The sequence below is a fragment of the Cribrihabitans marinus genome (assembly GCF_900109035.1).
GTDB lineage: Bacteria > Pseudomonadota > Alphaproteobacteria > Rhodobacterales > Rhodobacteraceae > Cribrihabitans > Cribrihabitans marinus.
This window is the reverse complement of sequence record NZ_FNYD01000006.1, coordinates 110,694-282,982: the sequence shown is the minus strand read 5'-3', so window position 1 is coordinate 282,982 and position 172,289 is coordinate 110,694. Positions and strand designations below refer to the sequence as shown.

The 172,289-nt window shown below is 67.3% G+C and carries 153 protein-coding genes, 1 tRNA gene, 1 pseudogene and 2 riboswitches (1 of these 157 only partly in view); of the genes and pseudogenes, 85 read left to right on the top strand and 70 right to left on the bottom strand.

Annotated features, from left to right (window positions below; genetic code table 11):
- Window positions 1-60: 60 nt before the first annotated feature.
- Both BMX57_RS12245 and BMX57_RS12240 read right to left on the bottom strand, forming a co-directional pair.
- Window positions 61-510 (bottom strand): hypothetical protein, encoded by a 450-nt coding sequence (locus tag BMX57_RS12245; RefSeq protein ID WP_143057918.1) that lies wholly within the window; start codon window positions 508-510, stop codon window positions 61-63.
- Between the two features lie 50 nt (window positions 511-560).
- On the bottom strand, window positions 561-1,646 hold the full coding sequence (locus tag BMX57_RS12240) for a tyrosine-type recombinase/integrase (RefSeq protein WP_092367170.1): 1,086 nt from the start codon (window positions 1,644-1,646) through the stop codon (window positions 561-563).
- Between the two features lie 477 nt (window positions 1,647-2,123).
- Here BMX57_RS12240 and BMX57_RS12235 point away from each other — a divergent pair, with 477 nt between their 5' ends.
- Window positions 2,124-2,525, top strand: a complete 402-nt coding sequence (locus BMX57_RS12235) for a carboxymuconolactone decarboxylase family protein (RefSeq protein ID WP_229724240.1) — start codon at window positions 2,124-2,126, stop codon at window positions 2,523-2,525.
- Here the strand turns inward: BMX57_RS12235 and BMX57_RS12230 are convergent.
- The 8 genes from BMX57_RS12230 to BMX57_RS12195 all read right to left on the bottom strand — a co-directional run bounded on the left by BMX57_RS12230 (window position 2,476) and on the right by BMX57_RS12195 (window position 12,064).
- The gene (locus BMX57_RS12230) at window positions 2,476-3,354 is read right to left on the bottom strand and encodes a 2-oxo acid dehydrogenase subunit E2 (RefSeq protein WP_092367167.1); all 879 of its coding nucleotides are present in this window, start codon (window positions 3,352-3,354) and stop codon (window positions 2,476-2,478) included. The two genes, BMX57_RS12235 and BMX57_RS12230, sit on opposite strands and share 50 nt — an antisense overlap.
- 10 nt (window positions 3,355-3,364) lie before the next feature.
- Entirely contained in the window at window positions 3,365-4,789 is a 1,425-nt protein-coding gene (locus BMX57_RS12225) for an NAD-dependent succinate-semialdehyde dehydrogenase (protein WP_092367164.1), read from the bottom strand.
- 15 nt (window positions 4,790-4,804) lie between these two features.
- Window positions 4,805-6,106: a biotin/lipoyl-containing protein gene (locus BMX57_RS12220; protein ID WP_092367161.1), complete on the bottom strand. Its 1,302-nt coding sequence runs from the start codon at window positions 6,104-6,106 to the stop codon at window positions 4,805-4,807.
- Window positions 6,096-7,091 (bottom strand): alpha-ketoacid dehydrogenase subunit beta, encoded by a 996-nt coding sequence (locus BMX57_RS12215; RefSeq protein ID WP_092367157.1) that lies wholly within the window; start codon window positions 7,089-7,091, stop codon window positions 6,096-6,098. Before BMX57_RS12215 ends, BMX57_RS12220 begins: the two co-directional genes overlap by 11 nt.
- 13 nt (window positions 7,092-7,104) lie before the next feature.
- Window positions 7,105-8,082, bottom strand: a complete 978-nt coding sequence (locus BMX57_RS12210) for a thiamine pyrophosphate-dependent dehydrogenase E1 component subunit alpha (protein WP_092367154.1) — start codon at window positions 8,080-8,082, stop codon at window positions 7,105-7,107.
- Window positions 8,083-8,145: 63 nt separating this feature from the next.
- The gene (locus BMX57_RS12205) at window positions 8,146-9,444 is read right to left on the bottom strand and encodes a M24 family metallopeptidase (RefSeq protein ID WP_092367151.1); all 1,299 of its coding nucleotides are present in this window, start codon (window positions 9,442-9,444) and stop codon (window positions 8,146-8,148) included.
- 78 nt (window positions 9,445-9,522) lie between these two features.
- Window positions 9,523-10,329, bottom strand: a complete 807-nt coding sequence (locus BMX57_RS12200; protein ID WP_092367148.1) for an SDR family NAD(P)-dependent oxidoreductase — start codon at window positions 10,327-10,329, stop codon at window positions 9,523-9,525.
- Window positions 10,330-10,339: 10 nt separating this feature from the next.
- Complete coding sequence (locus BMX57_RS12195) at window positions 10,340-12,064, bottom strand: ABC transporter substrate-binding protein (protein ID WP_229724239.1); 1,725 nt, start codon at window positions 12,062-12,064, stop codon at window positions 10,340-10,342.
- A 285-nt stretch (window positions 12,065-12,349) separates the two neighbouring features.
- On the opposite strand from BMX57_RS12195, the gene BMX57_RS12190 reads away from it, so the two are divergent.
- From BMX57_RS12190 to BMX57_RS12160, 7 genes are all read left to right on the top strand, one after another.
- On the top strand, window positions 12,350-13,300 hold the full coding sequence (locus tag BMX57_RS12190) for a sugar ABC transporter substrate-binding protein (RefSeq protein WP_092367142.1): 951 nt from the start codon (window positions 12,350-12,352) through the stop codon (window positions 13,298-13,300).
- A gap of 92 nt (window positions 13,301-13,392) precedes the next feature.
- Window positions 13,393-14,190: an SDR family NAD(P)-dependent oxidoreductase gene (locus BMX57_RS12185; RefSeq protein WP_092367139.1), complete on the top strand. Its 798-nt coding sequence runs from the start codon at window positions 13,393-13,395 to the stop codon at window positions 14,188-14,190.
- A 51-nt stretch (window positions 14,191-14,241) separates the two neighbouring features.
- Window positions 14,242-15,216 (top strand): ABC transporter permease, encoded by a 975-nt coding sequence (locus BMX57_RS12180; RefSeq protein WP_092367136.1) that lies wholly within the window; start codon window positions 14,242-14,244, stop codon window positions 15,214-15,216.
- Between the two features lie 12 nt (window positions 15,217-15,228).
- Entirely contained in the window at window positions 15,229-16,221 is a 993-nt protein-coding gene (locus tag BMX57_RS12175) for an ABC transporter permease (RefSeq protein ID WP_092367121.1), read from the top strand.
- The gene (locus BMX57_RS12170) at window positions 16,218-17,729 is read left to right on the top strand and encodes a sugar ABC transporter ATP-binding protein (RefSeq protein WP_092367119.1); all 1,512 of its coding nucleotides are present in this window, start codon (window positions 16,218-16,220) and stop codon (window positions 17,727-17,729) included. The genes BMX57_RS12175 and BMX57_RS12170 overlap by 4 nt, the downstream gene beginning before the upstream one ends.
- A complete protein-coding gene (locus tag BMX57_RS12165; protein WP_342341977.1) occupies window positions 17,726-18,598 on the top strand; it encodes an NAD(P)-dependent oxidoreductase in 873 nt (290 codons plus the stop codon). The genes BMX57_RS12170 and BMX57_RS12165 overlap by 4 nt, the downstream gene beginning before the upstream one ends.
- A complete protein-coding gene (locus BMX57_RS12160) occupies window positions 18,595-19,308 on the top strand; it encodes a ThuA domain-containing protein (RefSeq protein ID WP_092367116.1) in 714 nt (237 codons plus the stop codon). The genes BMX57_RS12165 and BMX57_RS12160 overlap by 4 nt, the downstream gene beginning before the upstream one ends.
- A gap of 31 nt (window positions 19,309-19,339) precedes the next feature.
- Here the strand turns inward: BMX57_RS12160 and BMX57_RS12155 are convergent, their stop codons facing one another.
- From BMX57_RS12155 to BMX57_RS12145, 3 genes are read right to left on the bottom strand one after another with little or no spacing between them, the layout of a single operon-like run.
- Window positions 19,340-20,374 (bottom strand): ABC transporter substrate-binding protein, encoded by a 1,035-nt coding sequence (locus BMX57_RS12155; protein ID WP_092367109.1) that lies wholly within the window; start codon window positions 20,372-20,374, stop codon window positions 19,340-19,342.
- Window positions 20,344-21,720, bottom strand: a complete 1,377-nt coding sequence (locus tag BMX57_RS12150; protein ID WP_092367107.1) for a sensor histidine kinase — start codon at window positions 21,718-21,720, stop codon at window positions 20,344-20,346. The genes BMX57_RS12155 and BMX57_RS12150 overlap by 31 nt, the downstream gene beginning before the upstream one ends.
- Window positions 21,717-22,382: a response regulator transcription factor gene (locus BMX57_RS12145; RefSeq protein WP_092367104.1), complete on the bottom strand. Its 666-nt coding sequence runs from the start codon at window positions 22,380-22,382 to the stop codon at window positions 21,717-21,719. Before BMX57_RS12145 ends, BMX57_RS12150 begins: the two co-directional genes overlap by 4 nt.
- A gap of 107 nt (window positions 22,383-22,489) precedes the next feature.
- On the opposite strand from BMX57_RS12145, the gene BMX57_RS12140 reads away from it, so the two are divergent.
- The 5 genes from BMX57_RS12140 (at window position 22,490) to BMX57_RS12120 (ending at window position 27,761) form a co-directional block, all read left to right on the top strand.
- Window positions 22,490-23,476, top strand: coding sequence for a Bug family tripartite tricarboxylate transporter substrate binding protein (locus tag BMX57_RS12140; RefSeq protein ID WP_092367102.1), 987 nt, complete (start codon window positions 22,490-22,492; stop codon window positions 23,474-23,476).
- A 306-nt stretch (window positions 23,477-23,782) separates the two neighbouring features.
- The gene (locus BMX57_RS12135; protein ID WP_092367100.1) at window positions 23,783-24,277 is read left to right on the top strand and encodes a tripartite tricarboxylate transporter TctB family protein; all 495 of its coding nucleotides are present in this window, start codon (window positions 23,783-23,785) and stop codon (window positions 24,275-24,277) included.
- A gap of 1 nt (window position 24,278) precedes the next feature.
- Window positions 24,279-25,793 carry a tripartite tricarboxylate transporter permease gene (locus BMX57_RS12130; protein WP_092367098.1) on the top strand — a complete coding sequence of 505 codons (1,515 nt, stop codon included), beginning with the start codon at window positions 24,279-24,281 and terminating at the stop codon, window positions 25,791-25,793.
- Window positions 25,783-26,988: a CaiB/BaiF CoA transferase family protein gene (locus BMX57_RS12125; RefSeq protein WP_092367096.1), complete on the top strand. Its 1,206-nt coding sequence runs from the start codon at window positions 25,783-25,785 to the stop codon at window positions 26,986-26,988. The genes BMX57_RS12130 and BMX57_RS12125 overlap by 11 nt, the downstream gene beginning before the upstream one ends.
- Window positions 26,985-27,761 (top strand): citryl-CoA lyase, encoded by a 777-nt coding sequence (locus BMX57_RS12120; protein ID WP_092367093.1) that lies wholly within the window; start codon window positions 26,985-26,987, stop codon window positions 27,759-27,761. Before BMX57_RS12125 ends, BMX57_RS12120 begins: the two co-directional genes overlap by 4 nt.
- Before the next feature lie 7 nt (window positions 27,762-27,768).
- On the opposite strand, the pseudogene BMX57_RS12115 reads toward BMX57_RS12120, so the two are convergent.
- Window positions 27,769-28,737, bottom strand: a pseudogene (locus BMX57_RS12115) (NAD(P)-dependent oxidoreductase); the annotation flags it as partial.
- Window positions 28,738-28,878: 141 nt separating this feature from the next.
- A riboswitch (cobalamin riboswitch) is annotated at window positions 28,879-29,092 on the top strand.
- Between the two features lie 88 nt (window positions 29,093-29,180).
- On the opposite strand from BMX57_RS12115, the gene BMX57_RS12110 reads away from it, so the two are divergent.
- From BMX57_RS12110 to cobJ, 7 genes are read left to right on the top strand one after another with little or no spacing between them, the layout of a single operon-like run.
- Window positions 29,181-29,555: a DUF1636 family protein gene (locus BMX57_RS12110; RefSeq protein ID WP_092367088.1), complete on the top strand. Its 375-nt coding sequence runs from the start codon at window positions 29,181-29,183 to the stop codon at window positions 29,553-29,555.
- 1 nt (window position 29,556) lies between these two features.
- On the top strand, window positions 29,557-30,612 hold the full coding sequence (cobW, locus tag BMX57_RS12105; RefSeq protein ID WP_092367085.1) for a cobalamin biosynthesis protein CobW: 1,056 nt from the start codon (window positions 29,557-29,559) through the stop codon (window positions 30,610-30,612).
- Window positions 30,613-30,621: 9 nt separating this feature from the next.
- A complete protein-coding gene (cobN, locus tag BMX57_RS12100) occupies window positions 30,622-33,918 on the top strand; it encodes a cobaltochelatase subunit CobN (RefSeq protein WP_092367084.1) in 3,297 nt (1,098 codons plus the stop codon).
- Window positions 33,915-35,051 (top strand): cobalamin biosynthesis protein CobG, encoded by a 1,137-nt coding sequence (locus BMX57_RS12095; protein WP_092367083.1) that lies wholly within the window; start codon window positions 33,915-33,917, stop codon window positions 35,049-35,051. The genes cobN and BMX57_RS12095 overlap by 4 nt, the downstream gene beginning before the upstream one ends.
- On the top strand, window positions 35,041-35,670 hold the full coding sequence (locus tag BMX57_RS12090; protein WP_092367082.1) for a precorrin-8X methylmutase: 630 nt from the start codon (window positions 35,041-35,043) through the stop codon (window positions 35,668-35,670). The genes BMX57_RS12095 and BMX57_RS12090 overlap by 11 nt, the downstream gene beginning before the upstream one ends.
- Window positions 35,667-36,395 (top strand): precorrin-2 C(20)-methyltransferase, encoded by a 729-nt coding sequence (locus tag BMX57_RS12085; protein WP_092367079.1) that lies wholly within the window; start codon window positions 35,667-35,669, stop codon window positions 36,393-36,395. Before BMX57_RS12090 ends, BMX57_RS12085 begins: the two co-directional genes overlap by 4 nt.
- Complete coding sequence (cobJ, locus tag BMX57_RS12080; protein WP_092367077.1) at window positions 36,392-37,144, top strand: precorrin-3B C(17)-methyltransferase; 753 nt, start codon at window positions 36,392-36,394, stop codon at window positions 37,142-37,144. The genes BMX57_RS12085 and cobJ overlap by 4 nt, the downstream gene beginning before the upstream one ends.
- On the opposite strand, the gene BMX57_RS12075 is transcribed toward cobJ, so the two are convergent.
- Entirely contained in the window at window positions 37,117-37,866 is a 750-nt protein-coding gene (locus BMX57_RS12075) for a cobalt-precorrin-6A reductase (protein ID WP_092367075.1), read from the bottom strand. The genes cobJ and BMX57_RS12075 overlap by 28 nt on opposite strands.
- On the opposite strand from BMX57_RS12075, the gene cbiE reads away from it, so the two are divergent.
- From cbiE to cobF, 7 genes are all read left to right on the top strand, one after another.
- Window positions 37,865-39,070, top strand: coding sequence for a precorrin-6y C5,15-methyltransferase (decarboxylating) subunit CbiE (gene cbiE, locus BMX57_RS12070; protein ID WP_092367073.1), 1,206 nt, complete (start codon window positions 37,865-37,867; stop codon window positions 39,068-39,070). The two genes, BMX57_RS12075 and cbiE, sit on opposite strands and share 2 nt — an antisense overlap.
- Complete coding sequence (locus BMX57_RS12065; RefSeq protein WP_092367071.1) at window positions 39,067-39,435, top strand: cobalamin biosynthesis protein; 369 nt, start codon at window positions 39,067-39,069, stop codon at window positions 39,433-39,435. The genes cbiE and BMX57_RS12065 overlap by 4 nt, the downstream gene beginning before the upstream one ends.
- Entirely contained in the window at window positions 39,432-40,226 is a 795-nt protein-coding gene (gene cobM / locus BMX57_RS12060; RefSeq protein ID WP_092367064.1) for a precorrin-4 C(11)-methyltransferase, read from the top strand. Before BMX57_RS12065 ends, cobM begins: the two co-directional genes overlap by 4 nt.
- The gene (locus tag BMX57_RS12055) at window positions 40,219-41,544 is read left to right on the top strand and encodes a cobyrinic acid a,c-diamide synthase CobB (RefSeq protein ID WP_092367062.1); all 1,326 of its coding nucleotides are present in this window, start codon (window positions 40,219-40,221) and stop codon (window positions 41,542-41,544) included. The genes cobM and BMX57_RS12055 overlap by 8 nt, the downstream gene beginning before the upstream one ends.
- On the top strand, window positions 41,541-42,260 hold the full coding sequence (gene cobA, locus BMX57_RS12050; protein WP_092367060.1) for a uroporphyrinogen-III C-methyltransferase: 720 nt from the start codon (window positions 41,541-41,543) through the stop codon (window positions 42,258-42,260). Before BMX57_RS12055 ends, cobA begins: the two co-directional genes overlap by 4 nt.
- A gap of 36 nt (window positions 42,261-42,296) precedes the next feature.
- Window positions 42,297-42,487, top strand: a riboswitch (cobalamin riboswitch).
- 48 nt (window positions 42,488-42,535) lie between these two features.
- A complete protein-coding gene (locus tag BMX57_RS12045) occupies window positions 42,536-43,213 on the top strand; it encodes an energy-coupling factor ABC transporter permease (protein ID WP_092367057.1) in 678 nt (225 codons plus the stop codon).
- Between the two features lie 60 nt (window positions 43,214-43,273).
- Window positions 43,274-44,017: a precorrin-6A synthase (deacetylating) gene (gene cobF, locus BMX57_RS12040; protein ID WP_092367248.1), complete on the top strand. Its 744-nt coding sequence runs from the start codon at window positions 43,274-43,276 to the stop codon at window positions 44,015-44,017.
- A 12-nt stretch (window positions 44,018-44,029) separates the two neighbouring features.
- Here cobF and BMX57_RS12035 read toward each other — a convergent pair whose 3' ends face one another.
- Together BMX57_RS12035 and BMX57_RS12030 are read right to left on the bottom strand one after the other, a co-directional pair.
- Window positions 44,030-44,974, bottom strand: coding sequence for a LysR substrate-binding domain-containing protein (locus BMX57_RS12035; protein ID WP_092367056.1), 945 nt, complete (start codon window positions 44,972-44,974; stop codon window positions 44,030-44,032).
- Window positions 44,975-44,996: 22 nt separating this feature from the next.
- On the bottom strand, window positions 44,997-45,782 hold the full coding sequence (locus tag BMX57_RS12030; protein ID WP_092367245.1) for an aspartate dehydrogenase: 786 nt from the start codon (window positions 45,780-45,782) through the stop codon (window positions 44,997-44,999).
- Window positions 45,783-45,936: 154 nt separating this feature from the next.
- Between BMX57_RS12030 and BMX57_RS12025 the strand changes: the two genes are divergently transcribed.
- From BMX57_RS12025 to mdoH, 9 genes are all read left to right on the top strand, one after another.
- Window positions 45,937-48,048: a xanthine dehydrogenase family protein molybdopterin-binding subunit gene (locus BMX57_RS12025; RefSeq protein ID WP_092367055.1), complete on the top strand. Its 2,112-nt coding sequence runs from the start codon at window positions 45,937-45,939 to the stop codon at window positions 48,046-48,048.
- A complete protein-coding gene (locus BMX57_RS12020; protein WP_092367054.1) occupies window positions 48,048-49,001 on the top strand; it encodes a dihydrodipicolinate synthase family protein in 954 nt (317 codons plus the stop codon). Before BMX57_RS12025 ends, BMX57_RS12020 begins: the two co-directional genes overlap by 1 nt.
- A 142-nt stretch (window positions 49,002-49,143) precedes the next feature.
- Window positions 49,144-49,632: a DUF302 domain-containing protein gene (locus BMX57_RS12015; protein ID WP_092367242.1), complete on the top strand. Its 489-nt coding sequence runs from the start codon at window positions 49,144-49,146 to the stop codon at window positions 49,630-49,632.
- Window positions 49,633-49,700: 68 nt separating this feature from the next.
- Entirely contained in the window at window positions 49,701-51,317 is a 1,617-nt protein-coding gene (locus BMX57_RS12010; protein ID WP_092367053.1) for a thiamine pyrophosphate-binding protein, read from the top strand.
- Window positions 51,304-52,497, top strand: coding sequence for a CaiB/BaiF CoA transferase family protein (locus tag BMX57_RS12005; RefSeq protein WP_092367239.1), 1,194 nt, complete (start codon window positions 51,304-51,306; stop codon window positions 52,495-52,497). Before BMX57_RS12010 ends, BMX57_RS12005 begins: the two co-directional genes overlap by 14 nt.
- Before the next feature lie 195 nt (window positions 52,498-52,692).
- A complete protein-coding gene (locus BMX57_RS12000) occupies window positions 52,693-54,063 on the top strand; it encodes a tetratricopeptide repeat protein (RefSeq protein WP_092367052.1) in 1,371 nt (456 codons plus the stop codon).
- 23 nt (window positions 54,064-54,086) lie between these two features.
- Window positions 54,087-55,307, top strand: a complete 1,221-nt coding sequence (locus BMX57_RS11995; protein WP_092367051.1) for an OpgC family protein — start codon at window positions 54,087-54,089, stop codon at window positions 55,305-55,307.
- Complete coding sequence (locus BMX57_RS11990) at window positions 55,304-56,803, top strand: OpgD/OpgG family glucan biosynthesis protein (protein WP_092367050.1); 1,500 nt, start codon at window positions 55,304-55,306, stop codon at window positions 56,801-56,803. Before BMX57_RS11995 ends, BMX57_RS11990 begins: the two co-directional genes overlap by 4 nt.
- Complete coding sequence (gene mdoH, locus BMX57_RS11985; RefSeq protein WP_092367236.1) at window positions 56,800-58,671, top strand: glucans biosynthesis glucosyltransferase MdoH; 1,872 nt, start codon at window positions 56,800-56,802, stop codon at window positions 58,669-58,671. The genes BMX57_RS11990 and mdoH overlap by 4 nt, the downstream gene beginning before the upstream one ends.
- An 18-nt stretch (window positions 58,672-58,689) precedes the next feature.
- On the opposite strand, the gene BMX57_RS11980 is transcribed toward mdoH, so the two are convergent.
- Both BMX57_RS11980 and BMX57_RS11975 read right to left on the bottom strand, forming a co-directional pair.
- Window positions 58,690-59,514 (bottom strand): CE1 family esterase, encoded by an 825-nt coding sequence (locus BMX57_RS11980; protein WP_092367042.1) that lies wholly within the window; start codon window positions 59,512-59,514, stop codon window positions 58,690-58,692.
- Entirely contained in the window at window positions 59,511-59,996 is a 486-nt protein-coding gene (locus tag BMX57_RS11975) for a rhodanese-like domain-containing protein (RefSeq protein ID WP_092367039.1), read from the bottom strand. The genes BMX57_RS11980 and BMX57_RS11975 overlap by 4 nt, the downstream gene beginning before the upstream one ends.
- A gap of 242 nt (window positions 59,997-60,238) precedes the next feature.
- On the opposite strand from BMX57_RS11975, the gene BMX57_RS11970 reads away from it, so the two are divergent.
- Genes BMX57_RS11970 through selD form a run of 7 tightly spaced genes read left to right on the top strand, consistent with a single transcriptional unit; the run spans window position 60,239 to window position 68,341 of the window.
- On the top strand, window positions 60,239-63,118 hold the full coding sequence (locus BMX57_RS11970; RefSeq protein WP_092367037.1) for a monovalent cation/H+ antiporter subunit A: 2,880 nt from the start codon (window positions 60,239-60,241) through the stop codon (window positions 63,116-63,118).
- Between the two features lies 1 nt (window position 63,119).
- Window positions 63,120-63,464: a Na+/H+ antiporter subunit C gene (locus BMX57_RS11965; protein WP_092367028.1), complete on the top strand. Its 345-nt coding sequence runs from the start codon at window positions 63,120-63,122 to the stop codon at window positions 63,462-63,464.
- Window positions 63,464-65,014 carry a monovalent cation/H+ antiporter subunit D gene (locus BMX57_RS11960; RefSeq protein ID WP_092367234.1) on the top strand — a complete coding sequence of 517 codons (1,551 nt, stop codon included), beginning with the start codon at window positions 63,464-63,466 and terminating at the stop codon, window positions 65,012-65,014. Before BMX57_RS11965 ends, BMX57_RS11960 begins: the two co-directional genes overlap by 1 nt.
- Window positions 65,011-65,508 (top strand): Na+/H+ antiporter subunit E, encoded by a 498-nt coding sequence (locus tag BMX57_RS11955; RefSeq protein ID WP_092367026.1) that lies wholly within the window; start codon window positions 65,011-65,013, stop codon window positions 65,506-65,508. The genes BMX57_RS11960 and BMX57_RS11955 overlap by 4 nt, the downstream gene beginning before the upstream one ends.
- Window positions 65,505-65,774 (top strand): K+/H+ antiporter subunit F, encoded by a 270-nt coding sequence (locus tag BMX57_RS11950; RefSeq protein WP_092367024.1) that lies wholly within the window; start codon window positions 65,505-65,507, stop codon window positions 65,772-65,774. The genes BMX57_RS11955 and BMX57_RS11950 overlap by 4 nt, the downstream gene beginning before the upstream one ends.
- A 10-nt stretch (window positions 65,775-65,784) precedes the next feature.
- The gene (locus tag BMX57_RS11945) at window positions 65,785-66,162 is read left to right on the top strand and encodes a Na+/H+ antiporter subunit G (protein WP_092367021.1); all 378 of its coding nucleotides are present in this window, start codon (window positions 65,785-65,787) and stop codon (window positions 66,160-66,162) included.
- Window positions 66,163-66,181: 19 nt separating this feature from the next.
- Window positions 66,182-68,341 (top strand): selenide, water dikinase SelD, encoded by a 2,160-nt coding sequence (gene selD, locus BMX57_RS11940; RefSeq protein WP_092367231.1) that lies wholly within the window; start codon window positions 66,182-66,184, stop codon window positions 68,339-68,341.
- Here selD and mnmH read toward each other — a convergent pair.
- From mnmH to BMX57_RS11925, 3 genes are all read right to left on the bottom strand, one after another.
- Window positions 68,332-69,384 carry a tRNA 2-selenouridine(34) synthase MnmH gene (gene mnmH / locus BMX57_RS11935; protein ID WP_092367018.1) on the bottom strand — a complete coding sequence of 351 codons (1,053 nt, stop codon included), beginning with the start codon at window positions 69,382-69,384 and terminating at the stop codon, window positions 68,332-68,334. The two genes, selD and mnmH, sit on opposite strands and share 10 nt — an antisense overlap.
- A gap of 127 nt (window positions 69,385-69,511) precedes the next feature.
- Window positions 69,512-70,177, bottom strand: a complete 666-nt coding sequence (locus tag BMX57_RS11930; RefSeq protein WP_092367015.1) for an SOS response-associated peptidase — start codon at window positions 70,175-70,177, stop codon at window positions 69,512-69,514.
- Window positions 70,178-70,231: 54 nt separating this feature from the next.
- The gene (locus tag BMX57_RS11925; protein ID WP_092367013.1) at window positions 70,232-71,809 is read right to left on the bottom strand and encodes a bifunctional metallophosphatase/5'-nucleotidase; all 1,578 of its coding nucleotides are present in this window, start codon (window positions 71,807-71,809) and stop codon (window positions 70,232-70,234) included.
- A 124-nt stretch (window positions 71,810-71,933) separates the two neighbouring features.
- Here BMX57_RS11925 and BMX57_RS11920 point away from each other — a divergent pair, with 124 nt between their 5' ends.
- Window positions 71,934-72,272, top strand: coding sequence for a DUF952 domain-containing protein (locus tag BMX57_RS11920; protein WP_092367010.1), 339 nt, complete (start codon window positions 71,934-71,936; stop codon window positions 72,270-72,272).
- Window positions 72,269-73,327 (top strand): quinone-dependent dihydroorotate dehydrogenase, encoded by a 1,059-nt coding sequence (locus tag BMX57_RS11915; RefSeq protein WP_092367003.1) that lies wholly within the window; start codon window positions 72,269-72,271, stop codon window positions 73,325-73,327. The genes BMX57_RS11920 and BMX57_RS11915 overlap by 4 nt, the downstream gene beginning before the upstream one ends.
- A 27-nt stretch (window positions 73,328-73,354) precedes the next feature.
- Here BMX57_RS11915 and BMX57_RS11910 read toward each other — a convergent pair whose 3' ends face one another.
- The 3 genes from BMX57_RS11910 to BMX57_RS11900 are packed head-to-tail and all read right to left on the bottom strand — an operon-like array spanning window position 73,355 to window position 75,614.
- Complete coding sequence (locus tag BMX57_RS11910) at window positions 73,355-74,674, bottom strand: MATE family efflux transporter (RefSeq protein WP_092367001.1); 1,320 nt, start codon at window positions 74,672-74,674, stop codon at window positions 73,355-73,357.
- On the bottom strand, window positions 74,671-75,195 hold the full coding sequence (locus tag BMX57_RS11905; RefSeq protein WP_092366999.1) for a PaaI family thioesterase: 525 nt from the start codon (window positions 75,193-75,195) through the stop codon (window positions 74,671-74,673). The genes BMX57_RS11910 and BMX57_RS11905 overlap by 4 nt, the downstream gene beginning before the upstream one ends.
- On the bottom strand, window positions 75,195-75,614 hold the full coding sequence (locus tag BMX57_RS11900; protein WP_092366993.1) for a PaaI family thioesterase: 420 nt from the start codon (window positions 75,612-75,614) through the stop codon (window positions 75,195-75,197). Before BMX57_RS11900 ends, BMX57_RS11905 begins: the two co-directional genes overlap by 1 nt.
- A gap of 115 nt (window positions 75,615-75,729) precedes the next feature.
- On the opposite strand from BMX57_RS11900, the gene BMX57_RS11895 reads away from it, so the two are divergent.
- From BMX57_RS11895 to BMX57_RS11855, 9 genes are all read left to right on the top strand, one after another.
- Window positions 75,730-76,098 carry a MerR family transcriptional regulator gene (locus BMX57_RS11895; protein ID WP_092366991.1) on the top strand — a complete coding sequence of 123 codons (369 nt, stop codon included), beginning with the start codon at window positions 75,730-75,732 and terminating at the stop codon, window positions 76,096-76,098.
- A 104-nt stretch (window positions 76,099-76,202) separates the two neighbouring features.
- Window positions 76,203-76,394: a hypothetical protein gene (locus tag BMX57_RS11890; RefSeq protein ID WP_092366989.1), complete on the top strand. Its 192-nt coding sequence runs from the start codon at window positions 76,203-76,205 to the stop codon at window positions 76,392-76,394.
- A gap of 190 nt (window positions 76,395-76,584) precedes the next feature.
- A complete protein-coding gene (locus BMX57_RS11885; RefSeq protein ID WP_092366987.1) occupies window positions 76,585-76,986 on the top strand; it encodes a MerR family transcriptional regulator in 402 nt (133 codons plus the stop codon).
- A gap of 53 nt (window positions 76,987-77,039) precedes the next feature.
- Complete coding sequence (locus BMX57_RS11880; RefSeq protein ID WP_092366985.1) at window positions 77,040-78,821, top strand: acyl-CoA dehydrogenase C-terminal domain-containing protein; 1,782 nt, start codon at window positions 77,040-77,042, stop codon at window positions 78,819-78,821.
- Window positions 78,822-78,875: 54 nt separating this feature from the next.
- Window positions 78,876-79,088: a hypothetical protein gene (locus BMX57_RS11875; protein WP_092366983.1), complete on the top strand. Its 213-nt coding sequence runs from the start codon at window positions 78,876-78,878 to the stop codon at window positions 79,086-79,088.
- A 259-nt stretch (window positions 79,089-79,347) separates the two neighbouring features.
- Window positions 79,348-79,986, top strand: coding sequence for a glutathione S-transferase family protein (locus tag BMX57_RS11870; protein WP_092366981.1), 639 nt, complete (start codon window positions 79,348-79,350; stop codon window positions 79,984-79,986).
- Window positions 79,987-79,996: 10 nt separating this feature from the next.
- Window positions 79,997-81,208, top strand: coding sequence for an acetyl-CoA C-acetyltransferase (locus BMX57_RS11865; RefSeq protein ID WP_092366979.1), 1,212 nt, complete (start codon window positions 79,997-79,999; stop codon window positions 81,206-81,208).
- Window positions 81,208-81,693 (top strand): cupin domain-containing protein, encoded by a 486-nt coding sequence (locus tag BMX57_RS11860; protein WP_092366970.1) that lies wholly within the window; start codon window positions 81,208-81,210, stop codon window positions 81,691-81,693. The genes BMX57_RS11865 and BMX57_RS11860 overlap by 1 nt, the downstream gene beginning before the upstream one ends.
- Window positions 81,690-83,888 carry a 3-hydroxyacyl-CoA dehydrogenase NAD-binding domain-containing protein gene (locus BMX57_RS11855; protein ID WP_092366968.1) on the top strand — a complete coding sequence of 733 codons (2,199 nt, stop codon included), beginning with the start codon at window positions 81,690-81,692 and terminating at the stop codon, window positions 83,886-83,888. Before BMX57_RS11860 ends, BMX57_RS11855 begins: the two co-directional genes overlap by 4 nt.
- 151 nt (window positions 83,889-84,039) lie before the next feature.
- On the opposite strand, the gene BMX57_RS11850 is transcribed toward BMX57_RS11855, so the two are convergent.
- The 3 genes from BMX57_RS11850 to BMX57_RS11840 all read right to left on the bottom strand — a co-directional run bounded on the left by BMX57_RS11850 (window position 84,040) and on the right by BMX57_RS11840 (window position 86,540).
- Window positions 84,040-84,750 (bottom strand): Hint domain-containing protein, encoded by a 711-nt coding sequence (locus BMX57_RS11850; RefSeq protein WP_092366965.1) that lies wholly within the window; start codon window positions 84,748-84,750, stop codon window positions 84,040-84,042.
- Window positions 84,751-84,944: 194 nt separating this feature from the next.
- Window positions 84,945-85,592 (bottom strand): sulfotransferase family 2 domain-containing protein, encoded by a 648-nt coding sequence (locus BMX57_RS11845; RefSeq protein ID WP_092366963.1) that lies wholly within the window; start codon window positions 85,590-85,592, stop codon window positions 84,945-84,947.
- A gap of 39 nt (window positions 85,593-85,631) precedes the next feature.
- A complete protein-coding gene (locus BMX57_RS11840) occupies window positions 85,632-86,540 on the bottom strand; it encodes a DMT family transporter (RefSeq protein WP_092366959.1) in 909 nt (302 codons plus the stop codon).
- 155 nt (window positions 86,541-86,695) lie between these two features.
- Here BMX57_RS11840 and BMX57_RS11835 point away from each other — a divergent pair, with 155 nt between their 5' ends.
- A complete protein-coding gene (locus BMX57_RS11835) occupies window positions 86,696-87,709 on the top strand; it encodes a hypothetical protein (protein WP_092366957.1) in 1,014 nt (337 codons plus the stop codon).
- Window positions 87,710-87,736: 27 nt separating this feature from the next.
- On the opposite strand, the gene BMX57_RS11830 is transcribed toward BMX57_RS11835, so the two are convergent.
- From BMX57_RS11830 to BMX57_RS11800, 7 genes are all read right to left on the bottom strand, one after another.
- Window positions 87,737-88,777, bottom strand: a complete 1,041-nt coding sequence (locus BMX57_RS11830) for an SPOR domain-containing protein (protein WP_092367228.1) — start codon at window positions 88,775-88,777, stop codon at window positions 87,737-87,739.
- Window positions 88,778-88,856: 79 nt separating this feature from the next.
- A complete protein-coding gene (gene upp, locus BMX57_RS11825; RefSeq protein ID WP_092366955.1) occupies window positions 88,857-89,489 on the bottom strand; it encodes a uracil phosphoribosyltransferase in 633 nt (210 codons plus the stop codon).
- Window positions 89,486-90,469, bottom strand: coding sequence for an adenosine deaminase (locus BMX57_RS11820; protein WP_092366953.1), 984 nt, complete (start codon window positions 90,467-90,469; stop codon window positions 89,486-89,488). The genes upp and BMX57_RS11820 overlap by 4 nt, the downstream gene beginning before the upstream one ends.
- A complete protein-coding gene (locus tag BMX57_RS11815) occupies window positions 90,469-91,680 on the bottom strand; it encodes a phosphopentomutase (RefSeq protein WP_092366951.1) in 1,212 nt (403 codons plus the stop codon). Before BMX57_RS11815 ends, BMX57_RS11820 begins: the two co-directional genes overlap by 1 nt.
- Entirely contained in the window at window positions 91,677-92,984 is a 1,308-nt protein-coding gene (locus BMX57_RS11810) for a thymidine phosphorylase (protein ID WP_092366949.1), read from the bottom strand. The genes BMX57_RS11815 and BMX57_RS11810 overlap by 4 nt, the downstream gene beginning before the upstream one ends.
- A gap of 4 nt (window positions 92,985-92,988) precedes the next feature.
- Entirely contained in the window at window positions 92,989-93,381 is a 393-nt protein-coding gene (locus tag BMX57_RS11805) for a cytidine deaminase (protein ID WP_092366946.1), read from the bottom strand.
- Window positions 93,378-94,469, bottom strand: coding sequence for a cupin domain-containing protein (locus tag BMX57_RS11800; RefSeq protein WP_092366944.1), 1,092 nt, complete (start codon window positions 94,467-94,469; stop codon window positions 93,378-93,380). Before BMX57_RS11800 ends, BMX57_RS11805 begins: the two co-directional genes overlap by 4 nt.
- A gap of 143 nt (window positions 94,470-94,612) precedes the next feature.
- Here BMX57_RS11800 and BMX57_RS11795 point away from each other — a divergent pair, with 143 nt between their 5' ends.
- Both BMX57_RS11795 and prpE read left to right on the top strand, forming a co-directional pair.
- Complete coding sequence (locus tag BMX57_RS11795; RefSeq protein WP_092366941.1) at window positions 94,613-96,886, top strand: NADP-dependent malic enzyme; 2,274 nt, start codon at window positions 94,613-94,615, stop codon at window positions 96,884-96,886.
- A 242-nt stretch (window positions 96,887-97,128) separates the two neighbouring features.
- Entirely contained in the window at window positions 97,129-99,024 is a 1,896-nt protein-coding gene (gene prpE, locus BMX57_RS11790) for a propionate-CoA ligase PrpE (protein ID WP_092366939.1), read from the top strand.
- 13 nt (window positions 99,025-99,037) lie between these two features.
- On the opposite strand, the gene BMX57_RS11785 is transcribed toward prpE, so the two are convergent.
- Entirely contained in the window at window positions 99,038-100,087 is a 1,050-nt protein-coding gene (locus tag BMX57_RS11785) for a Hint domain-containing protein (protein WP_092366933.1), read from the bottom strand.
- A 175-nt stretch (window positions 100,088-100,262) separates the two neighbouring features.
- Between BMX57_RS11785 and BMX57_RS11780 the strand changes: the two genes are divergently transcribed.
- Window positions 100,263-101,699, top strand: coding sequence for an amidase family protein (locus tag BMX57_RS11780; protein WP_092366931.1), 1,437 nt, complete (start codon window positions 100,263-100,265; stop codon window positions 101,697-101,699).
- Between the two features lie 310 nt (window positions 101,700-102,009).
- Here BMX57_RS11780 and BMX57_RS11775 read toward each other — a convergent pair whose 3' ends face one another.
- Window positions 102,010-102,771 carry an NAD kinase gene (locus BMX57_RS11775; RefSeq protein ID WP_092366929.1) on the bottom strand — a complete coding sequence of 254 codons (762 nt, stop codon included), beginning with the start codon at window positions 102,769-102,771 and terminating at the stop codon, window positions 102,010-102,012.
- A 169-nt stretch (window positions 102,772-102,940) separates the two neighbouring features.
- Between BMX57_RS11775 and glyA the strand changes: the two genes are divergently transcribed.
- Window positions 102,941-104,236: a serine hydroxymethyltransferase gene (glyA, locus tag BMX57_RS11770; RefSeq protein ID WP_092366926.1), complete on the top strand. Its 1,296-nt coding sequence runs from the start codon at window positions 102,941-102,943 to the stop codon at window positions 104,234-104,236.
- A 198-nt stretch (window positions 104,237-104,434) separates the two neighbouring features.
- A complete protein-coding gene (locus BMX57_RS11765) occupies window positions 104,435-105,262 on the top strand; it encodes a DUF817 domain-containing protein (protein WP_092366923.1) in 828 nt (275 codons plus the stop codon).
- Here the strand turns inward: BMX57_RS11765 and BMX57_RS11760 are convergent.
- Window positions 105,219-105,593: a hypothetical protein gene (locus BMX57_RS11760; protein ID WP_092366922.1), complete on the bottom strand. Its 375-nt coding sequence runs from the start codon at window positions 105,591-105,593 to the stop codon at window positions 105,219-105,221. The genes BMX57_RS11765 and BMX57_RS11760 overlap by 44 nt on opposite strands.
- A 93-nt stretch (window positions 105,594-105,686) precedes the next feature.
- Here BMX57_RS11760 and BMX57_RS11755 point away from each other — a divergent pair, with 93 nt between their 5' ends.
- A complete protein-coding gene (locus tag BMX57_RS11755; protein ID WP_092367225.1) occupies window positions 105,687-106,445 on the top strand; it encodes an alpha/beta fold hydrolase in 759 nt (252 codons plus the stop codon).
- Window positions 106,446-106,448: 3 nt separating this feature from the next.
- Here the strand turns inward: BMX57_RS11755 and BMX57_RS11750 are convergent, their stop codons facing one another.
- The 3 genes from BMX57_RS11750 to BMX57_RS11740 are packed head-to-tail and all read right to left on the bottom strand — an operon-like array spanning window position 106,449 to window position 112,371.
- The gene (locus BMX57_RS11750; protein WP_092366921.1) at window positions 106,449-106,841 is read right to left on the bottom strand and encodes a rhodanese-like domain-containing protein; all 393 of its coding nucleotides are present in this window, start codon (window positions 106,839-106,841) and stop codon (window positions 106,449-106,451) included.
- 40 nt (window positions 106,842-106,881) lie between these two features.
- Window positions 106,882-107,907 carry a trans-3-hydroxy-L-proline dehydratase gene (locus tag BMX57_RS11745; RefSeq protein WP_092366920.1) on the bottom strand — a complete coding sequence of 342 codons (1,026 nt, stop codon included), beginning with the start codon at window positions 107,905-107,907 and terminating at the stop codon, window positions 106,882-106,884.
- A 27-nt stretch (window positions 107,908-107,934) separates the two neighbouring features.
- On the bottom strand, window positions 107,935-112,371 hold the full coding sequence (locus BMX57_RS11740) for an Ig-like domain-containing protein (protein ID WP_177175451.1): 4,437 nt from the start codon (window positions 112,369-112,371) through the stop codon (window positions 107,935-107,937).
- A gap of 258 nt (window positions 112,372-112,629) precedes the next feature.
- On the opposite strand from BMX57_RS11740, the gene BMX57_RS11735 reads away from it, so the two are divergent.
- On the top strand, window positions 112,630-114,906 hold the full coding sequence (locus tag BMX57_RS11735) for a CHASE2 domain-containing protein (RefSeq protein WP_092366916.1): 2,277 nt from the start codon (window positions 112,630-112,632) through the stop codon (window positions 114,904-114,906).
- A gap of 6 nt (window positions 114,907-114,912) precedes the next feature.
- Here the strand turns inward: BMX57_RS11735 and BMX57_RS11730 are convergent, their stop codons facing one another.
- From BMX57_RS11730 to BMX57_RS11720, 3 genes are read right to left on the bottom strand one after another with little or no spacing between them, the layout of a single operon-like run.
- Window positions 114,913-116,229: an HlyD family type I secretion periplasmic adaptor subunit gene (locus tag BMX57_RS11730; protein WP_092366914.1), complete on the bottom strand. Its 1,317-nt coding sequence runs from the start codon at window positions 116,227-116,229 to the stop codon at window positions 114,913-114,915.
- Window positions 116,230-116,232: 3 nt separating this feature from the next.
- Window positions 116,233-118,407, bottom strand: a complete 2,175-nt coding sequence (locus tag BMX57_RS11725; protein WP_092366912.1) for a type I secretion system permease/ATPase — start codon at window positions 118,405-118,407, stop codon at window positions 116,233-116,235.
- The gene (locus BMX57_RS11720; protein ID WP_092366908.1) at window positions 118,404-119,777 is read right to left on the bottom strand and encodes a TolC family protein; all 1,374 of its coding nucleotides are present in this window, start codon (window positions 119,775-119,777) and stop codon (window positions 118,404-118,406) included. The genes BMX57_RS11725 and BMX57_RS11720 overlap by 4 nt, the downstream gene beginning before the upstream one ends.
- Window positions 119,778-120,091: 314 nt before the next feature.
- Between BMX57_RS11720 and BMX57_RS11715 the strand changes: the two genes are divergently transcribed.
- The 7 genes from BMX57_RS11715 to BMX57_RS11685 all read left to right on the top strand — a co-directional run bounded on the left by BMX57_RS11715 (window position 120,092) and on the right by BMX57_RS11685 (window position 127,566).
- Window positions 120,092-121,306, top strand: a complete 1,215-nt coding sequence (locus BMX57_RS11715; protein ID WP_092366906.1) for a tyrosine-type recombinase/integrase — start codon at window positions 120,092-120,094, stop codon at window positions 121,304-121,306.
- Window positions 121,307-121,671: 365 nt separating this feature from the next.
- The gene (locus BMX57_RS11710) at window positions 121,672-122,646 is read left to right on the top strand and encodes a helix-turn-helix domain-containing protein (protein ID WP_308419740.1); all 975 of its coding nucleotides are present in this window, start codon (window positions 121,672-121,674) and stop codon (window positions 122,644-122,646) included.
- Between the two features lie 121 nt (window positions 122,647-122,767).
- Entirely contained in the window at window positions 122,768-124,315 is a 1,548-nt protein-coding gene (locus BMX57_RS11705; RefSeq protein ID WP_092366902.1) for an NHL repeat-containing protein, read from the top strand.
- A gap of 43 nt (window positions 124,316-124,358) precedes the next feature.
- Complete coding sequence (locus BMX57_RS11700) at window positions 124,359-124,892, top strand: hypothetical protein (RefSeq protein ID WP_092366900.1); 534 nt, start codon at window positions 124,359-124,361, stop codon at window positions 124,890-124,892.
- Window positions 124,893-124,963: 71 nt separating this feature from the next.
- On the top strand, window positions 124,964-125,506 hold the full coding sequence (locus tag BMX57_RS11695) for a hypothetical protein (protein ID WP_092366897.1): 543 nt from the start codon (window positions 124,964-124,966) through the stop codon (window positions 125,504-125,506).
- Between the two features lie 30 nt (window positions 125,507-125,536).
- On the top strand, window positions 125,537-126,223 hold the full coding sequence (locus BMX57_RS11690; RefSeq protein ID WP_092366894.1) for a hypothetical protein: 687 nt from the start codon (window positions 125,537-125,539) through the stop codon (window positions 126,221-126,223).
- A 95-nt stretch (window positions 126,224-126,318) separates the two neighbouring features.
- Window positions 126,319-127,566, top strand: coding sequence for a carbohydrate porin (locus tag BMX57_RS11685; RefSeq protein WP_177175449.1), 1,248 nt, complete (start codon window positions 126,319-126,321; stop codon window positions 127,564-127,566).
- 73 nt (window positions 127,567-127,639) lie between these two features.
- On the opposite strand, the gene BMX57_RS11680 is transcribed toward BMX57_RS11685, so the two are convergent.
- A complete protein-coding gene (locus tag BMX57_RS11680) occupies window positions 127,640-128,332 on the bottom strand; it encodes a terminase small subunit (RefSeq protein WP_092366890.1) in 693 nt (230 codons plus the stop codon).
- Window positions 128,333-128,995: 663 nt separating this feature from the next.
- Here BMX57_RS11680 and BMX57_RS11675 point away from each other — a divergent pair.
- Window positions 128,996-129,313 (top strand): helix-turn-helix domain-containing protein, encoded by a 318-nt coding sequence (locus BMX57_RS11675; RefSeq protein ID WP_308419739.1) that lies wholly within the window; start codon window positions 128,996-128,998, stop codon window positions 129,311-129,313.
- A gap of 816 nt (window positions 129,314-130,129) precedes the next feature.
- Here BMX57_RS11675 and BMX57_RS11670 read toward each other — a convergent pair.
- The 5 genes from BMX57_RS11670 to BMX57_RS11650 form a co-directional block, all read right to left on the bottom strand.
- Window positions 130,130-131,263, bottom strand: coding sequence for a MuF-C-terminal domain-containing protein (locus tag BMX57_RS11670; protein ID WP_092366888.1), 1,134 nt, complete (start codon window positions 131,261-131,263; stop codon window positions 130,130-130,132).
- Window positions 131,264-131,380: 117 nt separating this feature from the next.
- Window positions 131,381-131,572, bottom strand: a complete 192-nt coding sequence (locus BMX57_RS11665; RefSeq protein ID WP_092366887.1) for a hypothetical protein — start codon at window positions 131,570-131,572, stop codon at window positions 131,381-131,383.
- Window positions 131,573-132,172: 600 nt separating this feature from the next.
- Window positions 132,173-132,258: transfer RNA gene (locus BMX57_RS11660), tRNA-Leu, on the bottom strand.
- A 56-nt stretch (window positions 132,259-132,314) separates the two neighbouring features.
- Window positions 132,315-132,881, bottom strand: coding sequence for a tetratricopeptide repeat protein (locus BMX57_RS11655; RefSeq protein ID WP_092366885.1), 567 nt, complete (start codon window positions 132,879-132,881; stop codon window positions 132,315-132,317).
- A 30-nt stretch (window positions 132,882-132,911) separates the two neighbouring features.
- Window positions 132,912-133,394 (bottom strand): Lrp/AsnC family transcriptional regulator, encoded by a 483-nt coding sequence (locus BMX57_RS11650; RefSeq protein ID WP_092366884.1) that lies wholly within the window; start codon window positions 133,392-133,394, stop codon window positions 132,912-132,914.
- A gap of 111 nt (window positions 133,395-133,505) precedes the next feature.
- Between BMX57_RS11650 and putA the strand changes: the two genes are divergently transcribed.
- On the top strand, window positions 133,506-136,910 hold the full coding sequence (gene putA, locus BMX57_RS11645) for a bifunctional proline dehydrogenase/L-glutamate gamma-semialdehyde dehydrogenase PutA (RefSeq protein WP_092366883.1): 3,405 nt from the start codon (window positions 133,506-133,508) through the stop codon (window positions 136,908-136,910).
- A gap of 48 nt (window positions 136,911-136,958) precedes the next feature.
- Complete coding sequence (locus BMX57_RS11640; protein WP_092367222.1) at window positions 136,959-137,690, top strand: rhomboid family intramembrane serine protease; 732 nt, start codon at window positions 136,959-136,961, stop codon at window positions 137,688-137,690.
- A 135-nt stretch (window positions 137,691-137,825) separates the two neighbouring features.
- Here the strand turns inward: BMX57_RS11640 and BMX57_RS11635 are convergent, their stop codons facing one another.
- Window positions 137,826-138,611 (bottom strand): inositol monophosphatase family protein, encoded by a 786-nt coding sequence (locus BMX57_RS11635; protein WP_092366882.1) that lies wholly within the window; start codon window positions 138,609-138,611, stop codon window positions 137,826-137,828.
- 97 nt (window positions 138,612-138,708) lie between these two features.
- Window positions 138,709-139,614, bottom strand: a complete 906-nt coding sequence (locus BMX57_RS11630; protein ID WP_092366881.1) for a LysR family transcriptional regulator — start codon at window positions 139,612-139,614, stop codon at window positions 138,709-138,711.
- 96 nt (window positions 139,615-139,710) lie between these two features.
- Here BMX57_RS11630 and metF point away from each other — a divergent pair, with 96 nt between their 5' ends.
- A complete protein-coding gene (gene metF, locus BMX57_RS11625) occupies window positions 139,711-140,577 on the top strand; it encodes a methylenetetrahydrofolate reductase [NAD(P)H] (protein WP_092366878.1) in 867 nt (288 codons plus the stop codon).
- A gap of 23 nt (window positions 140,578-140,600) precedes the next feature.
- Here the strand turns inward: metF and BMX57_RS11620 are convergent, their stop codons facing one another.
- A complete protein-coding gene (locus BMX57_RS11620) occupies window positions 140,601-141,701 on the bottom strand; it encodes a DUF2235 domain-containing protein (RefSeq protein WP_092367219.1) in 1,101 nt (366 codons plus the stop codon).
- 245 nt (window positions 141,702-141,946) lie between these two features.
- Between BMX57_RS11620 and BMX57_RS11615 the strand changes: the two genes are divergently transcribed.
- From BMX57_RS11615 to BMX57_RS11605, 3 genes are all read left to right on the top strand, one after another.
- A complete protein-coding gene (locus BMX57_RS11615) occupies window positions 141,947-142,684 on the top strand; it encodes a dienelactone hydrolase family protein (protein ID WP_092366876.1) in 738 nt (245 codons plus the stop codon).
- A 106-nt stretch (window positions 142,685-142,790) separates the two neighbouring features.
- A complete protein-coding gene (locus BMX57_RS11610) occupies window positions 142,791-146,000 on the top strand; it encodes a valine--tRNA ligase (RefSeq protein WP_092366873.1) in 3,210 nt (1,069 codons plus the stop codon).
- A gap of 48 nt (window positions 146,001-146,048) precedes the next feature.
- Window positions 146,049-146,243: a hypothetical protein gene (locus BMX57_RS11605; RefSeq protein WP_092366870.1), complete on the top strand. Its 195-nt coding sequence runs from the start codon at window positions 146,049-146,051 to the stop codon at window positions 146,241-146,243.
- Window positions 146,244-146,255: 12 nt separating this feature from the next.
- On the opposite strand, the gene BMX57_RS11600 is transcribed toward BMX57_RS11605, so the two are convergent.
- Both BMX57_RS11600 and BMX57_RS11595 read right to left on the bottom strand, forming a co-directional pair.
- Complete coding sequence (locus tag BMX57_RS11600) at window positions 146,256-147,038, bottom strand: crotonase/enoyl-CoA hydratase family protein (protein WP_092366868.1); 783 nt, start codon at window positions 147,036-147,038, stop codon at window positions 146,256-146,258.
- Between the two features lie 79 nt (window positions 147,039-147,117).
- The gene (locus BMX57_RS11595; protein WP_092366866.1) at window positions 147,118-148,197 is read right to left on the bottom strand and encodes an SMP-30/gluconolactonase/LRE family protein; all 1,080 of its coding nucleotides are present in this window, start codon (window positions 148,195-148,197) and stop codon (window positions 147,118-147,120) included.
- Window positions 148,198-148,299: 102 nt separating this feature from the next.
- Here BMX57_RS11595 and BMX57_RS11590 point away from each other — a divergent pair, with 102 nt between their 5' ends.
- Window positions 148,300-149,406, top strand: coding sequence for a pyridoxal phosphate-dependent aminotransferase (locus tag BMX57_RS11590; protein WP_092366864.1), 1,107 nt, complete (start codon window positions 148,300-148,302; stop codon window positions 149,404-149,406).
- Window positions 149,407-149,464: 58 nt separating this feature from the next.
- Window positions 149,465-149,650, top strand: a complete 186-nt coding sequence (locus BMX57_RS11585; protein WP_092366862.1) for a hypothetical protein — start codon at window positions 149,465-149,467, stop codon at window positions 149,648-149,650.
- A 3-nt stretch (window positions 149,651-149,653) separates the two neighbouring features.
- Here BMX57_RS11585 and BMX57_RS11580 read toward each other — a convergent pair whose 3' ends face one another.
- From BMX57_RS11580 to BMX57_RS11545, 8 genes are all read right to left on the bottom strand, one after another.
- Window positions 149,654-150,289 (bottom strand): bifunctional 4-hydroxy-2-oxoglutarate aldolase/2-dehydro-3-deoxy-phosphogluconate aldolase, encoded by a 636-nt coding sequence (locus tag BMX57_RS11580; RefSeq protein ID WP_092367216.1) that lies wholly within the window; start codon window positions 150,287-150,289, stop codon window positions 149,654-149,656.
- A gap of 3 nt (window positions 150,290-150,292) precedes the next feature.
- Window positions 150,293-152,104, bottom strand: a complete 1,812-nt coding sequence (edd, locus tag BMX57_RS11575) for a phosphogluconate dehydratase (RefSeq protein WP_092366860.1) — start codon at window positions 152,102-152,104, stop codon at window positions 150,293-150,295.
- A gap of 1 nt (window position 152,105) precedes the next feature.
- Entirely contained in the window at window positions 152,106-153,557 is a 1,452-nt protein-coding gene (gene zwf, locus BMX57_RS11570; protein WP_092366858.1) for a glucose-6-phosphate dehydrogenase, read from the bottom strand.
- Between the two features lie 427 nt (window positions 153,558-153,984).
- Complete coding sequence (ptsP, locus tag BMX57_RS11565) at window positions 153,985-156,228, bottom strand: phosphoenolpyruvate--protein phosphotransferase (protein ID WP_092367213.1); 2,244 nt, start codon at window positions 156,226-156,228, stop codon at window positions 153,985-153,987.
- Window positions 156,229-156,278: 50 nt separating this feature from the next.
- Complete coding sequence (locus BMX57_RS11560; protein WP_092366855.1) at window positions 156,279-157,517, bottom strand: aspartate kinase; 1,239 nt, start codon at window positions 157,515-157,517, stop codon at window positions 156,279-156,281.
- Between the two features lie 175 nt (window positions 157,518-157,692).
- Window positions 157,693-158,133, bottom strand: coding sequence for a DUF1178 family protein (locus BMX57_RS11555; RefSeq protein ID WP_092366853.1), 441 nt, complete (start codon window positions 158,131-158,133; stop codon window positions 157,693-157,695).
- 77 nt (window positions 158,134-158,210) lie between these two features.
- The gene (locus BMX57_RS11550) at window positions 158,211-158,969 is read right to left on the bottom strand and encodes an EcsC family protein (RefSeq protein ID WP_092366852.1); all 759 of its coding nucleotides are present in this window, start codon (window positions 158,967-158,969) and stop codon (window positions 158,211-158,213) included.
- 47 nt (window positions 158,970-159,016) lie between these two features.
- On the bottom strand, window positions 159,017-159,514 hold the full coding sequence (locus tag BMX57_RS11545; RefSeq protein ID WP_092367210.1) for a GNAT family N-acetyltransferase: 498 nt from the start codon (window positions 159,512-159,514) through the stop codon (window positions 159,017-159,019).
- An 80-nt stretch (window positions 159,515-159,594) separates the two neighbouring features.
- Here BMX57_RS11545 and BMX57_RS11540 point away from each other — a divergent pair, with 80 nt between their 5' ends.
- Both BMX57_RS11540 and BMX57_RS11535 read left to right on the top strand, forming a co-directional pair.
- On the top strand, window positions 159,595-160,200 hold the full coding sequence (locus BMX57_RS11540; protein ID WP_092366851.1) for a flavin reductase family protein: 606 nt from the start codon (window positions 159,595-159,597) through the stop codon (window positions 160,198-160,200).
- Complete coding sequence (locus BMX57_RS11535) at window positions 160,200-160,841, top strand: CatB-related O-acetyltransferase (protein WP_092366850.1); 642 nt, start codon at window positions 160,200-160,202, stop codon at window positions 160,839-160,841. The genes BMX57_RS11540 and BMX57_RS11535 overlap by 1 nt, the downstream gene beginning before the upstream one ends.
- 104 nt (window positions 160,842-160,945) lie before the next feature.
- Here the strand turns inward: BMX57_RS11535 and BMX57_RS11530 are convergent, their stop codons facing one another.
- Window positions 160,946-162,580 carry a SulP family inorganic anion transporter gene (locus tag BMX57_RS11530; RefSeq protein WP_092366849.1) on the bottom strand — a complete coding sequence of 545 codons (1,635 nt, stop codon included), beginning with the start codon at window positions 162,578-162,580 and terminating at the stop codon, window positions 160,946-160,948.
- Window positions 162,581-162,759: 179 nt separating this feature from the next.
- Between BMX57_RS11530 and BMX57_RS11525 the strand changes: the two genes are divergently transcribed.
- A complete protein-coding gene (locus BMX57_RS11525) occupies window positions 162,760-163,314 on the top strand; it encodes an invasion associated locus B family protein (RefSeq protein WP_092366848.1) in 555 nt (184 codons plus the stop codon).
- A 75-nt stretch (window positions 163,315-163,389) separates the two neighbouring features.
- Window positions 163,390-164,262 (top strand): S-methyl-5'-thioadenosine phosphorylase, encoded by an 873-nt coding sequence (locus tag BMX57_RS11520; RefSeq protein ID WP_092366846.1) that lies wholly within the window; start codon window positions 163,390-163,392, stop codon window positions 164,260-164,262.
- 4 nt (window positions 164,263-164,266) lie between these two features.
- Here the strand turns inward: BMX57_RS11520 and BMX57_RS11515 are convergent, their stop codons facing one another.
- On the bottom strand, window positions 164,267-164,812 hold the full coding sequence (locus BMX57_RS11515) for a hypothetical protein (protein ID WP_092366844.1): 546 nt from the start codon (window positions 164,810-164,812) through the stop codon (window positions 164,267-164,269).
- A 365-nt stretch (window positions 164,813-165,177) separates the two neighbouring features.
- Between BMX57_RS11515 and BMX57_RS11510 the strand changes: the two genes are divergently transcribed.
- The 3 genes from BMX57_RS11510 (at window position 165,178) to BMX57_RS11500 (ending at window position 167,069) form a co-directional block, all read left to right on the top strand.
- Entirely contained in the window at window positions 165,178-165,807 is a 630-nt protein-coding gene (locus BMX57_RS11510) for a LysE family translocator (protein ID WP_092366842.1), read from the top strand.
- 73 nt (window positions 165,808-165,880) lie between these two features.
- Window positions 165,881-166,420, top strand: coding sequence for an adenine phosphoribosyltransferase (locus tag BMX57_RS11505; RefSeq protein WP_229724238.1), 540 nt, complete (start codon window positions 165,881-165,883; stop codon window positions 166,418-166,420).
- Window positions 166,421-166,589: 169 nt separating this feature from the next.
- Window positions 166,590-167,069: a fasciclin domain-containing protein gene (locus BMX57_RS11500; RefSeq protein WP_092366838.1), complete on the top strand. Its 480-nt coding sequence runs from the start codon at window positions 166,590-166,592 to the stop codon at window positions 167,067-167,069.
- 232 nt (window positions 167,070-167,301) lie between these two features.
- On the opposite strand, the gene BMX57_RS11495 is transcribed toward BMX57_RS11500, so the two are convergent.
- From BMX57_RS11495 to thrC, 5 genes are all read right to left on the bottom strand, one after another.
- A complete protein-coding gene (locus BMX57_RS11495) occupies window positions 167,302-168,750 on the bottom strand; it encodes an FAD-binding oxidoreductase (protein ID WP_092366836.1) in 1,449 nt (482 codons plus the stop codon).
- A gap of 38 nt (window positions 168,751-168,788) precedes the next feature.
- Window positions 168,789-169,610: an MBL fold metallo-hydrolase gene (locus tag BMX57_RS11490; RefSeq protein WP_092366832.1), complete on the bottom strand. Its 822-nt coding sequence runs from the start codon at window positions 169,608-169,610 to the stop codon at window positions 168,789-168,791.
- Window positions 169,611-169,729: 119 nt separating this feature from the next.
- Complete coding sequence (locus BMX57_RS11485) at window positions 169,730-170,320, bottom strand: GNAT family N-acetyltransferase (protein ID WP_092366829.1); 591 nt, start codon at window positions 170,318-170,320, stop codon at window positions 169,730-169,732.
- Window positions 170,320-171,582, bottom strand: coding sequence for a M16 family metallopeptidase (locus BMX57_RS11480; protein ID WP_092366821.1), 1,263 nt, complete (start codon window positions 171,580-171,582; stop codon window positions 170,320-170,322). Before BMX57_RS11480 ends, BMX57_RS11485 begins: the two co-directional genes overlap by 1 nt.
- Window positions 171,579-172,289, bottom strand: the 3' portion of a protein-coding gene (gene thrC / locus BMX57_RS11475; protein ID WP_092366819.1) for a threonine synthase. Its footprint extends 678 nt past the window's final position; 711 of the gene's 1,389 nt are visible here — the last part of the coding sequence; its start codon lies off the right edge, out of view; it ends in the stop codon at window positions 171,579-171,581. Before thrC ends, BMX57_RS11480 begins: the two co-directional genes overlap by 4 nt.

Sequence of the window (172,289 nt, the reverse complement as noted above, 5' to 3'; positions counted from 1 at the left end):
CGTCCATTTTGCCGTCCAGTCCTCTGCCTAATCTCGACAGCAGGACTCGCACAGACAGCCTCAGAGCGGCAGGAGGGGATCGGCGAGGCGCTTACACTCATGCGCCATTTTTCGGACTTCAGATTTTTCACTGTTGCTTAAGCCATCCCAGGTCAGCTCCCGTAAAGTCGGCTTCTGTTCTCGACCTTCTCGTTTCCAGCGCGCAGACCACCGGTTGCCTATTTTGGCATTGAATTCGGGTCGGATGTCTGGCACGCAAACCTCTGGATCAAGTGGATTGTCCGCCTTGGAAACCTGGTTGAACAGCTTCGCTTTTTCCGAGGGTTTCAAGTCTTCTTCCGAGAACTCTTTCCAAAGCAGCGACCTCTGTGAACATTTTTTGTCATTCCCCGTCGCCAACAACAGACCGTCCAGGTCTCGCAACAACCGTTTCGCGTCACAGCGGTTTCCCGTCACCCGGAGAATGATCTCGCAGAGATCATCAAACTCGTCCTTGGTGTAGGTTTTCATTCTCATAGCGCGCGCCAACCTTGCTCGATCTGGACCAAACGGAGCCCCACTCACTCCGATGTAGGATCGCTCCTGCGACGCAATTCATCACACGCAGCCTGCATTGAAGGCCTTAGAGCATCAAGGGATGGTCGAGCATACCTCTGCCCGGTGATCGATAGTGGCGTGTGGTTCAGCAGGCGGCCGACAATCTCTTCCAACACACCAGCTTCCATTGCCACAGTTGCAAAGGTTCGCCGGTGTGCGTGGGGGCTCCATTCGAATTTCTCCGGCCCCGTCACATGACCACGCGCCGATTTCGGTGACGGGAACACCCAAGCCCGGCTGAGCCCGCGCACGGGCGCCAGGATCTCGTGATGCAATTGGAGGATCGGCAAATCGAAGCTGCGACCGTTCTTGGTCATCGGCAGATGGATGCGATCCTCATACACATTCTTCCATTCCAGCGTCAACGCTTCAGACTTGCGCAGGCCGGAGAACAGAATCAGTTCATAGAACACTTTGTGGATCGGGTTGGCGAGATCGTCCACACCGCGGCGCCAAGCCCTCAGATCCTCGATGATCGCTCCGTTCGGCTGTTCCTCATACCATTCGATGGCCATTGTTGGGCTTTCCGGAAGATCGTGAACACGCCGCGCATGGTTCCAGACCGTTCGAAAGTATTTCAGCGTGTGGTTCGCCGCGGAGGGGGTCGCTGCCAGAGATCTGTGTCTCTCTGCTACCATCGCTTTGGAAATTTCATCCAATGGCAATCGAAGCCAGTCTTTCAAATGCCGGTCGAATTGTAATCGCAAGCCATGCTTGTGAGACTCGGACCGCAGTTTTGGACGGGCCAGGTAGGCCTCCATCGCCGCCTCCAGCGTGGGCGCCCCAATCTGGATCTTCTTGCCAGCACCCCTGCCCCATTCCAGGGCAAACCCGAGTGCAGTCTTCCGGGCCACATTCGCTGAGACCACCGGGAATCGACCGATCAGAACCCGGCGGGTATTTCCGCCAACATCCTTCTGATAGTACCAGGTCTTCGATTTTTTCCCGACGAAAAGAACAAGGCCCCGTACCTCGCTGTCCCAGTGCTTGGCCGTCCCGTCTTTCGTCTGGGGAGCCTTGCGGGCGAAGGTTTCTGTGAGTTTGGGCATTTTGTCAGTTTTTTGTCGGGAATGATATGCAACTAGACGCTACATGGTGCAACGATATGCAATACATTATCAAATGAAATGAAGCGTATAGCAACCATGTGCAACAAGGTGATACATAAACCACCTGTTTGGAAGGCTGAGGTCTTAACACTACACAACGCCCGGTCAGCAGGGTCAGGGCATATTTCATCGCAAATTGCGGGTCAACCCTGATCGGCCCCATCTGAGTGGTCCAGTTTCAATGCTCGTGCATGACTGGCCCGGAGCCAGTGACGCGTGCCCGCAAGTGTAGTGACAGGGCACCTGAAGCGGAATCGAATCGCGGACTTACCTGAAGGCTGACCGGCTCCGGCCATGTGCGGAACCCGGAACCCGTTTCGGCGGAATTGTCATTGCCGGCACCTGGCTCTGAGCGCCTAGAGCAATCCACCGGTTTGCCTTGCGGGCGCGCCCGGTCCTAAACCGGTCGGGACGGAAATGACCACGAAAGGGATCGGCATGAAAAAGGGCCTGCCGGGCGCCGCAGGCGGGCTTGTCCGGCAAAACCCCGAGATCTGGGAGGATTATTCGACCCTGGGCGCGGCGGCTGCAGAGGCCGGTAACCTGTCCGCGCGCGAGCGGCGGCTGGTCAAGCTGGCGCTGGCCATCGGAGCGGCCTCGGAAGGGGCCGTGCATTCGCATAGCCGCCGCGGCCTGGCCGAGGGGGTCGCGAAGGACGATCTGAGGCAGGTCGCCTTGCTGGCGATCGGCCCGCTGGGCCTGCCCCGCGCGGTTGCCGCCGGCACCTGGATCGGTGACGTGACCGACGACTGCCCCTCGGGGACGCGCGTCAGACCAGCATGTTGCGCGGCTCCGCGATCAGCCCGCAATAGTGGCTGAGAAACCGGGCCGCGTCGGCACCGTTGATCACCCTGTGGTCATAGGACAGGTCCAGCGGCACCATCGGCACCGGGCGCGGGGTAACGCCGTCCCAGACGGTCTCTACCTGCGTGCGGGTGATACCCAGGATGGCGACCTCTGGCGGGTTCACGATCGGGGTGAAGCCCGATCCGCCCAGTCCGCCCAGATTGGTGATCGTCATCGAGGCACCACCCATTTCGTCCGGTCCGATCTTGCGGGCCTGCGCCCGCGCGGCAAGGTCCGCGATTTCGGCCGCGATCTGCCAGATGCCCTTGGCATCGGCTTCCCGGATCACCGGGACCATCAGCCCATGCTCGGTATCCACCGCGATGCCCACATGCACATAGTCTTTGAGCACCAGACGGTCGCCCTCCGGCGTCAGCGAGGCGTTGAACCGCGGAAAGGCCCGCAGGCACCGCGCCAGGGCGGCCACGTGAAAGGCCAGGCCGGTCAGCTTGACGCCGCGCGCCGCCGCTTCGGCCTTCCAGCTGCCGCGGATCGCCTCGATGGCCGAGAGCTCGGCGCTGTCGTGATGGGTGACGGCTGGGATCAGCGCCTGCGCCGCCGCCAGGTTTCCGGCCGCAACCTTGGCGAACCGGCTCAGCGGTTCCTCGGTCACCGGGCCGTATTGGGCATGGTCCACGTCCCAATAGGAGGTGTCTCCCCGTCCCGGCGCGGCGGGCTGCGGCGCGTCGATATCCTCGGCGCCCACCGTGCGGCGGCCCAGTTCGCGGGCCCGCGCCTCGAGGTCGACACCCTTTTCCGAGGCGCGCCGGCGCACCGAGGGGCTGGCGATGATGTCAGACATGATGGCCTCCTTACCAGCTGGCCGATATGTATTGCGTTTCCATGAATTCCAGCATCCCCTCATGCCCGCCTTCGCGGCCCAGCCCGGATTGCTTGACGCCGCCGAAGGGGGCCGCCGGGTCGCTGACCAATCCGCGATTGAGGCCCACCATGCCATATTCCAGCCGTTCGCAGACCTGCAGCGCGCGTTTGAAATCCCGCGAGAAGACATAGGCGACAAGCCCGTATTCGGTGTCATTGGCACGCCGGATCACCTCATCCTGGTCCGAGAATGTCTGCAGCGCGGCAACGGGGCCGAAGATCTCGTCATGCACGCAGTCGGCGTTCTCGGGAACGCCTGAAAGCACCGTGGGCGGGTAGTAGAAACCGGTGCCCTCGGGCGTGGTGCCGCCACATTCCACCCTGGCCCCCTTGGCCACGGCGTCGGCCACGAACTCGGCCACCTTGTCGCGGGTGTCGGCATTGACCAGCGGGCCGACATCGACCGTCGGATCGCTGCCGTCCCCGACCTTGAGCGCGGCCATGCGCTCGGTCAGCCGGCGGGTAAACTCCTCGGCCACGCCATCCTGCACATAGATCCGGTTGGCTGCGGTGCAGGCCTCGCCCAGGTTGCGCATCTTGGCCAGCATCGTGCCCTCGACGGCCTCGTCCAGATCGGCGTCATCGAAGACAATCAGCGGCGCGTTGCCGCCCAGCTCCATCGCCGGTTTCAGCACCTGGTCGGCGGCGGCGTGCAGCAGCTTGCGGCCCACGCCGGTCGAGCCGGTGAAGCTGACGACGCGCACGCGCGGATCGTGCAGCATGTGATCGACCAGCGCGCCGGTCTTCTTCGAGGGCAGAACGTTGACCAGGCCCGGCGGCACCCCCGCCTCCTCCAGAAGCGGCATGAGCGCGAGCATCGTGAGCGGGGTCTCCGAGGCCGGCTTGATTATGACGGCGCAGCCGGCCGCCAGGGCCGGGGCGATCTTGCGCGTGCCCATCGCCGCCGGGTAGTTCCACGGTGTAACCAGCACCGCCAGACCGGCGGGCTTGTGCTGCACCAGGATCCGCGCGCCCGAGGCGGGCGCCTGCGTGACCAGCCCGTCGGCGCGCACCGCTTCCTCGGCAAACCAGCGGAAGAATTCGGCGGCATAGGTCGCCTCGCCCAACGCATCGGCGCGGGCCTTGCCGTTCTCCAGGGTGATGAGCCGGGCGAACTCCTCCAGCCGCGCGGTCATCAGCTCCCACGCCTTACGCAGAACCTCGGACCGGTCGCGCGGCGTGCGCGCCGCCCAGTCGGCCATCGCCCGCTCGGCGGCATTAAGCGCGGCGTCGGCATCCGCGATATCGGCCGAGGCGACCGAGGCCAGCACCGTCTCGGTGGCCGGGTTGATGACGTCGAAACGCTCGGCCCCTTTGTGCCAGGCGCCGTCAATGTAGAGATCGGTATGGTCCATGTCGGTCTCCGAAAGTCAGAGCAGGTGGCGAAGCGGTTGCTCCATCCGACCTGCGAAATCCGTCAGAAGCGCAATGGCGCCGGCGGCGTCCAACTGCGCGGGGCTGCATTCCAGGGTGATCGAAAGGCCCTGCCCTTCGGTCACCAGGGTCAGGACCGGCACGTCGCCGGCCCCCATTTCAACCGCGCGCAGGGATGTGCCGCGCAGGTCGCGCAGGATCAGGTCCGGGGCATCCTCGGTTTGCGCGACGCGTGAGAGCGCGCGGTTCCGTGGCACCGCATAGCTCTGTATCCGGCCGACCCCCTCGATGCCGATGACAACGGGGGCCCCGGCGGACAGGCTGGCCCCGGCCAGCCCGGCCAGGAGCGCATCGCGATCGGACAGCCCGTGCTGTCCGGCCGCCCATTCGGCAAATTCGGGCAGTCCGTCCTGGGAGATGGCGGCGGTCAGGCGCTGCGCCTGGCCGGCTGCCTGAGCCGGCACCTTGGTGGCCAGATCCCGCAGCGCTTCCAGGTCGCGCACATGATAGGGCTGCGGGTGGCCCGCCTCGGCCAGAAGCCGCAGGTCGAGCCCCTGCTCGGCCGCCAGCCGCCGCGCCTTTGGCGAGGCCAGGATGCGCCCGCCGGGGTCCGGCGTGGTGGTCTTGCGCGGTTCTTGCGCGGTGCGTTGAGGCCGGGCCGGCGGCTCGGGTTCTGCCGGCGGTTCGGCCCGTTGGCCTGCGGCGGCCTGCGAGACGGAGCGCGTGACTGGCGCGTCGGGCTTCTCGGCCGAGATGATCGCCACCAGATCACCCACGGGCACCTCCTCGCCGGCCTGGGCCAGCGTCGCGGCAAGATACCCGTCCGCGCCCGCAGGCACCTCCATTGTGCTCTTGTCGGTCTCCACCTCGAACAGGACGTCATCGGCGGCCACTGCATCGCCGGGCGCCTTCTGCCAGCTGACCAGAAGCCCGCTGTCCTGCGCCATGCCCAGTTGCGGCATGGTGACCTGCGCCCCGTCCGGCAGCGACTCGTCCTCGCCCTCCGCAGCCGGGGCGGCCGCCCCGGTGTCCCCTTCGCCCACCTCCTCCGCCGCGTCGGCAGTGTCGAAAATCCGCGCGATCACCTGGCCCACAGGCACGTCATCGCCTTCGGAGGCGGTGATGCCGCCGAGAAAGCCGTCGGCCTGCGCCTCGACCTCCATCGTCGCCTTGTCGGTCTCGACCTCGAACAGCGCATCGCCCTTGGAGACCGGATCGCCCGGGTTCTTGAGCCAGGCAACGATCCGGCCCGCATCCTGGGCCATGCCCAGCTGGGGCATCGTCACCTCATGCGGCATGGATCATCTCCCCGGCGCACAACATGCGGGCGTTCTCGGCCACCGCCTCGGGCGTCGGCACGGTCAGATCCTCCAGCGCCGGCGAAAACGGCACCGGCACGTCCATCGCGCCCATCCGCAGCACTGGCGCATCGAGATGATAGAAGGCCTTTTCGTTCAGACGCGACGCGATCTCGGCGGTCACGCCATAGCTTTGGTGGCCCTCGTCGATGACGATGGCGCGCGAGGTCTTCCTGACGCTGGCCAGCAGCGCCACCTCGTCCAACGGCACGATGGTGCGCGGGTCGATGACCTCGGCCTCGATCCCGTCCCGGGCCAGCAGCTCGGCGGCCTTCTCGGCCACCTGCACCATCGACGAGGTGCCGATCAGCGTGATGTCGGTGCCCTCACGCTTTACATGCGCCTCGCCGAAGGGGATCAGGTATTCCTCTTCCGGCACCGGCGCCTTGTCCTGGTACATCAGCTTGTCTTCGAAGATGACCACCGGGTTGTTGTCACGGATGGCCGTCTTCATCAGCCCCTTGGCCTCGTAGGCAGAGGACGGTAACGCGACCTTGAGCCCCGGGATATGCGCAACAAGCGCCTGCAGCGACTGGCTGTGCTGGGCCGCCGAACGGCGCGTAGCGCCGAGATTGGTGCGCAGCACCATCGGCACCGTCAGCTTGCCGCCGGACATATAATGCTGCTTGGCCGCCTGGTTACACAGCTGATCCATCACCAGATAGATGAAATCGCCGAACATCAGATCGACCACCGGCCGGGCGCCGGTCATCGCCGCGCCCACGGCCAAGCCCACGAACCCCGGCTCGGAAATCGGCGTGTCGATCACGCGGGCGGTGCCGAACTCCTCGACCAGGCCGCTGAGCACCTTGAACGGCGTTCCGGCCTCGGCCACGTCCTCGCCAAGCAGGAACACGGTCTCGTCACGGCGCATCTCTTCGGCAATCGCCTCGTTGACGGCCTGGGACAGGGTGATCTCGCGCATTTGGTTTCCTTCCTCAGTCCGCATAGACATGTTTGTCGACCTCGGACACGTCCGGATAGGCCGCGGCCTCGGCATAGGCGACCGCCTCGGCGGCATCCTTCTCGATCTCGGCATTCATCGCCTCGATCTCGTCCTCACTGGCGATGCCTTCGCTCACCAAGTGGGCGCGAAAGCGGATGATCGGGTCGCGGTTGTCCTTCCAGTCCTTCTCTTCCTGCTTGGACCGGTAGTATTCGCGGTTGATGTCCCCGACATGGTGACCGTGGTAGCGATAGGTCTCCAGTTCAATGAAGAACGGCCCCTCGCCCTTGCGGCAGCGATCCACCAGCTTCCTCGTCAGGTCGTTGACGGCCAGCACGTCCTGCCCGTCGATCCGGAAGGCCTCGATCCCGAAGGCCTCGGCCCGCGCGGTGATCGAGCCGGCGGCAATCTCCTCGGTGCGGGTATATTCGGAATAGCCGTTGTTCTCGCAGGCATAGATCACTGGCAGCTTCCACAGCGCGGCCATGTTCATCACCTCGTACATCAGGCCCTGGGCAGTGGCCCCGTCACCGAAGAAACAGACCGTCACGTCGTCCTGGCCCAGCAGCCTGGCGCGCAGGGCCGAGCCGGTGGCGATGCCCATCGAGCCGCCGACGATGGCATTGGCGCCCAGGTTGCCGTGGCTCTGGTCGGCGATATGCATCGAGCCGCCCTTGCCTCGGCAATAGCCCTCGGCCTTGCCCAGCAACTCGCAGAACATCTCCTTGAACTCCGCCCCCTTGGCGACGCAGTGGCCGTGCCCGCGATGGGTCGAGGTGATGCGGTCGTCGTCGGTCAGTGCCTCGCAGATGCCCACCGCCACCGCCTCCTCGCCGGAATACATGTGGGTCAGGCCCGGCATCTTGGCCGACAGGTAGAGCTGGTTGGCATTGTCCTCGAAGGTACGGATGCGGACCATCTGGCGATACATGCGCAGATAGTCCTCGGCATTGTGCTTGCGTTTGTTCATCAGTCCTGGCTCCCGCGGCCCGGTAGGATGGGGTTCAACCCCATCCTACGCCCAGCCGGTGCGTCAATAGCGGTTGGCGATCGGCAGATCCTCGGCCGGGAACAGGCTGATCACCTCGACCCCGGTTTCGGTGACCACCACCTCCTCTTCGATCCGCGCCGCGGAATAGCCGTCGGCGGCGGGGCAATAGGTCTCGAGCGCGAAGACCATGCCGGTCTGGATCTCCATCGGGTGATCGAGGCTGACCGCGCGGCTGATGATCGGCCGCTCGTGCAGCGCCAGCCCCAGCCCGTGCCCGAATTGCAGGCCAAAGGCGGAATCCTCGTCGGGAAAGCCGAACTCCTCGGCCTTGGGCCAGACCGCCGCCACCTTGTCGGTGGTGACGCCAGGTCGGATCATCTCGATCGAGGCGTCGATCCATTCGCGCGCCTTCACATAGGCATCGTGCTGCGCCGGTGTGGCGCGGCCGATGTTGAAGGTCCGGTAATAGCAGGTGCGATAGCCCTGGTAGCTTTGCAGGATATCGAAGAACGCCTGGTCGCCGGGGCGGAAATAGCGGTCGGTGAAGTTGTGCGGATGCGGGTTGCAGCGCTCGCCCGAGATCGCGTTGATCGCCTCGACATCGTCCGAGCCCATCTCGTAGAGCATCTTGTTGGACAGGGCGACGATGTCGTTTTCCCGTACACCCGGTTTCAGTTCTTCATAGATCATGTGGTAGACGCCATCGACCATGCTGGCGGCTTGGGTCAGCAACTGGATTTCGTCCCAGTTCTTGATCTCGCGCGCGGCCAGCATGATCTGCTGTCCATCGACCACGTTCAGGCCCTCTTCCTTGAGCGCGTGGAACATCGAGGTCTCGGCATAGTCCAGCCCCACCGGCATGTCGCCCATCCCGGCATCGCGGATCAGGCCGGCGATCTCGCGGGCGTATTTCCGCATCAGGCCGAACTCGGGCGGAATGGTCCCGCGCATGCCCACCACGCCGGCCCGGCAATGGTCGGGCACCAGCCAGTCCGAGAACTTCTTGTGATGCATCGCCGCCGAGCCGAAATCCCAGACATAGGGGGCGTCGTCGCCGGTCAGCAGGCAGAAGCGGCACATCTTGTCCCGTTCCCACTCGCCGATCTTGGTGGCGCTGACATAGCGGATGTTGTTCACGTCGAAGAGCAGCAGCGTTCCCGCCTCGGACGCCTGCAGCGCCTGCCTTGTGCGGGCCAGGCGATAGCGGCGCAGCCGGTCGTGATCGATCCGGCGCTCGAAATCGACCGAGGTATGGCCCCAGGCGGGCAGCCGCCCTTCCCATCTCCAGTTCGGTTCAAGATCCTGCGGCGTCAGCAGGTTGGGCATCAGGGCGCGTGACATGGGCGTTCTTCCTTTCCTGCGCGGGCTCGCGCAGCGTTTGTCTGTGTGAGTGGCGGAGGGGCGGCGCCGTCCCGGCGGTCACTGGATGCACCAGCCCCCGTCGATATGGATCATCTGACCGGTCATGTAGTCGCTGTCGGGACTGGCCAGGAAAGCGGCGGTGCCGCGCACGTCCTCGGGATAGGACACCCGCTTGATCTGCAGCGCGTCGTTGACGATGTCCTCATAGGCCTGGCCCTCGCGCTGCTTGAAGCCGATATCGACCAGGTCCTTGTCCAGCTGCTCCCAGAGCGGCGTGACCACGACGCCGGGGGCATAGCCGTTCACGGTGATGTTGTGTTCCGACAGGGCGACCGCGCCGCAATGCGTCAGCGCCAGGCAGCCGTATTTCGAGGTGCAATAGACGGTCACGTCCACCAGCGGCTTGCGCGACGCGATGGAGCCCACGTTGATCAGCTTGTAGGGATACTCCTGCTTGCCCTGCTTGATCATCTGGCGGGCGGTTTCCTGCATGCCCAGCCACATCGCCTTGGTGTTGACGTTCATGATCATGTCCCAGTTGTCTTCGTCGATATCCATGAAGAACCGGGGCTTGTTCAGGCCGGCGTTGAACAGTCCGACATTGATGTTGCCGAACGCCTCGACCGTGGCCGCCACGGCGGCTGCGTTGTCCTCGCGCTTGGTGACGTCCATGCGGACCGCGATCGCCTGGCCGTTGCCCGCCGCGTTGATGCGGTCGGCGACTTCCTTGGCGGCGTCTTGATCCAGGTCGCCCAGGCAGACATTGGCCCCCTGCTCGGCGAAATGCTCGGCATTGGCGGCCCCCATGCCGCGTCCGGCCCCGGTGATCAGGACGTTCTTTCCCTTCAGGCGATTGGGGTCCATGTCTTCCTCCCTAAGTGACTGGTTGTCTCATGATGTCTTCGGCCCGTGACTGTGCGCGGGCCAGCGCGTCGCGCGGCGAGACGAGGCCGCGCAGCATGTCGTGCAATTCGTGCCCGCAGATCCGGATGATGTCCGAGATCTGAGGGATCGGTGGGCGCGGCCAGAACTGAAGCTCGTCGCGCCACGACATCTGGTCCACCAGCTCGAAGATGGGCGACAGACGGCGCACTTCGGGGTCGGAGCCGACCGAATAGCGCGGCGCGGTGCGGCTTCCGTTCTGGGCATAGAGCTTCTGCGCGGCGGGCGAGGTGAAGGCGATCAGCGCCTCGACCGCATCCGGCAGGCGGTCCTCGGCCAGGTTGGCCGGCACGCACAGCACATAGCCGCCCACCGGCGCAATCGGCACCCCGTCGGGCCCGTGCGGATGCGGCAGGTAGCCGGTGTTGCCATGCGCGGGACAGGTCTCGTCCAGCTCGAAATACGGTGCCAGCAGCGTATAGCCATAAGCCATCGCGATCCGGCCCGCTGCATAGGGGCGGACGCGCTCGTACCACGACATCGACAGGATGTCGGGCGGCGAGAACTCCATCAGCTGCATCAGGTAGTCCGCCGCCGCATGGGCCCGGTCGGTGTCCAGCATCGGGCGGAAGTCTCGGCCGTCCAGGGTGTCGGCATCGTAGCCGCCGGCGATCCTGGGCAGGTCGATGACCGGCTGGCCAAACGCGGCGCAGGTCATGATGAAGGTGTGGCCCAGGGCGGTGCCCCGCGCCGCGTTCCAGGCCACGCCATAGCGCCCGTTGCGCGGGTCGTGGAACCGGCGCGCGGCGTCGATCACAGCGTCCGTGGTTGACGGAGGCTCCAGCCCCTCGCGCGCGAACCAGTCACGCCGGTAGAACATCAGTTCCGGCGTGGTCTGGCTGGGAACGCCATAGGGCACGCCATGCCAATGCGCCGCGCGCCAGCCGGCGGTGTGGAAGTCGCTGGGATCCAGCCGGTCGACATCCATGATCTCGGGCAGCGACCGGACCAGCCCCTTCTCGACGAACTCCCCCAGCCAGGGCAGGTCGACGGCGATCAGGTCATACTGGCTCTTGCTGCGCGTGGCGTTGCGCAACGCCTCCTCGCGCAGCCGGTCGATGGAAAAGGCGCGCTGGCGGATATCGGTGCCGATGATCTGCTCGAACTGGCGCTTGAGGTTCTCCATCACCATGAATGTCGGGTCACCGTGCACCAGGATGCGCAGCCCGCCCGGGAGCTTGAGCGGCCGCGGCAGCGCATGGGGCGGCGGGATCAAGGCCTGGCCCGGAACGTAGGAGCCGCCGAAATAGTAGTCCTTGGCCTCGCGCCCCGGACCCTCGGCGCCGAAGGCCGCGCTGGCGATGCGGTCGATCCGGTCGGCCAGCTGGTTGAACCTGTCCAGCAGGTCCGGGCTGGGATGCAGCGAAAAGCTCTTGCCCGTCTTGGTGCGCGGACGCTGTTCGACCAGCCCGGCGGACTGGATGTCGCCCAGCTTGCGCATCGCCGTTGCATAGGGAACGCCGGCCGCGGCCACCATCGACGAGGCCGAGACGAGCCGGCCCTCGATATGGCTGCGCAACAGGTGCAGGATCATGTTGAGGTGCGGGTTGGGCGTGTTCGGTTCCAGCGATGTGTCGATCTCGATGCAGATCTCGGCCAGGAAGTCCACGACACGCCCCAGTTCGGCGCCTGCCGGATGTTCGGGCCGGGATGCCATTTCCTGTCCATATCGGATGTTTTGCGCGGTCTGCGGCTGCATGTCTTTTCGGTGGCGCCTATCTTGCGGGCGGGGTGTCATGGTGGCTCTCCTGAAAATGTTCGGATCGGTGGGGCGCGGATATGCCCGTTTGGTCCAGAATGAACTAAAGTTTGTCCAAAATGAACAATTATGGGGCATCCCGTTCCGCTGGAAATGCCGCTGGATAGGCACAGATTGCGCCGGACGATTCCCGAACCGGGAAGGCAGCGGCAATCTCCACAAGTTTCGAGGGAGGAACTCAGAATGAACTTTTCCACAAAGATGGCGCTTGCGTGCACCACTGCCCTGCTGGGTACGGCCGCGGCCGCCGAGACCATGACCATCGGCATCACCCAGAACAATGTCGGTGTCGACAGCTACCAGACCACCTATGAAAAGGCGTTCATCGCCGCGGCCGCGGCCAACCCCAATGTCGAGACCGTGGTTCTGGACGCCGGCGGCGACGTGGCCCGCCAGATCGCGCAGATGGAGGATCTGATCCAGCAGGAAGTCGACGCGATCATCATCTGGCCCACCAATGGCGAGGCGGTCATTCCCGCCGTGCGCAAGGCGCACCAGGCCGACATCCCGGTGGTCGTCACCAACTCGAACATTGCCGAGCAGGGCTTCGACTTCGTCAAGTCGTTCTCGGGTCCGGACAACATCACCCAGGGCGCCCGCTCGGCCGAGATCATGTGCGACAAGTTCAAGGAGATGGGCATCGAGGACGAGGCCCAGATCGTGCAGATCAGCGGCCAGCCCGGATACACCACCGCGATCGAGCGCGCCAAGGGCTTCGAGGACCGCCTGCCCGAGGTCTGCCCGAACGTCACGCTGATGGAGACCCAGCCCGGCGACTGGAACCGCGAAAAGTCGCAGCAGGTCATGGAGGCCTTCCTGGTCAAGTATGACGACATCGACGGTGTCTATGCCGGGGATGACAACATGGGTGTCGGGGCATTGAACGCCGCCAAGGCCGCCGGTCGCGACGGCATCATCTTCGTCGGCGCCACGAACTTCGCGGTCGGCTACGAGGCGATGGCCGCGGGCGACTACTGGGGCTCGATCTACCAATCGCCGGTCGATGACGCCGAAGCCGCACTGCAGACGGCGATCGACATCCTGGAAGGCAAGGAGCTGCCGTTCCTGAACTACTTCGATACGCCGAAGATCACCCAGGACAACATGGGCGAGTTCGACAAGCCCGTGTTCTGATCCACTCCCGGAATGCGCGGGGCATTGGCATCCTGCCGGCCCCGCGCATTTTCCACCGCCACCGGACAGGATCGACAAAGGGGAGAGACGGTATGGGCCGGGTCTCGGGACGCGCGTGCATTGTCACCGGCGCGGCACAGGGTATCGGACGCGCCATCGGCGAGGCGCTTCTCGACGAGGGGGCCGATGTCTGCTTTGCCGACATCAACGCCGACAAGGCCGCACAGGTGGCGCAGGAGAATTCCGACCGCGCACTGGCCGGCGGCGGGCGTGTCACGCATGCGGCCGTGGACGTCACCGACCGCCAGCAGGTCCGCGCGATGATCGCGCACACCGTCGACACGTTCGGAAAGCTGGACGTGAAGTTCAACAACGCCGGCGTGAACAAGCCGATGAATTTCCTCGACGTGACCGAGGACAACTGGAATTTCATCATGGGAATCAACGGTCTGGGCTGCATGATCGGCATGCAGGAGGCAGCGCGGCAGATGATCGCGCAAGGCTCGGGCGGCAAGATCGTGAACACCGCCTCGATCGCCAGCCGGCAGGGGTTCGACAATGTCGCACCCTACTGCGCAAGCAAATTTGCTGTCGTGTCGCTGACCCAGTCGGGCGCGCGCGACCTTGCCAAGCACGGTATCACGGTGACAGGATTCGCGCCGGGCGTGGTGGCCACCGAGATGTGGGAACAGGTCGACCAGGACCTGATGGAGATCGGCGCCGCCGACCGTCCGGGTCAGGCGATGGAGGAGTTCTCGTCCGAAATCCTGCGCGGCCGCGTCGCCGTCCCCGCCGACATCACCGGAACGACCACGTTTCTGGCGGCCCCGGACAGCGACTACATGACCGGGCAGATCGTGATGATCGACGGCGGCATGACGCTGGTGTGATGCCGCATTGACGGGCGGGCAAGCGCGCCCGGAAAGGCCAGGGAGGAATACATGGCACAGCTGACAAGAAAGGACCTGACGGGCTTTCTCGCACGGCAGGGGATCCTGGTGGCCTTCGCGCTGTTCATGATCGGGTTCGCACTGGCCAACCAGAGGTTTCTGGACGTGGACAACGTCTTCGGCGTGATCCGCTCCTCGGCGATCCTGGGGATCATGGCCCTGGGCGTGACCTTCGTGGTGATCGGCGGCAATCTCGACCTTTCGGTCGGCTCGATGATGTCTTTCTCGACCATCGTGGTGCTGGACCTGCACGACAAGCTGGGCCCGACCCTGGCCATCCCGGCGATGTTCGCGCTGACGATGGGCCTGGGCGCCTTCATCGGCTTCCTCGTGGGGTATCTCAAGCTCAATTCGCTGATCGTGACGCTGGGCATGCTGTCGGCCATCCACGGGCTGACGCTGACCTGGTCGGGCGGCAAGAACATGGACATCGCCGACAAGGAGGGCACCTGGTTCAGCGTCTTCGGACAGGGCTCGGTCGCCGGCATCCCGGTGCCGATCCTGATGTTCGCCGGGCTGGCCGTCGTGCTCAGCCTGCTGCTGACCAAGACGCCGTTCGGGCGCAAGGTCTATGCGGTCGGCGGCAACGGGACCGCGGCGACCTTCTCGGGCGTGCCCCGCGCCCGCGTGGTGTTCCAGACCTACCTGATCTCGTCCTTCTGCGTGGCGATGGCCGGCCTGATGCAGGCCAGCCGGTCGCTGGGCAGCCAGAACACCGTCGGACAGGGCATGGAGCTGGAGGTGCTGGCCGCGGTCATCCTGGGCGGCGCGTCGCTGCTGGGCGGGTCGGGCACGATCTTCAAGACCGTGATCGGCGTGCTGATCCTGGGCTTCATCCAGAACGGGCTGCTGCTCGTGGGGCTGGAATTCTATGTCCAGTATGTCGTGACCTGGGTCATCATCATCCTGGCCGTGTGGCTGGACATCGCCGCCAAGCGGGGCCGACTCTGGTCGCCGATCGCCTGAGGAGCAGGGAACATGAAACGCGAAGCCCTCCTCAAGCAAGGCGCCATCTGGGCCTTCATCCTCGTCGAGCTCGTCTTCTTCTCGGTTGCAGGCGAATACCTGTCGGTCTCGGACAAGGCCTTCATGGATTTCGACAACATGCTGTTGCTGCTCAAGCAGTCGGCGCCGATCGGGATCATCGCGCTGGGCATGACGATCATCATGATCAACGGCAATATCGACCTGAGCGTCGGCGCCACCTTCGCGCTGTCGGCCATCGTGCTGCTGGACAGCATGACCTGGCCGTTCATGCAGGCGCTCGGCGGCTGGTCCGTCCCGCTGGCCTGGCTGCTGGCGCTGGGCACCGGCGTGGTGCTGGGCGCGATCAACGGGCTGATCGTCTGGAAGACCGGGGTCGACGCCTTCATTGTCACGCTGGGCTCCATGCTGGGCTATCGCGGACTGGTCTTCATGTATAACGGCGAGCAGCCGACCAGCCACCTCAACTGGGACCTGGTCGATTTCGCCGAGGCGCAGATACTGGGCCTGCACACCGCAACATGGTTCCTGCTGGGCGTGGCGCTGTTCCTGTGGCTGCTGATGACCAAGACGGTGCATGGCCGCAACGCCTATGCCATCGGCAACAACCGCGAGGCGGCGGTGAATGCGGGCATCCGCGTCGGGCCGCATTTCCTGATCAATTTCATGCTGATCGGCTTCCTCGCCTCGCTGTCGGCGGTGGTGTTCTACTCGGAATCCGGGTCGGTCAATCCCAATGACGGGATGCTCTACGAGCTCTGGGCGATTACCGCGGTCGTGCTGGGCGGCACCAAGCTGACCGGCGGCTACGGCTCGATCATCTCGACGCTGGGCGGTGTGATCGCCATCCAGCTGCTGCGCAAGGGGCTGGGCCATATCGGCGCGGACACCGAGACGGTGAACCTGGTGATCGGCCTCATCCTGATCGCGGTGCTGTTCCTCGACCGTCAGCTCAACCGCAAGGGCAAGGAGGAATTGAAGACATGACCGATCAGACACCGGCCCTGCGCCTCGAAGGCATCGTCAAGACCTTTCCGGGCGTGCGCGCACTGGACGACGTGTCCTTTGCCGTCCTGCCCGGCGAGGTGCATGCACTGATGGGCGAGAACGGCGCGGGCAAATCCACCCTGATGAAGGTGCTGGGCGGCATCCACCAGCCCGATACAGGCCAGATCTTCATTGCCGAACAGCCAACGGTGATGACCTCGCCCCTGCAGGCCAAGGCGCAGGGCGTGGTGTTCATCCACCAGGAGTTGAGCCTGGCCGACGAGTTGAGCGTGGCCGAAAACATCTTTCTGGGCGAGCTGCCGCGCAAGAGCCTGGGCCGCGTCGACTGGCAGGCGCTCTATGACACCACCGACGCGATCCTCAAGACGCTGAACGTGGGTTTCGACGCCCGCACGCGGGTCGGCGACCTGTCCATCGCGAACCAGCAGATGGTCGAGATCGCCCGCGCGCTGACCGTCGATCCGCGCGCCGTGATCTTCGACGAGCCGACCGCTTCGCTGACCGATGCCGAGAAGGTCGTGCTGTTCGACGTGATCGCCGACCTCAAGGGCCGCGGCGTCGGCATCATCTACATCTCGCACCGGATGGAGGAGATCTTCAAGATCACCGACCGGATCAGCGTGCTGCGCGACGGTCAGTATCGCGGCACCCTGGAGACCGCGCAGACCGACGAGGACGAGGTGACGCAGCTGATGATCGGCCGCAGTCTGGACCTGTCGCGCAACGCCAGCCATCACGAGATGGGCGACGTCGCGATCGAAGTGCGCGACCTGAGTTGCGGCAAACTCTACCAGGATGTCAGCTTTTCCGTGCGGCGCGGCGAGGTTGTCGGCTTCTACGGGCTTGTGGGCGCGGGTCGGACCGAGATCGCCGAGACCATCTTCGGCCTGCGCAATCCCTCGGCAGGCAGCATCCTTCTGGATGGGCAAGAGGTGCGCATCAATTCCCCGGTCGAGGCGATCCGGCACGGCATCTCGCTGGTGCCCGAGGACCGCAAGGGCCAGGGTCTCGTTCTGAGCATGAATTGCCGGGACAACATGACCCTGCCGCAGGTCGACGACCTGACCGCCGGACCCTTCGTCAGCGACGGGGCCGAGGTGGCGATCTTCGACCAGTATCGCGACAAGCTGGACATCCGCACCCCCGGCTGGCGTCAGCTTGTGGGCAACCTCTCGGGCGGCAACCAGCAGAAGATCGTCATCGGCAAGTGGCTGTCGATGCATCCCAGCGTCCTGATCGTGGACGAGCCGACACGCGGCATCGACGTGGGCTCGAAATCCGAGATCCACAACCTGATCCGGGGCCTCGCCGCCCAAGGCTATGCAGTGATCGTCATCAGCTCGGAAATGCCCGAGGTGCTGCATGTATCGGACCGGATCGTGGCGATGTATCACGGTCGGGTGATGCGCGAGTTCACCTCCGAGGAGGTCTCGGAGGACAGCCTGATCCAGGCGATTTCGGGCATCGAAAGCGACCAGGTGGCATGATGCGCGTGGGGGTCGCAGGGCTCGGGCGCATGGGTGCGCATATGGCGCGCAACCTGGCCGCCGCAGGCTATGAGCTCACGGTGTGGAACCGCTCGCCCGACAGGGCGCGGGCGCTGGCCGACGAGACCGGCTGCGCGGTGGCGCAAACGCCCCGCGCGCTGGCCGCCGCGACCGACGTTGTGGTGACGATGCTGGCCGACGATGCCTCTTCCGAGGCGGTGCATCTGGGAGCGGACGGGCTGTTCGCCGGCTCCGGCGCGCGCGTCTTTGTCGAGATGGGCACCATGAGCCCCGACCACATCGCCGCGCTGGCGCAGGCCGCGCCTGCGGGCTGCACGGTGATCGACGCACCTGTATCCGGGGCGACCCAGGCCGCCGCGGACGCGCAGCTTCTGATCATGGCCGGCTGCAGCCCGGACACCGCCGCGCCGCTGATGGCACTTTTCGACGCGATGGGCCGCAAGACGATCTGTCTGGGCCGGCCCGGTGCCGGTGCGGTGATGAAGCTGGCGGTGAATTCGCTGATCCACGGCCTCAACCAGACCCTTGCCGAGGCGATGACCCTGGCCGAGGCGTCGGGCATCGCGCCCGAGGCGGCCTTCGACGTGATCGAAAACAGCGCCGCCGCCGCGCCGATGCTGAAATACCGCCGCCCGCTCTATCTGGACGAGGCCGCGCATGACGTGACCTTCACCGTGGCGCTGGCGCGCAAGGACATGGAAGTCACCGCCGCGCTGGCCCGCGATCTGGGCGCTGCCATGCCGCAGGGCGAGATCACGCTGAGCGTCCTGCGCGACGCCGAGGCGCAGGGCTATGCCGCGCGCGACATGGCCGCCATCCTGAACTTCATGCGAGAGGACAGCACATGAAAGCCGCGCTTTTCGTCGGCGGATGGGAGGGCCACACGCCCGCCCATTTCGCCGAATGGTACGAGGATCTGCTGACACGGAACGGGTTCGAGGTGGCGGTCCATGACACGCTTGCGCCGCTGGAGCGGCCCGAGGAACTGGCCGATCTGGACCTGATCACGCCGATCTGGTCCTCGGCCCGGTCCGGACACCAGGCCGAGTTCGGCAACATGACCAAGCTGCAGGAGGACGGGCTGCTGAAACTCGTCGGCGACGGCTGCGGCCTGGCCGGGTGGCACGGGCATATGGGCGACGCGTTCCGGGACCGGCCCACTTATCACTTCCTGATCGGCGGGCAGTTCGTGGCCCACCCGCCCGGCTGGCCCGACAACCTGCAGCCGCGCGAGGATTACATCGACTATGACGTGACGATCTGCAAACCCGACCATCCGCTGGTCGAGGGCATCCGCAGCTTCCGCATCCGCTCGGAACAATATTACATGCTGACCGACCCGTCGAATAACGTGCTGGCGACCACAACCTTCTCGGGTGACCATTTGTGGTGGATCGAGGGCACGGTGATCCCCGTGACCTGGACCCGGCGCTGGGACAAGGGCCGGGTGTTCTATTGCTCGATCGGGCATGAGCTGGACGACCTGAAGGTGCCTCAGGTCACCGAGATGATCCGCCGGGGCGCGATCTGGGCCGCCGAGGGCAAGCGCGCGGCCTGACCCGCCGCCCCCGCGAGCAGCCGATTGCCGATCAGCGGCGCATCGCGTCCCGCCATTCCGACAGGAAGCCCTGGCGCTTGAGCGCATCCAGATGCACCAGAAGACCGGGGCCGAGGCGGATGGGGCGCAGCGCGGCGCTGACCGCTTCGCCCTGTTCCGGCAGGCGCGGAAACGGGTATTCTTCCATCTCGCCCGCGCCCCAGGCGGCGCGGATCAGGTGATCCACGAAGGCCGCGGCCGCGTCCGGGTTGCGGGCATCGCGCAGGATCGCGGCGGTGCGCAGCATCAGCGTCGTATAGTCCTGGAACTCGACGATCTCGATCCGGTCGCCCAGGTCGGTGCGCGCCGCCGCATAGCTGCCCAGCACGTTGTAGGCCAGCGCGATCCGGCCCGTGCTGACATCCTCGATCATGTCGCCCGAGCAGCAATAGAGCCGGGTTTCCAGGCTCCCCATCACCTCGGTCAGCCGCCAGTAGCTTTCCGAGGCGCGCACGTCCTGCGTAGCGAAGAGATAGCCCAGCCCGCTCTGCGCCACGTCATAGGTGCCGACCCGCCCGCGAAAACGGTCCTCGTGGTCGCGCAGAAGGCGGATCAGGTCCAGCCGCGTGCGCGGGACCTCCAGGCCCTGGAACGCCGCCGGCGAGATCACCAGCGCCGCGGGCTCCTGGGAAAACGCAAAGAGGTGATCGCGCCAGCGCGCCCGCGCGGGCACCAGCGCCGTCGCGGCCGAACGGTGCGGGCGCGTGTGCCCGTCATTGGCCAGCTTGGTCTGCAGGTCCATCGCCGAGGACAGCGCCACGTCGAACGGCGCCCCGCCGGTGACTGCGCGCATCAGCTCGGTGCTGCTGGCGACGGTGTAGTCGATGCGCAGATCGCCCTGACGGTCGGCAAAGACCTGAAGGAGCGGCGCGAACAGATCGGCATCGGCGGTCGAGATCACCTGCAGGCGGCGCGGCGCGTCTTCGGGGCCAACCACGATGTGGTTCTCGATCTCGAACGCGGCCACTGCGACGGCCAGAACCGACAAGGCCCCGCTCAGCAGGGCGGAAAATGCAAGGTGACGCATGCGCCCTCCCCCTCGTTGCTCAGCTCCAGGCGGCCGCCATGCGCCTCGAGCACCTCACGCGCGATGGTCAGGCCCAGGCCCGACCCCACCGTCTCGGCCGCGTTCGAGCCCCGGGCGAAGCGCATCGGCATTCGGTCGAGCTCGTCCTCGGGAAAGCCGCCGGCCTGGTCACGGACCCGGATCGCCGCGCCGTCCCGGCCCTGGCCGACCTCGATATCGATGGCGCAATCGCGGGGCGAATACTTGATGGCGTTGTCCAGAACGTTGCGCAGCGCGTTCTCGATCAGCACCGCATCGCCCTGCACGACCGGCTGCCCGTCGCAGCTCAGCGCGATGCGGATGTCGCGCAGTTCGGCCACCGGACCAAGCCGGTCGGCCAGGTCCCGCGCCAACCCGCACAGGTCCACCGCCTCACGCTCCAGATGGTCGGTCCGAAACGTCACCATCGCGTGGTCCAGCAGCTGCCCCGCCGCCCGCGAGCTTTCGTCGATGGCCCGGATCATCTCCTTCAGCGCGGCGCGGTTCTCGGGGCGCTCGACCCGGCGCAAGGCGATCTCGGCCTGGGTGCGCACGGTCGACAGCGGCGTGCGTACCCGATGGGCGGCCTCGGCGATGAAATCCTCGGACCGCGACAGCGAATAGGTCAGCCGTTCGATGAAGCGGTTGAGCGAGCCGACCAGCGGCGCCATCTCCTGAGGCACCGGCCCGCGCACCGGGCGCAGATCCTTGGGGCCGCGCCGTGACACAGCGCCGGCCAGGTTGCGCAGCGGGCGCAGGCCGCTCTGTGCGGTCACGACCGCCAGCAGCGCGGCGAGCGCGAAGAAGCCCAGGCCGATCGCCCCGCCCAGACGCCGGATCTCGGCCAGGCGCCGCGCCTGCCCGTCCCGGGTCTGCGCCACCGAGACGGTCACGCGCACCGGGGTTCCGGCCACCGACAGCAACCGCCGAGCGCTGGCCATGCGGATCTCTGCATCGCGATACCGCGTCGTCTGATATCCGCCGTCGCGCCCCACGCCCTCCCCCGGCGGCGGCAGGTCGCCGTAACCGGTGAGCACCGCGCCATCGGCCAGGATGCGATAGAACACCCGGTCCTCGCTGACATTGCCCAGCATCGACAGCGCCGCATAGGGCAGGTCCACCGACACCGCGCCGTCACGCACCGTCATCGTGTCGAGAATCGAGGTCACCGAGGCCATCAGGATGCTGTCCTGCGTCTCCTGCGCCACGGTGCGCGCCAGGTTGGTGACCAGCAATACAAGCGCCGCCGCCAGCACCGCCGCGCCCAGCAACAGCTGCACGATCAGGCGGCGGCGGATCGAGCCGCTGACAGCCAGCGCGCCGCTCATCCCGCGGTGATCCTGTAGCCCATGCCGCGCACGGTTACGATCTGCACGGACGAGCCCGCCAGGTGCTTGCGCAGCCGTCCGACATAGACCTCGATGGCATTGTCCGAGACCTCCTCGTCATAGCTGAACAGGCGGTCCACCAGCTTGGCCTTGGAGAACAGCCGCTCGGGGGCACTCAGAAAGATCTCGAGAAGCCGCAATTCCCGGTTGCGCAGGTCGACCCGCGTGCCGGCCACGACCAGTGTCCCGGCCAGCGGATCGAAGACGACATCGCCGAATCGCCGTTCGGTGGATGCCCCGCCGCCGCGCCGGCGCAGCACCGCCCGGCAGCGCGCCTCGAGTTCGGAGAAGTCGAACGGCTTGGTGATGTAATCATCCGCGCCCAGGTCCAGTACGCCCACCCGGTCGGACACCGCCGAGCGCGCGGTCAGCACGATCACCGGGGTCTCGTCCGCCCGCCTGCGGTGGGTCCTGAGGAACTCTCGCCCGTCGCCGTCCGGCAGCATGATATCCAGCAATATCAAGTCGTAATCGGTTGTCTCGGCAAAGGCTCGCGCCTGTTCGACATCGCCGGCATGGTCGACTACATGCCCGTCGAGCCGCAACCGGTCCAGTACCGCCGCCGCGAGGCTTTCGGAATCCTCGACCAACAGGAACCGCATGTGCCCGCCCTCCTCCGGTGCGAGGCCGCGACAGGTTAGTGTCAGCTTCGCATGTTTCCTTTCAGTGATGGGCGGGACAACCGCCATTTGTCAAATGGGAGGACATCATGACGAAACTCACCCTGACCCGCCGGGTCATGCTGACCGCGGCTGCGGCCGCGCTGAGCCTGGGCGTTCCGGCCGCGCAGGCGCAAGACCAGGTGGTCGAAAGCATCCACTTCCTGATCCCCGGCGGCGCCGGCGGCGGCTGGGACGGCACCGCGCGCGGCACCGGCGAGGCACTGACCAAATCCGGCCTGGTCGACACCGCCAGCTACGAGAACATGTCCGGCGGCGGCGGCGGCAAGGCGATCGGCTATCTTATCGAAAACGCCGAGAGCCAGCACGGCACGCTGATGGTCAACTCGACCCCGATCATCATCCGCTCGCTGACCGGCGTCTTCCCGCAGAACTTCCGCGACCTCACCCTGGTTGCCGGCACGATCGGCGACTACGCGGCCTTCGTGGTTGGCAAGGACAGCCCGATCAACTCGATGGACGACCTGCTGGCAGCCTACAAGGCGGATCCCGGCAGCACCGCGATCGGCGGTGGCTCGGTGCCCGGCGGCATGGACCACCTGGTCGCCGCGATGGTGATGAAGGCCGCAGGCGAGGATCCCACGGCGGTGAAATACATCCCCTATGACGCCGGCGGCAAGGCGATGGCGGCGCTGCTTTCGGGCGAGATCGCGGCGCTGAGCACCGGCTTTTCCGAGGCGGTCGACCTGGCCAATGCCGGCGAGGTCAAGATCATCGGCGTCACCTCGGACGACCGCGTCCCGGCCTTTGCCGACGCGCCGACCATGAAGGAACAGGGCATCGACACCACCTTCATCAACTGGCGCGGCTTCTTCGGCGCACCCGGACTGCCCGAGGACAAGCTGGCCGCCTATCAGGAGGCGCTGGACAAGATGTACGAGACCGAGGCCTGGGAAGAGGTCCGCTCGCGCAACGGCTGGGTCAACATCCACAACAGCGGCGCGGATTTCCAGGCGTTCCTGGAGAAGCAGGAACAGGAAATCGGTGACCTGATGAAGCAGCTCGGCTTCCTCTGACCCAAAGGTGCGGCTGCGCCGCGCTCTTTACTTGGGATGCGAGGGTTCCACCCTCGCGCTCCCGAGGTATTTGAAAGCGAGAGGAAAGGGAGGCCGTGCAGGCCCCCCTTTCCGGAAGAAGGAACGCGCCTTCCCCTCGCGCGGTCATCGGCTCCTCAGCCTGTACCGCGCGTGGAGCTTGAGGGAATCGGGTTAAGATCCGGTTTCCTCTCGCCCGAAATACCTCGGGGGAGTCGCGCACCGCGCGACGGGGGCAGCGCCCCCGGATCGCAACGGTGACCACAAGAACCACCTGTGGAGGTTTCAATGGCACTCGACCGCTGGATTGCATTGGTCATACTGATGATCTGCCTAGCCTACGGCTATGCCGCGTTCTTCACCATGGATGCCGGTCTGCCGCCCTTCATGCAGCGCAACCCGATCTGGCCCAGCACGTTTCCCAAGATCCTTTCGGTGATGGCGGCGCTGGTGGCGCTTGCGGTCCTGCTGGGACTCGAGAAGGGCGCGGCCGATCCCAAGCCGATGGACATCAACTATCGCCGGCTGACCGATTACAAGATCGGCCAGGCGCTGGCGCTGCTGGGGTTGATGGTGGCCTATGCGCTGCTGCTGCGTCCTGCGGGCTTCCTGATCGCGACGGTCGGCTTCCTGGCGATCGGCGCGATTATCCTGGGCGAGCGCAAGCTCCATATCCTGATCCCCGTCGCGCTGATCGCGGCCGGCGTCGTCTGGCACCTGGTCCAGCAGGTTCTGGGCATCTACCTGCGGCCCTGGCCGTTCTTCCTCGGAACCGGAGGCTGACATGCTCGAAGGCATCATGATCGGGCTGGGAACGGCCTTTTCGCTCACGAATATCCTGATGGTGATCGGCGGCTGCCTGATCGGCACCTTCATCGGCATGCTGCCCGGCCTGGGGCCGATGTCGATCATCGCCATCATGATCCCGGTGGCGATCTCCATCGGCGATCCCTCGGCGGCGCTGATCCTGCTGGCCGGGGTCTACTACGGCGCGATCTTCGGCGGCTCGACCTCGTCGATCCTGATCAACGCGCCGGGCGTCGCTTCGACCGTGGCCACCAGTTTCGACGGCTATCCCCTGGCCCGCCAGGGCAAGGCGGGCAAGGCGCTGACGGTTGCCGCGATCTCGTCCTTCTGCGGCGGCACCGTGGGGGCGATCCTGCTGATGATCTTCGCCCCGGCGCTGGCCTCGGTGGCGTTGCTGTTCCATTCGGCCGAGTATTTCGCGCTCATGGTCGTGGGTCTGAGCGCCATCGCGGCGTTTGCCGGGTCGGGACAGGTGGGCAAGGCGCTGCTGATGACCCTTCTGGGCCTGATCATGGCCACGGTGGGCGAAGGCGCGCTGTTCAACCTGCCGCGTTTCACCATGGGCATCATGGACCTGCAATCGGGCTTCGGCTTCATCACCCTGGCCATGGCCATGTTCGCGCTGCCCGAGGCGATGTACCTGGTGCTGGATCCCGGCCGGTCCAAGACCGAGGGCAGCGGCGAAATCAAGGACCTGCGCATCACCCGCGACGAGGCGCGGGCCATCGCGCCGGTGATCGGCCGGCAGTCGGTCCAGGGCTTCCTGATCGGCGTGCTGCCCGGCGCCGGGGCGACGATCGCCAGCTTCCTGGGCTATGCGGTCGAGCGCAACATCGCGCCCAAGGAGGAACAGGAGCAGTTCGGCAAGGGCTCGGTCAAGGGCCTGGCCGCGCCGGAGAGTGCCAACAACGCCGCCTGCACCGGCTCTTTCGTGCCGCTCCTGACGCTGGGCATCCCCGGCTCGGGCACCACGGCGATCCTGCTGGGGGCGCTGATCGCGCTCAACGTGTCGCCGGGGCCGCGGCTGATGCTGGATCAGCCCGAGATCTTCTGGGCGGTGATCATCTCGATGTATGTGGGCAACGTGATCCTGCTGATCCTGAACCTGCCGCTGATCCCCTATATCGCCAAGGTGCTGGCGGTGCCGCGCAACTACCTGATCCCGTTCATCTTGTTCTTCACTCTGATGGGGGCCTATATCGGCCAGAACAACGCCACCGAGCTGCTGATCCTGGTGGGCCTGGGCATCTGTGCCACGATCCTGCGCTTTGCCGACTATCCTCTGGCGCCGCTGCTGATCGGGTTCATCCTGGGCCGGATGCTCGAGGACAATTTCGCCCGCTCGATGCAGCTTTATGACGGGGTCGGCTTCATCCTGGAGCGGCCGATGACCATGGGCCTGCTGGGCTTGGCGGTGATCCTGGTGGCGCTGCCCAGCTATCGCGCGCGCCGGGCGCGGCTGCGGGCCAAGGGCGTCGCCGATGCCGACTGACAGTACGCGCCCGCTGGCCGGTGTGCGCGTGCTCGACCTGACCAACGTGCTGGCCGGCCCCTTTGCCTGTCACCAACTGGCCCATCTGGGCGCCGATGTGGTGAAGGTCGAGGCGGCCGGCCGGGGCGACCTGGCCCGCAACCTCGGGGCGGATGCCGAGTTGAACTCGGCCGGCATGGGCATCAGCTTTCTGGCGCAGAACGCGGGCAAGAGATCCATCACGGTGAACCTCAAGTCCGAGGCCGGGCGCGACATCCTGCGCCGGCTGGTGCGCGGCGCCGACGTGCTGGTCGAGAATTTCCGGCCCGGTGTCATGGCGCGGCTCGGGGTCGCTTACGAGATGCTCAAGCCCGAGAACCCGCGGCTGATCTACTGCGCGATCTCGGGCTTCGGGCAGGACGGGCCCTGGGCGCAACGCCCGGCCTATGACCAGATCGTGCAGGGCACGTCGGGTGTCATGTCGATCACCGGCGATGCCGACAGCGCACCGCTGCGCGTGGGCTATCCGGTTGCGGACACGATCGGCGGGCTGACCGCGGCGATGGCGATCTCGGCGGCGCTCAATGCCGAACCGCGCGGGGCGTTCATCGACGTGGCGATGCTGGATTCGGTTCTGGCGACGATGGGCTGGGTGGTCTCCAACTATCTGATCGGCGGGGTCACCCCGGAGCCCAATGGCAACGAGAACATGACCTCGGCCCCCTCGGGCGCGTTCCAGGCCGCCGACGGGCTGCTCAACATCGCGGCCAACAAGGACGAGCAGTGGCAGGCGCTGGCCCGGCACCTGTGCCGGGCGGATCTGCTGGAGCATCCCGACTACGCCACCCGCGAGGACCGCAAACGCAACCGCGCCGCGCTCAGGGCCGAACTGGAGCGCGACCTGCGCACCCGGCCGGCCCGCGACTGGGCGCGCGAGTTCAACGAGATCGGCGTGCCCGCCGGGGCCGTGCTGGACCTGCCCGAAACGCTGGCGCACCCGCAGGTGACGGGCCGCGACCTGATCGCGCATTTCGACGCGGTGCCGGGCGTCGGGCGTGGCATCGATCTGTTTCGGATGGCGGCCCGGTTCGACGGGCAGACACCCGCGGTCGACAGCCCGCCGCCGCGGCTGGGCCAACACAGCGACGAGATCCTGCGCGACCTGGGCTATGACGCCGACCAGATCGACCGGTTCCGCCGCGAGGGGGCGATATGAGCGACGTATCGGACTGGTGGCGCACCGCAATCATCGACATGGAGCCCGGACGCATCACGTTCCGGGGCCGGCCGGTGCAGGAGCTGATCGGCAACGTCTCCTTCGTCGAGATGATCTGGCTCATGGTCCGCCCCGACCCGCCGGCGGCCGGCCAGGCGGCGCTGCTGGAGGCGGCGCTGGTGGCGGCGGTGGATCATGGCCCGCAGGCGCCCTCCATCGCCGCGGCGCGGATGGCGGCGACCTGCGGCATCGGGCTCAACAACGCGATGGCCACCGGTCTCAACATGCTGGGCGACGTGCATGGCGGCGCCGGGCAACAGGCGGTGGAGCTTTATCACCGGGCCGACACCGCCGAGACGCCTCTGGGCGAGGTTCTGGAGGACTGGATCGCCGAGCACGGCCCGATCCTGCCCGGCTTCGGCCACCGCTTTCACATGCCCGCCGACCCGCGCGCTCCGCGCCTGCTGGATCTGGTGGACCGGGCCGCCGCGCAGGGCGTCTGCGACGGGCGGTTTGCGCGGATCGGACGGGACATCGAGGCCGAGATCGCCCGGCGCAAGGCCCGGCCGGTGCCGATGAACATCGACGGCGCAACCGCGGTGATCTTTGCCGAGCTGGGTTTCGCGCCGCCGCTGGCGCGCGGGCTGTTCTGCCTGTCGCGCTCGGTCGGCATCCTGGCCCATGCCTGGGAGCAGACCCAGCAGGGCGGCCGCAACAAGGGGCCGACCCCGCCCGGCTATCGCTGGACCTATGACGGGCCTCCCGAGGGGTGAGCCGGGCTCATTCCGCCGCCTGCCGATTGCGCGGCACCACCTCGTATCCCGGCGCTTCGGGCTCGTCATCGGCCATCTCCGGCGGGAATCCCGGCGCGCGGATCGCGATCCCCGTGGCCTCTTCAAGCCGCCGCACGATGTTGGGCGAAAGCTCGCGCGCGCCATAGCGCGCGATGCCGTCGTCGATGATCCGCATCATCAGCGGGTTGATCTCGAGCGGCACGCCGGCGCGGTCGGCAACCTGCTGGAACAGGCCGATATCCTTCTTGACCAGGTCCATCGTGAACGAGATGTCGCGAGAGCCGTTCAGGATCACCTGGCTTTCGGTCTCATGCACGAAGGAGGTGCCCGACGAGATGCGGATCGCCTCATAGGCGGTGTTCAGGTCCATCCCCGCCGCACCGGCGGTCGCCAGCGCCTCGCAACAGCTCAGCAGGTTGGCGGTGGCGAGATAGTTGGTCACGACCTTGAGCACCGAGGCCGAGCCCAGCGGGCCGGTATGCAGGATCCGCCGGCCCATTTTGGTCAGCAGCGGCAGGATCCGGTCGAACGTGGCGCGCTCGCAGCCCGCGAAGATCGAGATGTTGCCGGTCGCGGCTCGGTGGCAGCCGCCCGAGACCGGGCAATCCACGGCCGCCCCGCCCCGCTCGATCACCAGCGCGCCCAGGCGCTGCACCTCGGCCGCGTCGGTGGTGGACATCTCCAGCCAGGTCTTGCCGGGCCGCATCTCGGGCAGCATCTGACGCATCACCGCGTCGCTGGCGGCCGGAGACGGCAGGCAGGTGATCACCACCTTACACGCGCGCATCAGCTGCGCGGGATCGTCAGCGCCGGTTGCGCCCTGCGCGACGAACCCCGCAACCCGCTCCGCGTCCAGGTCGCACACGCCCAGCTCGACCCCGTTGCGCAGGAGCGAGCCCGCCAGCTTGCCGCCCACATTGCCCAACCCGATGAATCCGACTCTCATCCCCGCCGCCTTTCGCCCTGTTTCATGTCATCCGGCCAAGGGACCACCGCCGCGCGCGGGCGTCATGCCGCCAAACGACCTCGGGCGGTCGCTTTTCCCTCACGGGCCGGCATCCGGCGCCCTTGCGCTTGACAACCGGGCGGGCGGTGCCGCATGTGCGATGGAGTTGGTGTCCGCCCCCGGGCGGATGAAAAGGGAATGCGCCAGCGGTCCGGTCCGGGCCGTCAAGCGCAGCCGCCCCCGCGACCGTGACCGGAGAGGGTGCCCAAGCCACTGGCCGTCAGGCTGGGAAGGCGGGACATCCGCCGGGGCAGACGCCCCGACATCTGTAAGCCGGGAGACCTGCCAGCGCCCGAAGTGCAACCGGACGGGGTGTTCCGGTGACGGGCCCATGTCCTTGCCGCGTGGCCCGCTCATGACCCCGTCCCCCGAACCCGAGAGGGGGATGAGACGTGACCCAGAGCGCACCGGTCGAATTGCTGGTCTGCACCACCTGCCGCCGCGGCCTGCCGGTCGAGGATGACGCCGCGCGTCCCGGCGCCCTGCTGCATGCGGCGCTGGCCGAGGCGGCGCTGCCCGAGGGCGTGCACCTGCGCCCGGTCGAATGCCTGTCGAACTGCGACAACGGCTGTTCCATCGTCCTGCGCGGCGGCCCGTCGCGCTGGACCTATGTCTATGCCAACCTGAACGAGGCCCACGATGTCGACACCATCGTCGAGGGCACGACCCGCTATCACGCGACCGCCGACGGGCTGGTGCCCTGGCGCGAGCGCCCCGTGCATTTCCGCAAGAACTGCGTCGCCCGCATCCCCCCGATAGGAGCCTGACATGAGCACCCTGGAAAAACTCCCCGTCACCGTCGTCACCGGATTCCTGGGATCCGGCAAGACCACGCTGATCCGCCACCTGATGCAGAACCCGCAGGGCAAGCGGCTGGCCGTGGTGGTCAACGAGTTCGGCGATGTGGGCGTTGATGGCGAGATCCTCAAGGGCTGCGCCATTCCCGACTGCCCGGCCGAGAACATCATGGAACTGGCCAATGGCTGCATCTGCTGCACCGTGGCCGACGATTTCATCCCCACCATCGAGGCGCTGATGGCGCTCGACCCGCGCCCCGACCACATCCTGATCGAGACCAGCGGGCTGGCCCTGCCGAAGCCGCTGCTCAAGGCGTTCGACTGGCCGGATATCCGCTCGAAGATCACCGTCGACGGCGTTATCGCCCTGGCCGATGCCGAGGCTGTGGCGGCGGGCCGGTTCGCGCCGGATGTGGCGGCGGTGGATGCCCAGCGGCTGGCGGATGACTCCATCGACCACGAAACCCCGCTGTCGGAGGTGTTCGAGGACCAGATCTCTTGCGCCGACATCATCCTGCTGACCAAGCCCGACCTCGCCGGTCCCGAGGGCGTGGCCCGCGCGCGCGAGATCATCGCCGCCGAGGCCCCGCGCCCGTTGCCGGTGGTCGAAGTTGCCGAAGGCGCTGTGGACGTGCGCGTGATCCTGGGCCTGGAGGCGGCCGCCGAGGACGACATGGACGCGCGCCCCAGCCACCATGACGCGCCGCACGATCACGACCATGACGATTTCGAAAGCGTGGTGATCGACCTGCCGGAACAGGCGGATCCTGCCGACCTGGCGGCCCGGATCGAACGGCTGGCCAAGGAGCGGAACATCCTGCGCGTCAAGGGGTACGCCGCCGTCTCCGGCAAGCCGATGCGCCTGCTGGTGCAGGCGGTGGGTGCGCGGGTGCGGCACCAGTATGACCGCCCGTGGAAACCGGACGAGGCGCGGCAGGGTCGGCTGGTGGTGATCGCCGAGCATGACGACATCGACGCCGCCGCGATCCGTGATATTCTCACCTCCGTTCCGCAGGCCGCCGAGTAGACACGCCCGATGCACGTCGTCTTCCGCGAAAGCCACGGGCTCGAAGAAACCGAGACCCCGACCGACCTGGGCCAGAGCCCGGCGGATCTGGTGGTGCTGTCCTTTTCCGACAGCGATCTCGGGGCCTTTGCGGCGGGCTGGCATCGCGGCGGTGGCCCGGATGGGCGGATGCCGACGCTGCGGCTGGCCAACCTGGCGGCGCTGAAGCATCCGCTGTCGGTCGACACCTATGTCGAGCAAACGCTGGCAGGCGCCAAGGGCATCCTGATCCGGCTGATCGGCGGCGTGCCCTACTGGTCCTACGGGTTGCAACAGGTGCAGACGCTGGCGCAGGAGCGCGGGACCGCGGTGGCGGTTCTGCCCGCCGACGGGCGGGCCGATGCGCGGCTCGACAATCTCTCGACCCTGCCGGTCTCGACCCTGCGGCGGCTGCAGCATCTCTGCGACACCGGCGGGGCGGTGGCCGCGCAGGCGGCGCTGGCGCAGTTGGCGCTGGCGGCGGGGCTTTATGCCGGGCCGGTGCCGGGGGCGAAATCGCTGCCGCAGGTCGGCGCCTGGACACCGGAACATGGCGTGACCTGCCCGCTGGCGCTCTTTCCCGGCAGCGACCGGCCGCGCATCCTGCTGACCTTCTACCGCGCCTACCTGACCGCGTCGGACACGGTGCCTGTCGAGGCCCTCTTCGCCGCCTTCCGCGCCCGTGGTTTCGACGTGGCCGCGCTCTATGCGCCCTCGCTCAAGGCGCCCGGCGCGGCGGGCTGGCTGGCGCGGCAGGTGCGCGCGCTCAATCCCGCCGCCATCGTCAACGCCACCGCCTTTTCCGGCAAGGGCGACGGCGGCACCTCGCCGCTGGACGCCGCCGGTGTGCCAGTGTTCCAGGTCACGCTCGCCACATCCGACCGCAGATCCTGGGTCGAGGCCGAGCGCGGGCTGTCACCCGCTGACCTGGCGATGCACGTGGTTCTGCCCGAGGTCGACGGCCGGATCAGCGCCGGGGTCGCCTCGTTCAAGGAGCCGGGCGCCCGCGATGCGCATCTGCAATTCGCCCGCACGGTGCATACGCCCGACCCCGAACGGATCGAGGCCGTCGTCTCGCGCGTCGCGGGCTGGGTGCGGCTGGCCAGCAAACCGGCCGCCGAACAGGTGCCGGTACTGGTGCTGTCCACCTATCCCGGCAAGGATTGGCAGATGGCCCATGCGGTGGGGCTGGACGCGCTGGCCTCGGCCGAGGCAATGCTGGAGGATCTGCGGGAACAGGGCTTCGATGCCGCCCCCGGCGCGCCTGTTGCCGAAGATCTGCAAGAGACGCGCATCACCTGGCCCGTCGCCGACTATCGCAAGGCGCTGGCGACCCTGCCCGCCCCGCTGCAGGAGAACTTGCAAGACGTCTGGGGCGCCCCCGAAGCCGATCCTGCGGTTTCGCAAGGCAAATTCCACTTCACCGCCCTGCGCCGCGGCAAGACCCTGATCGCCCTGCAGCCCGAACGCGGCCAGCCCGAGAGCCGTGACGACGACTATCACGACCTCGCCCGAACGCCGCGCCACGGCTATGTGGCCTTCTACCTCTGGCTGCAGCACGCGATGCAGGCCGACGCGCTCATTCACATCGGCGCGCATGGCACGCTGGAATGGCTGCCGGGCAAGTCGGTGGCGCTTTCCGGCACCTGCTGGCCCGAGGCATTGATCGGCGACACGCCGGTGATCTATCCCTTCATCGTCAACGACCCCGGCGAGGCGGCGCAGGCCAAGCGGCGCATCGGCGCGGTCACGCTGGGCCACATCCCCCCGCCCCTGCGCGACAGCGGCACGCCCGAGCGCATGGGCCGGCTGGAATCGCTCCTCGACGAGTTCTCGAACGCCGACGGGCTGGACCCCAGGCGCCGCGACCGGCTGCAGGCCGATATCCGCACCGAGGCGCAGGCGCTGGGCGTCGAGGAGGATCTGGGCCTCGACCGCGCCACCTGCACCGCCGAGGCGATCACCCGCATCGACCGCTTCGTCTGCGACATCAAGGAAAGCCAGTTCGGCGACGGCCTGCATGTCTATGGCCGCGCGCCGCAGGTCGCGGGCAATTTCGACACCGCGCCCTCGGCCCATGCGGAACGCGCCGCGCTTCTGGATGCGCTGGCCGGCCGGCGCATCGCCGCCGGTCCCTCCGGCTCGCCCTATCGCGGGCGCACGGATGTGCTGCCCTCCGGGCGCAACCTCTACACCACCGATCCGCGCGCGGTGCCCACCCGTTCCGCATATGCGCAGGGCGTGAAATCCGCCGAGGAGCTGGTGCGGCGCCATTTGCAGGAGGAGGGCGATTATCCAAGGGGGCTGATCGTCGATCTCTGGGGCTCGGCCACCATGCGCACGGCGGGCGAGGAATTCGCCATGGCGCTGCATCTGCTGGGCGTGAAACCGGTCTGGGATGCGGGATCCGAGCGGGTTTCGGGGATCGAGGTGTTGCCGATCACCGATCTGGACCGGCCGCGGCTGGACGTGACCCTGCGGGTCTCGGGCCTGTTCCGCGACGTGTTTCCGACACTCTCGGCGCTGTTCGCACAAGCGGTGCGCGCATTGGCCGCGCGGGACGAGGCGCCGGACTGGAACCCCTATGCGGGCCATACGCCCACAGCGCGGGTCTATGGCCCGGCCCCGGGCAGCTATGGGCTGGGCATGGGCCACCTGCCCGAGACCTACACCGATGCGGCGCGGGCGCAGGCCGGGCAGGCCTGGCTCGACGCCAGCGCCTTTGCGCTGGACGGCGAGCATATCGTCCATGACAAGCGGGGGATCCGCGACCGCGTGGCCGCAGCCGACAGCTTCGTGCATCTGCAGGACCTGTCCGAGACCGACCTGCTGCTGGCCGCCGACTACGCCACGCACGAGGCTGGTTTCGCCGCCGCCAAGGCGCAGACCGGCGGCAGCGCGCAACTCTACCATCTCGACACCACCGACCCCGCGCGCCCCCGCGCCCGCACCCTGCCCGAGGAAATCGCCCGGGTGGTGCGCGCCCGCGCCGCCCATCCCGGCTGGATCGCCGGCATGCAGCGGCACGGCTTCCGCGGCGCCGCCGAGATAGCCGCAACGCTCGATCACATGGCGTCCTTTGCGCATCTGGCCGATGCCGTCGCGCCGCATCTCTTCGACCTCTACCACGATGCCACGCTGGGCGATCCGCAGATCGACTTCTTCCTGCAGGAGGCCAATCCGCAGGCGCACCGGGCCATGCAGGACCGGTTCCGCGCGCTGCTCGAGGCCGGGCTGTGGCAGACCCGCCGCAACTCGATCCGCGCCGAACTGGAGACCGGTCGATGAGCGCCCCGCTGGTCAAGGGCTGGTGCCCCGGCGCGCACCGTCCGATGATGTCGGGCGACGGGCTGGTGGTGCGCGTGCGGCCCCGGCTGGCGCGGCTGACCTCGGCGCAGGTGCTGGGGCTGTGCGCGGCGGCGCAGCGTTACGGCAACGGCACGATCGACCTGACCAACCGGGCCAACCTGCAACTGCGCGGCGTGGCCGAAGAGGCCCACGGCGCCCTGCTGGACGATCTGTCCGGGCTGGATCTGGTCGATGCCGAACCGGGGCTGGAAACCCGGCGCAACATCCTGGTCTCGCCCTTCTGGCAACCGGGCGACGTGACCGAGCGGCTGGCGACAGCGTTGTTGAACAGGCTTGCGGAACTGCCTGACCTCCCAGCAAAATTCGGCTTTGCGATCGACACCGGCACAACCCGTTTCCTGTCCGGTGATCCCGCCGATATCCGCCTCGAAACCGGCGAAACCGGACTGATCCTGCGGGCCGATTGTGCCGGGACCGGAACCCCGGTCACCGAGGCAACGGCCATCGACCGGCTGATCGACCTGGCCCGCTGGTTCGCCGCGCAGCACAGCCCCGAGACCCGCCGCATGGCGCGGCTGCTTCGTACCATCCCGCTGCCCGAGCATTTCACCGGTGACGCCCCGGGCCCGGCGACCGGCCGACCCGCGCCGGGCGAGACCCCGCCTGGCCCCTGCTACGGTGCGCCGTTCGGGCAACTGCCCGCGCGGGCTCTGGCCCGCTTGACGGAAGCCAGCGGCGCCCGCGCCCTGCGTGTCACGCCTTGGCGGCTGTTTCTGCTGGAAGGCGGACGCGCCGCCCCGTCCGACATATTCGTCAACACGGGGAACACCCCGCTGCTGACAACCGACGCCTGCGCGGGGGCGCCGCTCTGCCCGCAGGCGCAGGTCGAGACCCGCGAAATCGCCCGCCGCCTTGCACCGCATGTCGCGGGCAGCCTGCATGTATCGGGCTGCGCCAAGGGCTGCGCCCGGCAGACGCCCGCCGATGTGACCCTGGTGGGCCGGAACGGCAAATTCGATCTTGTCAAAGCCGGCCGCGCGGGGGATGAGCCCTGCAGAACCGGCCTCGATCCCGAGACACTCAGCCCCACGGATCTCACTGATGCCCTATGAATACGAAACCGACGGCGCGGCGATCTATCGCCAGTCCTTTGCCACCATCCGGGCCGAGGCCGACCTGGCGCGGTTCGACCTGGACGAGGAGCAGGTCGCGGTGCGGATGATCCATGCCGCCGGAATGGTCGGGCTGGAAGAGCATGTCCATTTCTCGCCCGGTTTCGTGCCCGCCGCCCGTGCGGCGCTGGAGGCCGGCGCGCCGATCCTGTGCGACGCACGCATGGTCAGCGAGGGCGTGACCCGGTTCCGCCTGCCCGCGAACAACGAGGTGATCTGCACCCTGCAGGACGACCGCGTGCGCCCGCTGGCCGAGCGCATGGGCAACACCCGGTCCGCCGCCGCGCTGGAGTTGTGGGGGCCGCATCTGGACGGCGCGCTGGTGGCCATCGGCAACGCACCCACCGCGCTCTTTCACCTGCTGAACATGCTGGAGGATCCCGACTGCCCCCGCCCCGCCGCCATCATCGGCTGCCCGGTGGGTTTCGTCGGCGCGGTGGAAAGCAAGGACGCGCTCTGGTCCGCGCAGCCGGTCCCCTGCTGCATCGTGCAGGGGCGTCTGGGTGGCAGCGCCATCACCGTCGCCGCCATCAACGCGATCGCCAGCCGCGCGGAATGAGCATGGGCACCATATACGGCCTGGGCCTCGGCCCCGGCGATCCGGACCTGATGAGCGTCCGCGCCGACAGGTTGCTGCGCGGGGCGCGCCATGTCGCCTATTTCCGCAAGGCCGGGCGCACCGGTCAGGCGCGCAAGATCGTGAACGGCATGATCCCCGGCGATGCGGTCGAGTTGCCGATGGAATACCCGGTGACCACGGAAATCCCGGTGAGCGATCCGCGCTACAACGTGGCGCTCTCGGCGTTCTACACCGATTGCACGGCGCGGCTGAAGGCGCTGGCCGAACAGGGCCAGGACGTGGTGGTGCTGTGCGAGGGCGACCCGTTTTTCTATGGCTCGTTCATGCATCTCTATGAACGGCTGCGCGGGGACACGCCGTTGCAGATCGTGCCGGCCATCACCGGCATGTCCGGGGCATGGACCGCCACCGGCAACCCGATCACCTGGGGCGACGACGTGCTGACCGTGCTCATGGGCACCCTGCCCGAAGAGGTGCTGGCCAGCCGCATGGCGCAGACCGACGCGCTGGTGGTGATGAAGATCGGGCGCAATTTCGACAAGGTGAAACGCGCGCTGCACGCCGCCGGTCTCCATGATCGCGCCTGGCTGGTGGAATATGCGCAGATGCCCGACCAGAGCGTGACCCGGCTGGCCGAGGCGGGCGACAGGGTGACGCCCTATTTCTCGATCATCCTGGTTCACGGCCGGGGGCGCAGGCCATGAGCGGCTGGGTCCGCATTGCCGGCCTTGGCCCCGGCGACGATGCGCTGGTGACGCCCGAGGTGAGCGCGGCGCTGGCCGAGGCCACCGATGTCGTGGGATACATTCCCTACGTGGCGCGGGTGGCCGAGCGCCCGGGGCTGACACTGCATTCCAGCGACAACCGGGTGGAACTCAACCGTGCCGCGCAGGCGCTGGACCTGGCGGCCGAGGGGCGCCGCGTGGTGGTGGTCTCGTCTGGCGATCCCGGTGTTTTCGCCATGGCCTCGGCGATGTTCGAGGCGGTCGAGAACGGCCCCGCGACCTGGCGCGGTCTGGACATCGCGGTTCTGCCGGGCATTACCGCGATGCTGGCCGCCGCCGCCCGCGCGGGCGCGCCGCTGGGCCATGACTTCTGTGCCATCAACCTCAGCGACAATCTCAAGCCCTGGTCGCTGATCGAAAAGCGGCTGCAACTGGCGATCGCGGGCGATTTTGCCGTCGCGCTCTACAATCCGCGCTCCAAGTCCCGCCCGGAAGGATTTGAAAAGACGCTGGAACTCCTGCGCGATGGATGCGAGCCCGAACGGCTGATCCTGTTCGCGCGCGCCGTTTCGACGCCGGAGGAGGCGCTGCGCATCGTGCCACTGGCCGAGGCCGCGCCCGAGATGGCGGACATGCGCACGGTGGTCATCATCGGATCGTCGCGCACCCGACTTCTGGAAATGAACTCAAAGCCAATGCTTTACACGCCGAGGTTCACCCCGGAATGAGCCAGCCAGTCCAGAATGCGCTCGGGCTCGTGCAGCTCTGTCCGCTCCGGCAACTCCGGGCGGTCGATGATCAGCACCGGCAGGTCCAGCGCGCGCGCCGCGTCGATCTTGGACCGCGCCCCGCTGCCGCCGGAATTCTTGGACACCACAAGGTCGATCCGATGCGCCCGCAGCAACGCGGTGTCCTGCGCCAGATCGAACGGTCCCCGGTCGACGATCACGGTGCAATCGGGCAAGGGCGGCGCATCCGGGTCATCGACCAGCCGCAGCAGATAGTGATGTTGCGGCTGCGCGGCGAAGGCGTCCAGGTGCACCCGCCCCACGGCCAGAAAGACGCGGCGCACCGGTCCGGACAGTGCCGCGACGGCGGCGTCGATATCCGGCACATGGGTCCAGCGGTCGCCCGACCCTTCCGTCCAGGGCGGCCGGGTCAGGGCCACCAGCGGCACCCCGGTCTCTGCACAGGCGGCATGGGCGTTCCGGCTCATCCGCGCGGCAAAGGGATGGGTGGCATCCACCACATGCGTCACCTGCGCGTCCCGCAGATATCGCACCAGGCCGGCCACCCCGCCAAACCCGCCGCTGCGCGTCGGGACCGGCTGCGGGCGCGGCGTCCCGACCCGACCGGCATAGGAATAGGTCGCGCGGATGCCGGTGCCGGCGATGGTCTGCGCCAGTTCGCCGGCTTCGGTTGTTCCGCCCAGAATCAGCAGGTGGGTCATGGCTGAGGCCCCGCTCGGCTCTGCATGGCTGACCATCATCGGTCTGGGCGAGGATGGACCACATGGCCTGCCGCCCGCAAGCCGCGCGGCGCTGGACGCGGCGCAGGTGGTGATGGGGCCGCCCCGGCACCTGGCCCTGTTGCCCGACACGGGGGCGCGGCGCGTGGAATGGCCGGTGCCCTTTGCCGATGGTCTGCCCCTGCTGCGCGGCTTTCGCGGTCAGCCGACGGTGGTGCTGGCCTCGGGCGATCCGTTCTGGTTCGGCGCGGGGTCGGTGATTGCGCGGCACTTGGACCCTGAGGAGTGGACCGCCCTGCCCGGTCCGTCGAGTTTCGCGCTGGCCGCGGCCCGGCTCGGCTGGCCGCTGGAGAGCACCGCGACGCTGGGCCTGCACGCCGCCCCGCTGGCACGGCTGCGCCCGCATCTGGCCGATGGCGCGCGCGCCTTCGTGCTGCTGCGGGATGGTGCGGCAGTGCGCGCGCTGGCGGTCTGGCTGGACGAGGCCGGGTTCGGCGCAACGCGCTGTCACGTGCTGGAGGCGCTGGGCGGACCGCGCGAGAGGGTCCGCGAGGAGACCGCCCGCGCCCTGACTTTCGACGACATCGCGCATCCGGTCTGTGTCGGGCTGGACATGGCCGGCGGCCCCGCGGTGCCGATGGCCACCGGGCGGCCGGATGCCCTGTTCGAGACCGACGGCCAGATCACCAAGCGGCCGGTGCGCGCCCTCACCCTGTCGGCGCTGGCACCGCGGCACGGCGAGCATCTTTGGGACATCGGCGGCGGCAGCGGATCCATCGCCATCGAGTGGCTGCTGAGCGATCCCAGCCTGAGCGCCACCACTTTCGAGCCCCGCGCCGACCGGGCGGCACGGATCCGGCGCAACGCCGATGCGCTGGGCCAGGACCGGCTCGAGGTGGTCGAGGGCGCCGCGCCGCAGGCGCTTGACGAGCGCCCGGCGCCCGATGCGGTCTTTGTCGGCGGCGGGTTGAGCGCGGAACTGCTGGACTGGCTGTCGCGGCATCTGCCGGGGGTGCGCATGGTCGCCAACGCGGTGACGCTGGAGAGCGAGGCACTGCTGATCGACTGGCAGGCCCGGCATGGCGGCGAGTTGCTGCGCATCGAACTGGCGCAGGCCGCGCCGCTGGGGCCGCGCCGGGGCTGGCGGGCGAGCTATCCGGTGGTGCAGTGGAGCGGCGTGCTATGATCGTGGCCGGATTCGGGTTTTCGACGGCGGCAACGGCCGCAAGCCTGCGCGATGCGTTCGACGCGGCCGTCACGGATCAGCGCGTGTCCGCGCTGGCCACCGCCGAGGACAAGACCGGCCACCCGCCCCTTGTGGCGCTGGCGCAGGAGCTTGGCCTGCCCCTGCGCGGGGTCGAGGCCGAGGCTCTGGCGGCCGCCGAGACCCTGACCGACTCCCGCCGCAGCACATCGGAACGCGGCACCGGCAGCGTTGCCGAGGCTGCCGCTCTGGCCGCCGCCGGCCCGGATGCGCGCCTGGCCGCGCCGCGAAAGATCTCGACCGACCGCCTCGCCACCTGCGCGGTCGCCATCGGAGGACAGACATGACCGTTCACTTCATCGGCGCCGGCCCGGGCGCCGCCGACCTGCTGACCCTGCGCGGGCGCGACATCATCGCCGCCTGCCCGGTCTGCCTCTATGCCGGGTCGCTGGTGCCCGAGGAAATCCTGGCGCATTGCCCCGAGGGCGCGCGGATCGTGAACACCGCCTCGATGGATCTGGACGCGATCATCGCCGAGATCGAAACCGCCCATTCCGCCGGCCATGACGTCGCACGGCTGCATTCCGGCGACCTGTCGGTCTGGTCGGCGATGGGCGAACAGATCCGGCGGCTCAAGGCGCGCGGCATCCCGGTCAGCGTCACCCCCGGCGTGCCCTCCTTTGCCGCCGCCGCCGCCGCGCTGGGGACCGAGCTGACCCTGCCCGGCCTGGGGCAGTCGGTGGTGCTGACCCGAACGGCGGGCCGCGCCTCGTCGATGCCGCCGGGCGAGACGCTGGAGAATTTCGCGCGCACCGGCACGACCCTGGCCATCCACTTGTCGATCGGCCATCTGGACCGGGTGATCGCCGAGCTGACCCCGCATTACGGGCCCGACTGCCCGGTGGCGGTGGTCTATCGCGCCAGCTGGCCGGACGAGCGGATCGTGCGCGCCACGCTGGAAACGCTCGGGGGCGCACTGGACGCGGGCATCTCGCGCACCGCGCTGATCCTTGTGGGGCCGGTGCTGGCCGGTGAAGGCTTCGACGAAAGCTGCCTCTATTCAACCGATTACGACCGCCGCTATCGCCCGCAAAGCGCCGACAGCCCGTGGTCGAGCTGGAGCCACGGCGATGACTGAGGTGATGACCAATCCCCCGGGCCTTCTGATCTCGGCGCCCTCCTCCGGCACCGGCAAGACCACGGTGATGCTGGGGCTTCTGCGCGCGCTGGCCGAGGACGGGCTGACCGTGCAGCCGTTTAAGAGCGGGCCGGACTATATCGACCCCGCCTTTCATCTCGCGGCGGCCGGGCGGCCCTCGTTCAACCTGGACAGCTGGGCGATGGGCGACGCGCTGCGCGGCGCCATCGCCGCGCGGGCCCACGGGGCCGACATCGTCGTGGCCGAGGGTTCGATGGGCCTGTTCGACGGGGTGGCCAAGCCCGGCGAGACCGGGCACGGATCCAGCGCCGAGACCGCGCTGGACATGGGCTGGCCGGTGGTTCTGGTGCTGGATGTGGGCGGCCAGGCGCAATCGGCGGCGGCGACCGCGCTGGGGTTCCGGATGTACAATCCCGACCTGCCCTTTGCCGGGGTGATCCTCAACCGCTGCGCCAGCCCGCGCCACGAGCGGCTGACCCGCCTGGGCATGGAGCGCGCCGGGCTGCCGGTGCTGGGCGTCCTGCCCCGGCGCGGCGACCTGACTCTGCCCGAGCGTCACCTGGGGCTGATCCAGGCGGTCGAGCATCCCGACCTGGAAGCGGCGATTGCGGGTTACGCCGCCTTCCTGCGGGAACACGTGGATCTGGACGCGATCCGGGCCGCGGCGCGCGGCGCTCCGGCCCGGCCGGCGGGCCGCCTGCCGCAGCCGCCGGCGCAGCGCATCGCGCTGGCACGCGACGCGGCGTTTTCCTTCACCTATCCGCATATCCTGGAGGGCTGGCGCGCGGCCGGGGCCGAAATCCTGCCGTTCTCGCCGCTGGCCGACGAGGCCCCTGCGGCAGACGCGGATCTTGTCTGGCTGCCCGGCGGATACCCCGAGCTGCACTCCGGTCCGCTGGCCGCGGCGGGCCGGTTCATGGCCGGCCTGCGCCGCCACGCCGCCACCAAACCGGTGCATGGCGAATGCGGCGGCTACATGGCCCTGGGCGCGGCGCTGATCGACAAGGAAGGTGTGCGCCACGAGATGGCGGGCCTTCTGGGGTTGGTCACATCCTATGAGAAACGCAAGTTCCACCTGGGCTATCGCAAGGCACAGCTGCAAGCGCCGATGCCGGGTTTTGCCACGGCGGCCAAGCTGCGCGGGCACGAGTTCCACTACTCGACCATCCTCGATCAGCCGGACGCGCCGCTGGCCGCCGTGGTCGATGCCGAGGGCGCGGCGGTGCCCGAGACCGGATCGCATCGCGGCCACGTGACCGGCACGTTCTTTCACCTGATCGCCGAGGCCGGGGCATGAGCGGTTTCGTCTCCTTCGTCGGTTCGGGTCCGGGCGACCCCGAGCTTCTGACGCTCAAGGCGGTGAACCGGATGAAACAGGCCGACGCGATCCTGTTCGACGACCTCAGTTCCGGCCCGATCCTGACCCATGCCCGCGCGGGCGCGGACCTGGTAGGTGTCGGCAAGCGGGCGGGACGGCCATCGCCGAAACAGGACCATGTGAGCCGGCTGCTGGTGGACTATGCCCAGACCGGCGCGCGGGTGGTGCGGCTGAAATCCGGCGATGGCGGCATGTTCGGACGGCTGGAGGAGGAGCTGATCGCCCTGCGCGCGGCCGGCATCGGCTTCGAGATCGTGCCGGGCGTCCCCTCGGCCTGCGCGGCGGCGGCGGCGGCGGGCATCCCGCTGACCCGTCGCCTGACCGCGCGGCGGGTGCAGTTCGTCACCGGCCATGACATCGCCGGCAAGCTGCCCGAGGATCTCAACCTCGCCGCACTGGCCGATCCGCTGGCCACAACCGTCGTGTTCATGGGCAAGCGGACCTTTCCCCGGATGGTGGCCATGCTGGTGGATCACGGCCTGCCGCGCGCGACGCCGGCGCTTCTGGCCGAGGCGGTCTCGACCCCCGAACAGACGCTGGAGCGCAGCACGCTGGGCCAACTGGCCGACCGGCTGGAGGCAGAGGTTGGCAATGCGCCGGCGCTGATCCTCTACGGCCCCCTGGCCGAGGCATAGGCGCGGGATTCTATCTTGTCCCGACCCGCGGAATCGCTCAAGGATGGCGAACACGGTGCCGGCCCCTTGCGGGGGTCCGGATAATAGGGAACGGGGTGCAAATCCCCGACTGCCCCCGCAACTGTAACCGGGGAGCGCGCGCGGAGAAATCCACTGGTCCAAGCCGGGAAGGGTCCGCCGCGCAACGATCCGGAAGTCAGGAAACCTGCCGTGACGTGAAACCGCCGGGGAACCGGCACAAGGATCCGCCGGGGTTGGCGGGAAGGAGATCGAACATGCATATCGAACCGGGCGTCGTACAAGGCGCGAAGATGGTCCTGGCCTACGGGACGACCGCCGCGGCGGCGGGCTATTCGCTCAAGCTGATCGCCGTGGACGTGAAGGCGCGCGCTCTGCCCTCCTTTGCCCTGCGCAGTGCGACGGCAACGCTCGGTGTGCTCGCCTTCTTCGAGGTTCTGCCGCATTTCCCCGTGGGGATCTCCGAGGTGCATTTCATCCTGGGCACCACGCTGCTGCTGATCCTGGGGGCCGCGCCGGCGGCGGTGGGGCTTGCGGCGGGCCTGGCGATCCAGGGCCTGATCTTCGCACCCGGCGACCTTCCGATGTATGCGGTCAACCTGACCACGCTGCTGGTGCCGCTATTTGCGATCCACGGGCTGGCGCAAAAGGCGCTGCCTCGGGACGCTGCCTATGTCGACCTGAAATATGCCGACATGCTCAAGCTCTCGATTGCATACCAGGGCGGTGTTGTGGCCTGGGTCGCCTTCTGGGCCTTCTACGGCCAGGGCGTGGGCGCCGACACGATGACGGCGGTCGGCAGCTTCGGCGCGGCCTACCTGATGGTCATCCTGATCGAACCGCTGGTCGATCTTGCCGTGCTGGCCGGGGCCAAGTCGCTGCGCGGGCTCAAGGGCTCGGCGCTGGTGACACCGCGGCTCTACGCGGCCGGCTGAGCCGACCCGCCCCTACAGGGACTGCCCCGGTCCGCTTCGGACCGGGGTGTTATGTTTGCCATGCTTGAACTGCTGCTGATCGGAATCGGAACCGGCAACCCGGACCACCTGACCCGCGAGGGCGAACGGGCGATCCGCGCGGCGGACCTGATCCTGATCCCGCGCAAGGGCGCGGAGAAATCCGATCTGGCCGGGCTGCGGGAAGGGATCGTCGCGCAGGTCGCGGACACGCCGCCGGCCATCGCCCATTTCGACATCCCCGCGCGCCGCGACGATGCCGGCTATCTCCAGGGCGTCGAGGATTGGCACGATGCCATCGCCGAGCGCTGGCAGGCGGCAATCGCCGCGCATCCCGGCGCGCGCCACGTGGCGTTGCTGATCTGGGGCGATCCCTCGCTCTATGACAGCAGCCTGCGCATCGCCGCGCGGCTGAAGCCTCGGCCGCAAGTCCGTGTCGTGCCGGGAATCACGGCGGTGCAGGCGCTGACCGCGGCGCATGCGATCCCGGTGAACGACCTGGGCGCGCCCTTCGTGGTCACGACCGGCCGGCGACTGCGCGACGGCGGCTGGCCCGAGGCCGCGGACCGGGTGGTGGTGATGCTGGACGGCAATTGCGCGTTTCGCGACCTGGAAGGGACGGATCTGCACATCTGGTGGGGCGCCTATGTCGGCATGGCCGAACAGATCCTGATCGCCGGCCGGGTGTCCGAAGTGGCCGAGCGGATCGTCGAAACCCGCGCCCGCGCCCGTGCCGAGCACGGCTGGATCATGGATGTGTACCTGCTGGAACGGCGACCCGGCTGAGCCGGCGCCGGCTTACTGCGCGGCCGCCTCGGCGCGCAGCGCCTCGAGAACCGCATCGACGGCCGGGGACAGCGGGGCGGATTTGCGCATCGAGATCCCCACCGGCCCGATGGGGATCGGCACGTCCCACGCGACCTGCCGCAGCGCACCGGTCTCGATGTCATGGGCGGGGACATGGGCCGGCATCACCGCCAGCATGTCCGAGGACACCAGCAGCGCCCGATTGGCGAGATACGAGACGGATTCAACTGCGTGGCGCGGCTCGGGCCCGCCGGCCTCGACGAACATGTGGTCGATCTGGCGGCGCAGCGTGGTCTCGGACGGCGGCAGGATCCAGGGGTATTCCAGCAGGTCCGCCACTCCTGGCGCGGACAGGGCGTGCACCGGATGCCCGGCGCGCGCGACGCAGATGACGTGCTCCTCAAACAGGCGCTCCTGCGCGATCTCGGTCCGGTGGCGGTGGATCGGAAGCCGGCCCACCACCAGGTCCACGTCGCCCGCGCGCAGGGCCGGCATCAGCACGTCGTTGGTGCCCTCGACCAGCTTGACCACCAGGCCGGGCCGTTCCCGCTGCAATCGGCCCAGGACCCGCGGAAGGAACTCTGCCGAGGCCGCAAGCAACGTGCCCAGGACAACGCGGCCGCCATTGCCAAGGTTCAGGTCGTCCAGTTCCTGCGCGGCGTGTGAGATCTGCGCCAGGATCAGCTTGCCGTGGCGGATCAGCGCCTCGCCGAAGACGGTCGGCACCATGCCCCGATTCGTGCGCTGGAAAAGCTGCACGTCGAAATCCAGCTCGAGATCCTTGATCAGCTTGGTCGCCGCCGGCTGCGAGATGTTCAGTGCCTGCGCCGCGTGCAGGATCGAGTGGTGCTCGCCCACCGCGACCAGCAGGCGCAGCTGCTTTAGCTTGAGCCGGGTCAGAACCCGCTCGACGATGCGGATCTGGGTGCGGCTCATGTTCCGCTCCTGCCCGATCCGGTCATATCCGGATCCCCGACAGCCGCCGGCGGATCTCGGCCAGCACGCTGAGCGCGGTCAGCGCCGAGGACCGGGGATTGCCCGGCAGCGCCCGGCCCTCGATGCGGAATTCAAAGCGGCCGAAGCTGCCCCGGGCCGATATCTCGTGCAGGTTGCCACCGGCCTCCGGATCGGCGATCAGCACGGCGCGGGTGGCGTCGAAGCCCGCGCCCGCCAGGGCAACGGCGGCGGCGACATTGGCGTTCTTGGGGTAGAGCCGGGCGGCCTCGCGTGCGGTGCCGCTGAAATGCACTTCCGCGCCAGTCAGGGCATCGAGGTCCAGCACCTCCTCGGCCCGCGATCCGTGCCAGCCCGCGGGCGGTTTGCGCCCGCGATAGGTCACTTCCAGATCCGCGCCCCTGGCGGCGGCCCGCAGCGCGTCCAGCGCCCCGATCGCGCCGCTGGCCAGTGTTAGCGTGGCCCCGCCCTCGGCCACCGCGCGGGCCAGGTCGGCCTCCAGCTCGGGGTCGGCCAGGGCACCGACCGAGACGGTCAGCAGGTCGATCCCCGATTGCAGCGCCGCGGGCCCGTGAGCGCGCAGCCCCTCATGCCCGGCGCAATCGATCAGCAGGCCGGGGCGGGTCGGAAGGTCGGCGACAGCTTCCATCGCCGAAACGTCGCCCAGCGCCGCCCGTGCCGCCGCCGCGCGGCCCGGCCGGCAGATGACGGCACCGACCCGTGCGCCCTCCGGGCAATGGGCCGCCACATGGGCGGCAATGGCGCCGTGGCCGATCAGCGCGATGTCCAGCATGTCGTGCCCTCCGCTTTGCCCCAAGCCAATTCCATATAGCAGCCCGCAAGTGCTATCGTAATTCACAATATCCAGATGCAATCAAACGATTTGCCGCGTCTGCCTCTGGATCACAGGATCGGCGCGAACCGCAGCCACCGCACCCCGCCCAATGCCAGACACACACGCCACACCGGTCGGCCAACCCCTGCGCCGCCGCGAAGACCCCCGGCTTCTGCGCGGCGAGGGGCAATATGTAGGTGACGTCCCCTTGCCCGGCGCGCTGGCGCTGGCCTTTCTGCGCAGCCCGGTGCCGTGTGGACGGATCACCGAACTGGACCTGGATGGCGCGTGCGAAGGACCGGGCGTCGTCGGGGTCTTTACCGCCGCAGACCTGGGCGAGACCGGGGCGCTGTCGGTGAACCCGGTCCTGCCGCGCAACGGCGAGACGCCCTTTCCGCTGCTGGCCGCGGAAACCGTCACGGCGGTGGGCGAGCCCGTTGCCGCGGTGCTGGCCGAAACCGCCCCGCAGGCGCAGGATGCGGCCGATGCGATCCTGCTGGACATCGACGAGGACGCGGCGCCGCCGCTGGATCACCTGGCCGCCGCGCAGTCGTGGACGGACGGCGATGCCGAGGCCGGGTTCGCGCGCGCCGCCCAAGTGGTCGAGGTCGAGATCACGCATCCCCGCCTTGCCCCCACGCCGCTGGAGCCACGCGGCATCGCCGTGGCGCCCGATGGCCAGGGTGGCGCGACCGTCTGGCTGTCGACCCAGACCCCGCACCGCGCCCGAACCGAGCTGGCCGGCATCCTCGGGCTGGATCCCGAGGCGCTGCGGGTGATCGCCCCGGATGTGGGCGGCGCGTTCGGGATGAAGGCCTCGCTCTACCCCGAAGAGGTCTGCGCGGTCTGGGCCGCGCTCAAACTTGGCCGCCCGGTGCGCTGGATCGCCAGCCGCAGCGAGGATTTCCTGTCGGCCACCCACGGGCGCGGGCTGCGCAGCAAGGGCGCGCTGGCGCTGGATGCCGAGGGGCGCTTTCTGGCGCTGAAGGCGCGGATCGAGGCGCCGCTGGGGTCCTGGTTGCCGAATTCGGCGCTGATCCCGGCCTGGAATGCGGGCCGCATTCTGCCTGGCCCCTATGTGATGGATGCGCTGGACATCGAAACCGGTGCGCAGCGGGCGAACCTGCCGCCCGTGGGGATCTATCGCGGCGCAGGACGGCCCGAGGCCTGCGCGCTGATGGAACGGCTGGCCGACAAGGCAGCACGCGCCTGCGGTCTGGACCCGGTCGAATTGCGGCGGCGCAACCTGCGTCCCGCCGACGCGATGCCGCACCGCTCGGCAACCGGCTGCCGGCTGGATTCCGGCGACTATCCCGAAACCCTGGCCCTCTTGGCCGACAAGGCCGGATACCGGACCCTATGCGCCGAACGCGACGCGGCCCGGCGCGCCGGCCGGCTGTTCGGGATCGGCCTGGGCTTCTATGTCGAACCCTCGGGCACCGGCTGGGAAAGCGCACGGGTGACGCTGGATGGGCGCGGCGCCGTCGTGGCGACCGGCGGCAGCAGCCAGGGACACGGGCGCGAGACCGCGCTGGCGCAGGTCGCCGCCGAGGCGCTGAACCTGGCACCGGAGCGGGTGCGCGTCCTGCATGGCGACACCGCCGCTTGCCCCGCGGGCATCGGCGCGCTGGCCAGCCGCAGTACGCCGATCGGGGCCAGCGCCGTGCTGGCCTGCTGCGCCGAGATCAACGAACGCCGCGCGGAAGGCGCGGCTCTGCCCCTGACCGCCGAGATCCGCTATGAGGCCCCGAACGAAGCCTGGGGCCACGGCTGCTACCTTGCCGTGCTCGAAATCGACCGCGACACCGGAAGGCCCCGGGTGCACCGCATGATGTGCCTGGACGATGCCGGTCGGCTGATCAATCCGATGCTGGCGCATGGCCAGGTGACGGGGGGATGCGCGCAGGGCTATGGCGAGGCGATGATGGAGGCGCTGCATTTCGAGGACGGCCAACTGCTCAGCGGGTCGCTGATGGATTATGCGGTTCCGCGTGCCGCCGACACGCCGCCGCTGTCGATCCACACGACGCAGACGCCGACCGATGCCAACCTGCTGGGCGCCAAGGGGCTGGGCGAGGCCGGCACGATCGGCGCGCCCGCCGCCCTGCTGAACGCCGCCATCGACGCGCTGTCGCCGCTGGGGGTAGAAGACCTGCAAATGCCGCTGACCAGCCTGTCGCTCTGGCAGGCGATCCGGTCGGCCAGCGAAAGGACCGAGTGATGCGCTATTCCCGCCTCGACGCCAAGGACCGCGCCCGCGAGCACATGCGCGGGATCTGGGCCGCGGCGCTCAACCCGTTCCGGCCCGACGGATCCTTTGACGAGGCCGGGTTCCGCCGCAACATCCGGCATTGGGCGGACGATCTCGGCATCGCCGGCCTGTTCATCGGCGGCAAGCAGGGCGAGTATTTCTCGATGTCGCTGGACGAGCGCAAACGCAATTTCGAGATCGCGGCGGACGAAACCGGCAGCGCGGCGGGCACCATCATGTCGGCCTCGGACCAGAATTTCGACACCGTGCTGGAACTGGCCCGCCATGCGCAGGACGTGGGCGCCGACTATATCGTCGTGCATGCGCCGGTTCTGCATTTCGTCAAGGATCCCGACGAGACGGTGTTCAACTACTACAAGGCGGTCTGCGACGCGGTGGATATCGGCATCGCCATGTGGTCGCATCCCGACAGCGGCTATCTGATGAGCCCCGAGCTGTGCGCCCGTATCGCCGAGCTGCCCAACATCGTGGCGATCAAGTATTCGGTCCCGCGCGAGATGTATGTGCGCCTGAGCCACATGGTCGGCGACCGGATCCATGTCTCGACCGCGTCCGAGGAGGAATGGCTGGACAATATCGAGGAGCTGGGCTGGAAACTCTACCTCTGCTCCTCGCCGCCCTACCTGTTGCAGACGGCGCGCGACCGGCGGATGCACGAGTATACGCAGCTTGCCTTTCAGGGCCGGTTCGACGCGGCGCGGCGTGTCCGCGACAGCCTCGAGCCGGTGCGCGCGGCGATCCGCGACACCAAGCCTGCGGGCAAGCCGCACGCGCATGGCAAGTTCTGGCAGGACCTGCTGGGCCAGACCGGCGGCGCCACCCGGTTCCCGATGCTGCCGCTGACCGAGGCCGAGAAGGCGGAGACCCGCCGGGCCTTCGAGGGCTGCGGGCTGCAACTCTGACCGATTACGGCGGCACGGGTCGTCATGAGCGGATTTCCCACCCCTTTCGGCGCGTTTCCGCCAGTTGGTCGGGGCCGTGGCCTGCCCGCCCTCGCGCCCGGCGCCGTCGTTCGCTACCACCGGAGTCGGAGTGGAGACCCGCATGATCCGACTGTTGAGATGGCTTGCCGTCGTGACCCTTGTCTCGCTGCCGGTTCTGGGCGGCGCGTCCGACCTGCAGCCGCGGGCCGGTTGGGTCGTGCGACTGACCGACAAGCCCTTCGACCGGCTGGTCGAGGACGTGATCGGCGCCATCAAGGCAAACGGGCTTGTCGTCGTCACCCAGGCCGGCCCGACCAAGGCCGCCGCCGCGCGCGGGATCGAGATCCCCGGCAACCGCATCATCGGCGCGTTCAACAACGACTTTGCCGTGCGGGTGATCGGCACGTCGGTCGCGGCGATGATCGAGGCGCCGATTCGGTTCTATGTCACCGAGAATGACGACGGCTCGGCCACCCTGTCCTACAAGACGCCCAGCATGATCTTCTCGCCCTACATGGACGAGGGCGGCGCGGAACTGGACGCCATCGCCGCCGAGCTGGACGCGCTGTTCGCCACGGTGGCTCAGGATGCTGTCGACGCCTCACAGTGACGTGAAAGGGCTTGCGCCGGGCGGCCACCTCCGCAATCTGCGCAACAGTCCCTGACGGAGCGTCACCGATGTCCGAACCCGCCCCCCGTGCCGCCGACCTGCTGGCCCGCAGGCTCTACCAGGCCGGGTGCCGACACGCCTTCGGGATGCCCGGCGGCGAGGTGCTGACGCTGGTGGATGCGCTGGAACGGGCCGGAATCCGGTTTCACCTGGCCAAGCACGAAAACGCCGCCGGCTTCATGGCCGAGGCGGTGCATCACCGCGACGCAGCGCCCGCGATCCTGGTGGCCACCATCGGTCCCGGCGCGATGAACGGGGTCAACGTGGTCACCAACGCGCACCAGGACCGGGTGCCGATGATCGTGCTGACCGGATGCGTCGACGAGGACGAGGCGCTGAGCTATACCCACCAGGTGCTGGACCACGGCGCGGTGTTCCGCCCGATCACCAAGGGCACATTCCGCCTGACGGCACGCGGTGCCGGGCTGGTGGCGGACAAGGCGGTGATGCTGGCCACGCGGCCCCGCTGCGGGCCGGTGCATGTGGATGTGCCGATCTCGGTTGCCGAGGCGCGCGTGGAGGGGCCCGCACTGCAGACGCCGGCCCCCGCACCGGTCGCGCCGACAGGGGCCGAAGCGGCGCAGGCGCGCGACTGGCTGCGAGACGCGGAACGGCCGCTGGCGGTGATCGGTCTGGATGTGCCGCGCGACGGATCGGCGCGGATCGTCAGGGCCTTTCTGGAGCATTTCGGCATCCCATTTGTCACCACCTACAAGGCCAAGGGTGTGCTGCCCGAGGATCATCCGCTCTGCCTTGGCGCGGCCGGGCTGTCGCCGCTGGCCGACCGCCACCTGCTGCCGCTGGTCGCCGAGGCCGATCTGATCCTCTGCCTGGGCTACGACCCGATCGAGATGCGTCCGGGCTGGCGCGAGGCCTGGGATCCCGCGCGGCAGAACGTGATCGACGTCAGCGCCGAACCCAACACGCACTACATGCACCGCGCCGGCGTCTCGCTGGTGGCCGATACCGGCGCGACGCTGGAGGTGCTGGCACAGGGGATCCCCGCCCGCGCGACCTGGCCGGATGGCCGGCCCGACGCCACGCGGGCGGCCTTGGCCGAGGCCTTTCCCGAGGACGAGGCCTGGGGCCCGGCCGCGGTGATCGCCGAGGCCCGTGCCGCGCTGCCGCCCGACACGCTGGCCACCGCCGACAGCGGTGCGCATCGCATCCTGCTCAGCCAGATGTGGCGCTGCACCGAGCCGCGCGGCCTGATCCAGTCGTCGGGGCTGTGCACGATGGGCTGCGCCGTGCCGATGGCGATCGGTCTGAAACTGGCCGCGCCGGAACGACCGGTGATCTCGTTTTCGGGCGATGCCGGGTTCCTGATGGTGGCCGGAGAGCTGTCGACCGCCGCCGAGATGGGCAACAACCCCATCTTCCTTGTCTTCGTCGACGCATCGCTTGCGCTGATCGAGCTGAAACAGCGGCAACGGCAGATGGCCAATCACGGCGTCGATTTCGGACACCACGACTTCGCCGCCATCGGCCGGGCCTTCGGCGGGCACGGCCATACCGTGCGCGACCGCACCGAGCTGCGCGCGGCCCTTGAACAGGCGCTTGTGGCGGACCGCTTCACCGTGATCGCGGCGGAAATCGACCGGGAGGCTTATGATGGGCGGATCTGAGGGGGCGCTGGCGGGCGTCAAGGTGCTGGATCTGACCCGCATCCTTGCCGGGCCGACCTGCACGCAGCTTCTGGGCGACCTGGGCGCCAGCGTGCTGAAGATCGAGAACCCCGCAACGGGCGGCGACGACACGCGGCAATGGGGCCCGCCCTATGTCACCGATGCCGAAGGCCGGCAGAGCGACCTGAGCGCCTATTTCATGGCGGCGAACCGCAACAAGCGGTCGGTCGCGGTGGACATCGCCACCCCCGAGGGACAGGAGACGATCCGGCGGCTGGCAGCGGCGGCCGACATCCTGGTGGAGAATTTCAAGCCCGGCGGGCTGGCGAAATACGGGCTGGATTATTCCACGCTGTCGCGGGATCTGCCCGGGCTCGTCTATTGCTCGATCTCGGGCTATGGCCAGACCGGCCCGAACGCGGCCAAGCCGGGGTACGACCTGATGGCGCAGGGCTTTGGCGGGATCATGTCGCTGACCGGAGAGCCCAAGGGGGCGCCGATGAAGGTCGGGGTCGGCATAGCCGACGTGATGTGCGGCATGTATGCCTGCGTCGGCATCCTGGCCGCGCTGCGCCACCGCGACCGCACCGGCGAGGGCCAGCAGATCGACATCGCGCTGGTCGACAGCCAGGTGGCCTGGCTGATCAACGAGGGCGTGAATTACCTGACCTCGGGCGAGGTGCCGCAACGGCGCGGCAACGGGCATCCCAACATCGTGCCCTATGATGTCTACGCCACTTCGGACGGGCATGTGATCCTGGCGGTGGGTAATGACCGCCAGTTCGCGCGCCTGTGCGCCATGCTGGGGCGCGACGAACTGGCCCGCGATCTGCGCTTTGCCACCAACCCCGACCGGCTGGAACACCGCGATGCACTCAATGCCGTGCTGCGCCCGGCGCTGGCCGCGATGACCGCGGCCGAAGTGATCTCGGCGCTCGAGGCACGCGGCGTGCCGGTGGGGCCGGTGCAGACGCTGGACCAGGTGTTCTCCGGCGAACAGGTCGCGGCACGCGACATGAAGATCGGGATGCGCGCGGACCCCGGCCCGGTCTCGCTGATCGGCAACCCGCTGAAATTTTCCAGAACCCCGGTGCGCTACCGCAGGCCGCCGCCGGTCTTTGGCGCCGATACCGGCGCGGTGTTGCAGCGCAGCGATCCGTTCGACGAGCCGGAAGACTGACGACGCGGCCGAAGGGCCCGAAGTCCCGCATCGGCGAGAAAGCGCCCATGATACGGGCGGATCGGCGGAAATTCCCGCCACCGCCGGCACACGCCATTTCACCAATGCGCGAGCGGCGCCGATACTGGTAACGACCGTGCGACCACTCTGCTAAGTCCTTGAGTTGAAAGCCACGGAATCGGAACCGGACCCTTCATGAAGCAAGATGTTTTTGGACAGATGAACAGCCTGGCCCACGCGGATGCCGCGCGGGACTGGGATGGCGTTCTGCTGGGTTTCATGGCCCATGCCGCCGTGACCCCCGACCATCTGGCCAAGGTGCTGGAGCGCGATCCGGGTTTTGCCTTGGGCCATGCGGTGAAGGGATTGTTTCTCATGCTCCTTGGCCGGCGCGAGCTCGTGGCCACGGCGCAGGAGGCGCTGGACAGCGCCGAGACAGCGGCGCAGTCGCGCGCCCTGACCCCGCGCGAGGCGCAGTATCTGCAGGCGCTGCGGCACTGGCTGGAGGGCAACCCGACCCGGGCGGTGCAATGCTTCGAGGCGGTGCTGGCCGCGCATCCCGACGACACCCTGGCCATGAAGATGAGCCACGCGACCCGCTTTGTCCTGGGCGACGGCCCCGGCATGCGCCGGTCGATCGAGCGGGTGATGCCCGCCTATGCGCCCGATCATCCCGGCCGCGGCTATCTGCTGGGCTGCCATGCCTTCGCGCTCGAGGAGACCGGCGACTACGACAAGGCCGAGATCGCGGGGCGGCAGGCTTTGTGGATGGTGTCGGACGATGCCTGGGGGCTGCATGCGGTGGCGCATGTGCACGACATGACCGGCCACGCCGAACGCGGGCTCGACTGGCTGGCCGGCCGCGAGGAGGCCTGGGCGCATTGCAACAATTTCCGCTACCACGTCTGGTGGCACAAGGCGCTTATGCATCTCGACCTGGGCCAGATCGACGCGGTGCTGGCGCTCTATGACGCCGAGATCCGCAGGGACCGGACCGACGACTACCGCGACATCTCGAACGCCACCTCGCTGCTGATGCGGCTGGAACTGGAAGGCGTCGACGTGGGCGACCGCTGGTGCGAACTGGCCGACCTGAGCGCGGCGCGCACCGAGGATGGCTGCCTGATCTTCGCCGATCTGCATTACCTGCTGGCGCTCACCGGCGATGACCGGGACGAGGCCGCGGCGCGCATGCTGACGCGGATCCGCCGCGACGGCGGACGCGCCGACTGCGACATGACCCTGCGGATGGGCGATCCCGGACTGGCCGCTGCGCAGGGGCTGGCGGCCTTTGGCGACGGCGACCACGGCCGCGCCTTCAGCCTGCTTGTCGCCGCGCGCCCCACGATGCAGCTGGCCGGCGGCAGCCATGCCCAGCGCGACGTGTTCGAACGGCTGACCATCGATGCCGGGCTGCGCGCCGGGCGGCTGGACGCGGTCGAGGCGATCCTGGACGACCGGCGCACCCGGCGTGGCGGGCACGAGGACAATTACGCCCTCGCCCGCCGCAGCCTGATCGCCCAAGGCCGCCGTGCCCCCGGCACGCGCAGCATGCCCGCCGAGTGACAGTGACAGAGGACCGGACCGGAATGGCGACGATCTCGCCCGCATCGGATTTCACTGCCGCCGCGCCGGCCCGCCCGGCCGCCAGGTCAGGCACGCGCGACCCGCGGCTGGACTTCTATCGCGGCATCGCGATGTTCATCATCCTGGTCGCGCATATCCCGCGCAATCCCTGGACCGGGTGGATCCCCGCGCGGTTCGGCTATTCCGACGCCACCGAGATCTTCGTGTTCTGTTCCGGCATGGCCTCGGCCATCGCCTTCGGCGGCGCGTTCGAGCGCCAGGGCTGGTGGATGGGCACCGCGCGCGTGGCCTTCCGCACCTGGCAGGTCTACTGGGCGCATATCTGCCTGTTCTTCTTCGTCGCGATGTCGATGGCCGCGCTGGACCTGTCGGGGGCGTTCGACAAGAGCTATGTCGCCTCGCTGAACCTGCAGCACTTCTTTGCCGATCCGATGCAGCAGATGCTGGGCCTGTTCACGCTGACCTATGTGCCCAACTATTTCGACATCCTGCCGATGTACCTGGTGGTGCTGGCGATGATGCCGGTCTTCGTGGCGCTGCGGCAGGTCGGGGTCTGGGCGGCGGTGTTGGCATCGGTCGCGATCTGGGCGGTGGCGCAGACCGGCGCGCTGGCGCTGCCGGCCGAGCCGTGGTCGGACCGCCAGTGGTTCTTCAACCCGTTCGGCTGGCAGCTGCTGTTCTTCACCGGATTCGCACTGATGCGCGGCTGGATCCCCGCGCCGCCGGTTTCGAAGGCGCTGATCTGGATCTCGGCGGCGTTCCTGGTGTTGTCCGCGCCCTTCGGCGCGTGGAAGGTGTTCCTGTGGGTCGATGCCCTGAGCCCCGACCTGGGCGAGCAGATCCGCAAGGTCTGGTCGCTGAGCAAGGAACTGCGCCCCAAGACCGAGTTCGGCCTGCTGCGCTTCCTGCACTTCCTCGCGCTGGCCTATCTGGGCTGGGTCGCCGCCGGCGACAAGGGCGCGCGGCTGCTGGCCACCGGGACCGGATGGGCCGCCCGGACCTGGCGCATCGTGCTGCGGCTGATCACCAAGGTCGGCCAGCAATCGCTGGCGGTCTTCGTTTTTTCCATGGCAATTGCGCGGTTTATCGGCGTTTGGCTGGATTCCGCCGGGCGGGATTCCGCCACCGTCGCACTGGCCAACCTGACCGGCTTTGCAATGATCATCGGGGTTGCCTATCTGGCCGGATGGTTCAAGTCGCAACCTTGGAAAGTCCGAAAATGACGCTGTCGCGCCGCACATTCCTGTCCTCGATTTCGGCCCTGGCCCTGAGCTCGGCGGCCGGGGCAACCGGTATCGGAATGCCCTTCGACCCCGGCATGGTCGTGGCCGAGGCCCGCGATTTGGCCTCGCGCCCCTATGCCCCGCGCCCGACGATTCCGCAGGCCTGGCGCGACCTGACCTATGAGCAGTACCGGTCGATCCGTTTCCGACCCGAACGGACGTTGTGGAACGGTACGGACGCGCCCTTCAATGTCGATTTCTTCCCGCCGGGGCTGTATTTCCCCCGCGCCGTCAAGGTGTTCGAGGTCTCGGACGGCAATGCGAACCCGGTGGAATTCGATCTGTCGATGTTCGACAAGTCCGAAGAGGTGCCGCAGCTGCCCGTCGACGACACGCTGGGCTTTTCCGGGCTGCGCCTGCGCACCGAGATGCACCGGCCCGGCCTGACCGACGAGTTCTGCGTCTTCCAGGGCGCCAGCTATTTCCGCGCCATCGGCCTGTACGAGGTCTATGGCCTGTCGGCGCGCGGCCTGGCGCTGAACACCGCCGGTCCGGATGGCGAGGAATTTCCCGACTTCACCCGCTTCTGGCTGGAACGGCCCGCGCCGGGGCAGGACAACATGATCGTTCACGCGCTGATGGACAGCCCCAGCGTCACCGGCGCCTATCGCTTCGACATCCGCGCCGGGGCGGATTGCGTGATGGAGGTGCAGGCGACCCTCTTCCCGCGCACCGAGCTTGAGAACGTGGGGCTGGGGCCGCTGACCTCGATGTTCCTCTATGACCAGACCGGGCGCACCCGGTTCGACGATTTCCGGCCTGCGGTGCATGACAGCAACGGCCTGATGATCCGCAACGGCGCCGGCGAGGTGATCTGGCGCCCGCTGTCCAATCCGCGCCGGTTGCAGGTTTCATCTTTCGTCGATGACGGGCCGCAGGGCTTCGGCCTGATGCAGCGGGCGCGCGACTTCTCGGATTTCAACGATCTCGAGGCGATGTATCACAAGCGTCCGGGCCTCTGGGTCGAACCGATGGGCAACTGGGGACGCGGCACCGTCACCCTGGTCGAGATCCCCGCCGACCAGGAGATCTATGACAACATCGTCGCCTATTGGCGACCCGCGACGCCGGTTCCCGTCGGCCAGCCATTCGAGATCGGCTATCGCCTGACCTGGGGCGAGGAGCCCGCCACGACCCCCCTGCCCCGTGTCACCGACACGGCGATGGGTGACAAGACCTTCGGCACCGGGCGGCTGGTGGTGATCGACTTCGAAGCGACCGAACTGCACGCGGATATCGATGTGATCGTGCCGATCGTGCAATCGCCCCATACCGAGATGTCCGAGCCGATCCTGCAGCGCAATCCCGAGACCGGCGGCCTGCGCCTGGCCTTCTCCTTCGACCCGGGCGAGCGCGATCATGTGGAACTGCGCGCGCAACTGCGCAAGGACGGCGCGATGGCCTCCGAGGTCTGGCTCTACCGGTGGACGGCATGAGTGCCGATCTGCACATCATGCCGCCGCGCGCGCCGCTGCCGATGCCCAAGCAGGATTTCGGCCGCGATTTCCGCGACACGAAGGCGCCCGACGCCGACGCGCCGCGCGATGTCGCCCTGTGGCGGGTCCTGGCCTTTTCCCCGGCGATGGCCGCGACGCTGGCGCTGGTCTGGCTGATGGAGGACTGGTTCGCCGAAGAGGGCGTCACCCTGGTCGAGGGCGTTCTGTTGGCGCTGATCTCGTTCAATTTCTTCTGGATCGCCTTCACCGTCAGCACGGTGGTGCTGGGCGTACTGTCGTTGTCGCGGCAGGCTTCGCGCCGCCCGCGCGGACCGGTGCGGCCCCTGCGCGTGGCGCTGCTGATGCCGGTCTACAACGAGGTGCCCTGGTACGTGCTGGGCAACGCGCGCTCGATGCTCGAAGAGTTGCGGGCACGCGGCGGCGTGCATGACTATGCCATGTTCATCCTGTCGGACACCCGCGACGACGCCATCGCCGCGCAGGAGCAGGCCAGCATCGAGGCGCTGCGCAACTCGCTGGCGCCGGGGCTGGCGCTGCATTACCGCCGCCGCGACAGCAACACCGACCGCAAGGTGGGCAACATCGCCGACTGGGTGCAGCACTGGGGCGGCGACTGGGACGCGATGCTGGTTCTGGACGCCGACAGCCTGATGACCGGCCGCGCCATCGCGCAGCTGACCGACGCGCTGGCCCGCGATCCCGGCGCCGGGCTGATCCAGAGCTTTCCGCAGCTGATCGGCGCGCAGACGGTGTTCGCCCGGATGCAGCAATTCGCCAACGGCGTCTATGGCGCCGCCTTCGCCGAGGGCATGGCCCGCTGGTGCGGCCAGGAAGGCAACTACTGGGGCCACAACGCGATTATCCGCACCGCGGCCTTCGCCAGCTGCGCCGGGCTGCCGCGCCTGCGCTCGCGCTCGGGTCGGGACCGGCTGATCATGAGCCACGATTTCGTCGAGGCCGGGCTGCTGCGCCGGGCCGGGTGGACCGTGCGCTTCCTGCCGCGCATCCGCGGCTCCTATGAAGAAACGCCGCCCACCCTGATCGACCACATCCAGCGCGACCGGCGCTGGTGCCAGGGCAACCTGCAACACCTGAACCTGCTGCGCGCGCGCGGGTTCCGCTCGATCTCGCGCTTTCACCTGTTCCACGGGGCGATCGGCTACCTGATGTCGCCGATCTGGTTCGCGCTGCTGCTTATGTGGGCGCTGATCGGGCGCAGCGAGGAGGCCAGCGTGCTGAATTATTTCAGCCCCGCCAACCCGCTTTTCCCGCAATGGCCCGAGATGACCGAGGCGCGGCATCTGCTGGTGATCGCGCTGATCTACGGCATGCTGCTGGCGCCCAAGATCCTGGGCATCGCCGCATTGCCGCTGACCGGCGCGCGCTATGCCGATTTCGGCGGCGCCTGGCGCTTTGCAATCTCGTTCCTGACGGAACTGGTCCTGTCGGTGCTCTACGCGCCGATCCTGATGGTCCAGCAGGTCATCGCGGTCGGCCGCACGGTCCTGGGCCTGCAGCGCGGATGGTCGCCGCAGGCCCGCCAAGGCGGGCGCTACGGGCTGGGTACGCTGGCCGTCTGCCACGCGCTCGAGACGGTGATCGGGCTGGCGCTGAGCGTGGGCATCCTGGCCGGACTGGTGTCGCCCTGGCTGCTGCCGATCGCGTTCAGCCTGGCGCTTGCGGTGCCTCTCTCGGCGCTCAGCGGTGTGTCGGCACAGGGCGCGCGCCGGCTCCTGCAGACGCGCGAAGAGGTGCGTGAACCGGCAATCACCCGTGCCGCGCGCAGCTATCGCCGCGAGCTGAAGGCGGTGCTGGACGGCGACGCGCGGGTCACGCCGGCCGAATAGGCCACGCAACGCGCGCGTTCAGGCGCCCGGCAGCGCCTCGAACCAGTCCAGCATCATGGGCGCCCAGCCCTTGGGTACGCCATGCCCGCCTGGAAACAACGCCATCTCCAGCGCGCTGCCCTCGGCGCAACGGCTCCAGCGGCGGCGCAGGAAGTCGCCGGTCGTGGCAAAGCCGTCGGGCCGGTTGTCGACGCATCGGTTGGCGGCGCGGAACAGCTCCAGCCCGGCAAAGATGTCGCCCTGCTGCCATTTGCCGCCGCCCAGGTAGCGCCCTTCCAGGGGCACCACGTTGTCGGTCCAGCCATGCGTATGGAACAGCCGCACCGGCCCGGCGCAGGATTGCGGATGCGGCCGCCAGAACCCGCCCGAGACCGGGGCGTAGGCCACGAAGGCTTGCGGGTTTTCGCAGGCCAGATAGGTCACCATGAACCCGCCCGCTGAAAACCCCGAAAGGACCGTGCGCTCGGGGTCGACGCCGAACCGGCGGGCCGCGTCGGCCCGCACGGCGGTCAGGAACGCATGCTCGTCGCGCCCGCCACGGCCGGGATAGAACGCCCAGGAGCGGTTGCCGTTGGGCCGCCGCTTGCCCTCTGGCGCGATGACCGCATAGCCGCGCGCGGTCAGCGCCTCGACCACGCCACGCATCTTCAGCACGCCCTCGCCCGATCCGCCATAGCCATGCAGGAACATCACCGCAGGAAGCGACGGCGCGTCCGACTCCGGCAGTTCGACATGATAGCTTCCCTCCGGGATCTCGCAGGGGCCGGGCGCATCGGCGCAATCCGCGCGCGCCAGGGTCGCCAGCGACGCCAGGCCCGCGGCCAGACAGAGAGCCCGGATCATCCCGCCCCTCCGGAATAGGCCGTGACCGGCAGGTCCGAAGCCAGCCAGCCCGGCCCCGCGCGCGAGCCCAGCATGCCCTCGGGGACATCGAGAATGTTGTCGTATCCAGCCTCGGCCAGCGCATTGCCCAGCCGCGCCGAGCGGACGCCGCGCGCACAGATCAGGGCGACGGGGCGAGACGGGTTCTCGGCGGTCAGATCGTCGAGCGCGGCGCGGAAATCCTCGCGCCGCATGTCGATCGGATGCGCGCCGCGCGCGATGCCGGTGCGGCGCCATTCCTGCGGTGTGCGGATATCGACCAACACGATGCGCCCGGACTGCGCCGCCTCGAAGGCTTCGCCCGCGGTCAGTGTGCCGCCCGGGAAATCCGGCGGGATCAGGCGGTATTGGCGGATGCCCCAGGCGCCCAGCGCGGCGATGCCGGCCAGCAGCAGCCAGCGCCGCGTCATCCGCGGGACCATGCCGTTCAGCTTGCGCTCCATCGCCTCCTCCGTTCCGGGTCTCGTCGACGCATTTCTAGCACGACGCAGGCGCGCTGCCTGCCCCCGGCCTGCGTCCACTGGATCACCATCGCGTCAGCGTTTCCTGACGCACGGGCAATTTGCCGCGCCCGTCGTGGAAAAGAACACATTTGGATCCACCTTTTGCAATCTTGCAATAATCGGTGAGGTCTGAAACTTTCAGACCGTCGCCCAGACGCCGCAAAAGAACCGGAGACCGCCCCTTGTCGTTATTCCTCATCGTGGCCCTTCCCTTTCTCGGCGTCGTCTTTCCCGCCCTCCTGGTCCGCGCCGGGCGCGACGCATCGGCCTCGGCGGCCGGGACCGCGACGCTGCTGGCGCTGATCGGCCTGCTCCTGCACGCGCCGGCCGTGCTGCGGGGCGAGGTCATCACCGCCCGCATTGACTGGCTGCCGAACCTGGGCCTGAATGCGAACTTCTTTCTCGACGGGCTGGGGCTGCTCTTTGCCGGGCTGATCCTGGGCATCGGCCTGCTGATCATTCTCTATGCGCGCTACTACCTGTCGCGCGAGGATCCGATGGGCCAGTTCTATGCCTACCTGCTGCTCTTCCAGGGCGCGATGGTGGGCATCGTGCTCAGCGACAACATCCTGCTCCTGCTGGTGTTCTGGGAACTGACCTCGCTCAGTTCCTTTCTGCTGATCGGATACTGGAAACACCTGCCCGAGGGCCGGCAGGGCGCGCGCATGGCGCTGGCCGTGACCGGGTCGGGCGGTCTGGCGATGATCGGTGGCATGCTGATCCTGGGCAGTATCGCCGGGTCCTACGACCTGACGGAGATCCTGCGGAACAAGGAGGCGATCCAGGCCTCGCCGCTCTACCTGCCGGCGCTGATCCTGATCCTGCTGGGCTGTTTCACCAAGTCGGCGCAGTTCCCGTTCCACTTCTGGCTGCCGCACGCGATGGCCGCGCCCACGCCGGTCTCGGCCTATCTGCACTCGGCCACGATGGTGAAGGCCGGCCTGTTCATGATGGCGCGTGTGTGGCCGGTGCTGGCCGGTACGCCGGAATGGTTCTACATCGTCGCCACAACCGGGCTGGCCACCATGCTGATCGGCGCGGTGATCGCGCTTTTCAAGGACGACCTCAAGGCGTTGCTGGCCTTCTCGACGGTCAGCAACCTGGGGTTGATCACAATGCTGTTGGGTTTCGGCACCAAGATGGCGGCGATCGCCGCGGTGTTTCACATCATCAACCACGCCGTCTACAAGGCGGCGCTGTTCATGACCGCCGGCATTGTCGACCACGAGGCGCATACCCGCGACATCAAGCGGCTGGGCGGGCTGCGGCACCTGATGCCGCTGACCTTCACCATCGCCACCATCGCCGCGCTGTCGATGGCAGGCCTGCCGACGCTCAACGGGTTCCTGTCGAAGGAGATGATGCTGGCAGAGGCGTTGGACACCACCTGGAACGGATCGCGCCTGGTGCTGCCGGCCATCGCCGGGCTGGCGGCGGCGTTCACGGCGGCCTATTCGTTCCGCTATATCGCGCATGTCTTCCTGGGCCCCAAGCGGCACGACTACCCGGCCAGCCCGCATGATCCCGGCCCGGGGCTCTGGCTGGCACCGATGTTCCTGGCGGTTCTGGTGGTGGCGATCGGCCTGTTCTCGCAGGCCCTGGTCGGGCCGCTGGTCAAGGCGGCCTCCTATGCGGTGACCGGCGGTGACCTGCCTGAGTTCAAGCTCAAGATCTGGCACGGGTTCAACACGGCGCTGTTCCTGTCCTTCGGCGCGTTGCTGACCGGGCTGGCTCTGCTGCGCCTGCATGGCGGGCTGGAGCGCGGCTGGAACGCGATGCCGCGGCCCGAGGCCAAGACCATCTTCGACGCGCTGCTGCGCTGGATCGCGGAGCTGAGTCGAACCGTCACCGACCGCCTGCATGACGGCGCCATCTCGCGCTATGCGATGATCTTCGTGGTCTTCACCCTGCTGCTGGCGGGCTACGGCTATTTCTCGGGCACGATCGGGTTGCCCACGCGCGACGTGCAGGACGCGCCGATCCTGCCGATCATCGCCTGGTTCTGCCTGATCGCGGCGACCGCGCTGCTGACCTTCCTGCACCGCAACCGGCAACTGGCGCTGGTGCTGATCGGCGTCGTGGGCCTGACCGTCTCGATGTCGTTCAACTATCTCTCTGCACCGGACCTTGCGATGACGCAGATCTCGGTCGAGGTGGTGACGATCATCCTGCTGCTGCTCTGCCTGAACTTCCTGCCCAAGGGCACGCCGGTGGACAGCTCTCTCGGGATCCGGGTGCGCGACGGGGTGATCGCCGGGGCCGCGGGACTGGGCACCGCTGGCCTCGTCTATGCGCTGATGGTGCGCGACTTCGCCTTTCCGACCATCTCGGAATACCACCTGGCGAATTCCAAGACCGGCGGCGGCGGCACCAACGTGGTCAACGTGATCCTGGTGGATTTCAGGGGCTTCGACACGTTCGGCGAGATCATCGTGCTGGGCATCGCCGCATTGGTGATCTTCTCGCTGACCGAGGCGCTGCTGTCGACGCGCGTGCGCGCCTACCTGCTGAACCGCAAGCCCGACTGGCCGCAATCGGGTGACGCCCACCCGCTGATGATGGTTGTGGCGACAAGGGTGATGATGCCGATCGCGCTGATGGTGGCGACCTACATCTTCCTCCGCGGCCACAACCTGCCGGGCGGCGGGTTCATCGCCGGGCTGATCGCCTCGATCGCCTATGTGATGCAATACATGGCCAGCGGCTTCGGCTGGGCCGCCGAGCGGCAGCATTTCTACTATCACGGCATCATCGGGTCCGGCGTGCTGATCGCCGCGATCACCGGCATCGGCGCGTGGTTCAACGGCGTGCCCTTTCTGACCAGCGATTTCGGCTATTTCCAGATCCCGCCGCTGGAGGAATTCGAGCTTGCCACCGCCATGTTCTTCGACCTGGGCGTGTTCCTGGCCGTGGTGGGCGCGGTGCTTCTGGCGCTGGAAAGCCTGTCGCGGCTGGCCTGGCAGCCCGGCATGGTCACCGAGCACGCGATGGACATCAACCCCGCGAGGGACGACCCGCCAGAGGCGGAAGACCCGGCGCAGACAGCGGTGAAGGAGGACTGAGATGGAACTTCTCCTTGCAACCGCCGTCGGCGTGCTGACGGCCTCGGGCATCTACCTGATCCTGCGCAAGCGGACCTTCCCGGTCATCCTGGGCCTGTCGCAGCTGACCTATGCGGTGAACGTGTTCCTGTTTGCCAGCGGCCGGCTGGCGGTGAACGCGCCGCCGGTGCTGAACAAATATGCCGACGTGGCCTATACCGATCCGCTGCCGCAGGCACTGGTGCTGACGGCGATCGTGATCTCCTTCGGCATGACCGCGGTGATCGTGATGCTGGCGCTGGCGGCCTACCTGTCCTCGCGCAGCGACCGCATCGACATGGGCCCGGCGCCGGGAGATGACGCATGATCGACCACTGGATCGTTGCGCCGGTCGTCCTTCCGGCCATCCTGGCGCCCTTCATCATCATGGTGATCCGCTTTCACCTGGATCTGCAGCGGATCTTTTCCATCGCCGGCACCGCCGCGTTGCTGGTCATCGGGCTGGTGCTGCTGGTGCAGGTGTCCGACGGCACGATCAAGACCTACGAGCTGGGCAACTGGCCCGCGCCCTTCGGCATCGTTCTGGTGCTCGACCGGCTGTCGGCGCTCATGGTGGCGCTGACCGGGGCGCTGGCGCTGCCGGTGCTGCTCTATGCGGTGGGATCGGGCTGGGACAGGCGGGGGCGGCATTTCCATGCGCTGTTCCAGTTCCAGCTGATGGGCGTGACCGGCGCCTTCCTGACGGGCGACGCGTTCAACCTGTTCGTGTTCTTCGAGGTGCTTCTGATCGCCTCCTACGGGCTGATGACCCATGGCGGCGGCAAGCTGCGGCTGAAGGCGGGCGTGCAATACGTGGTCTACAACCTGCTGGGCTCGACCCTGTTCCTGTTCGCGCTGGGCACGATCTACGCGGTCACGGGAACACTGAACATGGCCGACCTGGCGCAGCGGGTGGCCGAGCTGCCGGCCGATGACAGCGCGCTGATCCGGGTCGGCGCGGTGCTTCTGCTGCTGGTCTTCGCGATCAAGGCGGCGGTGCTGCCTCTGCATTTCTGGCTGCCCGACAGCTATGCCAACGCGCCGCTGCCGGTGGCTGCGTTGTTCGCCATCATGACCAAGGTCGGCGCCTATGCGATCCTGCGGATGTACACGCTGGTCTTCGACCCAGACCTGGAGCTGACCGCAGGACTGGTGGGCGACTGGCTGCTGCCCGCCGCGCTGCTGACGCTGGCCGCCGGATCGGTCGGCGTGTTGGGCGCGCACCGGATCGGCCGCCTGATGGCCTTTGCCGCCATTGCCTCGACCGGTACGCTGCTCATCGCGATCTCGCTGTTCACCCAACAGGCCTCGGCGGCGGCGGTCTACTATATCGTGCATTCGACGCTGGCGACCGGGGCGGTGTTCCTGATCGCCGACATGGTGATGGAACGGCGCGGCGGGCAGATCATCGCGCAGCCGCCGATGCCGCAGACCGGGCTGATCGCATCGCTCTACTTTGCCGGGGCGATCGCCATGGCCGGGATGCCGCCGCTGTCGGGCTTTGTCGGCAAGCTGCTGGTGATGGACGCCGCGCGGGATGGCGGCGATTATGCCCTGGTCTGGAGCGTGATCCTGGCCTCGTCCCTGATCGCCATCGTCGGGTTCGCACGGGCCGGCTCGGTGCTGTTCTGGCAAAGCCATGACCGCGACCATCTGGAGGAACCGGAGGAACCGGACGAGGACGACGAGCCCGTCGCCGAGCCCGCGCCCGAGCCCAATTCCGCGCTGGCCTTTTCCGGCGTCTTCCTGCTGCTGGCCGCGCTGATCGCGCTGACCGTGCTGGCCGGACCCGCCATGCGCTTTGCCGAGGCCACGGCGGCGCAATTGTTCACGCCGGCCGAGTATATCGGCGCCGTGCTCGGGGAGGGATCGGAATGAAACTGCTGAGCCATATCTTTCCGCATCCGCAGCTGACCCTGCTGCTGACGGCCGTCTGGATGCTGCTGGCCAACAGCCTGTCGCTCAACTCGCTGCTGTTCGGCCTGTTCCTGGGCATCGTGATCCCGGCCATCACCCGCCCCTATTGGCCCAATCGCCCGCAACTGCGCAATTGGCCGATGATCGCGGAATACCTGCTGGTCGTGCTGTGGGACATCGTGATGGCCAATATCGCGGTGGCCCGCATCATCCTGTTCAAGCGCGACGCCGACCGGCAGCCGGTCTGGATCTGCGTGCCGCTCGACCTGCGCTCGCCCGAGGCGATCACCGTGCTGGCCGGCACCATCACGATGACCCCCGGCACGCTGACCGCGGACCTCTCGGCCAAGGGCCACAACCTGCTGGTGCATTGCCTCGACGCGCCCGATCCCGACGCGGTGCGCGACGAGATCAAGAACCGCTACGAGCGCCGCCTGAAGGAGATTTTCGAATGATCACCTATGCCATCTACTTCGCCTTCGCCTGTTTCGGCGCCGCGCTGCTGATGAACCTGTGGCGGATCCTGACCTCGGACGGGGTCGGGGTGCGGGTGCTGGCGCTGGACACGCTGGTCATCAACACCATCGCCCTGCTCATCCTCTACGGGCTGGCCATCGGCACCGAGATCTTCTTCGAGGCGGCGATGATCATCGCCATGCTGGGCTTCGTGTCGACCGTGGCCTATGCGCGCTTCATGCTGCGCGGAAACATCATCGAGTGAGGACGATCCCATGACCGCCATCGCGGAACCCCTCATCGCCTTCTTCCTGATCGTGTCGGGCATCTTCGGCTTCGTCGGCTCGTTCGGGTTGCTGAAGCTGGGCGATCCGATGTCGCGGATGCACGCGCCCACCAAGGCGACGACGCTGGGTGTGGGCGGCGTGCTGCTGGCGTCGATCCTGCATTCGGTGGCGATCGAGAAGCATCTGTCCCTGCACGAGCTTCTGATCACGCTGTTCCTGTTCCTGACCGCGCCGATCACCGCGCATTTCATCGCCAAGTGGCACATCCACCGGCACGAGACACCGCAATCGCTGCCCCGCGCCGGCGACGACGTGATCTGGGCCACCCATGACACCCCCGAGCAAGAGGACGGCGACGCGGCCTGACCCCCGCCGGCACATGCACATGCACCAGCCGCCCCTGCCGCTGACCCGCGATCTGGTCCTGATCGGGGGCGGGCACACCCATGCGCTGATCCTGCGGAAATGGGGGATGGATCCGCTGCCGGGCGTGCGCGTGACGGTGATCAACCCCGGCCCGACGGCGCCTTATTCCGGGATGCTGCCCGGGTATCTGGCCGGACACTACCCGCGCGCGGCGCTGGATATCGACCTCGTGCAATTGGCCCGCTTCGCCGGGGCCCGCGTGATCCTGGGCGCGGCCGAGGGGATCGACCCGGAGGCTCGCACCGTACAGGTGCCGGGCCGGCCAGCGGTTGGGTTCGACGTGGCCTCGGTCAATGTGGGCATCACCTCGACCATGCCCGATCTTCCCGGCTTTGCCGAACATGCCGTCCCCGCCAAGCCGCTGGGCGCGTTTGCGCGCAAATGGGACGCCTACCGCGACCGGGACGGGCCGGCCCGGATCGCGGTGATCGGCGGCGGCGTGGCCGGGGCCGAGATCGTCATGGCGATGGCCCATGCGCTGCGCGAACGCGGCCGCCCGGCGCAGATCGCGCTGGTCGAGCGGGCGCAGGCGCTGAGCACGCTCGGCCCGCGCGCCGCCGAAACCGCGCGGCGAGCGCTGGACGCCCTGGGCGTCGAGGTGATCGAGCAGGTCGGGGTCGCCCGCATCACCGACAGCGGCGTCATTCTGGATGACGGTCGCGAGATCGCCGCCGATTTCGTCACCGGCGCCGCCGGGGCTAGGCCCTATGACTGGATCGCGCGAAGCGGCCTGCGGCAGGTGGACGGGTTCATCGCGGTCGACGCCACGCTGCGCAGTTCCGATCCGGCGATCTTCGCCGCCGGCGACTGCGCGCATCTGACCCACGACCCCCGCCCCAAGGCCGGGGTCTACGCGGTGCGGGAGGCACCGGTTCTGTTTCACAACCTGCGCGCCGCGCTGGGCGCGGGCCGGATGCGGACCTACAGGCCGCAGCGGGATTATCTCAAGCTGATCTCGCTGGGCGGCAAATCCGCCCTTGGCGAGCGGTTCGGGCGCAGTTTCAGCGGGCCTCTGGTGTGGCGCTGGAAAGACCGGATCGACCGCAAGTTCATGGACCGGTTCCGCGACCTGCCCGAAATGGCGCCGCCGCCCCTGCCCCGCCGCCATGCCGCCGGCCTGGCCGAGGCGCTGGGCGACAAGCCGCTCTGCGGCGGCTGCGGGGCCAAGCTGGGGCGCGGCGCGTTGCGCGAGGCGCTGGATGGGCTGCCCGCGTCGGGGCGCGCGGATGTCACGCCCCTGCCCGGCGACGATGCCGCGCTGCTGCTGACCGGCGACCAGCGGCAGGTGATCACCACCGACCACCTGCGCGCGCTCTGCGCGGACCCGGTGACGATGACCCGGATCGCCGCGCATCACGCCCTGGGCGACATCTGGGCGATGGGGGCGGATCCGCAGGCGGCCACCGCCACGCTGATCCTGCCGCGCCTCTCGGCGGAGCTGCAGGCGCGCAGCCTGGCCGAGATCATGCAGGCGGCGGCAGAGGTCCTGAAGGAAGCCGGGGCCGCGATCGTGGGCGGCCACAGCTCGATGGGCGACGAGATGACCATCGGCTTCACCCTCACCGGGTTGTGCGACCGCGCGCCGATCACCCTGGCCGGCGCGCGTCCCGGCGACGCGCTGATCCTGACCAAGCCGCTGGGCAGCGGCGTCCTGATGGCGGCAGAGATGGCCGGGCGCGCGCGCGGCGCGGACGTGGCCGCGGCCTATGCGCTTATGGCCCGGTCACAGGGACCGGCCGCGCGGCTCTTGCGCGGGGCGCATGCGATGACGGATGTGACCGGCTTCGGGCTGGCGGGGCATCTCGACGGTATCTGCGCGGCCTCCTCCTGCGGGGCCGAGCTGGATCTCGACGCGGTGCCTGTCATGGCGGGGGCCATGGAGTTGGCCGAGGCCGGCCTGCGCTCGACCATCTTCGCCGAGAATCGCAGGCTAGCGCCGGAGCTGCCGCAGGGTGGCAAGGCCGACCTGCTCTTCGATCCGCAGACCGCCGGCGGTCTGCTGGCCGCGGTCGCGGCCGAGGCAGCGCCGCAGCTGCTGCGCGACCTGCGCGCCGAAGGCTACGATGCCGCCCGGATCGGCCGGATGACCGCGCGGCCCGGCCTGCGGCTTCAGAGCTGAGCCAGAAGCGCCGCGATCCGGTCGGCACCACGGGCCAGATCGTCCGGATCCAGGCGGTTCAAACCGATCCGCTCCAGCACCTCGACGTCATGCGCGCGGCGCGACTTGGCATAGGCCGGGTCGTAATGCTCGGCCATCAGCGCGCAGGTCAGCCCGATCCGGTCATCGGCGTCGATGAGCGCGTTCCACCCATCCACCACGGCATGCCCGCGATGCGCCCGGAGCGGCTCCAGCCGCTGGCGCAGGCGGTCGGCATCCGACAGGATGTCGTCATAGGCACGCGCCAGGTAGGCGCCCCGCGCCCGCAGCGGCGCGCCGACCTCGATCCGCGGCGCCGTCTTCATCGCCGCCCACAGGCTGGGTGGCAGCAGAAGCGCGCCGATCTTGCTGGATTCCGCCTCGACCACCACCGGCCGCTCGGGATCCAGCCCGCACAGCGCCTGCGCCAGGGCGGATTCGAAGGATCGCTGCGCCGGCTGCCCGCCCGGACGCTCGCCCAGCAGCGAGCCGCGGTGGTTGGCCAGCCCCTCCAGGTCGACAACCTGCACCCCGCGCGCGCGCAGCAGGCCCAGGATCTCGGTCTTGGCAGTGCCGGTGTTGCCGTCCAGCGCCACCAGGCGATGCGGCAGCGGATCGTCGTAGAGCGCCCGCTTCACCAGCCGGCGATAGCTGCGATAACCGCCCTGCACCACCTCGGCGCGCCAGCCGATCTGTTGCAGCATCCAGGCAAAGGCGCCCGACCGCTGCCCCCCGCGCCAGCAATAGACCAGCGGACGCCAGCCGCCGTCGTGATCGCTCAGCCGCGTCTCCAGGTGATGCGCCGCATTGCGAAAGATCAGTGCCGCCCCCAGCTTGCGCGCCAGGAACGGGCTTTCCTGCACATAGATCGTGCCGACCCGTGCGCGCTCTTCGTCGTCCAGCACCGGCAGGTTGATCGCCCCGGGCACGTGGTCCTCAGCGAATTCCGACGGGCTGCGCACGTCGATCACGGTGTCGAATCCATGCGCGTGGAACTCGGCGAGCGTATGCGGTGTCAGGGCCATGCGCCCGGTCTAGTCCATCGTGCGGCGTCGTGAAAGCGGCCACCTTTCGACGCGGGCGCAGGATCCGCTTCATCTGGCCCGAAAAACCTCGGGGAGGCGGACGGGGCGGAGCCCCAGCCCCCGCGCGTCACGCGTCGACCGGTTCGATCAGGTCCGGCCCGCTGGCCCGGTTGGAATTCACCGCCCGGTCCACCCGGTGAAAGCTCAGGACCCCTTCGTCGCCGGGTTGCATCAGCCGCGCTGCGCCATGCCCCTGTTCACCCAGCCAGAGCGCCCAGTCCCCGGGCTCCAGGATCAGCGGCATCCGGTGATGGATCTTGGCCACGCGGTCGTTTGCCGCCGTGGTCACGATGGCGCAGGTGGACCGGCGGGCATCCTCCGGGCCCCAATCCTGCCAGATCGCGCCGAAGGCGATGGATTCGCCGTCGCGGCGGTGGAAATACCACGGCAGCCGCGCGCCGGAGGCATCCTTGGTCCATTCGTAGAACCCGGTGGCGACCACCAGGCAGCGCCGGTCGCGGCAGGCGGCGCGGAAGGCCGGTTTCCCGGCCACGGTCTCGGCGCGGGCGTTGATCAGCAGCGGCCCGTCACTCTCGGACTTGTACCAATGCGGCAGGAAGCCCCAGCGCATCGGCACCAGCCGCCGCCCGGTCTGACTGCAGCGCACCACATGCACCGCGTTGGTGGGGCAGACGTTGTAGCTGGGCACGTCCGGCAGCGCGTTCGCCGGCTGCGCCGCGAACAGCTGCGCCATCGCGTCATTGGGCAGGGTGACCGCGAACCGTCCGCACATGTCCGTTTCCGGACCGCGCCCGATGGCGCGGCCCGGCCTTTCATGCCGCCCGGATCACTTGCGCTGGATCCGGCCGTCCGTATACGGCTGATAGGGCGCGTTCTCGGCCAGGTATTCCGCCGTCACATCGGCCAGGTCGGGCCCGTAGTCATAGGCGTTCTTGTCGTCGCCCGAGAACATGGCGTAACCATCCCCGCCGTTGCGGACATAGTTGTTCGTCACCACAGAATAGGTCGCCGCCGGGTCGATCGGCACGAACCCGTCCTCGCTGGCCACCATGACCTCGGTGATCCGCCCCTCGCCCGGTGCGACCGAGGGATCCCAGGTGAAGGTCAGGCCCGCCACCTGCGGGAACCGGCCCTTGACCTCCTCGACCTGGCTCACGCCGTTTTCCAGCGCGTCGATCAGGCCCTGGCCGCTGATCTCGAAGGTCGAGAGCGTGTTCTGGAACGGCAGCACCGTCAGCACCTCGCCCATCGTCACCTCTCCGGCGTCGATCGAGGCGCGCAGCCCGCCCGAGTTGGCGATGGCGACGGTCACGCCCTGGTCCGCGACACGCTCGAGCATGGCGTCGGCCACCAGGTTGCCCATCTCGCATTCCTGCACCCGGCACACATCGCGCTCGCCCTGGATCGGCGCCGCCGCTTCGGCCACCACCTTGTTGCGGATCTCGTCCAGTGGCTGGGCCAGTTCCTTGATCCGGTCGACGGTGGCGCTGTCTTCGGTCACCGAGGCATCCATGATCAGCGGCTCGCCCACCGCCTCGGTCACGTTGCCTTCGTCGTCGAAGGTCACGTTCAGCTCGCCCAGGAACTTGCCATAGGCATAGGCCTGCACGATCTGCACCCCGTTCTCAACTGTCGGATAGGGGCCGGCCGCGTCGTCCGAGCGGTTGGACAGCAAGGTGTTGGAATGGCCGCCGACGATCACGTCGACCCCGGTGGTGTTCCGCGCGACATGCTTGTCGACCATGTAGCCGGAATGGCTGAGCACGACGATCTTGTTGACGCCCTCGCCGGTCAGGCGGTCCACCTCGGCCTGCACGGCCGGCGCGGGGGCGGTAAAGTCGATGTTCGGCCCCGGCGAGGCCAGCTCGTCGGTGTCCTCGGGGGTCAGGCCGATCAGGCCGATCTTCTCGCCGCCGACCTCGATCACCGTCGATTTCAGCAACTTGTCGGCCAGCAGCTCCTCGGCGCTGTAATCGGCATTCGACATCAGCACCGGGAAACCCACCGCATCCATGAACCCGCGCAGCACCTCGGGGCCGTCGTCGAACTCGTGATTGCCCACGGTCATCGCGTCATAGCCCAGCTTGTTCATGAACTCGGCCGCCGCCTTGCCCTTGTAATAGGTGTAGAACAGCGTGCCCTGGAACTGGTCGCCGCCATCCACCAGGATCGAGTTGCCAGCCCGCTCGCGGGCGTCGGCAATCGCGGTGACCAGGCGCGCCGTGCCGCCAAAGCACTTGCCTTCGGCGTTGTCCTCGGCGCCGCAGCCGCTGTCGTATTTGCTGATCGGCTCGAACCGGGAATGGAAATCGTTGGTGTGCAGGATGGTCAGCTTGTATTCGGCCGCGGCAGCCCCTACTGTGAGGCCCAGGATGGCGGCGGACATGAGGAAACGGGTCGGCATGGTCAACTCCCTGTTGGTTTTTCCGGATGGTGCGACGGGTCCGGCGCAGAGTCAAAGCCTATGAGGCCGGACGCGGGGTCAATCGCGGCTTGATTCCACGCCCCACGCGGGGCATCACCGCGCCATGCTGATCTACAAGATTTTCCGCGCCCAGGAATGGGCCGAGTTGCAGGCCGCGGGGCAAAGCGCCGGCGCGCCGGTCGACCTGGCCGACGGGTTCGTGCATTTCTCGACCGCCGCGCAGGCGCCCGAGACCGCCGCCAAGCATTTCGCCGGCGAGGACGGGCTGGTTCTGCTGGCCTGCGACGCCGACGCGATGGGCGACGCCCTGCGCTGGGAGGTCTCGCGCGGGGGGGCCGAGTTTCCGCATCTCTACCGCGTGCTGCGGATCGGTGACGTGATCTGGCACCGGCCACTGCCGCTGCGCGACGGCGTGCATGTTTTTCCGGCGGAGACGACATGAGCCTGACCGAGCGGCTGGGCCTGGCCGCGATGCACCGCATCGATCCCGAGGCGGCGCATGGGCTGGCGATCAAGGCGCTGCGGTTGGGCCTGACGCCCAAGCCGGGGCCGCTCACTTCGCCGCGCCTGCGTCTCCGTGTGGCCGGGCTGGAGCTGCCCAACCCGCTGGGCCTGGCCGCGGGCTTCGACAAGAACGGCGAGGCGATCGGGCCGCTTGCGCGCGCGGGCTTCGGCTTTGTCGAGCTGGGCGCGGTGACGCCGCGGCCCCAGCCCGGCAATCCCAGGCCGCGCCTGTTCCGCCTGTCGCAGGACCGCGCCGCGATCAACCGGTTCGGGTTCAACAACGCCGGCATGGAGGCGATGGCGCGGAACCTGGCGCAGCGGCCGCGCGATGCGGTGATCGGGCTGAACCTGGGCGCCAACAAGGACAGCACCGACCGCCCGGGCGACTTTGCCCGGGTGCTGGAGCATTGCGCCGGCCACCTGGATTTCGCCACCGTGAACGTGTCCTCGCCCAACACCGAGAAGCTGCGGGACCTTCAGGGCAAGGCCGCGCTGTCGGCGCTGCTGGCGGGGGTGATCGGCACCCGCGACGCGCTGGAACGGCCGATCCCGGTATTCCTCAAGATCGCGCCGGATCTGTCCGAGGCCGAGTTGCACGACATCGCCGAGGTTGCCCGCGACAGCGGCGTCGATGCGGTGATCGCGACCAACACCACCCTGTCGCGCGAAGGCCTGCAGAGCGCGCATCACACCGAGGCGGGCGGATTGTCCGGCGCGCCGCTGTTCGCGCCGTCCACGCGGGTGCTGGCCCGGTTGAGTCAGCTGACCGACGGCGACATTCCTCTGATCGGGGTCGGCGGCGTCGGCTCGGCCGAGCAGGCCTATGCCAAGATCTGCGCCGGCGCCTCTGCGGTGCAGCTTTATACCGCGCTGGTCTATGGCGGGCTGTCGCTGGTGTCCCAGATCGTGCGCGGTCTCGACGCGCTTCTCGAACGCGACGGATTCACCAATGTGGCCGAGGCGGTCGGCAGCCGGCGGGCGGACTGGCTGTAAGCGGCACCGAGGACCCGGCGCTGGCCGTCAGGGTCCCACCCCGGCCTCCAACCGCGGGTAGCGCAGCCACAGCGTCAGGCCGCGCGTGACGTTGAGCACCATGAGCGCGGCCCAGAGCCCGTGATTGCCGTAGAACGGCACCAGCACCGCCAGCGCGGCGACATAGACCGCGACCGACAGGATCATCGCCTGCCGCATGTCGCGGGTCCAGGTCGCGCCGATGAAGATGCCGTCCAGCATCCAGCTGGCGACACCCAGCAGCGGCGCGATGGCCAGCCAGGGCAGGTAGAGGCGCGCGGCGGCCTGCACCTCGGGCGCCTTGGCCATCAGATCGATCAGCCAAGGACCGGCGGCGTAGAACAGCGCGCCCAGCACCAGGGCGCCGCCCAACCCCCATTGAGAGGCGACAATGGCCGCCCGGCGCAGATAGGATCGGCGCCCGGCCCCCACAGCACCGCCGACCAGCGCCTCGGCGGAAAAGGCGAACCCGTCGAGGGCGAAGGCGGTAATCTCCAGGAACTGCACGAGCACCTGGTTGGCGGCCAGCGTCACGTCGCCCAGATCCGCGCCGATGAACAGGAAGGTTGTGAAGGACAGCGTCAGCAGCACCGACCGGATCATGATGTCGGCATTGACCTGCACCATCCGCCGGATCCGCACCGGGTCGAACACCCGCGCCCAGTCGCGCCACTGGTCGCCGCCAAAGGCACTGCGGCACAGCCAGAGACCCAGCGCCAGGCCCGACCACTCGGCGCAGAGCGTGGCGATGGCCACCCCCTCGACGCCCCAGCCCAGGCCCAGCACGAACCACAGGTCCAGCAGGATGTTGAGCCCGTTCATCCACAGTTGCAGGACAAAGACGCCGCGTGTGCGCTCGATGGCGATCAGCCAGCCGGTCACGGCGAAAAGCGCGATGGTGGCCGGCGCGCCCCAGATCCGGATTTCCAGATAGGCAAGGGCCAGGGTCTCGACCTCTTCGCTGGCCGGTGCCAGCGCGAAGGCGCCCCAGAACAGCACCACCTGGGCGGCGATCAGCAGGCCGCCGGCCACGCCGGCCAGGATCAGCCCGCGCATCAGCAGCGCGCCGGTCTCGCGCGTGTCGCCCGCGCCGCGCGCCTGCGCGGCCAAACCGGTCGTGCCCATGCGCAGGAAGGAGAACACCCAGTAGACCGTGGCCAGGATCACCGCGCCGATGCCCACGGCCCCGATCGGCGCGGCCTCGCCCAGCTGCCCCACGACACCGGTATCCACCGCGCCCAGGATCGGCACGGTGGCGTTCGACAGCACGATGGGAAGCGCGATGTTCAGGACCCGGCGGTGGGTGATCTCGCCGCCGGGCGACGTCACGCCTGCGGCCCGTCCTTGCGCGGCTGCGGCATCAGGAAATGGCCGGTGCCCTGCGCAAAGAGCTTGTCGCGGTTGTCCTGCCAGGCGGCGACATGCACCGAGGCATAGCGCCGGCCCGAGCGGTTCACGGTGGCCCGCGCATAGGCGTCGCGCGGCAGGCCCGAGCGCAGGTAGTCGACGGTGAAGTCGATGGTCTTGGGCAGCCCCGCAAAGCCATCGCGCGTCATCGCCTCGGCATCGAGCTCACCGCTTTCGATGCGCGGGTAAAGCTGCGCCCAGCTGAGCGTGACAATCGCCGTCACCTCCAGGAACGCCGCCGTCACGCCGCCGTGGATGGCCGGCAGAAAAGGGTTCCCGATCAGCTTGTCGTCGAAATTCAGTACCCCGGTCAGCTCGTCGCCCCGCCGGTCGAAGGTGAACCCCATGAACTGTACATAGGGGATCTCGCCCACCAGGGCGTTCAGCGCGGCGTCGCGGCGCTGCTTGACCACCTGCATCGGTTCGGGACGCGGGCGCGGCATCAGGTCCGCTCCACTGTGAAGGCGCCCGAGGCGGTGGCCACCGGGCGGTCGGCGTCGTCGTCGCAGGCGGTGGCGCGCACGAAGGCCACGTTGCGGGTGATGTGATAGCACACCGCCCGCGTGGTGATGGTCTGGCCGGGTTGCGCGGCCCGCATGTAGTCGATGCGCAGGTCGATCGTCGCGGTGCCGCCCGGGGCCGACGGGTGGCTCATGACGGCGGCGCCGCAACAGGTGTCCAGCATCGCCGATACGGCACCGCCATGGATCACGCCGGTGCGCGGATCCCCCACCAGGTCGGGGTTGTAGGGCAAGCCGATCTCGGCCTCGCCATCGCCTATATGCGTCAACTCCAGCCCCAGCGCCCGGGCATGGGGGATCGCCTCGATGAATTGCTTCGCGATCACTGTCTTGTCGACCATTGCAGATGTCCCGTCCGTGTGCGCGCCCTTTATGATCCCTCTCGCGCGGCAAGGGCAAGCCCGGCAGTTGCGCTTGCCCGGACAAGGCCATACCTTGCGCCCGAGGAGACTGCCAATGTCTGACAGCCAATTGTCATTCAAGGAAATGTGCGCCGAATTCGACGTCACGCCGCGCACCTTGCGATACTACGAGTATATCGAGTTGCTGCAGCCTGACCGCGAGGGACGGTCGCGTTTCTACGGCGCGCGGGAACGCGCCCGGATGAAGCTGATCCTGCGCGGGCGGCGCTGGGGGTTCTCGCTCGAGGAGATCCGGCAATGGCTTCTGATCTACGAGAACGAGGGCAACCAGGCACAGATGACCGCCTTTGTCGAGATGGCGGACCGGCAGATGGAGGAGCTGCGCAAGCAGCGGCAGCAGCTCGACGAGGCGATGGACGAGCTGCAGCAGCTGCGCGACCAGACCGCCGGCAACCTGACCTGATCCGTGCGCGAGTCGGGCGCACTTGCCAGGCGGGCCGACCGGCCCATCTCTTCCACCGAAGGCCCCGCCGCACCGATGCGGGGACGCAGTTGCCGGAGGCCGAAATGACCCGTTACAGCATCATCCTCCTGGCCGGAACGCTGCTTCTTGCGGCGGCCTGCGACCGTGGACCGAACGGCTATGGCACCGCCCCGCCGGGCATTTCGCAGGCCGACTGGGACGCCCAGCAGGAGGCGCGGCGCCAGGCCAAGTACAAGGCCTCGCAACGGCCGAATCCCGGCGGCGCGGGCAGCTGACCGGCAGATTCTTGCGCAAGGCGCACTGTTGGACAGGGTTGTTTCGGCATCAAATGGCTGATTTTCCTCGTGATCCCACGTCAACGGGGAAACTGACGTGGCGTTTCACTTACGTAAACGTCAACCACCTGCTGTAATGACCGCGTACCGTGCCCACATTGGGGCCGTTACACCGACGAGAGTACGAGACATGACCGAAGAGCTAATGACCATCCGCGAGATGTGTGACGCCTATGACGTGACCCCGCGGACCCTGCGCTTCTACGAAGCGAAGGAATTGCTGTTCCCGAACCGGGAAGGCCAGAAACGCCTGTTCACCAAGCGCGACCGGGCGCGGCTGAAACTGATCCTGCGCGGCAAGCGCTTTGGCTTCAGCCTGGAACAGATCCGGCAGCTGCTGGACCTCTACCATATCGGCGACCAGCAGCACACGCAGCTGCTCAAGACCTACGAGATCGCCCGCGAGAGGCTGGCCGACATGGAAGCCCAGCGCGACGAGCTGACCAAGGCGATCGAGGATCTGAGGGAACAGCTGCGCTGGGGCGAGAAGATTCTCGACTCGATGGAACAAGACAAGTACGCGGCAGAATAGCCTGCCGCCTCCCCCACCCAAACCGACCACAAGCACGCAGCAGGGAGCACGCCATGCCCGTCTATTCCGCCCCGACCAAGGACACCCAGTTCGTCCTGCATGATGTTCTGAATGTCTCCACCTCGGAGATACCGGGATATTCCGAGCTGGACCGCGACTTTACCGCCGCCGTCCTGGAAGAGGCCGGCAAGCTGGCGGCGAATGTCCTGCATCCGCTGAACGTGGTCGGCGACACCGAGGGCTGCGTGCTGGAGAACGGCGTCGTTCGTACGCCCAAGGGCTTCCGCGAGGCGTTCGAGCAGGTCAAGGAGGGCGGCTGGCCGGGCCTGGACATGCCCGAGGAATATGGCGGGCAGAACATGCCGCATGTGATCGGCACGGCCGTGGGCGAGATGTTCTCGGCCGCCAACCAGGCCTTCACCATGTATCAGGGCCTGACCCACGGCGCCGCCTCGGCGATCCTGGCGCATGGCACCGACGCGCAGAAGGACACGTACCTGCCCAAGATGGTCAGCTGCGAATGGACCGGCACCATGAACCTGACCGAGCCGCATTGCGGCACCGATCTGGGGCTGATGCGCAGCAAGGCCGAGCCGCAGGACGACGGCAGCTACCGGATCACCGGGCAGAAGATCTTCATCTCGTCCGGCGAGCATGACATGGCCGACAACATCATCCACCTGGTGCTGGCCAAAATCCCCGGCGGGCCCGAGGGCATCAAGGGCGTGTCGCTGTTCATCGTGCCCAAGTTCCTGGTCAACGAGGACGGCTCTCTGGGCGCGCGCAACGGCGTGAGCTGCGGCAAGATCGAAGAGAAGATGGGCATCCACGGCAACTCGACCTGCGTGATGAACTATGACGGCGCAACCGGCTGGCTGCTGGGCCAGGAACACAAGGGCATGCGCGCGATGTTCACCATGATGAACGAGGCCCGGCTGGGCGTCGGCATGCAGGGGCTGGCCCAGGCCGAGGCGGCGTATCAGAACGCCCTGGACTACGCCAAGGACCGGCTTCAGGGCCGCGACGTGACCGGCGCCAAGAACCCCGACGGCCCGGCCGACCCGCTGATCGTGCACCCCGACATCCGCCGCAGCCTGATGGACCAGAAGAGCTTTGCCGAGGGCGCGCGCGCGTTCCTCCTGTGGGGCGCCACCCTGATCGACCAGGCGCACCGCGCGGACGACGCCGATGCCGACGGGCTGATCTCGCTGATGACGCCGGTGATCAAGGGCTTCCTGACCGACGAGGGCTATGACATGACCGTGCTGGCGCAGCAGGTCTATGGCGGGCACGGCTACATCGAGGAATGGGGCATGTCGCAATACACCCGCGACGCCCGTATCGCGATGATCTACGAGGGCGCCAACGGCGTGCAGGCGCTGGACCTGGTGGGCCGCAAGCTGGCCCAGGACGGCGGCAAGCACGTGATGGCCTTCTTCGAGATGGTCAAGGCGTTCTGCAAGGACAATGCCGGGCAGGACGAGAGCTTCGACAAGACCTTCATCGAGCCGCTCAAGACCGCAAGCAAGGATCTGCAGGCCGCCGGCATGTTCTTCATGCAGGAGGGCATAAAGAACCCCAACGCGGCGCTGTCGGGCTCCTATGACTTCATGCACATGTTCGGCCATGTCTGCCTGGGCCTGATGTGGGCGCGCATGGCGCAGGCTGCGCAGGCCGCTCTGGACGCAGGCGCCTCGGATCGCGACTTCTACGAGGCCAAGATCGCCACCGGGCGCTACTACATGGCCCGCCGTCTGCCGGCCACGGCACTGCACCTGGCCCGGATCCGGTCGGGCGCCGATCCGGTCATGGCACTGGACGCCGAGAGCTTCTGATCCCAGATTGGCTCCGGGCAGCAACGCCCGGAGCCAGACCACCGGAGGACCGCCATGCCGAAACGTTTCCGCCTGACCCGCCGCTTTCCCGTCGCCATGACCGAGGACGGCTATCGCCGGCTCAAGGCGTTCTCGAAGGAGGCCGGGCTGGACGAGGGCGAGGCGCTGTCCTTCCTGTTCGAGAACTTCAACAGCGTGATCGACGGCGAGAACCTGTCCCACAGGCTGCGCCTGTTCAACGCCGAACTGGAGGACCGCAAACGCTGAGCCCGGCCGGACCGCTGCTACCGCCTCCGTCGGGAGTATTTGGGAAAAGATGAAATGGGGGCGCGTCCCTGCCACGGGGCTGCTGCCATCAGGACAGGGACGACTTCACCTTTTGCGGTCATCGGCTCTCCAGCCTGTACCGCCCATTCAGGAAACACCGAAGAGGTTAAGGAGAGGTTGTGACCGACCCCGATCTTCATCTTTTTCCAAATACTCAAAATCCGGCACCGGCCGCGCACGCAACGCGAGGAGGAACGCGATGACGATCAAACTCTACTGCTTCGGAGAAAGCGGCAATTCCTACAAGGCGGCCCTGGCGTTGGAGCTGTCGGGGCTGGACTGGGAGCCGGTGCATGTCGATTTCTTCGGCGGCGCAACCCGCTCGCCGCAGTACCGCTCGGATGTCAACAACATGGGCGAGGCCCCGGTGCTGGTCGATGGCGATTTCCGCACCAGCCAGTCAGGCGCGATCCAGGCCTATGTGACCGAAAAATCGGGCAGGTTCGGCGGCCGCGACCGCGACGAGACCTACGAGATCCTGCGCTGGGTGCTGTGGGACAACCACAAGCTCAGCTCGATGGCCGGGATGACGCGGTTCCTGATGAACTTCCTGCCCGAGGACAAGCGCCCGGCCGAGGTGATCGCCTTCAACCAGGGCCGGCTCAAGGCCGCCTATGCCACGCTGAACGCGCACCTGGAGGGGCGCGACTGGATCGTGGGCGACGGCGTGACCAATGCCGATCTCAGCTGCTGCGGCTATCTCTACTATCCCGAACCGTTCGGCTTCGACCGCGCGGACTGGCCCCATATCGACGCCTGGCTGACCCGGCTTTCCGAGCAGCCCGGCTGGAAAAACCCCTATGACCTGATGCCCGGCAAACCGTCGGATCGAGCTTGAGGAGACAACCATGACAGACGCCTATATCTACGACGCGCTGCGCACCCCCCGCGGCAAGGGCCGCAAGGACGGCGCCCTGCACGAGGTGACCAGCCTGCGTCTGAGCGCGCTGACTCTGAACGCGGTCAAGGAGCGCAACAACCTGAACGGCCACGCGGTCGAGGACGTGATCTGGGGCAATGTCACCCAGGTGATGGAACAGGGCGGCTGCCTGGCGCGGTCGGCCGTGCTGGCCTCGGACCTGGACCAGTCGATCCCGGGTCTGGCCATCAACCGTTTCTGCGCCAGCGGTATGGAGGCGGTGAACCTGGCCGCCAACCAGGTGCGCGGCGGCGCGGGCGAGGCCTATATCGCCGGCGGGGTCGAGATGATGGGCCGCGTTGCCATGGGCAGCGACGGGGCGGCCATCGCGGTGGATCCGTCGATCGCGATGGAGACCTATTTCGTGCCGCAGGGCATCAGCGCCGACATCATCGCCACCGAATACGGGTTCAGCCGCGACGACGCCGATGCGCTGGCCGTGGAAAGCCAGCGCCGCGCGGCCGAGGCCTGGAAGGAGAACCGGTTCGCGAAATCGGTGATCACGGTCCGGGATCAGAACGGCATTCCGATCCTGGACCATGACGAATACATGCGCCCCGGCACCGACATGCAGGCGCTGGGCTCGCTCAATGCCTCGTTCCAGCAGATGGGCGAGCACATGCCGGGCTTCGACAAGGTGGCGATGCTGAAATACCCGCATCTGGAAAAAATCAACCACATCCACCATGCCGGCAATTCCAGCGGCATCGTCGACGGTGCCGCAGCCGTGCTGATCGGCAACAAGGAGTTCGGCGAGAAATGGGGGCTGAAGCCGCGCGCGCGGATCAAGGCCACCGCCAAGATCGGCACCGATCCCACCATCATGCTGACCGGCCCGGTGCCGGTGACCGAGAAGATCCTGCGCGAGACCGGCATGACAATCGGCGATCTGGACCTGTTCGAGGTCAACGAGGCCTTTGCCAGCGTCGTGCTGCGCTTCATGCAGGCCTTCGACGTGGAGGACAGCAAGGTCAACGTGAACGGCGGGTCCATCGCCATGGGCCACCCGCTGGGCGCGACCGGCGCGATCATCATCGGCACGCTGCTGGACGAGCTCGAGCGTCAGGACAAGGAAACCGGTCTTGCCACGCTGTGCATCGCCAGCGGCATGGGTGCGGCCACCATCATCGAGCGCGTCTGATGCCCAAGCTGGACCTGACACGGATCGACCGGCGCGGCGGGTCGGGCTATCCCGGCAAGCTGGCCGCGACGATGCAGGGCCGCAGCAGCCAGCGGCTCGGGCCTGCCGGGGGCCTCACCCAGTTCGGCGCCAACCTGGTCCGGCTGGAGCCCGGGGCGATGTCGTCGCTGCGCCACTATCACATGGAGCAGGACGAGTTCGTCATGGTGACGGAGGGCACCTGCACGCTGGTGGACGACAGCGGTGAGCATGCCATGCAGCCCGGCGACTGCGCTGCCTTCCCGGCCGGCGACCCCAACGGCCATCACCTTATCAACAAATCCGACGCGCCGGCCGCCTTTCTGGTGGTCGGCACGCACACCCCGCAAGAGACCGCTTACTACAGCGATTTGGACATGATGGTGAAGACGGATGCCGGCGGCTCCCGCTTCACCCGCAAGGACGGAAGCCCGCTGACGGCGGCGCAGATCGGAGACGACCAATGACCGATTTCAAATATGACGTGGACGCGGACGGCATTGCCGTCATCACCTGGGACGCCGAAGGGCGCAGCATGAACGTGCTCACCCGCGAGGCGTTCGGACTGGTCGAGGAGCATCTCGACCGGGCCCTGGCCGACGACGCGGTCAAGGGCATCGTGATTACCAGCGCCAAGAAGGATTTCGCCGGCGGCATGGATCTGAACGTGCTGGCTACGATCCGCGAGGAGGCCGGGGACGAGCCGGCCAAGGCGCTGTTCGATTTCACCATGAACGGCCATCGCATCCTGCGGAAGCTGGAGCTGGCGGGCATGGATCCCAAGTCGAAGAAGGGCGGCAAGCCCGTGGCCTGTGCCATCAACGGCACCTGTGCGGGCATCGGCACCGAGATCGCGCTGGCTTGCCACCACCGGGTGATGACCGACAATCCCAAGGCCAAGATCGGCCTGCCCGAGATCATGCTGGGCATCTTCCCCGGCGGCGGCGGCACAACGCGCTACAGCCGCATGGTGGGGGCTATGGCGGCGTCTCCGGTCCTGCTGGAAGGCAAGATGATGGACCCGGCCAAGGCCAAGGGCGCGAGCCTGGTAGATGCCGTGTCGGACGATCCGCTGGCGGCGGCGAAAGAGTGGGTGCTGACCGCCAAGGACGCCGATCTGGTCAAGCCCTGGGACGCCAAGGGCTGGAAGATGCCCGGCGGCGCGCCCTATCACCCGGCAGGCTTCATGACCTTCGTGGGGGCCAGCGCCATGGTCAACGGCAAGACGCAAGGAGCGTTTCCGGCAGCCAAGGCGCTGCTCAGCGCGATCTACGAGGGCGCATTGGTCGATTTCGACACCGCGCTCAAGGTCGAGGCGCGCTGGTTCACCCATGTGCTGATGAACCCGTCCTCCAGCGCAATGATCCGCAGCCTGTTCATCAACAAGCAGGCGCTGGAGAAGGGCGCGGTGCGGCCCCAGGGCATTCCCGACCAGTCGGTGAAGAAGATCGGCGTTCTGGGTGCCGGCATGATGGGCGCGGGCATCGCGCTGGTCAGCGCACAGGCCGGGATGGAGGTCGTGCTGATCGACCGCGACCAGGCGGCGGCCGACAAGGGCAAGGCCTATACCGAGACCTATCTCGACAAGGGCATCAAGCGCGGCAAGGTCGACGCCGCCAAGAAAGAGGCGATGCTGGGCCGGATCACCGCGACCCCGGACCTGGACGCGTTGAAAGGCTGCGACCTGATCATCGAGGCGGTGTTCGAGGACCCCAAAGTGAAGGCCGAGATGACCCGGAAGGTCGAGGCGGTGATCCCCGAGGACTGCATCTTTGCCTCGAACACCTCGACCCTGCCGATCACCGGCCTCGCAAAGGCCAGCGCACGGCCCGAGCAGTTCATCGGAATCCACTTCTTCTCGCCGGTGGAAAAGATGCTGCTGGTCGAGATCATCAAGGGGAAAGAGACCGGCGACCGGGCGGTGGCCAAGGCGCTGGATTACGTGCGCCAGATCCGCAAAACGCCGATCGTGGTCAACGATGCGCGGTTCTTCTATGCCAATCGCTGCATCATTCCCTACGTGAACGAGGGTGCGCGGATGATCACCGAGGGCGTCTCGCCGGTGCTGATCGACAATGCCGCGCGGCAGCTGGGCTTCCCCGTGGGGCCGATCCAGCTGACCGACGAGACCTCGATCGACCTGGGCGCCAAGATCGCGCGGGCGACCAAGGAGGCGATGGGCGATGCCTATCCCGAAAACCCCGCCGACGAGTTGATCTTCTGGATGGAGGATCTGGGGCGTCTGGGCCGCAAGGCCAAAGCCGGGTTCTTCGAGTATGACGACAAGGGCAAGCGCGTCGAATACTGGAAGGGCCTGGCCGACAAATACCCGCTGGCCGAGGAGCAGCCCGACCTGATCGAGGTGCAGGAACGGCTGATGTTCGCACAGGTGCTGGAAGCGGTGCGCGCGCTGGAGGAAGGCGTGCTGATGGACATCCGCGAAGGCGATGTTGGCGCGGTTCTGGGCTGGGGCTTTGCGCCGTGGTCGGGCGGCCCGCTCAGCTGGCTCGACATCATCGGGACGCCCTATGCGGCGGAACGCTGCGACCAGCTGGCGGCGCAATATGGCGACCGGTTCGCCTGCCCGGCCCTGCTGCGCGAGATGGCCGACAAGGGCCAGAGCTTCTATGGCCGGTTCGCGCCCGAGGCGGAAGCCGCCTGACGCAAACCCGCCCCGGGCTTGACCCGGGGCCTCTGCCAGAAGGCGAAATGCTCGCGAAAACGGAAACCGGCGCACCCGAGGGTGCGCCGGTCCTGTTTGGAGACCGAGGGATCTCCGCTCCAAACCCCCGCGCCGGGGGCGCGGGGCCCGGTCAGACCCGTTCCGGCCTGCCGGGACGTGCCGGAGCCTCCTGGATCCCCGGCAACGCCCTTGGGTCGCTGGCGACGGAACTGACCGCGCCGTGGTCCCGGAGCCGCGCGGCGATCCGCTCGGCGGCACGGCCCGCGACCAATCTGTAAAGTCCCGCCCCCCGGCGCAGTCTCTGCGCGCCGATCGGTTCGGGATGCGGGCAAAACGCCATCAGCCCGCCATCGCAATAGATCACCTCGTCCTGGCGGAATGCGATCGTCGTGATCTGCACCACGTCGGCCGGCCGCGCTGGCGCGATCCCCTGCAACCCCGCCAGAAGCCGTGCGGGCAGGACCACGAACGGGTCGCCCAGCGCATCCTCGGCGGTATCGGATTCCACCAGCAGCCCCTGCTCGGGCATCAGCCAAAGCCGCTGCGGGTTGAACAGGGCGCCGGGCGGAACCAGCACCGGGCTGTCCGCCGGGTCGAGCGGCGGGGACGGCAGGTGCAGCGTGTCACGCTGGATGTCGACGACGGTCTGCATCCCGTGATCGAAGGTCAGCAGCCGGTCGCCCGCCGACAGCTCGCCCACCGCGCGCCACCCACCCTGTGTGGCGACGCGCATACCGTTGAAAAACCCGCCCTGCCCCGTGATCAGCAGATCCTCGCAGGGCGGCGGATCCCCGGCCGCCTCGGGCGGCTCGGTCCAGGCCGTTTCGTTCCATCCGAACATCAAGTCATTCCCGCGTTTGGCAGCGACGCGCGATCCGGGCGCAAGGAACGACCGGATCCATATGGGACAGGGGGCACGATTCGAGCGCCCTATTCATGCCGGCGGAAAGGCAAGACTGTGGCATTGTTTGGGCAAGGTAGGCAATCCGACGAAAATCACCGAATTGCACCACCCACAGAAACAATCGAGAAGATTCAGTCGAAACGATAGCCGAACCGGGCGATATCCTCGGCGCAGGCCCGCGCCACGCATTCCGCGCTGTGATCGGTGTAGTAGCGCCGGTAATCGGCGGCACGCTGCGACCGGTTCTCATGCGGCAGGTCCAGGGCAAACCCCAGATGCGACCAGAGCGGCGCGGCATCGGCCTCAAAATGCTCGATCCGGATATAGAGGTCGCCCTGCTCGACCCCGTCCGCCCGCCGCATGTAGGCCGCCGCCGGCGCGGCACGGAACGCGGCGCATGTCTCCTCATGGGTCACGAACGCCTCGAATGAGAGATCGCGGGCCAGCGCCACAGCGGGATGGTCGAAGGTCTGCACGCGCAGCCAGTGATAGTAGCTGACCGCCCGATCCCAGGGATTGCGCACCAGCGTGAAGGCCAGCATCCGCGACAACTCCTCGGCCGAAACCAGCCCGTCGATATCCGCCAGCATCGCGTGTTTCCACAACCGCCCGCGCGCCGGCAGATCCCTTTGCCGCGAACGGCGGCGCTCGGCCTTCGGGGTGTCTCCGATCAGGATGTCGTCCTTCATGGCGCGGGATTCCAGCGCCAGGGCCAGCGACGTTCCGCCGGTCTTGGGAATGTGCACAAAGACATAGCGGCGGCCGCGCGACACGATCATATCGGCAGGCTAGCGGCCTTCGGCCCCGATCTGAAGCCCCTAGCGCGAGCGCAGGGCGATGATGCCGCCGGCCACCGCGATCAGGCCGATCCCGGCCACCTGCCACGGCCCCAGCACCTGGCCCAGCGCCACCCAGGCGAAGAGCGGGCCGAACACCATCACCGAGTATTCGAACACCGACACCTGCGAAGGCTCGCCCAGCTGATAGGCCTTGATCAGCATGAACACCGCCGCCAGCGAGCCCACCGCCTGCACCAGCACCCAAGGACCCGCAGCGCCCATCGGCCAGACCCAGCCGCGACCGACGAACCCCGCCGGGCCGGGCGCGGGATGGGCCGGAAAGAGCGCAAGCCACAACAGGCCGCAGAGCCCCATGATGCCCAGCGCCAGCATCATCCCGGCCAGCAGGGCCACGGTGCTTTCGCCGGCGCAGATCGTGCGCGTGGCAATCGCCGCCAGCGCATAGAAGAACCCGCCCGCCACCGGCAGGAACACCATCAGGTCCAGCTTCTCGGGATCCGGCTGAAGCACGAACAGGATCCCGGCAAAGCCCAGCACCACCGCCAGAACCCGCCACGGCCCGATCCGTGTGCGCCGCCCCGTCACCGTGATCACCAGGATGAAGAGCGGCGAGGTGAACAGCCCCGCCAGCGCCTGCGCGATCGGCATCAGGGCCAGGGCGCTGAAATAGAACAGCATCGCCAGCGCGATCAGCAGGCTGCGCAGGGCCACCCGCCACGGCCGGCGCGGGCGCAACGACCCGAGCCCCAGCACCGGCAGCACGCAGAGCAGCGGCAGCATCGCCAGCGACCGGGTGAAATGGAACTGCCACAGCCCGATCTCTTCGGCCAGCAGGACGACCGCGTTGTCGATCACCCCGATGATCGCCATCGCCGAGAGCATCAGCGCCGCCGCCGCCAGAGGCGCGGTTTGTTGTTCGGACTGCATCACGTCTTTCGATCCCTGCACCGGGCACGCGCCCCCTGCCGACACTGCTACGGCGTTTGTCGGGGAATTGGCAACGAAAACCGGGCGTTCCCGGATTTGCCGTGCCCGGCCCTCGGTGCTACTCTGCGCCAAAGCGAGGCGAGCAGACATCCCGCATGACAGCGTTGACACAATATGACCGGATCGAGGCGACCGGCTTGTGGCGTCCTGCCCCGGAGGACCAGCGGCGCGAGGTGATCGCGTCGATCGGCGACGCGACGCTGACGATCTCGGATCTGAACGACCGCGCCCTGACGCATTGGTCCCTCGCCGCGCTGGAACGCAGCAATCCGGGCCAGTTCCCCGCCATCTACAACCCCGACGGCGACCCGGGTGAGACGCTGGAGCTGGCCGAAAGCGAAACCACGATGATCGAGGCGATTGAGCGGCTGCGTACCGCGATCGAGCGCAGCCGCCCGCGGCCCGGCCGCCTGCGCTGGGCCAGTGTCGCGGCGGTCACTCTGTCGGTCGCGGCGGTTCTATTTCTGTGGCTTCCCGGCGCGCTGCAGCGGCACGCGGTCTCGGTGGTGCCCGACATCAAGCGGCAGGAGATCGGGCGGCGCATCCTGGACCGTGTCGAACGGGTCGCCGGACAGGCCTGCGCGCCCGAGGAGGCCGCACCGGCGCTGGATCGTCTGGCGCAGCGCACCGGCGTACGGCGCCTTGTGGTGCTGCCGGGCGGGATCGCCAACAGCCTGCACCTGCCGGGCGGCATCGTCGTTCTGAACCGCACCCTGATCGAGGACCACGAGGATCCGGCGGTTGCGGCCGGCCATATCCTGCTGGAACGCGCGCGCGCCGAGGCCAAGGATCCGCTGGCCGAACTTCTGGACCATGCCGGGCCGATCGCATCCTTCCGGCTGCTCACCACCGGGCAGATGACCCCCGAAAGCCTCGACCGCTACGCCGAAACCGCCATGTCCGCGCCGCGCCCGGCACTGGCGGACGATGCGGTTCTGGCGGTGTTCGCGCAGGCTGCCGTACCGTCATCGCCCTATGCCTATGCGCAGGATGTCACGGGTGAATCCGTGCTCGGCCTCATCGAGGCGGACCCGATGGCGGGCCGCACGCTGGAGCCGGTTCTGCCCGACCGCGACTGGATCCGCCTGCAGGGTATCTGCGGCGGCTGAGTGCGCCGATGCCGCCTGGGACGCGGGCTACCGGGCAAGCCGCGCCGATGTGTAGCCCGCCTGCCGGACCCGGGCCAGGGCCGCGCGGGCCGGTTCGTCCGAGGTGAACGGTCCGACCAGGACCGCACGATAGCTGTCACCGTTGCGCCGGGTCGACCCGTAGCGCACCGGCAGGCCGTCCCGGGCCAGCGCCTGCCCCACCTGCCTTGCATCCGGCTGGGTCGCGTGGGTGGACACAAGGACATAGCGTCGCTGCGTGGCCTTGGGCGGCGCGCTTGTCCGCGTCGCGGACGGGGACGGTGCGAGATTGAGGTATTTCGGCGGCTCCGAGGGCTCAGCGATCACCGGGCGGTCCAGCGGCTGCTCGGCCAGCTCGCGCGGAACCGTCCGGGTCCAGATCCGGTCGGTCTGCGTGTCTCCGGTGCCGGTGCGCAGATCACGGCGGGGATTCAGCCGCCCGTCGCCGCGCCGCACCGGCTGGTGACCCGCCGGGACCCGGAACTGGCGGGCCCTGGCCGGGGCCAATGTGCGTTCGGCCCGGTACGGGTTGAGCCGGTCATCTCTCCAGACCCGGCGATAACCGCGCGGGACATGCACGTTCCGGGTGTTCTGGCGGTTCTCGTAGACATGGCGCGGCACCACGCGGGTGTGCGGCGACAGCAGGGCGCCGGCGCCGCGGGTCTCGGCCACCCGGGTGATGACCGCGCGCGGCGGCGCAGCGGGTGCAACCGCGCGCACCGGCTCACGGCGGACCTGGCGCGCGGTCTCCGCCACCGGAGCCTTTGTCGTGGTGGTTGCCGGGCTGGCGGCGGCGGCGGCGACCGGCAGTGTTGGGGCCAGACCGCACACCTGCTTGCGGTCACGGCCGACCCGGGGCACCCAGGTCACCTGCCCGTCGATCCCCGCGCGCAGATAGACGCAGCCGCGGCTGTCGACATATTGCTTTCCCGCGAAAGAGGCCGGCGGCTGCTCGGCCGGCGGCCCCGGCTCGGTTCCGCCCTGCGCGGACGCCGCGTTCCACGCGGCCATCGGCAGGACACAGACAGCAATAATTCTGGTAAACTTCATCACCACCCCCACAAGATATGGAGGAAGGATGCCGCGAATCCGGTCCCGAGTAAAGCGCCGCAATGGGTGCGGCGCGATGCTACTTGGTGCCGAACATCCGGTCGCCGGCATCGCCAAGCCCCGGAAGGATATAGCCCTTTTCGTTCAGCTGCCGGTCCAGCGCGGCGGTGATCACCGGCACGTCGGGATGCGCCTCCTTCATCCGCGCCACGCCCTCGGGCGCGGCCAGAAGGCAGAGGAAGCGGATATCGGTGGCGCCGGCCTGTTTCAGCAGATCCACCGCCGCGGCCGAGCTGTTGCCGGTGGCCAGCATCGGATCGACCGCGATCACAACCCGGCTGTCCAGCCCCTCGGGCACCTTGAAGTAGTATTGCACCGGCTGCAGCGTCTTCTCGTCCCGGTAGAGGCCCACGAACCCCACCCGCGCCGAGGGCACCAGCTCCAGCACACCGTCCAGCATGCCGTTGCCCGCCCGCAGGATCGACACCAGAGCCAGCTTCTTGCCGGCCAGGATCGGCGCCTCGATCTCCTCCAGCGGGGTTTCGATCTGGCGGGTGGTCATCGGCAGGTCGTGGGTGACCTCATAGGCCAGCAGCAACGTGATCTCGCGCAGCAGCTGGCGGAAGGACGCGGTCGAGGTGCCCTTGTCCCGCATCAGGGTCAGCTTGTGCTGCACCAGCGGGTGATCGACGATGGTGAGGTGGTCGCTCATGTTGTCTCCAGTTTGTTCTTGACCCGTGCGCGGGTGTCCTCGTCACAGAAGGCCGCGTCCAGCGCGGTTGCGTTCAGGGCCGCGAAATCGTCCTCGTCCCAGCCGAAGGCGCGGTTCAGCATCTGGTATTCCCGCCGCATCGTCGTGTGAAAGAAGGGCGGATCGTCGGTCGAGACGGTGACCTTGACGCCCGCCTCGCGCAGCCGGGCGATGGGATGGGCCGCGAAATCGGGATAGAGCCCCAGAACCACGTTCGAGCCGGGGCAAACCTCGAGCACGGTGCCGCGTTGGGCCAACTCGGCCACCAGGCCGGGATCCTCGATGGCGCGCACGCCGTGGCCCAGGCGCTCGACGCCCAGGTCGTGCACCGCCTGTCGTACGCTGTCGGGCCCACCGAACTCGCCCGCATGGGTGGTCAGGCGCAGCCCGGCCTCGCGCGCGCAGTCGAAGGCCCAGGCATAGTCGCCCTGCCGCCCGACGCTCTCGTCGCCGCCCATGCCGAAGCCCACGATCCAGTCGCCCGCGGTCTCGGCAGCGCAGACGGCGGCGGGCCGGGCCTTGTCCGGGCCGAAATGCCGGATGCAGGTGACGATACCGCGCAGGATGATGCCATGCGTGCGCTCGGCCTCGTCGGCGGCTTCGCGGATCGCGTGCAGGTATTCGCGCCACACCCCCACATCGCCGCCGCCGCAGAAATCGGGGCTGAGAAAGGTCTCGCTGTAGACCACGCCGTTTGCGGCGCTTTCCTCGAGCACCGCCAGGGTCAGGCGGCGAAACTCCTCGGGGCCGGTCAGCACCTGGCAGGCGGCTTCGTAGACCGACAGGAAATGCGCGAAATCGCGGTAGGCATAGCCGCCGTCGGGCTTGAAGATGCGGCTCAGGTCAATGCGCTTTTCCTGCGCCAGCTGGCGGATGAAGGCGGGCGGCGCCGCGCCCTCGTGATGCAGGTGCAGCTCGATCTTGGGAAGGTTGGCGACCATCAGAAGAAACTCCGTCCCGGCCCCTGCGCCGGTATGTCCAGGTGATGCGCGATGCTGGCGGCGACATCGGCGAACTTGACTGCCCCGATCTCGCCCGCGCCGCGCCCGGCGATCAGCACCGGCACCTGCTCGCGCGTGTGGTCGGTGCCGGTCCAGCTGGGGTCGTTGCCATGATCGGCGGTCAGGACCATCAGGTCGCCGGAACGCAGCGCCTGCAGAACGGCACCGATGCGCCGGTCAAACCACTCCAGCGCGCGTGCATATCCGGCAATGTCGCGGCGATGTCCATAGAGACTGTCGAATTCGACGAAATTGGCAAAGGTCAGGCTGCCCTCGTCGGCCTCGTCCACCAGCCTTGCAAGGTGGTCCATCAGGTCGGCGTCGCTGCCCTTGTCCGCGGTATCAATGCCGCTCATCGAGAAGATGTCGCCGATCTTGCCGACGCCATGAACCCTGCGCCCGGCGTCCTGCACCCAGTTGGTGAGCACCGGTGCGGGCGGGGCGATGGCATAGTCGCGGCGGTTGGTGGTTCGGGTGAGCCCGGTCTCGGGCGTGCCCACGAATGGCCGCGCGATGACCCGGCCCACCTTCATCGCGTGCAGGCGCGGCGCGATGGCCCTGCACAGCGCCAGCAGCCGGTCGAGGCCGAACGTCTCTTCATGCGCGGCGATCTGGAACACACTGTCGGCGGAGGTATAGCAGATCGGCCAGCCGGTCTGCATGTGTTCGGCGCCGAAGCGCTCGATGATCTCGGTGCCGCTGGCATGGCAATTGCCCAGGATGCCGTCGGTTCCGGCGACCTTGCAGACCTCGGCGGTCAGGTCGGCGGGAAAGGCGGGCGTGTCGTTCGGGAAATAGGTCCAGTCCCACGGCACCGGCAGCCCGGCCAGTTCCCAATGGCCCGATGGCGTATCCTTGCCCGCGCTGACCTCGCGGGCGCAGCCCCAGAGACCTTCGGGCGCCGCCTCCAGCCCCGGCGTCTCTGCGCCCGAGGCCAGCCGCACCGCCGCCCCCAGCCCCAGAGCATCGAGGTTCGGCAGGTGCAGCGGCCCGCTGCGCCCGTCCTCGGCCCGGCCCTCGGCGCAGGCCTGGGCGATATGGGCGACGGTGTTGGCTCCGGTGTCCGGCACGTCGTCGTTGAAATAGCGGTCGGCATCCGGCGCGCCGCCGATGCCGACCGAGTCCATCACCACCAGGAAGGCGCGGGTCATGGCCCGATCCTCTCATGCACCAGCGGCGGCACGGCGGGCGGTTTCGGCCCCAGCGTGATCGCCGCGCGCACGGCGGCATCAGCGCGCCGTGCCGCATCCTCGCGGGCGGCGTGGATCTTGGCCAGCGGCGTGCCCTTGTCCACTTTCGCGCCCAGCCGGACAACGCCCGACAGGCCGACGGCGGGGTCGATCACGTCCTCCTCGACCTGCCGCCCGCCGCCCAGCGCCACCACCGCCAGGCCCAGCGCCTCGCCGTCGATGGCGGTGACGTAGCCAGCCTCGCGTGCGGCGATTTCCTGGATCACGCTGGCCTCGGGCAGGAACCGGGCCCAGTCGTCGACGAAGCGCACCGGCCCGCCCAAAGCGGCCAGCATCCGGCCGAAGCGCTCCGCCGCGCGGCCGTCCCGGATCACTGCCGCGACCCGCTCGGATCCCGCCTCGGCGCTGTCGGCCAGCCCGGCATCGGCCAGCAGCACGCCGCCAAGCGCGGCCGACAGCTGCGCAAGCGGGCTGTCCTGGCCGTCGGTCAGCGCGGTCATCACCTCGTCCACCTCCAGCGCGTTGCCCAGCGCCGGCGCCAGCGGCTGGTTCATGTCGGTGATCAGGGCCGAGGTCTTGCAGCCCGCGGCGTTTGCGGTTTCGACCAAGGCCCGGGCCAGCGCCCGCGCCTCGTCGGGCGTCTTCATGAAGGCGCCGCTGCCCAGCTTTACGTCCAGCACCAGCGCCTGCAGCCCCGCCGCCAGCTTCTTGGACAGGATCGACGCGGTGATCAGGTCCAGGCTCTCGACCGTGGCGGTGACGTCGCGCACCGCGTAGAGGCGCTTGTCGGCGGGCGCAATCCGGGCCGAGGCGCCCACGATCGCCGCACCGACCTCCGCGACGATGCGCGCGAGGCGGGCGCGCCCGACCTGCGTAACGACACCCGGGATCGCCTCGAGCTTGTCCAGCGTCCCGCCGGTATGGCCCAGTCCGCGGCCCGAGATCATCGGGACGTAGGCGCCGCATTCCGCCAGCGCGGGCGCCAGCAGCAGGCTCACGCAATCGCCGACGCCGCCGGTCGAATGCTTGTCGATGACCGGCCCGTCCAGGTCCCATTCCAGCACCGTGCCGCTGTCGCGCATGCCCAGCGTCAGCGCGGTGCGGCCCTCGGGGCCAAGCTCTCCCATGCAGACGGCCATGGCAAAGGCGCCGGCCTGGGCGTCGCTGACCCCGCCATCGGCCAGGCCCTGCGCGAACCAGCGCAGCGCCTCGGCGCCGGGGGCCTCGCGCCGACGCAGGCGCGCTATGATCGTGCGGGCATCCATGAGATCAGCTGCCCTCCATCTGCGCCTTGTCGAAGGCGCCGGGCAGCAACTCGGCGATCGTGGTCGCGTACTCCACACCCGCCACCGTGGCCATCGTCACCGGTGTTTCGCCCGCGCCGAACTCGGCCAGCTTCTGCCGGCACCCGCCGCAGGGGGTGACGGGCACCGGGCTTTGCGCCACCACATAGACCTCGCTCAGCGCGGTTTCGCCGGCGGCCACCATCGCGGCAATCGCCCCCGCCTCGGCGCAGGTGCCCTCGGGATAGGCCACGTTCTCGACATTGCAGCCGGCATAGACCGCGCCCGAGGCGGCACGGATCGCGGCGCCGACCTTGAACCCCGAATAGGGCGCATGCGCGTTCTGGCGGACATCGAGGGCGGCTTGTCTGAGACTCATGAGGGCTCCAGTTCGGTTTCGAATTCACCTGGCAGGGTCACTTCCAGCAGTTCCAGATCCTCGGACGGATCGGCCAGCCGGGTGCACAGCTCGGGAGGGACGACAAAGGCGTCGCCCGGCTCCAATCTGTAGGGATCGTGCGCGTCGGCCTCAAGGGTGACCTGACCGGCCAGCACGTAGGTGAAGTGGATATCCGCGTCCTGCCGCGCCCGGACCGGATGGCCCGGGCCGGGGCGGATCACCTGAACGCCGGCCACGCCACCGGTGTTTTTGGCAATCGTAGTATCGCGGCAGACATAGCCCGGCAGGCGGAACGGAGCCCACCTCGCCCCTTCGGCCCGGTTGTGCACGAAACGCTGCCCGTGCCAGTGCCGGTCGGGGCGCAGATGCGGCGTGGGCAGGGTCATGTCGTGGTCGATCTCGGTCACGTGTTCGGCGGGCACGCCGATCTCGATCACCTGGCACTCGTCGCTGGCCGCCAGCACCCGGTGCCGGATCTCGGGCGGCTGGATGAAACAGTCGCCGGGCGTCAGCCGCAGGGCCGGGCCCTGATCCTCGTAGACCACGTCGACCCAGCCGTGGATGCAGAAGATCAGCTGGAACCCGACCTTGTGGAAATGCACCATGTCCGGCACCGGCCCGCCCTGCGGGATCCGGATGTGGCTGGCGATGAGCGATCCACCCAGCCGGTCGGGCACCAGGTCGCGATAGTGCATCCCGGCCCGCCCGATGATCCAGGGCGCGCGGTCGCTGAGGCGGCGTACCGCGAAGGAATGCACCGTCGGAGGCAGGGTCAGCGGCGGATCAAGCGCGTCGATCTCGACCCGTGTTCCGTTGGGCGCGGCCAGTACGCGCAGGCCGCCCGCAAAACTCTCGGGATCGTCGGTGAGGATCCGGATCGTTCCCGGCGGTTCGGCGGCGTCGCGATCCAGCCGCAGGCGCAGACCATGCCCTGAGACCACCGCGACGCGCGGATCGTCGGCGGGTAAGATCCGGTCGAGCCGCATCCCCAGCGTTCCGGTAAAGAACGCGAGATCGTCTTGCAGATCCCGCGTCGGCAGGCGCATCTCGGCAGTCGTGTCGGTCATGGGCTTCTGATCCTCGCCCGGGGCAGACTGCCGCCGCCCCCCGGCTTTTGCAAGAAAGTGCTTCAGGAGGTGCAAGGCAACTCGCCGGTTCCCCATTGGTCGAAAACTGTTTAAGTCTCGGGCCATTCCGCCGGGAGACGAGAATGTCAGACAACGAGAGCCTTCGCCAAGCCGCCCTGCACTATCACGAATACCCCAAGCCCGGAAAGCTCGAGGTGCGCGCCACCAAGCCGCTGGCCAATGGCCGCGACCTGGCCCGCGCCTACAGCCCCGGCGTGGCCGAGGCCTGTCTGGAGATCCGCGAGGCCGAGACCAACGCCGCCCGCTACACCGCGCGCGGCAACCTGGTGGCCGTCGTGTCGAACGGCACCGCGGTGCTGGGCCTGGGCAATATCGGCGCGCTGGCCTCGAAACCGGTGATGGAAGGCAAGGCGGTCCTTTTCAAGAAATTCGCCGGAATCGACTGTTTCGACATCGAGGTGGACGAGACCGATCCCGAGAAGCTGGCCGATATCGTCTGCTCTCTGGAGCCCACTTTCGGCGCCATCAACCTCGAGGACATCAAGGCCCCCGACTGTTTCATCGTCGAGAAGCTGTGCCGCGAACGGATGAACATCCCGGTCTTTCACGACGACCAGCACGGCACCGCCATCGTGGTGGGTGCTGCGGCCAAGAACGCGCTGCATGTGGCCGGCAAGTCCTTCGAGGACATCAAGATCGTCTCGACCGGCGGCGGCGCGGCGGGCATCGCCTGTCTCAACATGCTGCTCAAGCTGGGCGTCAAACGCGAGAATGTCTGGCTGTGCGACATTCACGGGCTGGTCTATGAGGGCCGCACCGAGGACATGAACCCGCAAAAGGCCGCATTTGCGCAAAAGTCGGATCTGCGCACGCTGGACGAGGTGATCGACGGGGCCGACCTGTTCCTGGGCCTGTCCGGGCCCAACGTGCTCAAGCCCGAGATGGTGGCCCGGATGACCGAGCGTCCGATCCTCTTCGCGCTGGCCAACCCGACGCCCGAAATCCTGCCCGAGGTCGCGCGCGAAGTGGCCCCGAACGCGATCATAGCCACCGGCCGCAGCGACTTTCCCAACCAGGTCAACAACGTCCTGTGCTTTCCTTTCATCTTTCGCGGCGCGCTGGACGTGGGCGCAACCGAGATCAACGACGCGATGCAGATCGCCTGTATCGACGGCATTGCCGAATTGGCCCGCGCCACGACCAGCGCCGAGGCGGCGGCGGCCTACAAGGGCGAGGATCTGACCTTTGGCGCCGATTACCTGATCCCCAAGCCCTTCGATCCGCGCCTGACCGCCGTGGTATCGAGCGCGGTGGCAAAGGCCGCGATGGACACCGGTGTCGCCGTCCGCCCGATCGAGGACATGGAGGCCTATCGCCAGAAGCTGAACGCCAGCGTGTTCAAGTCGGCGCTGCTGATGCGCCCGGTGTTCCAGTCGGCGGCGACCGCCAGCCGCCGCATCGTCTTTGCCGAGGGCGAGGACGAGCGCGTGTTGCGGGCGACCCAGGCCATCCTCGAGGAGACCACCGAGAAGCCGATCCTGATCGGCCGCCCCGAGGTGATCGAAAGCCGTTGCGAACGGCACGGGCTGAACGTCCGGCCCGGGCGCGAGTTCGAGATCGTGAACCCGGAAAACGACCCACGCTATCGCGATTACTGGGAGACCTATCACCAGATCATGGCGCGGCGCGGGGTCACGCCGGACGTGGCCCGGGCGGTGATGCGCACCAACACCACCGCCATCGGCGCGATCATGGTGCAGCGCGGCGAGGCCGACAGCATGATCTGCGGCACGATGGGCGAGTATCGCTGGCATCTGAGCTATATCACCCAGATCCTCGGAAACGACCGTCTTGTCCCGCACGGCGCGCTCTCGATGATGATCCTCGAGGACGGGCCGCTGTTCCTGGCCGACACCCATGTCTGGTCCCTGCCCTCTCCCCAGGAACTGGCCGAGGTCGCCACCGGTGCCGCGCGCCATGCCCGGCGCTTCGGGGTGGAACCGCGCGTGGCCTTCTGCTCGCAGTCGCAATTCGGCAACCAGGCCGAGGGATCGGGCAAGCGCCTGCGCGCGGCGATCGAGCTGCTGGACCGGATGGAGACCGATTTCCCCTATGAGGGCGAGATGAATGTCGATGCGGCCCTGGATCCCGAACTCCGCGAGAGGTTGCTGCCCGGCGGGCGGTTGGAAGGGGCGGCCAACGTGCTGATCTTCGGCCATGCCGACGCCGCCAGCGGGGTGCGCAACATCCTCAAGATGAAGGCCGGCGGGCTGGAGGTCGGGCCGATCCTGATGGGCATGGGCAACCGCGCCCATGTGGTGACCCCCGGCATCACCGCGCGCGGCCTGCTGAACATGGCGGCCATCGCCGGTACGCCGGTCACGCATTACAGCTGAGGCGGGCGGCCCCGGGTGGCGATTCGGCCCATCGGCGGGCGGGCCGGGTTTGCAACTTTGCAAGAACACGCAACCGAGACCGGCGGAATTCGCCGTACATCGGGGTTTGCAAATGTTGGCGATAACCTCGGTGGAGATATGCAAAGATTTTGCGGTAATCTGACGCGCCGGTGATCGCGGCGCTTGCCAGGATCGCGGGCAAGTCACTAACACCGACCGCAGGAAACCGGGAGGAGGCCGTGATGCGCTATCAGGATGTCTATGAGGATTGGAAACGCGACCCCGAGGCCTTTTGGCTGAACGCCGCCAAGGCCATCGACTGGGACACGCCGCCGACCCGGGCGCTCTTCGATGACAACGCGCCGCATTACGAGTGGTTCTCGGATGCCCGCGTCAACACCTGCTGGAACGCGGTGGACCGGCATGTCGAGGCCGGGCGCGGCGAACAGGCGGCGATCATCCATGACAGCCCGATCACCCATACCAAGCGCGAGATCTCCTATGTCGAGCTGCGCAACCGGGTCGCCACGCTGGCCGGCGCGCTGCGGGCCAAGGGCGTCGAGAAGGGCGACCGCGTCATCATCTACATGCCGATGATCCCCGAGGCGCTGGAGGCGATGCTGGCCTGCGCCCGGCTGGGCGCGATCCACTCGGTCGTGTTCGGCGGGTTCGCCAGCAACGAGCTGGCGGTGCGCATCGACGATTGCAAGCCCAAGGCGATCATCGCCGCCTCCTGCGGGCTCGAGCCGAACCGGGTCGTGCATTACAAGCCGCTGCTCGACGGCGCCATCGAACTGGCCGACCACAAGCCGGATTTCTGCGTGATCTACCAGCGCGAGCAGGAGGTCGCCAAGCTGACCGAGGGGCGCGACTACAACTGGCACGGCTTCCAATACGGCGTCGAGCCGGCGGAATGCGTGCCGGTCGAGGGCAACCACCCGGCCTATATCCTTTATACCTCGGGCACGACCGGTGCACCCAAGGGCGTGGTGCGCCACACCGCGGGACACCTGGTGGCACTGAACTGGACCATGAAGAATATCTATGACGTCGATCCCGGCGACGTGTTCTGGGCCGCCTCGGACGTGGGCTGGGTCGTGGGCCACTCCTATATCTGCTACGCGCCGCTCATCCACGGCAACACCACCATCGTGTTCGAGGGCAAGCCCGTCGGCACGCCGGATGCCGGCACGTTCTGGCGGGTGATCGCAGAGCACAAGGTGCGTAGCTTCTTCACCGCCCCCACCGCCATCCGCGCCGTGAAGCGCGAGGATCCCAAAGGGGAGTTCCTGGCGAATTACGACCTGTCGAACCTGCGCGCGCTGTTCCTGGCCGGCGAACGGGCCGACCCGGACACGATCGAGTGGGCCCAGAAGGCGTTGGGCGTGCCGGTGATCGACCATTGGTGGCAGACCGAAACCGGCTGGACCATCGCCGGCAACCCGCTGGGGATCGAGGAACTGCCGGTCAAGCTGGGCTCGCCGGCCAGGCCGATGCCGGGCTACGATGTCCAGATCCTCGACGAGGGCGGCCACCCGGTCAAAACCGGCGAGCTGGGCGCCATCGCGGTCAAGCTGCCGCTGCCGCCCGGAACGCTGCCGACCCTGTGGAACGCGCAAGCGCGGTTCGAGAAGGCGTATATGTCGCATTTCCCCGGCTATTACGAGACCGGCGACGCCGGCATGGTGGACGAGGACGGCTATCTCTACATCATGGCGCGCACCGACGATGTCATCAACGTCGCCGGCCACCGCCTGTCCACCGGCGCCATCGAAGAGGTGCTGGCCGCCCATCCCGACGTGGCCGAATGCGCGGTCATCGGGGTGTCCGACGCGCTCAAGGGCCAGATGCCTGTGGGGTTTTTGTGCCTCAACTCGGGCTGCGAGCGCAGCCACGGCGAGATCGTGCAGGACGTAGTGAAGCTGGTGCGCGACCGGATCGGCCCGGTTGCGGCGTTCAAGTCCGCGGTGGTGGTGGACCGTCTGCCCAAGACCCGCTCGGGCAAGATCCTGCGCGGCACGATGGTGTCGATCGCCGACGGCAAGGACTTCAAGATGCCCGCCACAATCGACGACCCCGCCATCCTCGACGAGATCCGCGACGGGCTGCAGAGCATCGGATACGCCGGGGCGGCCTAGCGCACCACCTGTGTCAGGCGGCGCGACGCAGGACCGCCGCCTCACGCGCCCGGATCACGGGCCGCGCAAGCGGGCCGTGGGCGCCGGGATCTTCGCGCAACTCGGGGAACAGCGACAGGATCTCGTTCAGGCTGGCCTGTTCCAGCCCGCAACGCGCCATCTGTTCGACATGCAGGCTCTCCGCCCGGCAGCCCTCGGCGAAGACGATCTGGTGCCGGTCGAACAGCATGTGGACATAGCGGATCTCGGACTGCTGCTCGATCCGGATGCTCTCGCCGTCGACCAGCAGCTTGGCGGGCACCAGCACTTCCGGCTCGCCGAACCACAACTCGGCCCGCCAGTCCGAGACCAGAACCCGGTGCTGCTGCGAGACGATCAGATCCCGATCATTGCCTAGCGCGCCGGCGCGGATGCGGACCGGCGCGAAGGGTCCGATGCCGGGCACGCTCCGTGACCCGATCCAGCGCAGAGGCCTCGGCCCGTCATCGGCGGTCTCGACCAGATCGCCGGCCCGCAGGCATTCGATGGCGCGCTGGCCCAAGGGCGTTTCGATCCGGGTGCCGGCCGCGAAGCAAACGGCAACGCCGCCCAGATCGGCGTGTTCGATATTGTCGAAGTTATCGATGCGTCCGACCGAAGTCAGACTCGTATCAGAAGGAGGAACATCTCCCCGAAAAAACAGATAATACCCATCTTCGCCCGCATCTTCCAAGTCGCCGTCGCCGTTCAGGTCTACGTCGACAACAGCGACTTCGTAGGTGTTGGTGCCATCGGTCACCCCGAAGGTATAGTCGTAGACGACAGCCCGCTGGGTCCCTGATATCTCGGTCGATTGTTGGCCAGGCTCACCAATATCCATCAAATCTTGGATACGTTCGTTGGTCGGGTCGCCATTGTAGTTGATCGCGCCCGGATCCTGTTCGAATACGACATGCGTGAATGTCGAACCGGAATAGGACCATGTTGTGCCGGCTTGAGGGATGAACCGGTAGTCGTACGGCGCGCCGTTGACGGTGGATTGCGTGCCGAGGATGATCTGATGATAGGCGTAGTAAACGGGCATTGCTCGTGTAACTAGTAAAACATGGAAAGGTCGTTTCTCCTGACTGAATAACGTCTTAAGGTGATTAATAAAAGAATTACTCCCGACAAAAGTGTATTTTGGAGGACGCGGCTTGCGGTCGCATCCCGTTCTCGCCCACAGTCGGAGCGACGCCCCTCGATGACGGAGATCCCACGTGGCACAAACGGATATCTGGCGCCTCGGCGCCGTCGAAACCGCCGAGCGCACCCGAACCGGTGACCTGAGTGTCGAGACGGTCGTCGAGGCGGCGCTGGCGCGGATGGACGCGGTGAATCCCGGCCTGAACGCGGTGGTCGAGGCTTGCGCCGACGAGGCGCGCGCGCGGGCGCTTGCGCTGGACCGCGAGCGCGCGGCAGGCGCCGCGACCGGGTCGTTGCACGGTGTGCCCGTCACCATCAAGATCAATGTCGACCAGAAGGGATACGCCACCTCGAACGGGCTGCCGGCGCTGAAGGACCTGATTGCGCCGGATGACGCGCCGGTCGTGCGCAGTCTGACGCAGGCGGGCGCCGTGGTGATCGGGCGCACCAACACGCCGGAATTCTCGTTCCGGGCGGACACCGACAATCCGCTTTTCGGGCGCACGCACAACCCGTGGGGCGATCATGTCTCGCCCGGCGGCTCTTCGGGCGGGGCCGGTGCAGCGGTGATGGCCGGCATCGGCGCGCTGGCGCATGGCAACGACATCGGCGGCAGCCTGCGCTTTCCGGCCGCCGCCAATGGCGCGGTCACGGTCAAGCCGGGGCTGGGCCGGGTGCCCGCCTGGAACCCGGGCCAGAGCGCCGAGCGGGGCATGCTGGCACAGTCCATGTCGGTTCAGGGCCTGCTCACCCGGTCGGCCGAGGATCTGCACCTGGCAATGCCGGCGATGATCGCCCCCGACCCGCTCGATCCGTTCCACGTGCCCCTGCCCTGGCGCGGGGCGCCGTCGGACGCGCCGCTGCGGGTGGCCTTCACCCGCGAGACCTATGGCTATGACCTGCATCCCGAGGTCGATGCCGCGCTCTGCGCCGCCCGCGACGCGCTGACCGACGCGGGCTACATGGTCGAGGAGGTCACGACGCCGGATGCCTTCGAAGCCGGGCGCGCGGGCTACCGGGCGCTGATGGGCGAAGTCCATGCCCTGATGAAGCCCGATATCGACGCGCATGGGTCGCAGACCGTGCGCGACATCTTCGAGGTCTATTTCCAGGAATTCCCGCCCTTTCACGGGGACGAGCTGCTGCGGGTCATGGCGCAGCGCAGCGGATATGCCCGCGACTGGTCTCTGTTCCTGGAGCGCTACCCGCTGGTCCTGACCCCGTTCCTGCCGCAGCCGTTCTTTGCGCCCGACCGCGACACCGAGGGGGCCGAGGGCGTGCACGAGGTGCTGGGTGCCGCGGTGTGGTCCTATGCGATGAACTTCGTCGGGCTGCCGGCGGCCTGCGTTCCGGCGCGGCTGGCCGAACTGCCACGCGGCCCGCAGCCGGTCAATGTTCAGATCGTGGCGCAGCGCTGGCGCGAGGATCTGGCGGTGGATGCCGCCAGCGCGGTCGAGGCGCGGCTGGGCCGGATGTGCGAACCGCTCTGGGACCGCATGGCCGGGCGCTAACCGGTGTGGTCCGAACGGAAATAGACCCCGGACAAGACGGATTGGGAACGCCAGGTCCGGGGCCGATACGGCAAGTATCAAGCCGATGCAATCTGCGCACTCGGACGCGGGTCAACACGATGCGGTCTTCCCGCGCCCTCATGAACGCAACAGGCACACTCGTAAAATATACGGGCCCTGACCGGCCACTCACTTCCAACCAGGACCTTTTCATCGGCAGCTTGGACAGTAACCGAATCCAGCGGGCCCGGCTGTGACCTTATTCACAGAAGGGTGAAAACAGCGTTATCATGCTGAACTGAAAGGGTTTTCACGAGAATTGCTCGGAGATCAGGCGCTCTTCCAGACCATGCCCCGGATCGAACAGGATCCGGTGGGAAATGGCCGGCTCCGAGCGGATCTCGACCCAGTCGATATCCTTGATCGAGATGGAATCCGCATCGGCCATCACGGGGCGTTTCACAGGGTCCAGCACGTCGAACCGGACATGCGCCGACTTGGGCAGCAGCGCGCCGCGCCAGCGCCGCGGGCGGAACGCGGCAATGGCAGTCAGGGCGAGGACATCGGCGCCGATCGGCAGGATCGGGCCATGCGCGGAGTAGTTATAGGCGGTCGAGCCCGCCGGCGTGGCCAGCAGGGCACCGTCACAGACCAGTTCGGCCATGCGGACCCGGCCATCAACCGTGATCTTCAGCCAGGCCGCCTGCGGACCGGCGCGCAGCAGCGACACCTCGTTGATTGCCAGCGCCGCGTGATCGCGCCCGGCGCGGTCGCGGGCGCGCATCGACAAAGGGTTGATCACCTCCTCCTCGGTCTCGGACAGCCGGTCCAGCAGATCGGTCTCGCTGTATTCGTTCATCAGGAACCCGATCGTGCCGCGGTTCATGCCATAGACCGGCACATCCAGGTGCTGCGTGTCGTGCAGCGTGCGCAGCATGAACCCGTCGCCGCCCAGCGCCACGATCACGTCGGACTGCGCCGGTTCGGCATCGCCATAGCGCCCGATCAGGGTCGCCCGCGCGGTCTGCGCCACCGGCGCGTCGCTGGCCAGAAAGGCGATTCTCTTTGTCATCCGCTGGGGTTTCCGGTGCTGCGCATTCGGTTCCGAAACAATCATACCTTTCCCGCTTAGGCCAGCCTTGCCGCCGCCCGTGGCAAAACCGTCGCATTCCAGTCTTTCCGCGCGCGGCGGTTTCCGATAGGAAATCCGCCAAAGCCACCCCCAGCCATTCGGAGCCTCCATGAACGCCAAACTTCGTGATCCCGGTTTCTTCACCCAGCCCCTGTCCGAGCGCGACCCGGACATCTTCGGTGCGATTACCTCCGAGCTGGGCCGCCAGCGCGACGAGATCGAGCTGATCGCCTCCGAGAACATCGTCTCGGCCGCGGTGATGCAGGCGCAGGGCTCGGTGATGACCAACAAATACGCCGAGGGCTATCCCGGCCGCCGCTACTATGGCGGCTGTGAATATGTCGACGTGGCCGAGAACCTGGCCATCGACCGGGCCAAGCAGCTGTTCGGCTGCGAGTTCGCCAACGTGCAGCCCAACTCGGGGTCACAGGCCAACCAGGGCGTTATGCAGGCGCTGATCCAGCCGGGCGACACGATCCTCGGCATGTCGCTGGACGCGGGCGGCCACCTGACCCACGGCGCGCGGCCGAACCAGTCGGGCAAGTGGTTCAACGCGGTGCAATACGGCGTGCGCAAAGAGGACAACCTGCTCGACTATGACCAGGTCGAGGCGCTGGCCAAGGAGCACCTGCCCAAGATCATCATCGCCGGCGGCTCGGCCATTCCGCGGGTGATCGACTTTGCCCGGATGCGCGAGATCGCGGACATGGTTGGCGCTTACCTGCATGTCGACATGGCGCATTTCGCGGGCCTGGTGGCAGCGGGCGCGCATCCCAGCCCCTTCCCGCATGCGCATGTGGCCACGACCACGACCCACAAGACCCTGCGCGGGCCGCGCGGCGGCATGATCCTGACCAATGATGCGGAGATCGCCAAGAAGGTGAACTCGGCCATCTTCCCCGGCATCCAGGGCGGCCCGCTGATGCATGTGATCGCCGCCAAGGCCGTGGCCTTCGGCGAGGCGCTGCGGCCCGAGTTCAAGACCTATATCCAGCAGGTCGTCGAGAACGCCCAGGCGCTGAGCGACCAGCTGATCAAGGGCGGGCTGGACACCGTGACCCACGGCACCGACACCCATGTGGTGCTGGTCGATCTGCGCCCCAAATCGGTCAAGGGCAACGCGACCGAAAAGGCGCTGGGACGGGCCAACATCACCTGCAACAAGAACGGCGTGCCCTTCGACCCCGAGAAGCCGACCGTGACCAGCGGCATCCGTCTGGGCAGCCCGGCGGGCACCACGCGCGGCTTCGGCGCGCCCGAGTTCCGCCAGATCGCCGACTGGATCATCGAGGTCGTGGACGGGCTGGCCGCCAATGGCGAGGACGGCAACGGCGCGGTCGAGGCCAAGGTCAAGGCCGAGGTGGCCGAGCTGTGCGCCCGGTTCCCGCTCTATCCCGGCCTTTGACGCCTGACGGCATCCACACCAAGGGGGCGGCGGCATCAAGGTTCCGCCGGCCCGCGCCGGCATGCGGCCGGCGGCGGCGGTTTTCAGATGGTGACTGACCCCGGGTCAGATCCCGCACGACCCTCGGGCGCGGCCGCGAGCGGTTCGGCAGGTTCGGCCAACGCAACCCGCGCGCTGGAGCGCAGGCTGGGAGACGCGATGCGCGCCCGGCTGCCATTTGCGCTGGCCGAGTTTGTGATGTTCGTGCTGAAACAGGGCTGGGCCTGCCTGTTCGGCATCCTGATGCTGGGCGGGCTGATCGCGTCCAAGGCGCTGTGGCAGGACGGCTGGCCGGTCGCCCGCTACGACGCGCTCCTCGTCTATACCATCGCGATTCAGGCCGCCTTTCTGGCCCTGGGTCTGGAAAGCTGGCGCGAGGTTCGGGTGATCGCGCTGTTCCACCTGACCGGCACGGCGATGGAGATCTTCAAGGTCGATGCCGGCAGCTGGGCCTATCCCGAACCGGCGGTGATGAAGCTGTGGGGCGTGCCGCTGTTCTCGGGCTTCATGTATGCCAGCGTCGGCAGCTACATGGCGCGGGTGATCCGCGTGTTCGAGATGCGCTTTGCCCCCTACCCGCCGTTCTGGATGACCGTGGCACTGGCAGCGGCGATCTATGTCAACTTCTTCTCCCACCATTTCCTGCCCGACATCCGGATGGCGCTGTTTGCCGCCACCGTGCTGTTCTTCGCGCGCACGCGGATCTGGTTCCGGATCGGCGGCAACGACTACTGGATGCCGCTGCCGCTGGCCGCATTCCTGTCCAGTTTCTTCCTGTGGCTGGCCGAGAATGTGGGCACCGGGACCGGCACCTGGGTCTATGCCGGCCAGCACACGTTCAAATGGGTCAGCCTGTCAAAGATGGGGTCGTGGTATCTGCTGCTGTTTGTCAGCTTCACCACCGTCACCCTTGTCTATCGCGACGCGCTGTCCCGCCGGCCGGTCACGCCGGAGAGAACCAGTAGAGCGCAACCAGCAGAAGGATGATGAGCAGCAGGAGATTGAAGGCCATGCCGCCCAGAACGCCCAGCCACCAGCCCTTGCGCCGATCGGCCTTGTCGATGTCGCGCAGATGCGACTGCACCTCTTCGGCGGCGCGGGCCAGTGGCGGGGTGTCCAGCGTCAGCCGCAATTTCGGATGCGCCGCCATCGGTTCGGCCTGCGCCAGCCGCATGGCCTGCTTGTAGACCCGGCGCGGCAGCCGGTGACGCGCGCGCCTGAGCGCCTGGGCCAGCGTCTTGCCGCGCACGCCCAGCCTGTCCTGCAGCAGGGCGATCGTGTCGACGATATGGGCCTGAACGGCGGTCAGTTCGGTCATGGCGGTCCCTTTTCCAGCGGGCAATCTAGCGCCAAGGGCCGGCGGCCTCAATGGGGCTGGCAGCAGCGGCGCATGGGCTGTATCACCGGGTCCATGCTGAACGTCATCACACACGGCGCGCCAACAGACCTCCCGCCCCTGCTCATCGCTCATGGCCTCTATGGCTCGGCCCGCAACTGGGGCGTCATCGCCAAGCGCCTGTCGGACGAACGCCAGGTGATCGCGGTGGACATGCGCAACCACGGGCAAAGCCCGCAATCTGAGCGGCACGACTATCCGGCGATGGCGGACGACCTGGCCGAGGTGATCGACTCGCTGGACGGGGTGGCCGACGTGGCGGGCCATTCCATGGGGGGCAAGGCGGCGATGGTGCTGGCGCTGACCCACCCGCAAGCGGTGCGCAAGCTGGTGGTGGCCGACATCGCGCCGGTGGCCTATTCCCATTCGCAACTGCCCTACATCGAGGCGATGCGCGGCGTCGACCTGTCGGGGATCACGCGACGCTCCGAGGCCGAGGCGCAGCTGGGCGCGCAGGGCGTCGAGCCGGCGTTGCAGAGCTTCTTCACCCAGTCACTGGACCTCAAGGCCGGGAAATGGCTGCTGAACCTGGATGCCCTGGCCGACCAGATGCCGCAGATCATGGGCTTCCCCGAAATCGACGCACACTGGCCGGGCGTGGCGCTGTTCCTGTCGGGCGCAGCGTCGGACTATGTGCGCCCCGAGCATCGCGACGAGATCCGCCGGCTGTTCCCGCGCGCCCGCTTCGTCAAGATCCCCGGCGCAGGCCACTGGCTGCATGCCGAGAAGCCGCGCGAGTTCGAGGCGGCGCTGCGCGGCTTCCTGAACGCCTGAACGCTACATACCCGGATCCAGCGGTTCGACCGTGGCACCACCGGCCTCCTGCCAATCCTTGAGCCCGCCCATGTTGTAGACCTGGGTATAGCCCATGTCCTTGAGCAGCTTGCCGGCCAGCGCCGCGCGCCCGCCCGACGCGCAATGCAGCACGACCGGACGGTCGGGACGCATCTCGGTGTCGTGGAACTGCGAGGCGGGATCGGCGCGGAACTCCAGCATGCCGCGCGGGATGTGATGCGCGCCCTCGGCCCGGCCCGTCGCCTGCAACTCGGGCGCGTCGCGGATGTCGAGGAGCAGCGCCCCCTTGGCCACCAGAACCTGCGCCCTGTGGCCGTCGATGCGTTCCACCTCGGCGTTGGCCTCTGCCAGCATGTCCTGAACCGTTCGTGCCATCGGTATCCTCCTGTCGCCTCGATGATCCGGCCCGCGGCCGTCACGCGCCCCAGGTGTCGCGCAGCCTGTAGCCCCGCGGCCAGGGGTCGTCGGGGTCCAGCATATGCTGATGGATGCCGGTGATCCACCCGCGTCCGCTGATCTGCGGCATGATGGCCGGGCGGGTGCCGACCCGGGTTTCGGACAGGATCCGCCCCTCGAATTGCGAGCCGATGATCGACCGCGCGACCAGGCGCTGGCCCACCTGCATCCGGCCGCGCGCGGCCAGCACCGCCATGCGGGCGGACACGGCCGTTCCGGTGGGCGAACGGTCGATCTTGCCCGGACGGATCGCCACGGCCGATGTGGCCTGCACCCCGTCCGGTGTCGGATCGAGCGGACCGGCAAACAGGCAGAACGAGATATGATCCCACTCCGGAAGCGCGGGATGCGCAAACCCCAGTTGTTCGTTCGCCGCCTGTGTCACCCGCATCCCCAGCCGCGCCAGGTCGGCGGCCTCAACAGCACGCAGGGAAAAGCCCAACGCCTCGGCATCCACGACCACGAAACTGTCGCCGCCATAGGCCGTGTCCACGACAAGGCTGCCCAGCCCTTCGACTTCGAGCGGGGCATCCAGACGGTCGGCAAAGCTGGCCACGTTCTCGACCGCGATGCGCACGGCCTTGCCATCCCTGCACGCGGCCCGGACACGGACCAGCCCGCCCGGCGCCTCGAGCGTCAGGCTTGTTTCGGGTTCGCGCATGGGAAGGATGCCGCCATCGAGCAGCACCGTCGCCACGCAGATCGCGTTCGAGCCGGACATCGGCGGGGTGTCCTCGGGCTCCATGATGATGAAGCCGGCGTCGGCCTCGGGATGTTTCGGCGGCACCAGCAGGTTGACATGGCGAAAGACGCCGCCGCGCGGCTCGTTCAGGACGAAATCGCGCAGGGCCCGGTCGCGGGCGATGAAATCCCGCTGCTCCCACAGCGTATCCCCTGGCGGCGGAGCGACGCCGCCCACGATCACGTCGCCCACCTCGCCCTCGGCATGGCACGAAATCACGTGGATCGTCCGGCTGCTGCGCATGTCCTTTCCCGGTTCGGCCGCCGCGCGTCAAGCGGCCGGGGCCGCGTTGACGCTGATATCGGCATCCACAGCCAGCGTCGCCAGGACGCTGCCGCCGGCGACGAAATTGTAGATGGCCAGCGTGTGGCCGGCCCCGTCATTCACCGTCTCGCCGGTGGCCTGGACCTGGCTGCCGGCACCGCCGTCCAGCGTCAGAACGTCGCCGGTGTCGCCGTAGATCGTCGCACTTTCGGGCAGCGCACGCGCCAACAACCCCTCAAGCGCGTTGTCGGGCGTGTCAGAGAGGTCCAGCAGGTCCGACAGCGACAGGTCCAGCGCATTGGCCTGGCCGTTTTCCATGTCGATCGCTTCGATCCCGCGCAGGGTGAGGGTGGGCAGCAGATCGGCGCCGATATCGCCGGCCGCGTCCACCTGCAGCACGTCGCGCCCCGCGCCACCGTCCAGCAGGTCGCCGGCGCCCTCGTTCAACCCCGAGACGACAAGCCGGTCATCGCCTGCCCCGGCCAGGACCGAATCCACTCCGGACCCTCCGTTCAACAGATCGTCGCCGCCAAATCCCAGGATCAGGTCATTGCCGCCCGCGCCGCCGATCGTGTCCGCAAGCGCGCTGCCGGCGAGGAACTCGCTGCCTGCGGCGCCCGCCACGCTCTGCGCACCGGGCAGCGGGGCAAAGACCTCGGTGTCGAACAGCTCGATCTCGGCCGTGGCGGCATCGCCGTCCAGATCGAACCCTACCCGCACGCTGAACCGGTTCGAGGTGCCCAGCAGGTCGGCAAGCCCGGCGATCTCGGCAAAGGCCAGGTCATAGCTCAGACCGTTCTGAACCAGCGCCGGGCTGTCCAGATCGGCGATCACGCCCTGGTCCACGCCATCGACCTCGAGCGTGACCTCGAATGCGACCAACTCGGGGTTGAAGATCGGCGTTTCGGTCAGCGCATCGGCCAGTTGCGTGGGTGAGGACAGTAAGGTCGGTGTCGGATCCAGCTGCGACAGCGTCACCAGGTCGACATCCGGGCCGATCCCGAAAGCCTCGATGCTGACCGAATACCCCTTGGTGCCCACATCCGTCAGGTCGGCCAGAACGGCCTCCCACCCGCCGCTGGTCGGCTCGCCATCGGTGGAGAAGAACAGGAAATTGGCCTCGGTCTCGGGCTGGCCGTCAAGGAACGCCTCGGCCTCGCGCAGCGCGTCGGTCCAATTGGTGCTGCCGCCGGTGAAGGGCAGCGCGCGCACCGCCGCCGACAGGCCGGGATCCTGCAGATCGGCCAGCGGCAGCGTGGTGACGGATCCGGCATAGGTGATGATCTGAACGTCGACCTGGGTGGCGGAGCCGGCGAATTGCGCGGCCAGCAGGTCAAGCGCGTCGGCCACCGCGGCGGTCTGCTCGGCCCAGCCCTGCGCGCCGATGCTGCCAGAGCGGTCCAGCGCGAAGACCAGGTTGATCTCGGAGGCCGCGACCGGCAGCGCTGTGACGGTCACGCTGCCGGCCGGCGCACCGCCGGCGGGATCCGCGTTGATGGCCAGCGACACCAGTTGTCCGTTACCGCCGGTGCCCGAGGTATTGACCACTTCGACCGTGACCCGGCCCGTGGACACCCCGCCATCGGCGTCGGTGACGGTATAGTCGAACCGGTCGATGCCCTGGAATCCTGCCGCCGGGGCATAGGCATAGATGCCATCGGGGGCGATCGTGACCGCGCCATTTGCCGGGCCGTTGGCGCCCGGCGCGAAGGAGAGCGCAGCCGGCGTCTCGACGTCACTTGCCGCCAACTGGCCCGCGACGCTGCCGCCGGGCGCGACCTCGATCACCGTCTCGCGCGCCACGATGGGCAGATCGTTGGTGCCGGTGATGCTGACGGTCACGGTCTGGGTCGTGCTGGCCCCCAGCGCGTCGGTGGCCGTGGCGAGAAAGCTTTCGGTCGCCACCTGGCCCTCGGCCAGCGGATCGGCCAGCGTATTGTCCAATTGGTAGGTCCAGGTGCCGTCCGAAGCGATCACGAAGGCACCGAATGCCCCGGCTGCCGATCCGCTCCAGACCACAGCGGCGCTCTGATCGGGATCCGAGGCGGTCAACCGCCCGCCCGTGGTGGTCTGTTCGGCCCCCTCCGTTACCGCGCCCTGAGCCTGCCCGGCGGGTGTGGTGACGGTCGGCGCATCGTTGCTGCCGGTCACCGCAACCGTCACCTGCTGACTCGCGCTGGCGCCGGTGTCGTCGGTGACGGTGGCGGCAAAGCTCTCCTGCACCGTCTCGCCCTCGGCCAGCGCATCCGCCAGCGTGGGATCCAGTGTGTAGGTCCAGCCGCCATCGCCCGCGATCTCGAAACGGCCATAGGTGCCATCGGCCGAACCGCTCCAGGCCAGCACCGCGCCGCTGTCGGGGTCGCTGGCCTGCAACTGGCCCGAGACCGAAACCGGCCCAGCGACCTCGGTCACCGCGCCCTGCGCCTGTCCGGTTGGTGTGGTCACAACAGGTGCGTCGTTGCTGCCGGTCACCGCAACGGTCACCTGCTGGGCCGCGCTGGCGCCAGTGTCGTCGGTGACGGTGGCGGCAAAGCTCTCCTGCACCGTCTCGCCCTCGGCCAGCGCCTCCGCCAGCGTGGGATCCAGCGTGTAGGTCCAGCCGCCATCACCCGCGATCTCGAACCGGCCATAGGTGCCATCGGCCGAACCGCTCCAGGCCAGCACCGCGCCGTTGTCGGGGTCGCTGGCCTGCAACTGGCCCGAGACCGAGACCGGCGCGGCCCCCTCGGTTACCGCCCCCTGCGCCTGTCCGGTTGGTGTGGTGACGGTCGGCGCGTCACCGACCGGCAGCACCACGATCGAAACCACGGCCAGATCGCTGCCGCCCTCGCCGTCGCTGACGCGAACCGTGAAACTGTCGGTGCCGGCGAAATCCGCGCCGGGCGTATAGGCATAGGTGCCGTCCGACAGCAGGGCCACCTGCCCGTTCGCCGCCGGGGTCTCGAGCGTGTAGACCAGGGTCGCGCTGTCGATATCGTTGGCCGCCAGCGCACCGGTCACCCGGCCATCCTCAGCGACCTGGGTGCTGGCATCATCCAGTTCGGGCGGATCGTTGACCGGCAGGACATTGACCACGACCGTTCCGGTGGCAGTGTTTCCCAGCGTGTCGGTCAGCGTGTAGGTGAAGCTGTCGGTGCCGAAGAAGTCGGGATTCGGCGTATAGGAATAGCTGCCATCGGCCAGAACCAGCGCCACGCCATTGGCCGGGCCCTGCAGCAGCGCGGCCGAGGACAGCGTGCCCGAGACCGGCAGCGCCCCGCCAATCGAACCCTCGCCGGAATCCTCCAGCCCCGTCACCTGCAATTCGCCGGCCTCGACCGGGTCGATGCGCAGTCGTCCCTCGTCGAAGGGCGCATTGGGGTCGGTGCCCTCGGTTTCGGGGCCGGTGTCGGACGGGTCGATGGCCTCGGGCTCGTCGATCCCGTTCAGGTCCGGGCCGCCCGGACCCTGCGGCACCGGCGTAGTGCCACCGGTTCCCGGCCCCTGGGTGCCGAAGGTCACGAAGGTCTGGCCCGCCTCGACCCGCCCATAGGCGGATTGATAGGCCGCCACCGCGTCGGCGATCAGGATGCTGTCTTCGGCATCGTCAAGCGCGGTGCGCGCCTCTTCGCGCGCCCCGCCGTCGCCCGAAAAGACCACCCACTTGCTGTCGGTGTCGGCGATGTTGGCGATCACGTTGCCTTGCAGGTCGCGCAGCACGATCTCGCCCACGGCACCGTCGGGATCGCGGGTCAGGGTGACCTCGCTGGAGAGCACGCCGTCGATGGTCTGGATCTGCACCAGGACCGTCGTGCCCCGGATGCCCATCGTGGCCGAGGGGGTGTCGACCTGCATGCCGCCGGTCTTGGCCACCTGCCCCGCGATGAACACGAAGGACCCCTGGATCAGGCTGAAGCCGCCGCTGTTGGCGGCGCTGTCGGGGTCATAGATCAGCTCGTCGATGACCATGCGCGAGTTGGACGACAGCGTGAAGATCGTGCCGTCGACGAAGGTGATCGACACACCGCCGCCCTCGGCGGTGCGGATCACGTCGTTCTGCAGGATCTTGACGCCGACCTCGAGCCGGACGCTGCTGCCGTCGCTGTGGTCGGCCCAGGCCTCGCCGCTGACGGTCTCGACCTGGCCGATGGGTCCGGCAACAGGCGCGGTGCCCGCTTGCGTGTACTGCGCCGGCGCCTCGGGTCCGGCCAGCCGGGCCACCAGGTCGCCGCGCAGGGCCGCCCCGTCGGGCGCCACCAGATCGGCCGGTTCGGAGCGGAAGTAGTCGGCGGCGCGCAGGGTGGGCGCGCCGTCGTTGTGGATGTAGAGATCGCCGCCCAGGCGCTGGAACTCGGCACCGAAAAGCAGCCCCTGGCCGGGAATCCGGATCGCGCCCGTCGCGTCCGCGCTCAGCGTTTCGACGTCGCGGTCAAACCCATTCGTGTAATATGCTTCACGGGACATCGGGCCCCCCCCAATCCGTGAAAAAACCAATTCGAACAGACTAGCCGACATCGGCCCGAACCAGTGAGACCTAATCCACATAGTTTCCGGTTTGTGGACAATTCGGCGTGAAAACCCGCCTCGCGGCGGGATTTTTCGGTGCAGGACGGGCGATTCGGGAAAGTCGGGTTAAGGTTCGTGGCAGGGCCAACCGGGCGAATCGGTGACCCGAAGCGGGGTCCGCGCCGGATTCGGCCGGGCCGGCAGGCTCGGAGGGGTATGCGCAACTGGCTGTCAAAATGGCTCGGGTGGTTCCGGGTCGTGGCGTTTCTGGGCCTGCTGTTCGGGCTTGCCATCCGGATCGGCGATCCGGTTCCGCTCTCGGCGTTGCGCAGCATCGCCTTCGACGTCTACCACCAGTCCAAGCCGCGCCAGCCCACCGCGCAGCCGGTCGCGATCATCGATGTCGACGACCGCAGCCTGAGCGAGATCGGCCAGTGGCCCTGGCCGCGCACGCGGATCGCCGAGATTGTCGACCGCGCCACGGCCGCCGGCGCCGTGGCCATCGCCTTCGACATCGTCTTCGCCGAGCCCGACCGGCTGTCGCCGGCCTATATTGCCGCGGACAACCCGGACCTGCCCGAGGGCATCGCCACGGCGCTGCGGACGCTGCCCGACAACGATGCGGTGCTGGCCGAGGCCTTTGCCCGGTCGCGGGTCGTGACCGGGCAGACCAGTGTCCGGACACGGGCCGGCAACCGGGCAGAGAAACAGGCGATGGCCGATATCCCTCATGCGGTGGTCGGGGTCGATCCCGCGCCGTTTCTGCTGCGGTTTCCCGACATCGTGCAGAACCTGCCGGTGCTCGAGGCCAACGCGGCGGGGCACGGGATGTTCACCACAAGGCCCGATGCCGACGGCGTCTATCGCCGCGCGCCTATGGTGATGAGCGTGCAGAGCAAGCTGCGGCTGGGGCTGGCGCCCGAGCTTCTGCGGGTGGCGACCGGCGGCGGTCCCTTCGTGCTGCGCGCCAACGCGGCCGGGATCGAAAGCATCGCCATCGCCCGACAGCCCGTCACCACCGATTTCGACGGCACCGTCTGGCCCTATCTCACGCCCTCGTCGCAGGCGCGCTATGTCTCTGCCACCGACCTTCTGAACGACCGAATGCCGCCCGACCGGCTGGCCGGCCACCTGGTCCTGGTCGGCACCTCGGCCATCGGGCTGGAGGATTTCCGCCCCACGCCGCTGGGCATCGCGATGGCCGGGGTCGAAATCCACGCGCAGGTTCTGGAGAATATCCTGGGCCAGACCCTGCTGGAACGCCCCAACTACACCATCGCGGTCGAACTGGTGACGACGTTCTTCCTGTGCCTTCTGGTGATCCTCTACGCGCCGGTGCTGGCGGCGCGCTGGGTGATCGGCTCGGCCGTGGTCCTGCTCAGCAGCTATGTCGCGATCAGCTATTTCCTCTTCCACCAGCACCGGATCCTGCTCGATCCCAGCTATCCCGTGCTGTCGGTGCTGATCACGTTCATGATCATTTCCTCGGTCAACTACCTGCGCGAGGAACGCCAGCGCCGGGCGATCCGCTCGGCCTTCGGGCAATATGTCTCGCCCGACCTGGTCGATCAGCTGAGCCGCAATCCCGAGGCGCTGCGGCTGGGCGGGGAGACGCGCGAACTGACGCTGCTGTTCTCGGATGTGCGCGGATTCACCGCCATCGCCGAGGATTTCAAGGACGATCCCGAGGCGCTGACCCAGCTGATGAACGATTTCCTGACCATCCTGTGCGACGCGATCCTGGAAAACAGCGGCACCATCGACAAGTTCATGGGCGACGCGGTGATGGCGTTCTGGAACGCGCCCTTGCCGCATGACGATCACGCCATGCGCGCCTGCCGGACGGCCCTGCAGATGACCGCCAACATCCGCAAGTTCAACCGCCGGCGCGCCGCCACCCAGCGGTTGAGGCGCATGAAGGGCCGGCGGGGCAAGGGCAAGAGGACCGACACCGCCCCGGTGCGCAAGGCGCATGCGATCCGCGTCGGCATCGGCATCAACACCGGGGTCTGCGTGGTCGGCAACATGGGCAGCAACACGCGGTTCGACTATACCGCGCTGGGAGATCCGGTGAACGTCGCCTCGCGGCTGGAGGGGCAGTCGCGTTATTATGGCGCGCAGATCGTCCTGGGCTCGGCCACCGCAAGGGCGGTGCAGGACTGCCTGGCGGTGCTGGAACTGGACACGGTGCGGGTGGTGGGCAAGGATCTGCCCGAAAACATCTTTGCGCTGGTGGGGGACGAGGCACTGCGCGAGACGCCCGAATTCCGGCTGGCCAACGCGCTCAACCGCGACATGCTGGCCGCCTACCGCGCGCGCGACTGGGACCGCACCGAGGCGTTGCTGGCCGAGGTGCGGTCCGCCTATCGCGCGCTGAAGCTGCAGCTCGACGCCTATGTCGATCTCTATGCCCGCCGTGTGGCCGACCTGCGCAGCTCACCGCCGGCCGACGACTGGGACGGCGTGTTCTCCTTTACCGCGAAACGCGGCTGAGCCCGCTCAGCGCTCGCGCAGCGCCTCGGACCGGGCGCGCAGGATGGGCTTGGCCAGGTAGGACAGCACGGTCTTGCGCCCGGTCTGGATGTCCACTGTCGCCACCATGCCCGGCGTGATCGGCAGCGGCTGCGCCTGCGACCCCAGATAGGCGCGGTCGGTGCTGATCACCACGCGGAACACCTCGCCACGTTCCCGCGTCTCCAGCGTGTCGGCGCCGACCCGTTCGACCCGGCCCTGCAGGGCGCCGTAGACCAGGTAGTCATAGGCCGAGATCTTGACCGACGCGGGATCGCCCACCTGCACGAAGGCGACGTCGCGCGGGCTCAGGTCGGCCTCGATCAGCAGCGTGTCGCCGGCCGGCACGATCTCGACCAGCGGCGCGCCGGGCTGGGTCACCGCGCCGATGGTGGTGACATGCAGCGTGTTGACGGTGCCGCGCACCGGCGCGCGCAGGGTGGCGCGAGTGACCCGGTCGCGGGCGGCGCGCAGGTTCTCCTGCACCACCGCCAGTTCGACCTGCAGCCGTGCCAGCCGCTGCCGCGCGGTCAGGACATAGGCCGACCTCGTGGCGTCGATCTGGCGTTCGACCTCGGTAATGGCGGCGGCGAGACGCGGCTCGCTCGCAGCACTCACCGAGAGTTCCCCGGTCAGTTCGGCATGCCGCCCGCGCAGGCGCAGAAGCTCGACCGCCGGCACCACGCCGCGCTCGACCAGCGCCTGGGTCTGGGCGATCTCTTCGGTCAGCGGGGCCAGCACGTCACGGGTCTTGTCGCGCCGCGCCCGCAACTCGGCCAGTTCGGCGCGGCGCTGGACCAGCTGGTCCGACAGCACCTCGAGTTCGCGCGAAAGCTGCTCGCGCTGGGACAGGAACAGCTGCTCCTCGGCCCGGGTCGCCAGCGGGCTGCGGGCGCGCAGATCCTCGGGGACTTCCATCGTCCTCGCCAGCACCGCCTCGGCCTCGAGCCGCGCCGCCTCGGCCCTGAGTGCGCCCTCCTGCTCGCTGAGCCGGCCCAGCTCGGAGCGGAACAGCGTGTCGTCGATCTCGAGCAGCACATCGCCGGGGGCCACCAGGTCGCCCTCCTGCACGGCGATGGCGCGCACGATGCCGCCCTCCAGGCTCTGCACCACCTGCAATTGCCGCGACGGGATCACCCGGCCGGCGGCGCTGGCGCTTTCCTCGATCTCGTAGGTATAGGCCCAGGCCGCGAAGCCCACGAGGCCCAGCGCGATCACCAGCAGCAACCGCCAGGGCCCCGGCGCGCCCGACCCTGCGGCCGAGACGTGATTGACGAAACCGTCTTCGATCCGGTTGCCGAACATCGCCTAACCCCGCACCCGTTCCGCCGCCTGCCCCTGTAGCCGGGCCAGCACCTCGGCGCGCGGACCGTCCAGCACCGCGCGGCCGCGATCCAGCACCACCAGGCGCCCGGCGATGGCCGCCAGCGACTGCCTGTGCGTCGAGATGACCAGGCCGGTGCCGCCGGCGTTCAGTTCGCGCAGGCGGGCGATCACGCCGGCCTCCATCGCCTGGTCCATGGCGTTGGTCGGCTCGTCCAGGAACAGCAGCCGCGGCGCGCGCAGGATGAGCCGCGCCAGCGCAACCGCCTGCCGCTGCCCGCCCGAGAGGCGTGCGCCCTGCTCGCCCACGTAGTGATCCAGCCCGTCGGGCAGCGCCGCGACCGTCTCGTCCAGCCCGGCGAAATAGAGTGCGCGCATCACCCGCGCGTCGGGGGCGCCGGGGGCGCCCAGGACCAGGTTCTCGCGCAAGGTGCCGGTGAACAGCTCCGGCTCCTGCGGCAGATAGCCGATGCCGGCGCGCAACTCGGCCGGGTCGTATTGATCCAGCGCGATGCCGTCGACCAGAACCGTGCCCGCGTCGGGCGCGATCAGCCCCGCGATCACCTTGCCGGTGGTGCTCTTGCCCGACCCGACCTTGCCCAGCAGGGCGACGATCTCTCCGGGCTCCACGCTCAGCGAGAGCCCGTCCAGCGCAGGGCTGCGCGCGTCGGGAAAGGTCAGCGTGACATCGCGCAGCTCGACCGCGCCGCGCCCCGGGCGCAGATCATGGGCCACGGTTCGGGGCTGGTCGACCGGCAGCGCCATGAACCGGTTCAGCGCGGCCAGCGAGATAAAGGCGTATTGCGCACGGAACAGGGTCTGGGCGATCAGGCCCATCGGCGCCAGGATGCGGGCGGCCAGGATGTTGGCGGCGATCAGACCGCCGATGGTGATCCGGCCATCAGAGACCAGGAACACGCCCCAGACGATGATCGCCACGCTCACGCCCTGCTGGATCAGCATGGTTCCATTGGTGGCCACAGCCGACCAGAACCGCACCCGCCCGCCGACCTGCGCCGAGGCCGCGACGGCGGATTCCCATTCGCGCTGCATCACCGGTTCGGCACCCAGACTCTTGACCGTCTCGATGCCCGACAGCGATTCCGCCAGCACGGTCTGGCGGCGCATCGACATCTCCTGCGCCCGCCCCGCGGCGCGGGCGATGGGGATCTGGGCAATGCCGGCCAGCACCAGGATCGCCGGCAACGCCAGCAGCGGGACCAGCGCAATCGGGCCGACGATCAGGAACAGCACCGCGATGAAGACGCCCACGAACGCCAGGTCGATCACCGCGACGAAACTGGCCGAGGCAAAGAATTCCCGCACCGTCTCGAAATCCCGGATCGTGGCGGCGATGCCAGCCGCGCCGCCGGGCCGCGACAAGAGCCGCGCGCCCATCGCCTGGCGAAACAGCGAGGCCGCGACGGCCAGGTCCACGCGCCGCCCGATCCGGTCGAGCAGGCTGGTCCGGATCAGGCGCAGCACCAGGTCCAGCGCCAGCGCGATCCCGACGCCCAGAGCCAGCGTCCACAAGGTGACGAAGGCCAGGTTGGGGATCACCTTGTCATAGACATTCATCACGAAGAGCGGCAGCGCCAGGCTGAGCAGGTTCAAAAGCAGCGCGGCCACGAACAGCTGCGCCCAGCCGCCGGCATTGGCGCGCACCGGCCCCCAGAACCAGTGCCGGTCGCGTGCGGCATCGCTGCTTGCGCCCCGGGTCGCGCCGGTGTCGCGGGTGACCAGCAGGATGCCGGTGGCGATCCGGCGGCGCAGGTCGCGCAGGCGGATCTCGGTCTCGACGCCGGTTTCGGGATCGGTCACGCCGGCCAGTCCCGCCTTGCGGTCGAGCCCGGTCAGGATCAGCGGGCCGCCGTCGCGCTGGTCCAGTACGCAGGGCAGCACCGCCGGGTCCAGCCTGGCCGGGTCGCGCAGCACGATCCGTGCGCGCAGCCCGATCGTGCCCAGCATCCGCGCCAGCGCGTCCAGGTCGGTGACCTCGAGCCCGCCGGGCAGCCGCGCCAGCACGGCGGCGGCCGAAAAGGGACGGTCGAACTCCCGCGCGAACCAGCCCAGCACCGCCGGCACGTCCGGAGGGCCGGCGCCGCCCGCGGGCTCGGCCAGGTGCACCGCCGGGCCGGCTGTGCGCCCGGCCTCGCTCATCTCAGGGGCTCGATCGTGGTTTCGAAGACAAAGCCGCGCGACGCCTTGGCGCGGGCCTGGAACGTGGGCTCAAGCGCCATGTCGCTGCGGGCCACGCCGAAATGCTGCGCCAGGGCGCTTTGCACGGCCAGCGCGCGATAGGTACTGAAGGCGAGGCTGGCATCGGCGCTGACGCTCTGGAATTCGACGTTGAAGCGCGCCCGCTCGACCTCGAGCAGGTCCAGAAGCGTGCGTTTCGCGGCGTCGAACTCTTCGGCATAGGCATCGACGATCAGCCGGTTGATGCGCAATTGCCGGCGCAGCATGGCCGCGCGATCCGCCGTCGAGACATAGGTGTTCCAGGCCTGCGCGGACAGTTCGCGCACCGCGCGCACCGCCACGTCGCGCTCATACGCGGCCCGGTATTGCAGTTCGGCCAGGCGGTTGCGCTCAGGCTTGCGGCCGCCCTGGTAGAGCGTCCAGTTGAAGCCCAGCCCGATATAGGCGTCGGTGCGGTCGCCGGTCAGCCCGTTTCGGTTGACCCCGTAGGAGGTGCCGGCGTTCAGCGACAGTTGCGGCAGGTTGTCCGACAACACGATATCGCGGTTGTAGCGGCTTTCGTCGATCCTCGTCTGGGCGTGCAGGACGCGGAAGTTCCGGGCAATCGCGGCTTGGGTCAGCGTGTTCAGCGAGGGCGGCACCTGCGCTGACCGGATCGCCATGCCGCCGCCGGGCGGTACGCCGATCACCCGCTCATAGCGCGCATCGGCATCGCGCAGCGCGCGTTCCACGTCATTGATCGCCAGTGACGCGGCCTCGACCCGGTCCTGGATCGTCAACAGGTCGGAATTCGGCAGACGACCACCGTCGACCAGCGCCCGCACGCGGGTTTCGATCTCGCGATGCTGGGCCAGGTTGCGGCGCGCGACGCCCAGAAGGCTGCGGTGGCGTACCACGTCGATATAGGCCTCGGTGGCGTTCAGGGCCATCGTCTCGGACGCATCAAGCAGTCGAAAGATGTTCCCGTCCAGCCGGGCGGCCCGGGCATAGACCAGGTTGGCGCGGCGGAACCCGTCGAAGAGTACCAGCCGGGCGTTCAGCCCGATCTGGCTGCGGGTCTGGCTGATGTCGTTGTCGGCGTCGGGCAGAAAGGCCGGATCGTCCACCCGCTGCAGGCCAAGCTCGCCATAAAGTTCCACGGTGGGCAGGAATTCCTCCTGCGTCTGCAGCATCTCGTAGGCGCTGGCCTGCATCTCGGCGCTCGACGCCTTGAGCGCCGGGTTCGTGCCCAGGGCCCTCCGAACGGCATCCCGCAAGGGCTCCGAAAGGGCAGTCTGGCCCTGAAGCGCCAGCGCGACCAAAAGCGCGGGCAGAAAAAATCCGTGTCGCAATAGGCACCTCCCCCAGATGTAAGGTGCGGATTTGACCGTTCAAATCGCTCTATAGCCTAGACCAGAAACGCGTTTTCGCAAAGCGCAACGAATTGCCGGCCAATTGGGGCAACCCATTCGGCACCCGGGACTGTTGGAGGTGTTTCCAGTTTCAGGATGGTGCGGGCGGTGTGAACCTTGTAGCAGTTGCTACGTGTAGCATATTGCTCGAACACCCTTTAATTGTTGCATCCTGCAAACCTCGTCAGTATCAGATTGTGTCACGGTGTTGCAAAATACCGGGCAGCGAGTGTGGGGCAGAATGTGGGGCGGAAATGGCACGGGGCATCAATAAGCTGACGGCAGCACAGATCAAGAGCTCAAGCGCGGGCAGCGTCCTGCAAGATGGCGGGGGCTTGATTCTGAGGCGATCTGCCGGCGGCGGGCGCTGGACCTATCGCTACCAGTTCCAAGGCCGGCGCCGGGATATGGGGATCGGGTCATTCCCAGACATGCCGCTGGCCGAGGCCCGCAAGCAGCGCGCCCGGTGGGCGGAAGCCTTGGAGCGCGGCCTTGATCCCATCAGCGAGCGGCAGCGCGAACAGGAAGCCGCGATAGTCGAGCATGGCCGCGACGACCCCTCATTCGAGGAAGTGACCGGGATCGTTTTCGAAGCAATCAAGGGGCGGCTGAAAGGCGACGGCAGGTCTGGCCGGTGGCTGTCACCGCTCAAGATCCATGTGATCCCGAAGATAGGCCGGCGGCCGATCAGCACCATACATCAGCGCGACATACACGATACGCTGGCGCCTATCTGGCGCACGAAGCATGAGACAGCAGACAAGGCGCTCTATCGGGCGCGCAAGGTGTTCGAAATGGCCCGGCTGATGGGCTATTCCGTCGATCCGTTTGTCTGCGATGCCGCCCGGCACATGCTCGGGCATGTCGCCTACCAGCAACAGCCGATCAGGTCGACGCCCTGGCAGGACATTCCCGACCTGTTCGCGCGGCTCGATCAACCGCACCCGTCCTATTTGGCGCTGCGCTTCACGATCCTGACCGCCGCACGGGGTATGCCGATCCGCGGGGCGCGCTTCGATGAGATAGACGGCGACGTGTGGACGATCCCGGCAGAGCGCATGAAGGGGCTACGCGGCAAGGTGAGTGACTTCCGCATCCCCCTGTCTACGGCGGCTCAAGAGGTTGTCGATGCCTGCCGCTCGAATGCGCGCAACGATTACCTGTTCCCGAGCCCTCGCGCCCAGAGCGGGGTGTCTGACGTGGCCATGACGAAGGCGCTCAACGCGCTAGGCGAAAGCGGCAGGATGCATGGTTTCCGAACGTCCTTCCGAACGTGGGTGCAGGACACCGAAGCCGGATCTTGGGAAGTGGCGGAAACCGCCCTCGCCCACACCATCGGCAACAAAGTCGAACGTTCCTATGCCCGCTCCGATCTTCTCGATCAGCGCCGCATCCTCATGCAGAAATGGGGGGATTACGTCACGCAGTCGGAGTCGTCGGAGTCGAAGGTGGTCAAGCTGCGCGGGTAGCCTGCGAGGCTGCGAGAACGGCGAGGCTGGGCGTGTAGGGGCATTGGGGGCTGAAATCCCAGTCAGGACCCGGGAGCCCGGGTGAGCAGACCATTCAAGGTCTCCGGACCTGACAACACCGTGGCTAGTTGCCCAATGACGCGGCGAGGCTTTCGCGATGCGGTATCTCAAGCTTCCCTAAAGAGACCCCACCAAGTAGATAACGGCGCTCAAGGGCCCTTCTGGCGTGGTGTTTCTTGGTTCTTCGAAACAATTCCAATGCTTGGCAGCCAAGTGGAAAATGATACTCTTGCAATTCATATTGATCGAGCGAGTGAGATCTTAAGCCGTTGGTAAAGACTATCCCCCTAATACGAGCTGCAAACGTGCTCCCGTTGGTGCGCTGGATCGAAGTAAACCGCCGTCGTTCCTCGCCATATTTGGCGGAGGCCGATCTAGACTACTGGTATGCGCTATCTCCGTTCGAACCGATCCCCTTGCGAAACGGGATTGAGCTGTTACGAGCACTCGCGCGGGATTTCGGGCCGGATATTGGTATGAAGATCGTCAACCAGGCCAGCGTCGTGGAACTGGGGTTTATTGGGGGTGTTGCGCTTGGTGCGCGAAACCCGCTTGAGGCCTTGCAACGGCTGAGTCATGCGATGCCCATGCATTCCAGCCACGAAACCTTTCGAGTCAGTATCGAGGAAGATCAGGTTCATATTCACCACACCCTTGCCTTCCAGGTCGATGACGAAAGCACTCACGCGGTGCATGTGCTGTTGATCTCGATGCTGCAGCAACTCATGCGCTTTACAGGACTGCAGTCGCCTCTACTGCGCCGCGTCGAGATGATGCCGCATCCCAAAGCCGGCCTGGCACATATCTCGAAGACGTTTTCAGACCGCCTTTTGCCATCCAAGTCAGGTGTGTTGAACGTCAGTATCGACTTGTCAGTGGCGCAGGTCCCGTTCCAGGCCGTAGCTCGGGATCGTACCGCCAATCCCCGGGTCGGACAAATTCAACCTTTGACCGAAGACCGCAGCCTGGCTGCTTCGATCCGGCCCGTGATCGCGGCCATGCTGCACGGCGGCGAACCGACGATTGAGCGGATCGCGCGGGCTTTTGGCGGCAGCGTCCGCAGCTTGCAGCGACGTTTGAGCGACGAGGGTACGAGCTATTCCGAACAGCTCGATCTCGTTCGGCGTGAACTGGCCTTGGCCCACCTCAACGAAGGAGATGTGTCTCTGACCGATCTGTCGGAACGGCTGGGATACTCCGCGCAATCGGCCCTGACCCGCGCGGTTCGACGGCTGACGGGTTTGACGCCCTCACAATTGGCTGACGATCCTCGCTTTTAGGGGCATACCAAGTTTTTGGCGCGCAAGGTAAAATGCGTGCACTGCAACCGTTTCTATAATCTGAAGAATAGAAAAAAGTCGCGCGGACCGCCGCGTGGCACCTCAGATTTTAGGAATGCAAATGCGAACGACTCTTCTGACCGTCATCCTATCCCAGACCATCGCAACCGCCGCTTTGGCCGAGGATGGGTTTGCCAAGACGAACGGCCCGATGCCCGGGGACCTGGAGCGGATCATGGAGGAGTGGGATTGCGTTCAGGGCCTAGATACGCCGGGCTATTTCAAGTCGATGAACGGCGCCGAGGTGGCCGACAGCGCTCGAAGCCAGCTTTATCCTTGCGCCAGCTTTCTGGGCGATTGGGACGGGCCAAACGATGTTTATGCCTGGCGTGCTGCTGGCGAGTACCAGGGTGTTTTGTTCATGAACAACCGTCATCCGGGTGAACTCTACTTGACCGGGGGCAACAACCCGCCAGCACAAGGTGTCGTGCCGGTTGGGCCGTGGGTGGCCAAAGTCGACGCGACCACTGGCAAGGAAATCTGGCGGACCGTTCTGGAGAACGGCAACGTCTCCGGCGTTTGGGTCGGGGCCGCAAACCTCAACATCCTGCCCGATGGCAACATTCCCATCGCCTTCGGCAACCATCTGGTGAAACTTGACGGCGACACGGGGCGGATCATCCAGCATGTCGCCCTGCCCGCCGGCGCGCCGCCCGAAGGAAGCAACTTCAAGCACCTCACCATTGCGCCGGACGGGACTCTGATCGTCAAGAACCAGACCCGTGCCACGCCCTGCAACATCCAGGGCACGCTGGCGGCCTTTCAGTGCCCTGGAGGGGCCGACGCCTCGCCGGGATCGACGATCCACGCGATCAACCCCGACACGTTCGAGATCCATGACAGCGTCGATCTGCCGGAAAACGCCGTGACACCGCACTCAATCACGACTTTCGACGGCAAGATCATGATCTACGCCCCGGCGATCAAGACATTTTTCCGGGTAATCTGGGATCCGGAAACACTGCAGCTAACGCTGGATGAATCGTGGTCGACCGACAGCTACCTCGAGCCGGGACAGACATCCGGTGACGCCCCGGGCGTGCTTGGGGACTGGATGGTTGTGCAGGTGAACGGCTTGCCGACAAACAAGGCGGCCTCCGCCATGGTCGGGATAAGCCAGCATGACTCGACCAAGATCACGCGAGTTTATCCATTTGGGACGGAATTGCCGACGGGGATGAGCTGGGCGCCGCCCAAAGCGGCCGTGGACGCGGAAAACGACATGGTGTTCTCGACCGACCAGAACATGATGAAAATCGGCGGCATCAATTTCGACCGGGAAACGGGTGAAATGACCGTCGCCTGGACCATCGACGGCGCGACGACCGCGTTGCAGGCCCTGTACGGACCAAAGAACCGCCGCGTGCTCGGAACTGCACGCGCCGAGCCGAGTGTCACCCAACAGGCGCTGATGCAAACTTCGACCCCGCCCTACAAGCAGCAGGCAATCTGGCTTGATGCTAAGACCGGCCGGTTGCTGGCGGAATCAGATTTTCTCGAGCCGATGAATTTTAACACCCTGCTATCGCCCGGATTTGGCGGCCGGTTTTACTACATGTGGGACGAAGGGTTCATCGTCCTGCAACCGATGCCGCAACGATCGCAATGAAGTCCTACCCGAAATCCAGCTTTCAGACATCCAAAGGACCAACATGAAACCTTCAACCATCTTCGCCGCCGTCGGCGCCTCCCTTATCGCCGCAACGTCCGCCTTTGCCGACTCCAACAGCCCAATTCCGTCAAGCTCGGATGCTTTCACGATCTACAAGGAAATGGATCTCTGGACGGTTTATGCCGATGCCAGCACCAAGACGTGTCTTGCAGAGAGCGTGGATGACGTCGGCAACGTATTTCAGATGGGTCTGACCAAGGACCACCAATACGGATATATTGGCGTGTTCACGCAAGCCGACGTCAAGATCCCCGCATCGCAAGAAGTCGCTGTGATCGTCGACGGCAATGCGTTTGTCGGCAAGTCCTACGGCATCAAGAGCAAGAAGTTGCGCGGCGATTATACAGGCGGATACGCTCTGACCCAGAGCCCCGAATTTGTGGATGCCATTGCCAACGGCCAGGTTCTGATCGCATTCCCCGAAATGGAAGGACTGTTTGTCGTCGACCTGACGGGCACCAAGGACGCGATTGAAGCGACGCGTGCTTGCAACAAGGAGCTGGCGAGCTCGTAAGCGCTCGTCGACTGTCATTGATTGCCCTCATATCTAGGAATTTTTTGTTGCCGCACACTCACACCGGATTGATGGGAACGCTGGTCGCAACTGCCCTTTCGATTTCTTCAACGATGGCAGTCGCGGACCAGCACGAAGACCTCACACTTCTGTTCGTTCAGACATCTGCCAGCATGAAGTCCGACGCTCAGCACCTGCGGATGATCGATGTCGGTGAACAGACCGTCTATTTCTCCGATCGCCCGAACAGGGTTGCCGGGCACATCCACCTGGACAAGTTTGTCACCGGGTGGAGCAAGGGCGAAGACAGTTTCGCCGAAAATCCGCCCAATGCGGTTTTGTCCGAATACGGGGACAAGAGCGAAGAAAACAATCTCGTCGTGATCGAGCTGTCCGCGCCGGTTCTGGATGGGGACGACCTAGTCTACAGCTACAAGACCGTGGATGGTACGATGCCCAAAAGCGGCGGTGCCTCTTCACTGTTTATCGACACGTTTGGGCCCGGCGGCGGTGTCGGTGCGGTGTATCACGGCGTGGGCGTCGGCAGACGCGGACCTGGTGCTACGGGCTGGGCCGGGGTGGCAGTACGCAATTGTGGCGACGGCGATTGCTGAACTGCGATGCGAACCGAGGAGAAAATGACTATGACCACCCGCACATTTCTTGGCGGCACTCTGGCCGCCGTGGCACTGGCTTGCACCGCGCAGGCCGATGACCAGCACCAGATCGAAAGCGTCACACTTTCCGATATTCGCGGAATGGTGTTTTGCGAGTTCCTGTTGATTTCCGACACCGAGGTCACGATCTACAACACATCGGCCAACGGCGAATGCGACCTGGATGCGTTTGGGAAGCTCGATCCGACTGAAATAGCCAGGGAACACGGGGTCAAGGCAGCGCAGCTGAACGGACCGAAATACTGGATCATGGACGAACAGACCCTAGGCTTGGGCGAAACCAAGAAGTTCGGCGAGATCGAGGCCCGGTTTGCCGCTTCGTTGCCAGTGGCCTCGCTTGGTTCGGGCGAAGGTGCCGACCCTTACGCGCCTTACGTGACCATGAAAGAGCAAAAGATGGTCTACCACGCGGGCAAGGCGGTCTATGAACTAGTTGATGCCGACGGCAACGCCTATGTGCTGAACGCCTATGGAGCGCAAGTGAAGGACGCTGACCCACAAAACCTTGCCGACCAATTGCAGCCCGCTGACGGTTGGAGCTTCCGCAGCAGGGTTCTCGACTCCGAGATGGTGATCGTTCAGAAGGGCGACCAGCCCAACAAAATGGTCGGCGATGACCTGCACCAGTACTACTCTCTGGAGGCCGCAGATTGAAGATGGCAGTGGGCCTGACAACATCCCCATTTCAGGTATCTGCCAGGTTATTCAGCCGTCGGATGAAAGTTCGGCACAGATTGCCTGGCCGCCACATGGCGGCGGTCGCCAGTGTGCTTTGCCTTGCGCTGAACGGGACCGGGGCCCTGGCTCAATCCCAGTCGGGATATGGCCCCACTCCGTCACTGGAAGGCGGCGACAGTGTCACCGAGGACATTCATCAGGACGACATCAGCGCCGGCGCCGCCGTTCGAATACCAGGCAAACCTCTGAAACCCTGGTTCGATGCGAAACGGCGCTGGAACGACAAGTATGGCCTGAAGCTCAATTTCAGCCTGCAGACCCTGCATCAGCGTTCCGACAATTCAACAGGAGAGACGAAGGCGGCAGCCGGCCGGGCCGAGATCAATGGGTCTTGGACACTGATCGGGCGTGGAACCAAGAACACGGGCCGCCTGACCTTCAGGATCGAGAACCGTTCAACGCTGGGTACTGCAATTCCGCCATCGAAACTGGGCAACCAGTTCGGCAGTGGTACGTTGGTCGGAACCGGATTCAGCGATTATTCGGAAGCCAACCTGTCTGAACTAGCCTGGCGGCAGTCACTAATGAACGGGCGGCTGAAGTTCGTCATTGGCAAGATCAGCGCCGTGGGCTGGTACGGTGCGCACGCCCTGTCCTCTCCGAAACGCGGGTTTCAGAACACAGCCGTTCAGGCCAGCAACACGCGTGCATTTCCCGGCCGGGGCTTCGGGTTTGGGCTTGGCTACGAGTTGACGCCCCGATTGGTGGCCGTTGCAGGCATCCACGACGCCAATGCCAAGACCACAGGCAATCCGTTCGACACGATCAAACAGAGCGAGTTCCTCAAATCAGCAGAGGTGCGGTACTACCTCACGACACCAGAACGTGCCCGCTGGGACCAAGTGCGCCTGCAGCTTTGGCATCAAGATGAACGGGTCGAGGCATCTGTGCCAGAGAGCTATGGCGCCAACTTCGTAGCCAGCAAGCTCATGTTCGGCGACAGAATGATGCCTTTCCTGTTTGCCGGCGTGTCGAAGGGCGGCGCGGCGCTGTTCAAGAAGGACGTTGCCATCGGGACCAGTTTTGCCTTCGACACAACCGCCAGCAAGGCGCGTGACGTTCTGGGGATCGGGCTGGCCTGGGGTAAGCCGTCCAACAGCAGCTTCCAGGAACAGGTGACCGGAGAACTGTACTATCGGTTTCAACTGCTGGACAACATCGCCATCACGCCATCGATCCAGATGATCAAGAACCCGATCGCGAACCCCAATGAAACAACGGTCACGGTGGTCGGTCTTCGGTTGAGAGCGACATTTTGAGACCGGCACCGTATACAGCGAACATACCGCCACAGAAGCTCGAAAGGGAGCCTTGCAGGTGCGTCCAATTGCTTCACGAATGGATTGTTAAGCTGCCCTCCGAAAATCGAACACTGAAATGAGCTACCATTTGCAGCCTGCTGATCTTCCCGCCGTCGAACAGCAGCTTGGCGCCGCCCTTGAGCTTGCGTGTGTCCGACATGCGGGAGACCTCGATGCCGAGGCCGGAACACTCGGGGCAGTCGGGGTTGGGATCGTCGGTGAGGCGGTAGCCATAGCCGCCAGCGTCGTCGGGGATGCGGGGATCTTCGATGGTCCCGGCCATTTCGGCCTCTCGCAGATCGTCGTCGCTGAACAGGTCGAACACCTTGCGGGCTTTCGTCTCGCGGAACTCGCGCTCGGTTTTCCACTGGTATTCGTGCCCCTGGCCCCAGCAGAAGCGGCAGGGGGCGTGGATGTGCTGTGTCAGCTCGTTGGGGTCTGCGGTGGCAATGTCGGCCCACATCCGGGCGATGCCCTCGGCGTCGAGCATGAGCTTCTGCTCGATCATCGCCCGGCCTTCCTTGATGGCGTTGCGAACTCCAACATTGTCCAACAGCCTCGGACCTTGGGTCTTGCCGTGCCGATAGCCTGCCTTCTCGGCGCTCTGGGTGGCGTTGGGGGTGTCGAGGTAGGCGAGGACGAACAGCCGTTGCCGGTCGCTCAAGCCGTGCTTGTCGAGCCAGTCCGTGTTCGCCGTGGCGGGGTTGTCGGGGTTGCTGCTCATGGTGCCTGTCGGAAGCGTCTTGCGCCGTCTCTTGCCCAACACCCTAACTGATACATGGTGCAGGAAGCAACAATCATAATTTTTGACCTCGCCTCGCGCGCGCGTGCGCGCGCTCCACCACCACCTCTATATGACTCTGGTTATGGTTGGTTAATCCGTGGATGTAGTTAAGTCGTTGATTTTATTACACCCGGCCTCGATTATCGCCAAATTACCGTGAAATTACCGCTGAGTTATCGCGTCGATAATTGAGCGATAATTGCGAGATAGCGATTTTGTGCGGAAATCCGCACAGGTTGTTTCGGTTAAAAAATTCTTGCCTGAAATCCTCAATTGCCCTGTTGCAAGCCGCAACTTTTAGCAATAGGTTGGGGGTAAGCAAGACGGAGATAACCATGAAAGACCTGCTCCAAATCATCCGCCGCGAAGGCACCGCGCTCCTGGGCGATGCGGTCGGCGTGGCGGAGACAGGGGACAGCCAGCGGGCTTAGCGATGCGTGAAGGTGACGCAGACGATTAGCGCCGGAAGAGGATTGTGGCGGCGAATTTGCATCAGGTTTATGGCGCACAACTTGAGTCTAGCAAGCGACCGGCGAATACTGCTAATTCAGATGTCAGTGGAACATGTAGCCGCTTCTTGGCTTGCGAAAATGGTGGCTGTTTGTGAGAGTGCGCATCAAAGAGATCCGAAAAAGGAAGGGCATGAGCCAGGAAGAACTGGCCGGCCTGATAGATCTGTCACGTCCCTATCTTGCACAGATAGAAAGCGGCGCGCGAAACCTCACGGCAAAGAAGCAAGAGATGATCGCGGCTGCCTTAGAGGTCGATCCGGTTGAACTGGTCGATTTCAGCGCTCCGGATCAAGACGACGAGAAGATGCTGCTCATGGCGTTTCGCTCCTTGAATCCAGAACAACGTAAAGCTTGGCTCGGGTGGGCGCAGGTAGCTCTGGGTTCTGACAGCCAAGATCAGGACGCGTGAGCCCGGCACAGCAGTATGACGGCCCATCATGACGGCCCATCCGGTCACATGCGAAGCTCGGAAATCTCAAAGACTAGAGCCGTGCGGCCTAGCAAAACAATCCATTCGAAGCAGGAGCGGCCAGCACTCAAAGCAAAGGCAGGCCAATCTAAGCTTTGTTGCTGGCATCCGAATTGCCTGGGCAGTTTTGAGCAACCGAAATATTTCGACCAAAATACGCAACGCGATGACCAAATAAAATGTCAATAGACGGTACCCGCTCCTTCCCCCGCATGCAGGGGAAGGCCCTTCTTGATCCGTATCCACGCGATGCCTTTTCTCGGTGGCCAGCCGCTTCCCCGCAGGCTATTCTCCTGCCCCACCCAGAGCGAATTGCCCTGGGAGGTCCCCGATCAACCTTCACTGTACGTCACAAGTCCAGTTGCCGGTGGGTTCCGTAGTCGCGCTTCTGTGCTGGTCCAGAAGGAGTCGATTCCAGCACGGGGTGGGTCAAGGTCCCCGGATCATAGCCGTAACTTTGGGGCCGGTGTGACGACAAACCGTGGCGGCCATTTTTCAAGGACACGTGAAAGGCTAACAGCCGGACGAAACCTGACACGCCTGAAAGCTCAAACCAAAGATTGAACCCTCGGCGCGGAGGTTATGCAGACCAAGAAGGTAATTACAACATGTTGCATTTTGCAACTTGTCGGGCAGGAGCGCTCTGTCAGTTTTTGGATCGATTGTGCACCAAGGTATAGGGCGGGCAGCTTCGCACGCACCGCAACGTGCGCCAGAAAGAGACAGCATCGACCACTGATCCGCGTCGCGGTCAATTCACGTCTTGGCCGCCCACCCGGTCTTGGACCGCAGGCCATACTTGGCGACAAGATCGGGGTTGCGCGGCTCCGCCACCGGCATGAAAGGCTTGGACGGGTCTTGGCCCTCGATGGTCCTGTCGTGCATGAGATCCATCAGGCGCTTGTTGGCGTCGTGGTCTTTCGTCAGGATCTCCCGCCACTCCTGGGCCAGCTTGTCGGTCTTGGCGTGATGCTCATTGTGCAGAGTGTCCATCTGCTCTTTCAGGCGCAGATACTTCTTCACGCTGGGCATCTTGCCGCCAAGCTCGTTCATCAGCGCGCGGCCGGGCGTCAGGGCGAGGATATTCACCCCGCTCTTGCCGGCCATAACCTGCGTCAGCACGTCGCTCATGAGCTGCTTTGCGCTCTCGGCGGTCACGCTGGATGCGGCCTCAAGGCCGGGGTTCTGGCGCTTCGGAGCGCGCATTTCCGGGTCGCCGCCGGGGGTCTGGCCGCCCTTGAAAACGGATCGCGGAGTGCGTATCTTGCTGCTTGCGCGGAGGCGTTGAAGGGTGCCGCTTAGCGGAGCGTTAAGGGAATTGGCCCCGGTATGTTCATATCCCGAGCCTGCGCGCTCTCCACTGAGATACATGATCTGGCCGCGTTCTTGCGCGGTCAGAACCATGTCGTCAAACTTCTCCTTGCCATAGAACGTTACAACGACTGATGCCGCCGCATCCTTGTCGGTCTTGCCGGAACGCTTGATGGCAACGACAACGACCTCACCGTCTTTGGTCAGGTGATCCGTGACCAACAGTAGGTCTCCGGTGCGATCCCCGCCGTGCTGATTGATCGCCATGAACGGGTTTGCGATCATGTCGGGCAGGTTTGCAATCGTGTCAGTCGACAGGTTGGCGCGTTCGCGCATGACCTTCCGCAGTTTGCTGGCCTGCATCACCAGATCGCGCCCCTTGCCGCCAAATGCGCGGAAGATTTCGGGAACCGCGCCCAGGCTCAAGCTCTGGTGGGGCTCGATCTTCCCGTCGAGCAACGCGCGCAACTCGTCCTGCCAGCCCTGCTTGGCCTTTCTCCTGGCCTTGAAGCCACCGCCTGGCCCGCTGGGGTTCGGGTCGCCCCGGCCGCCAACGCCGCCATCCGCGATCTGCTGCATGGTGCGGGCCGCCGACTGGAAGCCGCGGCCCCGGAAGGCGTTGGCAAGGGCTTCGAAGAACGCCCGGATCTTGCCAAGCGCACCCTCGACGGCGCCGCCCGGCCCGTTGCCCTCGCGCTAGCGGCGATACATTTCCGCCACCGCTTCCTCCATCAGCGCGCCGTTGGAACACTCGGGATACTGCTCGCGCAGGGCGTCGAACGCGGCCTTGTCCTTGCACGCCTCGCGCACCTGCACTTGCCATTCCGCCTTGGTGAACAGGCCATATTCCCGGCCCCAATAGGCGCTGACCCGCGGGGGCGTGAACAAACTCGTGCCGCAGGGTGCCCGTCGTGCCCTCCGATGCGTCGGCGCAAACCTCGACGGCGCCGCGCCCCTGGCGATAGACACTCTCGGCGCCCTCGGATGCCCGCTCGATCTTGCGCACGACCTTGGCCGTCACCTTCCCGGCCCGCCCGGCATCGGTCAGCATGGTCTGGGGATCTTCGGCCAGCGCGGCATACTACGCGTCGTTGAACTTCTGGCTCGTCTGATTGCCAGTTTCACCCTGCAACACTATTTTGATGTCGGCGGGGTTGTCTTCCAAACTGTAGGCGCCATTGGTGCTGATCGAAGTTCTACGGAACTTGGCCCCGTCGCTTACTTCCTTCGACAGATCACAGTGGACGGTGCCGTTTTGGTCTTCTTGACCTTGGCAATGGTCCTTGCGCTTGCCGGAGGTCCCGCGCCTCTACAGCCTGTCACGGTCGAAAGTCTACTGGATGGGGCAGGCCGGTCGGCTGGCAATCCACAAGTTCGAGGGCGAGCCCGCCTAGCAGGGTATAGCCGGCAATGTGTGGGGCAGAGTGTGGGGCGCAGTAATGCGTCCCATTTTTTTAATTGCTATATCAGTCGCTTATGTGGCTTGTATGGTGCGGGCGGTGGGACTCGAACCCACACGGGACCAGGCCCTTCGGATTTTAAGTCCGATATGTCTACCATTCCATCACGCCCGCTTCCTGACCGACCTACCGCGCGGGGCGGCAAAGCTCAACGGCCTATCGCGCCGGCGTCACAGCTCGCGGCCCACGGGGGCCAGGGGGCCGCCCGGCGCCGCGAGGCCGCGTTCGGGGATCCAGGGGTTCAGCGCCAGCGCGCGGGCCAGGGTCTCGCGCGCCTCGTCGGTACGCCCCAATGCCATGAGGGTGAGCGCAAGGCCGCTGATCGCCGCCACGTGGCGCGGTGACAGGTCGAGCGTGCGCTCCAGATCCACCACAGCAGCAGCATAGTCCTGGCGCAGGAAATTCACGAAGGCGCGCTGGTTGTAGCCCTCGGCATAATCGGGGCAGTATGCGATCAGCCGGTTGAAATCGGCCAGCGCCCCGGCCAGATCCCATCCCGACCGCCGCGCCATGCCCCGGTCCAGGATCGCCTGCGCCGGTTCGTCCGGGGCATCGGCCCACAGCTCCCACATCTTGTTCGACAGCGCCTGCCCGCGCGCCTCGGTCTCGGCGGCGCGGGCCTCTTCGATCAGGGCATCAAGCGCCTCGGAATGATCCGGCGCCGGTGGGCAGGTCTGGGCCACAGCCGCAGACGCGCCGAGCAGCAGAGCCAGAATTGCTGATATTGCGGGTCGCATGGCCCGATGCTGACGCCCTGACGAGCCGCGTCAACTCACAACTTCGAGCGGACCCAGGAGCCCGGCCTCCTTGACCGCCTCCATCGCCACGAAAGTCGAGGTGCTGGCGACATGCGGCAGGGTCGAGATCTGTTCGGCCAGGACGGTGCGGTATTCGGCCATCGACCGGGTGCGAATCTTGAGCAGATAGTCGAAATTGGACGCGATCATGTGGGCCTGCTCGATCTCGCCACAGCGACGCACGGCGGCGTTGAACTCGGCCAGCGCCCTTTCGCGGGTATCGGCCAGCCGCACCTCGACAAAGACGACGTGATCGAGGCCCAGCCGGATCGGATCGACCAGCGCACGGTAGCCCGAGATCACGCCATCCGCCTCGAGCCGCCGCAGACGCGCCTGGGTGGGCGATTTAGACAGGCCGATGCGGCGGGCCAGATCGGCAATCGAGATCCGGCCCTCCTCGCTCAGGATGCTCAGTATCTTCCGGTCGAACCGGTCGAGATCCGGAAAGTCCATTCGACCAAAAATCCTCCAAACTTTACTGCAATCGTCTTAGTGTTAGCTTATGATCGGTCGATTGTCCCGCTCATTCAAGTGTATATTGCGCGAAACGCCCGGAGGATTGAAATGACACATGCCCTGCGCAATCAGATCGACGCCCACACCTATGAGGATCAGGACACGCTACTGCCGCGCCTGGCCGACCAGGCGGCGCTGAGCGCCGAGGACCGCAGCGCGATCTGCGCCGACGGGGCGCAGCTGGTCCGCGATATCCGCGCCAGCACGTCACCGGGCCTGATGGAAGTGTTCCTGGCCGAATACGGGTTGTCCACCGACGAGGGCATCGCGCTGATGTGCCTGGCCGAGGCGCTGCTCCGGGTGCCCGACGACGACACGATCGACGCGCTGATCGAGGACAAGATCGCGCCGTCGGACTGGGGCAAGCATCTGGGCCATTCCTCGTCCTCGCTGGTGAATGCCTCGACCTGGGCGCTGATGCTGACCGGCAAGGTGCTGGACGAGCGTCGCCCCTCGCCCGTCAGCGCCCTGCGCGGCGCCATCAAGCGGCTGGGCGAGCCGGTGATCCGCACCGCCGTGGGCCGGGCGATGCGCGAGATGGGTCGCCAGTTCGTGCTGGGCGAAAGCATCGAATCGGCGATGAAGCGCGCCGCGGGCATGGAGGCCAAGGGCTATACCTACTCCTACGACATGCTGGGCGAGGCCGCCCGCACCGAGGCCGATGCCGGGCGCTATCACCTGAGCTATTCCCGCGCGATCACCGCAATCGCGTCGGCCTGCAAATCGACCGACATCCGCGCCAATCCCGGTATCTCGGTCAAGCTCTCGGCGCTGCACCCGCGCTATGAGGTGGCGCAGGAGGAGCGGGTGATGGCCGACCTGATGCCGCGCCTGCGCTCGCTGGCGCTGCTGGCCAAGGCCGCCGGCATGGGCCTGAACGTCGACGCCGAAGAGGCCGACCGCCTGGCGCTGTCGCTGCAGGTGATCGACGCGGTCCTGGCCGAACCCGCGCTCAAGGGCTGGGACGGGTTCGGCGTCGTGGTGCAGGCCTATGGCCCACGTGCCGGGGTGGTGATCGACACGCTCTATGACATGGCGCAGCGCCATGACCGCCGGCTCATGGTCCGCCTGGTAAAAGGCGCCTATTGGGACACCGAGATCAAGCGCGCCCAGGTCGAGGGCGTGGACGGGTTTCCGGTCTTCACGCAGAAGGCCGCAACCGACGTGTCCTATATCGCCAATGCCCGCAAGCTGCTGGGGATGAACGACCGGATCTATCCGCAATTCGCCACCCACAACGCCCACACCGTCGCCGCCATCCTGCACATGGCCGAGGACGCGCACAGCTATGAGTTCCAGCGGCTGCACGGGATGGGTGAGACGCTGCACAACCTGGTGATGGAGAAGAACCAGACCCGCTGCCGGATCTATGCCCCGGTGGGGGCGCATCGCGACCTGCTGGCCTATCTCGTGCGGCGTCTTCTGGAAAACGGCGCCAACAGCTCCTTCGTGAACCAGATCGTCGACGAGAAAGTGCCGCCCGAGGAGGTGGCCGCCGATCCCTTCCTGCAGATCGCCGAACCGGGCCCGGCGCTGCGCAAGGGGCCCGAACTGTTCCAGCCCGAGCGGCCGAATTCCAAGGGGTTCGACCTGGCCCACACGCCGACGCTCGACGCGATCGAGGCCGCGCGCGGACCCTTCGCCCGGCACAGCTGGCAAGCCGGTCCGCTGCTGGCCGGCACCGCCGCGCCCCAGGACGAGGAACCGGTCGCCAACCCGGCCCGGCCCACTGACAGCCCCGGAACTGTGGCGATCGCAAGTGCCGCCGACGCCGAGACCGCGCTGGGTGCGGCGACGCCCTGGAAAGCGCCGGCGGCGGAGAGGGCAGCCGCGCTGAACCGGGCCGCGGATCTTTACGAGGCGCATTACGGCGAGCTTTTCGCCATCATCGCCCGCGAAGCCGGCAAGAGCCTGCCCGACTGCGTGGCCGAACTGCGCGAGGCGGTGGATTTCCTGCGCTACTACGCGGCCAACATCCCCGATGCGCGACCGGCGGGCGTCTTCATCTGCATCAGCCCGTGGAACTTCCCCCTGGCGATCTTCACCGGCCAGATCTCGGCGGCGCTGGCCACCGGCAACGCGGTGCTGGCCAAGCCCGCGCCGCAGACGCCGCTCATCGCCCATCGCGCAGTCGAACTGCTGCACGAGGCGGGTGTGCCGCGAGATGCGCTGCAATTGCTGCCGGGCGGGCCGGAGGTCGGCGCGATGCTGACCTCGGATCCGCGGGTGTGCGGCGTGGCGTTTACCGGCTCGACCGCGACCGCGCTGAAGATCCGGGCGTCCATGGCCGACAACCTGGCCCCCGGCACGCCGCTCATCGCCGAGACCGGCGGGCTGAACGCGATGATCGTGGATTCCACGGCCCTGCCGGAACAGGCGGTCGAGGCCATCGTCGAAAGCGCGTTCCAGTCGGCGGGCCAGCGCTGTTCGGCCCTGCGCTGCCTCTATGTGCAGGACGACATTGCCGACGACCTTCTGACCATGCTCAAGGGCGCGATGGACGCGCTGCAGATCGGCGACCCCTGGCACCTGTCGACCGATTGCGGGCCGGTCATCGACGCCGAGGCCAGGCGCGGCATCGCGGACCATGTCGCCCGCGCCCGGGCCGAGGGCCGGCTGCTCAAGGAGCTGCCGACAACGACCGACGGAACCTTCGCGGCCCCCGCGCTGATCCAGATCGACGGCATCGCGGCGCTCGAACGCGAGGTCTTCGGCCCGATCCTGCACGTGGTCCGGTTCAAATCCGCCGATCTCGACCGGGTGATCGGAGACATCAACGCCACCGGCTACGGCCTGACCTTCGGGTTGCAGACCCGGATCGACGACCGGGTGCAGCACGTCACTGACGCGGTCCATGCCGGCAACATCTATGTCAACCGCAACCAGATCGGCGCCATCGTCGGCAGCCAGCCCTTTGGCGGCGAGGGGCTGTCCGGCACCGGACCCAAGGCCGGCGGGCCGAACTACATGGCGCGGTTCTGCGCCCCGGACCGGCAGACCGCCGGCGGCGAATGGCACGGCGCGATGACCGACATCCCCGCGCCCTCGGGTACCCCTGCCCTGCCCGCGACCCGGAGCCTGCCCGGCCCGACCGGCGAATCCAACCGGCTGAGCGAGTTCCCCCGCCTGCCGCTGCTGTGTCTCGGCCCTGGCGAGGACACGGCACAGGAACAGGCCGACGCGGTGCGCGCCCTGGGCGGCACCGCGATCCGGGCGACCGGCATGATCGACCTGCCCGGGCTCGAGGGGCTGGAGGGCATCTCGGGCGTGCTGTGGTGGGGCGACGAGGTGACCGGCCGGCAGATCGAACAGGCGCTGGCGCGGCGCGACGGGCCGATCCTGCCGCTGGTTCCGGGCAAGCCCGACCGGGCGCGGGTCCTGGGCGAGCGGCATGTCTGTGTCGACACCACCGCTGCGGGCGGAAACGCGGCTCTGCTCGGCGGCGCCGCCTGACCCGATCGCATCTTGACGCAGGGCGGGTTTGCGCCCAGCGTCAGCCGGATGTTTCCGATCCGCGACCACAATCCCTCGGGCCGCACGCCCTATGTCGTCTACCTTCTGATCGCGGCCAATGTCGGGATCTTCCTCAGCTATGCGGGCCTGCTCGACACCCCCCGCGCGATCAACGGCTTCTTCCTGACCTGGGCCGTCATCCCCGCAAGGATCACCGATGGCCAGGGGTTCGAGACGCTGGTCAGTTCGATGTTCCTGCATGGCGGGTTCATGCACCTGGCCGGCAACATGCTGTTCCTGTGGATCTTCGGCGACAATCTCGAGGACGAGATGGGGCATCTGCCCTTCCTGCTGTTCTACCTTGCCAGCGGCATCGGTGCGGGGCTGCTGCACGTGATCTCGGCGCCCTATTCGGCGGTGCCCACGGTGGGCGCGTCCGGCGCGATTGCCGGGGTCATGGGCGGCTACCTGCTGCTCTTTCCCAAGGCGCGGGTGGATATCCTGCTGATCCTGGTGGTGTATTTCCGGATCCTCACCATCCCGGCCTTCATCATGCTGGGACTGTGGCTGGGCATGCAGTTCCTGGGGGGCTTCGGCTCGGATCCCAACCAGGGCGGCGTCGCCTACTGGGCACATGCCGGCGGCTTCGTCGTGGGGCTGGTGCTGTGCCTGCCGCTCTGGCTGCGGCGCGGCGCGGTCCGCTTCTGGGCCCGCAATCACGGCCAGCCGCCGCATCCCGAATACGTTCCGTCCCGCATCCCGAAGGTTCCGCGCCGCTGACCGAAACACGTCCGGCCACCTGCCGCTGCGGCAACAACCCGGGCTACGTCACGGGCGCAAACCAACCGGGCGACCAATAGGCCGCCGCAGCACTTTCATTGTTCCCGAAATACTCCCGCCGGAGGCGCCGGGGCGTCAGCCCCGGATCACCTTGGCAAAGCTGTCGAAGATCGGCTCGTTGGCACAGATGACCTCGCCGCTCTCCAGGATCGTTCCGCGCGGCTCCAGCGCCTCGATCAGGCCGCCGGCCTCGCGCACAAGGATGATGCCCGCCGCCATGTCCCAGGCGTTCAGGCGTCGCTCCCAGAACCCCTCGTAGCGGCCCGACGCCACATAGGCCATGTCGAGCGCCGCCGCGCCCCAGCGCCGCACGCCCGCGCAGACCGGCATCAGCCGCGCCAGGTCCTGCAGGGTCGCGGGCAGGTCCGACCGGCCGCCGAAGGGCAGGCCGGTGGCAAAGATCGACTCGATCATCCGGTGCCGGCCCGACACCCGGATGCGGGTGTCGTTCATCCAGGCCCCGGCGCCCTTCTCGGCAAAGAACAGCTCGTCCTTGGCGGCGTCATAGATCACGCCCGAGACGATCTGGCCCTTGTGCTCCAGCGCGATCGAGACCGCCCAGTGCGGCAGCCCGTGCAGGAAGTTCGTTGTGCCGTCCAGCGGATCGACGATCCAGCGCCGGGTCGGATCCTCGCCGGGGGTCTCGCCGCTTTCCTCGGCCAGCCAGCCATAGGTCGGGCGCGCGCCCATCAGCTCCTCGCGCAGGATCTTCTCGGCGGCGATGTCGGCCTTGGAGACGAAATCACCGGCGCTCTTCATCGAGGCCTGCAGGTTCTCGACCTCGCGGAAATCCTTGACCAGGGAACGGCCCGCCTTGCGGGCGGCCTTGATCATGATGTTGAGGTTTGCGCTGCCAATCATCTGCCTGGGTGCTCCTGTCCGGTCGAACCGGGCGTATACTTGTGGCCGCGCGGCTTGCCAAGGGGGCGGATTGCATGGCCGGCTTGCGGCCCACGCCTCATCGCGTCTGCAGCCGCCGCGCCTCGGTCCGGGCCAGCTCGACCAGTTCCCGCACAAAGGGCTTGTCCAGGTCGTCGCTGCGCACCGCCGCATAGAGACGGCGGGTGATGCCGGCCTCGGTCAGCGGGCGGGTGACGTAGTCCGAGCTGTATTTCACCTCGCGCACCACCCAGTCCGGCAGGACCGACACGCCGCGGTTCGAGGCGACCAGCAGCAGGATCACCGCGGTCAGCTCGACCTGCCGGATCGCCGCCGGTTCCACCTTGGCGGGGATCAGCAGCTGGCTGAACACGTCCAGCCGCCCGCGCTCGACCGGATAGGTGATGAGCGTCTCGCCACGGAAATCCTCGGCGGCGATCCAGGGCTTCGCGGCCAGCGGATGGGAGGCTGCGGCCACGAAAACGGGGTTGTAGTCGAACAACTCGACAAATTCGACGCCCGGCAGCTTCTCGGGGTCCGATGAAACGACTAGATCGACCTCCTCCTTTTGCAACGCGGGCAGCGCGTCGAAGGCTAGGCCCGGCCGGATGTCGACATCCACATCCGGCCAGCTCTTGCGGAAGGCCTCGAGCACCGGGAACAGCCATTCGAAACAGGCGTGGCATTCGATGGCGATGTGCATCCGGCCCGACTCGCCGTCCCGGAGCGAGGTGAACTCGGCCTGCATCGCCTCGACCTGCGGCAGGATCTGCTCGGCCAGACGCAGAAGCCGCTTGCCCGCCGCCGACAGCTTCATCGGCTTCGAGCGGCGCACGAACAGCTCGACCCCGGCCTGGTCCTCCAGGCCCTTGATCTGATGGCTCAGCGCCGACTGGGTGATGTTCAGCTGATCCGCCGCACGGGCCAGCCCGCCGCAGTCGTGGATCGCCTTGATCGTGCGGAGATGACGGAATTCGATGTGCATCCCGGTGCGCGCCTCATGTTGTTGTTGAGTATTATGAAGTTGTCTCACAATGCTGCACCTGCGACAAGAGTGGCAATCCAACAATCAGAGGCCGTCATGACCGCTCCGCAGATTTCCTTCGAGTTCTTTCCGCCGCAAAACCTCGAAGCGTCTTTCCGGCTCTGGGACACGGTGCAGACGCTTGCGCCGCTGGATCCGCGTTTCGTGTCCGTCACCTACGGCGCGGGGGGCACCACCCGCGACCTGACCCGCGAGGCGGTGCAGACGCTGCACAAGTCGTCGGGCCTGAGCGTCGCGGCGCACCTGACCTGCGTGAAGGCGACCCGCGAGGAGACGCTGGCCATCGCCGAGGGCTTCGCCGATGCCGGCGTGACCGACATCGTGGCCCTGCGCGGCGACCCGCCCAGGGGCGAGGGCGCCTTCCGCCCGCATCCCGGCGGGTTCGCCAATTCCGTCGAACTGATCGAGGCACTGGCCGAGACCGGGCGGTTCACCATCCGGGTCGGCGCCTATCCCGACAGGCACCCCGAGGCTGCCGACAGCCAGGCGGATGTGGATTGGCTCAAGGCCAAGATGGATGCAGGCGCCGACGAGGCGATCACGCAGTTCTTCTTCGAGGCCGAGACGTTCTTCCGTTTCCGCGATGCCTGCGAAAAGGCCGGGATCGACAAGCCGATCACGCCGGGCATCCTGCCGATCGAGAACTGGAAGGGCGCCCGCAAGTTCGCCCGCAGCTGCGGCGCGCATATCCCCGAATGGGTCGACAATGCGTTCGACAAGGCGGTGCGCGACGGGCGCGAAGACCTGCTCGCCACGGCGATCTGCACCGAGCTGTGCTCGGACCTGATCGAAGGCGGCGTGGACCGGTTGCATTTCTACACCCTCAACCGCCCGGAACTGACCCGCGACGTGTGTCACGCGCTGGGCGTGGTTCCCAAGGTGGCGTTGCAGAACGTGGCCTGAGACGGCGCTGCGGGCGCGCGGCCTCAGCGGGCGGCGTGGCCTGACATGCTTGCCGTGTGCCTGTCGGCGTCCTGCGGCGTTGGCGGGGCCGGCAGGACCTGTGCCGGATCGACGCTCTCGTGCAGGCGTTCGGACGGATCCTGCAGCGGGACGCGGCGCTTGCGCATCAGAAAGATCTTGCCCCAGCCGCGCCATGTCCCGGTCGAGGGCGCGGCGGGATCCGCCGGGAATCGCGCCTGCCACCCCTCGGGCAGCGGCAGGCCCAGCGCCTCGGCCTGTTCCAGCATCCAGATCAGCGAGACATTGGCCAAGGGGCGCGCTTCTTCGAACCCGCCCAGCTGGCCGCCGACATCGCCATGTGTGCCACGGAACCAGACCTGTTCGATATGCGCCTCGACGCCCGGCCGGCTCTCCCACAGTACCGGAGCGAATACGTTGCGCGTCTCGTTCAACGCCAGCGCGTGCAGCCCGTGCCGCACGCTGGGTCCCAACTGGTGCGAATGGAACGCGTGCTTTTCCTCGGCCCAGCGCCACAGCAGCGGCAGGCGCATGCCCAGAGCCTTGACCGTGTCCCAGACCCCGATCATCTCGATCGGCACCTCGTCATGGCAAAAGTGGCGCCGGAACGCCGCCAGATGCGTGCCGCCGGCATTGCATTCATAGTGGCGATAGGCCTGGCGGATGTTGCGCACGGTGGCATGTTCCGATTTCAGCAGACCCACCATGTCGATCACGCCGGCCAGGCTGCGCACGCCATAGGCGCCGCGGGAATAGCCCATGAGGAAGATCTTGTCGCCGGGCTTGTAGCGTGAGGCGAGATAGCCGTAGGCGCGCCGGATCTGACGGTTGATGCCGCGCCCCACCATCACGTCGGCAGTGCGCCGCCAGCTTTGCCACTGAACGCCGGCCTCGTAGAAGACCGAGACCCGCGCGCCCATCTCGCACATCATGCGATAGGTCTGCCCGGCATGGGTCTCGCGCCCGGTGTCCAGCGTCGACATGGTGCCGTCCAGGATGATGACATGCACCAGCGGATCCCGGTGCCGTGTCTCGGCCGAGTGTTCCGAGCGCAGTGGCTTGCCCAGCCACCCCAGAATTCGCCGTGTGAAACCTGACAATCCCATGTTGCACCAAAACCCGATCACGTCTTGCAGCGAACGATCTTCTTCAATGATGAGCGCTCTTCCCGTGCGGAGCAAGGGGACGGGCGAGAACGATCGCGTGACCCGCGCCACGCGCGCGGGATCCGGTCCCAGTCTAGGCTGTGGATCGGGCGCAAATGCGGCGTTCGTCTGTCGGCCCCTTGGCAGCGTGACCGGAGAGGCGCAATTTCGTGGAAATGGAGACGCACGCGGCCTAACATGCGGGGATGGAAGACTGGGGGTCGGCCGGAAAATTTGTCTTCACCGCACCGCTGAGCCAGGGCGGCGAGGCTAGCCATGACGTTCGTGTCGACGGCCGGGGCCCGCCGATCCTGATCCTGCAGGAACTGCCCGGCATCGGCCCCGAGACGCTGGACCTGGCCGACCGGCTTGTCGCGGCCGGGTTCCGCGTCTACCTGCCGCATCTGTTCGGAAAGTTCGGCCAGGTGACGACCCTGCGCAACGCCGCCCGTCTGTTCTGCGTCCGGCGCGAGATCAACGTCTTTCTGCGCGGCCGCGAAAGCCCGATCGCCGGCTGGCTGCGCGCCCTGTGCCGCGAGATCCGCCGGCGCGAGGGCGGCGAACGGCAGGTGGGCGTCATCGGCATGTGCCTGACCGGCGGATTCGCCCTGACCCTGATGGCCGAGGACGCGGTCGCGGGTGGGGTGGCTGCGCAACCCGCCTTGCCGCTGTTCAGCCGCGGCGCCCTGCCGATGAGCGCGGATGACATCGCCGCCGCGCGCCGCGGCATGGCGCGCAACGGCCCCGGGCTGGCGATGCGCCATCTGGGCGACCCGATCGCGCCCGCCGCACTGATGCGCGCGCTCGAGGCGGCCTTTGGCGACGACCTGGTGACGGTCGCCTATCCGGGGCGACGACATTCGCTGCTGACGCTGGATTTCCACGAACCGGCCTATCGCCGGGTCGAGGCCTATTTCCACGAGCGGTTCCGCCCGGCCTCCTGAGACGCAAGTGCATGTGGCGGGAATGGGGGACAAAGCCTTTCCCTTCCCAGGCGCATTCGCTATTGCAGGCGCTGACCCGGAAACCCGATCACGCAGGACAGACCCCATGGCGATGGACAAGACCTTCAACGCAGCCGAGGCGGAACCGCGCCTCTACCAGGCCTGGGAAGAGGCCGGCGCCTTCCGTGCCGGGGCCAACGCCTCGCGCGACGAGAGCTTCTGCGTGATGATCCCGCCGCCCAACGTGACCGGGGCGCTGCATGTGGGACATGCGTTCAACAACACGCTGCAGGACATCCTGGTGCGCTGGCACCGGATGCGCGGCTTCGACACTTTGTGGCAACCGGGCCAGGACCATGCCGGCATTGCCACGCAGCTGCAGGTCGAAAAGATGCTTGCGGCGCAGGGCGATCCGGGCCGGCGTGAGCTGGGCCGCGAGAAGTTCCTGGAGAAGGTCTGGGAGTGGAAGGGCCAGTATGGCGGCACCATCGTCGAGCAGCTCAAGCGGCTGGGCTGTTCCTGCGACTGGGACCGCAACGCGTTCACCATGGCCGGCGCGCCGGGCGACCCGCGCACCGGGCACGAGCAGTCGCCGAACTTCCACGATGCGGTGATCCGGGTCTTCGTCGACATGTATCGCAAGGGCTACATCTATCGCGGCAAGCGGCTGGTGAACTGGGATCCGCATTTCGAGACCGCGATTTCCGACCTCGAGGTCGAGAATGTCGAGGTCGCGGGCCATATGTGGCATTTCAAGTACCCGTTGGCCGGCGGGGCGACCTATGAGTATTTGGAAAAAGATGAAGACGGGAACGTCGTTTTCCGCGAGACCCGGGACTACATCTCCATCGCCACGACCCGGCCCGAGACCATGCTGGGCGACGGCGCGGTCGCGGTGCATCCATCGGACGAGCGGTACGCGCCCATTGTCGGCCAGCTCTGCGAGATCCCGGTGGGGCCGAAGGAACACCGCCGGCTGATCCCGATCATCACCGACGACTACCCCGACCCCGATTTCGGCTCGGGCGCGGTGAAGATCACCGGCGCGCATGATTTCAACGACTATCAGGTCGCCAGGCGCGGCGGCATCCCGATGTACCGGCTGATGGATACGCGCGGGGTGATGCGCGACGACGGCGCACCCTATGCCGAGGCCGCTTCGGTGGCGCTGGCGGTGGCCAATGGCGAGCGCACGCTGGGCGTGGCCGAGGCGGATGCGCTGAACCTGGTGCCCGATCACCTGCGCGGGCTGGACCGGTTCGAGGCGCGGGCGAAAGTGGTCGAGGAGATCACCGCCGAGGGGCTGGCGGTGATGACCCGCGCCGACGATCCGCGTCTCGGCGGCGGAGCGAAACCCGCCCCGGCCCCCGAGCCGGGGCCTCACGCGGAGGGGACCGAGGCCCCGGATCAGGTCCGGGGCGCGGAAAGCCTGGTGCCGCTGGTCGAGGCCAAGCCGATCATGCAGCCCTTTGGCGACCGGTCCAAGGTGGTGATCGAGCCGATGCTGACCGACCAGTGGTTCGTCGATGCCGAGAAGGTCGTGGGGCCCGCGCTGGAGGCGGTGCGCTCGGGCGAGGTGAAGATCATCCCCGAGTCGGGCGAGAAGACCTATTACCACTGGCTGGAGAATATCGAGCCCTGGTGCATCTCGCGCCAGCTGTGGTGGGGGCATCAGATCCCGGTCTGGTATGGGCTGGACCTGTCGGTCGAAGATTTCAAGGACGACGAGGGCGACGGCAACCTGGACCTGGTGGAGCTGGGCCGGCTGCTGAACGAGGGCGGGATGCTGCACCGGGGCGACGTGCACCATTGCGGCGCGTCGCTCGAAGAGGTCACCGACCGGTTCCTTGACGACAATGCCGACATTCCCAGCCCGCTGAGCCACGCCACCTTGGTTGAGGTCGCGGACAAGCACGCCGCGATCCACCGGCTGGCCGAAAGCCTTGCGCACTATGCCGTCGACCAGGATCCGACCCATCTTGTCTATCCGGTCTGGCGGGATCCCGACGTGCTGGACACCTGGTTCTCCTCCGGCCTCTGGCCCATCGGCACACTGGGTTGGCCCGAGGATACCGAGGAGCTGCGCCGGTATTTCCCCACCGATGTCCTGGTCACCGGCTTCGACATCCTGTTCTTCTGGGTCGCCCGGATGATGATGATGCAGCTGGCGGTGGTGGATCAGGTCCCGTTTCACACCGTCTATCTGCACCAGCTCGTCCGCGACGAGAAGGGCAAGAAGATGTCCAAGACCACCGGCAACGTGATCGACCCGCTGGAGATCGTCGACGAATTCGGCGCCGACGCGCTGCGCTTCACCAATGCCTCCATGGCGGCCATCGGCGGTGTTCTGAAACTCAGCAAGGAGCGGATCACCGGATATCGCAACTTCGGCACCAAGCTGTGGAACGCGGTGCGCTTTGCCGAGATGAACGAGGTGTTCAACGACGCGGTGCCGCAGCTTGCGGCTTCGGAGCTGAACCCGCAGGCCGCCGTCAACCGCTGGATCATCGGCGAGACCGCGCAGGTGCGCGAAGAGGTGGACGCGGCTCTGGCGAGCTATCGCTTCAACGACGCGGCCAACGGGCTTTATGCCTTTGTCTGGGGCAAGGTCTGCGACTGGTATGTGGAGCTCAGCAAGCCCCTGTTGCAGGGCGACGACGCCGCCGCCCAGGCCGAGACCCGTGCCACCATGCGATGGGTCATGGACCAGTGCCTGATCCTGCTGCACCCCTTCATGCCCTTCATCACCGAAGAGCTGTGGTCGCAGACCGGCAACCGGGCCAAGATGCTGGTGCATGGCGACTGGCCCGCCCATGGCACCGACCTGATCGACCCCGAGGCCGAGGCCGAGATGACCTGGGTGATCGCGGTGATCGAGAACACGCGCTCGGCCCGCAGCCAGATGCGGGTGCCGGCGGGCCTCTATGTGCCGATGCTGGTCACGCAGATCGACGCCGCAGGCCAAGCGGCCTGGGACCGCAACGAGGCGCTGATCCGGCGGCTGGCGCGGATCGACAGCCTGAGCCGGGTCGAGGCGCTGCCCAAGGGCACGATCTCGATCTCGGCGCCGGGCGCATCCTTCGGGATGCCGCTGGCCGACATCATCGACATCGGCGCCGAGCGGGAGCGGCTGGAGAAATCCCTGGGCAAGCTCGGCAAGGAACTGGGCGGGCTGCGCGGGCGGCTGGGCAATCCGAAATTCGTCGACAGCGCCCCCGAAGAGGTGGTCGAGGAAACCCGCGCGAATCTGGCCGCGCGGGAAGAGGAAGAACGGAAGATCAAGGAGGCGCTCGCCCGTCTGGCCGAGATCGCCTGAGGCAGTCGGCCTTGGCGGCGGGCGCTGTCCGACGCTACCCTGCGCGCCATGTTTCCCAGCTTTCGAAACCTTATCGAGAGGCAGATCCTCAATGCACAGGCCGAGGGCAAGCTGAGAGGGCTGGCGGGCGACGACCGCCCCCTGACCGACCCGGCAGAGCGCAAGGCGGCGATGGCCCGGATCGCAGATCTGGACATGCGCCACAACATGGCCCGCGATGCGCGGCGCAGCTTCTTCCGCTGACCGCGTGGCAGGTTACTTGAACTCGGGGTTTCTTCCCTGGAAATGCGCCGCGACGACCTCCATCTGGTCGGGTTTGCCGATCAGCCCCGCCTGTTCGCGCGATTCCTCCAGCAGCACGTCGGCGCGGGATGCCTGCTCGGCCACGTCGATCAGCCGCTTTGCCGCGCGGATCGCCGAAGGGCTCTTGCCCGCGATCTCGGTGGACAGCGCCTGTGCCGCCGCCAGCGGTTCGTCGTCGATCAGGGTGACCAGCCCCCAGATCTCGGCCCGGGCGGCGGTGATCGGCCGGCCGGTATAGACCATCTGCCGCAACACGTCCGAACGCATCAGCCGTGGCAGCAGCGCCATGCCGCCCATGTCCGGCACCAGGCCCCATTTCATCTCGGCCACCGCCAGCTTGGCATCGGGGCTGGCGACCCTGATATCGGCGCCCAGCGCCAGCTGCAGCCCGCCGCCATAGACCGCGCCCTGCAGGGCGGCGATCACCGGCACCGGCACGCGGCGCCAGACCAGGGCCACTTCCTGCACTTCGTTGGCGTCGTGATACGCCCGGTCCATCAACCAGCTTTCGGTGTCCTGTCCCGCAAGCTCGGCAAAGCTGGCCAGATCCAGACCCGAGCAGAAACTGGCCCCCTCACCCGAGAGCACCACCGCGCGCACGTCCGACGCGGCGACCTCCTGCCCGGCCGAGATGATCGCCCGCATCATGGCCGGGTCCAGCGCGTTCATCTTGTCGCCCCGGGTCAACCGGACATGAGCGACGTGATCTTCGTACTCGATGGAAACGCGCGCCATCTGGGCCTCCTTTCGGGGTTGTTGCGGCCCACTCTGCCCGCCGCCCTGGCGAAGTTCCAGTGCGACGTGGCGGGAGGGCCTAGCGGACCGGCGGCAACCGATCCGCAGGCAGCCGGGCAAAGCCGGGACTGTCCAGCGTCATCACGTAGAGCTGCCCGCCTGCGACCCTCGCGCCGGTGGTGACACCCAGCCGCCCTTCGGGATCCTGAAGCGTGCGCAGGATGCGCCCCTGCCCGTCGAACTGGACCACCATGCCGCGATGGATCGGGGCCGGCCGCACCCACGGGCCCAGCCGCCAGATCACCTTGCGCAGGAACGGATAAGGCATCAGCGCCTCGGCCGGCACGCGCGGGCTGGCAAAGGCCATCCAGTAGGTGCCGTCGCCCATCGCCTCGATATTGTCGGGATAGCCGGGCAGGTTGTCCAGGAACAGCTCGCGCTCGCCCCGGCGCGGCCCGCTCAGCCACAGCCGGTGTACTCGCGCGCGCCCGGTCTCGGCGATCAGCAGGAAGTCCTCGTCCGGCGACAGCGCCACACCGTTGGCATAGACCAGCCCGTCAGTGATCCTCTCGACCGTGCCGTCGGGGTTGCGGCGGGCGACGTAGCCTGTCTCGGACTGCTCCCAGATCGTCATCACCGATGTCGGCTTGGTCCCGCCCATCGTCTCGGGATCGAACCGGTCGGTGGAGTTCGAGAAATAGACCGTGCCATCCGCGCCCACATCCAGCTGGTTGGCATAGATTATCGGCGCGCCGTCGATCTGCGCGACCAACTCCTCGAGCGTGCCCGGCCCCGACCAGCGCATCAGCCCGCGAAAGCTGTCGGCGATGTAGAGCGCACCATCGGGCCCGGCGCGCAGGCCCAGCGGCCGGCCGCCCAGCTGATCGACAATCTGCGGTGCGTCGCCATCGATCCGGTAAAGCGTGCCGCCCAGATCGACGGTAAAGACCGCGCCATCGGGCATCACCGCCAGATCCTCGGGGCCGATCGCACAGTCCGGCAGGCTTATCAGTTCGGCAGCATCCAGCGCGGCGTTCTCGGCATAATCCCCGGCAAACGCCGGCGGTTCGGCCGGCCGGTAGGCCACCGGAGAGACCGGGACCGGCCAGAGCAGGAGATAGGCCAGGACGGCCAGCAGCAGGATCAGCAGGAGTCGCATCGGGTTGCCTCCGCCTGTGACATCAACTGACGACACACTGGACGTGGCGCGGACATGAGGCAAGCCTTGCCCGCCCGGCCCTCATGCGCTTATCTGCGCGCCATGACCCATGCCCGTTTCACCCCGCTCGTCCAGTCCCTGCCCGCCACCGTGCCCTTTGTCGGCCCGGAAACCCAGGTCCGCCAGCGCGGCGTCGATTTCCGTGCCCGGCTGGGGGCGAATGAAAGCGTCTTCGGCCCGTCGCCCCGCGCCGTCGCGGCGATGCAGGCGGCGGCGGCCGAGGTCTGGATGTATGGCGATGCCGAAAGCCACGATCTGCGCCATGCGCTGGCCCAGCGGCACGGGGTGCAGCCGCAGAACGTGCTGGTGGGCGAGGGCATCGACGGGCTGCTCGGCAACCTGGTGCGCCTGACGGTGGCGCCGGGCGATGCGGTGGTGACCTCGGACGGGGCCTATCCGACCTTCAATTATCACGTGACGGGACATGGCGGCGCGTTGCACAAGGTGCCGTTCCGCGACGATCACGAGGATCCCGCGGCGCTCTTTGCCAAGGCGCGCGAGGTCGGTGCCAAGCTGGTCTATCTCTCAAACCCCGACAACCCGATGGGCAGCTGGCATTCGGGATCGGACATCCTGGCCGCGATGGCGGACCTGCCCGAGGACACGTTGCTGGTCCTCGACGAGGCCTACGTCGAATGCGCTCCCCGGGGCACCGCGGTCGCGGTCGCGCCCGACGATCCGCGGCTGATCCGGATGCGCACCTTCTCAAAGGTCTATGGCATGGCGGGTGCGCGTGTGGGCTATGCCTTGGCCGCGCCCGAGCTGATCGCAGCCTTCGACAAGGTGCGCAACCATTTCGGCATGAACCGCATCGGCCAGGCCGGTGCGCTGGCGGCGCTGGCCGATGACGACTGGCTGGGCCAAGTGCAGCGCGACATCGCCGCCGCGCGTGACAGGATCGGCGCCATCGCGGCGGAAAACGGGTTGAGCGCCCTGCCCTCGGCCACGAATTTCGTCGCCGTGGATTGCGGGCGGGATGCCGATTTCGCAAAGGCGATGGTCGATAACCTGGTCGAGCTTGGCGTCTTTGTCCGTATGCCGTTTTCCACGCCGCAGAACCGGTGCATCCGGATCAGCTGCGGCACGGCGGCCGATCTCGACATCTTGGCCGAGACGCTGCCGCAGGCACTGGCGGCTGCGCGCGGCTGACCTGACTTTTGCGTGCATTGCGGTAAACTGCTGACCGACTCAGGGTCAGGAGGCCGTCATGAACGACCACAGGATGAAGAGCGCCCCGAACTACACCAATGCCGCGCTGACAATGCTGGGAGTCAACCTGATCTGGATCTTCGCAGTCCTCTGGACGACCCTCGGCTTCCTTGCCCCGCTGGCGCTGGCGGCGCTGCTCAACCACGCCATCTCGCGGCTGGCCGGGCGGCGCTCTGCCGGCTGACCCTCAGCCGCGCAGACCCACCGCGTCGCGCGCCAGCGCCTCGATCCCGGACCAGTCGCCGGCCTCGACCTTGTCGACCGGGGCAACCCAGCTGCCGCCGGCGCAGACCACGTTGGACAGGCCCAGATAGTCCCGCGCATTGCCCGGCGAAACGCCGCCGGTCGGGCAGAACGAGATCTGCGGCAAGGGCGCGCCGATGGCCTTGAGCGCCGGTGCCCCGCCCGAGGCCTCGGCGGGAAAGAACTTGAGCATGTCATAGCCCTGTTCCAGCAGCCGCATCGCCTCGGACGCTGTTGCCGCCCCGGGCAGCAGCGGCAGCCCCTCGGCCTCGCAGGCCGCCAGCAGGGCCTCGGTCGCGCCCGGCGAGACGCCGAACTGCGCCCCCGCCTCCTTGGCGGCACGCACGTCGTCGGGCGTGACCAGGGTTCCGGCGCCGACGACACCGCCCGGCACCTGCGCCATCCGGCGGATCGCCTCAAGCGCGGCCGGCGTGCGCAGCGTCACCTCGAGCGCCGGAAGACCGCCGGCGACCAGCGCCTCGGCCAGGGGCCTTGCATGATCGGCGTCACGGATCACCAGAACCGGCACGATCGGCGCCAGGTCGCAGATTTCGCGGGCACGGGTCGATTTGGATGCCATCATTCAAACTCCTTCGAAGATCGAGGCCCCGGCGGCAGCGGCGCCCACCGTGCGGCGGAAGACCGAGAACAGGTCGCGCCCGGTCCCGTACTGGTTGGCGGACAGGTCGGCAACAACCGGATCGCGCTCCAGCACGCCCTCGGTCAGAATCTCCAGCGCGCCGGACACGGCATCGACCCGGAGGACGTCGCCGTCGCGCAGTTTCGAGATCGCGCCGCCATCCAGCGCCTCGGGGCTGACATGGATCGCCGCCGGAACCTTGCCCGAGGCACCCGACATGCGCCCGTCGGTGACCAGCGCCACCTTCTGCCCGCGCCCCTGGAGGACCGCCAGCATCGGGGTCAGCGAATGCAGCTCGGGCATGCCGTTGGCCTTCGGGCCCTGGAAGCGGACGACTACGATCACGTCGCCGGTCAACTCGCCGGCCTTGAACGCGGCCTTGGCCTCTTCCTGGTCGTGGAACACACGCACCGGCGCCTCGACCACCTGGTGCTCGGCGGCCACGGCCGAGACCTTCATCACCGCCGTGCCAAGCGACCCCGACAGGCGCGACAAGCCACCGGTGGGTTGGAACGGGTCGGATGCCGGGCGCAGGATCTTGTCGTTGAGCGTTTCCTTCGACCCGTCCTGCCAGCTCAGCGCGCCGTCGATCAGCTTGGGCTCGCGTGTGTAGTGCTCGAGCCCCTGACCGGCGACGGTATAGGTGTCGGGATGCAGCAGCCCGGCGTCCAGCAGCGTGCCGATGGCATAGCCCAAACCGCCCGCGGCGTGAAAATGGTTCACGTCGGCCAGCCCGTTGGGATAGACCCGCGCGATCAGGGGCACGACGGCCGAAATCTCGGAGAAATCCCGCCAGTCCAGAACGATACCGCCGGCGCGGGCCATCGCGATCAGGTGGATCAGAAGGTTGGTGGACCCGCCCGTGGCCATCAGCCCCACGATGCCGTTCACAAAGGCCTTCTCGTCCAGGACCTTGTAGACCGGGGTGAAATCATTGCCGAGCGCGCTCAGCGCCAGGGCGCGGCGACCGCCCTCGGCAGTCAGCGCGTCGCGCAGGTCGGTGTTCGGGTTGACGAAGCTGGAGCCGGGCAGGTGCAGGCCCATGAACTCCATCAGCATCTGGTTGGTGTTCGCGGTGCCGTAGAAGGTGCAGGTGCCCGGTCCGTGATAGGCCGCCATCTCGGCGGCCATCAGCGCATCGCGGCCAACTTCGCCTGCGGCGAATTTCTGCCGCACCTTGGCCTTTTCGTCGTTCGGCAGCCCGCTGGTCATCGGCCCGGCCGGCAGGAACACCGCCGGGATGTGGCCGAAACTCTGCGCGGCGATCACCAGGCCCGGCACGATCTTGTCGCAGACACCAAGAAACACCGCCGCGTCGAACGTGTTGTGGCTGAGCGCCACGCCGGCGGCCAGCGCGATCACGTCGCGCGAGAACAGCGACAACTCCATCCCCGCCTCGCCCTGGGTTACGCCGTCGCACATGGCCGGCACGCCGCCGGCCACCTGCGCGGTGCCGCCCGCCGCGCGAACCGCGTCGCGGATCAGCTGCGGATAGCGTTCGAACGGCTGATGCGCCGACAGCATGTCGTTATAGGCGGTGACGATGCCCAGGTTGCCCGCGCCGCCCTCGGCCAGCGCCTGCTGGTCGGGACCGGCCCCGGCATAGGCATGCGCCTGCCCCGAACAGGACAGGTGCGCCCGGGCCGGACCGTTGCTTGCGGCCTGCTCCATCCGGCGCAGATATGTCCCGCGCGGCCCGGCGCTGCGCTCGACGATCCTGTCGGTTACGTCCAGAATGACCTTGTTGGTGCTCATCTCAGCCTCCAATCTCGCGCCAGCGGCGTCCGTCCCGGTGCATCAGCATCAGCGCGTCCTCGGGCCCGGAACTGCCCGCATCGTATTTCGCCGGCCGGTCGCCGCTGTCGGCCCAGGACTGTATCACCGGATCGACCCAGGCCCATGCCGCCTCGACCTCGTCGCCGCGCATGAAAAGGGTCTGGTCGCCCCGGATCACGTCCATCACCAGCCGCTCATAGGCGTCCTGCGGCCGGGAATCGGCGCCCAGCGCCTCGGCAAAGCTCATGTCCAGCGACACCTCGGTCAGGCGCAGGCCGCCGGGGCCGGGATCCTTGATCGTGGTACGCAGGGTGATCCCCTCGTCCGGTTGCAGGCGGATCACCAGGACGTTCCCCCTGAGCCGTCCGACATTGGGAAAGATCGTGTGCGGCGGATCGCGGAACACGACCGCGATTTCGGATTCGCGCGCCCGCAGCTTCTTGCCGGTGCGCAGGTAGAAGGGCGTTCCGGCCCAGCGCCAGTTGGACACGTGCACCTTCATGGCCACGAAGCTTTCGGTGCGGCTGTCGGGATTGCCCACGTGGTCGCAATAGCCGTCGCCGCCGTCATCGGCCCGATACTGGCCGCGCACGATGTCCGACGGCTCGACCGGGTCCAGTGCCTGGATCACCTTGACCTTCTCGTCGCGCACCGCGTTCGGAGTGAATTTCGACGGCGATTCCATCGCCGTGAGGCACAGAAGCTGCACCAGGTGGTTCTGGATCATGTCCCGCATCGCGCCGGAGCCATCATAATAGGCGCCGCGCCCGTCCACTCCGATTGTCTCGGCCACGGTGATCTGCACATGGTCGATATGGGTCGCGTTCCACAGAGGCTCGAACAGCGAATTGGCAAAGCGCAGCGCCATCAGGTTCTGGACCGTTTCCTTGCCCAGGTAATGATCGATGCGATAGATCTGGTGTTCCTCGAAATTGGCCCGCAGCCCCGCGTTCAGTTCCTGTGCCGAGTTCAGGTCATGGCCAAAGGGCTTCTCGACCACGATCCGGCTGTCGGCGGTGGCAAGCCCGCTGTCGTGCAGACGCGCGGCGATGCCCGAGAAGAGCGACGGGCTGACCGAAAGATAGAAGGCCCGCACCACGTCGGGGCGCAGCGCGGCGGCCAGTTCCTTCCAGCCGCCCTTGCCCGAGGCGTCCACCGATACATAGTCCAGCCGGTCGAGAAACCCGTCGACCTGTTCCTCGTTGCGGTCGGCGGCAGGGGTGAACTCCTCCAGCGCGGCGCGCACCTTCTCGCGAAACCCGGCGGCATCCATCTTCGATCGCGCCGAGCCGATGATCCGCGCCTCGGGCGGCATCTGGCCGACGGTGAACCGGTGATAGAGCCCCGGCAGGATCTTGCGCCGGGCCAGATCCCCGGTCGCGCCGAACAGGACAAGGTCGAATGGTTGGACGGGAATGACGCGCGACACCATGGCGGCGATCCTTCTTCCAGTTTCTTCGGCGGGGCGGGAACAGGCGCCGCCGATGCGATGTTAGCGATAACATATCTCCCGCGCTTGATCTCCGATTATGGCTCGAAATGCAAGGGGGATGTCGATCACAAATCTCGGGCGGGTCTCTCCGGCAGCGATCCGGGGGGTCGTCCGGCGCCGGCCCATCATTATCCACAATGCGCAGATGGTCCATCCCGCCAATACGAACGATCGAACGGGAACATCGCATAACAACAAGTTCTTCTGCGTCCTTACGCACAGAACTCTCCGGAATGGCTGCTATAGAGAAGCACCCGAAACGGAGCCCTCCAACCAGATCCGCGGTTTTCTGTGGACGAACCGAGGGATTCCCTGTGGATGGAATGGCCGCGGACCGCATTTGGCGGAACCCGAGGCCCCCGCTCTGTCAGTCCTGACTGCGCAGCCACTCCATGACCGCCGGGCGCACGGTCTGGTCGCCGCGCTCGCGCGCTTGCCTGATGACCTCGCTCAGGGCACGGATATCCGCGCGCATCAGAAGGCTCTTGACCGGCCCGATCGACGCCGGGCGCATCGACAGGGTGCGCAGCCCGACCGCCGCCAGGCACAGCGCCTCGATCGGGCGGCCGGCATCCTCGCCGCAGAAACTGAGCGGCGTTCCCGAGATCGCGCAGCGTTCGACCACTTGCTCGATCAGGCTCAGGAAACTGACATTCAGCGTGTCGTAGCGGCGGCGCACGCGCTCGTTCTCGCGGTCGGCGGCAAAGAAGAACTGCTTGAGATCGTTGCCACCGATCGACAGGAATTCCACCTCGTCGAAGAACGCCTGCGGCGCAAAGGCCAGCGACGGCGTCTCGAGCATGGCGCCCACCTCGAGCTGAGACGGCAGCACATGACCCAGCCGCTTTTCGCGGGCGATGGCCTTGTCGACCTCGGCGCGGGCCTGCCGGTACTCCTCGAACTGGGCGATGAAGGGGAACATGATGGTCAGGGGGCGGCCGTTGGCGGCCCGGATCAGCGCCTGCAACTGCATCCGCATGATACCCGGCTTGTCCAGGCCAACCCGAATGGCGCGCCATCCCAGGGCCGGGTTCGGCTCGTCATTGGGTTTCATGTAGGGCAGGACCTTGTCGGACCCGATGTCGAGAGTGCGGAAAACCACTCGCTTGTCGGCCGCGGCATCCATCACCCGCGCATAAATGCCGGCCAGTTCGGTGCGCTTGGGCATCTTGTTGCGGATGAGGAACTGCAGTTCGGTGCGGAACAGGCCGACGCCTTCCGCGCCCGAACTCGGCAGCGACGGCAGGTCGGCCATCAGGCCGGCATTCATCAGCATGTGGATGCGCTGGCCGTCGCGGGTGACGGCCGGCTTGTCCCGGATCGAGCCATAGCGCTCCTGCGCCTGGGCCTGCATCGCGATCTTGTCGCGGAAGGCCGAGACCACGGTGTCATCGGGCCGCAGATGCACAACGCCCTGGTCGCCGTCGACCATGATGTGATCGCCGTTCAGCGCCTCGGTGGTGATCCGGCCGGCATGCACGACCAGCGGAATCGCCAGCGCGCGGGCGACCACGGCGGCGTGGCTGCCGACCGAGCCCTCTTCGAGCACGATCCCCTTGAGCGTCCGGCCATATTCCAGCAACTCGCCCGGCCCGATGTTGCGCGCCACCAGGATCGGGTCGGCGGGCAGCTCCGCGCCGGTCTCGTTGCCCTGCCCCGTGAGGATACGCAGCAGGCGGTTCGACAGGTCGTCCAGATCGGCGAGCCGCTCGCGCAGATAGGCATCCGTGACCTGGCTCATCCGCGACCGGGCCTGGCTCTGCTCCTTCTCGACGGCGGCCTCGGCGCTCAACCCGCGCGAGATGTCCTCCTCCATCCGGCGTTTCCAACCCTTCGAGTTGGCGAACATCCGGTAGGTTTCGAGCACCTCCATGTGGTCCTTGTCGCCGGCACCGCTGATCTTGAGCATCTTGTCGACGCCGACGCGCAATTCCTCGATGGCGTCGTCCAGGCGCCGCATCTCGTTCTGCGGATCGTCGGCGATCGGGTTGGTGACCACCACGCGCGGCTCGTGCAGCCAGACATGGCCCTCTGCCGCGCCCTCCTGCCCGGTGGTTCCGCGCACCAGGATCGGCTGCTGGTGCAGCGGCGACAGCGCGGCGCCCTCGCCGACAAAGGCGCCCAGTTCGGCCATCTCGGCCAGGACCATCGCCACGACTTCCAGCGCATAGACCTCATCAGCGGAAAACTCGCGCGCATCCCGGGACTGCACGACCAGGACGCCCAGCGTCTCGCCCAGCCGCTGGATCGGGATCCCGAGGAAGGACGAGAAGATCTCCTCGCCGGTCTCGGGCATGTAGCGGAACCCGCGTTCGGACGGCGCATCGGGCGTGTTGATCAGCTTGCTGGTCTTGGCCACCCGCCCGACCAGCCCTTCGCCCAGGCGCAGGCGTGTCTGGTGAACGGCCTCGGGCTTGAGGCCTTGCGTCGCGCACAGCTCCAGCGTGTCGGAATCGCGGAACAGGTAGATCGAGCAGACCTCCGACTCCATGCTGTCGGCGATCAGGCCGGTGATATGGTCCAGCCGCGCCTGCCCGGCGGCATCGCCCGCCATGACCTCGCGCAGCCGCCCAAGCAGCTTTCTCGATTCGCTGTCAGTGCCGTCCGCCATGGCCCCCGCCATCTGGTTCGGATCAGGCGGCCCCGGCCGAAGGCCGCTGCTCAGGCCACCCGTTCCAATTCGAAGGCATCATGCAGTGCCTGAACCGCGAGTTCCATGTATTTCCGGTCGACCAGAACGGAAATCTTGATCTCTGAGGTTGTGATGACCTTGATGTTGATCCCCTCATCCGAGAGCACCTTGAACATCTTGGCCGCAACGCCCGATTGCGAGCGCATGCCGATGCCGACCACCGAGACCTTGCAGACATCGGTATCGGCCACCAGTTCCGAGAAGTTCAGCGCGCCGCTGTCCTTGACCGCCAGAAGCGCCTTTTCCGCGCGCCCGACCTGATCGGTGGGGCACGAGAAGGTCATGTCGGTGCGCCCCTCGTCCGAGATGTTCTGAACGATCATGTCCACGTTCACGCCGGCATCGCTGAGCGCGGTGAAGATGATCGCGGCGATGCCGGGGCGGTCGGCGACCGAAACCGCCGTCATCTTTGCCTCGTCACGAGAATGGGCAACGCCCGAGACTACGTTGGATTCCATGATTTCCTCCTCGTCGACGACCAGCGTTCCGGCGGTGTCGGATTGTTCCTCGAAACTGGACAGCACGCGCAGCTTGACCTTGTAGCGCATGGCCAGCTCGACCGAGCGGGTCTGCAGCACCTTGGCCCCGAGCGAGGCCAGTTCCAGCATCTCCTCGAACGAGATCCGGTCCAGCTTGCGTGCCTTCGAGCAGATCCGCGGATCGGCGGTATAGACCCCGTCGACATCGGTGTAGATGTCGCACCGCTCGGCCCCGAAGGCGGCGGCGAAGGCCACCGCCGTCGTGTCGCTGCCGCCGCGGCCCAGCGTGGTGATCCGGCCCTCGGGGCTCAACCCCTGGAATCCGGCGACCACGGCCACCTTCATGCCCTGCTCGAATTTCCGGTTCAGGTTGGCTATGGGGATCTCCTGGATCCGGGCCGAGGAATGGGCGCCATTGGTCAGGAGCGGCACCTGCCAGCCCTGCCAGCTGCGCGCGGGCACGTCCATCTCCTGCAATGTCAGCGCCATCAGCCCGGCAGTGACGTTCTCGCCCGAGGACACCACCGCGTCATATTCGCGGGCGTCATAGAGCGGCGAGATCTCATCGACCCAGCCGACCAGTTCGTTCGTCTTGCCGGCCATTGCCGACACGATGACGATCACGTCATAGCCCTTGGCCACCTCGACCCCGATGCGCTTGGCGGCGCGGCGGATACGGTCGAGATTGGCAACCGAAGTGCCGCCGAATTTCATCACGAGCGTGGGCATGTCGCGCGGGGTCCTGTCGCTGGGAGCCGGTCGCCCGCGTCATAAGCGAGGGCCGACCCAAGGGCAAGGGCGCAAACCCGGCCCCGCCCGGACCGGTCACGGTCAACCGGCGGATCGGTTCGCGCGGCAGCCACCGACCAGTGCCATGCCGACGCCAGTGAGGACGACACGCAAATCAGTTGCTCTTGCGGTTGGGAATGAAGGGCAGCATCACGACCGGCACGCCGTCGTCGCGCAGCGCCTTGGCCTCGTCGGCCCGCGCCTCGCCATAGATCGACCGTTCCGGCGCGTCGCCCAGATGCATGGCGCGGGCCTCCTTGGCGAAGTCGCGGCCCACGAAATCGGCATTCTGTTCGATCTTGCGGCGCAGCTCTGCCACCGCCTTCTCGGCGCGGTTGACCGGCTCTGTCAGGCGTGGCGCGGGTTTTGCTGGGGCCGGATCGGCGTCCCGTCCGGCACTCACGCGCGGTGTCATCACTGCCTTGTGCACATCGCTGCCACCGCAGACCGCGCAGGACACAAGGCCCGAGGCCGCCAGTTTGTCAAAGGCTTCGGCCGACTGGAACCAGCTGTCGAAACAGTGGCCTTCCCTGCATTTCAGCGCATATTGGATCATTTTGATTTTCCGTCTGCGACCCCGAAAACCTACCCATTATCCCTGCAATATCAAGAGGGAACGCTGCGGCAGATCTCTCATCGCGGCAAGGCCTTGACCCGCCGGGCCAGCCGGTCCACCAGCTCTTCATGGGGAATACCGGCATCCATCGCCAACTGGCGCAGGCCGAAATGCACATGGGCGATCTGCTGGTAGTAGCGGGTATAGGCAAAGTTGATGCCCGCACCGGCCACCGCCCCCAGCACCGGGACCGTCTGCGCCGCCAGCTTCTGGCCCAGGGCGGTCGCCAGGCGCGGGGCGACCGTCGCGATCAGCTTGTGCATCGCGCCGCCGCTCAGCGTCAGCCGCACCGACAGGAACCCCAGGTCTGCACCGTCGTCATCCGCCAGCGGGCCGGCCGCGGCGAACACCCGAACGCAGTCGAAGCGCACATTCTCGGCCTGCGGATCGAACCCGCGCGCCGCAGCGACCCCCTGGATTGTGCGCAGCAGCATCGTCGTCGTCGCCGGAAGCTCGACCATGGCCGAGGGCAGACCGCCGAATCCGCCCGCCGCCCCCATTGCGGTCGTCACCGCCGTATCGACCCAGGGTTTCTGGTCGGGAACGGCGCGGCGGGTGCCGTCCGCCGCCTGCATCGCCAGCACCAGCGCCCGCTCCGACGCGGCGCCCAGCCCGGCCCGCACCTCGCGCGGCAAGCGGTCGAGCAGGGATTCGGCCTGCCCGCCCAGCATGTTGAGCAATTGTATCCCGGCCCCGCCCGCGGACCTGTAATGCGCGGCCAGCCGGTCCAGCTCGACCTCCGGGTCCAGGTCCGTCACGGTCACGATGTCCTGCATGGGGCGTCCTCCGTAGACGGAATAGATCGGCACTGGACGCCGCGATTTCAATGCATCTCGCCGCTCCAGCGTGTCACCGCACCCCGGAGCCCGTCCCACGCGCCGTCCTGCAGCGCCAGCCCCAACACCCGGTCGGGATTGGTCGGCGGCGGCATTTCGACACCGTCCAGGCGCGCGAAACCGTAGCGGGCGTAATAGGGCGCGTCGCCCACCAGCATCACCCGCGTCCAGCCGCGGTCGCGCCCGGCCTCGACGCCCTCCTGGATCAGGAACGCGCCCAACCCCTCGCCCTGGTGGGTCGGATGCACCGCCACCGGCCCCAGCAGCAGCGCCTCGGCGCCGCCCACCAGCACCGGCCAGAACCGGATCGCACCGGCCAGGATCCCCTGCTCGTCCCGCGCCACCAGCGACAGCCCCGGCACCGGGTCGACCCCTTCGCGCAGGCGATAGGAGGACAGGGCCTCGCGCCCCGGCGCGAAACACAGGTCGAAGAGCGCCTCGACCTCCCACCAGTCCTCGGGGCCCTCAGGCCGCACTTCGATCACCTGCCCGCCCACCTTCCAATCAACGGTGGCAATCGCCCTACCACTTCGCTACCCCTCGGGCAAACGCTTGGAGACGCCCGATGTTCTACCGCCCGCAGGATGGCCACGGCCTGCCGCACAACCCGTTCAACGCGATCATCACGCCGCGCCCGATCGGCTGGATCTCGAGCCGGGACGCCGAAGGTATCGACAACCTGGCACCCTATTCCTTCTTCAACGGCGTGGCTTATACCCCGCCGCAGGTGATGTTCGCCTCGACCGGGGCCAAGCCGGACCAGGACAACACCAAGGACAGCCTGGCGAATATCGAAGCCACCGGCGTCTTCTGCGTCAACATCGTGGAGGAAGCGATGCGCGACGCGATGAATGCCAGTTCCGCGGCCCTGCCGCGCGGGACGGATGAATTTGCCCATGCCGGGTTGACCGCCGAGCCCTGCGAGACCATCCCCTGCGCCCGCGTCGCCGGTGCACCGGCCGCGCTCGAATGCCGGCTGACGCAGATCGTCACCCTGCCGGGGGCTGCCAATCGCGTGGTCTTCGGCGAGGTCACGGGCATCCACCTGCGCGACGACTGCCTGCGCGACGGCATCTTCGACATCACCGCCTTTCGCCCGCTGGCCCGCCTGGGCTATCGCGATTACACGGTGGTGCGCGACCTCTTCACCCTCAAACGCCCGGACGACTGATGCCGCTGCCCGACCCGACGCGCCGCTACCCGATCACCCTGCCCGACGGCACCGACCACGCCGGCACCGTGTTCCTCAACCAGGCCATCGAAAACCAGCGCTTCCAGGCGGGCGACTACAGCTACGCGTCGGATTTCGACCCACCCACAGACTGGGCAGCGCGCCTCGCCCCCTACCTGTTCCCGTTCTCCGAAGAAACGCTGCACATCGGCAAGTTCTGCCAGATCGCTCACGGCGTACGGTTCATCACCGCCTCCGCCAACCATGAAAGCCGCGGCATCAGCAGCTTCCCCTTCCCGGTATTCGATCCCACCGGCATGCGCGGCTACCAACCCGACACGCGCGATACGGTGATCGGCCATGACGTCTGGATCGGCTACGGCGCGCTGATCCTGCCCGGCGCCGAGATCGGCAGCGGATGCATCATCGGCGCGGGCAGCGTGGTGCGCGGCCGGATCCCGCCCTACTCCATCGTGACCGGCAACCCGGCACAGGTCGCAAGACCCCGTTTTGACGCCGAAACAACCGCGCAACTCCTGGACCTGGCCTGGTGGGACTGGCCGCCCGAACAGATCGCCGAAGCCGAACCGGCACTGCTGTCGGGCGACATCGCGACACTGCGCGCCCTGCGCCCCGGCTGACCCTTCCTCTCGCGGCAAATACCTCGGAGCGCGAGGCAGAGCCTCGCCCCGCGCGTCAGCGCATATGACTCGCGCGCCGCAGGCGCGCTCAATCTGCCGACGGCTCAGTGACCGCCCAGGATGCCGGTGCGCACCGAGTAATCGACCGCCAGCGCGTAATCGGGGTCGTCGTCGCTGTCGACCATCAGGTGCCCGGCCTTGGTCAGCAGCTTGTGGCAGTCCCGGCTCAGATGGCGCAGCTTGACCTGCTTGCCGGCCGCCTCGTAACGCCCGGCCACCGCCTCGATCGCCTGCAGGGCGGACTGGTCCACCACCCGGCTGTTGGCGAAGTCGATGATCACCCGCTCCGGGTCGCTCTCGATGTCGAAGATCTCGCCGAACCCGTCCGACGAGCCAAAGAACAGCGGGCCCTGGATCTCGTAGACCTTGGCACCCTGCTCGGTGCGCGACTCGCGCGTCACGGCATGGATGCGCTTGGCATTGTTCCAGGCATAGGCCAGCGCCGAGACGATCACGCCCACGACGACCGCAACCGCCAGGTCCTCCATCACCGTCACGACCGTGACCAGCAGGATCACGAAGGCATCCATCAAGGGCACCTTGCGCAGGATGGTCAGCGAGTTCCAGGCGAAGGTGCCGATCACCACCATGAACATCACCCCCACCAGCGCGGCCAGCGGGATCTGCTCGATCAGCGGCGCGCCGACCAGGATGAAGGCCAGCAGGAACAGCGCCGCGGCAATGCCCGCAATCCGGGTGCGGCCGCCGGATTTCACGTTGATCATCGACTGGCCGATCATCGCGCAGCCGCCCATGCCGCCGAAGAAGCCGGTCACGGTGTTGGCCACGCCCTGGGCGATGCATTCCTGGCTGGCGCCGCCGCGCTTGCCGGTCATCTCGCCCACCAGGTTCAGCGTCAGCAGCGACTCGATCAACCCGATCGCGGCCAGGATCACCGAATAGGGCAGAATGATCTCCAGCGTCTCCCAGGTCAGCGGCACGATCGGGATGTGGAATTGCGGCAGGCCGCCCTCGATCGAGGCCAGATCGCCCACGCGCGGCACGTCCAGCCCCGCCCCGATCACCAGCGCGGCCACGACGAAGATCCCGGCCAGCGGCGCCGGCACGATCCGCGTGATCCGCGGCATCACCCAGATCACCACCATGGTCAGAGCCACCAGCGCAAGCATCAGGTAGAGCGGGCCGCCCGACAGCCATTCGCCGCCCGACATGCCGTGGCCGGTATTCTCCATGCTGCCCGGCACCTTGAATTGCCCCAACTGCGCCAGGAAGATCACGATGGCCAGCCCGTTGACGAAGCCCAGCATCACCGGGTGCGGAACCAGTCGGATGAACTTGCCCCACTGCATGATCCCGGCCACCAGTTGCAGCAGCCCCATCAGGACCACGGCGGCGAACAGGTATTCCACCCCGTGCTGCGCCACCAGCGCCACCATCACCACCGCCAGCGCGCCGGTCGCGCCCGAGATCATCCCCGGCCGGCCGCCGATCAGCGCGGTGATCAGACCGACGATGAAGGCCGCATAGAGACCCACCAGCGGATGCACCCCCGCGACGAAGGCAAAGGCCACGGCCTCGGGCACCAGCGCCAGCGCAACAGTCAGGCCCGCCAGCAGCTCGATCCGGATCCGGCCCGGCGTCAGCCCCTCGTCCGGCATCCAGCGCAGGTCGGGCATGGCAAGACGTTTGGCAAAGGCGGCCAGTATGGCTCGGCGCATGGGCACGGGCTCCTGTGGTTGGTATCTCGTCGCAGCAAAGGCGCCTCTTAGCGCAAACATTTCTCGAAGGCCAGCGCGGTTGCGGGTAGCAGCCATGCGGCGCGCGCATCTCCGGGCGCCGCGCGGAACCACGGGAACGTGAGTTGCGCGCGCACCGGCGCTGCTGTCACGCTGCCTCCATGCGCGCGCTTGCTCTCTGCCTTGCCGTCCTGGCCGGCCCGGCCCTGTCGCAGGACCGGCAGGGCAACGACACGCCCGGCGACTGGCGGGTTACGCATCATTCCGTCTTCGGCATCTGGAACTCCATGTGCGACATGCGCGAGGAAGCCGGCACACCGGTGCGCCGCTGTTACCTGCGCCGGGTCGACGTGTTCTCGCCGCGGCCCGAGTTCGCCGCGCAATTCCTGTTCGTCACGCCCGAGCGGGAGGGTTATCGCGTCTCCTTCGGGATCGAGCCGGGCACGTTCTTCGCCTTGGACGGGTTCCGGATCGAGGGCACCGAAGGGACCGACTGGCAAACCCGCCGCCCCGGCTGCCTCTCCGGCCTGTCGTGTAACTTCACCGGACCGGCGGCCGAGGCCCTGCTGGAGGCCATGCGCGAGGGCGGGGCATTCCGCTTCACCTTCCGCGACCGGCACGGCCAGCCGCAGGACCTGACCTGGCCGCTGGACGACTTCGCCGCCGCCTGGGCGGACTTCCAAGGCCAGGCCGCGCAGCGCGGACTGCTGCCCTGACCCCTTGCCAAACCGGACCACGCGCCCCACAACCGAGGCGCGAAGCATCGTTGCAGGGAAGAGGGGAGCGTTGCGATGGCAACCACACGGATCGGGGTGATCGGCGGATCGGGGCTCTACCAGATCGACGGGCTGCAGGGGGCCGAATGGGTGTCGGTCGACAGCCCCTGGGGCGCGCCCTCGGATCAGATCCTGACCGGCACGCTCGAGGGCGTCCCGATGGCCTTCCTGCCGCGCCACGGGCGCGGCCATGTTCATGCGCCGTCGGAGGTGCCCTATCGCGCGAATATCGATGCGCTCAAGCGGCTTGGCGTGACCGACGTGATCAGCGTCTCGGCCTGCGGCTCGTTCCGCGAGGAGATGGCGCCGGGTCATTTCGTGATCGTCGATCAGTTCATCGATCGCACCAGGGCCCGTCCCGGCAGCTTCTTCGGGACCGGCTGCGTGGCGCATGTGAGCATCGCCCACCCGACCTGCGCACTGCTGTCGACCGCTGCCGAGGAGTCAGCTCGTGCCGCCGGGATCACCGTGCATCGCGGCGGAACGTATCTGGCGATGGAGGGGCCGCAATTCTCGACCCTGGCCGAAAGCCGCATGTATCGCGACCAATGGGGCGCCGACGTGATCGGCATGACCAACATGCCCGAGGCCCGGCTCGCCCGCGAAGCCGAGCTTTGCTATGCCTCGGTCGCGATGGTCACGGATTACGACAGCTGGCACCCCGATCACGGCGAAGTGGACATCGCCACCATCGTTGCCACGCTGGGCGCAAATGCCGACAACGCCCGGGCGCTGCTGCGCGGTCTGCCATCGCGCCTTGGGCCCGGGCGCGCGCCCTGCCCCCACGGCTGCGACCGCGCGCTGGACCATGCCATCCTGACGGCGCCCGAACATCGCGATCCGGCCCTCGTCGCACGGCTCGACGCCGTGGCGGGCCGGGTTCTCTGAGCGCTCAGTTCGTCGCGGTGGTCGGAACCGGGCAAGGGCTGGGATTCAACGGGCCGGGCCGACACACTTTCTTGCCCACGAAGCTGCCGGTCATCGCCGGCCACTCCAGGTAGGCGCCGCCACGCTCGAAACTGCCGCCGGCATAGAACCAGCCCGAAGCCGTGTTGTTGTAGGGGCTGACATAGGACACGCCCACTTCGAATTCCGGCTTGTAGGTCAGGTTCCCCTGCTTGAGCAGCCCGGTGCCCGTCGCCTCGAACACGATGTCATTGGCGTCGTTGCGCCCCGCCGTGCCCTTCAGCGGGACACTGCCGGTCGGCTTCTCGAAGCCCGGCTGCGAGAAGCGGAAATTGCGCAGCTGGCCCTCGAACTCACCGGTTCCCTCGTTGATCACGAAGGCGAAATCGGCGGCGAAACTGCCGGTGTCGCGGAACTTTCCCTGCATAACGGTCTGATAGCTGGTCTGCTGGTATTTCGCGGTCTCTTCACAACCGGCAATGACCAGGATCGCGGCCAAGGCGGCGATCACCCTTGTCGGAAACAACATCATGCCCTTTCCCGGAGCGACAGGCGCCCCGCACTTGTTACGAGGACCGGACCCTAGAAGCCCGCCACAGCCTTGCCAAGGTGAATCGGTCGCACCTCAACCGGCGCTACCTATGCGGCACCCAAGTCAAGACCTTGATCCACAACCTGTTTCATCCTGAGCATGTGCTGCCGGGGCGGGCGAGATTTGTTTCCATGATAGCATCAATGCCATAAAAAGTTGTGCAACAATTTCCAATGGCTGAACGGGCTAGGGTACGTAATTGCCATCTTCACCTTGCGGCGGATCATCGCCGCACGGGTCCAGCTTGATCCGTTTCGGGGCCGCGTCTAGGGTGGCGCAAACCTGATCCCAGACCGGAGATCCCCATGCCGTTCGACCTCTGGCTGGCCTTCGTGGCCGCCTCGACCGCCCTGCTGCTGATCCCGGGTCCAACGGTGTTGCTGGTGCTCAGCTATGCGCTTTCCAAGGGGCGCGGCGTGGCCGTGGCCTCGGCCACCGGCGTCGCGCTGGGGGATCTGATCGCCATGACCTCCTCGCTGGCCGGGCTCGGTGCGCTGGTCATGGCCTCGGCCACGGCCTTCTCGGTGCTCAAATGGGTCGGGGCGGCCTACCTCGTCTGGCTGGGCTACAAGCTGCTGCGCAGCGCGCCGACGCGGGGCTTGGCGACCGTCGCACCGGATCGGGACGTGACCGCGAGCGGGGTGCTGGCCCACACGGCGGCGGTGACGACGCTCAATCCGAAATCCATCGCCTTCTTCATCGCCTTCGTGCCGCAATTCCTGCAACCGGATCGGGCGCTCGGGCCGCAATTCGCCATTCTGATCGCCACCTTCGTCAGCCTCGCCGCGCTGAACGCGCTGGCCTATGCGCTGCTGGCCGACCGGCTGCACCGCTGGATCGCGCAGCCCCGGGTCGTCACCGGATTGACGCGCGCAGGCGGCGTCACCTTGATGGGGATGGGCGTGGCGATCGCGCTGTTGCGCCGCCCTGGCTGACCGCGCAACGCCCTTGATCTACGGCACGGCATCGGCCAAACCGGACAGGTCGATGCCAGCTCAGGAACCGCCCGTGCCCAGTTCGAAAACCGTCCGCGACTACATCCGCACCATCGTCGATTTCCCGCATGAAGGGATCATGTTTCGCGATGTGACCACGCTGTTTGCCGATCCGCGCGGCTTTCGCATGGCCATTGACCAGATGCTGCACCCCTATGCCGGCGAGCGGATCGACAAGGTCGTGGGCCTCGAGGCGCGCGGCTTTATCCTGGGCGGCGCCATCGCGCATCAGCTCAGCGTCGGCTTCGTGCCGATCCGCAAGAAAGGCAAACTGCCGGGCACGACGATCAGTCAGGACTACACACTGGAATACGGCGAGGCCATCGTCGAGATCCATGATGACGCGATCCAGCCCGGCGAAAAGATCCTGGTGGTCGACGACCTGCTGGCCACCGGCGGCACGGCGGCCGCGGGCATCAAGCTGATCGAGCGGTTGGGCGGCGAGATCGTCTCCTGCGCCTTCATCATCGACCTGCCCGATCTGGGCGGACGCAAGGTGCTAGAGGCGATGGGAATGGACGTGCACGCGCTCTGTGCCTTCGACGGCGACTGAGCTTCCGATCACATTTTTTTGACTGGTTGTCCACGGCGGCGCTGGCTTAGCGCCAAGCCCCCTCGAGTCAACCTCAGGTGGCAGGAAATCGCAATGAACCGGCAGCGATCCACGACCGTAGAAGATGCGATGCCACGAACGGCATTGCAGCATTCGAGGACTTGAACCCATGCTTCGTAATTTCGCATTCGCCACGGCCGCCACCGCCCTGATGGGCACCGCAGCATTGGCCGGCGGTCACGCCAAGGATATCGTCGACACCGCCGCCGGTGCGGGCGATTTCAACACGCTGGTCGCCGCGGTCGAGGCCGCCGGACTGGTCGAGACGCTCAAGGGCGAGGGGCCGTTCACCGTGTTCGCACCCACCGACGCGGCCTTTGCCGCGCTGCCCGAAGGCACGGTGGAAACCCTGCTCAAGCCCGAGAACAAGGATCAGCTTGTGGCGATCCTCACCTATCACGTGGTGCCCGGCAAGGTGATGTCGGGCGACCTGAGCGACGACATGACCGCCGCAACCGTGCAAGGCGGCGAGATCACCATCGACCTGGATGACGGCGTCATGGTCAACGACGCCAAGGTCGTCGCCGCCGATATCGAGGCGGAAAACGGCGTCATCCACGTGATCGACAAGGTTATCCTGCCCAACTGACCCGAGAGTCGGATTACGGGGGCGGCAACGGTCCGTTGTCGCCCCTGTTTGCTGTCTGACTGGACGCCTGCGCCGTGCTGAATCCAGAGCAGAGGCAAACCAAGGCACCTACGACACGACATGACCGGCGGCGATGCGGTGGCCCATCCCACGCCTGGCTGGTTCGCTCATCGCCTCGGGAACGGGGCGGCAAGTGTGCGAAATATGATGCCGCGATCTTCGGAGGCCCGATCTATGGCCCCGACGGCACCCCCAAGCGGTCCTGATTCATCCGCAGCACCGCGCCGGGGTTCATGATCCCGGCCGGATCCAGCGCCGCCTTGATGGCCCGCATCGCCGACAGCTTGGCGGGATCGCCATAGCGCTCCAGCTCGGCCACCTTGATCCGGCCGATGCCATGCTCGGCGCTCACCGATCCGCCCATGTCGTGCACCAGGTCGTGCACTGCCCGCTGCACCTCCCAGCGCAACCCGTCATAATCCGACCGGGTGCGGCCGGCCGCAGGAAACACGTTGTAATGCAGGTTCCCGTCTCCAAGATGCCCGAAGCAGTTGATGCGGATATCGCCGAACCGGGCAAGCAGTTCGCCGCCGCGCCGGATGAACTCGGGAATGGCCGAGATCGGCACCGAGATGTCGTGGCTCGACACCGCGCCGATCCGCTTGTTGGCTTCGGGGATATGCTCGCGCACTGACCAGAGTTCGTCCCGCTGCGCCTGCGACTGCGCCACAACCCCGTCACGGACCAGACCTCGCGCCAAAGCATCGGCGAACAGATCCTCCAGCGCCGCCGCGGGATCCAGCCCTGCGGCCAGTCCCAGCTCGACCAGCACGCACCATTCCGGCGGCATGTCGAAGGGCTGACGCAGATCAGGCAGCGTCTCGGCCAGGAATTCAAGGCCCTGCCCGTGGATCAGCTCGAAGGCACTGATCCCCTCGCCCAGGCGGTCGCGCGCCATCTCCAGCAGGTCCAGCGCCGCCCGGGGCGATGACACGACCAGCATTGCCGTCCCCTGCCCCGCCGGCACCGGACAGAGCTTCAGCGCGGCCGCCGTGATGATCCCCAGCGTGCCCTCGGCCCCGATCAGCAGGTTCCGCAGGTCGTATCCGGTGTTGTCCTTGCGCAGCCGGCGCAGTCCATGCCAGATCGCGCCATCGGGCAGCACCGCCTCGAGCCCCAGGCACAGGTCGCGCGCATTGCCATAGCGCAGCACGTTCACCCCGCCCGCGTTGGTTGCCAGGGTGCCACCGATCCGGGCCGAACCTTCGGCCGCCAGCGACAGCGGAAACAGACGCCCGGCTGTGCGCGCCGCCGCCTGCACATCGGCCAGCACCGCGCCCGCCTCGGCAACCAGGACATTGTCGGCCGGATGCACCGTCCGGATCGCCGACATCCGCTCCAGCGAGATCACCAGCGGGCGTGGCCCATCGGGCATGACCTGGCCGCCGACCAGCCCGGTGCCGCCGCCATATGGCACGACCGGCACCCGCGCTTCTGCGGCGGCCCGGACCAGCGCCGACACGTCCTCTACGTCGCGCGGCAGCGCAAGCAGCCCGGCCTGCCCGGCCAGCCGCCCGCGCGGTTCGGACAGATAGCGCGGCTCGACCGGGCGCAGGACGCCCTCGAGCAGCACCGCGCGCAGCGTCTCGGCAAAAATCTCGTCGGCGGGGTTCAGCGGCATGTCCATTCCTTGCCGGAGCGACCGCCCGGCGACAAGCCCTATTCCGCGGACAGACGCTGCGGCTCCAGCACCATGACCGTGGGCCGGTCCGGCAGGGTCCGCAACGACACTTCCAGCGCCGGTCCGCCCACGCGGGTCACCGCGAAATCATCGGAAATGCCCGCCAGGAACGCCTCGAGCGAATAGCCCGAGAACCAGTGCATCGGGATCACCACCGAGCTCTTCAGCCGCTGCAGCACGGCGATCATGTCCGGCAACGGCATGGTATAGCCGCCGTCCACCGGCGCCATCACCACGTCCAGCCGGCCCAGCATCGCGAATTGCGCGTCGGTGGGCATGTGATGCAGATGGCCCAGATGGCCGATGCACAGACCGCCCACCTCGAACACGAAGATCGAGTTGCCGCGCGGCTCGACCCCGCCCCCGGCCGAGCGGATGTCCGTCGACACGTTGCGCACCAGCATCTCGCCCAGGTCGAGATGGTGCTCGACACCCTCGCCGAACGGCCCCCACCCCTTCAGGACATGCGGGATCGCCGGGTCGGGGTTGGCCGTCCAATGCGTCGTATGTGCATGGTTCATCGTCACCACGTCCGGGATCAGATCCGCCGTGCCGACGAAGCCGGTGAAATCCGTGACCACATCGAGGCCACCGGGCGTTTGAAGCAGGAACGAGGCATGGGCGACATAGTGGATCCGCACCGCGTGGTCCGGCACCGGATCCTGCCAGCCCGCCAGGTGCACATATTCGACACCCGGTGCCGCATCGGCGATGGCGACGCAATGGCTCGGCCGGCGCTCCTGCGCCGCGGCCGAAGACGCCGCCAATCCGAGAGCCAATGCCAGTGTCACCAATCGCATGCAGCAAGAATAGACCGAATCCGTCCCGGGTCACGCCTGTAAATTTCATCTTTTTCGGAAATACTCCGGGGGAGTCCGCTCACAGAGCGGACGGGGGCAGCGCCCCCGACACCGGCCGGTCAGGCCGGACCCACCGCCGTTCGCCCGCGCCGATCCGAGCGCAGGCAGGCGTAAAGGACATGGGTGCGCCAGCGCCCGTTGATCTGCAGATAGGACTGCGCCACACCTTCGTATTTGAACCCCGAGCTTTCCAGCAGCCCGCGCGAGGCCGCGTTCTCCGGCAGGCAGGCGGCCTCGATGCGGCTCAGGTCAAGCCGCGAGAAGGCGTGATGCACCAGCGCGCCGATCGCCTCGCGCATGTATCCCTGCCGGGCGAAGGACTGGCCGGTCCAGTATCCCAGCGTGCCCGCCTGCGCCGGACCGCGGCGGATGTTGTCCAGTGTTATCGCGCCCAGCAGGACATCGTCGTCGCGGCGGAACAGGAAGAGCGGGATGGCCGAGCCGCCCGACACCGACCGCTGTGCCCAGTAAACCCGGTTGGTGAACGCCTTGCGGCTCAGGTGGTCGGGCGACCAGATCGGCTCCCACGGGGTCAGATAGTCCTGGCTGGCGCGTCGGAGCGCGGCCCATTCGCGGAAATCGGAATGTGCGGGCGGACGCAGGCGCAGCCGTTCGGTCTCCAGCTTCAGCCTGCGCTTGCCCAGCAGCATCACGCCGCGCGCCTCTCCTGCAGGTCGCTCAGGCGCGGCGCCCCGGCCACCGGACCGTAGAGCGCAAGCGCCGCCGGGGCCTGCACCGCCAGCCCCTCGGCAAAGCCGCGCACGTCGGCCGTGGTCACCGCGTCGATCCGCGCCACCGTCTCCGACAGCGGCGGCACGTCGTCCCAGATCTGCACCAGCCGCGCCAGCCGCTCGGCGCGGTTCGACGGGCTCTCCAGCCCCATCAGCAACCCGGCCTTCATCTGGGCGCGGGCGCGGGCGACCTCGGCATCGCTCATGTCACTGGCGGCGCGCTTCATCTCGTCGATGGTGATCCCGGCCAGCTCCGCCACCTGTGCGCCGCTGGTGCCGGCATAGATCGTCGTGGAGCCGGTATCGGCATAGGCCCCGGCCTGGGCGAAGATCGTGTAGCACAGGCCGCGACGCTCGCGCATTTCCTGGAACAGACGGCTCGACATGCCCCCGCCCAGAGCCGAGGCGTAGATCTGCGCGGTATAGATCGCGTCGTCGCGATAGCCCGGGCTTTCGAAGGCCAGCGCGAAATGCGCCTGCTCCAGGTCCTTGTCGTGTCGCGCCTCGCCGCCGGTGAAATGCGCAGGCTCGGCCAGAAGACCGGGCCGGCGCTGCAGATGGCCGAACGCCGCCTCGGCCAGGCGCACCAGCGCATCGTGATCGACCGCGCCGGCGGCCGACAGGATCATCTGTTCCGGCCCGTAGTGCTGTGCCACGAACCCGGCCAGATCCGCCCGGGAGAACGCGCTGACCCGCTCGGACGGGCCGAGGATGCTGCGCCCAAGCGGCTGATCGCGATAGCACTCCTCCTGCAGCCAGTCGAAGATCACGTCATCGGGCGTGTCATGGGCCTGGCCGATCTCCTGCAGGATCACGCCGCGCTCGACCTCGATCTCGTGGGCGTCGAAGACGGGGTTCATCACGATGTCGCCGACCACGTCCAGCGCCAGCGCCACATCCTCCTTCAGCACCCGCGCGTAGTAGGCCGTGACCTCGCGGCTGGTATAGGCGTTGATATAACCGCCCACATCCTCGATCGCCTCGGCGATTTCCAGCGCGCTGCGCCGCGCCGTGCCCTTGAAGGCCATGTGCTCCAGGAAATGGGCGACGCCGTTCTGGTCGATCCGCTCGTGCCGACCACCGGCGCTGACCCAGATCCCGATGGCCGCCGATTGCAGCCCGGGCATGTGCTCACTGACGATGCGAAAGCCGTTTTCCAGTTGATCCTGCTGAACCGTCACGCGTGGATATGTCCCCTGATGTGATCCTCGATGGCGCCCAGATCGTTTGCGATCCGGTGCACCCGCTCGGGCTTCTCATACAAGTTGCCCATGCGCGATGGAAGGGGGGGAAAGACGCCGCTGGCCTCTTCCACCGCCGCCGGAAACTTGGCGGGGTGAGCGGTGGCCAGCGTCACCATCGGCACACCGGGGCGCGCCTGCTCGCCGGCGACCTTCAGCCCGACCGCGGTGTGGGGGCAGACCAGCTCGGCACTCGACGCCAGTGTCGAGCGGATCGTCGCCCCTGTCTCCGTCTCGCTGGCGCGGCCCGAGGCATAGGTCTCGCGCAGCGCCTGCATCGCGCCCTGGCTGACCTCGAAACCGCCGGTCTTCAGCTCGTCCATCAACTGCGCCACCGCGCGCCCGTCCTGATCGTAGGCATAATACAGCGCGCGCTCGAAATTCGAGCTGACCTGGATGTCCATCGAGGGGCTGATGGACGGGATCGTGTCGCCCTTGTGGTAACCCTGCCCGCTCAGGCAGCGATGCAGGATGTCGTTCTGGTTTGTGGCCACCACCAGCCGGCCGATTGGCAGGCCCATGCGACGGGCGATGTAGCCGGCGAAGATGTCGCCGAAATTGCCGGTGGGCACGGTGAAATCGACCGCCCGGTGCGGCGCGCCCAGGTTGGTGGCGGACGAGAAATAGTAGACGACCTGCGCCAGCAC

Coding starts and splice junctions, on each gene's coding strand:
- BMX57_RS12245 (WP_143057918.1), bottom strand. CDS start 510: ATGAAAACCTACACCAAGGACGAGTTTGATGATCTCTGCGAGATCATT.
- BMX57_RS12240 (WP_092367170.1), bottom strand. CDS start 1,646: ATGCCCAAACTCACAGAAACCTTCGCCCGCAAGGCTCCCCAGACGAAA.
- BMX57_RS12235 (WP_229724240.1), top strand. CDS start 2,124: ATGACCACGAAAGGGATCGGCATGAAAAAGGGCCTGCCGGGCGCCGCA.
- BMX57_RS12230 (WP_092367167.1), bottom strand. CDS start 3,354: ATGTCTGACATCATCGCCAGCCCCTCGGTGCGCCGGCGCGCCTCGGAA.
- BMX57_RS12225 (WP_092367164.1), bottom strand. CDS start 4,789: ATGGACCATACCGATCTCTACATTGACGGCGCCTGGCACAAAGGGGCC.
- BMX57_RS12220 (WP_092367161.1), bottom strand. CDS start 6,106: ATGCCGCATGAGGTGACGATGCCCCAGCTGGGCATGGCCCAGGATGCG.
- BMX57_RS12215 (WP_092367157.1), bottom strand. CDS start 7,091: ATGCGCGAGATCACCCTGTCCCAGGCCGTCAACGAGGCGATTGCCGAA.
- BMX57_RS12210 (WP_092367154.1), bottom strand. CDS start 8,082: ATGAACAAACGCAAGCACAATGCCGAGGACTATCTGCGCATGTATCGC.
- BMX57_RS12205 (WP_092367151.1), bottom strand. CDS start 9,444: ATGTCACGCGCCCTGATGCCCAACCTGCTGACGCCGCAGGATCTTGAA.
- BMX57_RS12200 (WP_092367148.1), bottom strand. CDS start 10,329: ATGGACCCCAATCGCCTGAAGGGAAAGAACGTCCTGATCACCGGGGCC.
- BMX57_RS12195 (WP_229724239.1), bottom strand. CDS start 12,064: ATGGCATCCCGGCCCGAACATCCGGCAGGCGCCGAACTGGGGCGTGTC.
- BMX57_RS12190 (WP_092367142.1), top strand. CDS start 12,350: ATGAACTTTTCCACAAAGATGGCGCTTGCGTGCACCACTGCCCTGCTG.
- BMX57_RS12185 (WP_092367139.1), top strand. CDS start 13,393: ATGGGCCGGGTCTCGGGACGCGCGTGCATTGTCACCGGCGCGGCACAG.
- BMX57_RS12180 (WP_092367136.1), top strand. CDS start 14,242: ATGGCACAGCTGACAAGAAAGGACCTGACGGGCTTTCTCGCACGGCAG.
- BMX57_RS12175 (WP_092367121.1), top strand. CDS start 15,229: ATGAAACGCGAAGCCCTCCTCAAGCAAGGCGCCATCTGGGCCTTCATC.
- BMX57_RS12170 (WP_092367119.1), top strand. CDS start 16,218: ATGACCGATCAGACACCGGCCCTGCGCCTCGAAGGCATCGTCAAGACC.
- BMX57_RS12165 (WP_342341977.1), top strand. CDS start 17,726: ATGATGCGCGTGGGGGTCGCAGGGCTCGGGCGCATGGGTGCGCATATG.
- BMX57_RS12160 (WP_092367116.1), top strand. CDS start 18,595: ATGAAAGCCGCGCTTTTCGTCGGCGGATGGGAGGGCCACACGCCCGCC.
- BMX57_RS12155 (WP_092367109.1), bottom strand. CDS start 20,374: ATGCGTCACCTTGCATTTTCCGCCCTGCTGAGCGGGGCCTTGTCGGTT.
- BMX57_RS12150 (WP_092367107.1), bottom strand. CDS start 21,720: ATGAGCGGCGCGCTGGCTGTCAGCGGCTCGATCCGCCGCCGCCTGATC.
- BMX57_RS12145 (WP_092367104.1), bottom strand. CDS start 22,382: ATGCGGTTCCTGTTGGTCGAGGATTCCGAAAGCCTCGCGGCGGCGGTA.
- BMX57_RS12140 (WP_092367102.1), top strand. CDS start 22,490: ATGACGAAACTCACCCTGACCCGCCGGGTCATGCTGACCGCGGCTGCG.
- BMX57_RS12135 (WP_092367100.1), top strand. CDS start 23,783: ATGGCACTCGACCGCTGGATTGCATTGGTCATACTGATGATCTGCCTA.
- BMX57_RS12130 (WP_092367098.1), top strand. CDS start 24,279: ATGCTCGAAGGCATCATGATCGGGCTGGGAACGGCCTTTTCGCTCACG.
- BMX57_RS12125 (WP_092367096.1), top strand. CDS start 25,783: ATGCCGACTGACAGTACGCGCCCGCTGGCCGGTGTGCGCGTGCTCGAC.
- BMX57_RS12120 (WP_092367093.1), top strand. CDS start 26,985: ATGAGCGACGTATCGGACTGGTGGCGCACCGCAATCATCGACATGGAG.
- cobW (WP_092367085.1), top strand. CDS start 29,557: ATGAGCACCCTGGAAAAACTCCCCGTCACCGTCGTCACCGGATTCCTG.
- cobN (WP_092367084.1), top strand. CDS start 30,622: ATGCACGTCGTCTTCCGCGAAAGCCACGGGCTCGAAGAAACCGAGACC.
- BMX57_RS12095 (WP_092367083.1), top strand. CDS start 33,915: ATGAGCGCCCCGCTGGTCAAGGGCTGGTGCCCCGGCGCGCACCGTCCG.
- BMX57_RS12090 (WP_092367082.1), top strand. CDS start 35,041: ATGCCCTATGAATACGAAACCGACGGCGCGGCGATCTATCGCCAGTCC.
- BMX57_RS12085 (WP_092367079.1), top strand. CDS start 35,667: ATGAGCATGGGCACCATATACGGCCTGGGCCTCGGCCCCGGCGATCCG.
- cobJ (WP_092367077.1), top strand. CDS start 36,392: ATGAGCGGCTGGGTCCGCATTGCCGGCCTTGGCCCCGGCGACGATGCG.
- cbiE (WP_092367073.1), top strand. CDS start 37,865: ATGGCTGAGGCCCCGCTCGGCTCTGCATGGCTGACCATCATCGGTCTG.
- BMX57_RS12075 (WP_092367075.1), bottom strand. CDS start 37,866: ATGACCCACCTGCTGATTCTGGGCGGAACAACCGAAGCCGGCGAACTG.
- BMX57_RS12065 (WP_092367071.1), top strand. CDS start 39,067: ATGATCGTGGCCGGATTCGGGTTTTCGACGGCGGCAACGGCCGCAAGC.
- cobM (WP_092367064.1), top strand. CDS start 39,432: ATGACCGTTCACTTCATCGGCGCCGGCCCGGGCGCCGCCGACCTGCTG.
- BMX57_RS12055 (WP_092367062.1), top strand. CDS start 40,219: ATGACTGAGGTGATGACCAATCCCCCGGGCCTTCTGATCTCGGCGCCC.
- cobA (WP_092367060.1), top strand. CDS start 41,541: ATGAGCGGTTTCGTCTCCTTCGTCGGTTCGGGTCCGGGCGACCCCGAG.
- BMX57_RS12045 (WP_092367057.1), top strand. CDS start 42,536: ATGCATATCGAACCGGGCGTCGTACAAGGCGCGAAGATGGTCCTGGCC.
- cobF (WP_092367248.1), top strand. CDS start 43,274: ATGCTTGAACTGCTGCTGATCGGAATCGGAACCGGCAACCCGGACCAC.
- BMX57_RS12035 (WP_092367056.1), bottom strand. CDS start 44,974: ATGAGCCGCACCCAGATCCGCATCGTCGAGCGGGTTCTGACCCGGCTC.
- BMX57_RS12025 (WP_092367055.1), top strand. CDS start 45,937: ATGCCAGACACACACGCCACACCGGTCGGCCAACCCCTGCGCCGCCGC.
- BMX57_RS12020 (WP_092367054.1), top strand. CDS start 48,048: ATGCGCTATTCCCGCCTCGACGCCAAGGACCGCGCCCGCGAGCACATG.
- BMX57_RS12015 (WP_092367242.1), top strand. CDS start 49,144: ATGATCCGACTGTTGAGATGGCTTGCCGTCGTGACCCTTGTCTCGCTG.
- BMX57_RS12010 (WP_092367053.1), top strand. CDS start 49,701: ATGTCCGAACCCGCCCCCCGTGCCGCCGACCTGCTGGCCCGCAGGCTC.
- BMX57_RS12005 (WP_092367239.1), top strand. CDS start 51,304: ATGGGCGGATCTGAGGGGGCGCTGGCGGGCGTCAAGGTGCTGGATCTG.
- BMX57_RS12000 (WP_092367052.1), top strand. CDS start 52,693: ATGAAGCAAGATGTTTTTGGACAGATGAACAGCCTGGCCCACGCGGAT.
- BMX57_RS11995 (WP_092367051.1), top strand. CDS start 54,087: ATGGCGACGATCTCGCCCGCATCGGATTTCACTGCCGCCGCGCCGGCC.
- BMX57_RS11990 (WP_092367050.1), top strand. CDS start 55,304: ATGACGCTGTCGCGCCGCACATTCCTGTCCTCGATTTCGGCCCTGGCC.
- mdoH (WP_092367236.1), top strand. CDS start 56,800: ATGAGTGCCGATCTGCACATCATGCCGCCGCGCGCGCCGCTGCCGATG.
- BMX57_RS11980 (WP_092367042.1), bottom strand. CDS start 59,514: ATGATCCGGGCTCTCTGTCTGGCCGCGGGCCTGGCGTCGCTGGCGACC.
- BMX57_RS11975 (WP_092367039.1), bottom strand. CDS start 59,996: ATGGAGCGCAAGCTGAACGGCATGGTCCCGCGGATGACGCGGCGCTGG.
- BMX57_RS11965 (WP_092367028.1), top strand. CDS start 63,120: ATGGAACTTCTCCTTGCAACCGCCGTCGGCGTGCTGACGGCCTCGGGC.
- BMX57_RS11955 (WP_092367026.1), top strand. CDS start 65,011: ATGAAACTGCTGAGCCATATCTTTCCGCATCCGCAGCTGACCCTGCTG.
- BMX57_RS11950 (WP_092367024.1), top strand. CDS start 65,505: ATGATCACCTATGCCATCTACTTCGCCTTCGCCTGTTTCGGCGCCGCG.
- BMX57_RS11945 (WP_092367021.1), top strand. CDS start 65,785: ATGACCGCCATCGCGGAACCCCTCATCGCCTTCTTCCTGATCGTGTCG.
- selD (WP_092367231.1), top strand. CDS start 66,182: ATGCACCAGCCGCCCCTGCCGCTGACCCGCGATCTGGTCCTGATCGGG.
- mnmH (WP_092367018.1), bottom strand. CDS start 69,384: ATGGCCCTGACACCGCATACGCTCGCCGAGTTCCACGCGCATGGATTC.
- BMX57_RS11930 (WP_092367015.1), bottom strand. CDS start 70,177: ATGTGCGGACGGTTCGCGGTCACCCTGCCCAATGACGCGATGGCGCAG.
- BMX57_RS11925 (WP_092367013.1), bottom strand. CDS start 71,809: ATGCCGACCCGTTTCCTCATGTCCGCCGCCATCCTGGGCCTCACAGTA.
- BMX57_RS11920 (WP_092367010.1), top strand. CDS start 71,934: ATGCTGATCTACAAGATTTTCCGCGCCCAGGAATGGGCCGAGTTGCAG.
- BMX57_RS11915 (WP_092367003.1), top strand. CDS start 72,269: ATGAGCCTGACCGAGCGGCTGGGCCTGGCCGCGATGCACCGCATCGAT.
- BMX57_RS11905 (WP_092366999.1), bottom strand. CDS start 75,195: ATGCCGCGCCCGCGTCCCGAACCGATGCAGGTGGTCAAGCAGCGCCGC.
- BMX57_RS11900 (WP_092366993.1), bottom strand. CDS start 75,614: ATGGTCGACAAGACAGTGATCGCGAAGCAATTCATCGAGGCGATCCCC.
- BMX57_RS11895 (WP_092366991.1), top strand. CDS start 75,730: ATGTCTGACAGCCAATTGTCATTCAAGGAAATGTGCGCCGAATTCGAC.
- BMX57_RS11890 (WP_092366989.1), top strand. CDS start 76,203: ATGACCCGTTACAGCATCATCCTCCTGGCCGGAACGCTGCTTCTTGCG.
- BMX57_RS11885 (WP_092366987.1), top strand. CDS start 76,585: ATGACCGAAGAGCTAATGACCATCCGCGAGATGTGTGACGCCTATGAC.
- BMX57_RS11880 (WP_092366985.1), top strand. CDS start 77,040: ATGCCCGTCTATTCCGCCCCGACCAAGGACACCCAGTTCGTCCTGCAT.
- BMX57_RS11875 (WP_092366983.1), top strand. CDS start 78,876: ATGCCGAAACGTTTCCGCCTGACCCGCCGCTTTCCCGTCGCCATGACC.
- BMX57_RS11870 (WP_092366981.1), top strand. CDS start 79,348: ATGACGATCAAACTCTACTGCTTCGGAGAAAGCGGCAATTCCTACAAG.
- BMX57_RS11865 (WP_092366979.1), top strand. CDS start 79,997: ATGACAGACGCCTATATCTACGACGCGCTGCGCACCCCCCGCGGCAAG.
- BMX57_RS11860 (WP_092366970.1), top strand. CDS start 81,208: ATGCCCAAGCTGGACCTGACACGGATCGACCGGCGCGGCGGGTCGGGC.
- BMX57_RS11855 (WP_092366968.1), top strand. CDS start 81,690: ATGACCGATTTCAAATATGACGTGGACGCGGACGGCATTGCCGTCATC.
- BMX57_RS11850 (WP_092366965.1), bottom strand. CDS start 84,750: ATGTTCGGATGGAACGAAACGGCCTGGACCGAGCCGCCCGAGGCGGCC.
- BMX57_RS11845 (WP_092366963.1), bottom strand. CDS start 85,592: ATGATCGTGTCGCGCGGCCGCCGCTATGTCTTTGTGCACATTCCCAAG.
- BMX57_RS11840 (WP_092366959.1), bottom strand. CDS start 86,540: ATGCAGTCCGAACAACAAACCGCGCCTCTGGCGGCGGCGGCGCTGATG.
- BMX57_RS11835 (WP_092366957.1), top strand. CDS start 86,696: ATGACAGCGTTGACACAATATGACCGGATCGAGGCGACCGGCTTGTGG.
- BMX57_RS11830 (WP_092367228.1), bottom strand. CDS start 88,777: ATGAAGTTTACCAGAATTATTGCTGTCTGTGTCCTGCCGATGGCCGCG.
- upp (WP_092366955.1), bottom strand. CDS start 89,489: ATGAGCGACCACCTCACCATCGTCGATCACCCGCTGGTGCAGCACAAG.
- BMX57_RS11820 (WP_092366953.1), bottom strand. CDS start 90,469: ATGGTCGCCAACCTTCCCAAGATCGAGCTGCACCTGCATCACGAGGGC.
- BMX57_RS11815 (WP_092366951.1), bottom strand. CDS start 91,680: ATGACCCGCGCCTTCCTGGTGGTGATGGACTCGGTCGGCATCGGCGGC.
- BMX57_RS11810 (WP_092366949.1), bottom strand. CDS start 92,984: ATGGATGCCCGCACGATCATAGCGCGCCTGCGTCGGCGCGAGGCCCCC.
- BMX57_RS11805 (WP_092366946.1), bottom strand. CDS start 93,381: ATGAGTCTCAGACAAGCCGCCCTCGATGTCCGCCAGAACGCGCATGCG.
- BMX57_RS11800 (WP_092366944.1), bottom strand. CDS start 94,469: ATGACCGACACGACTGCCGAGATGCGCCTGCCGACGCGGGATCTGCAA.
- BMX57_RS11795 (WP_092366941.1), top strand. CDS start 94,613: ATGTCAGACAACGAGAGCCTTCGCCAAGCCGCCCTGCACTATCACGAA.
- prpE (WP_092366939.1), top strand. CDS start 97,129: ATGCGCTATCAGGATGTCTATGAGGATTGGAAACGCGACCCCGAGGCC.
- BMX57_RS11785 (WP_092366933.1), bottom strand. CDS start 100,087: ATGCCCGTTTACTACGCCTATCATCAGATCATCCTCGGCACGCAATCC.
- BMX57_RS11775 (WP_092366929.1), bottom strand. CDS start 102,771: ATGACAAAGAGAATCGCCTTTCTGGCCAGCGACGCGCCGGTGGCGCAG.
- glyA (WP_092366926.1), top strand. CDS start 102,941: ATGAACGCCAAACTTCGTGATCCCGGTTTCTTCACCCAGCCCCTGTCC.
- BMX57_RS11765 (WP_092366923.1), top strand. CDS start 104,435: ATGCGCGCCCGGCTGCCATTTGCGCTGGCCGAGTTTGTGATGTTCGTG.
- BMX57_RS11760 (WP_092366922.1), bottom strand. CDS start 105,593: ATGACCGAACTGACCGCCGTTCAGGCCCATATCGTCGACACGATCGCC.
- BMX57_RS11755 (WP_092367225.1), top strand. CDS start 105,687: ATGCTGAACGTCATCACACACGGCGCGCCAACAGACCTCCCGCCCCTG.
- BMX57_RS11750 (WP_092366921.1), bottom strand. CDS start 106,841: ATGGCACGAACGGTTCAGGACATGCTGGCAGAGGCCAACGCCGAGGTG.
- BMX57_RS11745 (WP_092366920.1), bottom strand. CDS start 107,907: ATGCGCAGCAGCCGGACGATCCACGTGATTTCGTGCCATGCCGAGGGC.
- BMX57_RS11740 (WP_177175451.1), bottom strand. CDS start 112,371: ATGTCCCGTGAAGCATATTACACGAATGGGTTTGACCGCGACGTCGAA.
- BMX57_RS11735 (WP_092366916.1), top strand. CDS start 112,630: ATGCGCAACTGGCTGTCAAAATGGCTCGGGTGGTTCCGGGTCGTGGCG.
- BMX57_RS11730 (WP_092366914.1), bottom strand. CDS start 116,229: ATGTTCGGCAACCGGATCGAAGACGGTTTCGTCAATCACGTCTCGGCC.
- BMX57_RS11725 (WP_092366912.1), bottom strand. CDS start 118,407: ATGAGCGAGGCCGGGCGCACAGCCGGCCCGGCGGTGCACCTGGCCGAG.
- BMX57_RS11715 (WP_092366906.1), top strand. CDS start 120,092: ATGGCACGGGGCATCAATAAGCTGACGGCAGCACAGATCAAGAGCTCA.
- BMX57_RS11705 (WP_092366902.1), top strand. CDS start 122,768: ATGCGAACGACTCTTCTGACCGTCATCCTATCCCAGACCATCGCAACC.
- BMX57_RS11700 (WP_092366900.1), top strand. CDS start 124,359: ATGAAACCTTCAACCATCTTCGCCGCCGTCGGCGCCTCCCTTATCGCC.
- BMX57_RS11695 (WP_092366897.1), top strand. CDS start 124,964: ATGGGAACGCTGGTCGCAACTGCCCTTTCGATTTCTTCAACGATGGCA.
- BMX57_RS11690 (WP_092366894.1), top strand. CDS start 125,537: ATGACCACCCGCACATTTCTTGGCGGCACTCTGGCCGCCGTGGCACTG.
- BMX57_RS11685 (WP_177175449.1), top strand. CDS start 126,319: ATGGCGGCGGTCGCCAGTGTGCTTTGCCTTGCGCTGAACGGGACCGGG.
- BMX57_RS11680 (WP_092366890.1), bottom strand. CDS start 128,332: ATGAGCAGCAACCCCGACAACCCCGCCACGGCGAACACGGACTGGCTC.
- BMX57_RS11670 (WP_092366888.1), bottom strand. CDS start 131,263: ATGCAGCAGATCGCGGATGGCGGCGTTGGCGGCCGGGGCGACCCGAAC.
- BMX57_RS11655 (WP_092366885.1), bottom strand. CDS start 132,881: ATGCGACCCGCAATATCAGCAATTCTGGCTCTGCTGCTCGGCGCGTCT.
- BMX57_RS11650 (WP_092366884.1), bottom strand. CDS start 133,394: ATGGACTTTCCGGATCTCGACCGGTTCGACCGGAAGATACTGAGCATC.
- putA (WP_092366883.1), top strand. CDS start 133,506: ATGACACATGCCCTGCGCAATCAGATCGACGCCCACACCTATGAGGAT.
- BMX57_RS11640 (WP_092367222.1), top strand. CDS start 136,959: ATGTTTCCGATCCGCGACCACAATCCCTCGGGCCGCACGCCCTATGTC.
- BMX57_RS11635 (WP_092366882.1), bottom strand. CDS start 138,611: ATGATTGGCAGCGCAAACCTCAACATCATGATCAAGGCCGCCCGCAAG.
- BMX57_RS11630 (WP_092366881.1), bottom strand. CDS start 139,614: ATGCACATCGAATTCCGTCATCTCCGCACGATCAAGGCGATCCACGAC.
- metF (WP_092366878.1), top strand. CDS start 139,711: ATGACCGCTCCGCAGATTTCCTTCGAGTTCTTTCCGCCGCAAAACCTC.
- BMX57_RS11620 (WP_092367219.1), bottom strand. CDS start 141,701: ATGGGATTGTCAGGTTTCACACGGCGAATTCTGGGGTGGCTGGGCAAG.
- BMX57_RS11615 (WP_092366876.1), top strand. CDS start 141,947: ATGGAAGACTGGGGGTCGGCCGGAAAATTTGTCTTCACCGCACCGCTG.
- BMX57_RS11610 (WP_092366873.1), top strand. CDS start 142,791: ATGGCGATGGACAAGACCTTCAACGCAGCCGAGGCGGAACCGCGCCTC.
- BMX57_RS11605 (WP_092366870.1), top strand. CDS start 146,049: ATGTTTCCCAGCTTTCGAAACCTTATCGAGAGGCAGATCCTCAATGCA.
- BMX57_RS11600 (WP_092366868.1), bottom strand. CDS start 147,038: ATGGCGCGCGTTTCCATCGAGTACGAAGATCACGTCGCTCATGTCCGG.
- BMX57_RS11595 (WP_092366866.1), bottom strand. CDS start 148,197: ATGCGACTCCTGCTGATCCTGCTGCTGGCCGTCCTGGCCTATCTCCTG.
- BMX57_RS11590 (WP_092366864.1), top strand. CDS start 148,300: ATGACCCATGCCCGTTTCACCCCGCTCGTCCAGTCCCTGCCCGCCACC.
- BMX57_RS11585 (WP_092366862.1), top strand. CDS start 149,465: ATGAACGACCACAGGATGAAGAGCGCCCCGAACTACACCAATGCCGCG.
- BMX57_RS11580 (WP_092367216.1), bottom strand. CDS start 150,289: ATGGCATCCAAATCGACCCGTGCCCGCGAAATCTGCGACCTGGCGCCG.
- edd (WP_092366860.1), bottom strand. CDS start 152,104: ATGAGCACCAACAAGGTCATTCTGGACGTAACCGACAGGATCGTCGAG.
- zwf (WP_092366858.1), bottom strand. CDS start 153,557: ATGGTGTCGCGCGTCATTCCCGTCCAACCATTCGACCTTGTCCTGTTC.
- ptsP (WP_092367213.1), bottom strand. CDS start 156,228: ATGGCGGACGGCACTGACAGCGAATCGAGAAAGCTGCTTGGGCGGCTG.
- BMX57_RS11560 (WP_092366855.1), bottom strand. CDS start 157,517: ATGCCCACGCTCGTGATGAAATTCGGCGGCACTTCGGTTGCCAATCTC.
- BMX57_RS11555 (WP_092366853.1), bottom strand. CDS start 158,133: ATGATCCAATATGCGCTGAAATGCAGGGAAGGCCACTGTTTCGACAGC.
- BMX57_RS11550 (WP_092366852.1), bottom strand. CDS start 158,969: ATGCAGGACATCGTGACCGTGACGGACCTGGACCCGGAGGTCGAGCTG.
- BMX57_RS11540 (WP_092366851.1), top strand. CDS start 159,595: ATGTTCTACCGCCCGCAGGATGGCCACGGCCTGCCGCACAACCCGTTC.
- BMX57_RS11535 (WP_092366850.1), top strand. CDS start 160,200: ATGCCGCTGCCCGACCCGACGCGCCGCTACCCGATCACCCTGCCCGAC.
- BMX57_RS11530 (WP_092366849.1), bottom strand. CDS start 162,580: ATGCGCCGAGCCATACTGGCCGCCTTTGCCAAACGTCTTGCCATGCCC.
- BMX57_RS11525 (WP_092366848.1), top strand. CDS start 162,760: ATGCGCGCGCTTGCTCTCTGCCTTGCCGTCCTGGCCGGCCCGGCCCTG.
- BMX57_RS11520 (WP_092366846.1), top strand. CDS start 163,390: ATGGCAACCACACGGATCGGGGTGATCGGCGGATCGGGGCTCTACCAG.
- BMX57_RS11515 (WP_092366844.1), bottom strand. CDS start 164,812: ATGATGTTGTTTCCGACAAGGGTGATCGCCGCCTTGGCCGCGATCCTG.
- BMX57_RS11510 (WP_092366842.1), top strand. CDS start 165,178: ATGCCGTTCGACCTCTGGCTGGCCTTCGTGGCCGCCTCGACCGCCCTG.
- BMX57_RS11500 (WP_092366838.1), top strand. CDS start 166,590: ATGCTTCGTAATTTCGCATTCGCCACGGCCGCCACCGCCCTGATGGGC.
- BMX57_RS11495 (WP_092366836.1), bottom strand. CDS start 168,750: ATGCCGCTGAACCCCGCCGACGAGATTTTTGCCGAGACGCTGCGCGCG.
- BMX57_RS11490 (WP_092366832.1), bottom strand. CDS start 169,610: ATGCGATTGGTGACACTGGCATTGGCTCTCGGATTGGCGGCGTCTTCG.
- BMX57_RS11485 (WP_092366829.1), bottom strand. CDS start 170,320: ATGCTGCTGGGCAAGCGCAGGCTGAAGCTGGAGACCGAACGGCTGCGC.